Here is a 212,815-nt window from a genome sequence, read left to right as displayed (position 1 = left end):
TTCGTCGGCCAGTTCATCGAGGGCAACATCCTGCAGCCCCGGCTGGTCGGCAAGAGCGTCGGCCTGCATCCGGTCTGGCTGATGTTCGCGCTGTTTGCCTTCGGCGCGCTGTTCGGTTTCGTCGGCCTTCTGATTGCCGTGCCGGCCTCGGCGGCGATTGGCGTCTTGGTGCGCTTCGCCATCGCCCGCTACCTCGAATCGCCGCTTTACAAGGGTCACGCCACAGAGCCCGTGCCGCCATTGCCGGCCGATCGCGGCGGCGGCCATCGCACGAAGCCGCGTGGCTGAAGTGGCCGGCGAGCGAACCGATATGCCGCGCCAGCTGCCGCTCGATCTCGGCCACGGCACCGGCTATTCGCGCGACGAGCTCGTGGTCTCGGGCACCAACGCGCAAGCCGCATCGCTGATCGACCGCTGGCCGGACTGGCCGTCGCCGGTGGTCGTGCTGGCCGGGCCGCCCGGCTCGGGCAAGACGCATCTCGCCCGGATATGGCAGGAGCGGGCGCATGCCGTCGCCATCGATCCAGGCCGGATCGGCGAGCACATTGCCGGCCTCGGCATCAGGCCGGTGCTCATCGACGATATCGACAAGGCGGCGATCGATGAGCAGGGCCTGTTCCACCTCATCAACGAAGTGCGTGGCGCGGGCTCGACGCTGCTGCTTACGGCGCGGCGTTTCCCCTCGGCCTGGCGCGTCGCGCTGCCCGACCTCGTCTCGCGGCTGAAGGCGGCGGCGACGATCGAGATCCATGAGCCCGACGACCTGCTGCTTGCCGGCGTCATCACGAAGCTCTTCGCCGACCGCCAGGTCGAGGTCGAGCCGCATGTGGTGCAATATCTGGTGCGCCGCATCGAGCGTTCGCTCGGCACCGCCATGCGGGTCGTCGGGCGCCTCGACCGCGCCGCGCTCGAGCGCAAGACGCCGATCACCCGCGCGCTCGCGGCCGAGACGGTCAGCGCCATGGACGAAGGGCAGGGCGAGTTCGATATCTAGGCATTTCCCTTCTCCCACAGGGGGAGAAGGCAAAAAACTATGCCCAGAGCCCGGCCAGATGCCGGGCCAAAAGATACACGCCCGTATGCGCTGCGATGTAACAGGCGGCGACGAGGACGAAGACCATCACGCCGGCGGACCGCGACCGGGCGACGCCGCTCTGCCGCTTGCTTGGGCGGTTGTTCCAGACCCACAGGGCAGCGCACAGAATTGCCCAGACCACCATGACCGGAATCGCGAAGCCGTAGTAGGCCAGGTAGGCTGGGCCGATCAGTGACAGCAGCGCCTCGAGAACAGGCATCGACAATCCCCCTTTGTCCGAAGTCTAGACCGGCGACAACGTTGGAAGCGACAGGGATTGTTCGAGCCGCGGCCCCCCGGTTCGTATAGCCGCGCCCGACGATAAGCAGGGCTCATCGGCAGGCACGTGACACCGAGGTGATAATGCGATACATTGATAGCAATGCAATCGGTATGATATCAATGACTGCAGTTACGATCAGAAACCTTCCGGAGGAAACACATCGTGCCTTGCGGGTGCGCGCGGCCATCAATGGCCGCAGCACGGAGGCGGAAATCCGCGCCATTCTTGAAGATGCGGTTCGGCCGGAGGGCCGCATCAGGGTGGGCACGCTATTGTCCGCCATCGCTCGCCGGGCGGGCGTGACGGACGAGGACGTTGAAGCACTTGAACAAGTCCGTGAGAAAAGGCCGGCTGAGCCGCTGAAATTCGAATGATCCTCCTGGACACCAATGTCGTTTCGGAGGTGATGAGACCGCAGCCTAGTCCCGCGGTCCTGGACTGGCTGGATGAGCAGGTTGCCGAGACACTCTACCTGTCCAGCATCACGCTGGCGGAAGTACTGTTCGGCATCGAAGCCATGCCGGCCGGCCGCCGCAAAAATGCGCTGGCCGACGCCTTCGCCGGAATTTGCGCAATCTTCGATCAGCGCATCCTGGTCTTCGACGCCGAGGCGGCACGCCGCTACGCCGGTCTCGCCGTGAAGGCGAGAGCCGCCGGAAAGGGGTTTCCCATGCCTGATGGGTACATCGCAGCCATCGCCACCGCGAAAGGCTTTCAGGTTGCGTCGCGCGACACGGCGCCATTTTATGCGGCCGGCGTGTCGGTGATCAATCCGTGGGAGCCTTAGAGCAATTCCAGGAAGAGTGTGATCGGTTTTCCGTCCGCAATTGCGTAAAAACAAAGAGTTAGAGCGTTTCACCGTTTCCGTGAAACGCTGAAGCGCTCTAAGGGCGTAGCCGTCCCATTTCGGAACAGTCTTTCCGGCATCAGTCTTGCAACGCCGACTGTGCCGGTTGATCCCGGTCCCGGTCGCGTTCCAGATCGGGTTGTAGGCTCGCCGGGCTCGAGGGTGTTGGGGTTCTCGCCCGGCGGGTTTACCGTTCCTGCGACCGAATGGGCTAGGTCCGCTTGCCCTTGAGCCTGTCCCGCAACCGGCGCAATTGCCGCCGCCACCATGGCTTCGGCTTGCGCGGGACCAGGACCATCCTGCCGTCGATGACGGCGTCATCCACCCAGTCATGCACCTGCATGCGCCAATTGACCCCGACGCGGGCCAGGAGGGGCAACGGATCCTCACCGGTGATGCGTGCCAGTTCCGGATCCTTCAACACCGAGCGGAAATCGAAATCCTGGGCGATGAGGGCTCGCAGGAACACGATCTGGCGCCGCATGCGGTGGAAGTCGGTTCCCTGGCCGTCGACCATGGTGCGGGCGCCGATCCACTGGTGCAGCCGTTCGCCGGACAGCGTTTCATCCGGTGGGCGAAACGAGACCTGCCGGCGCCCGTCCTCAAGGCGGCTGGTCGGCGTCAGCGGATACCAGAAATCGAGCGGCTCGCGGATCGGCACCCGGACACTGGCGCCGGCAAGCGCGGCCTCGGTCGCGCCGCGCCGGAGGCAGACCGCGCTTTGCGCTGTAAATCCCAATTGCGCGAGCGCATCGAGCAGCAGCCCGCCGCCGCCGACGGCGAAGGCGGCATTGATACGGTCGCCTATGAGGGGAGACCACAAGTCGCGCGGCACCCATGTCAGCCGCCGCCTGGAAACATCGGCAACGACGATGATGTCGGTGTTGGCGTCCCAATTGTCCCTGTCGAGGATCGCTACGACCGTGGCTGCCAAGATGAAGAGCCCTTCTGGTCAGGCCCCTGGGCCGCGAGACCGGCACGGCAATTTTGCGGGGAAAAAACGATGGTCGGAGTGGCGTGATTCGAACACGCGACCCCCTGATCCCAAATCAGGTGCGCTACCAGGCTGCGCTACACTCCGACGTCCCGCGGCGTATAGGGGGCGCACGCCCGGAAGGCAACACAAAAACGGAGGCCAAAGCGACCGTTCGATTCAGTGCTTCAGGCCGGCGACCTTCCCGGCGATCGCCGCGGCCTGGATTGTCGCGTTGGAGAAGCAGCCGCGAATGCTCGGCCGCATGCCGGTGAACCAGAGCCCGGGCAGCTTTGGGTCGTTCGCGGCGCCGTTGAACAGCGGCACGCCCTTGGCGTCGAGCACGCCGAGCTTGCCCAGCATCGTTTCCAGCCCCGTTCGGTAGCCGGTGGCGGCAATGACGATGTCGGGCGCGATCGACTGGCCATTGTCGAGCACGACGCCGTCGCGCCTGAATTCGCGCAACTGCGGCACGACGATGACGCGCCCGGCCTTGATGGCCTTGACCGCGCCGTCGTCGGCGGCGATCGCGGTATAGTCGGAGCCAAGCCGGCTGGCACCGCCCGACGGGGCAGGGGGCAGGCCGTATTTCGTCAGATCTCCGAACACCAGGCGCTGCGTTGCCGCCATGGCCGCGTCCGCGAGCCATGTGGGCAGGTTGGCCATGAACGGCGACACGCGGTGGACCGCGATCTTGCCGATGCGCTTGGGCAGCAGCGAAGGTCCGTTGCGCGCCGAAAGCCAGATCTGGCCCGTCTCGACGCGGGAAAGATGGTTGAGCGCATCGAAGCCGGAGTTGCCGGCGCCGACCACCAGCACCTTCTTGCCGGCATAGTCGCTTGCTTTTCCGAAATCGGCCGAATGGATGATCCTGCCGGAAAAATCGTCCATGCCCTTCCAGGCCGGGATGAAGGGCTGCCGGTCGCGTCCGGTGGCGATCACCACATATCGCGCCGCCTTCAGGCCCACGCTCGTTCGCAACAGCCAGTGGGCGCCGTGAAACTCGATCTCGTCGACCTCGACGCCGAAGGCGATAGATAGCCGGTGCGTCTCGGCGAACTCGTTGAGGTGGCGCACGACGGCGCTGCGGTGCGGGAAGGCCGGTGTCCCCGCCGGATAGGATACGCCGGGCAATGAGGAAAGGTCGCGATGCGTGTTGAGGTGCAGATTGTCGTGGCGGCGGTGCCAGGGTTCGGCCAGCCTCTGCTCGCGCTCCAGGATCTGCGTCGTCACGCCGGCCTTGGTCAACGCATGCGCGGCGGCAAGCCCGGCGGCGCCTCCGCCGACGACAATCGCGCCGTCCAGTATCGCTGGCTCGCCGGCCCCCAACGGCGAGACTTTCGTATCCGCGCCCATTCGTGTCTTTGTCGTCGTCATCATGCCTTCAAGTGGCACGACCATGTATCCGATGTATGCCGCTCACAGGCCAAAAGGAATAGGTGCGTGTTGCAAAGCCCCCGACATTGTGTCGCGGATTTCTGCAAGCGCCGGCTAATGAACCGGGTCGGCATGGCGGTGCACCAGCTTGAAAGCGCCGTCCTCCAGTCGGAACACTTCCGTCACCCGCAAGGTCATCTCGGTCGCCTCGCCGTTCTTGCCGATGCGCGCCTTGGCGTGCTGCAGGCCGCTCCAGAACGCCAGATCCCCGCTCGCCGACGCTTGCAGCACCTCGAGGTCGGTGTTGCCGCCTTTGTGGAAGCTCGCGGCGTCGCGTTCGTAACGGCCGGCAACCGCATCGGCGCCTTCCAGATGGTCGCCGCGCGGTGAGAAGAATGTCGCTGGCCCGGTGCGGGTGACGATCGCCTTCAGCGAGGAGGCATCGCCGTTGACATAGTCCTCGGCGATCTTCTCGCGCTGCTTCATGAAGGCATCGAAGGAGGAGCGGCCAGGATGCACCGTCCTGATCCATGTCTCCAGGCTGGCCATGAATTTTTCCAAGAAGGTGGCGGTGTCGGCATGGGTCACCGCGCCTTTGTCGTCCAGGAGTTCCGCGACATTGCCGATATAGGCCTCCGGCTGCTGCATCACCGGCATGTCGAGGAAGACGAAGGTCTGCCTGAGCGCCTGGTTGGAGCCAAAGGCGCCGATCTTGCTCGGGCTGACACTGACGACTCCTGCGGGCAGGCCCTTGAACACGCTCTTGCCCGGCGGGCGCGAGCCGATATCGAGCGCGTTCTTCAGGCAGCCCGGGATCGAGCGGTTGTATTCTGGGGTGACGAACAGCACCGCGTCGCATTCGCGCATCGCCGCGCGGAAGGCCGACCACGCCGCCGGCGGGTCGTCACCGTCCAGATCCTCGTTGTAAAGCGGCAGGTCGCCGATCTCGATGAAGCGGCAGCGCACGGAATCCGGCGCTCGGGCGGCCAGGGCCTTGGCGATCTTGCGGCTGAAGGACTGGGCGCGCAGGCTGCCGACAAGCACGGCGAGCTGCAGGACGGTGTGTTCGATAGCATTGGTCATGGCTAAACCTCCGCTTCTGATTGAGGGTTCCCGGGAAAGGCTGGCCCGGCCCGGCCGGCTGACCTTTCGATAATGTCGCCGGCGCGGCGAGGTTCCCTGCGCCGTTGGAGCGCAGGGGCGCTTGCGGCCTTGCCGCCGCGGCCATTGCAAAGTAATGACGGGTTGGCGCGAGATTTCCGGCTCCCGAAAGGGTGCTCTAAGGTGGCGCGCCGAACAGGGTGCCCGGTCGTCGGGCGTTAAAGAGGTGCTCATGTCCGCGCGCATTTTCAGTCCAGCCAAAACCGCGATGCAATCCGGCAAGGCCAAGACCGGACATTGGGTGCTGGAGTTCGACCCCGCCCAGCGCAAGAAGATCGACCCGCTGATGGGCTATACAACCTCGGGCGACATGCTGAGCCAGGTGAAGCTCACCTTCGACACGAAGGAAGAGGCGATCGCTTATGCCGAGAAGGAAAAGATCGCCTATCGCGTCGAAGAGCCGAAGGAAGCCAAGCGCCGGCAGATTTCCTATTCGGACAATTTCCGCTATGACCGCAAGACGCCCTGGACGCACTGACTTCCCTAGTCTTGCATCGCTTGGCGTAACGCAACAGCCGGCCCGGCCGGCCGACGGTCCCGTAGCTCAGCTGGATAGAGCACCGGCCTTCTAAGCCGATGGTCGCAGGTTCGAATCCTGCCGGGATCGCCAGTTTATTCAACGGGTTACGAGATCTGCCGACTCCGGATTTAAACCTCCGCCAACAACTCCATCACAAACTCCACGAACGCCCGCACCTTGGCGGTGCGGTATTGCCGCGAAGGGTAGATCGCGTGGAGCGGGAAGAGCTCGTCTGACCAATCCGGAAATAGGTCGATCAGTTGCCCCTCGCGAACCTGCTCGCGTGTGGCGAATTCCAAGACCTGCGCGATGCCGGCGCCGGCGAGGCAGGCGTTGAGCATGGTCGGCGCGTCGGAGGTCATCAGCCTGGTCTGGACGCTGACAGGCAGCGCCTCGTTGCCGCGGCGGAACTCCCAATCGTAGGCGCGGCCATGCGCGGCGTCCCAGAAATCGATGGCGTCGTGGTTGGGCAATTCGGAAGGGTGTCGCGGACGCCCGCGGCGCTCGATATAGGCGGGCGCCGCGACAGTAAGTATGCGCGTCTCGAACAGCTTGCGCGCGGTGAATGACCCGGCCGGCGGATCGCCGAAGCGCAAGGCAAGATCGAACCCGTCCGCCACCAGATCGCCCACCGCGTCGCGCATGATGAGCTCGAGGCGAAGCTCCGGATAGAGCGCCAGGAATCGCCCCGCGTGCCCGGCCAGCACCAGTTGCGAGAAGAACGGGTCGACATTGACGCGCAGCCGGCCGCGAACCACCGAGGTGGCGCCGGTGGCCTCGACCGCCGCCTCCTCGATGCCGTCGAGGTGAGGGCCGACCCGCTTGTGGAAGCGCCGCCCTTCGTCCGTCAGCTGCATGGTGCGGGTCGTGCGGTCGAGCAGCCTGACCCCGATGCGGGCCTCCAGCCGCTGGATGGCGCGGCCGACTCCCGATGCGGTCATGCCGAGCGAGTCCGCTGCCCGCGCCATCGAGCCGGCCTCGACCACCGCCATCAGCACCGTCACGCCGGACAGCAATCTTCCGTCATAGGTCATGCGCCATTCCCAACCTGAAGTCCGGATTATGATGACATATCGGCGCTGGGATCAGCAAGCAAAGGGTGTGAAAAGACCGGCCAGAGACCGCTGGCTCGTCGCAGCCGCTGGCCCTGGTCCCGGTCAACACCACAAATGAAGGAAAGATCATGTTCGCAGTTACCGCCATTACCGGCCGCGTCGGCGGGGTCCTTGCCGAAACGCTGTTGGCATCAGGCCACAAGGTTCGGGCCGTTATTCGCGACGAAGCCAAGGGCGCGCCGTGGCTGGCCAAAGGCTGCGAGATCGCCGTCGCCGACTTGAGCGATCCCGGGCCGCTTGCCGCGGCGCTTTCGGGCGTCGAGGGCGCCTTCATCCTGTTGCCGCCAGTCTATGATTCCGAACACGATTTCCCGGACGTGCTGCCGAAGATCGCCGTCGTCCGCGAGGCGCTTGGTCGCGCGCTGCCGCCCAAGGTCGTCGTCCTGTCGACGATCGGCGCGGATGCCGCCGAACCCAATCTGTTAAACGCCTTGCGCCTGCTGGAGGAGGCGCTTGCCGATCTGCCCGTGGCGGTGACGTTCCTGCGCGCCGCCTGGTTCATGGAAAATGCCCAGTGGGATATCGCCTCGGCGCGCGACCAGGGCGTGATCGACAGCTACCTGCAGCCGCTCGATCGGCCGGTCGCGATGATCTCGGCCGCGGATGTCGGCAGGACGGCTGCCGAACTGCTGCTGGAGGATTGGCACGGCCACCGCGTGATCGAGCTCGAGGCCGGGCAAAGGGTGTCGCCGAACCAAATCGCCGCCGCCTTCGCCAAGGCCCTCGGCCGCGAGATCAAGGCACGCATCGTCCCGCGCGAGCGATGGGAGACGATCTTCCACGAGCAGGGCATGCGCCATCCGGCCATGCGCATGCGCATGCTCGACGGCTTCAACGAAGGCTGGATCGACTTCCGCGATCCCCATGCCCTAAAACGTCAAGGAAGGACTGGGATCGACGAGGCGATTGCTGGACTAGTCCGCGCGCCTGATCGTATCTAGGAACAACCAAATTCGAGCGTCGCTGCGCGCTCCGAAGGACCGGGAGGAGGCGGTGGCCGGCCTTCAGAAATCGCTCACGGCCTGCCCGGCCGGACCACCCAGATAAGTGTTCCACACATAATCCCTGAGCATTTCGCGGTGCTCCGTCGTTCGATGGTGATAGCCCGGTCGTTCGGGATATGACACGCCGGCCAGGTGAAAGAAGGCGCCGTCGATGAACTCGTGGTGCCCGACCGCGCCGGCCATCGTCATCGGCCGCTGTTCCACGCTTGCTACGGCGACATCCGTCTCGGCGAGTTTCGAATAGAGGATCGCCCAGTTGGCGGCGCCGGTGTCGAGGCCGAGATTTATGCGGGGTTCGAAATTCAGTTCGTAAGGGGCCACGGCGGAGAACCGGTAGAAGCAGTAGCCAGCCCATAGGTTCCAGTGCCGATCGTCCGGCTTGGCCTTGTAGACGTGATTTTCGGTGGCGTATGCCCTGCGCCCATACACGGCTTTGCCGGCCAGCTTGGACGGGATATCGAACGGCACGACCGGGAAGCAGTCGTGGTCGATGAAGCCGAAGAACTCCGGCTTCAGATGGCGCACGATGTTGTGGAACGCCCAGGTGATCGCCGTTCCATGCGATCTCGACAGGTGCTTCTCGACCCGCATCGGCAAGGCAAGGTAAGGCACGCCGCGCATCTTGCAGATCTGTGCGATGGCCTCTCTCGCGGCTACCTTCGTCGAGTTGTCGACGACGACCAGCGTCATTCCCGGCGGCCGCATCTCCCATGCTTTCGTCAAGGCGTCGATCACCCAAGGCACGTTGAAGGCGACCGTGAAGCATACGCGCGACACTTCGGCGTCCCGCAATTCCTTCGCAAGAAGACGCCCGGACGCGCGCCCCCGATATTCGAAGGCTTTGTAGACGAACTGGTTTCTGAGCGCCTTTACCCGGATCACCGTCCGGCTTCGGCTCAGCCTGTCGACCAGCGGTTTGAATGCCAAGGCTGCCTCGCGATAGTGGCAGCCCCCCGATGTTCTCTTTGCCCGGCGCCGCAGGAAAATCAAGCGGCTTGAGGTAGTGCTGGTCGGCGCGGACGCCAGCAGGTATTCGGTGATCTCGTTTCAGTCCATCGAGCTCGATATGGTGAATATGGTCGCCGAGGAAGGGGGAGCGCTTCGATCCCGCGGCCTGGTCCAGCGTCTCGACCAGAAGCGCGGCGCGCAATTCTTGCGGTTCCCTTGTTGCTGGCCACGTTGATCTGCGGCTATGTCGCTGTAGTTCGCGACCGAGGTTTCTGATGTCGAAATTTTCCCAATGGCTGAGGGAAGTCCGTTCCAAATTGCCGGAGCACGTGACGGTTGGCCGTCACACCTACGGTGTGAAATGGCAGAAGATCATGTTTCCCTCGAAGGACGCTCCGCTCAAAATCGGAGCCTTCTGCTCTATCGCCGGCCAGGTGCGTTTCATGTGCTCTGGCCAGCATCAGACCGACAGCGCGACGTCGTTTCCGATCTACAGCCGATTGCTGAACCGGCCAGAGCCGATCCCTAATGGCGGCAAGCCGGCTGGCATCACCCTCGGCAATGATGTCTGGATCGGCAATGGCGCGGTGATCCTGCCGGGAGTCGAGATCGGCGATGGCGCTGTCGTTGGGGCAGGGGCGGTGGTCACGAAGAACGTGCCGCCCTACGCCATTGTCGGCGGCTCGCCCGCAAGACTGATCAGATACCGCTTTTCCGAAGAGATCATCTCGAAGCTGTTGGCAATCCAATGGTGGCGTTGGGACGATGACAAGGTCAAACGCGAGGCGGCAATGCTCACTGGCCCCATCGAGGCTTTCGTCGAGAAGCATTTTGTGGCAGGCACTGCCCTCAACCAGTCGCAGTAAACGACAGCCAATGACGAAATCCTGTTTTTTCATAGCGGCTGACGCCAGGTACTTCCCTTATGCCTGCCTGGCGGCGCGCCGGATATTGGACGTTGCGCAAAAGCCGACGGATGGTTTCATTCTTCATCTCGGAGCGACCGATGCCGACAAGAGCGTCGCCGATCGTCTGTTGGAAGATCGCATTCAGACGGTCGATGTAGCGGAATTCATGGCCGCATCCGGCTACCGCTTTCGCCCGGGCAGCATTGCGACATTCATCCGGCTCTTTGTCGACCAGTTTGCCGAGTTCGCGCCTTACGATCGTATCGCGCATGTCGACTGCGACGTTCTTTTCAACAGAGACATAGCCGATTTGGTCGGACAGCCAATTCACGCGCCGTTGCTCGCTGCGCATGACGACTACATGTATTTCCGACCGGCTTACCGGCAAAAAATGTCCATGCGGCCGGGCGCGCCTTACTTCAACGCCGGCATCATCGTGTTCAATATGGCGCCGGTGCGCGAACAAGGGCTTATGAAGGAAGCTCGGAAACTCGCTGTTGAAGGTCAGATGAACGACCAGAACGCCCTGAACATCGCCTTCGAGGGCAAATGGCAGACGATGCATCCAAACTGGAACCTGCAGTCGCTCGGAACCAGAGAATTCCGCTTCTCGCAAGCCTGGGCCAGGCATTTCGCGGGCGGCAAGCCATGGGGCAATCAGGTGGGGGTCGAACTCGATGCGCTGCGCATCTGGCGGGATCTGGCAGGGGACACGCCCTGGGGCAGGCCTTTCGAGCAGCGCATACCCTTCGAGCGCGGCGTGGTGAAGCGCTTCTTCCGACGCTTCGACGCGGTTGCCGGCCTGTTCGGCAAGGACGTGCAGCGCCGGAGGGCCAGATATGACGGCAGCAGGATGCACGCGATCTATGCCAGGCAGGCGGATGAAGGCGCGATGGCGGTCCAGTTTCCGGAGGTGCTTGGCGGTTTCGCCTGACCAGGCCGTCGTCTGCCTGCTTGACCGATTGACCATGCGCTGTGGATAGTAACCGTGCGTTTACCATGCTCCGGCGCTCGCGTTGCGGCCCGGCGCCCGACTCGCCGAAATGGAAAGGCCTGAACCCGTCAGGCAACCCCTAAGCCCAGCGGCCGGCGTTTTCATGTGCCCCACGGGATGCGTGCTTGAACGCGTTCCACAGTATGCGCCGGCCGTAACTTCGCCTGTATGGAAAACGGAAAGCCCGCCGCGGCAATGGGAAACCGCGACGGGCATGGGGAAATCGGGGCTACGCCAGCAGCCCGGCGACCTTGGCCGCCTTGCGCAGCGTCTTGCGGGCTTCCACCGGGCTGCGCAGGCCGTCAAGCGCGTCACGGCAGACGCGGCTCGCCGAGCGCCAGGCGCCGTCGCGCGCCTGTCCCGGCCAACGTTGGTCGAGGCATTCCATCGCCTCGAAGCAACTCGATACCTTGCGCCGGCCGTTTGGCTTTAAATCGATCACGACTGGTTCGGAAAACCAGACATCGTTCATCACTTCCTCCGTTCTTATGATCGTCTTTTTGAGCAAGCTATCGGCGCCGGATGGCGTCCGATGCGGGTCCGTGAGGCGATTGCGGACCCGCGCGTTAACCAACCATCGCGCATTAGGTTCCGAAGAATTTCGAGGCGACTATGGGCAGCGTCGGGACGGGCTCCTCGGCGATTCCGATGGTTGAAAATCGTGTGACCAAAGTCACTGCAGCACCCCCGCGGCCTGCGCTAATGAATCCGGCAGGCTGATGAAACGCGGGAAGACCTCTCATGCTTATCGCCGTGCTCGCATCCACCATGACCGTTGCCACCTTGGTGGCGACCGCTTTCGGCCTTTACGAGGAAGCGCGACCGAGCCGTGCGCCCGATGAGACGGATCGTGCGCGCGCGTTTCGAACAGCGCGTCGTCTTCCCGTCAATCTGCGCGTTCGGTAGGTCCGACGACACCGCCGGGCATGTTCACCCCGCTTCAGTTGGCCATGTGCCTTTTTCGGGCCGGAATCCTGCTCTCTCCGGCGGTGTTCGCGGTGCTGGTGCTTTTGTGGCTTTTCTATCGATAGGCAGGCTCGTGCCACACGCCGCCGCGATGTCCTATTCGACCAGCACATGCGCTTCGCGCGCGGCGGCGATGAAGGCCTCCCTGGCGGCGTCGGCCGGGACGTCGCCGCGGATCGCCCGGCGACAGGCCCGCAGCGCCTCGCCATGCAGCGCGCTGCCGGCATCGCGCCATTGGCCGGTCAGCAGTTCGGCGGCTTGTTCGGCGTTGGATATGTGGCGGATCGAGCCGGAAACGCCGACGGCGACTTCAACCGGCCTGGAGAACCATCCCTGCATCATCGCGGAACCTCCCGAACAATATCGGAACACGACATTCTGCCGTTGCGTTCCGTGCCGGAACGTCAACTTAACGTGAAGCCGCCTCGCGCGGGCGCAGCACGTTGCTCATCTTCCAAGCGGCCTGCGCGAAAGCTCGATCAGTTCCGCCTCGTCGGTGATGCCGGCCATGTAATTGGCGATGATGCGCGAGGCGCGTGCTTCCTTCTGCTCGGCGGTCTCGCCCTTGATGCTGCCATTCTCATAGACACGGCCAAGCATCGCCGTCTCGTCGGGAGTGAATGTGTTGCGGCCATTGGGTGCAATGGACATGGCTTCCTCCTTGAGCCGGGCTCCTTTTTTGCCAGTTAATATTAGCATGCTTCAAGGTTGAGCGTGAGTCGCGGCGAGCTAAGCTTGCCATGCACTTCGGCTGACGCCGCTCTTGTCCTCGGCTGGCCGCTGTTTTGCCGGGCTCGTTATATTCTTGCCGAACGAGCGCTGCGCTGGTACGCATTAGCAGCGCGGAATTTTTCCGAGTCTGCATTGACTTGAGCCCGAAAAAACGCCGCGCGTTGTGTCCGAGACCAGTGCCCCGGCGTGGTGGCAACCGGGTTACGAAGGGGTTCTGGTCGAAAAAGAAGCAGGGCAGGTCCCGTGTCGAAATCGGGGCATGCCCACCAACGCTCTGGAACTCTGAAGCCATTTGCCCCCATGGCCTTCGGAAGAGCATGAACCATGGGGAAATCGATGGTTACGAAGAAACTTACCGCCAACGCAGAAAGCGCGGCAGCCTTTCTTGCGGTGATGGGCAACGAGAAGCGTCTGCTCATCATGAACTACTTGGCCGAGGGCGAACTCTCGGTCGGCGTGCTCGCCGACAAGGTCGAACTCAGCCAATCGGCGCTGTCGCAACACCTGGCCAAACTGCGTAGGTTTGGCCTGGTCGAAACCCGCCGCGATCGTCAGATGGTCTACTATTCCTGCAAGTCTTCGGCGGCGCGCGAACTTCTGGCGCTGCTCGATGGCCTGCTGGCCACGGACAAGCCTCTTGCCGGACCGGCAAGGCAGGCGTTCGTCGAGAGGATGCGGCGGCCGCAGGCCGCTTGAACGGACCGCCACGCACGGACGAGGCCGGGGGGCCTTCGTCCGGTGCGGGGCCTCGATGGCGCAGACTGCGAACAAGCGGGTCGCATCGCGACGCCGCCGTGTTTCCCTGCATCTCCAAGCCGCTCTGCCGTCCCGCCGGCCGGGCAGACGGTTCATCACGTTTCTTTGACAGGCGCTGTCTCGATGCCGGATGCTCCCGGCAAGCCGCTGATAGAACGGGCTTTTCTTGCGCCGTTGGGCGCGCGGACCGACCGAAGTTTACGGATTTGTAAGTCGCCCGGCGGGGCCCTGTTGGCTAGATTTCGAGTCGATCCACACCCCCGGATCATGACGGCGCCGAACTTCCACTTCGGCTCCGTGAAGAGGCTCGCCGATCCCGGCGGGCCTCTTTCGTTTCTGGATCGGGGCAATTCCGGAAGGTGTGGGCGGTTTCCGTACGGATCGCGTCAAAAAGAGAACGATCCGGTGAACGGCAAACCGCTCTACGACGAGGCCTTTTGCCTGGTGATCACGATCCTCACCGCCAGCACCAGCACCGTGATGACGATCAGGATCACCGAAAGCGCCGCGATCGCCGGATCGATGTTGTCGCGCAGGCCCATCCACATCAGGCGCGGCAGCGTGATCGCATTCACCGAGGTGATGAACAAAGTCACGCCGATTTCTTCCCAGGAGAGCACGAAGGAGAGCAGGGCGGCAGTGACGATGCCGAACTTGATGTTGGGCATGATGACGCGCGTCGCGCGTTCCCAAACGGTGGCGCCAAGCCCGCGCGCGGCAAGGTCGATGCGCCGGTCGAGCTGGCTGAGCGAGACCAGGATAAGCACCGTGGCGAATGGCACCGTCATCACCGAATGCGCCATCGCGACACCCAGCCACGTGTCATAGCCGAACAATGAGGTGAGGCCGGAGACCGAGGTGAGGAGGAAATAGAGCGTCACCGCCGAGACCACCGGCGGCACCACCATCGGCAGCAGCACGAAGCCGACAAGGGCCGCGGTGAAGCGCGGCTGGAACATCCAGACGCCGAGGCTGAAAGTCAGCGCGAGTGCCGTCGAGAGGATGCTGCTGACGACACCGATCCTGAGCGAAAGCAGGATGGAGTCCAGCCAGCGCGGATCCTCGATCAGCGAGCGGTAGTGGCGCAGCGACAGTTCCCCCGTCGGCATGGTCAACATGCGGCTCGGCGTCAGCGACACTGGGATGACGGCAAGCAGCGGCATCAAAAGGAACAGCGCTACCAGCACGGCGAGGATGAGCGAGACGGGACCGGGACGGTAGGTCGGCATCTTGGCTACACCAATTGCTTCGGTTTGACGTAGCGGAAAAGCAGCGCCATCAGCGCGCCGACAAACACCACCAGCACGACGCTGATCGCCGCGCCCAGCCCCCAGTCCGGGCTCTGGAAGATGCGCAGATAGATCAGCTCCGCGATCATCACGGAGCGGCCGCCGCCGAGGATTGCCGGCGTGACGAAGAAGCCGAGCGAGAAGACGAAGGTGATCATCGCCGAGCCGATGATGCCGGAGCGGGTCATCGGCACGAACACCGTCCAGAAGGTGCGCATGCGGCTGGAGCCAAGGCCGCGCGCCGCGAGCAGCACGCGCTCGTCCAGGCTGCGCATGGCCGATGCCAGCGGGAACACCGCGAAGGGGATGAGGAAGTGCGACATGCCGACGATGACGCCGAATTCGTTGCGCACCAGGGTCAACGGCTCCGAGATGAAGCCGATCGATTGCAGCCAGGTGTTGATCAGGCCACGGTTGGAGAGCAGCGCCACCCAGCCGAACGCGCGGGTGAGTACGGAAATCCAAAATGGCACCAGGATGCAGAATTCGGCCAACACGCGCTGCACCGGGCTACCGCGCACCCAGACAACGGTGATCGCGTAGGCGGCGGTGACCGAGACGAGGGTGACGATCGCCGCGATGCGCAGCGTGCGGATGAACACCGATTGCACCAGCTCGTCGGTGAGCAGGGCATGGTACTGGCCGAGCCCGGGCGTGGGGAGCGTAAAGCTCCACTTCACCACGCCAAGGAACGGCCAGGCATAGGCCAGGATCAGGAACAGGAGCAGCGGCGCCATCAGCAGCGCCGCGCCCATCCTGTCGGAGAGGGTGCCTCTCATTGCCAAGAAGTTCCCGGCCCGGTCAGGCCGAGATGATCTTGGTGTACTCGTCGAGCGCGGCGCCGTAGTTCTTGGCGTACCAGTCCATGTCGAGCGGGATCTGCTTCGCCATGTTCGCCGGATCAACCGGGTTGATGCGCTTCTTGTCGGCCGGGATCAGCGCGTCGGCCGCTGGATTGGCCGGGCCCTGTCCGAGCTTTTCGAACATCACAAGTTCCTTCTGCGGATCCTGGGTGCTGGCGATGAACTTCATCGCCGCGTCCTTGCCGCCGGGATTGTTCTTCAGCACCGCCAGCGCGCCGGGCGAGATCAGGCCCTGATCCCAGATGAACTTGATCTGGCCGCCGGAGTCCTGCTCGATCAGCGAGGCGCGTGTCGACCACACGATCGCCATCGAGGCTTCGCCGTTGAGCAGCACGCTCTGGCTTTCGGCGCCGCCGCCCCAATAGGAGACGACGTTCTCCTTGAAGGCGGCGATCTTGTCATGGGCGCGCTTGAGATCCAGCGGATAGAGCGACGCCGGCGCGACGCCGTCCGCCAGAAGTGCAGCCTCCCAGCTCGACACGCCCCATTTGTAGAGCGAGCGCTTGCCGGGGAATTTCTTGACGTCGAAGAAGTCGGCCATGCCGGTCGGCGCGTTGGAGCCGAATTTCTGCGAGTCGTAGGCGATGACGTAGGAGAAGAAGTAGGTCGACGCGGCATACTCCCAGCCGAAGCCCGGCCGCATCTTGCTCTTGTCGACGATCTTGTAGTCGATCGGCTCGAGCATGCCCTGAGCGCCCAGCGTGATCGCCGAGAACGGGTCGACGTCGACGAGGTCCCAGGTCGGCGCGCCGCTCTTGAACTGCGCGGCGATCGCGCCTTCGGTCGGGCCCGAGCCATCCATCTTGACCGGAATGCCAGTGTCCTTGGTGAAGGCCTGGCCATAGGCGGCATCGTAGGCCGTGATGGCGTCGCCGCCCCAGTTGACCAGCACCAGCCCCTTGGTCTCGGCACGGGCGCCGGTCGAGCGCAGCAGCATCGGCGTGCCGGCCAGCACCAGGCCGGCAAGCTGCGCGAACTGGCGGCGCGAGATCTCGCCGCGCTTTGTCCTCTCGGCGAGGGATTCGATCGTCTGTTTCTTGGTATCGCTCATGTCAGTTCCCCTTGTTGTCGTTGATTTGAACCGGAAGCCGATGCGGCGATTTCAGGCCGCAGCAGCGCTCTCTACTGTCCTCCGTCCGGAAGGAGGAAACCCTTCTCCGCCGGCCAGGTCAGCCAGACGGAATTGCCCTTGCTCAGGGCCGCGGCCGCGACCTCGTTCGGCACCGAGACGGTGACCCTGGCGCCCTGGCGCGTGGTGAGGTCGAGCTTGGTCGCGGCACCGAGATAGGTCGAGGCGACAGCGGTCGCGGCAATGCCGTTCTGGTTCGCCGACGCTTCCGGCGCGATCGACATGTCCTCGGGGCGGATGGCGAGGATGGCGTCGCCTTTGATCGCTTCGGCCTTGCAGCGCATGTTGACCGCGCGGTCTTCGCAGAGCCCGGTGGCGCCATTGTCGGCGGGCTTCACGCCCTTCACCGGCAGCATGTTGATCTCGCCCAGGAACTCAGCGACGAAGCGGTTCGCCGGCCGGTCATAGACCTCGTCCGGCCTGCCCACCTGCAAGAGCTTGCCATGGTTGAAGATGGCGACGCGGGAGGACAGCGCCAGCGCCTCGCTCTGGTCGTGGGTGACGAAGACGAAGGTGGTGCCGGTCTCCTGGTGCAGCCGCTTCATCTCGGCCTGCATCTGGCCGCGCAGGCTCTTGTCGAGCGCCGAGAACGGCTCGTCGAGCAAGAGCACGCCCGGCTCGAACACCAGCGCGCGGGCCAGCGCCACGCGCTGCTGCTGGCCGCCGGAAAGCTGCGCCGGCAATTTCTTCTCGTGGCCTTTCAGCCCGACGCGCTCGACCATCTCGCCGACGCGCTTTTTGATCTCGGAAGCGGATTTCTTGCGCACCTTGAGCGGGAAAGCGATGTTCTGCTCCACGCTCATATGCGGAAACAGCGCATAGCCCTGGAACACCATGCCGGCGGCGCGCTGCTCGGCCGGACGATCGGTGATGTCGACACCGTCGCTGAAAAGCCTGCCTTCGCTCGGCTGCACGAAGCCGGCGAGGATCATCAGGAAGGTGGTCTTGCCGGAGCCGGAAGGGCCGAGCAGCGTCAGAAATTCGCCACGGCCGATATCGAGCGACAGATTGTCGAGCGCCCGGAACGAGCCGAAGCTCTTGCCGATCCCGTTCGCTTTGATTTCTGCGGCCCGGCCGGGTTGCTGCATCCTGGCTCTTTCCTCAGTTCCCGATGAAATCGTAGGCATGGCTGCGGCTCACCGCAACCGAATAGTTTTCGCCTCATCGGCAAATTTGATTCACGGGTGGTGGAAGGGGGGCGACGCTGGAGCTGCCAATCTCAATCCGCCTAAAGCCTGCTCTCCGACAGCTTCGCCCTCAGCCAGTCGCCGAAGGCGTTGAGCACCGGATGCCCCGCCTTGGCGTGCTCGAAGACGAGGAAATAGGATCGCGGCGACGGGACGGTCGCCTCGAACGGCTTGACCAGCCGGCCTTCGCTCAGCGCCTGGCGGCCGGTGAGTTCGTCGCCGAGCGCGATGCCCTGGCCGGCGATCGCCGCCGAGAAGACGAGGTTCATGTCGGAAAAGAAGATGCCGCCTTCGGTATCGGGATTTTCCACCTTGGACAGCGCCAGCCAGCGCGCCCAGTCCTCGGTGTCGGAAAGATGCAACAGGCTGGCGCGCAGCACGTCGGCGGGTTTGGAGAAGCCGCCGACCTTGTTGAGCAATCTCGGGCTGCAGAGCGGCGTGAAGGAGACTTCGCACAGCAGCTCCACCGCCCGGTTCGGCCAGTTGCCGACGCCGAAGGCGATGAAGGCGTCGGCATCCGGGTTTGAGACGTCGTCGAGCCGCCGCGGCGTCAGCACGGACAGCGCCACGTCCGGATACATCTGCTGGAACTCGCCGATATGGGTGCACAGGAACATCGAGGCGAAGCCCGGCGGGCAGGAGATGGCGAAGGAGCCACCGACCCCGGCGCCGCTGTTCTGCGTCCCCGCGTCGCCGAGCACGGTCAGCGCCTTCCTGACATCGGCCGCGTAGCGCTGGCCGCGCGGCGTCAGCGCCACGCCCTTGCCGATCCGCTGCAACAGATCGAAGCCGAGGTCGCGCTCGAGCAGGCGAAGCTGGTGCGAGACGGCGCTGCGGGTGAGGTGCAGTTCGTCGGCGGCGCGCCATACGCTGCCGTGACGGGCAAAACTGTCTAGGGCGCGCAGCGCCTGCGTGGACGGTATTCGCAAGAGGCCTCAGGTGAACCGAATTTGCACGAGCCGGGAAAACATATCACTTTTTGACGAGCCGCTTCACTGCTTTTCTTGGAGGCATGGACAAACCGGTGACGAGTTCCGCGCAGGAATCCGCGCTTGCCACGATCGACAGCATCCAGCCGCTGCTGTCGGCCTGGACGCGCACCATCTTCGACTTCGGCGAGACCGCCTGGCGCGAGTACCAGTCGGCAGCCTGGTATGTCGACCGGCTGAAGCGCGAGGGCTTCTCGGTCGAGGAAGGGTCGGCCGGCATGCCGACCGCCTTCTGCGCGCATTGGACGAATGGCGACGGCCCGGTGATCGGCATGTATGGCGAGTATGACGCCGTGCCCGGAAACTGCCAAGATGCTGCGACGGTGAAGCAGCCGCGGTCCGGCCTGGGCTTTGAAGCAGGCGGCCACACCGATCCGCATTCGGGTCTCGGCATCGGCAGCCTTGGCGGGTTGCTGGCCACCAAGGCGGCGATGCTGGAGCACGGCATCAAGGGCACGCTTCGCTTCACCGGCGAGCCGGCCGAGAAGGTGAGGGGCTCGAAGCCGATCCATGCGGCAAAAGGCTATTATGATGGCCTTGCCGGCATGATCTCGTTCCATCCCTTCTACATGCTGCCGCTCTGCAACACGGCGCGCTGGGACACGCATTGCGGCGCCGCCTATTCGATGATCTACCGCTTTGTGTGCGACGAGCCCGAAAACTGGGTTCGCGCAAGCGATGGCGCGCCGATCCCGCAGGCTCATTCGGCGGTCAGGGCGCCCGGCGCCAATGACGCGCTGATGATGATGTACATGGCCTCCAAGGCCCTGCGCGATTCCATGCTGACGCATCAGGGCGGCTGGTCGATCAGCGAGGCGATCCTGACGGCAGGCCAGGCGACCGCCGACAACCTGCCAGCAGGCTTGGCCGAGATCCAGTACATGATCCGCGTGCCAACCATTGCCATGGCCGAGCAGGTGACGGCCGTGCTCGACCGCAACGCCGAAGCGGCGGCCAGGATGAGCGGCTGCCGCTACGAGCGCCACTGGGTGTCGAAGTCGCGGCCGGGGCTTGCCAACCACGCCATGGCCGAGATCACCTATCAGGCGCTGTCGACCGTCGGCGCGCCGCGCTGGGACGAGGCGGCGAGGGCCATTGCCCGCGAGGTTCAGGTCAATGCCGGCGGCGAGGCTACCGAAAATCCCTTCATCGACGAGCTGGAGCGGCTGATCACGCCGCGGGAGGCCGAGGCGATCCTGCGCCGCGACCTGCCGCCGTCGCAGGTGAACTCCACCTCCGACGATTACACTGACATGAGCTGGCACGCGCCGACATCGCGTTTTTACGTCGCCCGCCCGGCATTGCGCGCGGTCAAGGGCCATTCCTATCCGTCCTGGGCGATGAATGCGCTGGGCGGCATTCCCGCCACCATCGACCCGATGGTCACCTGTGCCGCCAAGACGGTCGCGCTGACGGCGCTGCGCCTGCTGGAGGACAAGGCCGCGCGTGACGCCGCCATGGACGAGTTCGTCAAGCGAACCGGCGGCGGCGTCGGCGGCTCGAACTGGATCGCGCCGCTTTGCGATTACGAACCCCCGATCAATTTCCGCTGGCCGGAATATGTCACCACGCCGCGCGGGCGCGACTGGTGGATCCCGGCCGCTTCCACCGCATGACCATCAACAGAGCATTCCAGAGGAGAACTCCATGACCGTCCATGATCGCATCGTCGCCGAGCCGTTCTCGCTGCAGCGCCGCAATCCCAATGGCGGCACCAAGCCGCTGACCGCCTGGGGCTTCGCCAACGAGACCGATGTCCTGACCGACGTGCTGCTCGGTTCGCCCAATTTCCTGCGGCACCTGTCGACCAGCTCGCTGTCGAGGAAACATCTGCGCGAGGCGCCCTGCAACGTCCAGATCGCGCAGGCGCAGCACAAGGACCTCGTTGCCGCCTACGAGCATTTCGGCGTCAACATCCACTGGCATGAGCCGACGCCGGAACTGCCGATGCAGGTTTATTCGCGCGACTCCAGCGTCATGACGCCTTACGGCGCCTTCATCACCGCGATGGCCAACTGGTGGCGGCGCGGCGAGAACTACGCCGCCATCCGCACCTATGAGAAGCTCGGCATCCCGATCTACGACATGGTGACGGCCGGCACCTTCGAGGGCGGCGACTTCAACGTCATCGAGGACGGCGTTGTGCTGATCGGCTGCGGCGGCGCCCGCACCCAGGAAGAAGGCGCCCGCCAGGTGAAGGAATGGTTCGACAAGGAAGGCTGGGAAACGCGTCTCGCTTTCATCGACGAGTACTATGTCCATATCGACCTGATGGTGGTGCCGATCGCCGAAAAGCTCACCGCCGTCTGCCTCGCCTGCACCGAGCCCGGCATCGTCGACTGGCTGAAGAGCAAGGGCCACGAGATCATCGACGTGCCCTTCCAGGACACGATGGCGCTCGGCTGCAACTTCATGTCGCTCGGCAAGGACAGGGTGATCGCGCCGACCTCCAGCAAGAGCCTCATCGGCCAGCTGAAGGCGCGCGGCTTCGAGGTCGCGGCTGTCGACATGAGCGAGATCTCCAAGACCGGCGGCGGCATCCACTGCATGGCGCAGGCACTGAAGCGCGTGCCGGCGTAACGGGCTTTCGAGTCCGAGACCACCGAAGGGGAACGCTTATCCCCCTGGCCGTCGGGCCAGGGGGATTTTCTGTTCGTAGGCCCGGCCTGTCAGGAGACTTCGCCATATCCGTTCCGATCATCCTTGGCCTGGGCTAGGCTCCGGCCAGCCGAAACAGGATTGCCGCAAAGATGATCGTCCAGGCCTGCATCAACGGCGCCCGTCCCGCCGATTTCCATCCAGCATTGCCGCTCGATCCTGAGGCGATGGCGCGCGACGCAGCCGCCTCGATCGCTGCGGGTGCGGCCGAGCTGCATGTCCATGCGCGCGGGCCTGATGGCCAGGAGAGCCTGGCGCCGGAAGCGATGGACAGGACGGTCGCGGCACTGCGCCGCGCCTGTCCGGGCACGCTGATCGGCGTCTCCACGGGCGCCTGGATCGAGAAGGATGATCTGCGCACGCTGGTTGCCATCTCCGGATGGCGCGAGCTGCCCGACTACGCCTCGGTCAATCTCAGCGAGACTGCGGCGCCGATCGTCATGGAAAGCCTGCGCCAGCGCGGCATCGGCATCGAGGCGGGGCTGGCGTCCATCGCCGATGCCGAGCGCCTGGTCGGCCTCGATCATGGCGCGCGGGTGCTGCGCGTGCTGATCGAGATTTCCGAGCAGACGATTGACGAGGCCTTTGCCGTGGCGGAGGGCATCGAGACGGTGCTGGAGCGCGCCGGTATCCGCCGCTCCATCTTGCTGCATGGTGAGAACGCGACCGTGTGGCCCTTCGTGGAAAGGGCGGCGGCGCGGAAGTTTTCGACACGGGTCCGGCTGGAGGATGGCAAGGCGCTGCCGGACGGCAGCGTGGCGGATGGCAACGCGGCACTGGTCGCGGCGGCGGTCGGGATCTATCGCGGGGCGTGACACTTGGTTCCTCGCCCCCGCCAAAGGCGGGGGAGAGGTGTCCGCGAAGCGGACGGAGCGGGGGTCTTCGTAGGGCGCCCCTCCTCTCCGTCTCGGCTTCGACGAGCCACCTCTCCCCCGCCTTGGCGGGGGCGAGGAAAGCGCTACTGCGTATCCGCGTTGGCCCTCAACTCGGCGCGTTTCTCATCCGACACCACGGCGAGGTCCAGAACCTTCTGCAGGCCTGCCGCGTGGCGGAAGGTCGGCTCGGTCTGTGCGCCGCTCTTCACCGCCTCGACGAAGCGCTGGTAGTTGGTCGGGACGGAGCCTGCGTCGAGTTCTTCCCATTTGGCGTTCTCGACATTGGCGCCGATGCAAGCCTTCAGCATCGAGCCGTCGAGATTGTGCACCACCTCGACGGCACCCTTGTCGCCATGGATGCGCAGGCGCAGTTCGTTGATGTGGCCGGTGGCCCAGCGGCTGGCATGCACCACGCCGAAGGCGCCATTGGCGAAGTCGAGTGTCATGGCGAAACTGTCATTGGCGTCGAGCTGGTATTCGCCGATACGGTTGCCTGGCGCCTTGTCGAAGGCGCGCAGCCGGCAGAACACATGGTCGATGTCGAGCGCGGCGCCATAGCTGGCGAAATCGAGGATATGGATGCCGACGTCGCCCAGCACGCCGTTCGAGCCGTGGCCGCGCGACAACCGCCACAGCCATTTCGGATCGGTGCGCCAGTCGCCCCAGAATTTCGACACCAGCCAGCTCTGCAGATAGGACGCCTCGACATGGCGCACCGTGCCGATCTCGCCCGCCTGCACCATCCGGCGCGCCTTCTGCAACGCGGCCACGTTGCGATAGGTGAGGTTGACCATGTTGACGATGCCGGCGGCCTCCGCCGCGTCGGCCATCTCGTTGGCCTTGCCGAAATTTTCCGCCAGCGGCTTCTCGCACAACACCGGCTTGCCGGCGGCGATCAGCGCCATGGTGGTCGGGTGGTGGATGCGGTCGGGCGTGACATTGGCGACCGCGTCGAAATCGCCCCAGTCGATCGCCGCCTCCAGCGAGGTGAAGCGCTTCGGGATCTTGTAGGCATCGGCGTATTCGCCGACGCGGGCCGCATCGACGTCGACCGCGCCGACGATGTCCACGCCCTCGATGGCGCCGAAGCGGCGGGCATGTTCCTGCGCCATCCAGCCGGTTCCGAGTATTAAAAGCCGCATTTCTGCTCCTCCGAGCGATTTGGTTCGATTCAATCTTGCGAGGCGAATGTGGCCCAGGCGCTGTTTCCGCGCAATCCCGAGCAAAGAGGGTAGCGCTTTTTAGCGGAAGCCGGCCTCGCCATGCGCGTGCAGCTTGCCGCCGCGCTCGACGATCGGCTCCAGCGCCTTCTCGACCGGCACGTTCGGCGCATCGAGGATGGCGGGCTTCGACCCTTGCGGGTTGTGCGCCCACTTCACCGCGTTGCGCAGCACCTTGTGCACGGTGGCATCATGATAGGTCGGATAGGTCTCATGTCCGGGCCGGAAGTAGAAGACATTGCCGGCGCCGCGCCGGTAGGTCAGGCCCGAACGGAACACCTCGCCGCCCTGGAACCACGAGATAAAAACGGTTTCCAGCGGCTCCGGCACGGCGAACTGCTCGCCGTACATCTCCTCGTTCTCGAGCTCGAAGAACTCGCCGACGCCTTCGGCGATGGGATGGTTGGGGCTCGTCACCCAGAGCCGCTCGCGCTCGCCGGCCTCGCGCCATTTCAGCGTGCAGGGCGTGCCCATCAGCCACTTGAAGATCTTGGAGAAATGGCCGGAATGGAGCACGATCAGCCCCATGCCTTCCCAGACGCGCTTTGCAACACGCTCGACAACCTCGTCGGCGACCGCGCCATGGTCCTTGTGGCCCCACCAGACCAGCACGTCGGTCTCGGCGAGGCGGGATTCCGGCAGGCCGTGCTCCGGCTGCTCCAGCGTGGCGGTCGTAGCGGAGATCGCCTTGTCGGCATTCAGCGCTTTGGCGATGGTCGCGTGCATGCCTTCCGGATAAATGCCAGCCACCACCTCATTGGTCCGCTCATGGATGTTCTCGCCCCAGACGACAGCGCGAATTGTCATGGATTGCCTCGTGAGTGATTGGGAGCCGCCCCGCGCCATAGATAGCGCCTTCGCCCGGTATTGAAAGCGGTTTTCGACCTTTGCTTCGCAGTGCATGGAGGCCGGCGTGAAAGTCTCCCTTGTCGGCCAATGATATAGGTACTTATGCTTCGACGCTGATTCAGCCGCTGCGCAGCCGATTGGCAAGCGCTGCGCCTCGGCTACAATATCAGCCATGGGCGAAGTGCTTGTAGGGACAGCGATCTTTGCTTGCCTGGCCGGGGCCTCGCTGGTCAGCCTGATGGTGCACGAGCGCTTCCCTGCCCATCACCTTGGGGACGACACCAGCGCGGTGGTGCGGCTTGCCGCGAACCTTTTCGTGGTGATGTCCTCGCTTGTGCTCGGCCTGATGATCAACTCGGCCAAGAACACATTCGAGTCCATCAACGGCAACGTGCACACCTTCGCCACCGATCTCATTCTGCTCGACCGAACGCTCCGACACTATGGCCCGGAGGCGGACAGCGCCCGACAGTCGCTCACGGCCTATGTCCAGCGCGTCGTCGAGACCTCCACGGCCGACAGCGACACGACCGTCGTCCCCAACAGGCTGTCGGAACTGCTGCTCAATCAGGTCGGCGACCTCATGGCCGGATTGACGCCCACAGATGCCAGGCAAAACGCTGCGCAGCAGGCCGCGACACAGCAGCTGCAAAAGCTGGTCGAGCAACGCTGGATACTCGCCGAGCAGTCCGAAGGCGCCATTCCCACGCCGTTGATCGTCCTGCTCGTCGCCTGGCTGACGCTGATCTTCGCCAGCTTCGGTTTCAGGGCGCCGCGCAATGGAACCGTCGTCTTCACATGCCTCATTTCCGCGGCGCTGGTGGCCGCGGCGATCTATCTGATCATCGACATGGACTCGCCCTTTTCAGGTCCGATCCAGATCTCGCCAGCGCCCCTGCAAAGGGCGCTGGCGGAACTGACCACGCAGTGAGCTTACCGGCTGGATTGGCCGAGCAATTCAATCAGCAGCCTTGCCGCCACCTCGGCGCCGTCGGCGCGGATTTTGCCAGCTACCGCCGCCGCACGAGCGCGGGTTTCGGGCGCCAGCGCCACGTCCAACGTGGCCGATAATGACTCCGTCGTCGGCATCGGGCCGTCATGCGCGGCGCCGATGCCTAGCTCGGCGGCACGCTTGGCCCAATAGGGCTGGTCGCCGATCTGCGGCACGATCAGCTGCGGCGCTCCGGCCCGCGCGGCGGCAACGGTCGTGCCGGCGCCGCCGTGATGGACAACAGCGGCGACGCGGCCGAACAGCGCCTGCTGGTTGACCTCGCCGATCTCAAGGCAGTCGTCGCCATCGTCGACGAGGCCGAGCCCGGCCCAGCCACGCGCGAGGACCGCGCGAAGGCCTCTGGCGCGGATCGTCCCGATGGCCGTGCGGCCGGCTTCGCTCGCGACCGATATCGAGCCGAAGCCGATATAGACCGGCGGCGGACCGGCATCGAGGAACGCGTTGAGCCGATCGGGGAGGGGCCGTTCGTCCGGCAGGATCAAGGCGCCGGTCTGCACGGCGTCGATCAGGTCCGAGGGCAGCCATGGCCCCAGCACCGGATCGCAGGCGAGCAGGACGGGATTGCCGTAGACATAATCCCGCACATTCTCCACCGGCGGCAGTCCGAGCAATGCGCGCTGGCCGTTGACCGCCTCACCGAAGAGCGCGTTCTTGGTCCGGATATCTGTTTCCCACAGCAGCCGGTTATCGGTCGCGCCGGCCGGCAGCGGATGGCTTGGATATTCATGCGGCCGGTTGTGCTGCGACGGCAACCAGATGGGGCAGAACGTGCCGAGCATGTAGCGCATGCCGCGTTGTTCCGCGACCAGCCGCGCGGCGGCGCAGGACGGGAAGAGGCCGAACGCCACCACCGCATCGCAGCCTTCGGCGGCCGCGCTCAGCGCCTCACATTGCCTGGCGGCGATCTCGGCCGCCTGGCCGGAGATGAGCCTGGCCCTGTCCTCGGGCGATGCCGATCGTGACCGTTTGACCATCTCCTTCGCCCATTCGCGCACCGGCGCGAAAGCCGGCGCCAGCGACACGCCGGCGCGCTCCAGAAGCGCGGCGAACTCCGCGTCGCCCGGCGCGCTCACCCGGGCCTCGACGCCATGCGCCTGCAAGGCCGCGCCGAGCGCCGCCAATGGCTCGACGTCGCCGCGCGAGCCGTAAGTCGATAGCAAGATCCGCATTCCGTGCTCCGTTTTTCTTTTTCGGAGCAGCGTTGATACGCCATGCCCGGGGGCTTGCCGCAAGCCCGGGCTGCGCCATATCTACGTCCTGGGAAGGGTCGTTATCGCTTCCCAGGTGAGGTTGCCGTCATGGCTGCAGGCCGCGACGGCATGGGGTGGCCCGAGCGCATTTTGGCGCGAGGCCCGTTCGGATCGGCAAGTGGGGACTGACAAATGCCGGCGACATGTTCGCCGGCGGGAGCAGGCTTAACCCTGGCGGCCCTCCTGGGCCACCCGGGTGGGGGAACTTGTCAGGCGTGGGACGACGACAAGGCGCTTGATCTTGCCGCTTTTATAGGCGGCAAGGAAGCGGTGATAGTCCTTGAACACGACGCAGCCATTGGATTCCGCGCGGCCGCCGCGCAGCATGTAGGTGTGGGCAAGCAAGCCGTTGCGGCCATATTTGTTGCTGCCGCTGGCCGGCGTGAGCCTGATGGCCTCGACGCCATGGAAGCGTGATTCACGCAGCGACAGATTGTAGGTATCCGGCGGCGTCGGGCCGACATTCTTGCGGTTGACGAAGCGCGGCTGGTCGACCATCGAGCCCAGTCCCGAATGCGCCTCGAGCCTTGAGCCGTCGGGCATGTAAACGGTCCTTGCCGAGATATCGTAGACGGCGACGCCATTGCCCGTCGAAGGGCCGTCGAACAGGCTGCGGAAGGCACTGCCCAGCCCACCGCGCTCCGGCGTGTCCGGCTTGGCATAGGCGAGCATTTCCGATGCCTGCGCCTTGCGCTTGCCGGGCTTGGAATCCGCCACTATCGGCTTCGAATTCGGCACGCCCGGCAGGGCCTGGTCGCCGCTTCTCGGCGAGGCCGCCGTCGGCGCGCTTTGCGCGGTGTCGGCTTCGGCCGGCTGCGGCTTGGCCTTGGCGACCTGCGGCTTCATGGCCTCAGGCTTCTGCGGCTTGGCCGCGTTCTGTACGGGCGCCTCGGTGGCGCGCTCGAGCGTGGTGCGCGGACGAAGGCCGGGCACGGCGATCGTATCGGGCAAATCGTCCTGCGGCGGCAGCGAGGCCACCTGGTACGCGCCGTCCTGGCCATTGTCCGCATTGTTAGCAGCATCGGGGCCGGCGACATCCGGTGCGTCGCCGTTTTGCAACGCGACGGCGGTCGGAACATCCGCCGTATCCTCAGGCGCGATGTTGGCGAGCGCCAGCGCCAGGTCGGAAGCGCCGCCGATTTCGGCCGGCTGCGGACCGAAGCGGGCCTCGATCGGGGCGGCGTCCGGCTGCGCGCCGCCGAAGCGACTTGCCGAAGGCAGGCTGGCCAGCAGGAACGGCGCTTTTTCTGCGCGGGCAAAGGCGTCGGCAAGCTTCTGGGGCGAAAGCGCCGCGCGCTTCACCACGCCATCGAAGCGGTCGGCGGCTCCGGCGGCCGAAGCCACCAGGACCACCTTTTCATGCGCAACGCTGTCGGGCGAGGGCAGCCTGAGGCGCGCCATCTTGCCCTCGACACTTTTATTCTTAAGTTTTTCAGGATCTTGGCCGTCATGCCTGAAGCTTGTCGCGAGGCTGAAGCAGCCTGTATCGCAGCTCCCGGTGAGCGAGGCCGCCCTGTAGCCGCCATTGGCGCCAAGATGCGGCGCCCAGGCATTGGCGATCTGCCGGCGCTGGTCGCCAAGCGCGATGGTGCGCGGCGAAAGCATGCCTTGCGGCAATCCGTTGGAAGCGGCGGTCAGCGAGGTGCTCACCGAATAGAGCCCCGCCAAGGTGGCGGCGGACCATAGGGCGAGGGCGGCGCCGACAGCAGGCACCAGGACCCAACGATGACCAGACTTTTTCGAAGTTACCCCCCCTTGAGGAGCGTCACCCCGGTTTTTCAAACGCAAAAACGCCATACGACCACTCTCAATCGGCATGCCGGTTTGCGGACCTGGCACCCGTCACGATCACAGTTCGCTGGTGCCCCCTGCACCTTCACGCGTCTGTTGCCGATTGATTCAAAAGATGGACAAAGATGGTTAACCAATCCCTCCACCAATCGCCGATTTGGCGACGGTCCATACGAAAAAAGAGCCTTCCATGGTCTTCGCCACGGTAAAAATGCTCTCCCTCACCCGACTTGCTGCCCGTTTTTCCGGCCTCTGTCAAGAAACCGTGAAGATCGGAACCGCAACATCTTCAGCCGGCTAGAGGCGGATTGGGGTCAAAATGCGACCGTTCGGCAAGCCCTGAAACAGGCAGGCCGGAAATGTTGTGGGCCAGTCGATCGGGCGGCGGTCCAGGATCGCTTTTTGCGCCACCGGACAAAAACACCCAAAAAAAGTCACTGCGGTCGGGGATCGCTTCTGCCGCGACATCGCTCTTGACCTTCCAGTTACTGGAACCCGTAGCGTGCTCGAAGGATCGTCCCGGCGGCGTCCTTCCCAATCACGATCCAGGAGAAAAAAATGCATCGACGCGGTTTTCTGGCGGCAGGCCTGGCGGCGGTTCTGGCGAGCCCGCGCGCGCTGGCGCAGATGAAGATGGATGACATGTCGAACATGGATTCCATGCCGGACATGGATATGGGCGGTCATGCCGGCCATGACATGGGCGCCACGGCGCAAGCGGCGCTGCCCGAGGGCGAGGCGCTGCGCGCGTTGCCGCTGCTGGCCAACGAGGCCGGTCGGCCCGGCCTGTTCAAGGCGCGCCTGACGGCCGAGCCCGCCACGGCGCGCTTCGGCGCCGACAAGGACACGCCGATCCTCGCCTATAACGGCACGAGCCCGGGGCCGTTGATCGAGGCTTACGAGGGCGACCGCGTCGAGATCACCTTCGCCAACCGGATTGAGGGCGAACCAAGCACCATCCACTGGCACGGCATGCCGGTGCCCGCCGACCAGGACGGCAACCCGATGGACCCGGTCGCGGCGGGCGCCGACCGCGTCTACGCCTTCGATCTGCCCGAAGGCTCGGCCGGCTCCTACTGGTATCACCCGCATCCGCATGGCCGGACGGCCGAGCAGGTCTATCGCGGCCTTGCCGGCGCCTTCGTCGTCAAGGCCAAGGCCGATCCGGTTCCGGCGGCCTATGGCGACACCGCGCTCATGTTCACGGACCTTCGCCTGGCCGCCGACGGATCCATGCCCGACAATACCATGATCGACATGATGAACGGCCGCGTCGGCGACCATGTGCTGGTCAACGGCCAGAAGAACCCGAAGCTGGCGGTGGCGGCGGGCGCGAAGCGGCGCTTGCGGCTCTACAACGCCACCAATGCGCGCTTCCTCAGGCTCGCCTTCGCCAATGCCTCGATGACCGTGATCGGCAGCGACGGTGGCCTCCTGGAGGCGCCGGTGGCGGCCGACGAGCTCCTGCTCAGCCCCGCCGAGCGCGTCGAACTGGTCGTCGCCTTCGACCGGCCGGGTACCGCCACGCTCACCACGCTTCGTTACGACCGCGGCTGGATGGGGCCGGGCCGGCCCACGGACGCCGGGCTGACGCTGCTGACGGTCGGTGTTTCCGAAACGCCGGCCGAGGCGATGCCGCCGCTGCCCGAAAGGCTGAGGCCGATCGCCCCGCTTGGGGCTCCCGCCGTCAGCCGCCGCCTCGTCCTCACCGAGTCCATGACGATGAATGCCGCGAGCATGGGGATGGACTTCCTGATCAACGGCAAGGCGTTCGACATGGGGCGCGTCGACTTCGTCGCCCGGGCCGGCGATATCGAGCTTTGGGAAATCGTCAACCAGGCCGACATGGACCATCCGTTCCATATCCACGGCACGCAGTTCCAGGTGGTCGAGCGCGAACGCGACGGCAATGTCGCCAAGCCGCCCTATCTGGCGTGGAAGGACACGGTCAATGTGGCGCGCCGCGAGACGGTGCGGCTTCTCACGCGCCAGGAAAGGCCGGGCGCGCGCATGTATCACTGCCATATCCTGGAGCATGAGCAGCTCGGCATGATGGGCATCGTCGACGTGCGGGCGTGAGGTCTCGCGTCATTCTGGGCGCGGCGTTGCTGGCGCTCGCCGGCGCGTTGATCCTTGCTCCGTCGCTGGCCGCGGGGCCGGGCGATCCCATCGTGGCGGCGCGCCAGGCCTCGATGAAGGAGATGGCGGCCGCCGCCAGGGCGATCGCCGAAATGTTCGACGGCAAGCGCGCCTATGAGCCGGCGGCCTTCAAGGCGGCGGCGGACACGCTGAGCGCCCGCGTCGCGGCCCTGACCGGCGAATTCCCGCGGGGCACGCTGGGCGCGCCATCGGCTGCCAAGCCGGAGATCGACCAAGCTCGGCAGGAGTTCGAGGCGCTCGCCCGCCATATCGGCCGGCTCGCCGATGCGCTCGCGATCAAGGCGCAGAACGCGCCGCCCGGGATCACCGCCGACATGCGGATGACCGGCCCGCCGATGGATGGCGGCAGCCTGCTCGGCAAACGCCCGGGCGCGGCTGAAGCCGATCCAGCCGACATGCCGGCGGAACATCTCCTGCACCTCATCCTGCAGGACTGCGCGAGCTGCCATGCGAAGTTCCGGCGCAAAGTCGAGTGAGGCCGGAGAGCATGATCCCGAAAAGTGGGAACCGGTTTTCGGAGAAAGATCATGCTCCAGTAGATCTAGGGTGCGATGTGGCGGCGCACCGTCTTCCACTCCTGCCAGATCAGCCACATGACGATGGCATCGAAGACGGTCAGCACGAGCAGGCCGGGCGAATGCGTGTAGGAGTAGCGGTAGACCTGGTAAGCCATGAAGGCGCCGAGCGCGACCAGCGAGGCAGGGTAGGACCACAGCTTGCCGCGCAGCAGGCCGATGACCAGCAGGAGCTTAATCAACCCGTGGCTGAGCAGGTAGAAGGCATAGAATTCCTTGCTCGCGATGGAGAACCCGGCGGCCATCCGCGACAAATGGCTGGCTATGAAGTCGTTGGGATCCTCGATCAACTCCTCCTGGGTGAGCATGTTGACCCAGGAGGCGATGGTTTGCGTGGTGACGAGGTAAAGCAGGATGCCGCCGACGCACTCGATCAGGGCATGGGCACCTTTCAGCCATACGCTGACCTCAAAGAGCTGGTGAATGCGATGCTCGCCGGCGGGCTTCAACGATCGACCTCATGATGGACCAGGGAAATCCGATAAGAATGGACGCTTCTCTCACGCACTGGATCAACTCTGCTGCCGGCATCAGCCCGCTTCTTGATAGGACAATGATCACGATCTCACAAATCGGCGTGCCGCTGATGGTGATCGCGGTCGCCCTGCAATGGTGGTCGAGGACCGACCGCGCCCATGTGCGCCATGCCTGCCTGTCCGCCGGGCTTGCCTTCCTGCTCGGGCTGGCGATCAACCAGGCCATCCTCCTGTTCGTCCACCGGATCAGGCCCTACGACGCCGGCGTCACGCATCTTTTGATCGCGCCCAGCGCCGACTGGTCGTTCCCGTCCGATCACGCGACCGCCAGCATGGCCATCGTCGCCGCCTTCGCCATGCAGGCGCTGCCGCGCCGCACGCTTGCCTTGCTCGTCATGGCCGCGCTGATCTGCTGGTCGCGGCTGCATATCGGCATCCACTATGCCGGCGACGTCGCCGGAGGCGCGGCCACCGGGGTCGCGGCCGCCCTGGCGGTGCGGCTTTGCTATCGCGAGAATTCACCGCTGGATGCCTTCGCCACGAGGATCCTCTAACTCTTTGTTTTTACGCAATTACGGACGCAAGACTACGGCGAAGGCGCCGAGCCTAACCGGCTACTTTTCCTGAAATTGCTCTGGGCTACAGGCCGAGGGTTGCGGCCGCCACGGCCAGGTACCGGCCGGCCTTGGCAACAGTGACGATGGCGATAAAGCTCCATAGGGGCTCGCGCAGCACGCCGGCCATCACCGTCAGCGGATCGCCGATAACCGGAGCCCAGCTCAGCAGCAGGCTCCATCGGCCGTAACGGTGATAGCGCGCCGCCGCGCGGTCGAGCGCGGCAGGCTTTGCCGGAAACCATTTGCGGTCGCCAAAGCGATCGATGCCGCGGCCCAGCAGCCAGTTGACCACCGAACCAAGCACGTTGCCGATCGTCGCGACCAGAACCAGCGCGGCCGGCGAATGGGTCCCGGTCAGGAGCAGGCCGACCAGCACTGCTTCCGATTGCAGCGGCAGGATGGTCGCGGCGGCGAAGGCGGTCAGGAAAAGTCCGCCGAAGGTGGCAAGGTCACCAAGCATTACCGCCCGTCAGTTCGCCTTTGGCCATTTCGGATCCCGATCATCGACGGCCTGGGTCATGGAGACCGTCGCCCCACTCCGATTTTGACCGGCGCGTATCACAAAAGTGACGCGCTCGCCCCCCTTTATGCTAGGCTTACGTCGTCAAAACAGAGTCACCGTTATGGATGCCAGCGAATTGCAGGCCATAGGCGACACGCTGATGCGCCTCGTCACCCCCAGCATGACGCCGAAGGATCTGGTCAAGGCGGTGCGCAAGGAGCATCCGGACGCCAGGAAGAAGGACATCGCCCGCGCCGCCTTCCACGCCATCATCGCCAATGCCGACCAGGACCCCGGCAAATCGCGCAGCCTCCAAGCTTTCGCGCTTGCCGAGCGCATCCAGCAATCGGAACAAATTGCAGCGAATTGTAGCGTTGGGCTTGCCGGAAACTTAATAAGCGACTTCTAATTTAATGGCTCCGCCGGCAATTAGCCCCAACCGGTAGCGAGCCAATGACCAAAAACCTCGGCAATGCCAAACCCAGCGCTCCAGCCAAGGAGATAAGTGCCTCGCTGTTCGGTAGGGCGGCGCCGGCGCTGTTTCCGCTGGTGGTCGCGGCGCTTGGCTATCTCGTCGGCCGGCATTATCTCGGCTTTTGACGCGCGGCCGGCTTCAGGTGGTTTTCCAGTCTGATTGTGATTGGTCCCTCTCGGCCAGGCCCGTTGCTGCTTTGGTCCTAGGGCCTAGGTCGTTCTTGCCCTCGCATGGGCGCGGGCGCATCCTTTCCCGTAGCCGGCGGCCTCGCAAACTCCGGTCAGGCCCGGCCGCCGAACCCAGTATCACCCCCCCAAGGCTGCCGGGCCGCCCACCACCCCGCGAGTTATGTCCGCCAGGCATGAGGCGGCGCAGGCCCCATAAATCGTTTTTATCCGTCAGATTTCAAAAATCTGTTAAGTACCGGCGAGTGCCTTTGCACTAAAGAGCGACCGGCTGCGCTTTCCGGCAACTTCGCGCGCTCTAGATCCTATTGGGAGTAGGCACCAAATACTTGGGCCGAAGGGCAGGGGCGGTATATGGTAACAAGCGAGCCAGACAGCGTCCGTGTAAAAGCCGTCAATGGCCAATGGATCGTGCGCGTCGTCGACGGTGGCAGGCTGACGCAGCAAGTGTTCGATATTCACGAACAGGCCGAGAGCTTCGCCGAGGAGGAGCGGCTGCGATTGGGACTTCCCGGGGAACCACCGGCCGAGGAGCCGGTCGGGCCGCTGCAGAGCGGACCGGCTGGCTGAGATCGTCGACGCTGCTAGCCAACGAAAGGCGCTGCTTGCCTTCGTGCGGTTTGCGCTTTGTGTGAAAATGCGGGAACTATCGGCGGACGGGGAAACGCTGCCGATGTGCAATCTCTACAACGTCACCACCAGCCAGGAAGCGATCCGCCAGTGGACGCGGGCGTTGCGTGACATAGTCGGCAATCTGGAACCGTCGATCGACATCTATCCCAACCAGCCGGCGCCGGTCGTGCGCAATGCCGCCGACGGCAGCCGAGAACTCGCCAGACTGCGCTGGGGCATGCCGACGCCGGCCGAGCGGGTGCGTGGCAACGCTGATTCCGGCACAACCAACATCCGCAATCCTCAATATGCCCACTGGCTTCCCTATCTTGGGGTCGAGAACCGCTGCGTCGTTCCTGTGACAAGCTTCGCCGAGCCGTCACCGACCCCAGGCGACAAGGACCCGGAAACCGGCGTGCAGAAGAACTTCTGGTTCGCGCTCAACGAAGAACGGCCGCTGTTCTTCTTCGCCGGCCTTTGGACAACTTGGCATGGCGTGCGCAAGGTGAAGGAAGGTCCGGGCGATCACGAGCTTTACGGCTTTCTGACCACGAGGCCCAACGCGCTGATCGCGCCGATACACGAGAAGGCAATGCCGGTGATCCTGACCACGCATGAACAGACCGAACTGTGGCTGACCGCGCCATGGCCGGAGGCGAGGAAGCTGCAGCAGCCGGCGCCGGACGATGCGCTGGTGATTGTGGAAAAACCGGCGACGCAGATCAAGTTTCCAGCCGAGCCGCCCGCGCAGGGATCGTTGTTTTAAGGGCGAGGGCGCCTCGCATTCTATCCTCGCGCCTTCTGCAGCACCCAGATATAGCCCTTCGGCGGATGGTCTTGGTCGATGAATTGGGTCTTCACCTCCGTGTCCTTGCGGCCGCAGCGTTTACAGCGGAAGCGGACGGCTTCCAGCGGCTTGTTCCAGCCCACCACCTTGGCCACGTCGTTCGCCTTGAAGCGGCCGGCGTGGTAGCAATGGCGGCATTCGACGACGAGCAGCATGTTGGCCTTGGCCGCGCGGCCGACGCTGTCCATGGGGCCGGCCATCCGTCATGTCCGGTCGCAATAATCCTCGGGCAGCGGCAAAAGCCCGAGCCGGGCGGTCCGGAAATCCGGCTCCCGGCCTGCCACCGCGCCCATCACCTCATGCAGCCGGTCAACCAAGCCATTGAGCCGCCAGTACATTTCACCATTTACCGTGAGGTTGAGCTGTGTCGCGAGCACCGTCTCGCGCAGCTTCAGCGCATCGCGAATGATCGCCTCCGCGTCTGAATGGAACAATCTGTCATAGCGGCCTTTCCGTCTGCCCAACGCGGCTCTCCCTGTTATCGAGCAACCGCCCCACCTGCTGACAAAATAGGAAGGCATTCCTCATCGAGTCAATTCGCGCTTGACATATTTGTTCCCTTTTTGTTCACTTTCTAATACAAGCCATTGGAGCAGCCGTCATGGATCGCATCATAAGGTTGGACAGCCACCAGGAAGCCGCGCTTCAGGCGGTCGCCGAGAGCTTTATAGCCCAACACAAGGGCGATGCGGTGAAAGCTCTGAAAGAGATGATCGTGCTGAACGGCCATCTGCAGGAGCGCCTTGACGCGCTCAAGACGCCACGCAAGGCGGCCGGCTGACCCGAGGCGTTTGGGCATAGATGCCGGTCGCACAGGTCGCCGGGAGAATGCGGTATTCCGCCTTGGCTATCCCAGATGTTGCGCCCTGAGCGTCTCCTTCATCCGCTCGAGCGCCGGTTCCCCGCCGGCCGCGAGGTCGTCCGCGATTCGGGCAAGCTTGTCGTCGGCCTTGCGGTGTTTGCTGCCCCACGCCCCCAGGGTAGTCAGCACCGGCAACAGGTCGATGCCGGCTTCGGTCAGCCGGTAGATCGCCTTCAGGCCATGGCTAGGGTCGTCGCTGCGGGTGAGGATGCCTTCGTCCTGCAGCGTCTGCAGCCGCTCGGCCAGCGTGCGCGACGAGATGCCTTCGTCAGACTGCAGGAATTCGCGAAAATGCCGTTTCCCGCCGAAAGCCAGGTCGCGGATGATGAGCAGCGTCCAGCGGTCGCCCAAGAGTTCGAGCGAGAGGCTGATCGGGCAGCCGGACCGTCCCTTGGTCGCCATTAATATGCTTCCACTTGTAAATCAATTTACTATTGACACCATTGTCGCGTTGCGTCAAATGGTTCCAAAAGTAAATCATTGACGAGGAGAACGAACATGAGGAAGCTGATCCTTCAGATGCAGATGTCGGTGGACGGCTTTGTCGGCTCCGATGAGGACCGTCGCTGGCAGCTTTGGGAATGGGGCGACGACAGCGCCTGGGACGAACAATTGAAGCAGGATTTCAATGCCGTCTTCGCGACCGTCGATACCATCCTGTTGAGCCGCAAGATGGCCGAGGAGGGCTACCTTGCCCATTGGGGCAATGCGGCGAAGAAATATCCTCGGGATCGCTTCTATGCTTTCGCGCAACGCATCGTCGAGGCTGAGAAGGTGGTGGCGAGCGACAAGCTTGGAGTTTCGCGCTGGGAACGGACACGGGTCGTAAGCGGCGACCTGCCGCGCGAGGTGGATACGCTGAAGCAGGGCGAGGGCGGCGACATCGCCGTGTTCGGCGGCGCCGGCTTCGCCTCGGCGCTGATCGCCGCCGGCCTGGTCGACGAGTTCCAGCTCTTCATCAATCCGGCGGTGCTGGGCAGCGGCCGTCGCATCTTCGATCAGGGCGGATTTGCCCGGCTGACGCTCCTCGGCTCGAAGTCCTATGCCTGCGGCATGGTGGTGAGCCGCTACGCGCCGGCGCAATGAGAGGCAGCAGCCGAGGTCGCGCCGCCTTGAATCAATCCGGCAGCGCGCCGCCTCAATCGCTTGACCGCTCGCGCTTTTCCTGGAGGGCGACTAGCTGTCGATATTCCGCCTTACCGGCCCGGATGCGATCCACTGGGTCGGTTTCCCGGCGCTGGGCTTCATTGTTCGCCGCGGCAGCGAGCCACTGGGCTTCATGCGAGGTCAGGCCGATGAGCACGCGGCCGGCAAATTCGGCCGGCTCCTCATTGGCCGTATCGAACACTGCCCAACTGCCGGCTGGGTCTTCTATCGCGACGAATCTCATCCGAGCTCCATTCATGAGGGTCGCCCAGTGTGGCCGACGCCTCATGGTGAACCAGTGACTTACGTCACGTGGAGTCCGCATCCGGCTAGTCTGTGCGGCGCAACCCGGCAGCACGCCCTCTCAATGGCCCCGCCTTTTCCGGATCGGACTGGGCCCGCCAGCTTCAACCAGCCGCAGGTGCGGGGCTGGCCGGCTGTATTGTGGCCAGCCGGAGTGGTCGTTGCCCAGGGCGACGAACCAGCGCGCTTCGCGCGATGTAAGCCCGATTAGCACCCGGCCGGCAAATTCCACCGGCGCGTCGTTGATTGTATCAACCACCGCCCAACTGTGATGGGGCGGCTCCTGCACCGCGACGAACCTCATTCGAGCCCCCGCTCTGATGAGATTCTAATATAGCAGACGCTGATTGTCGTTCCTATGACCTGGCTCACACAGGCGCATAATTGCAGGGGACAATCCCGACCGGAACCAGCGCCGCTTTTCCTTGCAGCGGCTGAGCCTCACTGCCCCGCCTGGTCGGCATCCGTCAGCGTGCCGAGGAAGGCGACGATGTCGTCGATCTCGGCGTCGGTCAGCGCCGGCCTGTCGCCGGGTTTCTTGCCGTTGAACGGCGGCTCGGTGTTGAGGTTCGGCCAGTAAGCCTTTGGCAAATCGTCGAATTTGTTGACCGTGCCGTCCGCCTTCTTCGGATACCAGCGGCCGGGATCCGTGTCCCGGCTGGCGTAGAAGGCGACCGCGTCGCGCAGCGTGTGGAAATAGCCATTGTGGAAGAAGCTTTTGCGCAAGGCCACGTTGCGCAGCGTCGGCGTCTTGAACAGGCCGCAATATTCGGCGCGGCCCTTGAAGTCGGCGCGCAGCGGACCGCACAGCCCAAGGTCGAAGTAATCTGGATCGGCATTGGCGGGGATGGCCGGGTTGCGCGGCACGGCGATCGCGATAAGGCCGTAATCGGTGAATTGCGGCGGCTCGCCGTCATTGGCGGGCTCGCTCAGATGGCAACTGGCGCAATTGCCCTTGGTCTCGTCCTCGAACAGCATGCGGCCACGCAATTCCTGCGCCGAAAGCTGTGCCTTGCCGGCAAGGAAGGCGTCGTAGCGGCTGGAATAGGGATAGAAATCGGCGCTGCTCTGCTCGAACGTGCCGAGCGCTTCCACCGCGGCGTCGAAAGCGTCCCGCGGATGGTCGAAGACATCGGCGCCGAAGGCGGCCTTGAAGGCCCTTGCATAGGGCGCCCTGCGCAGGCTGGCGACCACCTCAGCCTCGTCCTTGTTGCCCATCTCGAAGGGCGAAAGCAGCGGGATCCTCGCCTGGTCCTTGCCGTGATCGGCGCGGCCATCCCAGGTCAAGCCGCCGGTCGGGCCATTGTCGACGCTCTCGTCGCCTTCGTCCTCGGAGTCGCGGAAATGCTCGGTGAAGGCTGGCGCCGCCTGCAAATAGCGCAGCGACGGCACCGCGCGAACGCCGGGCTGGTCGAGCTTCGCCCCGCCCATCTCGACCGGCGAGGCCGAGGTCGACCCGAAAGCGTGGTTGGGATCGTGGCAGGATGAACAGGCCTGCTTGCCGGAAACCGAAAGCGAAGGATCGAAGAACATCTGCCGCCCGAGCGCGGTCAGCGCTTCGGCGCGCGCATAGGCTTCCTGGCGTGACATCGGGCCGGGGTGGACGCTTGACGGCTCAGCCGTGCTGGCAGGCGCGGTGAAGCCGGCGGTCGAGGCTGCCAGAAGGGCGATCGCGTGATTCCTCAATCCCATCGTCTTCGGCGACATCCTTGATTTCTTTCGCCAACTTTCCTTGGCGACGTAAGGAGCGAGTGCAACGGATTGATGACCGGCTTTTCCCACTCACGAAACCGTGTTTGACGGAGGCGGAACTGTCACAAAGGTGACAAGGCGTCGAAGTAGCTGGACATTGATAAAGCTGCGTTTCTGCATTGCCGTCCTCCAGCCATTCCCAAGCCACGAGGCATCCTTCAATGACCCGGTCCCTTCTCACCTTTTGCCTCGTCTCCACGGCGCTGGCATCGCTCTCTGCTGCTGCCCACGCGGCTCCTCCCGGCTACGACAAGATCGACACCGTGGTCGTCATCTACGCCGAGAACCGCAGCTTCGATAACCTCTATGGCGGCTTCCCCGGTGCCAACGGCCTGGCCAATGTCTCGCCCGACCAGGCGCGCCAGCTCGACCGCGACGGCAAGCCGCTTGCCGAATTGCCGCCGGCCTGGGGCGGACTGACCGGCAAGGGCGTCACGCCGGCGGTAACGGAAGCGCAGAGTGCGCATCTTCCCAATGCCGTCTTCGCCATCGACGACCCCAACGGCTTCAACGAAGCCACCAACGTCGTCACGCATGACCTGTGGCACCGCTTCTACCAGGAGCAGATGCAGATCGACGGCGGCCGCAACGACAAGTTCGTCGCCTGGGCCGATTCCGGCGCGCTGGTGATGGGTCATTACGACGGCTCGAAGCTGCCGATGTGGGCGATCGCCCAGAAATACGTGCTGGCGGACAATTTCTTCCAAGGCGCCTTCGGCGGTTCATTCCTCAACCACATCATGCTTGCCTGCGCCTGCGTGCCTTATTATCCCAATGCCGACACCAGCCCGATCAAGGGCCAGATCGCGGTCGTCGAGGCCGACGGCACGACGCTGAAGGTTGCCGACAACTCGCCGCCGTCCGCGCTGGGCGGCGTGCCGAAATTCGTCAGCGATGGCGCCATCACACCCGACTTCTACGCCGTCAACACCATGCAGCCGCCTTACCAGCCGAGCGCCAACAAGCCGGCCGAGGGCGGCGACAAGGCGCTCGCCGATCCGGCGGCGCCGACCACGTTGCCGCCGCAGCACGAGATCACCATCGGCGACCTCCTGTCGCTGAAGGGCATTTCCTGGGCCTGGTACTCGGGTGCCTGGCAGGCCGCGCTCGATGGCAAGAACGCGACGCCCGTGCCGAACTTCCAGTTCCACCACCAGCCCTTCAACTATTTCGCGGCTTACGCGCCTGGCACAGCCGCGCGCGCCGAGCATCTCAAGGATGGCGGCCTCGGCGGCGAAGAGTTCATCAAGGCGATCGACGACGGCAAGCTGCCGCAGGTCTCCTTCTACAAGCCGCAGGGCAACCTCAACGAACATGCCGGCTATGCAGAGGTGACCTCGGGCGACCAGCATCTGGCCGACGTTGTTTCGCATCTGGAGAAGAGCCCGCAATGGGCGCACATGCTGGTGGTCGTCACCTATGACGAAAATGGTGGCTTCTGGGATCACGTCGCGCCGCCCAAGGCCGACCGCTGGGGCCCGGGCAACCGCATCCCGGCCTTCATCATCTCGCCCTACGCGAAAATGGGCACGGTCGACCATACGCAGTACGACACCACCTCGATCCTGCGCTTCATCACCAACCGCTACGACCTGCCGGTGCTGCAAGGCATCGTCGCCCGCGACAAGGCGCTGCGCAACCACGACCAGCCGCCGATGGGGGATCTCAGCGCCGCGCTGGATCTGACGAAGTAGGATTGAGACATCTTGTGCAAAAGGCCCGCTTTGCGGGCTTTTTGTCGTTCTGCCGGCAAGATCGCGTCGTCAGGCGGTAAGGGCGTGCGGTGCCTCGAAAAAGGCTGCGAGCTCGGACGCCGGCATCGGTCGCCCGAACAACCATCCCTGCACGTCCGTGCAGCCGTTCTCCTTGGCCAGGCGGTACTGATCCTCGGTCTCGACGCCTTCGGCGGTCGTGGTCATGCCGAGCGTTGAGCCGAGATCGGCGACCGCCTTGACGATGGCACGGCTCTCGCTGCTTTCGCACATCAGGCTGACGAAGCTGCGGTCGATCTTGATACGGTTGAACGGGAAGGACCGCAGATAGCTCAGCGAGGAGTATCCCGTCCCGAAATCGTCCATGGCGATGCCGACGCCGAGATCGCGCAGGCTGTGCAGTGTCTCGATCGTATGCTCGTTGTGCGCCAGCAGCACCGACTCCGTGATCTCGAGCTCCAGCCGCGACGGCATGAGGCTGGAGGCTGCTAGCGCCGCGGCGACTTGAAGCGGCAGCCCTTGCTGCTTGAATTGGATCGGCGACAGATTGACGGCGACTTTGACGGGCAATGGCCATTGGGCGGCGTCGGAGCAGGCTTGCCGCAAGATCCATTCACCGAGCGCATCGATAACGCCGGTCTCTTCAGAGAGGTGGATGAACTCCGACGGTGCCAGCAGGCCGAGTCGCGGATGGTTCCATCGTACGAGCGCCTCGAAGCCGGTAAGCTTAGAGGTCATTGCCTCATGCAGCGGCTGGTAGTGGAGCACGAACTGATTGTCTGCCACGGCCACGGCCAGTTCAGCCTCGAGTTGGCGGCGCTCCTGAAGTCGCGCATCCATCCCCGGCTCGAACGACCGGCAGGTGCCGCGGCCTTCCATCTTGGCCTTGTAAAGGGCAAGGTCGGCATTTCTGATCAGGACCTCGGAGCTCTGTCCGTCCTCGGGAAAGACGGCGATGCCGATGCTGCTGCCGATGTTGATCGTGTGGCCCTGAATGGAAAATTCGCCGGAGAGCGCATGGATGACTCGGCTCGCCAGCCCTCCGGCCTGGTCGTCGTCATCGAACAGCAACTGCAGAATTGTGAATTCGTCGCCGCCGACCCTCGCCACCATGGCGGTTTCACCGGCCTGCTGCTTCAGCCGCGCCGCCACGGCGCGCAAAAGCTCGTCGCCGACCGGATGGCCAAGCGTGTCGTTGACCGGCTTAAAGCGGTCGAGATCAATGCAATGCACGGCCAGCTTCTCGGCGTCCCTGAGACTGCGCAACGCCTCGTCCATCGTATCCGCCAGCAGCTTACGGTTCGGCAGGCCAGTCAGGATGTCATGGGTGGCCAGGTGCTGGATCTCGGCTGTGCGTTCATCCACCCGCCGTTCCAGGGTCTCGGCGGCCTCTGTCTGCATCGACATCGTGCGCCCGATTGCATACCAGCACACCAACGCCAGCAGGGTGACGATGGCGGTTGCGGCATAGCTCGCAAGTTCGAACTGCCGCACCGACTGGACATCGACATCGTTCTCGAACCGGCTGTTCGGGAATCCGGCCCAGAGCCGCCACGCGCTTCTCGGATCGTTGAGGGAAAGCGGGATCACTTCCGAATAGATCAGTTTTGGATCGGGGGCGGTGAAGGAACTTGTATCCGCCGCCAGCGACGTCGAAAGCCGATGCTGGTCGGACTCGAAACCGTAGTCCGCATTGACGATGACATAATCGGCGCTGGGCAGAAGCTTTCTCAGCGCCGAGGTAAGCATAATGGCCGAGACCGAGCCCCGCAGGCTGCCGTCGGCCGCGAAAACGGGAACCGACAGGATGAAGCCCGATCGGTCGGCGTCGTTGCCGCTGTGGATGAAGTCCGTGTTGTCGCAGGTGATCAGCTCTTTCGTGCCGATGATCGGTACGTTGAGCCCTTCGATATTGCTCGAAGTCGGATAGTTCGCCTTGAGCCAGGCAAGCTGCCTGGCGAGCTCGTGGTATTCATAGGTCTCGACCTCTTCGGGCGGACGCGTCAGCGATTGATTGTCCAGCGTTGCGAGTTTTTTGGCGCTGCTGGCGTCGGTCCTTGCCCTGGCGTTCACGATCAACTGGTCGAACTGGAGGATCGGCTCCTCCAGCTTTCTCGTCACCGGGTCGAAGCGATCGGGGTCGAAATCCAGCGGCAGGAAGTAGACTTCGGAGATGGAAACGTTGTTGGCCAGGTTGTTGTAGATCTGCTGGATCGTGGCGCGGCCTTCCTCGCCGAGATTCGTGCCATGGCGATCGAGGTTTTGCACGCTCGGCAGGTAGGTTAGGGTACGGACATTCTCATAGATGGCGCGCAACGAGTCTTCGACGGTTTTGGCGGTTGCCCGCGATGCCGCCTGGGAGTTCTCGAGGTAGCGTTCCTTGGCGAGCGCGAGGTCGCGCTGAGAACGGATGTGCAACGCGGCCAGCGTCGCCGCGCCGGTCACCAGGATCAAAGCAAATCCGGTCATTCGCCAGAAGGCGTTCATCCGCAGAGCCTCCTACAGTCTGCAAGAGATATCGCTTCACGGTTTAGGAACCGCTAATGTGCCTTAGCCCTTCATCGCAACCCGGATCGTGCAATCGATTTTCGAGCCCACGCGGCCAACGGCCGAAAGAGGTGGGAGGCCGTTCCCGCCAGCTTTTCCAACGTTTCGCCTGCGCGACAGCCTGAATCAATCCGGCAGCCCACGCCGCCATCTCCTTGCTTGCCTAGGATATTTCACAAGTCGAGGCGCCGCGCTCACTCGGCCTCATCCACCCAGATCAGGCGCAGCAGCCGCAGCAGCGTCGCCCGTTCCTTGCTGCTGAGACGCTGCAGGAATCGGTTTTCGTGCCGGCGCACCTTGAGCCGCCAGCTGGGCATTGCCGCCTTGGCCGCCCCGGTCAGGCTGAGTTTCCGCACGCGCTTGTCCTCTGCATGATCGTCGCGCTCGATCAGGCCGCGCTCCTCCAGTTCGGCGAGCAGCGGCGCCATGTTGGCGCTCTTCATGCCGAGCAGCCGGCAAAGCTCGGCGGCGCGGATGCCCGGCCGCTCGTCGATCAGCGCCAGCATGGCATAGGTCACCGGCCGCAGTGACGCTTCCGCCATCTCCACGGAAAAATCGTTGAGCGCCAGCGCCGATGCGCGCCGCAAATTGTAGCCGATCTGTGCGTCGAGCGCGTCCTCGCCGGGGACATCGCGAACTCTGGTCTCGTCCATGTCCGATCGATCGCCGTGATCCATGCCCTTGTCAAGGCAAAAATACTATGCGACATAGCAAAGATAACGCTATGTAGCATAGCAATCGGAGGAGGAGACCGGCATGACCGAGAAGACCAGTGAAACCGAAGACGCGGTTGCCTTCGATGTCGAGGGCGGCATCGCCTGGGTCCGCTTCAACCGGCCGGCCAAGCGCAACTCGATGAGCCCGACGCTCAACCGGCGCATGATGCAGGTTCTCGACGAGCTCGAATTCCGGGACGATGTTGGCGTTCTGGTGTTGTCAGGCGAGGGCGCCGCCTGGTCGGCCGGCATGGACCTCAAGGAATATTTTCGCGAGACCGAGGCGAAAGGCCTGGGCGCGGTGCGCAAGGCGCAATCCGAAGCCTATGGCTGGTGGCGGCGGCTGCGCTGGTACCGGGTGCCGACCATCGCCATGGTCAATGGCTGGTGCTTCGGCGGCGGCTACGGCCCGCTGTTTGCCTGCGACCTCGCCTTCGCCGCCGACGAGGCGCAGTTCGCGCTCTCGGAGATCAACTGGGGTATCCTGCCCGGCGGCGGCGCCACCAAGGTGGTGGTCGAGCTGCTATCCATGCGCGATGCCATGTACCACGCGCTGACCGGCGAACTGATCGACGGCCGCAAGGCGGCGGCCTGGAAGCTGGTCAACGAGAGCGTGCCGCTCAGCGGGCTCAAGGCGCGTGTCGCCGAAGTGGCCGGGGTCCTCCTGCAGAAGAACCCGGTCGCGCTCAAGGCGACCAAGGATGCCATCCGCCGCGTCGCCGAGATGACCTACGACAATGCCGAGGACTATCTGGTGCGGGCGCAGGAGGCGGCGAATTCCTTCGACAATGAAGGCCGCAAGGAAGGCATCCGCCAATTCATCGACGAAAAGAGCTACAAGCCCGGCCTCGGCGCCTACGACAAGGCGAGATGACCGGAATGACCTGACGCCGTGACGGCACTGATGCCGGCCGGCAACCGATAGGGCGCGTGACACGGGAGGAGAACGCAAATGCCGGCCTGGACGACACCTGATCCTGTCGCCCTGCATGCCCAGGCAGTGCCGGAGAGGCTCGCTTGCGTCGACCTCGCGTCCGGCCGGCGCTGGACCTACGCGGCGTTCGACGACGCCATCCAGCGCGCGGTCGCCGTGCTCGAAAGCCATGGCATAGGGCAGGGGCAGCGGATCGCCGCGCTCGCCCGCAACAGCGCCGACCTCGTCATCCTGCAGCAGGCCGCGATGCGCCTCGGCGCTATTTTCGTGCCGGTCAACTGGCGGCTTGCCGTGCCCGAGCGCCAGGCTATCCTTGCCGATTGCGATCCCTCGCTTCTGGTGCACGACGCCGACGTGGACATCGCGGCGCCGTCCGGCTGCGCGCCTGTCGCGGTCGCTCGCTTCGCGGCGGCGGTGGAAGCGGCGGCGCCGGCGCCGCGCCGTCCCTTGCCGGAAGCCGACCGGCCTTCGATCATCCTTTACACTTCAGGCACGTCGGGCCGGCCCAAGGGCGTCATCGTGACGGAGGCCAACGCTTTCGCCACGGCCGTCAATTTCAGTGTCGTCGGCCGCGTCGGCCATGACAGCATCTTCCTTTGCGACGCCCCGATGTTTCATGTCATCGGCCTGATCACCAATCTTCGCCCCGTCCTGCTGAAGGGCGGCACGGTCCTGATCTCCTCTGGCTTCGATGCCGGCCTCACCAATCGCCGGCTCGCCGACCCCGATCTCGGCGTCACCCATTATTTCTGCGTGCCGCAGATGGCGAAAATGCTGCGCGAGCATGCAAGCTTCGCGCCCGCGCGCTGGACATCGCTCAAGGCGCTTTTCACCGGCGGCGCGCCGAATCCCGCCGCGGATGTGCTTTGGTGGCTCCAGCAGGGCGTGCTCATGGCCGACGGCTACGGCATGACGGAAGCCGGCACTGTGCTCTGCGTGCCGCCGCAGGCGGATCGCATTGCCGTCAAGGCGGGGTCCGCCGGCCTGCCGGCGCCGTCGGTTTCGCTGCGCATCGTCGATGACGCCGGCAACGATGTCGCGCCTGGCGACACGGGCGAGATCTGGCTCGCCGGCCCCAACGTCACGCCGGGCTATTGGAACCGGCCGGACGAGACGGCGAGCGCCTTCAGCGCGGACGGCTGGTTCCGCACCGGCGACATGGCGCGGCGCGACGAGGACGGTTTCGTGACCCTGGTCGACCGCCGCAAGGACATGTTCATCTCCGGCGGCGAGAACGTCTTCCCGGCCGAGGTCGAGACGGCGCTGCTTGCCCATCCAGACATCACCGAGGCGGCGGTGATCGGCATCGCCGACGCGCGCTGGGGCGAGGTCGGCCGCGCCTTTGTCGTGCTGCGGCCCGGCCGCGCGCTCGACTTTGAAGCGCTGGCCAGCCACTGCGCCGCGCACATCGCCCGCTATAAGGTGCCCAAGGAATTCCGGGCGCTGGCAGCGTTGCCGCGCACGGCGTCTGGCAAGGTTCAGAAGCACGTGCTGCGGGGGCTGGCATAAGGAGCGCAAGAGGGGAATAAGCGCGGCGACCGGTTCCAGGAGGCCTGCGTCCGCCTGCGTTGCCTTCTTCGCATTCGGCGATTGCCCTGTTGAATTCATGCCCGCTATGACAGATCTGTCAGCCATGCCGGCCGGAAGGATTTTGCAATGAGCGAGCTGAAGATCAGAACCCGCAACACTGGCGCGCTCGCGGTCATGCCGCCGGGCGGTCTGCCGGCGGTCACGACGCCGACCGGCGGCACGGTCGATGTCGTCACGCAGGTCAGCGCCCCCGGCTTCAATCCGCTCGATCTGCTCTATGCTTCGCTGGCCGCCTGCATGGTGCTCAGCGCCCGCATCGCCGCCACCCGTCTCGGCGTCGCCGACAGGCTCGGCGAGGTGAGGGCGGATGTGAGCGGCGAGAAGGCGAAGGATGAGCCGTCGCGTGTAGAGACATTCACCATCAAGCTTGAGATCACCGGCGACCTCGATCTCGCGACGAAAGAGCGGATCCTGGCTGACGCCGAGGACATCTGCACCGTTTCCAACACGCTGCGCGGCGCGCCGGCACTGCGCGCGACGCTGGGGTGAGGCCGATGGCGCATCTCTCCGCGATCGACTATGCGACCGCCTCCGAAGACATCCGCGCCGAGCACGACCGCGAACTCAAGCTGCGCGGCCGCATGACCAACATGAAGCGCATCCTGCTGCATTCGCCGGCCGCGCACCGCATCTATGCCGAATGGTTCACGCTGCGCGATCTTCTCAAGCCCACGCTCGACGACCGAGCGATCTGGCTGTTCTCGAAGGCGATCGCCGAGACGATGCGTGCCGAGGTCCCGGTGACCTTCTTTCGCCGGGCGCTGATCGAGAGCGGGCTCGATCCCGAAGCGATAGCGCCGACGGCCGACGAAGCGCTGCTGATGCGGTTCGGCAAGACGGTCGCGGCCGATGCCAATGCCGTCCCGGATGAAACCTGGGGCGCGCTCAAGGCGCGCTATGACGAGACGCTGCTGGTCAACCTCACCGCCTTCGCCGGCATCATGGTAGCGACCTGCGTGTTCACCAATGCGGTGAAGGTGGACCTTGATCCGGAGTTGGAGAGGTATCGCAGATATTCTCCTTCTCCCCTTGTGGGAGAAGGTGGCTCGGCGCGTTAGCGCCGAGACGGATGAGGGGTGTTCCAGCTTGACGATAAGGTTGAAATCGGCGCCGCCGCATTCCAGCGCCCCTCATCCGACCTCGGTTCGCGAGGCCCACCTTCTCCCGCAAGGGAAGAAGGAAAGGGCGGCGCCCACCTCCGCAGGAATCGGGTGGCCGACGCACCTCCTTCGCCCCACTTTGATGGCAAGCAAGGAGGCGCACCCATGACCATCCATTCCCTCAGCACCAAACGCGTCAGCCGCTCTGCCGAAGCCCGCATCGCCGCGCAGGATTGGCGCGGCATCGTCTCCGACCTCAACGCCCATGGCTGCGCCGTCATGCCCGGCCTGCTGTCGGCGGAAGAATGCGCCGACATCGCTGGCCTCTATCCGCATGAGGAGCATTTCCGCAGCCATGTGGTGATGGCGCGTCACGGCTTCGGCAAGGGTGAATATCGCTACTTCAAATACCCGCTGCCGGACCTGATCGAGGGTCTGCGCTCAGCCCTCTATCCGCGTCTTGCCACGGTGGCCAATGACTGGAACGAGAAGATGGGCGTGGCGCTTCGCTATCCCGCTGATTACGCCGCCTTCCTGAAACGCTGCCACGACGAGGGTCAGACGAGGCCGACGCCGCTTCTCCTGCAATACGCTCCCGGCGACTTCAACTGCCTGCACCAGGACCTCTACGGCACGCTCGCCTTTCCGCTGCAGGTGGCGATCCTGCTGTCCGAGCCGGGCGAGGATTTCACCGGCGGCGAATTCGTGCTCACCGAGCAACGCCCGCGCATGCAGAGCCGCGCGGAGGTGGTGCCGCTCAAGCGCGGCGACGCGGTGGTATTTGCCGTGCATAACCGGCCGGTGCAGGGCACGAAGGGATATTACCGGGTGAATCTGCGCCATGGCGTCAGCCGGTTGCGGTCTGGGCGGCGGCATACGGTGGGGATCATCTTCCACGATGCGAAGTGAGGCGCGGCGACGAAGGCCTGGGTTCCTCTCCCCCACTTCGTGGGGGCGAGGAACCTTCATCCTGCGGCGCTTCTACCTCTTCCCCTCGCGCCCTCCTTCGCGTACACGCCCGGGCAAATCCCGCCACATCAGCGCAGTTTCCCGGACCGTCCCATGATCCGTCTCGAAAACATCGGCAAGCAGAACGGCCGACAGATCGTCTTCATCGAAGCTTCGGCCGCCTTGCAGAAGGGCGAGAAGGTCGGGCTGGTCGGCCCGAACGGCGCCGGCAAGACGACCTTGTTCCGCATGATCATCGGTGAGGAGCAGCCGGACGAGGGCCAGGTCTCGGTCGATCGCGGCGTCACCATCGGCTATTTCAGCCAGGATGTCGGCGACATGGGCGGGTTGAGCGCTGTCGCGGAAGTCATGGAAGGCGCCGGGCCGGTGAGCGCGGTGGCGGCCGAGATGCGCGAGCTTGAGCACGCCATGGGCGATCCCGAGCGCGCCGACGAGATGGACCGGATCATAGAGCGCTACGGCGAGTTGCAGCACCGCTTCGAAGAGCTCGACGGCTATGCGCTGGACGGCCGCGCCCGCGAGGTGCTGGACGGTCTCGGCTTTTCGCAGGAGATGATGGACGGCGACGTTTCAAAACTGTCCGGCGGCTGGAAGATGCGCGTCGCGCTTGCCCGCATCTTGCTGATGCGGCCCGACGTCATGCTGCTCGACGAGCCGTCGAACCATCTCGACCTCGAAAGCCTTATCTGGCTGGAGAAATTCCTGAAGGATTATGACGGCGCGCTGCTGATGACCTCGCACGACCGCGAATTCATGAACCGCATCGTCAACAAGATCATCGAGATCGACGCCGGCGCGCTCACCTCCTATTCCGGCAACTACGAATTCTATCAGGAGCAGCGGGCTCTCGCCGACAAGCAGTTGCAGGCGCAGTTCGAGCGCCAGCAGGCGATGCTGGCCAAGGAAATCGCCTTCATCGAACGCTTCAAGGCGCGTGCCTCGCATGCCGCGCAGGTGCAGAGCCGGGTGAAGAAGCTCGACAAGATCGACCGCGTCGAGCCGCCCAAGCGCCGCCAGACGGTGGCCTTCGAGTTCCAGCCGGCACCGCGCTGCGGCGAGGACGTGGCGACGCTGAAGGGCATCCACAAATCCTATGGCAGCCGCTCGATCTATTCAGGCCTCGACTTCCAGATCCGTCGCCGCGAGCGCTGGTGCGTGATGGGCGTCAACGGCGCCGGCAAGTCCACGCTGCTCAAGCTGGTCGCGGGAGCTTCCGAGCCCGACGAGGGCTCCGTCGCGCGGGGTCCCAGCGTCAAGATGGGCTATTTCGCCCAGCACGCCATGGAATTGCTCGACGGCGAGCGCACCGTCTTCCAGACGCTGGAAGACAATTTCCCGCAGGCCGGCCAGGCGGCGCTGCGCGCTTTGGCCGGCTGCTTCGGCTTCTCAGGCGACGAGATCGAGAAGAAGTGCCGTGTCCTGTCGGGCGGCGAGAAGGCGCGGCTGGTGATGGCGCTAATGCTGTTCGACCCGCCCAACCTGCTGGTGCTCGACGAGCCGACCAACCACCTCGACATCACGACCAAGCAGATGCTGATCGAGGCGCTGTCGCAGTACGAAGGCACGATGCTCTTCGTCTCGCACGACCGCCACTTCCTGGCGGCGCTGTCCAACCGCGTGCTGGAGCTCACGCCCGACGGCATCCACACCTATGGCGGCGGTTACACCGAATATGTCGCCCGCACCGGCCAGGAAGCGCCGGGGCTGAGGGGGTAGGGATCAGAGCGCGTCGTAGACGGCGTCGATCAGCGCCTTGCGGCGCGGGTCCACATCGTCGAAGCCAAGCATGCGGTTTGTGACATAGCCGAACCCGACGCCGGCGCCGGGATCGGCAAAGCCGATGGCGCCGCCCCAGCCGGTGTGGCTGAAGGTTTGCGGCGATGCGCGGCCGCCATAGACGGGATCCTCGATCTGGTAGCCGGCGGCGAAGGCGGCCGGCAGCGCGAAGCTGTCGTCCATGCCGCGAAAGCGCGGCCTCGCGGCCTCTTCGATCGCCGCGCGGCCGATCAGGCGCTTGCCTTCAAACGTCCCGCCCGCCGCCATCATGCCGTAGATGCGCGCCAGCGCATGCGCCGTGGACTGGCCGTTGCCGCCCGGCACCTCGGCGGCGCGCCAGGCTCGGTCGTTTGGCGCCAGGGCGCTGGGCGTTGGGTTGTCGCATGAATGGGGAAAGGGCGAGGCGCGCACGAAGTCGACCCACTCCGAAGCCTTCGGGCCTTCGATCATCTCGGCTGCCCGGGCATCCTCGGGTTCCGCCAAGCCGACATGAAAATCGGCCCCAAGCGGGCCTGCGATCTCTTCCGCGATGAAGCGCCCGACGCTACGCCCGTCGACGCGCAGCAGCACCTCGCCGGCAAGGTGGCCGTAGCTGAGCGCATGGTAGACACAGCGGCTGCCGGGCTCCCACAGCGGCGCCATGGCGGCTAGCGCGTCGACATAGGGCGTCCAGGCGAGCATGCCTGCCTCGTCCATCGGCACGGCGAGGCCGTTCAGGCCGGACCGGTGCGACATCACCTGGTCGAGTGTGATCCTCTCCTTGCCGCCGGCCGCGAATTCCGACCAATAGCGCGCGACCGGCGCGGCATAGTCCAGCTTGCCGCGCTCCACCAGCATGGCGATCGCCAGCGCCACGATGCCCTTGGTTGAAGACCAGACATTGATCAGCGTGTCACGCCGCCACGGGCGGGTGCGCGCGGCATCGGCATGGCCGCCCCAAAGCTCGACGACCGTCTTGCCGTCGGCCACGACCGAGACCCCACCGCCATGTTCGAGGCCTTCAGCGAAACACCAGGCGAACGCCTCGCGCACGCCGGCAAAACGCGGATCGCAGAAACCCTCTATGGTCATGTCCGGATTCCCACCAAATGCGCCTCAGCCGAACAGCTTGGTCACGAAGCCGCTAAACCAGGCAAGCTGCGCCGCGTGGTGGGCTTCCATCAGCCGGTCCTGTTCGTCCCGGTTTTGCGCGCCGAGCGTTCCGTAAGGCGCGCCTTGCCGCTCCTGCCAGCGCCGAAAGCCGGCCGGGCCTTGCTCGGCGTGGAACTGCAAGGCGTAGGTCTTGTCGCCGATCCGGAATGCCTGGTTGGGAAAAATCTCGCTCGAGGCGAGGTGCACGGCGCCCGCCGGCAGAGCGAAAGTATGAAAATGGTTCTGCGGCAGGAAGAGCGGCCGGTCGAGGAAGTCGCCGGCCTCCGCTGTCGGCGTGATCTCGAAATAGCCGAACTCCCTGATGCCGCTTGCCACCGGCCCGACATCGGCGCCCAGATGCCAGGCGATCTGCTGCGCGCCCTGGCAGATGCCGAGCAGCGGCAGGTCGTTGTCCAGGCAATGCTCGATCAGTGCGGCTTCGTGATCGAGGAATGGATGCTTGTCGGTGTCGAAGACATTGAACGGCCCGCCATAGATCACCGCGCCGCCGACATTTTCGAGATCGATCACCTCGCCCTTGAAGGGCATGGCGGTCGTTACCGTATGGCCATTCGCCTCAAGCGTCGTCTGGACATGATCGTCGCCCGGCTCTTCCGAGTGCCTGACCAGAACGATGCGCTTCATCGGAACTCCCGCCGCTCATTTCGCCACAGACTACGATAAAGCTTAGCGGGTCATTGGCAATGTGCCAGCCTCCGATCCTGTCTGGCGGCGCCGCCCTCCATTCGTCTAGGATGACGAGGCATGGGCGCCCATCACCCCTTTGCCAAGCCGCGGTCGATCAGCCGCGCCAGGCGCGCCGAGAAGGCCTTGGCATCGGCCGGCTTGTCGCCGTCGAGCACGCGCGCTTCGTCATAGAGCAGGTGCGCGGCGTCTTCCTTGAACGCCTTGTCGTCGTCGCCGAGCTTTGCCAGCGCCGCCACGCGCTCGTGGCGCGGGTTGATCTCGAGGATCGGCCTGGCGGCCTTGTCGAGCCGGCCGGCGGCGTTGAGCAGGCGCTCGAACTGGCGGTCCGGGCCATGCTCGGGCGCGACGAGGCAGACGGCGCTTTCGGTCAGCCGGTCGGAGGCCTTCACGTCCGACACCTCCTCGCCGAGCGTCGTCTTCACGAAGGCAAGGAACGTCGCGATGTCGGATGACGTCTCGGCATCCGGCTTCGCCGCAGCGTCCGGCAGCGGGATGTCGGCAAGCTCGGCGGCGCCCTGCGTCACCGACTTGAACGGCTTGCCGTCGAATTCCGGCGCCATCGTCACCCAGAAACTGTCGACCGGGTCGGTGAGCAGCAGCACCTCTATGCCGCGGGCGCGAAACCCTTCGAGCTGCGGCGAGGCCTCCAGCCGGGCGCGGTCGTCGCCGGCCATGAAGAAGATCGCCTTCTGGCCTTCCTTCATCGCCGCCACATAGTCGGCAAGGCTGCGCCAGCCTTCGCCCGAAGCGGTCGAACGGAAGCGGGCAAGCTTCAGCAACTGCTCGCGCCGCTCGTAATCCTCATAGAGACCTTCCTTGAGGACAACGCCGAAATTCTCCCAGATCTTGGTGTAGGCTTCGGCATTGTTTTCGGCGGTCTTGGCAAGGTCGCTGAGCACGCGGTTGGTCACGCCCTTGCGGATCGCGGCGAGCAGCGGGCTTTCCTGGATCATCTCGCGTGAGACGTTGAGCGGCAGGTCGGCGGAATCGACCACGCCGCGCACGAAGCGCAGGTAGCGCGGCAGGAGATCGGCATCGTCGGTGATGAAAACGCGCCGCACATAGAGCTTCATGCGACCCTTGCGGTCCTGGTCGAACAGGTCGAACGGCCGCGATCCGGGCACGAAGGCGAGCACGCTGTATTCCTGCCGGCCCTCGGCGCGGAAATGGATGGTCGAGGCCGGCTCGTCATACTGGCCGGCGACGCTGCGGTAGAAATCCGTATATTCCTCCGGCTTGATCTCGCTCTTCTGCCGCACCCAGAGCGCCGTGCCGTCGGCGATGTCGCGCGGCTCGGCGCCGGGCTTCTCGACAAGCGCGATCGGCACCGGCACATGGCCCGACTGCGACTTCGCCAGCCCTTCGAGCCTGTAGGGCGCGGTGTAGGAGGTGGCGTCTCCCATCAGATGCAGCACAACGCGCGTGCCGCGCCTGGGTGCCGCCTCGAGCGGCACCGGCGCGATTTCATAAGTCCCCTTGCCGTCGGACGACCAGCGGAAGGCCTCCTCGCTGCCGGCCTGCCGGCTGATCACGTCGACCCGGTCGGCGACCATGAAGGCCGAGTAGAAGCCGACGCCGAACTGCCCGATGAGCTGCGTGTCCTCCGCCGCCTTGCCGGCCTCGACGCGCTCCATGAAGGCGCGTGTGCCGGAGCGCGCGATGGTGCCGAGCGCTTCCGCCATCTCCTCGCGGCTCATGCCGATGCCGTTATCCTCGACGACAAGCTCTTTGTTGTCCGGATCGGCGGCAATGGTGATGCGCGGCTTCGGATCGTCGCCCAGAAGCTCGGGCCGGCTGACCGCCTCGAAGCGCAGCTTCTCGCAGGCGTCGGCCGCGTTGGAGATCAGCTCGCGCAGGAAGACATCCCGGTCCGAATAGACCGAGTGCACCATCATGTGCAGCAGCCGCGAGACGTCCGCCTCGAATGTCCTGGTTTCCTTCGCCTTGGTGTCCGTCGTCATTCAGAATTCCTGGGTTGGTCGTTTTGTCCGCCGCGCCAACACGCGCCGGGCCTCAAATCTTCAGCCATTGTTGCTTGTGGACGCGCGCCCTGCCAGCGCTGCGGGCGCCAGCGAAAACCATGTCCGGCGCCAGAATATCGTGGCGGCGGGCGAAGGCAACAAGGGTTGCCCGCACCGTCTCGGCGTCGATCTCGCCGGCAATGCCGGCTTTGCAGGCATTGAGCGCGATCGTATGCGCGCTGCTCCTGCTCGCGGCCGGCCAATCCTGCAACATGGCATAGGCTTCCGCCACGGTCTCCAGCCGCACCGGCAAGCCCATGCCGACGAGCACCGTGACAGGCTCTTCAAAGCGGTCGTGGTTCATGGTCTGGACCCTCTTTCCGGTGGATTCCCACGATGCTCGCGCGGAGGCCGGCCGTCCCGGCCAGCGCATGCCGGCGCGGGTAGGGTGGTTGCAGCACGATGCCGTGCGGCCGCGGCTGGCCTATGCCGGGGAAGGCCTGCACATTGACCATGCCCGCAGGCGTGGTGTGCGTCGCTGAAATCTGCTGGTTCAGGCGCGGAGGCGGCAGCGCGCTATGCGCCTTGACCAGGGCCTCGATCCAGGCGGCGACCGCCAGCGGCACCGGCGCGCGCCCGTCGATCCAGCAGGCCGCGTCGGTCCTGGAACAGCCAAGCTCCTGCGCAAGGTCGCTGGCTTCCCATCGCAAGCTCCTCAGGCATTCCCGCAAGCGTCCTGCAATCATGGCATCGCAATTCCCTTCGCCCAAATCCCATCGCGACATGGTAAGACGGACCCCGCCGTGGCGGGGCCGATTTGCTCAGCTTCGCGCGGATGTTTGGGTGGCCGAAACCTGCTGCGCGGCAAGGAGCATCAGCGTCGAGGCGACCGTCCGCCGGTTCCATCCGGCGGCTTCGGCCGCGTCGAGCAGGCCTGCCAGCAGCGGCTTCAGCGCGCTCCGGCATTCGCCTTCATAGGCGAGGAATTCGCTTGCCGAATGCGTCGGGGCGGGAATCGAGCCATCTGCGCTCATCATGTTCATGAAGGCCTCCCAAGTTCTGGTGAAACGCCCGCTCCCGTGGAGCGGGCTCTCAGCTCTATCTCAGAAGTCCATGCCGGCGCCGGCCGGCACGGCCGGGGCGGCTTCCTTCTTCGGCTTTTCGGCCACCATCGCCTCGGTGGTGACGAGCAGACCGGCGACCGAAGCTGCGTCCTGCAGCGCGGTGCGCACCACCTTGGCGGGGTCGATCACGCCCTGCTTGTAGAGGTCGCCATACTCGCCGGTCTGGGCGTTCCAGCCAAAGGCGAAGTCGGTTTTCTCGCGCAGCTTGCCGACGATGATCGAGCCTTCCGCCCCGCTATTCTCGGCGATCTGGCGCGCCGGAGCCTCGATCGCGCGCCGCACGATGTCGACACCGTATTTCTGGTCGGGATTGTCGACCGCAACCGCATCGAGCGCCTTGGCCGCCCTGAGCAGGGCAACGCCACCGCCGGGCAGGATGCCTTCCTCGACCGCGGCGCGCGTGGCGTGCAGCGCATCGTCGACACGGTCCTTCTTCTCCTTGACCTCGACTTCCGTCGCGCCGCCGACGCGGATCACCGCGACGCCGCCGGCGAGCTTGGCCAGCCGCTCCTGCAGCTTCTCGCGATCATAGTCGGAGGTGGTCTCCTCGATCTGGGCCTTGATCTGCGTGATACGGCCCTGGATCTCCTCCTTCTTGCCGGCGCCGTCGACGATCGTGGTGTTCTCCTTCTCGATCGCGACCTTCTTGGCGCGGCCGAGCATCTCCAGCGTGACATTCTCCAGCTTGATGCCGAGATCCTCGCTGATGGCCGTGCCTCCGGTGAGGATGGCGATGTCCTCCAGCATGGCCTTGCGGCGGTCGCCGAAGCCCGGAGCCTTGACGGCGGCGACCTTCAGCCCGCCGCGCAGCTTGTTGACCACCAGCGTGGCCAGAGCCTCGCCCTCGACGTCCTCGGCGATGATCAGCAGCGGCTTGCCCGACTGGACCACGGCCTCGAGCACGGGAAGCAGCGCCTGCAGGTTGCCGAGCTTCTTCTCATGGATCAGCACATAGGGCTCGTCGAGCTCGACGCGCATCTTGTCCTGGTTGGTGACGAAGTAGGGCGAGAGATAGCCGCGGTCGAACTGCATGCCTTCGACGACTTCCAGCTCGGTCTCGGCAGTCTTGGCTTCCTCGACAGTGATGACGCCTTCGTTGCCGACCTTTTCCATGGCCTCGGCCAGGAAGCGCCCGATCTCGGCATCGCCATTGGCCGAGATGGTACCGACCTGTGCGATCTCGTCGTTCCTGGTGATCTTGCGGGCGTTTGTCTTGAGTTCGGCGACGACCGCATCCACCGCCTTGTCGATACCGCGTTTCAGATCCATCGGGTTCATGCCCGAAGCGACGGCCTTGGCGCCTTCGCGAACGATGGCTTGGGCGAGAACGGTAGCGGTGGTCGTGCCGTCGCCGGCGAGGTCGTTGGTTTTCGAGGCGACTTCGCGGACCATCTGGGCGCCCATGTTCTCGAACTTGTCCTCGAGCTCGATCTCCTTGGCGACGGTGACGCCGTCCTTGGTGATGCGCGGCGCGCCGAACGACTTGTCGATGACGACATTGCGGCCCTTCGGGCCGAGGGTGACCTTCACCGCGTCGGCGAGGATGTTGACACCGCGCAACATGCGCTCACGGGCGTCGGAATGGAATTTGACTTCCTTGGCAGCCATTGGATCACTCCTTTTAGGCAGTTTTCATTGACTGGGTTGCGGTTCGATCGAAGCCCCGGTCAGGCGGCTTTCTTCAGCGTCGCGGCTTGCTCGATCACGCCCATCACATCGCTTTCCTTCATGATGAGCAGATCCTCGCCGTTGAGCTTGATCTCGGTGCCGGACCACTTGCCGAAGAGGATGCGGTCGCCGACCTTCACGTCGAGGGGCACGAGCTTGCCGCTCTCATCGCGGGCGCCCGGCCCGACGGCGATGACTTCGCCTTCCTGCGGCTTTTCCTTGGCAGTGTCGGGGATGATGATGCCACCGGCCGTCTTCTCTTCGGCCTCGATGCGGCGGACGAGCACGCGGTCATGCAATGGACGGAACGTCATATCGTTCTCCTTCAGGACAAACAGATTGCGAGAGGTTCCTCCGCTCCGGACCGGCAGGACCGGAGCGGGGCTCGCGACCCTTTCGGCGTCGCGCGCATGTCGAGCTAATTTTGCCTTCTTGTACTTTCAAGGGGGTATCGAAAATTTTTTGGCACTCTCGATCACCGAGTGCTAGCGTGCTGAAAACAATGCGATAAATCCGATCGCGCGACAAAGGAAAGGCTTGAATTCGCGATTGAGCTGAACAAAATTATCGGCGCCCGGCAGCGCCGGGACCGCTGAGAAATTTGGAACCCGAACCAAGGAGTTTTTGGAGACGGAGGACAGAAATGGACCGACAGACGCTCTCGCCGATCATTCCTTCCCTTGCTCCCGAAATATCAGACCTTTCGCTCGACCGGCTGCTGTCGCCGGCCAGCCATTTTCAGCACCCGCGGGATGTGCTGGAGGACGGCTCGCTCGACATATGGGAAAAGCGGGCGATCCTTTCGTCCTGGGCGTCCGACGCCTGCGCCGTGGAATCGATGCCGGCGCTGCGCCAGCCGCCGGGCGCCGAGCGGCCGGTCTCCTTCGACGAGATCATGGATGCGCTGCGCCGGCTCGACGCAACCGCCCCGCCACCCAGCCGCCCTGCCGATGCCGACCACCGGCAGCTGGTCGAGCGGCTGAGCGCGTGAGGGCGGAAGGCGATGGCAAGCACGGTCAGCAGGGAATTCCGCTTGCAGATGAATGGCTATGGCCTGACCACTGCCGAGATCCATTATCATCTGCCCGACCATCCCAGCCTGCTTCAGCTCTATGTCTGGCAGGACTATGATCTGGCCCCGGATTTCCCTGGACTGAGGGGCTTTCTGGGCTTTTGGGAACGCGAGCTGGCGGGCGCCTTGCATTCCGTCCGGGTCGCCCATCATCGGCTGATCAGGCCATCGGAATGGCGGGTCGTCGACGGGATCATCGCGATCCATTGAAGATCAACTCCCCAAGGCGGTCGCGTTGCGTGGCCGCCTTCCATCATTGCCCGCCGGCATGCAGACGAAGAGGGTGACTTTCACGACCTTGAAGGCGATTCGAGGCTGGGTCTTGACGTCCCGGCGTTGAATTCCCAGATGGATTTTGCCGGGTCTTGAGAGACCGGCAAGGTCAAGGAGCGCCGCTTCCTTGGCGCCCCTCGTATCTATGTTGCTCAATGGAGGATGTAGCTATGAGAACCACATTTGACTTCAGTCCGCTGTTCCGGTCGAGCATCGGTTTCGATCGAATGTTGAACGCGCTCGAAACGGCGAGCCGGATCGAAACCGTCGACAACTGGCCACCCTACGACATCGCCAAGACCTCGGAAGACGACTACCGCATCAGCATGGCGGTGGCGGGCTTCGCGCAGGACGAACTGGACATTACCCAGGAGCAGAACATGCTCATGGTCTCGGGCCAGAAAGCCGGCGAGGATAAGGGTGAGTACCTGCACCGAGGCATCGCCGGTCGCGCATTCCAGCGCCGTTTCGAGCTTGCTGACCATGTCAAAGTCGTTGGCGCCAGCCTAGTCAATGGCCTGCTGACGATCGATCTGAAGCGTGAAATTCCGGAAGAGATGAAACCGCGCCGGATCGAGATCGCAGCCGACAAGGCGATGCCCAAAGGCGCGACGAAGAAGATCGAAGCCGAGAAGCACGCGGCCTGAGGCGTTCCTGTCAGCGCCCCCCGCGCACCGCGCCGGGCACTGCCCGGCGCAACAGCAAGGCTTTCAGACCGATGAGCAGAAAGGAGGAAACCATGAGTGTCCGCGATCTGATTCCCTGGGGCCGGAGCAACGGCAACCAGGTTCCAAGCATATTCCACGACGGCGAACGCGATCCGTTCCTGTCGCTGCATCGTGAGGTGAACCGCCTGTTCGACGATGTTTTCCGCGGCTTCGACAGCCGGTGGCCGTCTGTTGGCGGTGCCTCCGCCCTCGCCACTGGTTGGCCGAGCGTCGAGATCTCCAATGGAGAGAAGGAGATCAAGGTGACGGCCGAGGTGCCCGGCCTCGAGCAGAAAGACATCGAGGTCCTGTTCGACGACGGCGTGCTGACGCTGCGAGGCGAGAAGCGCTCCGAGACGGATGACAAGGATAGGCAATTCTCGGAGCGTTACTATGGCCGCTTCGAACGCCGCATCCCGGTCGGCTACGAGGTCAAGGAAGACGAGGTGGAGGCGCGCTTCAGGAATGGCGTGCTGACCGTCACCTTGCCGAAGAGCGAGAAGGCGCAATCGCAGGTCAAGCGCATCGACATCAAGAGTTGATGCATCGACGCGGGAGGTCGGCCGATGCGCCTCCCGCGTCCCGATCTCCATGAGAGCCACGGCAGCCGGACGCCCGCGCAGCGCTGCTCTTTGGCGGTCGATCAGGAGCGGCCCGCATAGAGAAAACCCACGCGAACGGAGCTTCTCGTTTCCGTCCCGAAGTCTTCGTATCGGCCATTTGAATGATGACAAAAAGCTCGATGAATGATGCCAAACAGCTCGCTGCCTTCTCCCTTTTACGGCGGTGAATTTCAGGGTCCGTCGAGAGATGAAATTAACATACGTTATGCCCGGCAGACGGATCACCTCGCAACGGGTCCGCATAAGATTGCGACCGGCGATAACCTTAATTTCGGTTTCGGTTGCATAGGCTTCCCGAAAGGAAGGTAAAGGGCTAGATTAGCAATTCGTTAAGTACGCGTGGGGCGTGAGTAAGGGATGTGTGATGATGAATTTCAAGTCTCTGATCAAGCGGGCCGAGGACGTCGATAAGGAATTTCAGGACCTCCAATCGGATCTGGCGGAAGCATTCGAGGACGTTCTGAAAGATGATGAACAGCCGCCGTCGGGAGACGATGCCGTTGCAGGCCAGGAACTCGTGGCAAGCGACGAGAATCCGCCGCCTGCGGAGCAGCCCGAGCCGGCTTCATCGCGGTTGACGCCCCATACCCAGACGCGGCTCGCCGCCTTGGAAGCCGTGGCCGGGCTCTTCCGGGACGGACAGGGCCATCTCCAGGAAATCGAGGCGAAGCTGGGGGAGATCGCCACCGCGCATCACATGACGCGCGAGGTCCTCAACGTCTTCCATCGCGACGTGTTGCGCTCCAACGAGCTGGAGTTGGCAAACCTCGCTCTCACCGCGGAACATAAAACGCTTTCAGAACAATTGCTTGACGCCGCGCGCAAGCAGCGCGAGCGCGACGGCGCGGCCGAGGCCTGGCAGCAGCGCGAGGCAAGCCTTGTCCAGGACCGGGAGCAGCTGCGCTCGGCGTTGGCGGCCGTTCGCCTGGAGCTGGTGGAGATGAGCAATGAGAGCGCCAGGCGCGAAACGGAGTTCGGCGAAATCGTCAAGGCTCTGACCGCCAAGACTGTCGAAGTCGACAGGCGCGGCGCAGAAAACAAGCTGCTGCGCGAGAAGCAAGTCGGCCTCACGGTCGACCTGGAGCAGGCGCAGAAGCGCGAGGCTGAGGCCCGGCACAAATTCGATGAGTTCGCGGCGACTCATGCCAGCGAAACCGCCCACATTGCCGAGCTGATGGCGCAGATCGGCAATCACGAAAAGGAAGAAAGCCGGCTGCAGAAGACGCTGGAGGCAACACAGGCCAAGCTTGCCGAAACAGCCGAGGCGGCGCGGATCGCCGAAAGCGACAGCGCCGCCGAATTGGCGCGCAGCCAGGCCGAAATGCGCGGCTTGCGCGCCGAGATCCAGGAATTGCAGTCGCGCCTGGATAGGGTCTCGACCGACAATGGCGAAGCCACGGCCGAGATCACCAGGCTCAAGGCGCAGTTGAACGATGCCGTCACCGAACGCCAGATCGCCGAGGAAAGGCTCGCCGTCCTCAAGGAAGAGAGCGAAGCCGACAAGAAGAACCTGTCGGTGGTCAGCACCAATCTCTCACAGCTTTCGCTGCAGCAGGCATCCGAGCAGATCCAGCTCGATATCCAGAAACAGGAATGCGAGGATTTGCGCGCCGAGGTCGAAGCGCTTAACGCCCGCATTCGGGAATTGCTGCCTTACGAGCGGCTGCATCGGGTGACCGACGCAAGGTCGCGTAAGGATGCCGCGCCTCAGACCAACGGGATCATCGCGGAAACGGCGCGCCCCGCCGCGCGGCGTGTTCCGCGGCGGAACTTGCGAGTCAACGCTGGCTGAGAAAACCGCCGCGCCCGGAACTGCTCCGACGGGCTACTTGCCCGCCATGCCGTCGGCAAGATCCTGCGCCTGCTTGAGCAGCGCCGGGAAGGACGGATCGCCGGGCAGGCGCTGGGCCATGCAGGCGCGGTAGTCGGCATCGCCTTTTTCCCAGGCGGCGTTGGCGGGATCGGAGGCCTGCGAGTTGTCCTGGTCCGAGCCCTCGTCGGCCTGCTGGGCCTTCTGCGCGGCCGCGTCGGCGGCTGCCCAGATTGAATCGCAGGCTGCGATCTTAGGCACGGCGGGGGAGGCGGGCGCCTCGGCGATCATCACGCGGTCGCCCTTGACGACCGCCACCACGACATGTTGCTCGTAGATCGGCCCGACATCCTGTGTCCAGCCGCCGAGCCGAGCCAGCACCATGTCGGCGCCGTCGGGCTTCTTCAGCGGAAAGTCGAGCGTGCCGGCGAAGGCGGCGTCGCTGCCGATGGCCTGGGTATAGAAGCTATCGAGCTTCAACGCCGCGCCGATATCGGTGGGCAGCTTGAAATCCGCTTCCGCCTCGGTCGATTTGGACTTGAGCCAGCGCTCGGTCAGCCCACGCGTCGAGACGACGATGCTCGGGCCGTCGTCGCTCTGGGCATACCGCAACCCGTCGAGCATGCCGTAGCCGATATCGGAGGCGTTGAGGCTTTCGATGTTGTTGGTGCCGGTCGTCGGAAAACCCTTGACCGAAAGCGGACCGAGAATGGCGGCGAGACGCTGCTGCAGGTCGGCCAGCGCCTTCTCGTTCTGCGCATCGATGGTTTCGATTGCCGTGTTCGCGCTTTCCTGCGCGGTGATATCGGCGATCGCCTTGTCGCGCGCCGCGATATAATCGTCTTCCGGCGAGGCGGCGAGCGCCGTGCTGCCTGCCAGCGCGAGGAGAAGTGTCAAGACCAGCCGCATGCTGCAACCCCAATTTAGCGATCAAGAGCCCATGCCAGCCATCGCCCGACTTGGCGGCTTTTGCGTGGCGGAAATCAAGGCAGACGCAAATCTTTATTCCGCCTTGCGCTTCTCCACCTCGGCCTTCCTCAGCAGGAACCTTTGGATCTTGCCGCTCGGCGTCTTCGGCAGCTCGCTCACGAACTCGACCTCGCGCGGATAGGAATGCGCCGACAGCCGCTTCTTCACATGCTGGGCGAGCTCCTCGGCGAGCGCCTCGCTGCCCTGGAAGGCGGGCGCCAGCACGACGAAGGCCTTGACGATCTCGGTGCGCTGCGGATCGGGCACGCCGACCACCGCGGCCTCGTTGACCGCAGGGTGCTCGATCAGCGCGCTTTCGACGTCGAAAGGCCCGATGCGGTAGCCGGATGAGGTGATGACGTCGTCGGCCCGGCCGATGAAGGAGACCGAGCCGTCCGGCTCGTACTCCACAGTGTCGCCGGTGCGGTAGTAGCCGCCGGCGATCGCCGGTGTTTCCGCCTGGTGGTAGCCGCTGAACCAGCGCAGCGGCGAGTTGGCGATATCGACCGCGAGCACGCCCGGCTGGTTGGGGCCGAGCTCGTTGCCCGCCTCGTCAAGCACCACCATGCGGTAGCCAGGCATGGCGAAACCGGCCGAGCCGGCGCGGACAAGATGCTTAAGCCCGTGATGGTTGTTGACCATCATGCCGTTCTCGGTCTGGCCGTAATGGTCGTGGATGGGCGCGGCGAGATGGGCGTCGAACCAGCGGATCACCTCCGGGTTGAGCGGCTCGCCGGCGCTGCTCACCACGCGCAGTTTTCCTTTGACGCGGGCCGCGGCCTCGGGCCCTTCCGCCATCAGCAGGCGGTAGGCCGTCGGCGAGCCGGCGAGGCTGGTGACGCCCAGCCGCTCGATGATGTCGTAGGTCGATTTGGCGTTGAAGGCGCCTTCGTAGAAGGTGGTGGCGATGCCGAGCAGCAAGGGTCCAGTGATGGCGTAGTAGAGCCCGTAGGCCCAGCCGGGGTCGGCGATGTTCCAGAAGACGTCGTCTGGGCGAAGCCCGATCGCGTCGCGCATATAGGCGCCGAAGGCAGTGAGCGCGCTGAGCGGCACGGGCACGCCTTTCGGATGCCCGGTGGTGCCGGAGGTCGACATCATCATGAACAGGTCCGAGCCCTTGCGCATCACCGGCTCGCGGTCGGGGGAGGCGGTGGCGAGCGCCGCGCGGAAATCGGTGTCGCCTTCGGGCAGCGTCTCGCCGGGGGCGAGAATGGTGGCAATGCGCGGATGGTTTTCCACCTCGTCGAGCTTGCCGCGGTTGGTGGGGTTGGTCACCACCAGCTTCGCCTTGCTGTAGCTCAGGCGATGCTCGACCGCCTTCGGGCCGAACGCGGTGAACAGCGGCTGGTAGACCGCTCCGATCCGCCATGTGCCGAGGATCAGCGCCACAAGCTCGGGGATGCGCGGCAGCATGCCGGCCACGACATCGCCGGGGCCGACGCCGAGACTTTTGAGCAGGGTGCCGACGCGGCCCGACATGTCGGCGAGGTCGTCGAAGGAATATTCGCGCAATTCGCCGCCGGCCGAGATCGCGCGCAGCGCCAGCCGATTCGCGCCTGTATAGCGGCCGCAGCATTCGACATAGGCGTTGATGCCGGTGGCCGGATCGCCATGCAGGCGCGCGATCTCGTCCTCGATGCGGAAGCGCTTGACGGCATCCTCATAGCGCGGCAACGCCGCCGGCGTATCGGTCATGGCAATCCTCCCTTTGGCGGCGGTCATCTTCCCATGATCGCCGCCGAGGGAGATTGCCCGAAAAGATGTCGCTGGTCGATTGCGGCGAAAGTCGCGGCAGGCAAGCAAGCTCCACGAAAGACGGCTGGCTTTCGCGGCGTTAAACGTTTCCGATCAACAGGCTGGACCCGATACCGGAATCAGGACCTGAACCGCCTAACCGCGCTTCCGATAAAGGCTCAACGTTATGTCCTTGCCCACGCCCGCGGGCGCCAGCATGAAGTAGTCATAGGTCGCGACCTTGCCGCCTGGCCCGACCAGTCCCTTCGACCAGATCGAGGCTTCCTCCACCCGCATCTCGGCCCATTGGCGCGCGAAGTCCGGGCTTAGCGCCTTGAGCGGGTCGAGCACGGCGGAGATGTCGGCCGCCGACGCGTAGCCGACGGTCGCGGCGCGGAACTGGCCGATAGCCGAGCGAGCCACAACCTCCCAGTCGGCAAACAGCGCACGCCAGGCCGGGTCGAGGAAGAGCCGCTTGAGCAGGTTGCTCTTCGTCGGCTCCTCGGGATCGAAGCCGCCGAACAAGTCCGCCGCCTCGTCGTTCCAGGCAATGAAGTCCCAGGCGCGGTTGAGCGCATAGGCCGGATTGGGCGAGAGCGTGGCGAGCAATGCGGCAATGCGCGGATCGGGCGAGGGGCCCTCGGGCGCCATCGCCTCGGGCAGCCATTCCGGCTTTGCGAGCTTGAACAGGTGCTGACGCTCCACGGGCAAGAGGTCCAGCACGTCGGCCAGCGCATTGAGCACCGGCGCGGAAGGGTTGGCCTCGCGGCCCTGTTCCAGCCATGTGTACCAGGTGGCGCTGATCCCGGCGAGCAGCGCGACTTCCTCGCGCAGCAGCCCGCTTGCGCGGCGTCGCGTGCCGGTGCGGATGCCATGCCGCGACGGCTCGACGCGCTCGCGCATGGCGCGCAGGAAGCGGCCAAGTTCCTTGCGCCTGTCCATTTCGGCGGTCCGTTCCAGCATGGTCGTGCCTTGAAAGGGGTAGCGCCGCTACCAGCAGCGCCGCTCATCTTGTACCACCTTGCTACCAGTATAGATGAGGTGGCGCATCACACAACCGCGCCGGGCCGAGACGCGGCGCCAGGCAAAGGAGTCCGTCATGAACGCGCTGAAAAATATCAGGAATATCGATTACACCGTCCTCTTCGCCCGCGACATGAAGAAGATGCGCCGCTTCTACGAGGACGTGATGGGCTTCCCGGTTCATTCCAGCCTGGGCGAGGGCTGGACCGCTTACCAGGTCGGCTCGTGCCTCCTGGCGCTTACTGAGCGCGGCGTGATGTTCAATGACGCGCCGACGCCGGCGCGCGCTCTCTCCGTGCAACTCGCCTTCCGTGTGACGCCGGGCCAGGTCGACCAATGCGCCGACACGTTGCGCGGTAAGGGCGTGGCGATCGAAAGCGAACCGACCGACCAGCCCTGGGGGCACCGCACGCTGTTCTTTCGCGATCCCGACGGCAATGTGCTGGAGATCTACGCCGATATCTAGCCTTGTGGCAGTTGAATTCCCTGCGCCGCCATATGCCGTTTCCAGCGGTTGCGCAGCTCTCCCGGCCGGCAGCCGATGCGCTCGTCGAGAAAGGTCGCGGCCGATATACGGTCGGTGCGGAAATGGCGGAAATCCTGGCGCAGCTCGCACCAGGCGGCGATGAGCCGCACCGTTTCGGCGTAGCCGATCATCGTCGGCCATATGACGCGCTCGCTCTCGTCGCCCTGTTCGTTGCGGTAGCGGATCCGGATCTTGTGGCCCTTGCGGATCGAAGCCCGCGCCTTCGCGATATCCAGCCCGTCCGGCAGGCTCGCGCGGCCGAGCGGCGCGCCGACGGTCGGATTGCTGACGAAGGGGCGCAGCCGCTCGGGCACGACGGTGGCGATCTTGGCGATCAGGTCGCGCGCCGCGCCCGCCAGCACCGGGTCGCCCTTGTCGGCCACCCATTGCGCGCCGAGCACCGCCGCCTCCAACTCGTCCGGCGTCAGCATCAGCGGCGGCATGTCGTAATCGCGGTCGAGCACATAGCCGAGGCCGGCCTCGCCCCGGATCGGCACGCGCTGTCCGATCAGGTCGGCGATGTCGCGATAGACCGAGCGGCGCGAGGTTTCGAGCTCCTCGGCGATCCGGCCGGCGGTGATCGGCCGGCTCGAGCGCCGCAGGATCTGGATGATCTGGAACAGTCGGTCGGCGCGGCGCAAGGCATGTCTCCTGTTGCCACTATGCTGGCAGCACGCCTGGTCCACAAGCCGGGGCAGGGTGCCTGAACGGGCGTCCAGCCGCGAAAACTCCTTCGTCGGCCTGCCAACGGAGAAGACTTGGATGAATTTCGTTTCGACCCGCATCATCACCGCCGACGTCAAGCGGCTCGTCGCCTTCTACGAGACGGCGACGGGCATCAAGCTCACGCTCTACACCGAGGATTTCGCCGAGCTCGTCACGGAAGCCGGCACCCTGGCGATCGGCAGCACGCGCACGCTTCAGCTCTTCGGTGGCGACCACGTGGCAAGCCCGGCGGCAAATCGCACCGCCATCATCGAGTTCCGTGTCGCCGACGTGGATGACGAGTACCGGCGGTTGGGCGAGATCCTCGACAGCGCGCTGGTGCAGGCGCCGACGACCATGCCCTGGGGCAATCGTTCGCTGCTGTTTCGCGATCCCGACGGCAATCTGGTGAATTTCTTCACGCCGGTGACGGCGGAGGCAATTGCGAAGTTCGACGGGTGACGGGGATTGGCCCCGCTGGCGCCGGCCTGTAACATCGCGAGATGAATGCGGAGAGGGGGGCGCAAGCATGCGGCTTGATCGGAATCTCTGTCATCTGAGGATCTGGGCATTCGTCCTGATGGCCCTTTGGCCGCCTGCTGTGTGGGCGGACCCGATCTCGCCGGAGCGGATGACCACAGCCCTATCGAAGCTCGAGGCGCTGGCGCAAGGCGCTGTCGAGGCCGGTGCGGTGCCCGGCCTCGCCATTGCCGTCGTGCATGACGACCAGGTGATCTTCCTCAAGGGTTTCGGACATCGCGAGGCCGGCAAGCCGGAGCCTGTCGATGCCGATACGGTGTTCCAGATCGCCTCGCTGTCCAAGCCGGTCTCCGCCACCGTCGTCGCGGCCCTGGTCAGCGACCATGTGGTGTCCTGGGATTCGAGGATCGCCGACCTCGACCCTGCCTTCCGGCTGGCCGACCCCTATCCGACGAGCCAGCTCACGATACGTGACCTGTTCTCGCATCGCAGTGGCCTTCCGGGCACCGCCGGCGACGACCTGGAGGACATCGGCTACGACCGCGCCACGATCCTGCATCGCCTGCGCTTCGTGCCGCCATCGTCGAGCTTTCGCGCCGGCTATTCCTACAGCAATTTCGGCCTGACCGAGGGCGCCGTCGCCGCCGCGATGCAGACCGGGAAGTCCTGGGAACAGATCGCCGAGGAGAAGCTCTACCGTCCGCTTGGCATGGCCTCGACAAGCTCGCGCCATGCCGATTTCCTCAAGCGCGCGAACCGCGCCGCGCTCCACATCAGGGTCGGCGACGCCTGGGCCGCGACGATCCAGCGCGATCCGGATGCGCAGGCTCCGGCCGGCGGCGTCAGCTCCACCGCGCGCGATCTCGCGCAATGGGTGCGCCTGCTGCTGGGCGACGGCACCTATGCCGGCAAGACCCTGATCGCCGCCGATGCGCTGGACCCGACGCACGTGCCCTTGATGACGCGCGGCAAGAATCCGGTGTCCGGCGGCGATTCCTTCTACGGCCTCGGCTGGAATGTCGAGTTCGGCCGGCACGGCCTGAGCTGGGGCCATGCCGGCGCCTTCAGCGTCGGCGCGCGCACCTTGGTGACGATCTTCCCAAAGGACAAGCTCGGCATCGTCATCCTTGCCAATGCCTTTCCGACCGGCGTGCCGGAAGGCCTGTCCGACAGCTTTGCCGATCTGGTTTTCGACGGTTCGGTCGAAGAGGATTGGGTCAAGGCATGGGACGCGATCTATGCCGGCATGTTCGGTCCCATGGTCGAGGCGGCCAAGGCCAGATATGCCGCGCCGAAGTCGCCGGCGAGGCCGGCGGCGCCCGCCAGCACCTACGCCGGCCGCTACGCCAACGACTTCATCGGCGAGGCGACCGTATCGGGCGAGGGCGGGGGCGTTGTTCTCAAGCTCGGGCCGGGTGGGGCCAGGTCCTATCCGCTGAGGCACTTTGACGGCGACCTGTTCCTGACCAATCCTGACGCCGAGACGCCGGAGAGGCCGACGGGCGTCAGCTTCGTCGTCGGTCCGGATGGCAAGGCGTCGTCGGTGACCATCGAGTTCCTCGACGACAATCACTTGGGCACGCTGCGGCGCGTGGGTGACTAAAGCATGTCTCCCGAAAGTGGGAACCGGTTTCGGGATAAAGACATGCGTAAAATCAAAGACCTAAAGCGCAGGGGAGCGAATCCGAAGGATCGCGACGCGCTTTAGACCGCCCGCCCAAAGGCGTGTCGCCCGGCAAACGCGCAGGGGTCAAGATGCCTGGCCGTAGCGCAGCAGCTTGAAGCAGTCGCTGCTGCCCGACTTCGACTGCGTCAGCACCGGTTTCGAGCGGTCGATCCATTCCTGCTGCGACTTGGCGTCGGCCTCGATCGCCTCGGTCGCCGGCAGAGCGACGAAGCCTCGCCCCTTGCTGAAGAGCCAGCACGCGCGACCGAGAAACCGCCTGCTGCGCTGGCGCAGGAGATCGGCGTCATAGAGGATGTCGAGCACCTCACGCTTGATCTTCTGTCCCTTGTCAGGCTTGGCGACCGCCGCTTCGACCGGCTCGTCTCCGATCGCTTCATGCAGGTCCTTGTAGTCGAGGCCGAGCTGCGTCGTGGCATATTTGATGTCGTTCTCGTCGCGCACGATGTCGAACCAGAGTGTCGGATCGAGCTCGTTGACGACAAAGGTGGCTTCGAGATCGCGCGACAGGTTCAGAATGTCAAAATCTCGAACATCAACGTCACGTTCGACCAGCAGGATCTTTTCGACCTGCTTGCCGAGCTCGGCTCCCTCAGCGCTGATCGCGGCGTTGTTTCCGCCGTGTTCGGGGCCGACATAGGCCCCGCCCGCATCCAGAACTTCGTCGAATTCGCCGAGCGTTTCGACGACCGGCGCGCCACGGGCAATGCGCGCGGCGAGCTTGGCGAGCACCTGCTGCAGCTCGGTCTCGCGCCTGCGCTGGTCCTGATAGTTCTGCTGGAAGAAGAAAATGAACAGCGACACACCGATGCCGATCAGGATCACGCCGAGCTGCGAGAAGATGTTGCGGTAGTATTCCAGCAATTTTTCGCGGTGGCGCACGTCGTCGCGCACGCTGTGCGCCACGCGCAGGTTGACGATCAGCGAAATGATCAGCAAGCCGGCGCCGACAAGGATGAGCCCGCCGATGAGGAGGTAGCCATGCCCTGCGCTGAAATCCATTGGTATCGCCCCCGAAGCCACGGATGATGCAGGTTAATACCATTCCACTGAAACAACTATCCGAAGCGGTGGGGAAGCATTGAATCGCTGCGTAGGCTGTCTGCGGCAACCGCGGCGATTGACCGTGACGCCTGTTCGGCCGATATCCCGCGGAAAACCGCCCCCGAGAACCCTGATGACCTCAGACGCCAACCTCAAGCAAGCTGCCGCCCCCGATGCCGCCTGGCAGGACGACGTCCGCGCCGGCGTGCGTCACGTTCGCGATCTGGCATCCCTGCCGCTCTCGCCGGCCGAGCGCGCCGCCGCGCAGGAGGCCGCTGCCGCCCACAAGGTACGCGTGCCAAAACCCTATCTCGACCTGATCGACTGGAACGACTCGGACGATCCGATCCGCGCCCAGGTGATCCCGTCGCCGGACGAGTTGGTCGCGGCCGAGGGCGAGCTCGACGACCCGATCGGCGACCACGCCTTCAGTCCCGTTCCCAGGCTGACGCACCGCCATGCCGACCGCGTGCTTCTGTTCCCGACCTATCAATGCGCCGTCTATTGCCGTTTCTGTTTCCGCAAGGAGTCTCTGACCTCGATCGGCCGCGGCTACACGCGCGAGGCGGTGGAGCCGGCGCTGGCCTATATCGCCGGACACCCGGAAATCCGCGAGGTGATCCTGACCGGCGGCGATCCGCTGTCGCTGCCCGACAAGGCGCTGGCCGAGATCCGCGCCCGCCTGGAAGCGATCCCGCATCTCAGGCTTTTGCGCATCCACACCCGCGTGCCGGTGGCGCTGCCGTCGCGCATCACGCCCGGCCTGGTCGAGGCGCTGCAGGGCCGGCTGATGGTGACGGTGGTCACTCATTTCAACCACCCACGCGAGCTCACCGAGGAGGCCGAGGCGGCTTGCCGCGCGATGCGGCAGGCGGGCTTCGTGCTGCTCAACCAGAGCGTTCTCCTGAAAGGCGTGAACGACAAGGTGGAGGTGCTGGAGGAACTCTGCCGCGAGTTGATGTACCGTCTCGGCGTAAAACCCTATTACCTGCACCACGGCGACCTCGCGCGCGCCATGGCGCACCGCCGCACAACGATCGCCGAGGGCCAGGCGCTGGTGGCGGAACTGCGCCGGCGCCTCTCCGGCATCTGCAACCCGACCTATGTCATCGACCTGCCGGACGGCGGCGGCAAGGTGCCGCTGGCGGCGAGCCACATCGAGGGCCGCGACGGCGACACCTGGCTGATCAGGGGCCAGGACGGCAAGGTGCGGGAATACAGGGAAGTGGTCGGCCGGGCCTGATGCCGCATCCGTCTTGCCGGCTTTCGGCGGCGGCGCTTGCCCGCCCGACTTTGGCCCCCATTGCGCAGCAGAAGGAACTCCATCCCGCGCCCCGCATTCTATGAGCGGGGACTGAAGGAGCGCCGCGTGAAGGCTTTGTTGGGAATTGCCGGTGGGTTCGTGCTGACCTTGGCCGTGTTCGCCAGCGGACTTGCCTTCGCCACCTGGATGTTGGCCGCCAAGCCGGTGCGCCAGGCAACGCCCGCGATCGGCGTTTCCGAGCTGTGGACGAAGGACGCGCAGCCGGTTGATCAGCAAAAGCAGAACCTCGAGCGCATTCCCGCCCAGCAGGCCGAGCCCGCCAAGGCGGGCGGCGAGCCGGCCCCGGGCGAACCCGTCAAGGCGGGTGGCGCCACGCAGGCCACGGCGCTCGCGGCGCCGGCGGCGCCAGCACAGCCGCGGCTGCAGCCATTGCCCGGCATGTCCGCTCCCACTCAGCCCGCGCCGGGCGTCAACGCGGCCCAGCAGCCAGCGCCGGCCGACCCGCAGGCCGAGCGGCAATTGCCCGTCGCCCATCTGCAATGGTGCGCGACGCGCTATCGCAGCTACCGCCCGGACGAAAACAGCTACCGTTCCTACAGTGGCGAGCTGCGCCCATGCATCTCGCCCTATTACGACCCCGGCGGCGACCGCACCGCCTCGACCGGCAACCGGATCAACGACGACCAGACGAACGACGACCAGGCCGAGATGGAGGGCTACGCCCCGACCGGCGACGGCTACGCCACCACCTATGGCGGCCCGCCGGAAGAGATCTCGCCACAGGCCGAGGCCGCCCAGGCCTCCGGCCGGCAGGTCTCGGGCGACCATGTCGATTACTGCTTCAGCCGCTACCGCTCCTACGATCCGCGCGACAACAGCTATCAGCCCTTCGACGGCGGCCCGCGCCGCCAATGCGAGTAGGGCCGGCGCCCAGCGGTTCGCGTTTCCTCGCCCCACGAAGTGGGGAGAGGTGGCCGCGAAGCGGCCGGAGAGGGGCCTGCGGCGCTGGCGGGCTCGCACGCGTCCTTCAACGTTGGCGCTCCCCCTCTCCGTCTCGGCTTCGCCGAGCCACCTCTCCCCCATTTTATGGGGGCGAGGAAAAGAGCCTTCACCCCACGATCTTCCCCGGATTCATCACATTACCCGGGTCGATCAACGCCTTGATCGCCTTCGCCAAATCCCGCTTCACCGGATCCGCATGCCGCTCATAGGCCTCGCGCTTCTCCAGCCCGACCCCATGCTCGGCCGAGAACGAGCCGCCGGCTTCGCGCAGGCCCTCATAAAGCGCGTCCTCGATCGCCGCGTGCCGCTCATGCGGAAGCGGCCCGTCGCAATTGATGGAGATGTGCAAATTGCCGTCGGCGAGATGGCCGTAGACATAGGGCGCGTAGGCGGCGTCGATCCGCCTCAGCCCGGCTTCGATGCGCGCCACATAGGCGTCCAGCGCGCCGCCCGGCACGGAAACGTCGAAGGAGGGCGCCATGGGGTGCGCGCGCTCGATCTCAACTGTCTCCTCGCGCAGCCGCCACATCTGGGCGGCTTGCGCCTCGGAGTTCGCGACCAGCCCGTCGAGGATGCCGGCCTCTTCCCAGATCGCCGCCAGCCCGTCCTCCAGCAGTTGTCGAGCCGCCTCGACACTGTCGGCGCCAAGCCCCAGCACCAGCAGGCAGGGCGCATCGAGCGGCAACTGCCCGGGCGCATAGCCCAGCCCCCGCTGCATCAGCGAGGCAAAATTGCGCCACAGGATCTCGGCGGCGGAAAGCCGCGCGCTGGTCGAGCCCAGGAAATGCCGCACGATGCGCTGCGCGCTTGCCGCATCCGGCACGCCGACCAGCGCCGTGGCGCTGGCGCCTGCCACCGGGTCGAGCCGCACCGCCACGCGGGTGACGATGCCGAGCGTGCCCTCCGCGCCGATGAAGAGATGTTTCAGGTCATAGCCGGCGCTGGTCTTGAGCACCCTTGTGAGATCGGAAAACACCCGCCCGTCCGGCAGCACGGCTTCCAGGCCGAGCACGCGGTGGCGCATCGTGCCGTTGCGAAACGCCATGATGCCGCCGGCATTGGTGGAAACCATGCCGCCGATCGTTGCGCTGCCGCGCGCCGCAAGGTCGATGCCCGGGTCGAGGCCATGCGCTGCCGCGGCCTCCTGCAGCGCCCCCAGCGTCACCCCCGCCTGCACGATCGCCACCCGCGCGAACGGATCGATCTCCTCGATTTGGGCAAGTCCGCCGAGATCGCAAATGATCTGCCCGGAGGAAGTAGCCGCCCCACCCGCCAGCCCCGTGCGCCCGCCCTGAGGGACAAGGCTGACGCCACGCTCCGCGCAGAATTTCACCAGCCCCGCGACCCCCTCGACATTGCGCGGCCGCACCAGCGCCGAAGCGCCGAAATTGCGCGCATCGAAGCCGGGATCGCGCGCGGCGAGCTCGGCGGCGTCCCAGATGGTCGCGGTGGGGAGGAGGGCGCGGAGGGAGGGGAGGAGTGTGGCAGGCATGGGCGGCGGCTCCGGAAGGCGGACGAGCTCCCTCCTATAAATGTGCGAGCGCGCCGGAGTCACGCCGAATGCCGGGACATCAGCCTCCCAGTGCTGTTCGCGTGGTGAAGGGACCTAACCCACCCACACCGAGCATCCCACCCTCTGCCCGGTCGCCGCATCCCGCACCAGTTTCGCATCCACCCGCTTCAACCCCACCCGGTTGGCCCTCACTTCCTTGCTCGCGAGATAGGCCGGGTCGCCGACTTCCCAATGGTAGCGTGTGTTGGCGGGCGCCCGCATCCAGGTGAATTTCGACAGGTAAGCCACCTGTCCAGGCGTGGTGTCGGCGAAGCGGCAGTCGATGGTCGCGGGCATCAGGCCCTTCGCGCTCATCGCGTTGACGACCTTGTCGGCGTCGGCCGTCGCCAGCCAGTCCTCCGCGCCCCTCGTCTGGGAGGCGGACATGCCGTACGCCTGGTCCCTGCCGCCCATCCGGAATGACGCGCATCCCACAAGGACTGTCACCAGCGCCACGGCGATTGTCGCGCTTGCCCTGCCTGCCCATTTGCTGCCTGCCTGCTCGTTACCTTGCTGATGGAAATGCATGTGCCGTCCCCTTGCTCTGGAGGTGATGCAAAATTAACCATGCCGGATGGTGCAGGCAGGACCTCGCTTCGTATATTAGCCGTTTCACATGCATGCCTGTCGGGGCCTCGCCCTTCGGCTGGTAGTAGTCGGCGCAGGCCCTGTCACCGCGCTGCCACAGAACTTAGCCGAGCCACTTCCTTAACGGCCTCGATCCCCAAAATTAACCTTTTGTTAACCATTCGCCCGGCACCCTTTAACCATTGAGTAAGGATTCGCTTGGACGTGACCTTCGCCGCCCCCCTGCACAACAAATCGATCCGCTTTCGCGCCCGTTCCTTCGTCGCTTTCACGCTGACGCCGGAGGCGCCGATCGCCGACTGGCTGGAGGGGCTGGATCGCTGGATCGCCAACTCGCCGGGCTATTTCAACGGGCGCCCGGTGGTGCTGGATCTGAACCTCCTGCAGCCGGGGCCGGAGGAGATCGGGGCGCTGGTCGGCGTGCTCGGCTCGCGCGGCATCCGCGTCTATGCGATCGAGCTGGAAGGGGCCGAGCTAGGGCCCGAGCTGCCGCCGCTCTTGGCCGGCGCCAAGGAGGCGACCGCCGAGGGGCTGCTGGGTCGGGCCGCGCGCAAGGCGCGGGCCGAGGAGCTGGAAGTCGCCGCCGGGGAGCAGGCCCAGGCCGCTGAGCAGACCCGGCCGGTCGCGGGGGCGCCGGCCGAGGCTCCGCAGATCGCGATGTCGGCCGACGAGCCGGTCGACCCCGAGCTGGCAAGGCTCGAAGCGGTCAGGATCGAACCGGTGCAAGCCGCAAGCGCGAGCGCCGAGCCGGCGCAGCCTTCGGCCGGCACGCTGATGATCAAGGCGCCGATCCGCTCGGGACAGTCGGTGTTCCATCCGCATGGCGACGTCATCGTGCTGGGCTCGGTCGCGTCCGGCTCCGAGATCGTCGCCGGCGGTTCGATCCATGTCTACGGCACGCTGCGCGGCCGCGCGATCGCCGGTTCGGAAGGCAATATTTCGGCGCGCATCTTCTGCCGCAAGAACGAGGCCGAGCTGCTCGCCGTCGATGGCTGGTACACCACGGCCGAGGAAATGGAAGGCGTGTCGCGCGGCAAGGCCGTGCAGGCCTTCCTCGACAACGATGCGCTCTGCGTGGTGCCGCTGGGCTGACGCGCAAGCTTCGGACCGGTTTCGCGTGCCAAAGTGACAGTGCATGTCGCCCAAAAGTGCCCCGCGGTTTTGGGAGAACGACATGCACCAAGGAATGGACAGTCCGCCGTGCCCGGCACGGTCATGAATAAGAATCGCCAACGGAGGCTGAATATATGGGCAAGGTAGTCGTGGTCACATCGGGCAAGGGGGGCGTCGGCAAGACGACCTCGACGGCCGCGCTCGGCGCCGCCGTGGCCAAGACCGGCAAGAAGGTGGCGCTGGTCGATTTCGACGTCGGCCTGCGCAATCTCGACCTCATCATGGGCGCCGAGCGCCGCGTGGTGTTCGACCTCGTCAACGTCATCCAGGGCACCGCGAAGCTGTCGCAGGCGCTGATCCGCGACAAGCGGCTGGAGACGCTCTATCTGCTGCCCGCCTCGCAGACCCGCGACAAGGACGCGCTGACCGAGGAGGGCGTGGCGGAAGTCATCGCCCGGCTGCGCTCGGTGTTCGACTATGTCTTCTGTGACAGCCCGGCCGGCATCGAGCGCGGCGCCCAGCTCGCCATGCGCTTCGCCGACGAAGCGGTCATCGTCACCAACCCGGAAGTGTCGTCGGTGCGCGACTCCGACCGCATCATCGGCCTGCTCGACGCCCGCACCATGAAGGCCGAGCAGGGCGAGTTGGTGCAAAAACACGTGCTGGTCACGCGCTATGACGCGGCGCGCGCCTCGCGAGGCGAGATGCTGTCGATCGACGACGTGCTGGAGATTCTCTCCACGCCGCTGCTCGGCATCATCCCGGAAAGCCAGGATGTGCTGCGGGCTTCCAACCTCGGCTCGCCCGTGACGCTCTCGGAACCGCTCAATGGTGCCGCAAAGGCTTACCTCGAAGCGGCAAGGCGCCTGGAAGGCGAGGACCTGCCGGTGGTCGTCCCCTTCGAACGCAAGGGCTTCCTCGACCGGCTGCTCGGAAGGAGGGCCGCATGAGCATCCTCGACCTCTTCAAGCGGCGCACCAGCGCGCCGGTGGCGCGCGAGCGGCTGCAGCTGCTGCTCGCCTATGAGCGCCAGAGCCGCGGCCAGCCGGATCTTGTCTCCATCCTGCGCGAGGAGATCATGGCGGTCATTGCCAAGCATGTGCAGATCGACCAGGACTACCTCCAGGTCTCGATGGACCGCGGCGCCACCATGTCGACGCTGGAGATCGACATCCAGATCCCCAACAAGAGCGCCGCGCCGCTGGCGATGGCGGGGTGATCTTTACCCTCCCCCTTGTGGGGAAGGTCGATCCGCAAAGCGGATCGGGGAGGGGGCTGCGCCAACGCTTCGTCATCCTCGGGCTTGACCCGAGGATCCATGCCGTAACCGTTGCCGCAGAGTGCAGCGGTGGAAAATTCTGTAACCGTAGCAACGCTTTAGCGTCACGGCATGGATCCCAATGCTTGTCGCCCAAAAGTGACCTCGGTTTTGGGAAGACGACATGCATAAAAATCAGGACCTAAAGCGCGTCGCATGAATCCGGTTCAATGCGACGCGCTTTAGGGTCTGCGCGCGTCGCTTTGCTCCTTGCTCCGCCCTAGGATGACGAAGGCGCGACGCCGCCGTCCCTCCATGCCCTCACTCCGGCTGATACAATTCATCCATGCTGCGCGCCGCCAGTTCCGCGAACGGCGCCTGCCTCCTCACCCGTCCATGCTCCAAAATCACGAGGTCGTCGCAGAACGAGATCGTCGAGTGGTGGTGGCTGATCACGATCGTCGTACGGCGGCCGGCGCGCGACTTCAGCGTTTCCACGATCGCCGCCTCCGAAAGCCCGTCCACCGCGTTGGTGGCCTCGTCAAGGATCAGGATGTCGGGGTCGCGCACCAGCGCGCGGGCGAGCGCGATGCGCTGTCTTTGTCCGGCCGACAAATTGACGCCGCGATAGCCGACGATTGTCCCGTAGCCCTGCGGCAGGCGTTCGATGAATTCATGCGCCTCGGCAAGCTCGGCGGCGCGCCGGGCCTCTTCCTCGCTCGCCTTGTCCTTGCCGTAGGTGATGTTGTCGAGGATGGTGCCGTCCACCAGTTCCAGCTCCTGGCTGGCTAAAGCGATATGCGCCCGCCACGCGACCGGATCGATCTCGCCGAGCGGCGCGCCGTCGACGAGGATGCGGCCGCCATCCGGCTCGACGAAGCGGCAGAGCAGGTTGACGATGGTCGTCTTGCCGGCGCCGGAACGGCCGATCAGCGCCGTCGAGCGGCCGCTTCTTATGTCGAAGCTCACGGCATGCAGCACCGCCGCGCGCTGCTCCTCATTGGCATAGCTGAAGCTCACGCCCTCGAAGGCGATCTTGTCGCTTAAAGACGCGAACGGCCGGCTGCCTTGCGGCGGCGCCGGCTTGCCCTTGGGGTCGAGCAGCCAGGTCACCTCTTCCAGCGAGCCCGAAAGCCCCTGCAGCTGGCTCCAGGTCATCTGCAGGGCCCGCACATGCGGCTGCAGCCGGTAGAGCAGGATGAGGAAGGCGGCGACCAGCGGAAAGCTCAGGCCCGCCAGCCATGCGCCGATCACTACCGCGAGGAACAGCATGGCGTGCAGCACTTCGGTCACCGGGCCCAGCGCGCCCTGGCGGTTGGCAAGCTGGAAGGCCGCCCGGCGCACTCCGTCCGACGCCGCCTCAAACGCCGCCTTCTCGCGCGCCTCCTGGCCGAAGATGCGGATCAGCCGGCCGGCATGCACCAGGTGCAGCATCCGTGAGGCCAGGGCGCTGTTGCGCGAGGCAACGCTTCGGCTCGGCTTTCTCAGATGCGCCGACAGCGCCATATGCGCAACCTGGACAAGCGCCAGCCCGAGCATCACCAGCAGCGTCATCTGCCAGGAGAGCAGCAGCAGGAAGACGAGCAGGATGAGCGACGCCGAGGCGCTGACGATCGAGCCCAGCATCGCCTGGATGGCGTCCGACGCCCGCCAGGATTCGCTCGAGATGATGTTGAGCAACCGCCCGGGGCTCTCCTTGAGGAAGAAGGGATAGCCGATCGAAAGCAGCCGCTCGGCGAGCGCGCCGCGGATCGCCTGGCTGGCCTTGCCGTAGATATGGGCGGTGAGCACGGAATTGGCGAAGCCGAGCAGGTTCTTCAGCAGGATCGAGCCGAGGATCGCGACCGCAAGGGCGATCAGCCGCTCGCGCTCGCCGAGCCCGGCGCCGACCTTCTGCAGGAGCGCCGACAGGCCGGCCATGCCGGTCGCCTCGCCATGCCCCATGATGATGCCGAGCAGCGGAATGATCAGCCCGATGCCGAATCCTTCCAGCGCGGCGCCGGCGAGCCCGAGTGCCACGACGATCGGCAGCAGGCCGAGCTGCCGGCGGCCGAGCGCCTGGCGCAGCATCGGCAGGGTCGGACGCCCGCTCATGGCGCGCCGGCCTCCGCCCTGGTCGCGGTGGTCTCCTGGCCGAGCTGTTGCCGATCCGGCCGCCCGGCGAGCACGAGAGCCATGAACTTCGCCGCGCCGGCAAGGTTCATCAGAACGATCGGCCAGTGCGACAGTTTGAGATCCTGGTCGAAGCGCGGCCCGCCGGCGAGCTCGCGCATGGCGGCCCGCGCCGCCCAGTAGAAATGGCGAAGCAGCCAGGGCGCGCGGCGAAAATGCTTCAGGCAGAGCGCGCCGTTGCCGAAATGATAGTCGCGGTGCAGCCGGTCGATCGCCATGCGGTCGCGCCGTCCGTGATGGTGGGAGATCGTCATGTCGGGCACATATTCCACCGCCATGCCGGCAAGCATCGCCCGCACCAGATAATCCGTGTCCTCGGCCGAGCGCAGCGCCCCGCCGGCGCCGAAGCGTTCGTCGAAGGGGCCGATGCGGGCGGCGACGTCGCGGTGCATGGTCATGTTGCAGCCGAGCACGAAGCCGCCCGGGTGGACCGCCGGCGTCAGCCGCTGGCGCTCGTCGCAGCATTTTATCGTGAAGGGCAGGTCGCGCGCGTCGCCGATTTCGACGCGGCCGCCGCGGATCAGCCATTTCTCGCCGCTCGCATAATGCCGCTCGAGGTCGGCGAGATAGTTGCGGTCGAGCCTGCAGTCGTCGTCGACGAACACCAGCACCCGCCCGCGCGCCTGCGCCAGTCCCGCATTGCGCGCCGCCGCCAGCCCGGGGCGGGACTCCGAGATTGCGGTCAGGGGGATGTCCGACGTCGCGGCGGCCGCCAACAGATAACTGGCCGTGCCATCGCGCGAGCCGTTGTCGACCACCACCAGCTCGGCCGCGAAGGCCGGATGCGCCCGGCACGCGGCGCGGATCGAGTCGATGCAGGCTTCGAGCACGTCCAGCCGGTCGCGCGTGCAGACGATGAAGGAAGCCTCCGGCCGCTGCCTGGGTCGCGGAGGCGGGGGCAGGTGCCGCAGCAACGGATGGCGCTCGGCGTTCATGGCGCGGCCATCCTGTAGGGTGCCAGCACTGACGTTGCCGGCGCGGATTTGAAGCGATAGGCGAGCCAATCGGCGCGCTTGCCGGCCCACATCGAGGCCTGGCTCAGCCAGGGCGCCCAGGCGCCGGGGCCGAGCGCGTATTTCTCCCGGCGGCGGATCGCGTTCCATTTCCCGGTCAGCGTCAGCAATTCATGCGACAGCGCCGGCCGCTCCTCGTCGTTGACGAGCTGGTAGAGGAAATAGAACAGGTTGAGCGCGCCGGCCTCGAAGCTCGGCCGCGTCGGGTCGGGCAATGTCGCGATCCGCTCTTCGAGCGCCCGGATGAAGGCGGCCGCCCGGCGCACGGTGTCGAGGCAAACGCGATCGCCGATGGCGCGCAGGTCCTCGCACTCCTGCGCCAAACCCAGGCGCTCGAGGTTCTCGCCGACAATCTTGAGATGCGTGCGCCGCATCTCCTTGCCGTGCCGGCTGGTCACGCTGCCGGGATGGACGCGGTAGACCAGCAGGCTCTCCGGCATCAGCGCCGCCGGATAGCGATCGGCCAGCCGCCGGAAGAGGTCGAAATCCTCGGCATGCCGATAAGCGCCGTCATAGTGGAGGTCGGCCTCGGAGATGACCTTGCGGTTATAGACCACCGTCGGGTGCAGGAAGATCGTGAAGAATTTTGCCAGCTCGGGGAGGCTGAGACGGAACACCGGGTCGAGCCGCCCCTTAAGGACGCGGCCGTGCAGCAGCGTATCCACGAGCGCGCCGCAGAAGCCGAGCTCCGGCCGCGCCGCAAACAGCGCCGCCTGGCGCGACAGCCGCCAGGGATAGGCGAAGTCGTCGGCGTCCATGCGCGCTACGAGCTCGCCCCGCGCGACCGCCAGTCCCTCATTGAGGCTGGCGACGAGGCCACGGTTTTCGCGCGAGATGATCGATACGCGGCTGTCGTCCCGGCGGCAGCGTTCGAGGATCTCAAGCGACCTGTCGGTCGATCCGTCGTCGATGGCGATGACTTCGAGCCGGCCGTAGTCCTGCTGCAGGATCGACTGCATGGCGGCGGCCACGTAGGGCTCGGCATTGTAGACCGGCAACAGCACGGAGATGAGAGGCGCTGCGGTCATGGCCGGCTCCGGTCCGTCGGCTGCAGATCGAGCGCCGGGGCGGCGCCGAACCGGAGGGCCTCGCTCGCGCCACGCGGATGAGCGGGCGCGACATAGGGGAAATAGCGCTTGAGACCGTTGAGCGGCTTCTCGAAAAACACCCAGGAAAGCGAGGCGACGACCACGGTGGCGGTGCCCGCGACGAGGAACCGCCCCGGCCCCTGTTCCGAGACGTTGATCGGAATCCATGATTGCGCCCTGACGGCGCAGGCCAGAAGGATCGAATGATAGAGGTATACGCCGTAGCTGATGCGGCCGAGCCACAGCAGCGGGGGGAGTTCGGCCAGCCTGCCCGGCGTGCCGCGCAGCCCGTTCGAGCATGCGGCGACGATTGCCATCATCGGCACCAGCGGCAGCACCTGCACCAGCGCCCAGCGGGGCCACTCCCAAGCCGAATTCGCCGGCCCGGGGTCGGACTGGACCACGAACAGGAACACCACCGCCAGGGCCGGCCAGCAGAGCCGCATCCATTGCGGCGCATCCACGCCCCTGGCGCGGCGGACGGCAAGCAGGGCGCCGCAGCCAAGCGCGTCCATCGAGCCCGGCGGCAGCAGGTCGCGAGCGAGCGCCGGGCCGGCGGCGATCGGCCAGTAGAACCGGTAAGCGAGCGAGAAGGCGATGACGCCGATGGCGATCGCCTCGATGCGCCGGCGCGGCGCCAGAAGCACGATCAGCGGCCAGGCGAGGTAGAACTGCTCCTCGATGCTGAGACTCCAGAAGTGGCAGAGCAGCCAGGGCGTCCAGTCGTTCTGCCGCGCATACCAGAAATTCGAGAGGTAGAGCGCATGCCAGGCGAGCGAGGGCCTGGATTGTTCCGAGGCGAACCATGCGAGCGCCAGCACCGCGAAGTAAGGCGGGAATATCCGGATCATCCGCCTGGCATAGAAGGAACGCAGCGCCGGCCCTGCGGCGAATGCACCGGTGTCACGCGCGTCCAGCAACAGCCGGGTGATCAGGAAGCCGGAGAGCACGAAGAACAGCCTGACCCCGAGATGGCCTACGAAGGACGAGCCGCCGGGAGCGAGGAAATGCGAGTAGAGCACCAGCACCACCGCAATGGCCCGTAACGCATCCAGCTGGATGTCGCGCGCGTTCGTCATCGGCGGCATTCGCCAGCTTGGTCACGCCACGCGGCAGAGGGCGAGCGAATCTCGCCGCTGCGGGCCGACCGCTCGCCGTCGGGGCCGGGGGCGCAATCCCTGCCGGCCGGCAGAATGCCCATCCGAGTCACAATAATGGCATCCTCCAACAGGCATGCCCCCGCTCCACGATTGTCGCGGTGGATGTTGCGGTGCAACACAAAATGCTTACGATCTTGAAATAAGATGTGATGCCGTTGCGGGACGTAAATGGTTGTGCTGTGAAAATATCCGTACGGACCATCTAATGGTCTTATGAAGTCATGGGTAATTGGTCTGATTTGCGGAAATCATCAATCGCCAGGGATGTCGGAGGGTTATCTCGGCAACTGCAGCGAGCATGATGGGAATATTGAGAAAGAGGCTCGATCGCGGTGCCAAGTTCTACGGTAAGGCCTGTGAAAGCATCTTGAATTTCAAGTTCTTGTGCGGTGCAGCAGGCCTGCCGCCCGAGGGAAGGGCACGCCTTGTCCCACCATCCGCCGCCCGCTGACTCACGACGGCGCTGCCGCAAAGGCCTTTATCTCCGATTCTCGACCGGGGCAGGAGGAACGGAGAGCAAGTGACATCGACGCCGATTGCAGAACCGCAGGCGCATGTCGGCGCCATGCCCATCCTCGGCCTGCTCGGCTCCATGCTGTTGGTGCAGGTCGGCGCCGCCTTTGCCAAGAGCCTGTTTCCGGTGCTGGGGCCGGAAGGCACGACCGTGTTGAGGCTTGCCATCGGCGCGCTGATGCTGGCGGCGGTGCTGAGGCCATGGAAGGTGCTGCCCTCGCGGAAAAACCTGCCCTGGCTCGCCGCCTACGGCATCACCGTCTGCGCGCCGTGCTGACCGGCTTTCTGTTTTTGGCGGAGAAGCTCAATCTTGCGCAATGCGCCGGCATAGCCGCCGTCATTGCGGCCGCCTTCGGCGGCGGTCGCCGCGCGGCGGCCCGCGCCTTCGCCGGCCTGACTCCCCGAAAGCCGTCGCGCCACGCGAATCCATTTCTGAGCGTCGCGCATTAAGGCGTTGCCCGGTTTGAAGAAAATCGATCCGCGCGTCGGCAATATCCGACCACATCCGGTGGTTGAAATAAGACTTAGGTCTTATCAAAAATAGCAATAAGTCCGAGTGGACAAGACAAGGGTCGTGGGCCACTTCCTAATCATGGGCTGATTGGGGATGCTTATGCTGCGACATTGCCGGTGGGGTAGTTCGGCCGACGGGCCGAAGGGCTGGCGTTGGGAGAGCGGGATGCGCGCATCGCGCAGGGGCTGCAGGCTGGTCTTGCGAGCGCTGACTGCGTTGGTGCTTGTTGTCGCGCCTTTCAGTCTCTCCGTCGATGGTGTCGTTGTGACCAAGGCCTATGCCGGCAAGGGCGGCAATGGCGGTGGGAACGGTGGCGGCAATGGTGGTGGGAACGGCGGCGGCGGTAACAGCGGGAACGGTGGCGGCAATAGCGGCGGCAACAGCGGAAACGGTGGCGGCAATAGCGGCGGGAACAGCGGAAACGGAAACGGCAATAGCGGCGGCAACAGCGGGAACAGCAAGGGCAACAGCGGCGAGAACGACAGCTCGAGCAACGGCGCCGGCGATGTCGACAGCCACGTGAACGCGGCGACCGGCGACAAGGTCGAGGCCACCGCAGGCAGCATCCAGGTCACGCACCGCAATGGAATGAAGGAGACGATCGAGAACGGCCGGTTCAGGATGGAAGACAAATACGGACGCACCATCGTCGACCGCAGGGCCACCATGGCCGATCTCAATCGCCTGAAGAGTTTGTGAGAGCAGAGTTTGTGAGAGCGAGGTTTTATTCGGATTAGATCTTAAGGGACCGAAGGTCAGCGCTGCAAAATCAGGTTGCCACCTTTTGCTTCGTCTCTGCGGTCCTGATCGTCTTGCGATGGAATCTGGCTACTCACCTTACCCCCGCCTCCGTGCGGGGGTAATTTTTTCAAAGCCGTGGCGATGGCTGCTGCTGCGACATTGGTCACCCATGGCGGCGGAAATGGTCTGATCGGCTGGAGCATGGGTCGTGGGCCGCTTTCGTCGCGTCGCCGGAATGTGATCCTAACCTCCTGCGTCAAGAGACCGGTTCCGCGTCGCCTGTGCCGTGAGCGGAACTTCGGCAAACCGAGGTGGAACCGGCAAGAAGGAAAAGAATGCGCCAACCCGCCTGCAAAAGGCTAATCGACCTTTCGCTGCGCCTCTCCGTCGCGCTGGCGGTTGTGGTCGCGCCCTGCCTGTTGGCGCCGGGCAACGTGACAAAGCTCGTGTCCGCCTACGCCGGCAACGGCAATAGCGGCGGCAATGGCAATGGAGGCAACTCGGGTTCCGGCGGCGGTGGCTCGAATTCCGGCTCGGCAGGTGGCTCGAATTCCGGCAACAGCGGCAACAGCAATGCCGGTGGCAATTCCGACAACAGCAATGCCGGTGGGGGCAACCCCAATGCCGGGCCCGGCAACAACAGCGGCAAGGGCAACACCAATCCCGGCGGCAAGAACAGCTATACCAACGCTGCAACCGGCGACACGCTCTCGATTGACGGCAACAAGATCACCGTCGTCCATCGCAACGGCATGAAGGAATCAGTCCAGAATGGCCGTTTCGAGATGATCGACGCGCAAGGCCGCACCATCATCGAGCGGCAGGCGACGGAGGAGGATCTGAATCGTCTGCTGAGCCTGTGAGGGCCGGGAAAGGCTACCCCCTTTTTCCGATATCCTCGCATGTCACCCCCGTCCCTCGAGGCGGGGGTGATTGCGTTTGGGGGAGGGGAACTGGGAGTGAGGAGCTGAGGAATTGAAGAACTGAAGAAAGAGGGGATCAGTCACACCGTTTCCTTGTTTTCTCAGCTCTACAGCTCTCCAACTCCTCAATTCTTCAATTCTTCAGTTCTTCAATTCGTCGGTCCCCGGTTCCCCTAATTCCTCTCCCTTGCCTCATGCATCAGCAGCGCCGCTTCGGTGCGGTTGCGCACGTTGAGCTTGGCGAGCACCCTGGTCATGTGGTGCTTGACCGTCTTTTCCTGCAATGACAGCCGGGCGGCCACTTCCTTGTTGCTCAGCCCCTCCGCGACCAGCTTCAGGATCTCGGCCTCGCGGCCGGTGAGCTGGGCGAGCGGATCCGGCTTGCTGCCGGTAGGCTGCAGAAGGTCGGAAAGCAGCCTGGCCGAGAGGCTCGGCGATACATAGCTCTGGCCGTTGGCGACATCGCGCAGGATCTCGGCCAGCGCCTTGGAGCCGACGCCTTTCAGCACATAGCCGCGCGCGCCGGCCTTCAGCGCCTGGGCGACGTCGGCATTGGTCTCCGACACCGTCAACATGACGATCTTCTGCTCGGGCGTCGCTGAAAGGATGCTGGCGAGCGCGCCGAGGCCGCCGCCCGGCATGCTGATGTCGAGCAGGAGGATATCGGGCGTGCTGGCGCGCACCAGCCTTTCGGCGTCCTCGGCGCTGGCGCCTTCACCCACGAGTTCGAAGCCGCCTATCTCGCCGAGGCTGCGCGCAACGCCCTCGCGAAACAGGGGGTGGTCGTCGACTATTGCGATGCGGATGGGTGTGCTCACGGTTGCTCCTCGACAGACAAGGTGATCACCAGTCTTGTTCCTCCGGGGCCTGTCAGTGTCTCGAACTGACCGCCTATGCTTTCTATACGTTCCCTGAGGCCCGCAAGCCCAAGTCCCTCGCTTCGGGCCGGATCGAAGCCGGGGCCGGTGTCCACGACCTCGACAAGAAGCTTGCCGCCTTTCGTCGTGGCCCTGACCTGCTGGCCCTTGCCCTTGCCGTGCCGGAAGGCGTTGTTCAGGCCTTCCTGCACGAAGCGATAGATGCTGATCTTTTCCGAGGTGCCGAGTTCCGGCAAGCGCTCTGGCAGGGTTAGTAACACATTGGTGCTGGTGCGGCGCTCATGCTCGGCCACCGCCAGGCGCAGGATGTCGGCGATGGCCTGGGTTTCGATCTGCGGCAGCACCAGCCCGTTGCAGATGCCGCGTATCTCGCGCATCGCTTCGCCGAGCGTCTTGTGGATACCGGCGATCTCGGCTTCGCGCAGCGTGCTCGACGTGGCCGGATCGACCAGCGCCGGGCTGTCCATCCTGAGCGCGGCGAGCGCCACAAGTTGCGCCGGCCCGTCATGCAGGTCGGCGCCGATTCGCCTCAGATAGCGCTCGTTGATGGCGGTGGCGCGGCGCGAGGCGCGCTGGACGCGCTGCCGCAGCATCGAGTTCTGCGCCAGTGCCGCCTGCAATTCGGAGACCTTGGCCTCGAGCGCCGCCTGCTGCGTGACGATGGTGCGGCTGCCCCGGAAAACGATGCCCGAGAGCAGCGCAAGCGCCGCCGCCGTGGCGCCCGCCACTACCAGCCAGCTCCACAACAGGGCCGAGTGCAGCGATTCCTCAAAATCGCCGGACAATTCGTAGAATTCAGACACGGCCACGACCTCGCCCGACCAGGGTTCGCGCACCGGGTTGTAGATCTCGAGCAGCGGCACTCCCATCGACCGTTCCTTCTCGTCTTCCTCGTCTACGAGCCTGTTGGAGTTGTATTTGACCATGACATTGCCGGCGAAAGCGGCGACGAGGTTGGCGTTGGGCTTTATCTGCCTGCCGATGAGGCTGGCGTCCTTCGAATAGAGAATCGTGCCGTCGCGCCGCCATAGCTTGAACGACACCAGCCTTTTCCCAAGCGCTCCCTGGCCGAGCGTCTCGTCCAGCGCCCGTTTGACGGTGTCGTCCAGCTGCTGGCTCTTGCGCATGTCGGGCAGCAGCGGCGCGATCACGCTGTCGACATAGAGCGCGGTGGTGGCGGCGGAATTGTGCAAGACGCCGTCACGGATCTGCGATGTCACCCACAGCCCGACCACGAGCATCACCGCCAGAAGGCCGATGCCTCCCGCGATCACGAACTGCCAGGCAAGCGAGAGCCCGCCCCAGATTCCTGCAAGTCGTTTCAGATACCTCCCGAACATCGGCACCGTTCACCCACCCGTTCGCGAGAGTATAGGCGAGGGGACGCAATTGCGACACCGACCTTGGTCCGTGCCGATGAGGAAGGTTAATGACGGGCCGTTGCCGGCGCGCCGGCGGAGCAGCCCGATTCGCAAGCGGCAAGGTCGCTCATACCCCCGAATGGCAAATGCCCGCGCCACTCCAATTGACGGGGAAGACGCGGGCCGGCTGCCACCCTAATTTCTTGCAGCGCCGACACAACCACCAATCCGGCGCCAGGTCCATACCAAAAGACGTATGCCGCGCAGAATATAGCGCCACGCCCCGGCAGTCTCGCTCCGGCGCGGTCCTGCCGTCGGGCGTTGTGGATATGAATATATAGCGATGTCTCTCGGATGCCCGAGGCCCGCGGCCGGGCCGCTCTGTGCTCGCGTAAGAAGCGGGAGGTAGCGACCGCATTTGCCCCCAAAAGAAGTCGGGCCAAGGCCTTGATCGGCCAGACACGCGCCGCCTATACGATGGGCGTTACCTTGCTGTTCGTGGCAACGCAGTATGGACGTCGGCACAAAAAACCACAAAACCAATCAGCGGCTATCGATTTTTGAGCTCGAGGCATTGCGCGAAGCTTTCAGGCAGTCTGTTCGGGAGAACGACGTCACCGAAGCCGAGTGGGCGCGGCACGCCGAGCATTTCGTCAAGAGCACGCTCCAAAAAGGCAGCCGGTCTACGCGGGCTTGAGCGTTCAGGCGTCCGGAAGCCGGCCGATTCCACGCAGGAACGTTTCGGCCCTGGCCGCTCGGACCATTGCGCCGGCGCATAGGACCTCAGCGACAATTGCGGGCACAGGTGGAAACCGACAGTGTGGCCGTGCGCCGGCTCCCCCCAAGGAAACCCAATGGTCGGCGCTTTAGCCCGGCTTGCCTGTAAGAGAGCCGTACTCTTTTACCGCCAAGGCAAGCCGGGCTACCCCACTCCCTGAATGCTGCAAGGCTGGTCCGTCGTCGAAACGTATGGCCGTGGCCATCGCAATGCGGCGGAACGAAAGCTGGTCGGGCGCGTTCTAGCCCGCGATGCCGAGGATTCCTCACCATCACAAGGCCGAAAGGCCGGTTCAAGCCTCAACAGACGAGGCGGAGCGCTTGGCGCGTGCGGAAAAGAACGCCAGGCTGAAGAAGCTTCGCACCCACGCTTCCTGGCTGGTGCTCGATCCGCAGGCGCATTTCCGGGAGGAGATTGACTGTTCGGCCCTGTTCGGCGACTTGCCGATCCGAAAGGTCGGCCGCGACGGCTAAAGCATGTCTCCCGAAAGTCGTAACCGGTTTCGGGCAAAGACATGCGCAAATCAAAAACCCAAAGCGCATGGAGCGAATCTGAAAGATCGCGACGCGCTTTAGGGGCAATTCCAGGAAGGCGGCTTTCAGCCCGTCACGCGACCTGCAATCCGGTGGCGGCATCCTCGCGCGCGATCTCGATCAACCGCGCGATCGCCCATGGCGTCATCAGCGCAAGGAAAGCAGTGAGATCGAGGAAGATCGACCACGCCAGATCGAACCCGCTGTGGTCGTAGCAGACTGCAAACTCCATCACGCCTTACCCCTTTTGACCCACCCGCTACGCATGTTGTTTTGCGCACTCTTCAGCATGATCCTGATTTGCATCGAATACAAGAGGCCGCTAATTCAACAGGATGGGCGCCGCTCTCGGCGCAAGAACGGCGAGCTCCAGTACAATCGACGCTTAGGCCGGCTTCGGCCAGAACAGCCAGGTGAGCGCCAGCGCCGCCAGCACCCAGACCGCGATCATGAAGGCGAGACCCGCTTTGCTGACCGGCTTCTCGCGCCGCGCGGCTTCTTCGCGGAATTCCCGCATCAGGTCGGGCGGCATCAGCCTGACCGCGAGCATGATGCCGAGAGGCACGATCAGCAGGTCGTCCAGATAGCCGATGATCGGGATGAAGTCCGGGATGAGATCGATCGGGCTCAGCGCATAGGCCGCGACGGCGCCCGCGGTGGCTTTTGCGTACCAGGGCACGCGCGAATCACGGGCTGCGATCCACAGCGCCACCGCATCGCGCTTGATGGCGCGCGCCCATTGCTTTGCCGAGTCGAGAGCCGACATGAGCCTATCGTATACGGCCGTGCGGGTCCGCGGGCCAACGGCCGAACACCGGATTTGGCCTCTCAGGCGCAGTCCTTCAGCTCGACGACCTCGACGCCGAGGCGGAAAGCCTGGCCATCCGCGTAGGAACGCGCATATTGCTCGGCTTCGAAGGGAAAGATCAGCGTCGTGCCATAGGCGGTGACGCGCACCGTCCACTTCTGTCCCCTGACGAGTTCAACACCGTGAAGCTTCGCCGTCACCATCTCACCCTCCTCAGATCCGGCACGCTCGCAACATCCGCATAACGTCGCGAAAGTCATTTGAATACAAATAATTCGACTTAATCGTGTCGTTGCGATGTCGATTCCGACATTGGGTCGTTTGCGTCCGTGAAATGGTTCACCGACAGAAGCGTTTTTCCCGCCGGCCGGGCGCGGGCTGCCATGGTGATCGGAACCGAGTCGGCCCCGGCGGGTTGAAATCATGGCCCCGCATAGGAGGTTTCCATGATCCGCAAACTGAAAACCGGCGAATACCGGCTCTATTCGCGCAAGGTCGACCCGAGAACCGGCAAGCGCCGCAATCTCGGCACCTTCAAGTCGCGCGAGGCGGCCGAAAAGCACGAGCGTGAAGTGCAGTATTTCAAGCGCCATTAGGGCAACGGAGAGCGTCGGTAACGGCAACGCCCCTGTGAGCGACCGCCGTTTCACCGGGAAGGATCGCTGCCTGGCTTCACCCGTGCGGTATCGGTTGCGTGCGCGGGCGAGGGTGGCCAGGCACGTTCGAGCCGATATGGTCGAGGTCGCAACGTTTCGTCACCATCTCGACCGACCCGGTGTCGACGGTCACCCGCCCCAGCACCTGCACCGTCGTGCGTCCGAGATCCTCGTCGACATGGACGACCTCGCCCTCCAGCCTCAGCTTGTCGCCTGCCTTGGCGTTTGGCTCGACCATCGAATAGCGATGGCCGTTGCCGTCGAGGCTGAGCGTCACGCGGTCGTTGATGCGCTCGATCACGGTGGCGATCACGGCCACCCTGTCGCCGATCTCTACTGCCGGCCGTGTCATCGACGCCTCCTTTCCGCTCTGCGGTTCTGGCCGTCGGAGCCGGCTGACGGCACGATGGGCGCCGGCAGCCGCTGAAATAAACGGGAAAACAAGCGTTTGGTTGCCGCCTGACAGCCTCGCCAGAGGCGAGGGAGGAGCTGAACCCAAGGAGAAGTCCGAGGCCGCGCCTGTCGAGGCAGGCGCTGACCCCTCGAATTGCAGGCGAATGGGCCTCGGTCTTCCCTATGCGGTCTGCGCCAGGGCGACCGCATCGGCCCCGGCGGGGAAGCGCAGCGTGCCGGTCGTGTCGTTGACGGCCCGCCACACACCTTCGGCGACATCGATTTCCCTGGTGGTCAGAGCCCCGGCCATCGCCGGATCGGCGAGATTGCCGAAGACTGCCCTGGCAAAGTCGGCATAGGCCTCGGGGATAAGGTCCTGGACATTGACGCCGGTGTTGGCGGTGAACCTCGTCGTCGGCCCGTAACCGGGCTCGACCAGCTTGGCGCGGACGTGGAAGGGCGCGAGCTCCAGCGCCAGCGACCCGGTGAAACCTTCGATCGCCTGCTTGCTCGCGGTATAGGCCGCCGCCAGCGGGAAGGGCGCCAGCGTGGCGCTCGACGTCACATTGACGATGACGCCGGAACGGCGCTTGCGCATCTGCGGGATCACCGCCTGGGTCATCGCCATGACGCCGAACGTGTTGGTCTCGAAGACCTTGCGGATATGCGCCATCGGCGTCGCCTCGAAAGCTCCGGCGACACCGATGCCGGCATTGTTGACCAGTGCGTCGATCGGCCCCGCCGCTTCGATCGCCGCCGCGATGCTTTTGTCGTCCGTCACGTCGAGCGGCAGGATGCGCAACGCCGGCGAACGCGGCAACACATCCTCGCGCGGGCTTCGCATCGTCGCGACGACGTTCCAGCCATTCGAGAGGAAATGGCGCGCCGTCTCGAGGCCATAGCCCGAGGAAGCGCCGGTGATCAGGATGGTTTTCATGGGATCGGTCCCTGCTGTTCGATTTGCACAGCGGCAAGTTACCGGCAGGGTGCCGGACTATCTATAATTGACAGTCCTGATTTTGTTTGCAAAAGTCCTGATATGGTCGATCCGCTCTCCGAAATCATAGGCTTGCTCAGGCCGCGCGCCGTGTTCACCAAGGGCATCAGCGGCGCCGGGCGCTGGGGGGTCCGCTACGCCGATTTCGGCCATCCGAGCTTCGCCGTCGTCATCGAGGGAGCCTGCCTGTTGGCGGTGGACGGCCAGCCTCCCTTGACGCTCGAGGCCAGCGATTTCGTGCTGCTGCCTTCAACGCCCGGTTTCACCATGACGGGCTTCGAGCCGGTCGTTCCGACGCTGATCGATCTCAACCTTGCCGCGGCCGCGACGGAGGAGGTCCGGCACGGCAGGCAGGACGGCCCGCCGGACCTGCGCATGCTTGGCGGCTATTTCCTCTTCGATGGGGAGGATTCCGGCCTGCTGGTTTCACTGCTGCCTGCTCAGGTCCATGTCCGCGGCGTCGAGCGGCTGTCGGTCCTGGTGAAGCTGCTGATCGAGGAGGCGGCGGGCCGGCATTCGGGGCGCGACCTGGTGCTGACCCGGCTGATCGAAATCCTGCTGGTCGAATCCCTGCGGCAGGCGCAGACGCCCGACGCGCCGGCCGGCCTGCTGCGCGGCCTGGGCGACGCGCGGCTGGCGGAGGCGATCCGCCGGATGCACGCCGATCCGGCGCGGCCGTGGACGATCGTCGAACTGGCGAAGGAGGCCGCGCTTTCGCGCTCCGCCTTCTTCGACCGCTTCGTGCGCGGCGTCGGCGTGCCGCCGATGGAATATCTGCTGGCCTGGCGCATGGCGCTGGCGAAGGATCTGCTGCGCCGGCAGGAGGGCGATATCGCCGAGATCGCCGAGCGCGTCGGCTATGGCTCGGCCAGCACCTTCAGCACCGCCTTCAGCCGCCATGTCGGCCAGCCGCCCGGACGCTACGCCAGGGCGGCCGCGCACTAGTGGCACTTGGCCCGCGCGGAACCACGCGGGGCCCCAGATGTTCCTGTTGATCGCAACGACAACGGGAATGGCACATGGTTGCGCCGCGCGCGGTTTGGAAGGGTTTTCTGAAGGTCGGGTCGGTCTCGTGCGGCGTGAAGCTGGTCGGCGCGACCAGCGAAACCGGAAAAGTTCATTTCAAGATCCTGAACCGTAAGGACGGCTTGCCGGTGAAAAGCGCCTATGTCGACGAGCAGACCGGCGATGTCGTCGAGGCCCAGGACCAGACCAAGGGCTTCGAACTGGAGAAGGACGATTTCATCGAGATCGAGCCGGATGAGATCAAGAAGCTGAAACTCACCTCGGCGCATACACTGGAGGTTGACGAGTTCGTCGCCCTTGACGACATCGACACCCGCTATCTGGAAAAGCCCTATTACCTCATCCCCGCCGATGGCGCCGCGCTCGAGGCCTTCAGCGTGTTGCGCGAGGCGATGAAGAAGAAGCGCGTCGCGGCAAGATCCTGCGTGGTGCTCTATCAGCGCGGCCGCGAGGTTGTCATCCAGCCTTTCGGCAAGGGCATGCTGCTCACCGAACTGCGCACCCGCAACGAGATGGTCTCGGAAAAGAGCGTCTTCGAAGACCTTACGTCACCGAAATACGACAAGGACCTGCTCGAGATTGCCGAGCTTTTGATCGACAAGAAGGTGACGAAGTTCGATCCTTCGAAATTCGAGGACACCTATGAGGATGCGCTGATCGCGATGATCGATGCCAAGCGCAAGGGTAAGAAACCGCCCAAGGCCGCGCCGCCGCCAAGGGAAAATGTCGTCGACCTCGCCTCGGTGCTGAGGAAGAGCCTCGCCAAGGAAGGCATCAAGGCGCCCTCAAAAGCCAAGCCTGCCCGCAAGTCGGCCTGATCGGCCGACCGATATCATCGTCGAAGTTGGGGATCGGCGGACCCGCTCACTCGGTGCGACGTAGTCCTTTCCTTGGTTGCCGCATCCTACCCTGGGGGATAGGATCGGGACATGACGATGCACAGCTCCCATCCCGACATCATCGCCCGGCTCAAGCGCGCGCACGGCCATCTCGCCGCTGTGCTCACCATGTTCGAGCAGGGCCGTTCCTGCCTTGACCTCGCGCAACAGCTCCATGCCGTCGAAAGCGCCGTCGGCAACGCCAAGCGCGAGCTGATCCACGATCATATGGAGCATTGCCTTGTCGAGGGGGGCGAGCCGACCCGGGACACACTGAAAGAGCTGAAGCAGCTCACCAAATATCTGTGAGGCGGCCCATGTTGACGAAGGTTCTCGACTGGTTCGGCTTCGGCGCGTACGGGCATGACCACGGCGGACACGATCATGGCGGGCAGGGGCATGACCATCACGGCCCGCATGGGCACACGCATGGCGTGATCGACGCAACGATCGCCACGACGGAGCGCGGCATCTGGGCGATCAAATGGTCGTTCGTCATCCTGGCGATAACGGCCGCGCTGCAGCTCGCCGTCGTCATCTTTTCGGGCAGCGTGGCGCTGCTTGCCGACACCATCCACAACATCGCCGACGCGACGACCGCCATTCCGCTCTGGATCGCCTTCGTGCTGGCGCGACGCAGGCCGACCCGAACCTTCACCTACGGCCTCGGTCGCGTCGAGGATCTTGCCGGGATCGCCATCGTGCAGATCATCCTGGCGAGCGCGCTGGTTGCCGGTTACGAAGCGATCGATCGCCTGCTCAATCCGCAGCCGGTGCGGTTCCTGGGCTGGCTGGCCGCTGCCGGCATCATCGGCTTCCTCGGCAATGAGGCGGTGGCCGTCTTCCGCATCCGCGTCGGCCGTCAGATCAACAGCGCGGCCCTGATCGCCGACGGCTATCACGCGCGTACCGACGGGCTCACCAGCCTTGCCGTCGTTGCCGGCGCGGTCGGCGTCCGGCTTGGCTATCCGCTCGCCGACCCGATCATCGGCCTCATCATCACCGTCGCCATCTTCGGCATCGTCTGGCAGTCGGCGCGCTCCGTGCTGACGCGCATGCTCGACGGTGTCGAGCCGGGGCTGGTCGACGAAGTTCATCACGCCGCCGCACATGTCGCCGGGATCGACAGGGTGGTCGACGCGAAGGCCCGCTGGCTCGGCCACAAGCTGCATATCGATGTGGAGATCGCGGTCAATGACGGGCTGCTGCTTGCCGCCGCCAACAACATCGCCGCTTCGCTCAAGGCCGAGCTCTTCGCGCACATTCCCGCGCTCGACGTCGCCACGGTGCGCTTTGCCGCGCCCAATGCCGAGGGTGGCCACCACCACGCGCCTGACCCGTTCCTGGTGTCGGGCAAGCTGGCCAGCGGGCTGCTCGAGATCGTCGACACGCCGCAGGGCGAGCGCATGCGGCTGCGCCTCTCGCGCCATGCCGAGGGCTTGCAAGCGAACGTCGCCATCGAACGCGCCGGCGGGGCCGTCGAAAGCCTGCCGCTGTCGCCGGTCGGCGGCGACCATCACTATCTGCAAAGCCTTGTCGCTCCGGCCGAGCCGCATGAGTTCAGCGCCAGGCTGCATCTGGCGGCCGGTCAGGACAGCGAGGACCTCCCCTTCGTCATGGCCGAGCCGGAAGGCCACCACCACGAGCACGCGCATGGATGAGGCGGCGCTCTTCGAGCGCCGGCGCGGAGTCTGCCTGATTATGACGGCTCAGCTCACCTGATGCTGATCAGCGCCGTGCCGGCGATGGCGAGAAGCGCGCCGGCCCAGGCGGCTGCGGTCGGCCTTTGGCTGCTGCGCAGCCACACCATCGGCAGGATGATGACCGGTGTCATCGAGGACAGCGTCGAGATGATGCCGACATTGCCGTTTCGCAGCGCCGCCATCAGGCAGGACATGCCGAGCGAGGTGCCGACGAAGGCGGACAGCACCGCGAGCCCGACCGTGCCGAACTGGACGGCCTCCCTTTTGCCCTTGCCGAACGGCGTTGCCGTGAGCGCGATGAACAGGATGACAGCGAGGCCCGAGCGCAGCGCCATGGCCGTGAACGGCTCGACGCCGGCCGCCATGGCCGGTCGCGCCAGAAGGGTGCCGGTGGCCTGGCCGAGCGCCGTGGTGACGCCGAGCACGATGCCCGGTCCCAGGCGGCCGGTGAGCGGCGGACCCGGCACGGTGCTGACCGGCACGGTGGAAGGGGTGACGACCGGCATCGCCGGCGCAAGGTCGCCGCGCTTGAGGAAGCGCCGCGGCATGCCGATGGCAAGCACGATGCCCGCAAGCACCAGCGCCACGCCCAGCGCCTGCCACCGGCTGATGGTTTCGCCGAGCACCAGATAGCCGAGCGCCAGCGCGAATGGCGAGGTGAGCGAGAAGAGCAGCGCCGTGATGCGCGGGCCGACCGAATAGATGGTGGCGAAATAGGTCGTGCTGGCGATGCTGATGCCGGCGAAGCTCGACCCGGCGAGCAGCCAGAACTCCCTCGCGCCGATCGTGTGCCAGCCGCCGATCGCCAGCGACACCGAGCCGGTCATCACGAAGGTCGCCAGCATCTGCCAGCGGGCAAGCTGGAGCAGGGGAACGCGCCCCTTCAGCTCGCTGAGGAACATGGAGCTCAGCGCGCTGCACAAGGCTGCGGTGACGGCGAGGCTTTCGGAGACGAACATGGCTGGCGGCTGCGGGGGTTCCGTCCGGGATTGGAGAGGCGCCGATGCTTACGCCAGCGCGCCGCAATGCGCTAGCCGCACCGGCGACGGCGCGCCGCAGGTGTGGTGCGGGACACCGAGATATCAAACTTTGGCCGGAACGACGCAGGCGTTGTCCGCGCACGAGAGCGACGGGATGGATGCCCGTCGTTTCCCAGGCGTCGTTCCGGCATTCGGGTGGCACGGACGGGTTTATTGCATGGCAGCGGGGTTCATCCACAGGAACTCCCAGACATTGCCGTCCGGGTCTTCGATGTGGCGGTTGAACATGAAACCGAGATCCTGCACCGGGTTGGGATCGGCGCGGCCGCCTGCCGCAACGCCTTTCTCGATGACCGCATTGACCGCGTCCTTGCTGTCGACGGTCAGCGCAATCAGCATCTGGCTCTCGCGCTTGGCGTCGCCGATCGGCCGGGCCGTGAACTGGCTGTAGTGCTGGTGCGTCAGCAACATCACCCCGATCGATTCGGAGAACATGATCGAGCTGGCCTGGTCGCTCGAGAACTGCGGGTTGAGCGTGCCGCCGATCGCGAGGTAAAACTTGGTCGCTGCCTGCAGATCGCGCACTGGCAGATTGAGGAAAAGCATCTGGGCCATCGGTTTGAGCCTCCGTTTCATTGACGGGTACTAGTCAGTCTAGTACTGTCGAGATGGCTAGCATGAGGGAACGGTACCGTCTAGTACTGATCGTGAGGCGTCATGAAAATTGCTGTTGAGACCAGATCGGCCCGCAAGGACCGTGAGATCATCGAGGCGGCGACCGCTGCGTTCATCGCCAAGGGCTATGACGGGACCAGCATGGAGGAGATCGCCACCAGGGCGAGCGCTTCCAAGCAGACTGTCTACAAGCATTTCACGGACAAGGAGACGCTCTTCACCGAAGTCGTGGAGTCCACCGCTTCTCAGGTCAACGACGTTGTCGAGTCCGTTACGATACTGCTTTCCGAGGCAAAATTCCTGGAGGGCGGCCTACAGCAGCTTGCCCGGCGATTGACCACGACGCTGATGAACGACGAGTTGCTGAAGCTCCGGCGGCTGATTATCGCCAATGCCGATCGGATGCCGCAGCTTGGCCGCAGTTGGTACGACAAAGGCTTTGAGCGCATGCTTGCCTCTGTGGCGGAGTGCTTTCAAAAGCTCACCAGCCGAGGCTTGTTGCAGACCGGCGACCCCCGCTTGGCGGCCAGCCATTTCTTTGGAATGCTGCTTTGGATTCCGATGAACGAAGCAATGTTCACCGGAAGCAACCCGCGCTTGAAAGCCGACCTTGAGCGCCATGCCGATGCCTCGGTCGAAGCGTTCCTTGCCGCCTATGGGGTGCGCCCGAAGTAGTCGCGGCGCCTGTCGCGATCTGCGCAACGCAACGAGCAGCGTTACTTCGCCTGGTATCTAGCCGGCCCGCGTCGGTTAAACAGCGCGTACCCGTTTCGCGCCGAAGATCGCCCGACTTGCGGCGGCGAGCGCCGCAATCGTGACCAGCAGCACCGCGAGGCTCGGCGCGTGGAAGACCATGTCCCGCCATCTGGGCTCGATCACCGCGCCGGTGCTGAAGGCCTCGCCGCTGTACTGGCACAGGATCCAGGACGCGCCGCTGCGCACCATGTCGGCGTCGATGTCGGAGATCAGCGCCTTGGCTTCACCCTCGGCCGCCGGCATCGTCGCCATATAGGCGAGCAGCGCCTTGGCGGTGGCGAGATAGGCGTGGCTGCATTCGTTGAACGGGCTGGCCTCGTCGCCGAGGCTGCCCGGCATCAGGCCCCACAGGCAGTAGGTGAATTGCAAATTGCCGTGGTTGTAGAGCCGCCGAAAGGTCGGATCGGTCACGGTCTGGCGCTGGGCAAGGTCGAGGATGTCGCCGCGATGGCGCGCGATCACCGCCATCTGGCCGTGGGTCAGGCTGGGAATATGGATGCCGGGGGGAGGCGGGGCGGAGGATCCGCTATGCGCTTGCGCCGATGCCGCCAGCATGACCAGCAGGGCGGTCGCCGCGAAGAAATTGGCCGCCAGGGCGAGGAACCGTGGCGGCCAGCGCATAGGTTTCAGGCGTAGCGGCGGGTTGGGCCGCGCCGGTCGCGCACCGCGACCACGCGCTCGGCAACCCCGCCGAAGCCGAGCCCGACGACGGCCCACAGCACCAGCTGGATGCCCAGCGAGGCGACGCGGAACTGCCACAGCACCGTCGCCGAGAAGTTTTCCGGCACTTCGTTGATGTCGGGCAGGGCCGCCTTCACCAGCGCGAAGACGACGAGGAAGGCGAGCCCAGCCACGATCGAGGCGTTCCAGGCGCCAAGCCGGGTCCACAGCCGCTGCGCCAGGCCGACCGCCGCCACCATCGCCGCGATCGAGACCACGATCATGATGAAGAACAATTCGGTGCGGTAGGCGATGGTTTCGGGGTTGCCGACCGCGGGCGGGTTCGCCGGATATTTGAGGCTCGGAACCACGATCACGGCAAGGAAGCCGAGCAGCGCCAGCAGCGCCGAGGTGCCGCGCGGACCGAGCGAGCCCACGCGGCCATAGGCATAGGCAAAGACCAGCGAGAACAGCCCGCCAAGGGCAGCGCCATAGACCAGCAAGCCGGTTGCGAGACCGATGCCCGCCTGCGTGGCGCGGCTGACCATCTCGGGTTCCGGCGCCTCGCCGGCCGCCTGGGCCTGCTGTTCCTCGAAGGCGATCGCCTTGTCGACCGGCGGCTCGCCATAGACGCGGGCGAAGGCGAACGCGAGAACCCCCGCGACCAGCCCGACAAGCATGCCGCGGAGCAAAAGTTTCCCGACCATGTCAGAGTTCCTTCAAGCAATTCCCGGAAAAATCGAAGCGTTTTTCCGTCCGGATTTGCGCTAGACCAACTCAGAACGGCTCAGCGACGCCGAACCGCTCCAGAGCAATTCCAGGAAAAGTGTGCAACGGTTTTCCGTCCGCAATTGCGTAAGACCAAAACCCAGGACGGTTCAGCCTTCGCCGAACCGGTCCTAGTGGCAGGGGAAGCCGAGCAGGTGGCGGCCGTCATGCACGAACTCGTGCACCGCCGTGCCACGGATCAGCGACGTCGCGCCTTCTTCCGCGCCGACGAAATAGATCGCCAGCATCAGCATCAGGCCGGCGAAGATGGCCCAGGGCAGGAGCTCGCGGACGGGAATCGCAACCGGGCCGTAGGTCGGGGCGAAGGTGGTGTCGGACATTTTGACCTCCTGTGGGATGCTGCGTCCCGTTGATCCAACTATGCTGCGGAATAAGGCCTGACTTTCGGCTGGTGCCGATCACAGTGGCGCGACCGTGCCGGACTCGCACCGGCTTCCAATCCCGTATAGCGCTAAAACACTTGTCAGCACTTCGTTCGCCTGTCAACGACATGTAATGGCCAACGCGGCTTCGCGCGGCCGAAATTTCACTGGACCAAGGAGTTTTGGGATGTTCGCCCGCCTGACGATGATCGCAAGCGGCGCGACGCAGGCCACGCGCAAGGGCCGCTTCCCGATCGACGAGGCGCCGGAGCCGAGCGCCTTCGACCGCGCCGGCGCGATCGCTTCGTCGCTGCGCCGGGCCGACCGCGTCTGGACAAGTCCGGCGCTTGCCGCGCGCGGGACGGCCGAGGCGCTCTGCCTGGAAGCGACGGTCGAGCCGCTGCTTGCCGAGCAGGATTTTGGCCGTTGGGCTGGGAAAAGCTTCGAGGAGGTACAGGCTGAGGACCCGGAAGGCATGGCGGCCTGGTTTGCCGATCCGGACGCGGCACCCCATGGCGGCGAATCGCTTGCCGTCGTCGCCGAGCGCGGCGCTGCGCTGATGGCGCGGCTGGCCGGCGAGGGCGGCCACACCATCGCGCTCACCCATGCCGTGCCGATCCGCGCCGCCATCGTGCATGTGCTGGGGGCGCCGCTCTCCTCGGTCTGGAAGATCGACATCGAGCCGCTGTCGCTCACCGAGTTCCGCAGCGACGGCCGCCGCTGGGTGCTGCATGCGAGCGGGGTTGCCATCGGCTGAACTGTCGGTTCTTCCCATACGCGGATCCCGTCAAGCTTCGACAACAGTCCGCACCTATATCAAGGCTCGCCGTTTCATTGATCGCTAACGGAACGGAAACGCCTTTCTGCTATGGTGCCGCCCGTGGCGAGGAGAGCCTTGCCTTAGGAGCCGTCGGACATGGCCAGTTATCCCGAGACCGAGCGCCGTCTTCATGCGCGCCAGTTCGTGCTGAAGGAAGCCACGATCATTGCCGGTGCCGTCAGGATCGGCTGCTCGGTCAGGAACCAGCACGAGCAGGGCGCAGAATTGCGCGTCGCCGCCGATACGGGGATCCCGGAACGCTTCCTGCTCGAGGTCCCAGCCGACGATACGACCTATCGCGCCTTGGTGCGGTGGCGGCGCAACGACCGCATCGGCGTGGCGCTCTACAGCAACGCGCCGAAGGACTGACGCGCCGCCCGCCGCTCAGCAATTCGTGACTTGATCCTCCCTGGGCAGCATGCAACCCGGTACATGGGGAACGCAACCGCTGCGCGTGCGTTCATGAGGGCCGATCAACTGGGACTTCGCGCATGGGCAGGACAGTCGTTTGGGTGGCGCTGATCGCTATCGTTCTCGTGGGCCTCTATTTGCTGCAGGCCAATGGCCTGATCAGATTCTGAAGCGGCGGCGGCGCAGTTCGCCGGGTTAGCAGCAGCGGCTTTCTCCGCAACTCGGCTTGCCCGCAGCCGCCTGTTCCTTCAGCCAGCGGTCACGCGGCTTGCAGCTCGCCGGTCGCGGCGAAAGCTCGACCTCGATGGTGCCGCCAACGACGCTTGGCTGGGCTGCGCAGTGCAGTTCCATCGGGCGGATGCCGTCGCTGACCTCGAAGGTCAGTTTCGCCGACTGGTCGAGGGCGACATGATCCGAGACCTTGCGGATGATTGCCGCGAACTTGCCGGCCGACATATGGACCGGCCCGCCTTCGTCCACGTCCCATAGCTGGACGAAGATCTCCGACCAGGATTCCGGATTGGCCTCGCAATCCAGCGCCGCGAACTGCCCTGCCTTCACCTCAGTGACATGATAGCCCGGTTTAACCGGCCGCCCGTCATAGCGGAACACCAGCGGCCTGTCCTTGTAATCGGCCAGCGCGCCCAGCAGGTCGCCGATGGTCAGGTCGGAGGGGTCGATCGGGGCGGCGTTTTTATGATTGTCAGAAGACAGCATGTCGGCTATTCCTCATTTCAACATTTCAAGGATTATTGAAACGTGGATGAACGTCAAGCCCTGATCGCCTTTGGCGCGCTGTCGCAGGAAACTCGCCTGCGCCTGCTGCGCCTGTTGGTCGTTGCCGGACCGGACGGCATCGCTGCCGGCTCGCTCGCCGAACAGGTCGAGGTCTCGCCCTCCAATGTCAGCTTCCACCTCAAGGAACTGGAGCGGTCCGGCCTCGTCACCGCGCGGCGTGATGCCCGCTCGATCGTGTACAGCGCCGAATACGACGCGCTGTCCGGGTTGATCCGGTTCCTGATGGAGGATTGCTGCTCGGGCCGTCCGGAAATCTGCGCGCCGGCGCTTGCCGCACCTTGCTGCCGGCCAGGCGAGGGTACCCGGCAATGATGTCGCGCCCTTTGCCCCGACCCAGGGCCAGCCGATGAACGGCTTCGATCTCGCGCGGCGGTTCGTCGCCGAAGTCCTGGGCACCGGTCTGCTGGTGGCGACGGTCGTCGGTTCCGGCATCATGGCCGAGACGCTGACGCATGACGCCGCGCTGGCGCTGCTCGGCAACACGCTCGCGACCGGCGCCATGCTGGTGGTGTTGATCACCATCTTAGGGCCGATCTCCGGCGCGCATTTCAATCCCGCCGTTTCGCTGGTGTTCTGCCTCAACCGGTCGCTGCCCGCCCGCGATCTTCCGCCCTATCTCGCCGCGCAGTTTATCGGCGGCATCGCCGGCACGGTCGCGGCGCATCTCATGTTCGCCCTGCCGGTTCTGGAGATCGCGACGAAGTCGCGAGCTGGTCCGGCGCAATGGTTCTCCGAAGGCGTCGCGGCATTCGGCCTTGTCGCCGTCATTCTCGCCGGCATTCGCTTCGAACGGCGGGCCGTGCCGTGGCTGGTCGGGCTCTACATCACGGCGGCCTATTGGTTCACGGCGTCCACGTCCTTCGCCAATCCCGCTGTTGCCGTGGCGCGCTCGCTCACCAACAGCTTCTCCGGCATCAGGCCGGTCGATCTGCCGGGCTTCATCATCGCCGAGCTGCTCGGCGCCCTAATCGCGCTTGCGCTGATGGGCTGGCTGCTCAAGCCCGAAACCGTTCAGCAATCCCACCCACTGAAAGCAGAACCATGACGGTCACGATCTACCACAATCCCGCTTGCGGGACCTCGCGCAACACGCTCGCCATGATCCGCGCCAGCGGCGAGGAAGCGGTGGTGATCGAATATCTGAAGACGCCGCCCAGCCGCGAGCGGCTGCTCGAACTGATCGCGGCGATGGGGATCGCACCCCGCCAGTTGCTGCGGGAGAAGGGAACGCCCTATGCCGAGCTCGGTCTCGCCGATCCGAAATGGAGCGACGAGGAACTGATCGATTTCATGCTTGCCTATCCGATCCTGATCAACAGGCCGATCGTCGAGACGCCGAAAGGGACGAGACTGTGCCGGCCATCGGAAGCGGTGCTGCCGCTGCTCGACAATCCGGTGCGGGAGTTTATCAAGGAGGACGGCGAGCAGGTCGCCTATACGAGTAATTCCGGGAAAAGTGCGTAGCGGTTTTCCGTCCGGAATTGCGAAAAAACAAAGGATCCTGCCCCCCCGCTTAGGGCGCCAGATGCTTCATGAAATAGATGGACGCCTTTGGTTTGCCGAACGGGTCGACGGAATGATGCGGCACGATGCCGACTTGCCGCCAATTCATGCGCCGATAGAGCCGCTCGCTTGCTCCGCCCTCGGCGGTGTCGAGAAGCAGAAGGGAACGTTTTCTCTTCCTTGCCTCGTCTTCCAGGGATGCCATGAGCGCGGAACCGATGCCTTGCCGCCGGAAATCTCGATGCACGAGCAGCATGTAAACCTCCGCCCGGTGCAGCGCATTCGGTTCCGGCGACAGATAGAGCTGGACGGTGCCGACGAGATTGTCCTCGAGATACGCGCAGATGAGAAGGCGCTCCCCGGCCACCAGCGAGGGGAAGATGCCTTGCCAATAGGACCGGGCCTGTTCGGCATCGAAGGGCAGGACGAAGCCGACGAGCGCGCCATCCTCTATGCTCTGCATCAAGAGCCCGGCGAGGGCATCGAGCTGCGCCGTTGCTTCGGCCTCATCGATTACCGCGATACGCATGTGCGCTCCCCTTTGAGGCTCGATTGATAATGGGCTTTGAGCAATCCGTGAAGGCCGAAGCGCCTGCGCCCGTCCAGCGCAACCGTCATGTTCTCGTCACGGCCCTCGGAATCACGCAGATCCTCGCCTGGGGATCGTCCTACTATCTGCCCGCGGTCCTTGCCGCGCCGATTGCAAAGGATACCGGCTGGTCGCTCGCCTTGGTCGTTGCCGGCCTGTCCTGCGGGCTGCTGCTTGCCGGGCTTGTATCCCCCGTCACCGGCCGGCTGATCCAGCGCCATGGCGGCCGTCCGGTGCTCGCCGCCGGCTCGCTGCTGCTCGCGGCCGGGCATTCGCTGCTGGCGACGGCAACTGTCTATCCCCTTTACCTGTCTGCCTGGCTGCTGATGGGCCTCGGCATGTCGAGCAGTCTCTACGACGCCGGTTTCGCCACGCTGGGGCGGCTCTATGGTCGAGCAGCGCGCGGCGCCATCACCAACCTGACGCTCTTCGGTGGTTTCGCCAGCACCGTCTGCTGGCCGCTCAGCGCCTTCCTGGTCGAGCATGGCGGGTGGCGCATCGCCTGCCTTTCCTATGCCGCGATCCATCTGGCGGTCTGCCTGCCGCTCCACCTTTGGGTGATACCGCCGCCTCCACCCGCGACGCCCGCCCGGTGAGGGGGAAGTCGAAAGAGGCATCCGCCACGGGCGGGGCGCGGGCACGCTTCATTCTGCTTGCCTCCATCCTGACATTGGCCGCGATGATCGCATCCACGCTCTCCGTCCACCTGCTGACGCTGCTGCAATTGCGCGGCGTGGGCCTGGCGGCGGCAGTCGGTCTTGGCGCCCTAGTCGGCCCGTCGCAGGTCGGCGCGCGCGTGGCGGAACTGCTGATCGGCCGCAACCGGCACCATCCTATCTGGACGATGCTGGCATCCGTATCCCTGCTCGCGGCCGGGATCTGGCTGCTCCTGGCGAGCCATGCGTTCATCGCGCTCGCCCTTATCCTCTACGGCGCGGGCAACGGCATCCACACAATCGCGCGCGGCGCCCTGCCGCTGGTGCTGTTCGATCCGCAGCAATACGCCGTTCTGATGGGCAAGCTCGCAACGCCGAGCCTTATCATCCAGGCGGCGGCTCCCTCGATCGGAGCGCTGCTTCTGGGCATTGGCGGCGGCTACCTCGTCCTGACGACCCTTGCATTGGCCGCGACCGTCAATGTGGCGCTCTGCGCCTGTCTCGTCGTGGCCGTGCGCAGCTGACCGGGGCTACTTGTCCACCGCCAGCGTCTCGTTGAGCACGGAGGCCAGATGCAGGCCGCCGAGCGATGCAACTACAATAGAAGCTTATGACGCGGACATGAACGAAAAACGGGCCGACAATGCCGGCCCGTTTTCTTCATTTATTCACAACCGCAACTCGTCAGTCGCGATGCTCCGGCATCGCCTTCAACTGATCCTTCGTCCAACTGGTGACGGCATGCACGTCGCCGTCCTCGTCGCGCATGAAATCGAGCTGGCTGGCGGTGACGGCCACCGGCTTGGCGCCGATGCCGAGAAAGCCGCCGACGTCGATGACGACCTGGCTGCGGTGCAGATGGTCGACCGACCCGATCTTCTCGTCGTCGGGCCCGTAGATGGTGGCGCCTTCGAGGATCTCCGGCGTGAGCTCGGCATTGGTCAGTCTTACGTGGCTGGTGTGGTCCATGGCGCATCTCCTGTGGTGTACAGGGGATGAACCTCTGATCGGGCCGAGGGTTCCGCCGACGGAGCGAAAAGCGGGCGCTGCTCAGCGAGCGCTGCCCATACCGTCACGAGGATGAGGACAAGCGTGACCATTGCGCCTGAAAGCGCACACCAAAGCGCGGGCGCCGGGACGTGTCCTGGGCACGCCCGTAGTCCTCGGCGTGAAGCGCAGATGGGATGGTTGCTGGCTCGTCAGCTGCGCCGCTTTGCCTTGAGACTCCGCGCGGCTTGCTCGATCGCCGCGCGATCGTTGCCCAGCCGATCGAGCAGCTCCCGCGCCTCGTCGCCCGAAATGCCGGTGCGCATGGCCAGCGCTTCCACCGTCAGCACATCCGCGCTGTCGATCTCGCGCGTTTCGGGCAGCGCGTCGCCCGCGGTCAGCGGCAGAGCCGCTTCGCGGTCGATCTCCATCTCGGCCTGTTGCCAGTGCCGTTCGTGATGGCCAAGGATACCGCCCTCGCGCTGAAAGATCTCATAGGCGCGCTGCCTGATCTTCTCGGTCCGATCGTCGTCCATCGCCGTTCCTCCTTGCGTGTCACAAGAACGCGGGACAGGGCGGAACGATCCGCTTCGATGACTATTTCCTCTCCCTCCGGAGGGGGGAGGGGTGGCTCGGCGCGCAGCGCCGAGACGGAGTGGGGGACGGCGCTGACAATTGTCGCCTACGCCCGCGCCGATTCGAAACGGCGAACTGGCTGCGCGCTGCTTTGGCCTACGGCCCGTATATCGCCACCGGCTTGCCGAACATGCCGGGCTCCGGCTTCACGCCGAGCCCCGGCCGTTGCGGCACGGCGATGTGGCCTTGCTTGATGACGACCGGGTGCTTCTGGTCGAAATGGCCCTTGATGTATTCCTGCGCGATCCAGGCGCCTTCCATGCGGCGCGGCTCGACGGTGGCGGCAAGATGCACGCAGGCCGCCGCGATGATGTCGCCGCCCCAGGCGTCGTCGCAGCTGTGCGGCAGTGAGCGGATCGCGCAAAGGTCGCGCACCGTCGTCATCTTGGTCAGCCCGCCCAGCCGCGTCACCTTGAAGCCGAAGCCGTCGGCGATGCCCATCGAGATTGCCCGCAGCACCGCGTTCTGGTCCTCGGTGCTTTCGTCGAGATAGACCGGATGCGTGACGCGGCCTTTCAGCGTCGCGATCTCGTCCATCGTGTTGCAGGGCTGCTCGAAGACGAAGGGGATCGCCTGGCAGAGCCGGTCGAGATGGATCGCCGCGGCCACCGTCAGGCCCCGGTTGCCGTCGACCGCGATCCGCGCCTTGTAGCCGACCGCTTCCCAGACCCTGTTGACGACAGCCACATCCTCTTCCAGGTTGTGTCCGCCGATCTTCACCTGCAGGCGCTGATAGCCGGCCTTCACCTTGTCGGCGGCAATCCTCGCCGTCTCGTTCGGCGGCCCGACGATCAGCGAATAATAGGCCGGCACGCGGTCGGTCAGCGCGCCACCCAAGAGCGTCGAAACAGGCACGCCGAGTTTTTGGCCGAGCACGTCGAGCAACGCCATGTCGAAGGCGGCCTTGGCGTAGCCGTGGCCGTTCAGCCGCTCGTCCATTTGCCTGGCGAGCAGCCTGATCGAGGCGATCTCCGAACCGATGAGGCCGGGCGCGATCTCGGCGATGGCGGCGCGGGCGCCCAGCGCATGATGCGGCTGGTAGACCGGGCCGATCGGGCAGGTCTCGCCCCAACCTGCGAGCCCGTCATCGGTGACGATCTCGACCAGTGTGGAGTCCAGCGCCTCCACATCGGCGCTGGCCATGCGGTAGACGCCGTTCTTGACCGGCAAATGGGCCGAATAGACGTTGATCCGCTCGATGCGCATATGGCTACATTCGCGCCCTGGCCGAGCTCGGATCGTAAGGCGAATCCGCGACCACTTGCGCCGTCTTCCAATCGCCCAGGATCGCAACATCGAGCTTCGTGCCGGGCCTCGCTAAACGCTCGGGCAGCAGCGCCAGCGCCACATCATGCCCGAGCGTATAGCCATAGCCGCCGGATGTGATGCGCCCGACCAGCTTGCCGTCGCTGTAGAGCCCCTCATTGGCTAGAGTGCTGGCGCCGTCCGTGTCGATCCTGAGTGTCACCGAGCGGCGCTGGTCATTGCGCTCCTTGTATTTCAATACCGCGTCGCGCCCGACGAAATCGCCCTTGTCGAGGCGGATGAAGCGTTCCAGCCCGCTCTCCAGCGCGTTGAGCTCCGGATTCATGTCGCGATACATGGCGCGATAGGATTTCTCGAGCCTGAGCGACTCCAGCGCATGCAGTCCGACCAGCCGCATGCCGTGCTTCCCGCCTTCCCTCAGGATCGCGTCGAGCAACTGCCGCTGGTAGGGCAGGGGGTGATAGAGCTCCCAGCCGAGCTCGCCCTCATAGTTGACGCGCAACAGCCGCACATCGCTGGCGAGGGCCACGCCGCCGGTCTTGACGCCGAACCAAGGAAAGCTTTCGTTGGAAAGGTCGATCTCGGTCAGCGGCTGCAGCACCTCGCGCGCCTTCGGCCCGACGACCGTGAAGCAGCCGCGATCGTTGGTGACGTTCTTCAAGACCACGCTGCCGTCGGCCGGCAGCAACCTGGAAAGATCGTCGAAGTTCCAGCGCTCGGCGCGCGGCGTGGAGATCAGGTAGAACAGGTCCTCGCCAAGCCGCGCCACCATGTATTCCGCCTGCACGCCGCCGTTGGCCGTCAGATGATGCGCCAGCGTCACCTTGCCGACCGTCGGCAAGCGGTTGGCGATGATCCGGTCCAGCCATTGGGCGGCGTTCGGGCCCGACACCTCGAACTTGGTCATCGGCGTCATCTCGACCAGGCCGACGGCGTTGCGCACCGCCAGCACCTCCTCGCCGACGAACACGCCCTTTTCGGTCCAGCGCCAGCTATACTGGTCCTTGGCCTCGACGCCCTTCGGCGCGAACCAGTTGGGCATCTCCCAGCCGTTGAGCACGCCCCAGACGGCACCCAGCTTCGTCAGCCTGTCATAGGAAGGCGCGGTCTTCTGCGGCCGCGCGGCGGGCATGTCCTGCCCCGGATATTTCTGCTCGGCATGCGTGCCCCACGCCTCGCGCACCTTCTCGCGCGTCCATTCCTTGTTGGCGTAATCGCCGAAACGGCGCGGATCGAGATCGGACGTGTCGATACTGTTGCCGCCTTCGACGATCCGCTCGGACAGATAGTAGCCGATCGTGCCGCCCCACAGGATGCCGCCCGGCACGCCTTCGGCGAGCCAGACATTGGGCAAGCCCCAGGCCGGTCCCATCAAGGGCAGTTCGTCGGCCGTCATCTGGAAGGGCCCGCGCACATTGGCCTTGATGCCCACGCGTCCGAGCGCCGGAACCAGCCGCAAGGCCTGCTCCCAGTTCCACGACACCGCCTCGAAATCCTCTTCGAGCAGGTCGGCGCCGAACCAGGAGGGAACGCCGTCCTCGGCGAACAGCTTGAGGTGCTCGGTGCGTTCGTAAGGCCCGAACATCAGCCCGTCGCCTTCCTCGCGCAGATACCCCTCGAAACCCTCGTCGCGCAGGATCGGCATTTCGGGCCGCCCCGCGCGCTTGCGCTCCACCACTTCCGGCACCGCTTCGGTGATCCAGTATTGATGCAGGATCGGGATCGCCGGTATATCGAGGCCGAGCAGCGCGCCGGTCTGGCGCGCGTAATTGCCGGTGGCGCAAATCACATGCTCGCAGGTGATGTCGCCCTGATTGGTCCGGACGAGCCACTCGCCGCCGGCGGTCCGCTTGAAGCCGGTGACCTCGGTGCTGAGGTAGACTTTTGCGCCCAGATCCCGCGCGCCCTTCGCCATGGCATGCGTCACGTCGGCCGGCGCGATATGGCCGTCATCGGGATGGTAGAGCGCGCCGAGCATCTCCTTGTTGTCGAGCAGCGGCCACAGCTTGCGCGCTTCGTCGGGCGTCAGCAGCTGCGCCCGCATGCCTTGCACCTCGGCGACGCTCATATAGCTCTTATACTCGTCGAGCCGGTCGCGCGAATTGGCGATGCGCAGCTGCCCGCATTTGTGCCAGCCCACCGGCTGCCCGGTCTCGGCTTCCAGCTCTTCATAGATCTCGATGGTCTTGTTGATCATGCGCCCGACATTGATGTTGCGGGCATAGGAGGGGATCAGCCCCGCCGCGTGCCATGTCGAGCCGGCGGTCAGCTGCGTGCGCTCCAGCAGCGCCACGTCGGTCCAGCCGCGCTTGGCCAGCCCGTAGAGAATTCCCGCGCCGACGCATCCCCCGCCAACGATCACCACCCGCGCATGTGTCTGCATCAAACCACCAGTTTTTCGACTTAGCTAAGGACAACCGCGGTCGAAGCTACAGGCGGTGATTGGCGCTGTAACGTCTTCAAAAATGAGGGGTCATGATAAGCTGGATTTATGCAGCAGCCTGCGGGCCGGGCTGCGAGCGGAGGCAGTTACTGGGCTTGCCCATCCTGCGCCGTCTCGTCCCTGAAGTCGACCTTCGTGCCCGGCTTGACCATCGCGGCAAGGTCTTCGGCGTCCCAGTTGGTCATCCGGATGCAGCCATGCGAGTAGGTGGTGCCGATCTTGCCCGGGTCGGGCGTGCCGTGGATGCCGTAGCTCTCGATCGAGAGGTCGATCCATACCGATCCGACGGGATTGTTTGGCCCCTTGGCGATGGTGAAGGGATGCTTAGTCTTCACTCCCTTGAAGGCGAATTTCGGATTGTAGTGATAGGTCGGATTGTGCACCACGCGCTTGACCTCGGCCGCGCCGCTCGGCGCCGGTTTCTCCTCGCTGCCGATCGAGGCGGGATAGACGGCAATCGCCTTGCCCGACGCATCTAGGGCGCGCACCTGGCGCGATGCCTTGTCGACCTCGACGCTGGCTATCTGCGAAGGCGGATCGCCGCGGCCGACATCGGGCACGACCAGGGTCGTGCCGGCCTTGTTGAACCCGGCTTTGGGATTGAGCATTCCCAGCAATTGTTCGCTGATATGGAACCGCTCGGCCAGCTTCTCGCGCGGGTTACGGTAGTCGAGGCGCTTGAGATGCGCCATGCTCTCCATGCGGGTGGGGATGCGCCTGGTGAAGGGGCCGCGCACATCCTTCGCGGTGGTCTCATAGGTCGTTAGCACCGGGCCGGCGAAGGTTGCCGCGAGCTTGTCCCAGGTCTCCCGCGTGAGCCTGCCGTCGGAAGGTAGTCCATTCGCCGCCTGGAAGGCCGCGACGGCCTTGGTGAAGTTCTGCGAGACGCGGCCGTCGATCAGGCCGGGGGAGAAGCGGGCGCGGTCCAGAAGCACCTGCGCCTTGAGCAGCATGGGGCTGACGCCTTTGGGTTCACCCTCGCGGAATTGCGCTTGATTGACGGCGTCGGGTTCCAGCCTCGCTGCTTGCGCGACGCCGCACGCGATGCCCAGCGCCACCGCGACGACAACAAGGAACCTGACCATCGACGTCACTCCGGAACCGCGACAAGGACCTGCCTATATGACGCGGCAGCCTCGATCTGGTTCCTATCGAGGGGCAAGATGAAGATCGTGCTACGCTGCCGGCGATCGCGGCCGAGAGTGAGTGAGGCGGCGCTGGCCGCCGCCTCACTTTGATCAGGCATGCTTTGGGTGAGCACTTTCAAGGACGGTGGGGGGAACGGCGCCATCCTCGATGAGGATGTCCTTCTTGCGCGCAAAGGCCACGAAAACGCCCTTTGCTGTTTCCGCGTCAACATCCCCGGCGAGCGCGGCCCTGCAGGCACGAATGGCCGCCCTCTGCTCGGGGCTGTTACCGCACCAGTCGATGACGAATTGATAGGCGTCCGCGACGGTGTTCAACTGACGCGGAAATCCCAGTCCCACCCAAACCCGGATTGGTTTTTCGAACGGTTTGGCGAACATCGCAAAACTCCCTCGATCCGCGACGATGCTAGGCGGTCAGGCCGCCGCCCTTGCGGCCTTTGCCGATCATCCAGGGCAGGGTGGTGCTCACGTCTTCATGGATTTTGGCGGATTTCGCGAAACCGCAAAATGCCTCTCTGGCGGCCGTCAGCGGAAAGCCGCTGTCGAAGGCCCTCTGGCAGGCGCGGAGCGCCGTTTCGTAGATCGGCCCCCGCCGGTTCTTGGGCCATTCATAGAGGAATTCCAGGGCGTCCTCGAGGCAGGCGATTTCTTGGATGAGGCTGGTTCCGCTCTTGACGAAAACAGGGGTGTCGAACATCCGATCGTTCATAAGATCCTCCAAGTCGAACGAACAATTTGAGTTTGAACGGGGGCGGGGATCGCAGCGGTCCGCGCCTGCATCGGATATGGGTTTATGAGTTTAAGCCGTCAAGGGACTTGCCGGATGCCGTCATGTCCTGTTTAGCGGGCCGAACTTCCGGCGCGCCGGTCAGTCGGCCAGCCAGCATCCTAAGCATGGCTCCCGAAAGTGGGAACCGGTTTCGGGATAAAGACATGCGTAAATCGAGGACCTAAAGCGCATGGAGCGAATCCGAAGGATCGCGACGCGCTTTAGCCGCCGCCGGCGGCCTTCTTACCCGCTGGAATTGAGCTTTTGGATACGCCCCTTGTCCAGCCGGAACACGCCGTCGGTGCCGCCTTGCTGCTCGAAGTCGGTTTGAAGCTCGTCCCACGTGCCGAGATATTCGCCGCACTCGGCGCAATGGATCGGGGTTGTGGGTTTTGCATCGGCTGGAATGTTCAAACGGATGACGCCGCAAAACGGGCATTCCAATTTGTGGTCCAGATACTGGGTGGTCATCACCGTTCAGCATCTCGCAAACGGCGCGCCCGTGCAAGTCGGCGGACTTGGACGAGCCGCGGCCTTGTTTGGCCTGGTCTGTGAAACAGCAAGCCGAGGAGCGCCTTCACGGCCGCGGAGTCCGGTAGAACATGCGCCGCATTCCGCCGTTCACATGCGCCCTGACATGGACGTCTGAGCACGCGCCCTTATGATGCGGGCTTCTCGCAGAAGCGAGGGGCGGTCGCGCCCGACGGCCTTTATCAGCCTCCTGGCTTGAGCGTCGGAGATGCCGGTTTTTTGCTTCAGCAGGATGACAAGCTGCTTGTCGTCAATTCGGCCATGGGAACTGCCTTCACCGGGTTCAGTCATATCAAGGATCCTCCTTCCGACCAAACTGGAAAACCCGTCGAAAGTTTCATCACGGTTCCGCTGCGGCGTCGAACCGGAATGGCGAGGCCGCCGTTGCGTCGCCAGTGCGAGTTGGTCGAGCGCCTCGCGCACGGGGATCGCATAGAGATCGAGCCGCACCGACCGCGTCGCGCTCGAAGAGGCGCACGCCGAGCTGCTCCGCCATAGGTGAGGGTGAATTCGTCGGCGGCAGGCGCCGGGCATCAGGCCCGGCGCCGGCTTCGATCAGCCACCTGCGTTGGTAAGATAACGGTCAGGCCATCTTTGCCAGTATCTTGGCCATATCCGCTGTATCGAACGCCCTCAGCGTCTCGGTTCTGATGTTGCCCATCGATGCCATTGATAGGCTCAGCGCGGTCGCGGCAATGTCGTCCTCCGCTTCGGCAACCACCACGACATCATGCTTGCCCAGCGTCCACAACAATGTGTGAACCTTGACCCCGCTTTTGCTGGCCATCGCCTTGAAAGCCTCGGCACGCTTTTGGGTGTCCTTGATGGTCCTGATACCCTGGTCGGTGAAATTCGACAGCAATACGTAGTGAGCCATTGGTTTCCTCCCACAACGGAAACGCGGGGCGCTCACGGCGCGTCCGCCGTTCCCGGAACCACGATAGCACGTGCTCACCCCATAAAGAAGCAATTGCTAATATATCGGCGTACAGGGCTTCAGGTTGCATTGCAGCAAGAGGTGCGAGTTGAGTGCCATGTCTCGAAGGCAGCACACGCGCGCAAGGCGGTGCGTAGATGTTGCCGCTCCTCAGCTCGGCTTGATCTCCTCAAACAGCCAGTCGCGAAATGCCTTCACCTTGCGCTGCCGGATCGCTTCCGGCGGATAGACCAGATAGAAGCTGGAAACCGCCTTCAGCGCGTGATCGAAGGGCCGCACCAGCCTGCCGGTGGCAAGGTCGGCGGAGACGAGCATGGTACGTCCAAGCACCACGCCTTCGCCCTGGACGGCGGATTCCACCGCGAAGGTGGCGGAATCGAAGGTGAGGCCGCTGTTAGGATCGACGCCTTCGACCCCGGCGCTGGCCAGCCACGCCGCCCAGTCGATACGGTAGCCGTCGCGGATCAGCGTGTGATGCCTGAGGTCCTCGGGCCGCTTCAGCGGATGCGGGCCCTCCAGCAGCTTCGGGCTGCAGACCGGAAACACTTCCTCGCCGGTGAGGAATTCCGACGTCAGCCCGTGATAGTGGCCGCCGCCATAGCGGATGGCGACGTCGATGCCGTCGCCGCGGAAATTGGTCAACCGGCCGGTGGTCGAGACGCGCACGTCGATATCGCCATGCGCGCGGTGAAACCGGTAGAGCCGCGGCACCAGCCATTTGCCCGCGAAGCCGTCCGACGTGCTGACATTGAGCGTCGAGCCGGAATGGCGTGAGGTCGCCGTCTGCGTCGCCAGCGCGAGTTGGTCGAGCGCCTCGCGCACGGCAGCCGCATAGGGCTCGCCGACAGGGGTGAGCCGCACTGAGCGCGTCGCGCGCTCGAAGAGCTGCACGCCGAGCTGGTCTTCCAGATGTTTCACGGCACGGCTGATCGCGCCATGGGTGAGGTTGAGCTCGTCGGCGGCCCTGGAAAAATTCAGGTGCCGGGCGGCGGCCTCGAAGGCCGGCAAGGCGTTGAGCGACGGCAGTCTGCGGGCCATGACGACAAAGCCATTTGTGAAATATGGTAACAAATCCTTGCCAAACTTTGGTTTGTCCGTCGAGCTTTTTCCAAGCAAAAATCCTCACAGAATTTGTGATCAATACTCACTTAAAAACCTGCGAGGACACCATGGCCACCCTTCATCCCTTCCTCTGGCTCAACCTCGATGCCGAAGCGGCGCGGGACTTCTATCTCTCTGTCTTCAAGAACAGCCGGGCGCTCGGAGCGATCGAGTTCACCGACAAGCCGCACGCGATCTTCGACTTCGAACTGGAAGGTCAGCGCTTCACCGCGCTCAACGCCGGTGGCGTGCCGCCCTTCAACGAGCGCATCTCGCTTTACATCGAGACGAAGGACCAGGCAGAGACCGATTATTTCTGGAACGCGCTTACGGCCGACGGCGGCTCGGAACAGCCCTGCGGCTGGCTCAAGGACAAGTTCGGCGTCTTCTGGCAGGTCATCCCGAGCGAGGCCTTGCGCCTGATGAACGACCCCGACCGCGAAAAGGCCGATCGGGCACGCCAGGCGATGTACTCGATGAGGAAGATCATCCTCGCCGACCTTGAAGCCGCCCACGCCGGCCGCGCCTGAACACAAACATCCCGCAATTGAAGAACGGAGAAGACCCATGACCACTCTCACGGGAAAGAAGATCGTCGTCGTCGGTGGCAGCTCCGGCATTGGTTTCGGCGTCGCGGCCGCTGCACTGGAACACGGCGCGGACGTCGTGATCGTCGGCCGCTCCGAGGACAAGCTGAGGGCCGCCGAGAAGCGGCTTGGCGGGGTAGGGCGCGTGACGCGCATTGCCGCCGACATGGCCAGCGAGGCGGACGTTGCCCGCCTGTTCGACACGGGCGGCGCCTTCGATCATCTGGTAGCGACGGCCGGCACGCCGCCGCCCAATGATCCGATCGGCGAGACTGATATGGATTTCGTGCGCGGCTTCGTCGACGGCAAGCTGGTCGGCGCGGTGATGTTGGCCAAGTATGCCGTGCGCAAATTGAACAAAGGCGGCTCGATGATCTTCACCTCGGGCATCAACAAGGACCGCCCGCCGGTCCCCGGCGGCTCCGTGGTCTCGGCGGTCGCCGGTTCCTTCACCTATTTCGCCCGCGCGCTTGCGCTGGAGATCGCGCCGACCCGCGTCAACATCGTCTCGCCCGGCTGGGTCGACACGGAGATGTGGGACGAGATCGTCGGCGAGGCCAAGACAGGCTATTTCGAGCAGATGGGCGCACGCATTCCGGCCGGCAGGATCGCCAGGCCCGCCGACATCGCGCCGGCCTATCTCTATCTGATGCAGAACGCTTTCATGACTGGCGAGACCGTCCATATCGACGGCGGGCAGCGGCTGGTGTGATCGGAAACGGCCGGACCTCTGTCTGAGCATCCGGCTCCGCCAATCGCTGCCACCAGGGCCAGGCCTCCTGTTCCGGACTTCGCCGGGCAATGGCATTTCCGGCGCAACGCTATATACATGGCGTTCGAATGAGCAGCGCCTCCGCCTTGTCGAGGAATGCCATGCGAAGGGTCATCGTCACAGCCATGTGCCTTGCCGCCGCGACAGGCGTCGACGCCCACGACTGGTACCAAAACAAGGTCGATCCGGTAACGAACTTCAAATGCTGCGGCGGCACGGATTGCCGCCCCATACCCGACGATTCGGTGCAGTCCAGGGCCGACGGCGGTTACGTCTATTTGCCTGATGGCTTCAACATCCCACGCGAGCGCGTGCAGGAATCCCCGGATGGCCGATACCATATCTGCGAGAACCACTACGTCATAACCAACCAGCCCTATCTGCGCTGCTTCTTCGCGCCGCGGCTCAAGGTTTCGCGGCTGCTTCCGCGCTGACCGCGAGCTCCTCAGCCCCGGTGCCGAAGCGCCTCTACGATCACCGCCATGGCCGGCGAGAGCTGGCGCCGGCTTGGGTAATAGAGGTGGTAGCCCGGGAAGGGCAGGCTCCAGTCGTCGAGCACGAGCTTGAGCCGGCCCTCGGCCAAGTGCTGGCTGACGAGGTCTTCCGGGACGTAGGCGATGCCGTAGCCGGCGAGCGCGGCGTCGACCATGGGGATGGTCGTGTTGAAGGTAAGCTGGCCGTCCACGCGAACCCTCAGCTCGCGGCCCTTCTTTTCGAATTCCCAGGCATAGAGGCCGCCGAACGTCGCCTGTCGCAGGCAGATACATTCGTGTCCGACCAGGTCCTGCGGTGTCTTGGGGACCGGGCGACGCAAAAAGTAATCCGGCGAGGCGACGGCCACCAGCCGCCAGTCCGGGCAGATGCGCACCGCGATCATGTCCTTGTCGACGCTTTCGCCGAGCCGTACGCCGGCGTCGAAGCGCTCCTCGACGATGTTGCGCATGCCGTTGTCGCTGTAGAGCTCGACGTTGAGGTCGGGATAGTCGCGCAGCATCGGCTGCAGCTTCGGCCATACGATCATTCGCAGCGCATGATCGGATAGTGTGATGCGCACAGTGCCGGAGGGCTTGTCACGAAAAGCCACGAGGCTCGAAAGGTCGGCCTCGATGCCTTCGAAACGCGGGAGTAGCGACTGGTAGAGCCGCTCGCCCGCTTCCGTCGGCGCCACGCTGCGCGTCGTGCGGGTCAGCAGCCGCACGCCGAGTCGCGCCTCCAATTGCTTGATGGTGTGGCTGAGCGTCGATTGCGATGTGCCGAGCTCGGCCGCCGCCCTGGTGAAGCTGCGCTCCCTGGCGACAGTCAGGAACCACAGCAAATCCTTCAGATCCTCGCGTTGCATGGCAACCTCGGCCGCTCGTTCAAGCTCTGGCGGTTCGTGGCCGCCGCTCGTCGATTCATATCAGAAATGAATAACTCCATGCAGATTGCAACGGCTAATCCGGATAGTGTCGGTGATTTATATAACCACCAGCGGAATGACTGGAGGGTCTGACGGCGGGCAGCTTCACATAGAATGCGTCTGAGGACGCAAGGGAGATCACCATGGACATTCTTCGCGCAGGCACGAGACCTTCCGGCAAGGGGCCCTCGGACTGGTTCACCGGCACGGTGCGGATCGATCCGCTCTTCAATCCCTTCGACGCCGCGCGCGTGCAAGGCGCCCAGGTCACTTTCGAGCCCGCCGCCCGCACGGCATGGCACACGCATCCGCTCGGACAGACGCTGATCGTCGTCTCCGGGCTCGGCCGCGTGCAGCGCGAGGGCGGTCCGGTCGAGGAGATCCGGCCCGGCGACGTCGTCTGGTTCGCGCCCGGCGAAAAACACTGGCACGGCGCGTCCCCCGAAACCGCCATGACCCACGTCGCCCTCCAGGAGGTCAAGGACGGCAAGGTGGTGGACTGGCTGGAACATGTCAGCGACGCCGACTACGGCGCCTGACTTTCTCCGAAACGAAAGGACAGCAAAATGCTCGGAACCGTTCTTCACGAGCCCGGCGACATCCGCTGCGAGGAGGTCGCCGATCCGAAAATCCTGCGCCCGACCGACGCGATCATAAAGCTCTCGGCAAGCTGCATCTGCGGCTCGGATCTGTGGCCCTATCGCGGGCTGCAGCCGGTCGACGGGCCGATGCATATGGGTCACGAATATTGCGGCATCGTGGTCGAGGTGGGCGCAGAGGTGCGCAATGTCCGCCCCGGCCAATTCGTCGTCGGCTCCTTCTGCCTCTCCGACAACACTTGCCCGCATTGCCGCTTCGGCTTCCAGTCCTCCTGCGAGCAGCGCGAGTTCATGAGCGGCGCCCAGGCGCCCTATGCCCGAGTGCCGCTGGCGGACGGCACGCTGGTTGCGACCTCCGAGGTTCCGCCGGCCGAGCTTGTCCCTGACTTGCTGGCCGTGTCGGACGTGCTCGGCACCGGCTGGTACGCGGCGGATGCGGCCGAGGTCCGCGAAGGATCGACGGTGGTCGTTGTCGGCGATGGCGCCGTCGGCCTGATGGGCGTGCTCGCAGCCAGGGAGATGGGCGCCGAACGCATCATTGCCATGAGCCGCCATGCGAGCCGCCAGAAGCTTGCCCGCGAATTCGGCGCGACCGACATCGTGGCCGAACGCGGCGAGGAAGGCATTGCGCGCATCAAGGAGCTGACCAGGGGCATCGGCGCGGATTCGGTGCTGGAATGCGTCGGCACGGCGGAATCCTTCGACCAGGCTCTAGCCTGCTCGCGGCCCGGCGGCACGATCGGCTATGTCGGCGTGCCGCATGGCGTGAGCTTTGACGGCCAAAGACTGTTCTTCGGCCAGAAGCGCATGCTGGGCGGCCCGGCGCCGGTGCGCCGCTTCCTGCCTGACCTGATGCAGCGTGTGCTCAAGGGCAGGATCAAGCCCGGCAAGGTCTTCGATCTCAAGCTGCCGCTGGCCGAGGTCGCCGAAGGCTATCGCGCGATGGACGAGCGCCGCGCCGTCAAGGTCATGCTCGAGGTCTAGGCGCTGGCGATGGTCGCGATGGACACGGCGCGGAATGCAAGCGCAGCCATGGCGGGTCTGCTGCCGATCATGGCGGCGGTTTTCGCCGGATTCCTGCTGATCGGCCTGGCGCTGCCGGCCCTGCCGCTGCATCTTCACCAGGGGCTGGGCTTCGGACCCTTCGCCGTTGGGCTGGTGACGGGCAGCCAGTTCGTAGCCTCGCTTTTGTCACGGATCGGCGCCGGAAACTACGCCGATGCGCGCGGCGGCAAGCGGGCGGTCGTCGTCGGCCTGATCGCCGCCGCCCTGGCCGGGTTCATCTATCTCGGATCGCTCGCATTGCTCGATCGGCCAGCGGCGTCGGCGGCCATGCTGTTCGTTGGCCGGGCCGTGCTGGGTGCGGCGGAAAGCTTCATCATCACGGGTGGTGTGGCCTGGGGATTGGCGCTGGCCGGCGGGCAGCACTCCGGCAAGGTCATCGCCTGGGTCGGCACCGCGATGTTCGCCGCTCTGGCGCTCGGGGCGCCCGTCGGGTCCGCGCTCTATACGGCCGGAGGTTTCGCCGCGATTGCCTTCGCCACCATCGTCCTGCCGTTTGCAACGCTCCTCGCCACGCTGCCGATGCACGGTGTCGGGCCGGCTGGCGCAACGGCTCGGCAATCCTGGACGAGCGTCGCGCAAGCCGTCTGGCTTCCCGGCGTGGGGGCGGCTCTCAGCAGCCTCGGCTATGGCGCGATCCTGTCCTTCGCGGCACTGCTCTTTTCCGAGCGCGGCTGGCATCCCGTCTGGCTTCCGTTCACGGCCTACGCGGCATCGCTGATCGCGGCGCGGCTCTGTTTCGGCCAGTTGCCCGACAGGCTTGGAGGCGCTCGAGTCGCCGCAATCTTCGTGGCCGTCGAAGGGGTGGGCCTGTTGTTGATCTGGTCGGCGCCCGGACCGCTGGTTGCCACCCTAGGCGCAGGCCTGACGGGTCTCGGATATTCGCTTGTCTATCCCGGTCTCGGCGCCGAGGCCGTGAGCCATCTTCCGTCAGGCAGCCGCGGCCTTGCCATGGGGCTCTACACAGTCTTCCTCGATGTGGCGCTCGGCTTCGGCAGTCCGGTGCTCGGTCTGGTCGCCGCGTCGGCAGGGCTGCAATTCGTCTTCCTCGCTGTCGCTGCTGCTGCGGTTCCGGCCTTGGCCATCGCGCTCCTGCTTCGGCGCAAGTCATCCGCCGTACGGAGAGTGTAGGCGGCGAGCCGCCGCCGCTCCGCCGTTTCTGCTGGTGGCCGGAAGCCAGCCAGCTTCAGCGCCGTGGCACCTCGGCCCACAGCTTCTTGGCAAATCCGCGCTCGTCCAGCGCCCACGCCGAGCCGTTCACCACCGCCTTGCCGCTTGCGCATTTGTAGGAATAGACAGCGTCATGGCCTGTCGCGAAGGCCGGCACGACGTCGTCATTCGGGTTGGTCTTGCAGAATTCGTCGGCGCCCGGATTGTCGCGCGCGGCGTTCATCTTGGCGCAGGGCAGGTTGGCGCCGACGAAGCAGGCCAGCACCTTGCCGTTCATGCAGCGGTAGTTGGCCTGCGTCTGCAGCTCCTGCTCCTGCGGCGCGCTCTTCGCGTCGGGAAACAGTTTTTTGAACGCCTTGACCGTGCCGCTGTAAAGCTCATGCGAATAGGGGCGGACGGTGTCGTCGTTCTTCACCTGGCGGCAGAAGCTGTAAAGATCCTGCACCGCGGCAGCCGGCGCCGGCGCGACGCCGGCGGCAGCGACAAAGGCCGAAAGCAGCGCTGGGGCAAGAAAGCCGATTGTCGAAAACGCGGTCATCGTGACCTCCTAGGCTGACCGGAGCAAAACGCGCGGGAAACCGTTAGACCCGGTGATGCAGGTTGCAGGAGTGGCAAGGATGGCGCAACTGGTCGAAAAGCAGGAGCCTCTCTCCTTTCGCTTCGCCGATGACGGGCTGGTGCCCAATCATCCGCGCTGGCCCATGCTTGTCTATCCCGGCGCGGTGCCGCTGCCGGACGACGTCGATCCGGCCGCCGTCTTGGAGGATATTTTCAGCGCGAATGGCTGGGGCGACAGCTGGCGCGACGGCATCTACGGCTTCGTCCATTATCACTCGCGCATTCATGAGGTTCTGGGCATCGCGCGCGGCTCCGCCGAGGTGCGCTTCGGCGGCGGCAAGGGCAAGGTTCTCGAAGTCAAGGCGGGCGACGTGGTGGTTCTGCCGGCCGGCACGGGCCATCAACGCCTGTCCGCCTCCGCGGATCTGCTCGTGGTGGGCGCCTATCCGCCCTTCGGCACATACGATCTGTGCCGGAGCCCGGAGCAGCATGCCGAGGCGCTGCGCACGATCCCGGAGGTCCGCCGTCCCGATAAGGACCCGATCTATGGCAGCGACGGACCGTTGTTGGCAGCGTGGAGCAAGTTGGCGGCCTGAACCGCAACGCGGTGTCCCCTACGGATAATGCTCCTTCTTCGGCGCATAGATTGCCGGATCGAAATCCAGTTCCTTCGGCAGCTTCTGGCTTGAGCACTGCAGATGCATCTGGCGGGCGAGCAGCCGCCGCTGCTGCTTCTCATGCTCCTTCACCGCCGCGACCATCCCCATGCTGTACGGCCCAAGCAGCACACCGAACCCCCAGCCGGGATGGTCCTTCTCGCGCTGCGCATAGTCAGCTGCGGCGGCGCGGGCCTGCTGGCATCCTGGCGATGCCCATTTCGGATCCTGCTGCGACAGCGAGGCGCCGTAGTCGGCCGGAGAGGACACGCATCCAGCCACACCCGCGCAGAGCGCGGCGATCATCGCAATTCTCATCCTTGAGTCCTCGCTAATTTAGGCCGGAAAGACCACAGAATGCTTCTTCGCACAAGCGAGATGGCGGCAAGTAGTGTCTCAGTTTGAAATTGAACCCGTGGTTCGCGGCGCAAAGAAGCAGGTCCACCGCATCCTGTATCTGCCAACGCGGAACGTCGGATAGAGGGTTTCGCAGATATGATACTGGTCGTCAGGCGCTGCCTGCACGCGGTCCCAAGGAATGAACCATTCGCCGGTAGCGGGATCATTCCGAGAGTAGGGTTGAGGTTGCCTGACGTAATAGCCCTGCCTAGTCGATCTGACATCGCCTGACGCGACTGGGTGGCAATCGTGATCGCCGCAACATTTGAGGCGCAGAACAGGGTCGGTTTTGCCCGAGTACCAGCTATGAGCGCTGGCGTTGCCGGCCAAAATAAGACAAACCAAGACTATTCGCCCCCGCCACTCTCCCATGTTATTAGCCCCCTCGCACTTGCCTATAGGCATTTGACTATAGCAATTTAGAGAAAGCTAATATACTGACTTAGGTCGAATTGATCAGCGCTTTGTGCCTGAGCGCCGCCATCACTCGGCATTTCGCTTTTATAGGGACGACGCTTGCCCGGCTTCGGTGCAACGGTGTCCATCTTCTCGCAAAGGTCATCCATAGACCAGAGGGTCATGGGCACGTCAGCGGCCATCGCGAGGGTCATCTTCAGCGTCTTGTGCATTTTGATGAAGTTGCGAGCCGCCTACCGGCGGCAACAAGGCAGGTGGAGCGGACCTGTCGCCTATCATCGTCCCTCCGCGCTCCCGAAATTTCTTCAACGCCTCGTTCCGTTTCCACCCGCGGCTTCGTCCTTGGTTGGTCCACCGCGAAGAAGGAGAGCCGCCATGGCTGGAATGATCGTCATCTACAAGCAGCCGGCCGACGCTCAGGCGTTCGACAGGCACTATTTCGAGACGCATATACCCCTGGCCAAGAAGATTCCGGGCCTGAAGAAATACGAGGTCAGCCAGGGGCCGATCACGGTGCTGGCCGGACCGTCCGACGTCTACCTCATCGGGACGCTGCATTTCGACGATCTCGACGCGATGAAAAAGGGCTTCGCCAGCCCGGAGGGAAAGGCGGCCGGGGCGGATCGCCGGCTTTACGCGCCCGATGAGTCAGGCGTTCAGATCTTCATTTTCGACAGCCGCGAGGTCTAGAACCAGGGCTGGCATGAGGTGACCGGCTTACAAGGCTTGCCCATGGCAAGAAGCGTCTCGTCCACGGCCTGTTCGAGATTGATGAATATGACCGGCCTCAGCCTTTGCGCCGGCTGCGCTTCGTCGGTGCCGGATCGTCTGCGGGCCCCTCGGGCCGGTTGCTCGTTGCCTTGCGTGCCAGTGCCTCGGCTGCCAGCGGGTCCGGCTGGCCGGCCGGTATCGTCACCGCTCCGGGCAACGCGGCGCCGGGCTGCTCGCCCAGCCCCTTGTCCTCGCGCTCGATTTCTTCGCGAGCCTGATGCCAGTGTTCCTCGCGTTGGCCATCCGCTTCGCCGCTGCGTTGCCAGATTTCATAGGCGCGGCGTTGGATGCGTTCGTATTTGTCATTCGCCATTGTCTGTTCCTCCGATGCCTGTCCCGAAACGCGCGCCCGCCGCGAACGATCCATGATGGGGGAGGAACGGATATGGCGCCGCTCACAATTTCCGGCTGAGATAGGCCGACCCGCCAAGCCCGAACCGCCACTCGAATTCCACCGCCTTGGTCAGGCCGATCCGGCGGCCGCTGACGATCGCGGCCGGATCGGTCCGCGATGGGGAGAACTCGAAAGGCGGCGCGGTGAGCGGCAGCCGATTGTGCGAGCCGTCGATGCCCAGCGCCTGGCAGAGCTTGCCGGGACCGGAGCAGAGCAGCCGCTCGTCATCCACGCCGCGCCGGCCGCGCATCTCGGCGATGCCGGATTGCGGCTGGATCGCGCGGATCAGCACGGCGCTGCCCGGCAGGCATACCGCGTTCAGGCACCAGTGCAGCCCGTAGGAACGATACACATAGGCCGTGCCGGGCGCGCCATACATCGGCGCGTTGCGCGGCGTGCGGCCGCGATAGGCATGCGAGGCGGGATCGTCGGGCCGGTAGGCCTCGGTCTCGACGATGATGCCGCCGACACCGGAGAGCGCAAGCGTGGCGCCGATCAGCGCCCGGGCGACTACCAGCGCGTCACGAGCGAAGAAGTCGCGATCAGGCGGCATGGCGGCCCGCGCTGGTCAGATAGGCCATGATCATCCCGCCGGCGCGCTGCCGTGATCGCCTTGTTCGTGTTGATAGCGGCTGCGACGATGCTGAAACTGGACCTAGTGTGGCTGGCGCAACAACATCCATCGCGCTTCTTGCTGGCTCTAGCAGGCAATCACCTCTAGGTAGTTGGGTGAGGCGAGGCTGAACATGAGTGCGTCGCGCGTGATGATCGGGACCCTTCTCACGCGCGCCGTCGCGATCAGATAACAATCACCTGGGTCCTTGTGGCCGGTATCGGCTATTACAGCTGCTGCCTCGCAGGCAATACGCTGCTTGATGGGGACAATCTTCGCTCCTGTGGCAGCCACCGCCGCCGAGAACCACTTCGACGGGGTTCCCGTGCCGAGATTCGGCGGGTCCTTATGCGCCGGCTTGCGGGACGCGATCGTCAATTCCCATGCCGTGATCGGTGACACGTAAAGCGTTCCGGAGGATTGGCCATCGGCAATCGCGACAAGGGCTTCTTCGGAAAGCGTGCCGGCTGCCGTCACCAGCCAATAAAGTGTATGGGTGTCGAGCAGGGCGCCTGGCAAACGTCAGTTCTTGACGGTGGGTTTACGGACCTTGTGCGAGTCGTCTTTGAGTGCTTGCTCTGCTATCGGCTTTGTAAGATCCAAGCCTTTCTTCAGCGGCAATTGCGACGCCTTCAAGGAGTCTGCGCCGCGCACCTCCACGAAGCGACCGCTGCGTGAATCACGCACCGCCCATTTGCCTGTTGCTTCCTGTTTGATCTGCGCTTTGGTCATAAGCTGAATATAACGACAAATTGCCCGTAATGCGAGCTTTCGATGCGCGGTGGCCGCTCCTTGGCTGCTTTGGCGCTCACCCCAGCAAATTGCGCGCCGCGCGCATGAAGATACGCGAGCCGATCGGGATCAGATCGTCGGGGAAGTCATAGTCGGGATTGTGCAGCGATGGATGGCGCTCGCCCGCGCCGAGGAAGAACATCGCCGATTTGGCGCTGTGGCCGAAAATGCCGAAATCCTCCGAGGCGCGCATCGGCAGCGCCGCCTCGCTGCGGGCAACGCCTTCCTCGTCGAGCGCGCGGGCGAGATGCTCGACCGCGTCCGGCGCGTTGACGCTGGCGACGAAGATCTCGTGATAGTCGAAGCGCACCGAGAGGCCGTGCTTGTCCGCGATCTTCGCGGCAAGCGCCTCCGCGGCGGCGACGAGTTCGGCCATGCGCTCGTCGCGCCTGGTGCGCAGCGTCGCCCAAACTTCCGCATAGCCAGGGGCGATGCCGAACACGGCTTCGCCCATGGAACAATGGGTGACGGTCACCATGCTGAAATCGTCGTCGGCGAAAGTGCCGCGCCCGAGCGCGGGCAGCGCCGGCATCAGCTCGCTCATCGCCGGCATCGGCGAGATGCCGGTTTCCGGCATCGAGGAATGCGCGGTCTTGCCCTCGAGCACGATGCGCATGCCGCGCGAGGCGCAGTTGACGGTGCCGGCCTTGAGCCGCACCTCGCCGAACGCCACGCCGGGCAGATTGTGCAGCGAGAAGGCGAAGTCCGGCGCGATCTCGGCAAAGCGCGGATCGGCGACGACGCCGGCCGCGCCATTGCCGGTCTCTTCCGCCGGCTGGAACATCAGCACGACGCGGCCCCGCGCCGGCCGCTCTCGGCCGAACTGGCGGCCAAGCGAGGCCAGGATCGCGCTGTGCCCGTCATGGCCGCACATATGCGACTTGCCCGGCACCTGTGATGAATGCTCGACGCCCGAAAGCTCCTCGATCGGCAGCGCGTCGAGCTCGGAGCGGAACAGCACCGTCGGCCCGGCCTTGCCGCTGTCATAGACCGCCGCCACGCCGTGCCCGCCGAGCCCCGTCAGCACCTTGTCCGGCCCGGTATCGGCGAGGAAGGCGACCACTTCCTTCGCCGTCTTCTCCTCCTCGTTGGAAATCTCCGGCTGCCGATGCAGCTTGCGGCGCCATTCGGTGAGCTCGACGATGTCGCGATTGGTGAGGGTCATGATCTTCCAACTCCGCTTGAGCGTGGCTCATACAAACACGCTGCGATTCTGCCTACGCCGGGCCATGCGGACAAATTCCTGTGGCCCACCGGGAAAATGCACCGTAAACCGCTGAAATCCTTAACACGATTTTCATCCCGCTCGCCTAACCACGTTAAGCATGGCGAAGCATGATGAGCGGCTGGCTGCGGGTCCCTCTTCGGAGGGGCAGAGCGAAGCCGTGGAAGCCGGCATCCTGCGCGACCAGCTTGGCGATCTGAGCAAATGCGTCTTCATCTCGATGCCCGTCGGCACGGTGCTCTCGGCGCTGATCCTGGTGGTGCAGCTGATCTCCGGCGGCGGCCTTGCCGCGGTGATGTGGTTTGCCGCGGTCGCCCTGATCAACGGCGCGCGCCTGGTGCTGGCGCTCGCCCAGTCCGGCGCGACCGACGAGCGGCCCCAGGCGGTCCGCGCCCGGCTTTCGCTCTATGGCCTGCTGGCGCTCGCCTCGGGCATCGCCTGGTCGTTTCTGGCGCTGCTCAGCGACGGATACGCATCGGCTGAGGCGCCGCTCTACCTGATCGTGCTGGCTGGCGCTTCGGCCGGGTCGGTCACCTACGGCACCTCCTATGCGCCGGCCTCGATCAACTTCGTCACCTTGCCGCTTCTCATCGCCGCCGGCTGCGTGCTGGCGCATGGCGGCGTCGCGAATTACGTGCTTGCCTTCACCATCGCGATGTTTTTCGCCGGCATGGTCAGGAGCGCGCTGATCGGACAATCCCGCTTCCGCGAGACCAGCCGCCTCAAATACGAGGCGCGCGAGTTCGCCGCCGAGATGGAACGCAACTCCAGGCGCGATCCGCTGACGAATTTGCTCAACCGCTACGGGCTGGAACAGGCGATCCGAGAGATCGGTCCTTCCGACGGCCCGTTCGTGGCCATGCTGATCGACCTCGACGGCTTCAAATCCGTCAACGACACCTACGGCCACAACATCGGCGACGGCCTGCTGGTCAAGGTGGCGCGCGGGATCGAGGACCACGCGCCGGAAGGCGCGACGATCGCGCGTATCGGCGGCGACGAGTTCGTGCTGCTTTTTTCCGCCGGCAGATCCTCGCGGCCGGCCGGCGAGCTTGCATCCACCATCATCGCGGCCATCGCCAATCCGGACACGGAGCTGAATTCGGTGCGCGTCGGCGCCTCGATCGGCATCTATCAGGCGGAAAAGCCGCGATTGACGGAGATGCTGCTCAAGGCGGACTTCGCGCTCTACGCGGCCAAGCGCGGCGGCAGGAACGAATACTGCCTCTTCGACGCCGCGCTCGACTGCGCGCTGGAACGCAAGAACCGCATCGAGCGCGATCTGCGCGGCGCGATCGAGTCGGGCGCGCTCTGCTCCTGGTACCAGCCCTTGGTGCGGCTCGACACCGGCGCGGTCGTCGGCTTCGAGGCGCTGCTGCGCTGGCACCACGAGGTCCACGGCGCCATCTCGCCGCCCGAGATCGTCACCGCCGCGCGCGAGACCGGCCTTCTTTCGCTTCTGACCGAGACCGTGTTCTTGAATTGCTGCGCCATGATCGGCGAGCTGATGCGGCAGGGGCGCTCCGATGTTCGCGTCGCGATGAACCTGTCGCCGCGCGAGCTCGAGGCCGGCAATGTCGACGACATGATCCTCGATGGCCTGAAGGCGAAGAACGTGCCGGCCGCAATGCTGGAGATCGAGATCACCGAGGAGGCGCCGGTCGACCGCGCCCGGGTCGACGAGAAGGTCGGCCACCTTGCGGATGCCGGCATATCGATCGTTCTCGACGATTTCGGCACCGGCTTCTCGACGCTGGTGTCGCTGAAGGACAGCCGCATCCGCAAGATCAAGATCGACAAGGATTTCGTGCGCGACCTGGCGAAATCGGTTGAGGACCAGGCCGTGGTCGAGGCGGTGATCGGCCTTGGCCGCACGCTCGGCATCGAGGTGATGGCCGAGGGCGTCGAGACCGACGCCGACCGCATGATCCTGCGCTCCCTGGGCTGCATGATCGCGCAAGGCTATCTGTTTTCGGCGGCACTCCCGATGCGCGACGCGCTCGCCTTCGACGCCGCGGGCGCTGAGGTTATTTTCGAGCCGCGGCGCAATCCCCGCAGCGGCACCGCAGCGTGACTTGCCTGCGCAGGCATTCTTCGTAGTTCGGCTGGCAAGCGGCGGCGAAAGGGCAGGGTAGCCGCGACGTGGATCGCCCGAGTGGTGGGAAGCGCTCCGATGTCGTGCGCAATCGCATGGGGCGCTCCCCCGCTCCGTCTCGGCGCTGCGCGCCGAGCCACCTCTCCCCACAATCGTCTACGGCATGCACACATCTTCTGTGACTGGCGTGACTGATCGACGTGAGGCTTGATTGCCAGGTGGTTCCCCCAATCCGTCGCTGCTTCGCAGCGCCACCTTTCCCCCCTCCGGAGGGAAAGGAAGGGAGCGTTGCTGGACGAGCGTTGCCGGGACGAGCGTTGACGGCAAAAAGCTTGACGCCCTTTCCTCTACCCCGTCGATCGGGGGAGAGGTGGCTCGGCGAAGCCGAGACGGAGTGGGGGTCGACCAGCACTGCGTTGGAGAATGCATGCGGTCCCTCGCCCCCGCCAAGGCAGTGACTCGAAGCCGGGACGGAGCGGGGGAACAACCTCCGTGATTGCCCCGGGCGGCCTGCATGAAACCTTTTGATTTTTGGGCCGTTGTCGCGCGATGCCCAAGGCCAGAGCCAAACGGAAGCCCGCAGACGCCGCCACTTTGCGTGCGGTGCGCCAAGCGCCCTCACAGAAGCGGGTAGGCAAGCCGAATCCGCGGCAGGACAAGCCGCCCAAGCCGCGCGCGGCCGCGCCCGAGGCAGCGCAGGAAAAGCCACCTGCCGACGCGGCGCCCGAGGCCATCGGTCATGCCGGATCGCCGCCGCCCGAGGCCGCCGAGCCCGGCCCTCAGCTTTCGCCCGAAGAGGCCAAGCGGGCGCGCAAGAAGTATCTTCTGCGGCGCTTCTGGATCAGCGGGCGCGGCTATTGGGGTTTGCGCGGCGACAGGCTCGCCTGGCCACTGACGATCGGGCTGCTCACGCTCATCTGCGTCAATGTCGGTTTTCAGTATGGCATCAACCGCTGGAACCGCGCGATCTTCGACGCCATCGAGCAGCGCGACGCCCACATCGTCTACTGGTTGAGCGCCATCTTCCTGCCGCTGGTCGCCGGCAGCATCAGCCTGGTGGTCGCGCAGGTCTACATCCGCATGACCATGCAGCGGCGCTGGCGCTCCTGGCTGACCACGGCTGTCATCCAGCGCTGGCTGGCCGGCGGGCGCTACTACCAGCTCAACCTCGTCAAGGGCGACCATGCCAATCCCGAGGCGCGCCTGACCGAGGACCTGCGCATCGCCACGGAATCGCCCGTCGATTTCATCGCCGGCGTGCTCAACGCCTTCCTGTCGGCCTCGACCTTCATCGTCGTCCTGTGGACCATCGGCGGCGCGCTGAGCTTTTCGCTGGGCGGCTCGGTCATCACCGTGCCCGGCTTCCTCGTCGTCACCGCCGTCATCTATGCCGCCATCACCTCGACCTCGATGTTCTTCATCGGCCGCCATTTCGTCGAGCTTTCAGAGCAGAAGAACCAGACGGAAGCCGAGTTCCGCTACGTGCTGACGCGCGTGCGCGAAAACGGCGAGAGCATCGCGCTGCTGGGCGGCGAGGAGGAGGAGAACGCCGGCATCGACCGCTCCTTCGCCGCCGTACTCGGCCGCTGGGCGCGGCTCACCGGCCAGCACATGCGCACCACGCTCGTCTCGCAGGGCTCCAGCCTGTTCGCGCCGGTCGTGCCGGTGCTTCTATGCGCGCCGAAATTCCTCGACGGCTCGATGAGCCTTGGACAGGTCATGCAGGCGGCCTCCGCTTTCGCCCTCGTGCAAGGCGCGTTCGGCTGGCTGGTCGACAATTATCCCCGGCTTGCCGACTGGAACGCCTCGGCCCGCCGCATCGCCTCGCTGATGATGTCGCTGGACGGGCTGGAGCGGGCCGAAGAGAACGACCGGCTGGGCCGCATCCAGCGCGGCGAGACCGGGGACGGCGCCATGCTCAGCCTCAGAAATCTTTCGGTGACGCTCGACGACGGCACCTCGGTGGTGAAGGAAACCGAGGTGGAGATCCAGCCCGGCGAGCGCGTGCTGGTCTCGGGCGAATCCGGCACCGGCAAGTCGACGCTGGTGCGCGCCATTGCCGGCCTCTGGCCCTGGGGCAGCGGCAGCGTCGATTTCCACCCGGGCAAGCGCCTTTTCATGCTGCCGCAGCGGCCCTATATCCCATCCGGCACGCTGCGCCGCGCCGCCGCCTATCCCGCCGCCGCCGACAATTGGACGGTGAAGGAGATCAATGCCGCGCTCGACAAGGTCGGCCTTGGCTATCTGAACGAACGGCTGGAGGAGGAGGCGCCGTGGGACCAGACGCTGTCGGGCGGCGAAAAGCAGCGCCTCGCCTTCGCCCGCCTTCTGCTGCACGCGCCCGACATCGTGGTGCTCGACGAGGCGACCTCGGCGCTGGACGAGAAGAGCCAGGACACAATGATGCAAACGGTGATGAAGGAACTGCCCAGAGTCACCATCATCAGCGTCGCCCACCGCGCCGAGCTGGAAGCGTTTCATACGCGCAAGATCACGCTGGAGCGGCGTGAGGGCGGGGCGAAGCTGGTGAGCGATGTCGAGCTGGTGTCGAGGAAGAAGAAGCGCGGCTTGATCCAGCGGGCGCTGTGGGGGAGTGGGGCGAGCGGCGGTAAGGGATAGGGCGCTCCGAGGTGGTGCGCAACCGCGGATGGCGCTCCCCCGCTCCGTCTCGGCGCTGCGCGCCGAGCCACCTCTCCCCCATTTCACGGGGGCGAGGAAACGCCAGTCGCCGAGGGCGAGGAAATGTCAATCGCCTTGGCCGCGACCTTCGCAAGCTTGGGTTCCTCGCCCCCGCAGCGCGGGGGAGAGGTGGCTCGGCGAAGCCGAGACGGAGCGGGGGCAGCGCTGCCCTATGCGATCCTTCGAGGCGCCGGAGCTTTTGCCTGTCAGAAGCCCGCGCCCCGCCCGGTTCGGATCCTCACAGCAGGAACGTCTGCCGGTCGCGCAATGTGGTCGCGATGGCGGCGATGCCGGTCTCGATCTCGCCTTTGTTGGCGAGTATCGCCTCGCCGGCCGCGCCCTCGAGGAGAGAGCGCAGCAGCTCCGCCTGGCCGACCAGCACCGCGTCCTTTTCGGCCAGCGTGGCAAGCGTCGCGGCTTCCAGCCGGTAGCGCTGGGCCATGCGGTCGTTCTCCGGCACCGGCTGGTGGCGGATCAGCCCTTCCAGCCCGCCCACCTCGCGGCCCAGCCGCTCCAGCGCCTGGGCGTTGGCGACAACCGCCGGATCGGGGAAGGGATTGGCCCTGGTGGGCGGCGCGATGTTCTCGCGCCGGTAGCGGCTCTCGGCCGCGTCGAGCCCAGCCCGCGCCCGGCTGAGCAGCGAGCACGCCATCTGGCGCACCCGCTGGTCGTCGGCCCGGAGCTGGTTTTCCAGCCGGTAGAAATTGTAGCCATAGCCGTAGAACAGGTTGATCCCGACCTGCGCCAGCGGCCCGGCCTCGTAGAAGCGGCTCATCGCGTCGCGCCCACTTCGTCGCCCAGTGGATAGAAGCCGGTGGGCTGGCCGCCGATCTGGAACGGCACGCCGGCGGCGGCATTGGGCGCCGAGACCAGGCCCTTGTCCGCCATGCGCAGCGCCAGGTAATAGCGCACCGCCTCGATGGGGCTGAGGCCGATCGCCTGCAGCGAGATCAATTCGCGCATGCGCTCGTCGCGCGGCATGATCAGCACCTTGAGGTCGTTGAGCATGATGCCGTAGACCTTCAGGAAATCGGTGAGATGCGCCTTCACCGCCTCGCGCACGTCGCTGATGCGCTCGTTGACGTTCTCCATCTTGGTGACCTGGATGATCTGGTTGATCGCCTGTTCGATCGCCGGGCCGGCATAGTCGGCGATCTCCTTGGTGTCGATCACGGCCCCGGCGAAGGGCATGTGGGTGATGAGGTCGAGCGCCTCTTCCTTGCTGTCGATGTGGATGTAATAGTCGACCACATAGGACATCTCCGCCATCTCCGCGCTGGTCGCCACGCCCTCGTTGCGCACCAGGAGTTTCGAGCGGTTGATGTAGATGACCTCGTAGACCCAGGGCGACGAGCCGCCGAAGAAGCCTTGCACCACCGAGCCCACCAGCGGCTTGTCCGGCGTCTGCAGCGCGTATTGCCCGGTCTCGTAGACGTTGAGCACCGCGCCGCGCGACTTCAGGATGCAGAAATGATTGCTCTCGACGGTGAGCAGCGAGCCCGAGACGATGCTCTCGTCGACGATCTTCATCGCCACCGTCCTGGTGCCCAGCGCATCCGTGCCGTCGCGCTGCAGCGATGTGATGACCTGCCTGGTGATTGCCATTTGAACTCTCCCTCGCTTGGTTGGACACGCCCCGCGTGCCTCATGGATTTACGATGCAGAACAGATGGTTGGAGCGGAAAGACGATTCGGAATGTCAGCCGCGCTAACGCGGCGAGCAGAGGCCCTTGCCCCTGAAGGATTGTTCGAGCCGCGCGGTGCGGTCCGTCCGCTGCCGGAAGCCATTGTCGCCGTCGAGCAGGTATTTGGTCCGTTGCTTGCCCTGTGCCTGCGCGGCCGCCTTCTTCGAGGCCTGCCTGGCCGCCTGCCTGAGCGGCTTCAGCGCCTCGGACGCCCTGCGCTCGATCTCGGTGGCGACGCCGGACTCCTGCAAGGCGCGGCTGACGGCCTGGCCGAGCAGCTCCCGCCCTGTCTCGCCGAGCAGGGCGTCACCGAGCAGGCCTTTTTCGCCGAGGAATCCCTTCTCGCCGAGGAAGCCCGAAACCGCCTTGGCGACATCGACAACCTCGTCGCCTTCGGTGTCGTCGTCGGCGTCGTCCGAGGACACGGCCCGCGGCGCGGCGCGCCGGCGGCCCTCCGGCCGCCTGCCTTCCAGCCGGACGCCTTTGGCCCTGCTTCGCCCCTTGGCGAACCACTGCCAGGCGACGAAGCCGAGCGCGAGCAGAAACAGAAGATGCGACATGCCAACCCCCCGCTCAAACGCACTCAAAATCGAAGGGAGAGGGCAAGCGAAGACCACGACGAGACTTCCGGGGCACCGCCCGGGTTCATGCTGCGCGGGGTGCCGTTTCGGCCGGCCCCGCTCGATGGTCCGCGTCGATTTGCCCGCTTTGATGATGCCGGAACCTGCCCGCCTCGGCGCGGCTTGCCGCCCGTTCCCGGGCGCCGCGCCTCAGGCGCATCAAAGGCCGTTCCGTCGCCGCTCCCCCTCCATCCCTTGCCTCATTCTCAAAGACGTCGTCTTCCCAGGACGGGGCTGTCCGGGAACCATGGATGGCATGCTTGCCCGTTGATAAGCGAAGACTGAAATAGCTGCCATACACATTGTCGCGAGCGGCGGGCGGCGGCCCTTTCCTCGCCCCCATGAAATGGGGGAGAGGTGGCCGCGTAGCGGACGGAGCGGGGGCAGCGCCAGCGTACGCGATTGCCCGCCAAGCTCGCCGACGCTTGAACGGAGCGCTTCACCCGTTTCCAGGAAACGAAGAACCGCCTACAGTTCCGGCAAGCACGACGGGATGGAACCATCGGGGAGGGGAGCATCGCCATGAACGACGCCACACCAGATAATCCGAGACAGCTTTCGGAGATCGCCAGCTATCACGCCCATATCTATTTCGCCGGGCCGGCCGAGCGCCGGCACGCCGAATGGCTGCGCGAGCGCATCGGCGAGCGTTTTCGCGTGCGCCTGGGCAACTGGCACGACAAGAAGGTCGGCCCGCATGACGAGGCCATGTACCAGGTCTCCTTCGCCACCGGCCTTTTCGCCACGCTGGTTCCGTGGCTGATGCTGAACCATGGCGGCCTGAGCATCCTCATCCACCCCAACACCGCCAACGCCAAGCGCGACCACCTCATCGACCCGATCTGGATCGGCCGCCCGCTGGCGGTGCACGGCGAGGTCCTGCCCGACGAGGATCACGAGGCGGAAGCGGCGCTGGAGGTGAATACCGAGCCGACGCTCGCCGTTTAGGAGCCCGTCGGATCAGCCCCAGACTTTCAGCGCTATCGCGCACGTCGCCCGGTTCTATCGCGCCCGCCATCTTTTCCGGGACTTCTGTCAGTCGGTTGTCAGGTTGGATTCGCTATGCCTCGCCAGTGACGCGCGCAACGCCGTCATGGCCTCTCGGCCGCAATACCACTCCCAACCAGATGGAGATCCCATGTATCGCACTCTCGTTATCGCCGCCCTCGCGGGCGTGATCGCCGGACCGGCGCTGGCGGCCGGCACCTGCAGCACCGCCGCGAAATCGAAGTTCCAGCCCAAGGCGACGCTCGAGGCGCAGTTGAAGGGCGAGGGCCTGACCGTGCGCCAGATCAAGACCGAGAAAGGCTGCTACGAGGTCTATGCGGTCGACAAGGACGGCAAGAAGGTCAACACCGCCTACAATGCCGAGACGCTCGAGAAGCTCGACAATGCCGAAGCCGGCGAAAACTGATCGAGCCTTGCCGGCACAGGCCCACGCGCGCCCGTCACTCGACGTCGTGCGCGTCTGGGACCGTGTCGTGCGCGGCTTCCACTGGGCGCTGGTGCTGAGCTTCGCAATCGCCTGGTTCACGCCGCAAAGCGCCGAGAACATCCACCACTGGGCCGGCTACGCCGCCGCCTCGCTTGTCGCCATGCGGCTGGTCTGGGGCATCGTCGGCACGCCCTATGCGCGCTTCTCGCAATTCGTGCGCGATCCCGCGACGGTGCTGCGCTATCTCCTTGCCATCATCAAGGGCAGCGAGGCCCGCTATATCGGCCATAACCCGGCTGGCGGCGCGATGGTGATCGTGCTGATGGCCATGATGGTGTCGGTGGCGGTGACCGGGTGGATGCAGACGACGGACGCGTATTTCGGCGTGTCCTGGGTGGAGGACGCGCACAGCCTCGCCGCGCACGGCCTGCTCGCGCTGGTGCTCGTCCATATCGGCGGCGTGGCGATGGCAAGCCTTCGCCATAATGAAAACCTTGTTCGCGCGATGATCACCGGCCGCAAGCGCAAAGCCGCGCCGGCCGACATCGCCTGAACGCGCCCCGCACCGGGGCAACCGCGGGCGCCTGCCTGGACGCCCGCGGAACCATATCGGCGTTTGCGCGCCGAGGCGTTCCCGGCCTCGGCATCACGCGAGCCTAAAAAGACGGAGCATGCCTAATGCGGCGCTATTCACAGATCACCATTGCGATCCACTGGCTTACGGCCCTTTTGGTCGTCGCCGCCTGGTTCACTGCCGAGGGCGGGCGCCATGCGCGCGCCGACCCGCCCTACCTGCATTTCACCCTCGGCCTTGCCGTTCTGCTGCTGGTCGTGCCGCGCCTCTTGGCGCGCTGGCTGGGCGCGGCGCCCCGCGTCGAGGACCCGCAGAGCCGCTGGATGGACCTTGCCGCGCGCGCCGGACACACGGTGCTCTACCTGTTCCTCATCGCGCTGCCGCTGAGCGGCTGGTATGCCGCCTCGCGCCTGGGCATCCAGGTCTCCTTCCTGGGGCTGGACCTGCCGGCGCTCGCCGCGCCCGTGCAGGGCGCGCCGGGCCTGATTGCCGACCTGCACGAAACCGGCGGCACGCTGATCCTGTGGCTGGCCGGCGCCCATGCGCTGATCGCCATTTGGCACCAGTTCGTCATGAAGGACGGGACGCTGGAGCGCATGAACCCGCTCACCGCGAACGACCTCGCCGAGAGCCGCGAATAGAGCAATTCCAAGCAAGGCGGTTAGGCTCGGCGTCTTCGCCGCAGCCTTCCGTCCGGAATTGCCTCAAAACAAAGAGATAGGGCGGTTCGCCGAAACGGTGAAACGCTCCAGAAGGCGCCCGGGCAGGACGGGCGCCGTCGCATCGGCCGCGCAGGCGGCGCTGGCGGCGAACACCGAGCCGGCGCCTGGCGCGCGGGGCCGCTTTCTGAGTGGCCGGCGCCTGTTGCGTGAGGGGGCAGCGCCCCGACGCCGGCCCGGCGAACCTGGGTCCGCCGCATATTCAAGATAGCTAAAGTAGCGGCGCCGCGACATGGCGCGATCGCAGAAGCGACGTTGCATGCGCGTCGAGCCGCAGCTCCGCCAAGTCCTCCCGCGCCGGCCGGCCGAGCGCACGCGGCTCGCCGATGGCCGGCGCGCAGGCGTCAGCGCGAATTGCGGCCCGCGAAAATGGCACGAACCTGGGCATCCGCGCCGGCGCGAAAATCGGTGCGTGAAGCCCCTTTCATGCGCTATGATGCGCTCCGTTGCATTGGGGCGCGCCGGGCAAGTCGGATGGTCCCCATCAACCTCTGTCGGAGGGACATCGTGAACCTCTTGATCGTCTATGGAACGACTGAAGGGCAGACCAGGAAAATCGCTGAACGGATGGCGACCGACATTCGCGGGCGCAGGCATCAGGTCGAGCTGCTGGACAGTGCGAGGTTCACGCCCGATCTGAAGCTCGGGCATTTCGACGCCTTCATTATTGCCGCGTCGGTCCACCAGGAGCACCATCAGGAAGCCGTCACGACTTTCGTGTTCGCGCATCACGACCTGTTGAGCGGCAAGCCTTCGGCGCTGGTTTCGGTCAGCCTGTCGGCGGCGCTGGACGGCCACGAGGCCGCTGCCCAGAAATATGTCGACCGCTTCGTCTCCGTGACGGGTTGGCAGCCGCGCATGACGCTTCTGCTGGGCGGCGCCTTGCGCTTCACCAAATACGATTACTTCCAGGAGCAGTTCGTCAAATTCGTCGTCATGAAGGGCGAGGATCCAGGCCCAGGGCAGGATCACGAATTCACCGACTGGAACGCGCTCGCCGGCTTCACCGACCGGTTCCTCGCAACGATCGGCTGATGCATGTCGCCCAAAAGTGTGCAGCGGTTTTGGGACAACGACATGCATAAAAACAACAACCTAAAGCGCGTCGCGTGAGGGCGTTCAGACGCGACGCGCTTTAGCCTGCGGCCGAGCCGGAGCGTCCCGCACCGGCGGACGCTTGCGGCGCGGTCAGCGCCGTTTGGAAAGCCGGTCGAAATTGCGCCGCACCTGCTGGGCCGCGGGCAGCATGGCGGCCGCCGCCGCTTCCATCGCCACCGTTCCGTCGCAAAGCGATGGGCTTTTGCCGGAAAGGACGTCAGGCCAGAAGCGCAACGCCGCCTCGAGCGTCTTTGCCTGCGCCGCGAACAGGCCTTCGGTCGCCGCAAGCGCCTTCTCCTGCACCGCCCGCAGCGCCTCCCGCCCGTTGGGCGCATGGCTGATCGCGTCCAGCACCAGCAGCGGCACCCGCATGCCGATCACCGCCGGCGCCAGCAAAAGATCGCTGCCGGAGTGCTTCCTGCGTTTCCTGCGGACGGGCATGGGCACCTTGCCTCTCGTGCTGGGGACGACCGCGAGACTACGCGCCAACGGAAGGTTGGTTCCATGAGAGAGTGCAACTGTTGCGGGAAAGGAGCCCGTCGATAGGTGGGTCCGCCAGACAGGCACACTCCGCTGGTGTGGGCATGTGCCGGGAGTGAAGTGGAGGTGCTCGGCGGGTAGGGCGAGGAGGAACAGGCGCTGGAGGGAATACCGTGCCAGCGTCGTTGTAGAGCGGGACGAAGTCCGGCCCGCAATACAGCACGATCTGCGCTTCGGCCGCGAGCATCAGGTTGACCGTGGTGCGAAGGCTTGGCGTCCATGCCTCAACGGCCCGAGCGGGCTCGAACCCCAGCGACGGGCGCGGATCGATCCGGCGACCCACCCTTGCCCTGAGGCCATGAAACTCAGCCCGTCGACGATAGGCGCATTAACGCGCGAGGCGGGAGATGTGTCCGTGGGGGAGGAGAAATTTGTGGGTGGGGTGGTGCGGCAGGCCGTCACTACGTCTGCGCGCCTCGCGAAAGCCGAACGACTTGCGGGACGTGCCAGCGAACGCCCTCGCTTCGGCGCAAACAATGCGCTATGGCTGCCTCAACCGCGATATCGGGCGTGAATCAAATGACTATCGTATTATCGTCAATCAATTTGAAGGGTGGCGTCGGGAAGACCACTTTGGCAGTCAACTATGCGGCATACTGCGGTCGAAAAAAACGTAAGGTATTGCTGTGTGATTTAGATCCCCAAGCCAATGCCAGTTTCGGCATGATAGGTGTAGAGGGTTGGGAGGATCATACAAAGACCAAAGGAACTGTTGCTGATCTTCTTGGTGCTCGGCGCCACAAAAGCGCCCAAGGCGCGGTGAAAGATTTCAGCGATGTGGTTATTAGCAGCGCGTGGAAGAATGTCGACTTAATTCCATCGCACCTTGATCTTTTTACGGTTGATCTTGATCTAGCTGGGCTCACCGCTCGCGAGTTTCAGCTTAAGAAATCACTGAAGGATCATCTTGGTGATTATAATATTGTAATCTGTGATTGTCCGCCGAATCTGACGCTTCCCACGCAAAACGCATTAGCCATTAGCACGCATTACATGGTGCCGGTCTCTCTGGACTATCTTTCGGTTCTTGGTATCGGTTTGCTCCTCGGTCGGATTGAGGTTCTATCCGAAGACCTAGATGTCAATTTGATAAACGCGGGCATAGTCATCTCTCGCGTCGGAAGGCCGGCAAAGCACAGGGCGGAGACTGAAAGCGGCGTTCGCGGGAATTTTAATGGCAAGGTCCTTCAGGGAAAGATTGCTGATCGCACAGCAATAAGTGCGGCAATGGAGAAGACCGAATCTATTTATGATAGCGGCGACAAGGATGCGATAGCTGAGTTCAACTATATATTTGCTGAACTCGATCAGAACGTAGGCTTCTAATGAAAACTCATGAATTAGCCAAGGCGCTCAACCACCTTTCTCGCGTACTGCGCGCTGGACCTAATATTGATTTTGAAGAACTCACAAATCTTACAACTTACGCTATGTCGCCTCGTCCACAAAGGCAACGCCGGGATATGGAACGACCTGATATGGCCGACAAAGGAACGGGCTTGGCGCTCCTTGCGCAGATGGCAAGTTATAACAAGCAGGAACTGCTTGATTTGGCGAATTATTTCAGGATACCGATAGAGGTTAGAAAAGCTGACGCTGTCCGTGATATTCTTGGAAAGATTTTAAGGCACATTCAGGAAAACCCGGACATTCGTGATAGGCTAGCTAGTGATGTAGCCGAGGATGAGCCAGAACAAACTTCGGCTCTTGCACGCGCTCTTGCGATTTTGATGAAGAAGCCGTGATTTGTCATGCCCGATGCGGAGATCAAGGCCAACGCGCAGCAGTTTCGGAATGGTCTTGGAGGGAAGCTAACCGCGAATCTGTTGACAGTTATCGGAAGTAGCTCCGCGAAACTAGACGACGCCTATTCGCGGTTGACGACCTTACAAGCTTGGCGGTCATTCGTTTTGGAAGAGAAAATTTCAGCTGGAGCCCTGGGCTTCTTTTCGGAAGCGCAGAATGATGGACTAACCTCGTCTGTCTTGATTTCTGTCGGCATGTGGCGGCCGGCGATGAAGTCACTTAGAAGCTTGATCGAGAATACAATACAATCGCTTTTCTTTATGGATCATCCGGTGGAATATCGGCAGTGGGATCAGGGAAAATATCGCCCAACGTTTAAAGAATTATTCGACTACTTTGCGGAACATCCGGAAATTTGTAATCTGCCTGAATCCTTGAAGTCACCAGCGACGCTAAGGTCTCATTACAGTCATCTGTCGAACGTTGTCCATTCTTCCGCTCGCGAATTCAGAATGACCAACGAAATAGAAAAGTCGAACCTTTGGAAGACGAGTGCTGATGGCGTTGGAAAATGGGCCGCGACTCAAAAGAACGTACTTCGCGACGTCAACTTGCTAATGTTGCCGCTCTTTCATGAGCGCCTTCAAGGTGCAGCCAACAAGGGGTTAAGAGAAGCGCTTTCGCTGGCCATTCCAGCCTCAAAAGATGCTTTAATCAAGTCGGCCTTTAGCGTGAAAGTTATTCGCTGACGGGGATAACAAATTTGAACGATGTGTCGCCGCTGGACTGGTATCCGGCTATGTCCATGTGTTGGCGCGTGGACCCTCGCAACACCGAGACTTGACCAACCTAGTTCGGCAGCTACAATCCTCCTCGTGCCTTGAGAAGAAGCGACGCCGGGCATTGAGGACAGTCGCACGATAACCGACAGTGGGTTGCCCCCTTACGTCGACGATAAGAAGAACCAGCGCCAACTTATGGCTGGCTATGCTGCCGAAACATTCCTCGCAAGAAACCGGTGGCTGGCTGCAACGGGCAGCCGCGATTGTGGAGAAAGTTATGCGGCGTGCATTGGTGAATAACGAACGAAGTGAGGCCGCTCCCGCATTGGTGGGCCAATGCCTCGTTTGCTCACAACAGATGATCGCAAAGTGCGGAACACAACGCGTTTGGCATTGGGCGCATCAGGGCAATAGGAACTGCGATCCTTGGTGGGAACCAGAAACTCTCTGGCACCGCCGCTGGAAGGATCATTTTCCCTCGGAATGGCAGGAAATCATCCAGCACGATGAAAAAGGTGAGAAGCACGTCGCCGATGTAATGACCGGAAATGGCCAAGTGATCGAGTTCCAGCATTCCCACTTGCCTGCGCAAGAGAGAACTGCGCGCGAGACTTTTTACCGGAACATGATCTGGATCGTGGACGGGATGCGCCTAAAGAATGACCGGAAGCGGTTCCTCGCGGGGGGAAAACTATTCAGTGTGCCCTTTGCAAATGGCTTGTTCCTTACGCGTAGCCCTGAAAGTTGTCTGCCCGCAGTTTGGCTCAACTGCACAAAGCCGGTCCTATTCGATTTCGAAGGCTTCGCAGCCCCAGACGGATTACCTCCGGAAATGCAGGGCAAGCTTTGGTGTTTGCTACCAGGGCGTATCGACGGCCATGCCGTTCTTGCGGCTGTTTCGCGATCCTGGTTTATCGACTCGGCTAGGACTAGGGAGCAGATCATCCCCATGGATGCCATTGCGTGGGTTGTCCGAAGGGGACTAACCGCTCGGCGTTGGAGCTATGCGAGACCTCCGCATTCTGGGCCAGCCCGAGGTCGTCGCGGAGCAAAATACTAGCGGGCATCGTGAGCGTAGGGTGGCCTCGCCGCGTCTTGGCTCACCCTCAATCCTCATCCTCCACCACAAACGACAGCGCGATCAGGTCGTCGAGGTCGATGGCGCCATGGCCATTGTCCAGCACGTCCGCGACCTTTTGGAAGGCCAGCATGTCATCCGTGCTGAGCTTGGCTGCTCTCAGCCTGTCCTGCAAACCCGCCACCCTGCTCTCCAAGGTCGTGGTGATCATGCTTGCCTCCATACTGTCCAACGCCGTGTTCCGGATGCCCGGCATCAGGCACGAGAACATCCCCGGCCCGATGAAGAGGCTGATTGCCTTGTCGTCAGATGCCCGCCACCTGTGGGCAGATGGCGGGCGATCCGGCAGCCTGACGATGAAGGGACTGATGCTCGTCAGCACAGCCCCAATGAGATCGCAGGGTCTATGTTTCACGCGATGGACCAATGCGCCGGCGCATGGGACCTCAGTCCCCATCAGCGGAACCTAATGTTGCCCGCGCGCTTATGGCCACATGAGCAGGCGCGGTCTCGACTTCTTCGACAGATGGATGGCGGAGCATCTGCCGAACGTGCTGACGGACGACCCGGTAGCGGTGGCCGATCTCGTCGACGAGATGATGAAGGCGGCAGGGCGCGAAGGCATCCCGGCCAGCGAGATCGACGAGGAAGTCGACAGCGTCTTCGAAGTGATCTTCGAGGCGTTGCAACATCGCGAAGGCAGCCTCGGGGAGAGCGACCAAGCCGTCTTCGAATTGCTTGCAGGGCGCCTGGCAAGGGAAACCGGCATCACCCAGGAACAGGCCGGCGAGCTGATCGAGACGATCGGGACCGACTGGGATGCGCTCCTTCGCGAGGCGCATTTTCTGAAAGAGCGGGCTGACAGGCAAAGCTAGGGTAGGGGTGCCGGTCGCTCCGTCAGCCCTCGCGGCCTTGATCGACCCCATTGCATGCGGCTGGCCTGAGAAGGCACCGGGACCGTGCCCAGGATCGGCGCGAGCTTCAGGAACCTTAGCCCGCGCCAGGGGTTCTCTCAGGAGCATCGCCCAGCCGGGTGGAACCATGGCCGAACTGGCATTCGCTTTTGTGTATTATTCCGGGCTGACCAGCCATGACATGCTGGGCGCCGTGGTGTCCTTGATGGCGGGCCTGCTTCTCTACAACGTTATGCGCGAAGACCGGCCAAACAGGTAACAGGTAAACCATTTGTCCGGGGCGGCCCGACCCGGAAGGGGGATCCCACGATCCGCGCCTGACCGGCGGACTGGATACAGTGCGCCGGCTGCCGAAGCATGCCGGCATATGCTGAACGGATCGCCATACGAACTGATGACGTTTCGGACTTGCCTCATCGCTGGAACATTAGCGGTCGCTAACTGTTGATCCTCCACAGGAGGACCTCCATGCACAGCATCATCTACCTTGTCGGGCTCGTCGTCGTCATCCTCGCCATCCTGAGCTTCTTCGGGCTCAGGCGATAGGCGCGAGGCCGTCCGCGCGGGATCCGTGAAAGCCGGCGAGCCGCGCGCGCTATCCCCCCGCCAATCGCGGCAGCAGGAAAATCTCCGCGTCCTTCGGCAGTTCCTTGCTCCACGTATCGCGATAGATCGTCCCGTCGATCGCGACCGCTATGCCGCGGTCGATCCAGGGCTCGATGCCGGGATACTGTTCCGCCAGCTTGCGGAACAGCTCCCTGATGTCCTTGGCCTCGATGTCGTGCCTGGCCTTGCCGCCGGCGACGGCGCTGAGCGAGCCCCAAAGGGTGACTTCGACCATTACCGCCTCAAGCTGTGCCGATATTCAGGTGAGGCCGGCCTGCGAACGACGGCTTCCTGCGCTTCCGGTGCTCACGTACTTCAAGTACGCTCCGCTCCGGTTCTCGGAAACCATCATTCTCGGCTCGGCCTGACCTGAATCTCAACACAGCTTGCCCTAGCCAGAATACCTCTCAGCCTTCCCGTTCCGCGTCCAGCGCCGCGAGGATGCGCGGCGGCGACATCGGGATGTGGGTCATGCGCACGCCCACCGCATTCGACACCGCGTTGGCGATCGCCGCCAGCGGCGGCACGATCGAGGTCTCGCCAACGCCGCGCACGCCATAGGGGTGGTTGGGGTTGGGGATTTCCAGGATCTGCGTGTCGATCATCGGCAGGTCGGAGCAGACCGGGATGCGGTAGTCGAGGAAGCCCGCATTCTGCAGCCGCCCGTCCTTGCCGTAGATATACTCCTCGTTGAGCGCCCAGCCGATGCCTTGCGCCGCACCGCCCTGGTACTGGCCCTCGACATAGGTCGGGTGCACCGCCTTGCCGGCATCCTGCACCACCGTGTAGCGGATCACCCGGGTCGAGCCGGTCTCGGGGTCGACCTCGACGTCGCAGATATGCGTGGCGAAGGAGACGCCCGCGCCGTCGGCCACAAGCTCGCTATGGCCGGCGATCGGCCCGCCGGTCGTGCCGGACTTCGCCGCGATGTCCTTCAGCGACAGCGGCGACAGGTTGCCGTATTTCTCGCCCTTGGCAACCGCATGGCCCTTTTCCCAGGTGACGTCCTCCACCGGGATATCCCACATCTGCGCGGCGCGCTCGCGCAGGATCTTGATCGCGTTGCGCGCGGCCGAGATCGTCGCCATCGAGGACGAGAAGGTGCCGCGGCTGCCGTCGGTCATGTCGTTGTAGCCGAGCGAAGACGTATCGGCGACGATCGCCTTCACATGGCTGTAGTCGATGCCGAGCTCCTCCGCCGCCACCAGCGACAGCGACGCGCGGGACCCACCCACGTCGACGGTCCCCACGGCCAGCGACACCGAGCCATCCATGCCGATGTTCAGGTCCGTGCAGGTCTGGCCGCCGAAATTGAACCAGAAGCCGCACGCCATGCCGCGCCCCTGGTTGGCTTTGAGCGGCGCCTTCATGTGCGGATGGTGCTTCACCGCCTCCAGCGTCGGGCCGATGCCGATCGGCCCGTAGACCGGGCCATAGGAGGCGCGGGTGCCTTCCTGCGCGGCGTTCTTGATGCGGAAGTCCACCGCGTCCATGCCGAGCTCGTGGGCAAGCTCGTCGACAGCGCTTTCCACCGCGAAGGCCGCCATCGGCGCCGACGGCGCGCGATAGGCCGCCGTCTTCGGCCGGTTGACCAGCACTTCGTAGCCCACGGTCTTGACGTTCTCGAGCTTGTAGCAGGCGAACGCCGTCATCGCGCCGATCTCGGCCCAGGAGCCGGCATAGGGGCCGCAGCTATAGCGCAGCGTCGCTTCCGCCGCGGTGATCGTGCCGTCCTTCCTGGCGCCGATCTTCACGTCGATCGAGGTGGCGCTGGTCGGCCCTGAGGCGCGGAACACCTCGTCGCGGGTCATCACCAGCTTGACGGGGCGGCCGGCCTTGCGCGACAGCGCAAGCGCCACCGGCTCGGCCCAGACATGGGTCTTGCCGCCGAAGCCGCCGCCGATTTCCGAAGAGGTGACGCGCAGCTTCGAGGCTTCCATACCAAGCAGCTGGGCGCAGTGTTGGCGGTAGACGAAATGGCCCTGCGTGCAGACCCATAGGTCCGCCGTGCCGTCCGGGTTGACGCTCGCCACGCAGGCATGCGGCTCGATATAGCCCTGATGCGTCTGCTCGGTCTTGTACGAGCGCTCGACGATGAAATCGGCCTTGGCGAAGCCGGCATGGACATCGCCATGGCCGAACTGCGTGCGCTTGGTGACGTTGGAAGGTTTCGCCGGCTTTTCCTCCAGGCCTTCGGTGAAGACCTGGTCGTTGATCAGCGGGGCATGGTGGTGCGCGGCCTCGTCGACATCGGTCACATGCGGCAGCACCTCATACTCGACCTCGATCAGCTTCAGCGCCTGGCGGGCGATGCGGGCGTCGATCGCCGCCACCGCGGCCACCGCGTGGCCGTCATAGAGCGCCTTCTTGCGCGCCATGCAATTGTCGAGGATGTCATACATGGCGGCATCGCCGTCGGTCAGGTCCGGCAGGTCCTTCGCCGTGATCACCGCCTTCACGCCGGCGAGCTTTTCCGCCTTCGAGGTGTCGATCTTCTTGATCACCGCATGGGCGTGCGGGCTGCGCAGCACGCGGCCCACCAGCTGTCCGGCCATATTGAAGTCGGCGCCGTAGCGAGCGCGGCCCGTCACCTTGTCGACGCCGTCGGGGCGGATCGGGCGCGTGCCGACGGAAGCGAACTGGCGTCCTGAAAAGCGCGGATCGAAATTCATGGATCAGGCTCCCTTCATCACGTTCGCCGCGTCCTGGACGGCGCGCACGATCTTGTCATAGCCGGTGCAGCGGCAGAGATTGCCGGCCAGCCCGAAGCGGATTTCCTCCTCGGTGGGCGAGGGGTTTTTCGCGAGCAGGTCCTTCGCCGCGATCAGGAAGCCTGGCGTGCAGATGCCGCATTGCAGGGCCGCATGCTCCAGGAACTTCTGCTGCAGCGGGTGCAACTGGTCGCCATGCGCCATGCCTTCGATGGTCTCGACCTTGCGCCCTTCCGCTTCCGCGCCCAGCACCAGGCACGAGCAGACCAGCCGGCCGTCGACTATGACGCTGCAGGCGCCGCAGTCGCCGGTGCCGCAGCCTTCCTTGGCGCCGGTCAGGCCGAGACGATCGCGCAGCACTTCCAGCAGCGTCTCGTCGGGCTGGCACAGATATTCGACGGCATCGCCGTTGATCGTGGTTGATACAGCTACACCGGCCATTATTTGCCTCCCGCACGCTTGTAGGCGATTGCCGCGACGCGCCTTGCCAGCACGCCCGCGACCTTACGTCTGAATTCGATTGTGCCGCGCTTGTCGTCGATCGGCCGGCAGGCGCCCGAGCAGATCTTCGCCAGCCGTTCCATCGTCGCTTCGTCGAGCTTCGAGCCGACCAGCACCTGGCCCGCTTCCTCGACAAGCAGCACCGTGGGTGCCGCGGCGCCCAGCGCCACGCGGGCGGTCTTGATCGCGCCCTTGTCATCCAGCGTCAGGTTCACGCCCGCGCTCACCACCGCGATGTCCATCTCGGTGCGCGGAATGAAGCGCAGATAGGCGTCGCCGGCATGCTCGGGACGCTTGTCGAGCAGGATCGCCTCGACGATCTCGCCCTTGGCCAAAGAGGTGCGGCCCGGTCCGGTCGGCACGGTCTCGACGGCGATGGTGCGCTTGCCCGAAGGTCCGGCGACCACCGCTTTCGCCCCGGCGGCCACCAGCGCCGGCACGCTATCGGCGGCGGGCGAGGCGTTGCACAGATTGCCGGTGATGGTGCAGCGGCCCTGCACCTGCTTGGAGCCGATCAGGTTCGCCGCCTCGACCACGCCCGGCCATGCCTTGCGCAGCGCCTTGTTCTCGCCCAGCACCGCGCAGGGCACCGCGGCGCCGATCCGGAAGCCTTCCGCCGTCTCGGTGACGTCGCTCAGGCCGCCTATGCGCTTGATGTCGACGATCAGCTCAGGCTCGACGAAGCCGCCCTTCATCCTCACCAGCAGGTCGCTGCCCCCGGCCAGGATGGCGGCCGGTCCTACCGCCTTGGCGAGCTCGCCAACGGCATCTTCGATTGAAAGCGGACGTATGTAACGCATCGTCTCCCCTTGGTGATCGCTTTGTCAGCGACCGTTATAAAGCCTCTGGTTATAATGGCCATCCCGTTCATGCATGTGCGGGTTGGGCCAGAGCCATGCTCCAGATGCGCCCAGCGGCCGGGCCAGGGCGTGGCGGCCAGTTCCTTCTCCCCGTCTCTATACGGGGAGAAGGTGCCCGAAGGGCGGATGAGGGGCAGCGCCGGCGTTGGAGATTATCCGTCGCCGCCAGGCGGTCGCCGAAAGCGCGCGCGAACCATGCACCGGCCCCGCGCGTCGTTCAAGGAAGCTCAGCCGCGCAGGCCAAGTCGGACCAGGCTCTCGGCGCAGGATAGGATCGCTTCCTCCCGCGAGCGGGGCGTCCAGCCCAGCAGGCGCTCGGCCTTCCTGCCCGTCGCGCTCATGTCGTAGTGGAGCAGCGGCACCACGCCTTTGAGCTGCGCGTTGGTCTCGCCGGCGATGCGCACTTGCTCGTCGGGCCACACCTGCGTCGACACCTTCTCGGCGACCTTGCCCAGCCGCTGCCGCAGCAGTTCGGCGATCTCGACCATCCACATGCTCTCGCCGACGGTCGCGAGGAATCGCTCGCCCTTGGCGGCCGGGTCGGTCATGGCGCGCAGATGCAGGTCCGCCACGTCGCGCACATCGACGCAGCAGGAACTGACATTGATGCATCCCGGCTGCCCCTCCAGCATGTTGGCGATCAGCCTGATCGAGTGCGAATAGTCGGCGCCCAGCACCGGCCCATAGACGGCGACCGGATTGACCGCCGCCAGTTCCAGCCCGTTGCCTTCGCGCGCCACGAAATCCCAGGCGGCGCGCTCGGCGAGCGTCTTCGACTTCTGATAGGGCGCGACATTGCCGTTGAGGTCGCTCCAGTCGGTTTCGTCGAAGGGCCGCCGGTGGTCCGGCTTGTGGCCGACGCCGATCGCGCCGAAGGCCGATGTCAGCACGACACGGTTGACGCCGGCGTCGCGCGCGGCCCTGAGCACCTGAAGGTTGCCGTTGACGGCGGGCCCGATCCAATCCTCCTCGCGGGTCTGGTCGCCGGAAGGCGTGGGCGAGGCGCCATGCATTACATAGTCGCATCCGGCCACCGCTTCCGCCCATCCGCGGTCGTCGGTGAGATCGGCGTTGGCGAAGGAGAGGCGGTCGCCCGCATCGACGCCGCCGACCTTGAGATGCGCGCGCACCTCGGCTTCACGGCCGGGCGAGCGGATGGTCGTGCGCACGCGGTAGCCCGCGTTCAGCAGCGCCAGGATGCAGTGTTGCGCGATGAAGCCGGTGCCGCCGGTCACCAGGACGAGTTTGTCGGTCATTTGATGCCTCTGAGTTTGGAATGGAGCGCCGCATGCGTCGCAATGGGCGGTAGGTAGGACGGCACTTCTGTACTGTGAATGCTTGAAAATCCGCATTTCCTGCGCGAGAGTACGAAGATGACCGTCGATCCCTTCTCCGATGTTCTCACGCTCACCAATGCCGAGGCGGTCGTCACGGGCGGCTTCACCGCCGGCGGCCCGTGGGCGATCAGCTTCCCCGGACGCGACAAGATCAAGTTCTTCGCCGTGGTGAAGGGCAGCTGCTGGGTCACCCTCGAAGGCGAGCCAGAACCCTTCCGCTTCGAGACAGGCGATGTCGGGTTGCTGGCCGCGCGGCGCGGCTTCGTGCTCGCCAGCGACCCAGGCGTTCCACCAGTCGACGCGATGAGCCTGTTCACCGGCGCCGGCCGCACGCTGGTGACGCTCGGCGACGGCTCGGAATTCGCCCATATCGGCGGCCATGTCCTGCTCGATCCGGCGCGCGGTGGGCTGCTGGCGGATTTGCTGCCGCCATGGATCCACACGCGCGCGGCATCGCCACAGGCGGCCATTTTCCGCTGGCTGCTCGACCGGCTGATCGAGGAGAGGGACGCCGCCCAGCCGGGCGCTGAGCTCGCCTCGGCGCAGCTGACGCAACTGCTCTTCATCGAAATCCTGCGCTCGCATCTCGACAGGGCGAGCCTGATGCCCGCCGGCTGGCTCAAGGCGCTGGCCGAGCCGCGCATCGCGCCGGCGCTGCGCCTGATGCATGGCGACCCGGCCCGTGCCTGGCATCTGGAGGAGCTGGCGAAAGCCTGTGCCATGTCGCGCACCTCATTCGCCGTCCATTTCAGGACGATCGCCGGCGTCGCGCCGCTGACCTATCTGACCGAGTGGCGCATGCGCCTTGCCGAGCGCGCCTTGCGCGAGGAGCGGACGCCCGTGGCCGTCGTCGCCCGCACGCTCGGCTACACATCGGAGAGCGCTTTCAGCAACGCCTTCAAACGCGTTAACGGCAAGTCGCCGATGGCGTATCGGGCATCGTTGAACGACCGGAAGGATTTCAGACAGCCGCTGCCGGGCAGGGGCGCCGATGCCGTGTCGATCTGACGGCCTTTGTGCCAGACCCATTCCATCGCCGGGAAGGCACGGGCGCCGCCGGCGTGGGCGGACCGATCCATGGCCGGCACCGGCAATATTGTTATGACAGCCGGCAGCCTGTAAGAGCGGGTATGACCTCCATTTCCCGTCTCGCCGCGCTCGCCCTGCTGGCCCTCATCACCTTTGCAACGCTGTCGCCCATCGAACTGCGGCCACATCTGTGCGACCCCAACATCGAACGCGCTTTGGCCTACGTCCTGCTGGGAGTGGCCCTGGCGCTCGGGTTCCCGTCCCGCGTGACGCAGACGGTGCTGTTCATTTGCGCGGTGGCCGGCGCTCTCGAATTCCTGCAGCTGTTCGACCCGGGCCGCCATGCGCGGGTTCTCGATGCCCTGCTCAAGGCGGCGACGGGTGTCGTGGGGATTGTCCTGGGGCGCTTCGTCATCACGTGGGTGAGCCGCGCCGCCGAGCGACACTAGGCTGCCGCTCGCGGCCGAATGGTGTTGCGACCTCATGCACGTCGTATTCAGAAGGCTCGCCGCACGGATTTCCGCCTAAGCTGCGGTCGAACGATGAACGATCCCGGAAGCAGATGGCCAAGAAGTTCGCATTCCTGCTGGTGCGCGATTTCACGCTCTCGCCGCTGTCGCTGTTCATCGACACGCTGAGGCTCGCCGGCGACGAGGGCGACCGCAGCCGCCGGGTCGAGTTCGACTGGGAGATCGTCGGCGAGCGCGGCCTGCCGATCCGCGCCAGCTGCGGCGTCGAATTGCTGCCGACCCGCGCGATGGGCAATCCCGAGGATTTCGACAATGTCGTGGTGGTCGGCGGCCTGCTCGACACCAGCCGCAGGCTGAGTTCGGAAAAGGAGGCGTTCCTGATGCGCGCCGCCGAAAAGGGCGTGCCGCTCACCGCGCTCTGCACCGGCAGCTTCGTTTTGGCGCGCTACGGCCTGCTCGACGGCTACAGCGCCGCCGTCAGCTGGTTCCACATCAAGGATTTCCGCGCCGAGTTCCCCGATGTGAGCGCGCATGCCGACAGCCTCTATTCTGTCGATCGCGGCCGCGCCACCTGCGCCGGCGGCACGGGTGCCGCCGACCTCGCCGGCTATTTCGTCTCGCAATTCATCGGCCAGAAGGCGGCGGAGAAGGCGGCCAAGATCCTGGTGCTCGACCGTATCCGCTCCAGCCGCGACGTGCAGCCTGTCGGCGACCTCTTCCCCGCGGCCGCGAGCCGCGCGGTGAAGCGGGCGCTGCTCCTGATGGAAAGCAATTTGCAGGAGACGCTCTCGGTTGCCGAGATCGCCGCCAGGATGAACTGCTCGCGCCGCCAGCTCGAGCGTCTGTTCGGCACCGAGCTCGGCATCGGCCCGATGGCCGCCTATCTGGCGCTGCGGGTGCATTATGCAAAGTCGCTGCTGGAAGGCAGCGACCTCGCCATCGGCGAGATCGCCTATCGCTGCGGCTTTGCCAATGCCGGCCATTTCAGCCGCGTCTTCCGCCAGCAGACCGGCATCACGCCGACGCATCTGAGGCACCCGAACCGCGCTGCGGCAGTTGCCGCGAAATGATGCGGATCCGCCATGACCCTGGTCGGGTCGCATGCCCGGCCTGGCCGATTGCGCCGGCAAGGAAACGAACCCAAGCTTCGTGACCTGCGGCCGTTGCGCCGCTGTTTGAGCCGTCGAGTCGCCTCGGAGAGCCATGCCGCATTATCCCGACGCCATGCCCGGATCGAAAACCCTGTTCGAGCGCGCCAGGAAGGTGATGCCGGGCGGCAACACGCGCACCACGGTCTTTGTCGATCCCTTTCCGATCTACGCCGCGCGCGGCGAGGGCTGCAGGGTCTGGGATGTCGACGGCAATGCCTATTACGACTGCATCAACAATTTCACCGCGATGATCCATGGCTATGCCCATCCCGACGTCACCGCGGCCGTGGCCGGGCAGCTGCCCCTCGGCACAGCCTTCGGCGCCCCGACGCTGAGCGAGATCGAGCTCGCCGACCTGCTGGTCGAGCGGCTGCCCTCGGTCGACCAGGTCCGTTTCACCAACTCCGGCACGGAGGGCGTGATGATGGCGATCAAGGCGGCGCGCGCCTTCACCTTGCGGCCGAAGATCGTCAAGATCGAGGGCGCCTATCACGGCTCCTATGATTTCGCCGAAGTGAGCCTGGATTCCTCGCCGGCCAACTGGGGCGACCTGCCGAGGTCGACGCCCTATGCCAGGGGCACGCCGCGCGGCGTGCTGGGCGACGTGATCGCCGTGCCCTTCAACGACACCGAGGCGTTGCGCGCCGTCTTCGCCGCCGAGGGCGACACCATCGCGGCCGTGCTGATCGACCCGATGCCCAACCGGGCCGGCCTCATCCCGGCCCGCCGTGACTATCTCCAGGCCATGGTCGAGATCGCCCACGCGGCGGGGGCGCTGGTGATCTTCGACGAGGTCATCTCGTTTCGCCTCGGATGGTCGGGTGCGCAAGGCTTGTGGGGCATCGAGCCCGACCTGACGGCGCTTGGAAAAATCATCGGCGGCGGTTTTCCGGTCGGCGCCGTGGGCGGGCGCGCCGATATCATGGCGGTGTTCGATCCGACCGGAGGCAAGCCGGCGCTTCCGCATGGCGGCACCTTCACCGCCAATCCGGTGACGATGCGCGCCGGCCTTGCCTCGATGCGGGCGCTGACGAAGGAAAGCTTCGCCCATCTCGATCGTCTCGGCGAATCCCTGCGCGACGGCGTCACAGCCTCATTCGGAAAGCACGGTCTTGCCGGCCAATGCGTCGGCCTTGGGTCGCTATTCAAGGTTCATTTCACGTCGCATCCCGTCACGGACTACCGCTCCATCTATCCCGGCCAGGCCGAGCGGAAAAAATTCGACGCCTTCCACAAGGGCCTGCTCTGCCGCGGCGTGCTCTCCGCCAGCTATGGCCTGTTCGCGCTGTCGACGCCGATGACCGAAGCGGACGCCGGCGCCATTCTTCAAGCGATCGACGAGACCCTGGGCGACGTCGCCGCGCAGTCCTGAAAGCGGATCACGGATGACAGCTTCTCCTCATGTCGTGGTGGTCGGCGCGGGCACGCTGGGCATGTGCACGGCGCTCAACCTCGTCGAGCAGGGAGCGCGCGTCACGGTGCTGGAAGCGCAGTCGATCGCGTCGGGGTCGAGCGGCCGGTCGGTCGGCGTCGTCGGATCGCAACTGACCGACCCGTTCGAGATCCTGCTGCGCGTCCATTCGCTGCGCCGGTTCCGCCAATGGGAAGGCGAGGGGCTTCGCTTCAACCATATCGGCTATCTGCGGCTGGCCCGTACGCAGGCGCAGATTGCGCTGTTCGCGAGATCGGTCGAGATCCAGGTAGAGGCGGGGCTGAGGTCGCGCCTGGTCCGCGCGAACGAGCTAAGGCAGCTCGTCCCGCACATCAACCCCGACGGCCTCGAAGGCGGCTTGTTCGGGCCCGACAACGGCTTCCTCGATCCGTACGAAATGTGCAATTTCCTGGCGGGCATCGTGCGCGCGAATGGAGGCGAGATCCGCCAGTATCGCAAGCTGCTCGGCGTAGAACGACGGGCGGCCGGCTACAGGGTGGAGACCAGTCACGGCATGATGGATGCCGACGCCGTGGTCAATGCCGGCGGCGCCTGGGCGCCGCAGGTCGCGGCACTTTTCGGCCAGCGCCTGCACATCTGGCCCGAGCGCCACGAGGCCGTCGTCATCCATCTCGACGAGCCGCTCGGCTACACCATGCCGATGGTGATGGACCTGGTGAACGGCGAGGGCAGCGGCCTCAACTTCCGCCACGAAAAGCCGGGCGAGCTGATCGCCGAGATCCACAAGGTGAAGTCGATCGCGCCGGAAGACCCCGACAATTACAACGATCAGTGCGAGGAGCAATCGAAGGTCGATCTGGCCGAGCTGCTTCTGGAACGTGTGCCCGACCTGCCGGGCGCGCGGCTCGGCCGCGGCTGGGCGGGTCTCTACCCGGTGACGGCCGACCATCGCCCCTTCGTCGGGCCCATCGACGCCTCGGAACCGGCGCTGGTCACCGCCGCCGGCGCCGGCGGCTACGGCATCCAGCTCGCCCCGGTCATCGGCCAGATCGCCGCCGACTGGGTGCTGCAGGGCGCCCCGGTCTCGGTGCCCGGCTCACAGTGCCTCGCGCCGTCGGCCGAGCGAAACGTTCCGGATCACTGACCGGTGCGTTGCGAAGAGGCTGAACGTCTAAGATGCGACCGTTCGCGTTAACCATCAATTAACTATCCGGTCGCCTTTAATACGGTTCTGGAGGATACTGATTTTGGCCGCGAGCGATGGTCTCGCGACGCCGGAATTAGAAAAGAAGCGGCGCTATCGCCGCCATCTGCCGGGGAGGCGCCCAGCATCTTTGATGAGGAGCGCCGGCATGAACATCGAGGAAGCAGTCACGGCGGCGACGGCGGGGTCGGGAGCGCTTCTCTCCTGTCTCGGCCAGCCGGTCGTGGCCTATCACGTCACGGCCATCATGCGCGAAACCGACAGGAGTCATGCGCGGCAGATGCAGCTCGCTCTGCTGCGCCGAAGCATCGAGGCCCTTGTCGACGACGGGCTCGAAGGCACCGAGGCCGAGCGCTTCGCGTCGCAGTTCAACGGTTGCGTCGGCTCGGCCTGGGACCAGTTGCACCCGGCCGGCGACACGTCGCATTGATCTACGCTCAATAGTTGCGGCGTTCCTTTGCGGTAGGATAGACTGCGCGCCCAACGGCAGTTGAAACTGCCGGCTGCATGCCAAAGTGACTTTTGCACGAGGCGGCGAGGTCGGCCGATGGTCGATGCGGGGACAGTTTCATCTGGCGCCGGGTTTAAGCAACAGGCGCTCGGCGTTGGCCTTGTGGTCCTCTCGACTATCGCAATCGCCATTGTGCCTAGTTTCGCCAAGCTCGCCTACGAAGGGGGCAGCAACACCCTCAGCGTCATCACCGGCCGAAGCATTTTTTCGGTGTTGATCACCTTGTTGCTGCTGGGGGCGTCGCGTCAGCCGATAGCAATTCCACGCCGGCCTATGTGGATCGCCCTGGCGATGGGCGTGGCATACGCCGTGATGCTCTACGGCTATCTCGGAGCCGTGAATTACCTGCCCGTCAGCCTGGTGATCTTGATCTACTTCATCCATCCGGTGCTTGTCGGTTTCATCGTGATGTTTCTGGGACAGGAAAAACTCACGATCATATCCATCGGAGCGCTCGTTGCCGCCCTGGTCGGCCTTTACCTGGCCATCGGGCTTTCCTTCGAAGGGCTGAGCGGCGTTGGATTGTCGCTCGCGGCGTTGGCGATGGCGGTGACGGCGATCATTGTTGTGTGCGGTGCGCGCGCGACCGCGGAAGCAAAGGCGATTTCAGTCGGCTTCTACATGATGCTTTCGGCCGCAGTCACGCTCACCGTGATCTTCGCGTTCTTTGGAACACTGGCCTTGCCCACGACGCCGCTCGCATGGACCGGCTTTATCGGCGTCGCCGTCGCATCCACGGTGGGCACCCTCGCATTCATCTCAGGCATGGCCTACGTCGGCGCGGCTCGCGCGGCGATGATCAGCAATCTGGAGCCGGTCCTCGGGGTCTTGTTTGCGATTGCGGTTTTGGGGGAGCGGGTTTCGCTGCTTCAGGGCGTCGGCATCGCCATCGTCATCGGAGCGATCTTTGTCATGGAAATGCGCCGTTAGCATCGGGATTCGAGAATGCAGGCGATACCGATAGTCCATCCCCCCGAACCGCCGGCCATTCCGGCAGGATCGTCCCTGGCCGGCTATCCGGCCGCCGTCTTGTGCTGGCTGCTTTCGGCCGGCGTCTACATCGCGGCCAAATGGGTGGCGCCGGAAATGCCGCCCTGGGGTCTCTGCTTCTGGCGGCTCCTGCTGGCCTGCGCCATCCTGTTGCCGATCGTGCACCGCCATCACGGCGCCATGCTGGCGCTGCTCAAATCCCGGCCCCTTGAGATCGTCGCCGTCGGCGCCATCGGCCTGACGTTTTGCCAGGGCATGATCTACCGTGGCCTGAACGACACCGACGCGACCACGGCCGGCATCATCATGGCGATGTCGCCGATCATGACCATGGTGCTGGCGCGTCTCGTGCTTGGTGAGCCGCTCGGGCTCTGGAAGGCGCTCGGCGCGGCTGCGGCACTTGCCGGCATGCTGGTCATCGTCGCGCATGGCAATATCGACGCGCTGGTGCAACTGCGCTTCAACATCGGTGAATTGTGGATCGTCGGCAGCGCCTTCTGCTGGGCGCTCTACACGGTGCTGCTGCGCCGCTCCAAATTCGGCCTCGAGCTTCTGCCCCTGGTCGTGCTGCTGCTCGGCGCCGGCGCGCTGGTGGCGTTGCCGTTCCATCTCTGGGAGATATTCAACGACGAGCGCTCCGCCCTGAACGGCAACGGCCTGCTCGCGCTCGCTTATCTGGCCGGCCCCGGCGGTGCGCTGATGTATTATCTCTACAACAAAAGCGTCGAGACGCTGGGCGCCAGCCGGGCAAGCATGCTGCTCTATCTGCAGACGCTGTTCGTCGCCATCCTCGCCTATCTGCTGCTCGGCGAGAGCCTGCATGATTACGATCTGGTCGGGGCGGCCTTCATCGTCCTCGGCGTCGTGCTGGCAACGGTGATCAAGCCGAAGGCAGTTCCAGTCAAGGCGTGAGCAAGCCTCAAAGCAGCTCGCTTAACATATGTGGATGTCCGCGCCGCCGGATCGATCTATCGCCTTGGTGGGGCGGAGAGAATCGACATGGACTGCTTCACCAGGCTCGAAGCGCTGATCGACACCGGCAGCGCCGACGCGGTCGAGGAAGCGCGCACGCTGCTCCGGCACCTCGCCGCCGGCTCGCGAGCCGCTTTCGACGCGGCGGACGAATTCCTGATCGAGTTGATGACGCTGGCCTTCCTGGTCGAGGCCGGCCTGGAAGCCTTCCATAATCCGGCGCGGCGGCTCGCGCGCCTCAGGCTCTCCAGGCTGAAGCTGCTGCTGGCCTGACGCACCAAGCTTTCCTAAATTAGCCATTTTTGCTATTGGCTGCGCCTTCGCAGCGGCGGCCTCGGCCGAAGGGGGACCATGGCGATCGACATGCGCGTGAACGCATGAACGGCTCTCAGCACAGGCTGGAGCTGCGCGTGCTTGGCGATTTTCAGGTGGCGCGCGACGGCCAGCCGCTTGACCTGCCGCCGTCGCGCAAGACGCGGGCGCTGCTTGCTTACCTCGCCGTCACCGCCAGGCAGCACCAGCGCGAGCGGTTGTGCGAGATATTCTGGGACATTCCCGACGACCCGCGCGGCGCCTTGCGCTGGAGCCTCTCCAAGATCCGCCAGGTGCTGGACGGCGGCGAATCCTCCCTCATCGCCGATCGCAACGCCGTGGCGCTCAACCTCGAGACGGACTATGCGCGGCTGGCGCCGCTGGTGAAGGCCGACCTGTCGTCCCGCTCGACCGAGGAGCTCGAAGCCGTCCTTGCCTCGATCCGCGGCGGCTTTCTCGCCGACCTCTCGCTCGAACGATGCTTCGAATACGAGTCCTGGCGGCAGGCGATCGCCAGCGAAGTGGAGATCGTCGAGCTCGGCATCCTGCGCGAGCTGGTCGAGCGCCTGACGGACCAGCCCCGGCGGGCGCTGCCGCTTGCGCAGCGCCTGCGCCGCCTCGTCCCCGACGACGCCAGCCTCGCCGCCGAGATCCAGGTGCTGGAGGGCAAGGTCAGGTCGGCCGCCGCTCAAGCCACGAGCCGCGCGCCCCAGTCCGGCGCCGCGCGACCGGCGCAGGCGCCGTCGAAACCCGGCGCGTCGGCGCAGGATCCCGGCCGCGCCGTGCAATTCTGCCGGGCGCTCGACGGCACAAGGCTGGCCTATGCCAGCACCGGCAGCGGCCCGGCGATCCTGCGCGCCGCGCACTGGATGTCGCATCTCACCTTCGACTGGGACAGCCCGATCTGGCGGCACTGGATGCGGGAACTGTCGCGCCACAACCGGCTGGTGCGCTATGACCAGCGCTGCAACGGCCTGTCGCAGCGGCACGTCGTCGACATCTCGTTCGAGACCATGCTGTCGGATCTCGAATGCGTGGTCGAGGCGGCGGGGCTCGACCGCTTCACCTTGCTCGGCCTGTCGCAGAGCTGCGCGGTTTCCATCGCCTATGCCATCCGCCACCCCGAGAAAGTGTCGGGCATGATCCTTTACGGCGGTTACGTCAAAGGCTGGCGGGCGCGCGGCGATGCCGGCGAGATCGCGACGCGCGAGGCCGCCGCGACGCTGATGCGCGAGAACTGGGGCAAGCCGAACCCGATGTTCCGTCAGGCCTTCTGCTCGATGTTCATCCCCGGCGCGACGCACGAGCATTTCGCCTGGATGGACGATCTGATGCTGCGCACCGTCTTACCCGACGATGCCTGGCGGCTGCAGAGCGCCGCTTCGGTGATCGATGTCAGCGACTTGCTGGAAAAGGTACGCGTGCCGACGCTGGTGCTGCATGCGCGGGACGATAACGTCGCTCCGGTCGAATCCGGGCGCACCATGGCCGCCGGCATTCCGGGCGCCCGTTTCATCGAGCTCGAAAGCCAGAACCACATTTTGCTCGAAGGCGAGCCCACCTTCGAGGCGTTCATCGACCACGTCCGCGCCTTCATCGCCGAGACGGCGGGCGGGTAAGCGGGTACGCGAAGTCCTCAGCCCCTGGCGAGCGGCACGGTGAACACCGTCGCGGTGCCGGTGAGGCAAAGCTCGCCGGCTTCGTTGCGCACCGATGTCTCCAGCTTGGTGATCGGCTTGTCGGCGCGCACCTCCTTGACCTCGACGCGGCCGGTGATCAGTTCGCCGACGCCCACCGCCTTGACGAATTTCCACGAGACCTCGAGGAACACCGAGCCGGGGCCGGGAAGGTCCTCCGCCACCATCGCGTTCAGGATGCCGGAGGTGACGCCGCCCTGCACGATGAGCTTGCCGAACACCGAAGCCTCGGCCAGCGCCTTGTCGTAGTGCAATGGGTTACGGTCGCCGGTCATATCGGCGAAGGCGTCGATATCCTGCGGCTGCGTGCGCCGCGAGCGCTCGGCGAAGGCGCCCACCTTTGGCCGCCCCTTGATGACGCCAACCCAGCCGTCCTTCATCACATGCCCATCCTTTATCGAATGCAAAGTCATGGTCTTGCTCCGGTTCGGTTGCGAGTGAGGTTAGAGCCGGTCGACGCCGGTGGCTCGTCCTGATTGGCCGGCGCATGGTGGGCCGTCGGCCGCGATGCGGGGAAGGGGGCCCGGCGGACGGGCATGGGTTGCCCGGCCAGCGCCTGCACCTCCGCCTTCAGCACGGCGCTGAAGCGGCGATGCCGCTCGCCGAGGTCGTCGAGCGTCCAGTCGAAGCCGGCGACGGCGTCGGTGGTGTCCAGGATCTGGTTCGCGATCATGTCACGCTGCCGCTGCCAGATCGCGAATGCCGCCTCCGAGCCGTCGAGGATGGCCCGCGCCAGAGTCTCGGCGTCGCGCAGCGCATCGGAAATGCCGTGCGAGGTGATCGGGTCGCGGAAGAAGCCGGCGTCGCCCACCAGCGCCCAGCCGGGGCCGTGCGGCTGGCGGATATAGCCCGGCACGCCGCGGAACGCCTGCAGCCGCGCATCCTTCGGCGCCCGTGCCGCCTGTTCCGCCAGCGCCGGCGAAAGCGCTTCGAGCACATCCATGCGGGCACGCGCGTGGCCGAGGCGGAAGCGCTGGTCGAACAGGCCCGTCGGCACCGAGGCGACGATGCAGGCGAGGCCGTCATTGGTCGGGATGAAGGAGCCGGCGATCCCGTCGCGGAAATACCAGTGATAGCCGGCGCCGGGCTCGAACGGCGCATAGCCATAGACATGGGCGGCCGACACCGAGCCGCGTCGCAAGAGCTGGGCGTCGACGCATTTCGCCACCAGCGAGCCGACACCGTCGGCGCCGACCACGATATCTGCGCTGACCCGCAGGGACGAGCGGCCGGCGGCGCGGATCTCGATGCCGCGCACCCGCCCGCGCGTGTCGGCGAAGAGATCGCCGACCGCGACTTCGTGCAGGATCTCCGCCCCGGCCTTGCGCGCCGCATCGACCAGGATGCGGTCGAGCACCGTGCGCCGCGGCGCGATCAGGCCGGGAAGCTCCGAACCGGAGGCGAGGGGGATGGTGATCTCGTTGTCGCCATAGTGGAAGGTCGTCGTCTCGATCAGCGGCGTGCCGGCCTCGAGCAGCGGCTCGAGCAGGCCCCAGCGCCACAATTGCAGCACCGCTGGCCGCATCAGCGCATGCGTCGACAGCGTGTCGGAGCCATAGGGCTTGCGGTCGATCGCCAGCACCTTGAGGCCCGCGCGGGCAAGCAGCATCGCGGTCGCCGCACCCGCGCAGCGCGCGCCGACGATGATGGCGTCGTAATGGCCGCGCCTGGGGGAGGCCATGAGGGAGATGGGATTGCTTGTCATGGTCGTTGTTCCTCAGGCCGCCTTGCGGCCATCGCAGTCGAGATGACGGGAGATTTCGGCGGCGATCGCCTCGGCGTCCGCGCCGACGCCGCCGATGAAGTTGGAATCGCGCTTGCGCAGGAAGCGGAAGCCGAGCGCGTAGAGGCCGGGCACGCTGGTGACGCCGCCCTGATGCGCGAGCTCGCCATCGGCGCCGAGCGCCAGCGGCTCCAGCCAGCCGAACGAGCGCGCATAGCCGGTCGCCCAGATGATGGTGCGGATCGATCCGTCCGTCAGCGACAGCCGCTCGCTCGAAGCCGATGGCAGCGCCACCGGCTCGGGTCGGTAGGGCGTCGCCGAGCCCGTTAAGCGGTCGATCTCGTCGAGCAGGCGCGCCTGCTTCGCTTCGGCTGCCGCGATGTGCTGGCCGAGATCGCCGGCGAAGCCGATCTCGCGATCGCCGACGCCACCCACCCGCCCGGTGAGTTCCACGCCGAGCGCCTGCAGCGTGGCGAGGTCGACATCGGCCCTGTCCGGCCGGCCGGCGAGCTGCAGCGATGGCTGGCGCCGGGCGCCTTCCGGATTGGCCAGGTCTTCCGGGCGCTGCGCCATCAGGCCCATGGCGCGGAGCCAGAAGAAGATGTCCTGGCCGCGCCATGTTCTGGGCAGGCGCGTATGCTTGCCGACCGAAAGCACCACGCGCCGCCCGGCGCGGGCGAGCTCGTCGGCGATCTGCACGCCGGAGGACGAGGCGCCGACGACCAGCACGCCGCCGCCCGGCAGCTCGCCGGGCGAGCGATAGTGCGAAGCGTGGATGCTGAGCGGCCCGCGAAGGGTCTCAGTCGAAAAAGGGATGACCGGCCGGTCGCAATGCCCCGTCGCGACGACGACCGCGCGTGCCGACCAGTCGCCGGCGTTGGTGCGCAAGGCGAAGCCGTCGCCGGTTCGCTTGGCGGCGAGGACCTCGACATTGGTCTCGACTGGCGCATGCCATTGCCAGGCGTAGCGCTCCAGGCTTTCCACGAAAGCCCCTTTGCTCATGAAGCCGTCGGGATCGCCGCCCTTATAGGGCGAGCCGGGGAGCGCGTTCAGCCAGTTCGGCGTGAGCAGCCGAAGCGAGCGCCAGCTCTGCGAGCGCCAGCGCTCCCCGATGCGGCCGCGCTCCAGCACGGCATGGTCGATGCCGGCCTGGCCGAGGCAATGGCTGAGCGCAAGGCCGGCCTGGCCCGCGCCGATGATGACGACGTCCGCGCGTCTCATGTTCTGTTCCGTCAATGGGAGGAGAGGCGGCCCGGATCGGTTCCGGACCGCCAGCCGGCTTACTGGATGGTCTTGATGCCGACGGTGACCGGCACGCCCTTGGTCAGCACGTCGAACACGGCCGAACGCGCGCGCGACTGCTCGACCAGCTGCTTGAGCTTCTCGGCCGGCGCGTCGCCTTCGATCTCGAACGACACATGGATGTTCTGGAAGCCGTTGCGGACCTCGTCGGAAATGCCGAGGATGCCGCGCAGGTCGATGTCGCCGTCGACCGAGCACTTCACCTTGGTGAGCTTGATGCCGCGCGCGGCGGCGATGTTGGCCACGCCCGCCATCAGGCAGCCCGCCAGTCCGTGCAGCAGCCACTCGACCGGGGTCGGCGCATTGTCGGCGCCGCACAGGATCGCCGGATGGTCGGCGTCGGCATAATGCGGCTTCTCATGCTTCTGCTCGTTGCCGGCGCCGAAGAAGCCGTTCATGACGGTCTTGCTGTGCGTGCCTTCGATCCACTCATTGTGGGCGCGGAACTGGAACTTGGCGAGTTCCGGTTGCCCGGCGACGAAATTGATCGTCGCCATCAGGTTCGGCGTGTCGACGCCATTGAGCGGAAGCCGTGCAGGTTTGGTGTTGGGTTGCATCTTCATCTCCAAAGGTTGTTTTGCGGCTTGGTTGCCGTGACGGCCTCTGTTTGCCGATGGAGCGTTTGAACGAGAGTGGATGCGACCGTGGAATTTTTCATACGCTCACCGTGGAAATGGCGTTGGACGTATCGTTTGAAACGGCATGGCCCACCGCCTGAACCGAATGCGCCGAAATGCAGAAAGCCCCGGGCGTTGGGAGGGCGCCCGAGGCTTGTCGACGGCGTGGCCGCGATCGCCAACGGCGGTCACCCCCCGTCGCGGATGTCCATCCCGTCGGTGTCGGATGCGGCGGAGCGCATCGAGGTGTAGTGATCGATCTCCGAGCGGGCGATGCCCATGTCCTTGAGCAGAAAGTCGGGCATGGCCTGCAAGGCGGCGCGGTCGCTGCGCATCTTCATCGCATGATAGAAAACCCTGAGCGCCCGGCCGGCAAAGCCGATCGGGCCGATGCCCGACCGGCCGTTTTCATAGGCGGTATGTTCCAAACTCGTCATCGTCGTCTCCATCCTTTGCGGCGCGACCGTTTCGCGTCGTCGATGGCGGGACTGTCGCTGACGACCGGGGGAGCCAGCGTTGGAGCGGGCGTCGAAATTGCCGTGGAATCTGGCGGTTTCTCAGTTTGAAATATCGTCCTTTGCCAATGGGCTCGGAGCGCGCCGTCGCGAAGTCTTTGGTCTTCCCGTTATATAAGGAATAGCGTATATAATGGCTGCGTTACTGTGCTCATTCAGAGGGGAAAGAAGTCATGCGCAAACAGAAATCGCTTGGACTGGCGCTTCTCGCTTCTGTATCGCTTTTCCTCGCCGACGCCGCTTTGGCGAAAGATGCCTATAAAACACCCTGCAGGGCGGATGCCCAGCGATTGTGCAAGATGGTCGACAATGCAAAGGGGTTAAGCTGTCTTAAACAGCACATCAGTGAGCTCACTCCTGCGTGCAAGACGTTCCTCTCCAAAAAATAGACTGCAATAGCTGTCAAGGAACGTAGCGACTACACGGCGGACCACACGGACCGCCGGATAGTTTTTGCGACAGTCAGGAAATCCGCACCGGCCGCGTCCAGCAAAACGCAGTCGTACGGGTCGAAGCCGGGCGAGATCGCGTCGCCTTCGACCGGCCCGCGGCCCGCGATCGGGTCGCGGCGCCGCTTTGCGGGCCCGCAAACGAAGGCGCGGGCGGACATCGGGAATGAGGCTGGCGGCTCGCACCCTCGGCTGAAACCCCGTGCGTCAGGCAAACAGCCGCTCGAACCGGTTCAGGAGCGAAAACGGCGGGGAGGAGCAACCAGATGACCGTCCTGGCGTTGAATGGCAGCAGCCGGCCCTGGCCGCAAGCCCTGGGCCGCCGCGAAATGCTCTTTTGGGAGCAGCGCTCATGCCTCCACTGGTGCTCTTTGTCGTCAAGAACCTCGCTACCGGGGCGATCATCGGATTGGCGGTGGCGTGCTGGCTCCTGGCTTTCGGCACGCTCGGCAGCCATCTGTCGCCAGGCGGGGGCGACTATGTGGCTGTCGGCATGATCGCCTATTCGATGGCGTCTTGCTTCGGGATGGGATTCCTGGCCACGGCGCTTATCTTTCTGGAATAACCCGTCTGCCCAACGCCGATGCCCTGAGCCGTAGCTGTTTATCCGGGCCTGACCGTGAGCCTGCCGCTCACCGCGACGGCCGCCGGCAACCTGCGGTCCGCCCCTACCTTTCCGCAAATGCCCGCGCGAAGGAATCCATCATCGGCCGCACCAGATATTCGAAGAAAGTCCGGTCGCCGGTGCTGATGAAGGTGTCGACCGGGGCGCCGGGATAAAGCTGTTCTTTCTTCACGCCGGGTGGCAGGGCGTCCGCGATCTTCAGCCTGGCGCGGAAATAGGGCTCGTGCGTGGTTTCGTCGATCAGCCGGTCGGCGGAAATCTCGCTCACCGTGGCCGCGACCTCCGGGGTCAGGCGCGTGTTGAGCGCGGAGAGCCTGAGCATCGCCTTCTGGCCGACATGCACCTGGTCGATGTCCCTCGGCCTGAGCTTCGCGTCCACCAGCAGGCCCGACGACGTGGGCAGGATCTCCATGATCTTCTCGCCGGGCGCGACCACGCTGCCTTGCGCATTGTAGGTTGAGGACACGACGATGCCCGCCGCCGGCGCGGTGATCGTCGTGCGCTTCAGCACGGCTTCCGCCGCGCGCATCTGTTCCTCGATGTCGGCGAGGTTGGTGCGCACGTCGTCGAGCTTGGTCAGCGCCTCCTCGACGCGCTGCGTGGTGGCGCGCTCGGTCTGCGCCTCGGCCTCCGCGATCTGCGTCTTGGCGGAGGCAAGGTACGCTTCCAGCGCGCCGGCCTGGCCGACGAGGTCGGCCTCCGAGCGCAGCAGCTGCGAATATTCGCTGCGGTTGGTGAGCCCCTTGCTAAGGAGGTCGGTCTTGATGCCGAGCTCCTTCTTCACCACCTCGGCCTGCTGCTCGATTGCCGCCTTCTGCGCGATCAGGCCCTTGACGGATTCGCGATGCATGGCGACGCGCTGCGCCAGGATCGACTGCTCCGAGCGGAAGCGCGCGAGTCTGGCGTCGAACTCCTTCTGCTGTTCGCGGATCAGGTTTTCGAACGCCGGCTGGAACGGCGCCGGCGCGGGCGCGGTGATCGGCGCCAGCCGGTCCAGCCCGTCGCGCTCGGCTTCCAGCCGCGCCGCACTCGCCTTGAGCGCGATCCATTGCCGGGTCAGTCGGTTGAGATCGGCCTCCGGCGCGGTGCGGTCCAGCAGGATCAACTCCTGGCCCTCGCGCACGCGGTCGCCTTCATGCACAAGTAACTTGCTGATGATGCCGCCCTCGCGATGCTGGATCAGGATGTTGCCGCCGGTCGCGGCGATCGTGCCTTGCGTGATCACCGCGCCGGCCAGCGGCGCGCTCGCTGCCCAGTAGCCGAAGCCGCCGACCAGCAACGCGATTGCCGCGTAGCCGGCAAAGGCGGTGCGGCGGAAGTCTGTGCGCGGCCGGTCGTCGAAGGTGAGGCTTGGCGCGGACATCGTCTACGACCCGTGGCGGATGGTTTGCGAGGCGCGGATGACCGGCGCGAACGAGCCCGTCACCACCGTGTTCTGCCGCGCGCCTTTGCCTTTGTCGACGGTCGACTGCCGCAGCACCTCGGCGCTCGATCCGAACGCCTCGATGACGCCGCCGCGCAGAACCATCACGCGGTCGCAGGCGGTGGCGATGGAGGGGCGATGGGTGATCACGATCGTGGTGACGCCCGCCGCGCGCGCGGCCGCCAGCACCGCTTCGAGCGCCGTTTCGCCGGCGCCGTCGAGATGCGTGCTCGGCTCGTCCAGCACCAGGATGCGCGGATTGCCGTAGAAGGCGCGCGCCAGCCCGATCCGCTGCCTCTCGCCGCCCGACAGCGTCCCGGCCACCATCGTCTGGTAGCCGTCGCGCAGCGAAAGGATCAGCTCATGCGCCTCGGCGCGTTTGGCAGCTTCGACGATCGCCGCGTCGTCCGCGCCTGCGTCGAAGCGGGCGATATTCTCGCTGACCGAGCCGGGGAAAAGCTCCACCTCCTGCGCCAGATAGCCGATATGCCGGCCAAGCTGGTTCTCGTCCCAGGTCCTGAGCTCGGCGCCGTCGATCCTGACCGAGCCGCCGCTCGGCTGGGCCGCCCCGACAAGCAGCCGCGCCAACGTCGATTTGCCGGCACCGCTCGGGCCGACGATCGCCACCGCTTCGCCGGGCTGAATAGCGAAGCTCAGCCGCTTCAGGATCGGCTCGGCGCCGAAGCTGGCGTTGGGCGCGATGAAGAAAAGATCCTGCGCGGCAATCGCGCCGGTCGGATCGGGCAGGGCGAGCTTGCGCGCGTCTGTCGGCTGCCCAGCAAGCGCGACCTGCAGCCGCTCCCAGGCGCGCCTGGCCTCGCCGATCTGCCGCCACGAGCCGATCAGCTGGTCGAGCGGCTGCAGCGCGCGCGACGACACCAGCGAGGAGGCGAAGATCATGCCGGCCGTCATCTCACCCTTCAGCACCAGCCAGGCGCCGGCGCCGAGGATCGCCAGCTGCAGCATCATGCGCAGCGCCCGGGAAGCGCCGCTGAAGACGGCGTTGGCGCTGGCCGAACGGTCATGCAGCACAAGCGCTTCCGCCACATGCCGCCCCCATGCGCGCGCGGCGTTTTCGACCATGCCCATGGCGCGCAGCGTGTCGGCGTTGCGGGTAAAGGCCTGCTCGGCCCGGCTGGCCAAGGCCGAACGCTCCGCCGACAGCGCATCGTTCCTGCCGATCGCAAGCTGGTTGGCCACGACCAGCACGACCAGCAGAGCGGTGCCGCCGAGCGTCACCCAGAACAGCACCGGATGGATCAGGTAGAGCAGGCCGAGGAAGACCGGCGCGAAGGGCAGGTCGAACAGCACCGAGACACCGCGCGAACGGATAAAGGCGCAGACCGAGGCGAGGTCGGCGAGCGGCGACGGCGTGCTTCTGGCGCCGAGTGAAGCAGCGAACATCCTTGCGCCCAGCCTGTCGTTGACCGTCGCGGCGATGCGCTGCGTGTAGACGGCGCGGATGGCGTCGAGCAAGCCGAGGAAGCCGAGCGCCGCGACCGCGATGACCGACAGATAGACCAGCGTCTCGACGCTGGAGGAGGGCAGCACCCGATCGTAGACCTGGAGCAGGTAAAGCGGGACCACCAGCAGCAGCAGGTTGATCAGCAGCGAGAACAGGCCAACATCGCTGACTGCGCGCAGGAACACCCCGCGCAGGGAAACGGGCGGCAAACCAGTCGGAGGGCGCTTTCGCGACATTGCCCTGGACGCCTAGGCTGTCTGTCCGCCCGTGACGTTCAAATGACTCTGCTGCAGCTCGTCCAGCGTGTAGGCGTGGATATAATCGATCTTCATCTGCGCCGGTGTCGCCAGATGGTCCGGCGGCGCGCCGGCCTGGCCGCCCACCGCGAGATCGACCAGCATGTACATCGGCTTGTTCATGTCCGACGGCGTCGCCGCCCACGCGACCTGCACGCCGTCATAGGTCCAGACCAGCTTGTCCGGCGTCCACAACAGGCCATAGGTGTGGAAGCCGGCGGTGTCCATGACGTTCACCGTGGATCCGACCGTCGTGTGCTGGCCCGTCTGGTTGGTATGCGCGGTCATCAGCAGCGAATTCGGCTTCTGGCCGTACATCTCCATCACGTCGAGTTCCGGCGGCCACGAACCGTCTTCCGGCAGCAGCCAGAAGGCCGGCCAGGCGCCGGCGTTTTCCGGCAGGTCCGCGCGCATTTCGAAATAACCATAGGTCTGCGAGAAGGAGTCATGTGTGGTCAGGAGGCCGGAAGTGTATTCGTAATTGTTGATCAGCGGCTTGATGTCGGCCGGCGCCTGCGCAGCGGTGATGGTGAGCACGCCATTGTCGACGCTGAACGGATGCACCGAGCTGGTCGGGGCGTAATTGGCGTCGATATACCATTGCAGCTCGTTGTTCCGGACCAGCGTGCTGCCGTTCGCCGCGCCCCACCAGAAGTTGGTGTCCCAGGTGCCGCCCTGGCTGCTGTGCAGGTTCAACGTGTTGAACTCGTCGCTGAAGGACAGCGTCATGCCGGACTTGTCGATCGGCAGCTGGAAATTGTTGGGCTGCAGCTTGTCGATCGTGGTGTTCTTGAATTCGAGGATTTCGCCCGATCCGAGGTTCAGCACCACATTCGGTCCCGCCTGGATCATGCTGTCGTGGACGGCGGCGAACGAAGTGAAGCTGTAGCCATCGAGCCGCACGGCATCGTTCGAGGCGAAATTGACGATCGAGTCGCTGCCGTTGCCCTTGGCGATGATGAAAACATCGGCGCCGCCGCCGCCGTCGATCAGCACATCGTTGCCCGCTCCGCCGTCGATCGTCTGGCCGCCCGCCGTCGCGGTGATGATGTTGTCCAGCGCATTGCCGAAGGCGTAGTTGTGGGCGTTGGTGACGACGAGGTTCTCGACATTGTTCGGCAGCGTGTAGCTCATCCATGTGTTGATGGTGTCGACGCCCTGTCCGGCGTACTCGACCACCTTGTTGCCCGCCGAATAGAGGTAATAGATGTCGTCGCCTTGGCCGCCATACATGGTGACGTTGACGCCGCTGGAGGCCCAGATCGAGTCGTTGCCGCTGCTGCCGTTGAAGGTCGGTCCAGACGTTGCCGAAAACCAATGATTGGAGGCGCCGCTATAGTAGAGAGGAACGCCTACCGCGTTGACGACGAAGCTCATCGTGCACTCCTTCCTCGGTGGTGGCTGATTTTCAGGCCAACCTACAAAGCCGGCCTATGGTTCCAAGGAATCGCGTCACAGTACAGATAAAAAATTACCGTTCATCGATTAATGATCGGAAATAGACATAACAAGGGTTTCTAATACAATTTAAGCGCGATAATTACACCTTGAATTACTCAATTTTACTCAAAATTGCGAGGCTCATGCTGAAATATTTGGCAGGATGCCGCTCGTGGCCACAATTGACCAGCGCAGCCGCGTGCCATGACAGAGGGTTGAGTCGCCAAGCGCGACGGTGGACATTCGAGCTGGAATGCCGATCGCAGCACCTACGTCCTGTCCCCGTCACAAAGCGGGCGCGGTAGCCGCCGGGCAAAAAATTTGGCAGCCTCTGTCGGATCGGCTGGGAGGCATCCGTCCTTGGGGCATCGATCAACGAAACCAGAGAGGATATCGAGACATGCCGAGCACCATCCATCTGCACCGCGTCCTGGCGACCAAGCCGGAGAAGGTCTACCGCGCATTCGTCGAGGCCGATGCGCTGGCCAAGTGGCTGCCGCCGAACGGCTTCACCTGCACGGTGCATGAGTTCGAGGGCAAGGTCGGCGGCAGCTACAAGATGTCCTTCCGCAACTTCACCACGGGCGGCAGCCACTCCTTCGGCGGCGAGTTCGTCGAGCTCGTCCCGGGCGAGCGCCTGCGCTACACCGACCGCTTCGACGATCCAAATTTGCCGGGCCAGATCGAGGTGACGGTGACGTTGAAGAAAGTGTTGGTCGGCACCGAGATCAACATCACCCAGGCCGGAATCCCGGACGCCATCCCCGCCGAGGCCTGCTATCTCGGCTGGCAGGAATCGCTGCGCAACCTGGCCAAGCTCGTCGAGCCGGAGATCAATCAGTAAACCTAGCATAAGGCGGCGGCCTGTATCGCGGCCGCCGCCTTACCAAAGGTAAGCAAAATTTCACCAAGCGCTGTTAAAAACCGCTGCCATGGATCGCAACAAGAACAACGACCTGTTTGTCCTGATGGCCGCGCTCGCCGCCATCGCGATCTACAACATTGCCTGCGGCATCAAGACGGGCGAAGTCCGAGGCAAGTTGCATTGGGTCGCACTGTCGGACGATCCGACACGATTCTGGAACATCGTGGTCGGCAATTCGATCGTCCTGGTGGGCTCGATAGCCTTCCTATGCGTTCTGTGGGTGCTCAATTCCCGCAGGCCGGGATGATTCGAGGCGGCGTCCTAGAGCGTTTCACCGTTTCACGGAAACGGCGAACCGCTCTATCTCTTTGTTTTTACGCAATTCCGGACGGAAAACCGCTCACACTTTTCCTGGAATTGCTTTAGCCGCCCTCACAATGCCCTGGTGATGCCGCCGTCGACGCGGATGTTCTGCCCGGTGATGTAGGCCGCCCCATCCGAGGCGAGGAACGAGATCGTCGCGGCGATCTCTTCCGACGTGCCGTAGCGCTTCATCGGCACGCTGCCACGGCGCTCATCGGTCGCCGGCAGGCTGTCGATCCAGCCGGGCAGCACATTGTTCATGCGGATGTTGTCGGCGGCATAGGTGTCGGCGAAGATCTTGGTGAAGGCGGCAAGCCCGGCGCGCGCCACGGCCGAGGTCGGAAACATCGCGCTCGGCTCGAACGCCCAGGCGGTCGAGATGTTGATGATCACGCCGGACTTCTGTTTCTGCATCACCGGCGTCACCAGCCGGGTCGGGCGCACGGCGTTGAGAAAATAGGTGTCGATGCCCTTATGCCAGTCCTCGTCGCTGATCTCGATGATCTGCGCGCGCGGCCCGTGGCCGGCGCTGTTGACCAGCACGTCGATGCGGCCCCAGCGCTCCAGCGCGCCGTCGGCAAGGCGCTTCAGGTCCTCGTTCGACTGGTTGGAGCCGGTGACGCCGAAGCCGCCGAGTTCCTTGCCCAGCGCCTCGCCCTTGCCGGAGGAGGAGAGCACGCCGACCTTAAAGCCGTCCGCCGCCAGGCGCTTGGCCGCCGCCGCCCCCATGCCGCTGCCGCCCGCCGTCACCAGAGCTACTTTTTCGCCTGCCATGTCGCTGTCCATTTGTTGAAATTGTTGAAAGCGATCCTGTTAGCATGCGCAGGGCAGGGCACGAACCGGATTGGATTGCGCCAAGGCGATTAGCGAAAGCCGCGGAGCGCCTAATCTCCCCCACAAGGGGGGAGATCAGCGGCTTCAGCGCCTCGCTCAAACCTTAAAAACACCCATCATCATCTTCGAAACCCTAGCACAGCGCCCCGGCTTCACATCGCCCGCCTTGAGCGGCACGCCCTTTCCCGGCGCCACCGCCGGCTCGTACCAGCTCCTCAGCGCCTGGTCGGCGGCGCAATAGCCCCAGTTCACCAGATCGACGGTCTCTTCGCTGCCCAGGAAATGCAGCGATGTGCCGATATCGGCCGGCGCGGTCTCGGCGGTCTGCACGAAAGTCGGCTCGGTCGCGTCCGGCTTGCTGGCGATCGACCAGAAGACGCCGCGCGCCGCCGCATAGTCGGGCCGGGTCGCGTCTTTGGGCAGTCCTCGATCGTCGGCGTCCTTGGCCGCCTGGAAGCGCGCCACCAGATCCCGTCGCCGCAGTGACCGCACCTGGTTGTCGGTGGTGTTGGCGACGCGTTTCAACTGCGAGAACCAGTTCCAGTAGCCGGCGTTCGAAGCCTGCCAGGGCGCGCCGGCATCGCTCACCAGCAGCCAGCGGCAGCGCTTCAGCGCCGGCTCGACGCCGTGATTGTCGTAGACGCCGCCATCGGTGAGCACGGCGCGGGATGGCGGCACCGGCGGGCCGACCGAAGGGTCGAGCTTGTCGTTGGTCCAGGCGAAGGGCGTGAGGTCGAGCCGGAGCGGCGACAGGAAAGGCGGGAAGGCCGACGAGGCGGCCACCGCAAGAGCCACCGGAAGGTCGGCGCCGTAAGCGACGCCGATGCGATAATCGGCGATGTAGCGCCGCGACAGGCGAAACAGCGAGCCGGTGCCGAGATTGCTCGAGCAGAACACGAACCAGGGTTTTTCCGGCAGGCTTTTCAACATCGGCCTGGAGCCGTCGAACAGGCGCTGCTCGTAGCAGGCCGCGACTTCGCGCGCCGCGCTTGAAAACGGATTGAACAAGCCCTTGAGGATCGACGGCGCGTCGAGAAAGACCTGCGAGAACTCCACTATCCTGTCGAGATAGATATCGAAATTGGTGGCGACTCCGCCCGTGAAGACGAAGCGGGGCCAGAGCACCGCCAAGAGCCCGGCCGCGATCGAGCCGCCCGAAACCGAGCTCACCATGTCGAGCTTCTGGAGCAGCGCCGCCTCGTTCAGCCGCGCGAGCGCGCCGGCGTGGAACAGCATGGCGCGGTAGCCGCCGCCCGACAGGCAAAGGCCGAGGTCGTAGCGCTCGGCCTTGCCGTCATCCACGTCCGGTGCTGACCCGGCCGCAATCGGTTCCATTGCGCCCCCTCCGACTCCGGCGTCCTCGATCTTGGCTTTGGCCAATCCAGCCCAGTGCCGGCCCTCTTGCAAGTGGGGGAACGCGTAACTTCACGGACTGGAACCGGCCACGACCGCCGGGAAGATTATCCGAACCGGTTTCCCGGCACTCCCCGCACGCCGGGCTTGAGCGCGAACAGGCCGCCTTCGGAGGGATTGGCGGCAAGATGCCCGGCGCTCATCGTGAAGCGTGCGGAGGTCACGAACAGCGTGTCGAGCCCGGCGCCGCCGAAGGCGCAGCTCGTCGGCCAGCCGCAGGGCAGCTCCGCGACCCGGTTCGGCCTGCCGTCCGCCGCGATGCGCAACACGCAGCTCCCGCCCACCACGCGGCAGTTCCAGATGTGGCCCTCGACGTCCAGGCATGAGCCGTCGGGCAGGCCGCGCGGGAAATCGGCGAGGAAGACAAGCCGCTCGCCGAGCCGCGCGGCTTCCTTGTCCCAGGCATAGCTGTAGAGCGCATTCTTCGTCGTGTCGGCGGTGACGAAGCGGCCGTCCGGCAGCCAAACCATCGTGTTGGTGATGCCGAATCGGTCCTTGCCGAGCGCCGTCACCGTGCCGTCCGCATCGACGCGATAGAGCCGGCCCTCGTCGCCGGTGATGGCCCGCGGCGCGTCGTCCGGCCCGATATTGTTGGCCATCGTGCCGACCCAGAACGAACCGTCGGGCGCCACGACGCCTTCGTTGAGCCGTGTGTCCGGCCTGTCCGGCTCGATCGTCGCGATCGTCCGGAACGGCCCGCCGAAATCCCAAAGCGCGATCTCCTTGCGCAGGCCGACGATGGCGCCGCCATCGTTTCTCAGCCCGATCGAGGTGACGAGATCAGGGGTCGGCCAGCTTTCGTGGGCGCCGCTCAGCGGATCGAGCCGGTGAATCCTGCGGCCGATGATATCGACCCATACCAGTCGGGCTCGGGCTTCGTCCCAGACCAGGCTCTCGCCGACCACGTCGCGTGCGTCGAAAACCAGGGCGGCTCCAATATCGGACATCGAGCTCCTCCGTCTCGTTTGGAATCGGCTTGACATATATCTTTCGCCTGAATTATGAGCAATATTACAACAACCTGTCATACAGGTTATGGGGAAGCAATATGCAAGGATCGATGGAGCCGACAGAGCCAACGAGCGAGCCGAGCCCCGGCCTGGTGAGCGCGGCGATCCAGGCGATCACCCAGCACATCCGCGCCGAGGGCTTGGCGCCGGGCGATCCTCTGCCCAGCGAAGCCGCCATGACGCGCCAGCTCAACGTCTCCCGCACCGTGGTGCGCGAGGCCTTCCGCTCGCTGTCGGCGATGCGCCTCATCGACATGAGCGCGGGCCGCCGCGCCACCGTCGCCAAGCTCGACACCGGCGCCATGTCGATGGTCATCGAACATGGCATCACCACCCACCAGATCAGCGTCCAGCAGGTCTATGACGTCAGGCGCACCATCGAGATGCGCACCGTGGCGCTGGCGGCGCTCCGCCGTACCGACGCGGAAGCCGCCGCCATCGCCAGCTCCGCCCGGTTGATGCGCGAGAATTTCACGAATCCCGAGGCCGTCATGGAACACGACATCGCCTTCCACGAAGCGATCGCGGCCGCCTCGCACAACCCGGTCTTCTCGCTGATCGTCACCGCCTTCAGCGGCGTCACGCGCCGCACCTGGGTGATCGGCTGGCGGACCCGCTCGTCCGACGAGGCCCAGCTCAAGATGATCAAGGGCCACGAGGACATCGCCGACGCCATCCTCAAGGGCGATCCACGGCTGGCGGCCGAACACATGGCCGAGCATTTCGACAAGAGCGTCAAGGCGCTCATCGACGCGGGGATCGCCTGACATGAAGATCCGCGCCATCGAAACGGTCCGCATCGCGGAGCGCCCCAACCTGCTCTGGGTCGAGGTCCATACCGACGAGGGCATCACCGGGCTGGGCGAGACCTTCTATCTGTCGCGCACGGTCGAGGAATATCTGCACGAATATGTCGCGCCCCGGGTGATCGGCCGCGATCCGCTGGCGATCGACCTTCTGGCCGCCGATCTCGTCGGCTATCTCGGCTTTCGCTCCAGCGGCGCGGAGGTGCGCGGCAATTCCGCCTTCGACATCGCGCTGTGGGACATTTTCGGCAAGGCCACGGGCCAGCCGGTCGCGCAATTGCTCGGCGGCTTCAGCCGCCGCTCGATCCGCACCTACAACACCTGCGCCGGCACCGAATACATCAAGGACGCCAAGGGCCAGACGACGGCCAATTACGGCATTGGCGCCGGGCGCGACTATGACGACCTGAACGCCTTCCTCACCCGCGCCGACGAGCTGGCCGAAGAGCTGCTTGCCGACGGCATCACCGCCATGAAGATCTGGCCGTTCGACCATGCCGCCGAAAAGACGCGCGGCAACGACATCTCTTCGGCCGACCTGAAGGCCGCGCTCGAACCTTTTGAAAAGATTCGCAAAGCCGTCGGCGACAAGATCGACATCATGGTCGAGTTCCACTCCATGTGGCAGCTCCTGCCGGCCATGAAGATCGCGCAGGCGCTGAAACCGTTCGCCACCTACTGGCATGAGGATCCGATCCGCATGGACAGCCTCGGCGACCTGAAGCGCTACGCGGCGGCCAGTCCGGCGCCGATCTCGGCCTCCGAGACGCTGGGCAGCCGCTGGGCTTTTCGCGACCTGTTGGAAACCGGCGCCGCCGGCATCGTCATGCTCGACATCTCCTGGTGCGGCGGCCTGTCGGAAGCGCGCAAGATCGCGTCGATGGCCGAGGCCTGGCGGCTGCCGGTGGCGCCGCATGACTGCACGGGCCCGGTCGTGCTCGCCGCCTCGACGCACCTGTCGCTCAATGCCCCCAATGCGCTCGTCCAGGAAAGCGTGCGCGCCTTCTACCGCACCTGGTACCGCGACCTTGTGACCGCGCTGCCGGAGGTGAGAGACGGCATGATCACCGTGCCGCCGGGGCCGGGGCTCGGGCTGGCGCTCAATCCGGAGCTCGGCCGCGCCTACACCGTCCACCGCCGCGTCTCCGACAAGGCCGACATCTAGAAAAAATCCATAGGGAGGAACAGACATGAGAAAACTGACTGCTATGCTTTTGCTTGGCGCGGCCCTGATCGGCGGACAATCCGTCGCCAGGGCCGACGGCCTCAACATCGTCTTCACCCACCATTCGTCGGCCTCGAACACCTTCTGGCAGGCGGTGAAGAAAGGCTTCGACGATGCCTGCGCCAAGGTCGAGGCGAATTGCAACATGGTCTTCACCCAGACCGAGGGCTCGGTCGAGCAGCAGGTCGCCAACATGCGCGCCGCCCTTGCCGCCAAGCCCGATGCGCTGTTGACCTCCATCGTCGACGACCATGCCTTCGACGACGTCATCAAGGAAGCGCGCGATGCCGGCGTGCTGGTGATCGCCGTCAATGTCGACGACACCGAAGGCGCCAAGGGCAATGCCCGGCAGGCCTTCGTCGGCCAGGGCTTCAAGCCCGCCGGCTATTCGCTCGCCAAGGCGATTTCAGAGAGCTTCCCGAAGGACGGTCCGATCAAGGTGCTGGTCGGCATTTCGGCGCCCGGCCAGAACTGGTCGGAAAGCCGCGGCGCCGGCGTCATGCAGTTCCTCGAGGAATACAAGGCCGCCCATAAGGACCGCGACGTGTCGTGGGAGCGCATCGACAGCGGCACCGATCTCGCCATCACTTCCGACCGTGTCGGCGCCTATCTCAATGCCCATCCAGACACCACGGCCTATTTCGACACCGGCTTCTGGTGCGCCGGCGTGGCGCGCGTCCTGGCCGATCGCGGCGTGGCGCCCGGCAAGGTGCTGCTCGGCGGCTTCGACCTCGTTCCGGAGGTGCTGCAGCAGATGCAGAAGGGCTATGTCCAGGCGCTTGTCGATCAGCAGCCCTACATGCAGGGCTTCATGCCGGTGATGGAGGCCTATCTCAGCAAGAAGATCGGCCTCGCCCCATCCGACATCGACACCGGCCAGGGCATCGTGCGGCCGAAGGAGGCCGACGGCATCATGGCGCTGTCGGCGCAGGGCATGCGCTGAGGTTAAACCGACCTGCATCGGCGGCGCCCGCCGTCGCCGATGCGTCCGAATCCCGAATCCGGAGCCCCTCCTTGAAGCGCCTGTTCAAGACCTATCTCGAGAAGCCGGAGCTGGCGGGATTGATCCTGCTGGTGTTGCTCATCATCCTGTTCCAGGTGCGCTCGCACGGCGTGTTCCTCAACGCCGACAATCTGCGCGGCATACTCGGCATCCTGCCGGAGGCCGGCCTCGTCGCCATCGGCGTCACCATCCTGATGATCAGCGGCGAGTTCGACCTCTCGGTCGGCTCGGTCTTCGCGCTGATGCCGATGACGATGGCGGTGCTGATGGTGCATGGCTGGCCGTTCCCGCTGGCGCTGTTCGCCGGGCTGCTGGTCTCGGCCGCCATCGGCTTCGTCAACGGCTACGTCACCATCCGCTTCGCGATCCCGAGCTTCATCACCACGCTGGGCATGCTGTTCATGGCGCGCTCGCTCACCGTCGTCGTCTCCGGCGGCTTCCCGCCGCTGCTCCCCGTGGACCTGCCCAACTGGCTGTTCACCGCCTTCGTCGGGCCGGGCAACATGTTCCGCATGTCCTTCCTGTGGTTCGTGGCGGTCGCGGTGCTGACCTCGCTAATGCTGTCGCGCACCAATTTCGGCAACTGGATCAAGGCCACCGGCGGCTTCATGCCGGCCGCGGCGGCGATGGGCATCCCGACCGCCAGGGTCAAGATCGTCTGCTTCATGCTGTGCTCGGTGCTGTCCGGCTTCGCCGGCATGCTGCAGGTGCTGCGACTGGGCTCGCCGCTGCCCTCGATCGGCGAGGGGCTGGAACTGCAGGCGGTTGCCGCCGCCGTCATCGGCGGCGCTTCGCTCACCGGCGGCATCGGCACCGTCATGGGCGGCATCATCGGCACGACGCTGATCCGCGTCATCGACAACGGCCTGGTGCTGAGCCACGTCGACGCCAACTGGTTCAAGTTCGCCATCGGCTTCCTCACCATCTTCGCCGTCGTCGCCAATGCCTGGATGCGCAAGCGCGCCAAGGCCATCAAGATGGAGGGCTGAAGCGGTGAGCGACGCGATCATCTCGGTGCGCAACCTGCACAAATGGTATTCCGGCGTGCATGCGCTGAAGGGTGTCTCGCTCGACTTCCGGCGCGGCGAGGCGCTCGGCCTTGTCGGCGACAACGGCGCCGGCAAGTCGACCCTGATCAACATCCTGTCCGGCGTCCACCGCGCCGACCAGGGCGAGATCAAGGTCGAGGGCAGGCCGGTCAGCATCGCCACGCCGCGCGATGCGATGGATCTCGGCATCGAGACCATCTACCAGTACAATTCCATGGTTCCCACCATGTCGATCGCCAGGAATCTGTTCATCGGCCGCGAGCCGACGCGCTTCTCGGTCCTCGGTGTCGGCATCCTCGACCAGAAGAAGATGGCGGAGGAGAGCATTCGCGCCATCGCCAATGTCGACCTGCACCTGCGCTCGCCCGACGCGCTCGTCGGCGAGCTCAGCGGCGGCCAGCGCCAGGGTGTGGCGATCGCGCGCGCCATGCATTTCAAGTCGAAGGTCATGATCCTCGACGAGCCGACCAACCATCTCTCGGTCAAGGAGACGAACAAGGTGATCGGCTTCGTGCGCGGCCTGAAGGAGCAGGGCGTCACCGGCGTCTTCATCAGCCACAACATGCATCACGTCTTCGACTGCTGCGACCGCATCGTGGCCATGGCGCGCGGCGAGGTCGTGCTGGACAAGCGCATCGAGGACACCTCGATCGACGAAGTCCACGGTGTCCTGTGAGGTGGCGATGAAGGTGCTCGCTGGTCGTAAGGTTTTGCTGACGGGCGGGCTGGGCTCGCTCGGCCGGGCGCAGGCGGTGGCGCTGGCGCGGGCCGGCGCGCGTGTCCTGCTGCTCGACCGTCCCGACATCGCCGAAGCGCCGAAGATCGTCGAGGGATTGGCCGATAAGGCCGGCGGCGATATCGCTTTCGTCGGCTGCGATCTCAACCGCCTCGCCGAGGCGGAGGCGGCTGTGGCGGCGGTGGCAGGAGACGAAGGCGGCATCGACATCCTGATCAACAACGCCGCACTGATCATCAACCGGCCGTTCGAGGAGTTCTCGCTCGCCGAGTATGAGGACCAGATCCGCGTCAACTCCTCGGCGGCGTTCGCGCTGGCGCGGGCCTGCGCTCCAGGCATGAAGGCGAAGGGTTACGGCAAGATCGTCAACTTCTGCTCGATCACGCTCAACGGCCGCTGGGACGGCTACGTGCCCTATGTCGCCTCCAAGGGCGCCATGCTCGGCCTGACAAAGTCGCTGGCGCGCGAGCTCGGGCCGCATGGCATCCGCGTCAATGCGGTCTCGCCGGGCGCCGTGGTTTCCGAAGCCGAGGAGCGCGTCTTCGGCGACCGGCTGAAAGAATACAATGACTGGATTCTCGCGAACCAAAGCCTGAAGAAGCGCATCGAGCCCGAGAATGTCGCCGAGCTTGTGCTGTTCCTCGTCTCGCCGGCTTCCGACATGATCAGCGGCCAGAACATCGCCATAGACGGCGGCTGGTGAGGCAATGCCGGGCATGGTCGAACTGAACGATGGGCGGTCGCGGCTCGTCCTTGCGCCGGAGCAGGGCGCGGCCGTGGCGCGCTACGACGCGCTCGTGGTCGGCGGCGCGCCGGTTCCGCTGCTGAAGCCGGGGGACGGCACCGGCACGTGCGGCTGCCAGCTTCTCGTGCCGTGGTCGAACCGCATCTCCGGCGGCGGCTTCGAATTCGACGGCCGTTTTCACGCCGTCCCGCCGAACATGCCCGGCGAGGCTTTTCCGATTCATGGCGACGGGTTCCAGAAGCCGTGGCGGCTTGCCGGACGTAGCGACACCCAGGCCGAGCTGGTGCTCGATGACGGCGCGATCGGGCCATACCGCTACGCGGCGTCCGTCACCTATGCATTGCGCGGCGGCGCGCTGGACGCGCGCCTCACGGTCGAGAACCGCGCCGGCATGCGTCTGCCCTACGGCCTCGGTTTCCATCCCTGGTTTCCGCGCGGCGCCAGGACGAGGTTGCAGGCCACGGCCGAGCGCGTCTGGCTCGAGGACGCGCGCCACCTACCAACAGGCTTAGCGCCGCTCACCGAGCATCCCTGGTGGGATTTTTCCCGGGCTTCGCTTTTGCCGGCCGGCTGGGTGAACAACGCCTTCGTCGGGTGGAATCGGCGCGCCACCATCGCGCAGCCGGCCCAGGGGATTGCGGTCGAACTGACAGCCTCGCCGGAGCTGGACGTGTTCATCCTCTATTCACCGTCGCATGACGCCGGCTTTTTCTGCTTCGAGCCGGTCTCGCACCCGGTCGATGCCCATCACGGCGAAGGGCTGACGGTGCTCGGCGATGGGGAAACGATGGGCGCTATGATGAGGCTGGAGTGGGCGGAGACAGGGTGAGAACGAGGCGACGCAACCGCCAATCTCCCTCCTTGCGGGGGACGTCCAGCAGGACCGAAGGAGGCGTTGTCCCGCCAGCCTATCTTTCGTCATTCTAGGGTCTGCGCGCGTCGCTTCGCTCCTTGCTCTGCGCTAGAATGACGAAGGACAAGATGGGCGTTCCTTCGCTCCGGTGTCCTGCCGGACATTTCCTCACGGGGAGATTGGCCGTCGCATCGGCTTTCCCCAATCTCCAACGCTGCAAGAGGATTCACAGCTCCTTCTCCGCCAGTTCCCTGAACCCGTCCGGCACCGAACGTGGGCCTTCCAGCGCCACCGTGCCATAGCCCACGGCTTGCCTGCCGAAACGCTCGCGGATCTTGTCGATGGCGCGGTCGGCGCCGAAGCGGGCGAGGCCCTTGCGGCTGCCGGGCTTCCGCTTCTCATCCATCAGGCCGAGCGGCAGTTCGAGCTGCAGCTCGGCATGCTCCTCCAGATGCGAGACGGAGATGGCGAGCAGTGATATGTCCCGCTCGCCGGGATGGGCGGCCAGCACGCCGCGCACCAGCTCCTCGGCGATCTCGGCCAGCATCACTGTCGCCTGGATCGGCTGCTCCAGCGTCACCGAGCGGGTGACGGCGCTGAGATCGGCGAAGCGCACCCGCACCGTCACCGTGCGGCCGGGCCGGTTCTTGGCGCGCAGGCGGCTCGCCACGCGGTCGGCCAGATGCAAAAGCGTCGGCACGAAGACGCGCGGCACCGCCGGCTGCCTGCCCAGCGCCGATTGCGCGCCGGCCGAAATCGCGCGCCGATGCGTCTCGAGCTTGCGCGGGTCGCGGTTCCAGGCGAGCGCGGCGAGCTTCCGGCCGGCGGCATGGCCGATCAGCCGCTCCAGCGCGGCGCTATGGGTGCGCGCCAATTGCCCGATGGTCTCGACGCCGATTTCGGCGAGCCGCGCCTTGGTCGCCGGGCCGACGCCCCACATCAGCGTGACGGGCAGGTCATGCAGGAAGGAAAGCTCGGTGCCGGGCTCGACCACCACCAGCCCGTCCGGCTTGGCCACCTGCGAGGCGATCTTGGCGAGGTGCTTTGTCCGCGCCACGCCGATCGAGATCGGCAGGCCGAGCTCGGCCTTCACCCGCTCGCGGATTCTTCGCGCGATCTCCGGCGGCGGCCCGAACAGATGCGTGCAGCCGGCGACGTCGGCGAAGGCCTCGTCGATCGAGATGCGCTCGACCACTGGCGTGAAGTCGTCGAGCACCTTGATCGCGGCGTCGCCGAGGCGCTGGTACTCGGAAAAATGACCGCCGACGAAGATGAGCTGCGGGCAGAGCTCGCGCGCCTTGCGGCCGGGCATGCCGCCGCGCACGCCAAACACCTTGGCCTCATAGGAAGCCGCCAGCACAACGCCGCCGCCGACGGCGATCGGCTTGCCGCGCAATGACGGATCGAGCAGCTGCTCGACGGACGCGTAGAAGGCGTCGAGATCGGCATGCAGGATGGTGGCGGCCGCAGCTTCATTCGTGGCGGCCATCGCGCGCTCCCATGGCCATTTGTGTGGCATTGCAGCATTAGCTGCGTCTTTTGTATGGGGAATTAACAGAACATAAAGAGAACAAAAGAAGCTCTCTGTCAAGCCGCCACGCTAGGGCGTGCAAGTTTCCACAACCTGAAGCAGCCGTGGATAGGCGCAGCTCGCACGATCACCCCTGGAGGAGATCGCGCGAACCTGACAGGAAAGCCGCCCACGGCGCCCCAGTTCTCCATTGCCGAAAATGAGGCGAGCGTCCGCGCTATGCCGGCTTGGCGTATTGTTCGGCGCTCAGCACCTCGATGCACTGGAATGGCTGGTTGCCCTCCACCCAGGCGTCATGGCCGGGCGGGATGGTGTAGGAAGTGCCGGCCTCGAAGGTCTTTTGCGTGCCGTCGGTCATCCGCACGGTGATCGATCCGGACACGACATAGCCGACATGCGAAACCTGGCAGCTGTCGGTCTTGACCACCGGCTTGACGCATTCGGACCATTTCCAGCCCGGCTGCATGTTCATCCGCCCCAGCGTGTAGCCCGGCAGCCGCACGATCTCGACACGCGTCTTGGCGGGCGCGCGGACCTCGTCGGGATTGTTGTGCGATTTGGATTCGAGTTTCGTCACCTGCATTGCAACTTCGGCCATGGTTTCCCTCCCATCTGAAGCGGCGCCTAACGTTGCGATCGTCGGCGACCGCTGTCTGACTCATACACCTTATAATGAGAGGTCGCTAATATATTTGAGCGCTCCCGGCGCTCGAAGATATTTGCAAGATTCTTTGGCGCCTTATCGGAAGTTAATGCGGAACCTGGTTGCCGGTGCTTTCGTGTTCTCGCGCTGGCACGGCGGTGGTTGAGGGACCCATCCGTTTTCGCCCGACAGGGAGAGAATTCGATGCGACCCTCGGCAACAATCAAGGCGATATCGTCGCGGCCTCGTGCATTCCCCCATCAGCATCATGCCGAACCTGCTCCACCGCTCGCCAAGTGCCACGGCGGCGCGGCGTGTCGGCGAGGGGGAGGAGCCTTTGGGCGGGGATAATCGACAACCACCAGGAGGAAACCATGCTTGATCAAGCCGTCAAAGCCTATTCGCGTCCGCCGGTCATTGCCGCTCGCCGCGGATCCCCGGCGCTTCGCCAATGCTGCGACAGCTACATCTGTCCGGTCTGCACGCAGGTCGTCGAACTGACGGATTATCGCCAGGTGCTTTGGCACCAGCAGCCCGGCCACCAGCCGATGGACCTCGAGGCCTGAATTCTACGTTGAATTGGAGCAGCAACAGTTGGAGCGGCCCGTCAAAAGGCGGGACCGCTCCATGAAATGGCTCGCGGTTCGCAAGAACGCGCGGACCGAAAGTGGCGTTGCCGCAACAAACGCCCGGCTGACTAGCCGCCGCTTGCCGGGGCGGGTGCTGGACCGGGGGCAGGAGCGGCGGGGGCCGGTGAGGGCGTCTTGGCCGGTGCTGCAGGCGCCGGCGAGGCCGTCGGAGCCGCGGGCGCCTCGACCTTCGGGGCGTCTATCTTGACATTCACGTCCTTCGACCCGCCGCCTCCGCCAATGTTGATTATGCCGGTGAAAAACAGCAGTCCAACGATCACGATGATGGCAACCACGACAGCGACCGCGGTTCCGCCGCCGCCTCCGCCGCCGGTGTTTACGACTGTAGGTCCGTCGGCCATGTCTTCTCTCCTTTCGCCGATTTCGATGGCCGGGCAACGGCAGCCGAAAGCGATTGTTCCGGCCCTCGGGCGACGGTCCGAGGCCGTTTTCGGACTGAAGTCTCATGCGTCGGGCGCAGAGGCCCGAGGCGCCGATTTTCGGGCAACAACAGCGGCATCAATGCATTTGACTACTAAGCCGCCGGACAAAGTCCCTTCATCGGCGGTCGACCACGGAGTGCCCATCATTCCTGCGATGTGATGGGCACTCCTTTCCCTCTGGAAACTGACTTGGAGTTGCTGCCGTGCAACCCGGCAACATGATCGCGAACCTGTTTGCCGCGCTGCTCCTGGCGCTGGTGATCGGCGGCGTCTTCCTCCTCTTCGGCGGGCCGCTCTGGCCGCAACGCCATGCCCAGATGATTGTCCTTCTTCCAATCGACACCATGGCCACGGGATCGGTGCGCAAAGCCTGTATCGAGCCATGCCTGCCGGCCCGCTTCGATCTCAAGCTCGCGCCGGCCAGGCCGCAAGGATGAAGCCGGCGCGGGAACCAGTCCGCGCCTCACGCCGTTGACTGAGCGAAGGGATGGCGCCAGTGGAGGCCGCCATGGATAATTTCGAACTCATCGATCTTCTGTGTGTCATCGACGCATGCGCGAGCGACCGTTCTGCCGGGCGCGTGGTGCCGATGTCGAGGGCCGTCGAGGAACTGCGCGTCCTGACCGGCGATTTCGTCTCGTCGGACGAGGATGCGGCCAATGCCTTGACGCAGGTCGCGCTCGAGCGCGGCTGCTCGGTTCTTTTCGACGAGCGGCCGGGCGCCGACATTATCGCGTAATTAAGCGCGGCGGCCGGGCCGAGGGCTCCGGCAGGAGATCGGTCGTCGCGGCCCTCGCGAGCCGCCGCCGCTTTCCGCCTCACTTCACCAGGGTGATCATTCGGCCCGCATACATCTCCCGGGTCCCCAGTTCGGCCGTGCAGTCCGACTTCACCGAGGAGTTTCCCGTCATCGCGACGGTGTCGCCCACCAGCCGCAGGCAACTGCCTTGGGCGCTCATGTCCGAATTTCCGGTGTAGGTGATGGCCGCGTCCGGCGCGTAGATGAAGCCGCTCACCAGCGAGCCGGATCCGCCGTTCAGCGTAAGCGCCTGTGTGTTGCCATGCGCCTGGTAGATGGTGATGCCTTGATAGGGGCCGCTGGTGGGCGGGGAGAGGTTCACCTGCTCGTTGGCATTGATGTAGAGCTGCGAGTTCTCCATCAGGAAGATCGTCACGCCCTGGCCGCTCAGGCTGCCATTGCCGCCAGGCTTGATAACGACGTTGCGCATGACGTAGGTGCCCGGATTGAGGGTGATCTTTCCCGACAGGGTCTTGTCGCAATAGGTGCCCGGCGAGAGCGTTATCGTCTTGCCGTTGGGCACCGGCAGGCAAAGCGTGTAGGCCGGAGGAACGACGTCGGCCAGGGGATCGAAGGAGGCATACTGCTTCTCATGCGGCGTGCCGCAGGAAAGCGTGGCGCTGGGCGGCGTCAATCCTTGCGTGCCGCCGACCGTCGAGACGCAAGCTGCGCTGACGATCGCCGAGCCGCCGCGGTTGACGGAGTCGGCGGCGTCCGAATTGGCCGCGATCACGCAGCCGCTCATCGCCACATTGGTCGAGCCCTGCAGGTTGACCGCGTTGTCGGCATGCTGGTTGAGCGCCAGCACGCAGGCCTGCGCGCCGGGCTTGATCTTGACCGAGGCGGTGCGCGTGGCCTGCCAGGCCGGCATGGCGCCGATGAAGGCTGGCCGGCTGATGCTCGACGACGCCGAAATGAAATAGGCGCTTGGATCGCCGCTGGCGGCGGCCTGGAAGGCGGCGAGGCTGCCCGACAGCTCCTGTGCGTCGGCCGCGCTCATATCGGCCGCGAAGAAGGTCTGGCCCAGTTGCTGCACATCGCCCGCCGACATGGTCGGCTGGTACTTCGTACCGATCGCAAGGCCGGCGGCGTCCAGGGAGTTCTGCAGCTGGGCGGCGTCGTCACTGGTGCCGATCAGGTCGACGGAAGCTGCCACACCAAGCATCAGCGGCACCATGGCAACCGCGGTCGCGACCGCAAAATTGCCGCGCTTCGAAACCCAAAACCGTCCAAACATGGAGCCCGCCCTCGTCGTATTCCGAAGAGTGATAGGCGTGCCGTCTCTACGGGCGATTTCCAAAAAAGATAAAATGCAGAACGTGCTAAAATATTAGGTTTTACGGATACTTACACCTTAAGTCCTAAAGAGGTTAGGCCTTAAGTCTGAGCACGCACGGCGCAAGATCGGGGCGGACGCCCGCTGCGGTCCTACCGGCGCAAGTCGAACGAAATAATTAGGCATTCGTTCATATGGCAATGATGACGTGACCGCCGGGATACCGCGGGTGTGCTCGGCCATGGCCTTTTCAGGTCCGTTCTTAAGACAATTTTTTTCTTGGCTGGCCCTTAGACGCTTTTGCGAAGGCAAGGGCGGCAATGTCGCGACCATCTTCGCGTTCACCTTGCCGATCGTCGTCGGCGGCGCGGGGCTCGGTGTCGAGACGTCCTACTGGTACTATTCGAGCCTGAAGCTGCAGGCGATCGCGGACGCGGCCGCCTATGCGGGCGCGCTGGAAAAGATCCAGGGGTCCGACACGGCCGCCATCACCGCCGCCGCCACGACATCGGCCGCCTCGAACGGGCTGGGCGGCGGCACCATCGTCGTCAACACGCCGCCCACCTCGGGACCGAACACGGCCAACAAGGCGGTGGAGGTCATCCTCAGCCAGAACCTCGACCGGATGTTCACCTCCATCTTCACCCAGACCAAGGTGCCGGAACAGGCGAGGGCGGTTGCGCTGATCACCGACGCTTCAAAGGCCTGCGTGCTGGCGCTCAACCCGTCGGCCTCGCAGTCGGCGCTGTTTTCCGGCAGCACGAGCGTCAAATTCAACGGTTGCTCGGTCATGTCGGATTCGATGGCCAACGATGCCATCAAGGTGCAGGGATCGGCGGGGCTTCAGACGGACTGCCTGATCTCTGTGGGCGGCGTTTCACTCAACAACCCGGTGACCACGGTCTGCAAGTCGCCTATGACCCAGGCCCTGCCGGCGTCCGATCCCTTCTCCAGCGTGCCGGCGCCCGCGGCGTCCAACCCCTGCAAGAACGTCAACGGCAACAAGTCATCGCAGACGCTGCAGCCCGGCACCTATTGCAGCGGCATGAGCCTCAACGGCAATGTCACGCTTTCTCCCGGGGTCTATGTCGTTCAAGGCAGTATGAAAATTAACGCCAACGCCGTCGTCTCGGGCGACGGGGTAACCATCTACATGGCCGGCAGCAACACCGTCAGCATGAACGGCAACGCAACCGTGACGTTGAGCGCGCCGACCTCGGGCACCTATTCCGGCATGCTGTTTTACGGCGACCGGACGGGAACGGCGGCGCAGAGCACTTTCAACGGCACCGCGAATTCACTGTTGACCGGCGCCCTCTATTTCCCCAGGCAGCAGGTCAACTATCTCGGCAATTTCTCGGGCCTGGACGGCTGCTCGCAGGTTGTGGCCGACACCATCCAGTGGTCGGGCAATGCGACCATCAACCAGAATTGCAAGAAATACGGGTTCGCGGATATCCCTGCCGCCCCGTCGGTCGCGGTCGTCGAGTAGCGGCCATGGCGCTGCCTGTAATCCGTTTCGGCAGGGACCGCACCGGCATCGCCGCGGTGGAACTCGCGCTGGTGATGCCGGTGCTGTGCGCCGCTCTTCTCGGCGTGGTGGACGGCTGGTCTTACGTCACCAGCTCTCTGGCGATGCGGGCAGGGGTGAAGACGGCGGCGAACCTCCTGTTGGCCGGCTCCTCCGACGACAGCGCCACCCAGGCAGCAGCGCTCGCAAGCTGGGACAACAAGCCCGCCGACGCGGCGGTCACGGTGAGCCGCACCTACAAGTGCGGAACAACCGTGGTTGACGCGGCGACCCCGTGCACAGGGTCGAACCTACGCTCGATCTATGTCCAGATCCAGGCGTCGGGCACCTGGGTTCCGCCCTTTACCTTCGGCCCCTTCCCAAACAATACCGCGATCGGCCATCAGCAGGTGGTCCGTGTCCGCTAATGCAATTCCAGACAAGCAAAAGCTTCGGGCATTTGGCGGCGATGCCTCGGCCAGCGCCGGCATCGAGTTCGCGCTGATTGTGCCTATCCTCATCATGCTCCTGTTCGGCATCTTCGCCTTCGGCTGGTCGATGAACAGCGTATCCAGCGTGCGCTATGCGCTTGAGGCCTCCGCGCGCTCGCTGCAGCTCAACAACACGCTGACGCAGTCCGACATCCAGGCGATCGCCACGCAGAAGCTGAAGGCGCTCGGCCTGCAGAATGTTAACGTCACGATTACCACTGATCAGCCGAGCGGTGGCTTCTGCATGGCCCATGTCAAGGCCAGCTATGCCTTCGTCATCAGCTTCCCATATTTCAGCGACTACCCGATCAGCTACGCGGCCATGGTGAACGTGCCGCTGGCGAACAGCGTGCAAGGAGCTTGCCCTCAGTAACACTCGGAACTGAATCGGCCACCGTGCCGCTGGTCGGCGGCTAGAACGGTGCGGGCAACCCGGAGACAGAACCGTCGCCGGCTAGTGACGGGCCGGCGGCCTGCGTGCCGTCCCGTCCGGCGGGCGCATCATCTTAGCAATCCCTAAAGTCGCAAGCTTGACGCCAGCCAGGAGTGCTAATGATTTGCCGTCGTCCTGTCAGGAGCGCAGCCATGACCTCTCCCGTCGGAAGCCAGCATTCCGCTGGCGTCGTGCATCATTCGAGCAAACCTCAGGGATCGTCGGAAACCTTCCCGGGCAAGAGCGCGGAAAGCATCGGCCACCTTGCAAAGGCCTCGGTTGCCGAGACGGATGCGGGCGAGCCGAACGCGCAAGGAAAAGCCGCGTCCCGCATCGCCCGAATGGATCTGACGGTGCTCTCTCCAACCGGTTCGGGCGAGAGCGAGGACCCGGATACCGCGACCGACGCGCCGGCGACCACCGGCGACGTGGAAGCCGCGTGAAACAGCTAGGCTCGGCGCCTTCGCCGTAGCGTTCCGTCCGCAACCGCACCATAACGGGAAGATAGGGCGGTCCGCCGTTTCAGCGGACGCTGCAACACGCTAGCAGCCTTGCGTCGTCGTTTTCATCTGGCCGGGAGCGTTCGATTTGGCGCTTGTATCCTGCTGGCCGGGGGCCGCCTGCTTCGCGCTCCCGGTCGTCTGTTGTCCCGGAGCGCAATCCTTGGCCGAGTTTGGATTGGTCGAGTTCGTTTGCGTTTGATCCGTGCTGGGCACCGTGGTCGTGGATGAAGAACCCGACGACGTGCTCGACTGCGCTGCAGCCAGCCCTCCGGACATGGCGAGCAAGGCGGCGACAAGAAGAATGCGTTTCATGACGATTGGTCCTTTCGGGCAGCGTCCCTTCAAGTGTTAACCTCGGCCCGGCAAGAGTGTTCCGACGGCCCGAACGCTCCCGATTTGCGAACTTTCGCGTACCCAAATGCCCCCTTGGGACCATGGTCTGGCGAGACAAGGGCCCTCATTGTTCCAAACGGCCCAAACACGCTCGGCCCTTTGTATTTCTGTTTGATTTCAATGAGTTAGTGTGGTTCTTCGAGCAAGATACGAGGCGATGGCCGCGCCGCTCTCATTTCGCGACCGCGAATGCCTAAAGTTTATCCGACGGCGTTAGGAAATTCTCATATGAGGCTGCCTAGCGGTTGGGCCATGTGAAGATTCATCTGCGGAGAAGCACAATGACATTGCGCAAAACACTTCTGGCATCGCTTGCCATCCTGGCCCTCGCGGCGGCCCCTGCGCTTGCAGGCAACGGCAATGGCCATGGCAATGGCGGCAGCCATGGCGGCGGAAACGGCAACGGCAACAGCGGCGCCTCGCATGGCAACTCGGCATCTGCCCCGGGCCACAACAAAGGCACCGACACGAGCACCGAAGCCTCGGATACCTCGACCGACAACACGACCACGACCTCCACGTCGAACGCGAACATCCATTCGAAGCTCGGGCGGCTGAACTCGCTGCAGCGCAACATCAACGCCTACATGAACTCCAAGAGCAAGAAATTCGCCGCCGTCCAGGCCTTCGTGACCCAGTCGGCCAAGGCCAAGGTCGCGCAGGCGGCGGCTGACGCTGCGGCCGCCCAAGTGGCCACCGACCAGGCGACACTCAACGACCTCAACAACCAGATGACCGCGTTGAAGCAGGCGAATCCACCTGCGTCGCAACAGCAGATCGACGCTTTGCAGGCTCAGATCGACGCCGCGACCGCGACGCTTGCCACCGACACCACGGCGGCTGCCCAGGCCCAGGCGGCGGCTACCGCTGCCGCTGTCGGCACCGACGACGCCTCGCTCACCACGGCGCTGGGCACCATGTCCAACAAGCCGGTCGATGCCGCCGTCACGGCCTGGGCCAAGGACACGCTGGCCAGCAAGATCGACGCGGAAGCCGCCACGATGACCACGCCGTAAGGCGCGCAGGCCCGCCAGAGGGTGAACTGCAAAAGCCGCCGGGCCTCGCCCGGCGGCTTTTTTGCGGCCTTATGTAGCAAAAGCACCAACTTGCCGCACGACCTAAAGAGCGGGTTCCCATAAAATCCGGGCATGCCAAGAGTTGCCCCTATCGTCCGCTCCACCCGATACGAACACGCCATCAACACATTGGTGGCGAAGCGTTCCGAGATATCCGGCCTAATCCGCTTCAAGGGCGCGGACCTGGCGCACCAGCTACTCCACATAGACGCGGTGCTTGGCATCCTTGGGTACAAGGGCGATCCGTCTCAAATCGTGCCACTACGCCGCGCGCCAAGCCCGAAGGGGCGAGCTTTGGCGGCTGATCTTGATGCACGAAGCGGAAGGCAGCGCCTCAAACCGAGAAACCGCCACGCGCATCGCACAGGCGAAGGGTGGGATTCCTCGCGCATCAAGCCGCTCATGGACCATATCAAGACGACCAAGGGACGGCGGCGACGGAAGGCTAAAGCTGGTCTCTAGCACTTCCCCAAAATTGCGCGAATTGCGTCTTTATCGACTTCCTTAAGATACCGCGCGTCCTTCAGAGCGGCAACAATCTCAGCACACAGAGTAGGAGATACATGGCCAATGATGCCTTTGTATCTGATTGATTCCTCGACGACGTAATCATCAAGTTCAAGCGGGTCGCCACATTCCAAAAAGCTGTCGTGATCTAGAAATCCATGGTGCGGATCGCGCGAAATTGCGACGGCTGGTTTCCAGTGGTTTTTCGAGTTTATGCGATAGTACCAGCCTTCACCCGGATGGATGCACACGACCAATTTTGGGCCCGGTGGCGTAATAGTGCCGTCATGAATCAGGATGACGTCTAGCGGAGATATCATCGCTCAAAGCCGCATGAATCTCGCATTTTCCATCAGGTATTCGATGATCGCCGGCTTATCCTCTGTCTCATCCAGCATGTCTTCATAATGCATGAGGCCGAGGTTTGCCTTCTGCCAATCTGGACCATGCGTAGCGGCCGTACGCTCACTAAAAGACATCTTCAATGAACGGGCCAGCCCAGCCTCTAGAAACTCTTTGTCGCTTTCCGAAAGCTGAGACAAATCGACTTCAGAATTTCCCTCAAGCCGCAGTCGATAGCCCTGCAGTTTCCAAGGGAGATGGTCGGCATGAATTTCGGCAAGCCAGAGAGCCTCGCCCTTTGCCATCTCGTAGATTTCAAGAGGCACCGGGCCAAACTTCATCGCCTTGTAGGTCGCTCCGAAGATCGGGCGATGGTAGGCGTTCAGGTGGGCTTTATCCGCGAAATAGCACGCTTTAAGCGCCGTATGCAGATCAATATCTCTCGTCTGGCACACCATCCAATGGAGCGCAGCATATGCCTTGAGAGGCGCGAACTTAAAACGAATCGTACTCATGTGCTGTCAGTTATAGGATGTTTTCCCTTAAGAATCAATGATTTAGATTTTCCTTTTGCGTTATCAAAGGCTTAGGCTTCTGACCGCTGCCAGTATCCGGCCCAAACCCGGCTCACCGAATGATTTAGGGCACCCCCAAGGATGGCATAGGCGCGTTGCCGCCATTCGAACGGCGGCGATGGTCTTCAAGCCATGCGGCATGGTTTGCGTACTGGTAGAGGTATTTGTGCGAAACGTGGTGGTGTTGACCGACAACCATGCGGCGCAGGCGGCTGAAATAGCTTTCCACCATGTTCGTATGCTTGCCGTGGCCGTCGCTGTAGCTTTCCGAGTGGTTGATGCGGGTAGAGGCATAATCGGCTTCCAGAGCGTCCCAATGGGTCGCCTCGTCGGCAAACAGCTTGGCGCTGGCGACCATGCGAGCGCGGGCGATATCGACGCCTTCAGCTTCACGGTTGCGGATGAAAGTCAGGGTGCGACCAGCGCGCTCGCGCAGGGCAATGACAACGCGGCGGCGGTCTGACTGGTTCTGCTTCATGCGGCGGTCCTTGCGGTCCTCTGCGCGGTTCTCAGGGCGCACGGCGCCACCAAAGTACGCACCGTCAATCTCGACTTCGCCTTCAAGCATTTCGTCCTTGGTTTCAGCCGCAAGTGCCTCGCGCAGCTTGTGCGAGAGTACGAAAGCGGTCTTGTACTGAACGTCCAGATCGCGGGAGAACTGGACCGACGACATGCCCTTTGAGCCGTTGACGAACAGACAGATCGCCGCCAGCAAGTCGGTAAAGGAGAGCTTGCGCGAAGCGAAGATCGTACCGGACGTAACCGAGAACTGCGCACCGCAGGCGGCGCACTTGAACTTGCGACGGGTCGGGATGTCGTAGTGATCCAGGCACCCGCATTTCGAGCAAACAGGCTCGCCTTGCGTCGAAGCCCAGCGAAGGCGCTTGAACGTGTCGTAAGCCTTGTCCTCGCCACCCTTGTAGATGTCCTTGAGGGAAAGGGTGCGGCTTTCGGCGGAGAGGAGGAAGTGCTGTGCCATTGTCATCATATCCGGTGATATTACTCATCGTATATGCGGACTTATATCGCCAAATTCAAGGGCCTATATCATCAAATACGATGATATTTTTCGAGGCGAGTCGGATGGCACGTAAGGACGATCCCCAAACCGTCGAATACGAGACGAGAGCTAAGAACCTCCTGAAAGCCGAATTGAAGCGACGCGGCGTTACCTATGCCCAGCTCGCCGAAAGATTGGCGACTATGGACATTCACGAAACCGAGCGTAATTTGAACAACAAAATAAGCCGGGGGGGCTTTAGTGCTGCGTTCTTACTGCAATGCTTAGAGGCTGTCGGGGCATCCTCATTGCGGCTTTCGGAGTAGTTCTACTCGCGGCGGCTTCACCACCACAGAACAGCGGGCAAGCAGAACAGGCCAAGCCCCAGCAAAACCAGCAAACTACGCCCAGTCCGCCCCCGGTAAGTCAGCCGCCAATTCAGAGCGCCGACAAGCCCGAAAACACCAATCCCCCATGCAAGGCCGGTGAGGACAACCGTAGTTCCGATCTTTGCGCCCAGTGGAAGGCTGCCGATGCGGCCAAGGAATCCGCTGACTGGGCTAGACGCTCCTTTTGGATGGTTGTCGTCGGGACGGTAATTGGTGTCCTCACTTTGATTGCCGCCGGTGCCGCTGCCGTCTATGCCGGACAAGCGGCCAAGCACACCAAAACGGGGGCTGACCATGCCGAACGAAGCGCGAAGGCGGCAGAAGACGCTATTACTGTCAGTCGCGAGATCGGCGAAGCTCAAGCCCGTGCCTACATCTCGGTCACCAAAGCCTGGTTCGAAAACAACGCCAAGGCTCTGCCTAAGATCATCCTCCAAGTAAGGAATTCGGGCCAAAGCCCAGCCTACGATTTGAAGGTTGTCTATCGCGCCTGCACGGAGCCAATAAGCGTCGAACCCGCCCCAAAGCCTCTCAACGTCAATTCGTACCAGTTGACCGAACTGTGGCCTGCCGGTGCCGACGACATATTGGCTTTCGCCATTCATCCCGACGAAGTTGTTGACCAGACCGGCAAGGGAGCGCCGGGCAAACCCTTCGCGATGGTCGAACTGATACTTGAATACATGACCGCATTTGACCGTCCGCGAGGAGGTGTCGACATGGATACGGCAGTTCGGTTGCTGATCCCCAAGGTTCCAAAGTGGGCTGGCGCTGACCTCACGGGGACCAAGTCGCCGCGTCACCCCGTTCCGGTAATGACCAACTTCATCGCTGATTGGATTCTTGAGTACCGGCGCATGTTCAGCAAAGGCCGAGTTATCAAGAAGAGCGAAGTAGAAAAACGGAACGACGAGGCGTAGAGCCATCATCGCGCCTGTAGGGGGTATTGCAATGCGGTTTTTGCGCGACGCGAATGTGATGCTCACGCTAGCGACGGTGACTGTCTTGGTCTTTATGGTCGGGATGATATCCGCCATTATCTTAGATCAATACGCCAAGGTACATGAGGCTTATTCCAGATATCAGGAAAAGGCCGAGCAAGATCGCCGCGATGCCCAAAAGGTAATAGCCGAGTCCTGCTTCGGGATGGCCCTGCCTGCCTTCACTAAGTGCGTTTCCGACAAGCTGGAAACCTACGACCGCAAGCAAGCCTCCGATCAGGATTTGCAAGCCCAAAAGGATATGGCCTTTTGGGCTCTTTGCACTTTCCTCGCGTCGTGCGCCGGTTTGGCTGTGACTGTCATCGGTATCTATTACGTCCGCAAATCGCTGCTTGCCTCCCATGAGGCTGTCGATACCGCTCGACAGCAATTGGTTGCGGACCAGCGCCCTTGGCTTCTTGTAGTGCCAAGCTTCGTCCGGCCAATAAGGTTCGATCCCAAGGGGGCGATCATTGAGGTCGCTCTGGATATCAGGAACATAGGCAAAACCCCCGCGCAGCACGTCTACGTGAAGGCCAAGGTGATCAATACGCTTGGCTCTACAGTTGCAGTTCACATCACATCGGGTGAGCTTTTGGGGATGCGCAATGAGCACGAGCTGATTGGGGCAACCCAACTGCCAAGCGAAGAACGTGTCGAAAGACGGACTTTCCGCATCGACAGAGAGAAGATGAGAGCCATCGTCCCGGTCGAGGGACTTCCCGTCCTTCCGATTATGTTGCCAGTGCTGATCGTCTGCATTGATTACCGTGTGCCGTTCACCAATCAACTCGCTCAAACGATGCGGGTCTATGGGATACTCTTGAAATCCACCGATGGCGTGGGCGAGGCATTGCCAATCGACAGCGCTCCCATACCTATAGATCGCCTTACATTCGTGAATTATCCGGTCGCACCCGGCGTCACTACCTAGCAAGATCGTCACAGCGGCCAACGCCGCTCGCGCCCACACAGCGCGCCGCCTAGGTCATGGTCCCCTCCCGTTTTCGGGGTTTGGTGCTTTTGCTACATAAGGCCGCTTTTTTGTGCGCCACCGCCTCAGCGTGAAGCCGTTCTCTTCGGCGCGGGCCAGGCCGGGCCTATTTCGGCGGCGCGTCAGACCTCAGTCGTCTTGTCTTCGGCCGCACAAGGCGCCTATGTCATCCTTGCGCTCCCTGTTCTTGCCCTTCATGGCGCATGGTTCAGGCTCCGCTCTACCCCAGCGGAACCGAGCCCAGATATGGGGAGTACAGGAGACGACAGTCGATTCCCCCGGGATGTAGCTGTTCCTTCATCGAGCCCGCCACTGGTTCAGGCACCAGTAGGCGGGCTTTTGATAGCCGGGCGGGGCAACCCGGCCGAATTCAGTTTCAGGGAAGTGTGAACGGCCGAGCCCGGCGGCTTCGCCGCAAACTTCAGCCCCGTCCAATCAGACAAATGCAGCGTTTCGCCTTTTCTCCGAAACGGTGAAACGCACTCTCTCGTTGTTTTACGCAGTTCCGGACGGAAGGCTACGGGAAGGGCGCCGCATGTCTTTATCCCGAAACCGGTTCCCACTTTCGGGAGACATGCTCTAATCGGCGTGATCGAGCAGGCGGGTGGCGTCCGGACGGTCTCGGGCTTGTTTGCTCCCGGCATGGTCGATGCCCTCGACCGTGATGGCGAACGTCCCGTTCTCGGTCCTGCCGATGAAGCCCTTCGCCTTGAGGTACCACAGGTGGAATTCGAGGTGCTCGCGTGGGCAGCCCGACAGGCGTTCGAGCTCGTCGTCGCCGATGCCCGCATTGTTGACGTCGCGTCGGCGCCGCACATAGAGAAGTGACAGCAAATTGGCCTGGATGGCCGCATCCCGCTCGAGGCCGCCGCCGTCGCGCGCGCCATCCGTGAGTTCGTGGCGAAGGCCCAGATGCTCGCGGTAAAGGATGTCGTACTGGGCCCGTTTGACTGGATCCCGCAGCGTATTGTGGGCCTCAACAATCTCGCTGAAGCGCGATTCATTGCCTGTTTCCCGATTATCGGGATGGTAGCGCATAGCAAAATAGCGGAAAATCCGCTCGATTGTCTCAGAATTGGCGTTCGGGCTTATTTCCAGAGTTTCGTAGTAGTCAACGAACATGTAATCGTGCTTCCGAAATTACGGAAACCACTCCCCCGAATCCAAGCATTGCCCAAATGCTGCCCATATGCAAGGCGCGGGGCGGGCATCCGACATCAGCCATGTGCAAGGCGGTTCTTTCCGGGACAACACTCCACTCCTGCGGTGGAATGAACTTCAGCCTCCATCTCCTTGTTTCGGCGCAATTCCAGCCGGAAAACCCCTCACGCTTTTCCTGGAATTGCTATAGGTTGGCGCGGTTTGAAATTCAGGTGGCAACCTGGATGGGAGCCGACCTCAAGCCCGGCTCCCCTTTTTGGCTCGCCTCGAAAGGGGCGAGCCTTTTTTCGTCAAGCCGCCTCGCGGCTTTCGTCCGAAGGCTTCACCGACCTAAAGCGCGTCGCGATCCTTCGGATTCGCCCCATGCGCTTTAGGACTTTAATTTTGCGCATGCCTTTATCCCGAAACCGGCTCCCACTTTCGGGGAGACATGCTTTAGGTGCGCCATGGCTAATATGGCTTGATGGATATAGACTTCACAGAGTCGGGTCTACAGAGGCATTGGGAGGGACAACAGAATGCCACGGGTATCGGAACTCTTCTTCAAGACGGCCATCGTCTTTCTCATTCTGGGCATCGCCGCCGGGCTGCAGATGGCGATTTCGGGCGATCACGGCGCCTTCCCGGCGCATGCCCACATCAACCTTCTGGGCTGGGTCACCAGCGCCATCTTCGGCGGCTATTATGCGCTCAACCCGGCCAAGGCAGAGCGCCGCATCGCCATGATCCATTACGGCCTCTATACGGTCGGCATCGTGATCATGCTGCCGGCGCTGTACTGGATGCTGGCGGCAAGCCATCCGGAGATCGAGCCGGTCGTGGCGATAGGCTCGCTCATCGTCGCCGCTGCAGTGCTGGTCTTTGGCTTCGTCGTCTTCTCGTCGTCGGAAACGGTGCGCTCCGCCTCACCAGCCACGGCGCGCTAGCTTGCCGTCGAGCAGGGGCTTCGGCCTGGACGGGCTGGAGCCTCTGACCGAAGAAACACGACAAGACGGCCGTTTGCGTTGCGCCGAATAACCTTTGTTGCAGACGGCCGCTGGCGACAATGCCAAATTGACTGCGCCTCGGAAGCTTAACGCCGCGGCTAGTCCGGCTCGCTGTGCTCGAGCAGAAGAGTGCAGTGTGTCGGGCGAAACGGTTTGCAGCCGGTTTCCGGGAAAAGCGATTGGCCGGCCCTTCGCGAGCAAGCTACCGCCGGCTAAGGCAACAGCTTCGGAAACAACAGCGAAATGACCGCCTGGATGATGCCGTCGCGCTCGAACGGGCCAGGCAATTTGGCGGGCGAGGCGCCGTCGCTCGACTTGGCCTCGTCGGTCACGCGGGCCTCGCCATGCACCAGCCACAGCACGGCCACGAAATAGCCCGCCTGCAGAACAACAGCGGCAAGGACCGTCCAGCCCAATGCCGCCCAAATCGATCCGGTGGACGCGAATGTCCAGCCGAGGATCACCAGAAGCGTCGCCGCCATTCCCATAAGAAACTGCGGAAAATACATTTGCCCAACCGAGCGCCGCGACCATGTCCAGTCGTCGACGATCTCGCCCATGTCTCTACCCGTCATGACCCTTGCACCTTTTCCGGGTGGACCGCAAGCTTGAACAATCTGCCCGGCGGCTTGGTCGCACTATCGTCTGCCCCGACAGGGACCAAGGATGCAGGACTTCCTTGCAACAACCGCCAATTGCGCCGGATCGTTCCATGGCCACCGGCATTCAAGCAACGCCTTATGGAGCGCGTAGTCGCACCGGCTATTTCCTGATCGCGGCGGCACTTGGACGAAAAAAGGCCCGCATCGGCGGGCCTTGTTCTCTTCGTGCCGGTCCCTGTCAGGTCAGGATCAGGACGATCTTGTAAGTGTCGGGGTCGACGATGACGATACGCCCGTCGGCCAGCACGAAATAGTCGTAGTTTTCATAAGCGGGCACGATCCTGACGATACGGGCCGGCAGACGGTGCAGCCGCACCTTATGGCGAGGCACCTCGATGCCGACCGAAATGTCGAAGCTGACGTCGCGAACCGGTTCCACCTTGGTCTCGTGGATGATCTGCGTGATCTGCGTCTTCTGCTCGACGGTCACGTTGTTGATCGAGGCCGTCTTGTTCTGGTCGGTCTGGACGTTGGTGTTGCCCTGGGCATTCTGCTCGGTCTTGGTCTGGGCATTCTGCTCAGTCTTGGTGCCGGTTTGGGTCTGGGCGTTCTGCTCGGTCTGCATCTTGGTAGTGCCGCCCTGAGCGTTCTGCTCGGTGGTCGCGCCGGCCTTGCCCTGAGCCTGCTGCTTCTTCTTCAGCTGCGTGTTGTCCTGGGCATTCTGCTCGGTCTGCATCTTGGTATTACCCTGAGCATTCTGCTCGGTGGTCGCGCCAGCCTTGCCCTGGGCCTGCTGCTTCTTCTTGAGCTGCGTGTTGTCCTCGGCGTTCTGGTCGGTCTTGGCGCCGGCCTGGCCCTGGGCCTGCTCTTCGGTCTTCATCTTGGCCTTGCCCTGGGCCTGCTCCTGCGTGTTGGCGCCGGCCTTGCCCTGGGCGTTCATTTCGGTTTTCGATTTCGTCTCGCCCTGGGCCTGGCCGCCCGCCTTGCCGCCCTTCTGGCAGTCGGCCGTGCCGGCCGCGCAATTGTTGTCGCCGCTTGGCTGCGCGGATTCGGTCTGCGCCATCGCGGCGCCGCAACTCACACTGAGCGCAATCATGCTTGTGATCAGCAGATGTTTCATTGGATCTCTCCTCGAAAAGTCGGTCCCTTCGCATGGGTAACCCCGCCCGAAACGCATTGTTCCGAAATTGCTGCAAGGGGCGAAAAGGATGGTTTTGCGGAATAAGGCGGCATCAATTTTTGCAGGCGCCGGTCCAAATTTCGCAGGAACAACGCCAGGCGATTGGCGTTACGACAATGCCGACCCGCTGTGGAAAATCGCAGGCGCAGCATCAAGGCGATTTGATCCAATCCACATAGGAGAGACGAACAATGAAAATGCACATCACCTCCGCCGCCGCCGGCTTCCTGCTTCTTGCCGGCATTGGCGCCGCTGCCGCTGAAGATGTCGTCATCGCGCCGGAGCAGGAAACAGTGATCAAGGAATATGTGCACAAGCAGCCGCTGGCGTCGGTCAAGCTTCCCGGTGTCCAGCTCAGCATCGGCAGCACGCTTCCCGACACGGTCGAACTGCACGAGGTGCCGAACGTCAAATACCGTTACGTTGTCGTCGACAATCGGACGGTCATCGTCGACCCCGGCACGCGCAAGATCATCAAGGTGATCGAATAATCGATACGACGCCGCGATCGGATGGCCCGTCGTTCTGCGGCGGGCCATTAGCCGGTTATTATTTGTTACCATGTGCTAACGGAACCATCCCGTCGCGCTTGAGTTAGCGGCTCTGGGCTCACGCTGTCTCATAGACAACACAAATCAATGGCAAGGTGGAGATTCGGGCGGCGGCGAACAATACGGGCGGGTCAGGAGGAGTCTAACCGACATGTCGAAACGAGAAATCGGAACATCCCGTTCCCTCGGGATGCGCGTCGCCGATCTCAAAGCCAGGATGCGCGACGCCCGGATCACCGAGCATGAGATGAAGACCTTCCAGAAGGTCGCGGCCATCATGGGGGGCGGCGAGGGCTCCCTACGCATCGAAGCGGACGACCTGATCGCCGCGTCCTTCGTTACCGAGGCGCTGGGCGAGTCGACGCCGACCTGACCGCGGCCACCAGCCGAAAATTCCCCGATTGATCCAGTCGACCGTCAGCCGCCAGGCGGCGGTCCGCGGGAAGACGGACGCGAGGCGGCCTTGTTGCCGGGATATCGTCGGCTTGATCCTGAAACCTGCAAGGCCAATGCGCACCGGCGCCGTCAGTGCGCCGGCCGCTGCTGCGCCCGGCTTTCGCGTGCCCGGTTGCGTCTGATCTTGGCCTCGCGCAGCACCGCGACCGGATCGGCCCCGGTCCACTCGATCCCCGCTTTCCTGGCGAAGACCAGGAACGCCTGGCGCGCCTTGTCGAGATCGATGTCTCCGGCCCGCGCCGCCTCGCAGGCGCGCAGCGCCGTTGCGTGGCTCTCGCCCCGCGAGGCCGGCGGCCATTCCTTGAGAAAATTCTGCATCCCGGTGAGCGAGCCGATCTCGCGCTTGAAGCCGGCGCCGACGGCGATCACCACTGGGGCGCGAAGTTCGATGTCGCTTCTGATGTAACCTTCTCGCATGACGGCGACGCCCTTTGGATTTCAAAGTCTTGGGGAGTTTCAATGCCTTCCAATGCGGAGCCGATGCGAAGGTTCCGCCACATCAATTAGTTGTCGCTGACGGAACAACACCTCGCCGGGGACGTTTGCCCCGGGAGCTCAACTATTCGGCCTGCCGGTGTTTCCGCCCCTCGCGGAGGCAGGGCGGAGCTCGCCAAACGCGATCCGAAGGATCGTCGTGAACCAATACGCGATCCGAAGGGTCGTCGTGAACACAACAGGAGAGAAACGATGAAAAACACCCTCATTCCAGCTGTCGCCGGCCTGGCTTTGATGGCCGGTATCGGCATCGCGGCCGCGGACGAGGTGATCATCACCCCCGAGCAGCAAACCGTGGTCAAGGAATATGTCCACAAGCATCCGATCGCCTCGGTCAACGTGCTCGGCCTCGAGCTCGGCGTCGGCTCGACCGTGCCCGACACCGTCGAGTTGCAGCAGGTTCCGGACGTCAAGTATCGCTATGCGATCGTCAACGACCACACGGTGCTGATCGATCCCGGCACGCGCCGCGTTGTCCAGGTGATCCAGTAACACCTGGAACCGAGGAGCCCGATCCTCCCGCGGAAGCATCGGGGAGGACCGGGCTCTTCTCGCATTAGGGCAAAACGCCTAGAATGCAGTGGTTTGGGAGGCAACGAAGCGGAAGGAGTCGTTGCCATGCATCATCCACATGTCGAATCACCCAGCGTCGCCGCCACGGTCGACAAGCTGCTGGCCGAGCACAGGACTGGCCTGCTGACCATGCAAGAGGCAATTTCCCTGCTGCGGCAGCGCACGGGGACCGACCGCTCTGACGCGGATTTAGCCGGACTGATCGCAAAGAAGGCAGCGCATCTGGGCATCGCGGTCGTCGTCGACGGACACTGAACGAATTTGCCGCCTAAGTCGGTCGCATATGCGTGATACCGAAGACGCCGCGTGAAAATTCCGCTACTGTTCGCGCCGGGGAACCCGTCCCAACCTTAGGAGGCGACAGTGACGGACGACAGGCACGAACGCATTCGCCAGCGCGCGCACGAGATCTGGGAACAGGCCGGCCGGCCCGAAGGTGCTCATATGGAGCATTGGGAACAGGCGGCCGCCGAGATCGACGCGGCAGGCAAGCCGAAGAAAGCTCCGAAGAAGGCGGCTGCCGCCAAGGTCGAGAAGCCGAAAGCCGCCAAGGCGGAAAAGCCCGCCAAGGCCCCCGCCAAGGCAAAGGCGGCCAAGCCGAAAGCCAAGGCCTGAATCTCCGGCGGCCGCGCCGCCGCCGGCTCATCCCGACAACGAGCTCCGACAGTGACCGGACGCGACTGCACTGGCCGCGCCGGTAGCCGGCGCCGCCGTGCTGAGCGAAGGCTTCGCCCATGGCGGCCGCCTGACCGCCACGCTCGGTATCGCCTTCGCCGGCCGGCAGGTTGGCGGCAATGCGGGGTTGCAGTTCAGCTGGTAGGAAGAGGAAGAAGAGGAAAGGCGCGCCGCCGAACCGCTCTAACTCTTTGTTTTTACGCAATTCCGGACGGAAGGCTACGGCGAAGGCGCCGAGCCTAACCGCTCACGCTTTTCCTGGAATTGCTCTAGTGCCCTCCCTGCCTCCTGGCGTATTGCGCGACCGCGCAGAGAAGGGCAAGCGCCGCGGTATCGCAGGCAGCCCGCGACGGCGACGGGCCTTTGGCGAAAAGGACCGCGTCCGCGACCGGAACCGTCAGTCCGTGCTTTCTGGCAAATGAAGTGACTTCGTATGGCTGATCCTCGGGCAGTGCGCCGATGTCGATTTGCGGTTGCATCAAACGTGTTCCTCCCTGGTATGCGTCTCTGTCCCTCCTTCACCCGGGAGGAATTAACGCCCGGCCACTCACCCGCGTCCACCAATTGGCGATTGTGTGAAACGATGCATTTGCCGGGGCGGCGAGCCAAGGGTTGCAGGCGGCCGGTTGAGGGGTCTGCGGCGCGGGCTTCTTCCTTCTTGCACACGGGGGAGGGAAGCGCCTCACCAGGCATCGCTCGACCTGGCGAACCTCACCCCCGCCGCGATCATCGCGTTTTCGCACTCGCTGATCAGCCTGAGGTTTCGCAGATATCGCGCCACCGTTTCCGGCAGCCAGGCGGCGCAGGCTTCGACATAGGCGCGGCCATGCACCAGCGTGCCGGTCGAAAGCCGCTCGTCCTTCTCGGCGATCACTTTCAGATATTGCCGGATGAAGCGGATGTCGTCGGTGATGTCCTGGCTCGCCATGCGCCAGGCTCCGGCGAGGCGTTCGCGCTCGGCGAGCGGCAGCGGCGACGGCAAAGGGCGGGAGAGGTCGGCAAAAGCGGCATGATTGGCGGTGTTCAAGCAGATTCCCTCAAAGAAAGTATCGTACTTTATGTACGAAACGCGGTCAAGCAGGGTTCGTACAATTTGAACGATATGCTTCGACTTGAGGTAAAAATCAGGCGATCCGCACCGAAAAGCCTTCGAGCTGCACGCCGACTTCGCCAAGTGCCCGCCCCAAGACCGACTGGACCATTTCATGCCTGTCCGGCTTCAGCAGGCCCAAGCCCTTCCGCAATGCGTCCCGCCAGGCGTCGCCGCGCTCCCACGCCTCCGCGAAAGCCAGTGCAAGGTCATCCTGTCGGCGCGTCGTATCCAGTGCCTCGACCAGCAGGCCCGCCTGATGGAGGTCCTTCTCCCGCTTCGGCGCCGCGCCTCGCTCGCGGCGGGTCGCCACTATCAGCTTGTGGACGGCGAAGCGTTCGGGCGAGGGGACAAGCACCGGCACGCCGGAGCGATGCAGCAGCACCGTCCTTACTGGATCGCGGATCAGGAAATCGAGGAAGCGCAGCGGCTGCGCCGAAGCGCCGCCGAGCGACGGCATCGGGCTGGCGCGGTCGGCGTGGTTGTCGCTGCCGCGGTTGGGGGTGAGAAACTCGATCCTGTAGCGCGAGGCGTTCTCGTACTGCGTCGTGCGGCCGGCATCGGTCCGGTGCGGGATTTCGCGAAACGTCGGGTCGACGGCCCTCAGCACGTCGATGACCGGCGGCATGCTGTCTTCCACGTCGGCCGAAACGGAATGGAACTGCGCGAAATCGGCATCGCCTGTCTGCAGCGCGGCGCCCGGCAGCCGCACGCCGAGATGCCCGGCATAGGTCTGGAAAGCGACGGTGCCCACCAGCACCGCGCGCAGCCGGAAGAGCCCCGCCTTTTCCAGCGCCTCGACGACATCGCCGGTGAAGGTTTCGGGTGCCGTCAGGCCAGCATCGCGGACAAGCGTGGAGACCAGCTTGCGGCGACTCCTGAGATCGCCCTTGATCTCCCTGAAGGCCGCAACCCGCCTGGCGATCTCGGGATCCTCGGCCGGACCGACATAACGCCTCGTTTTCTCGGGGCGGGTTTCCTCGAAATACCAGTAGTCGCGGCCCTTCACCGGCACGCGTACGAAATTGCCCGCCGTCGAGAAATCCGTCTCGAAGGAAGCATCGAGGCTGCGCTGCACCAACTCGGCGTAGAGGGTGCGGTAGGCGAGGTCGATGGTCTTCATCGCTCGTACCAGCGTTATAAGATTTCCAAAATTTTCTTATAATTGCGTGTGGCCGGCTCGATTGCAAGTCTGTTATAAGAAAATCGTGAAAATCTTATAACTACCGGCATCTCCCCTAGGGGAGATGAGACTTCCTGGCCCAACTGCCCGGCAAAAAAACGCTTCCCCAACCCCGCAAACAGTGCTTTAACGCCGCCATCCACAGGGGTGCTCCGTACGGTCGGGGCTGAGATGGTGGCGGCAAGCCTCCGGACCCTAAAGCTGATCTGGATAATACCAGCGGAGCGAGGCGGGCCATGTTTTCCGGCGCACAGATTTCCCTTTATCCCATGGCCGACGATTTCGTCGGCGTCATCCTCGGCGCGTTGGGCGCGCTCGATCCTTACCGCGACAGGCTGAGGATCGAGACCGACGACATCTCGACGCTGCTGGTTGGGCCGCCCGAAGTGCTTTTCCCGGCCATGCGCGACCTGTTCGTGGCGGCGGCCAGGAGCGGCAAGCATTGCGTGCTGTCGGCCGCCGTCTCGCGCGGCTGCCCCGGCGAGCCGGACGATCCGATCTGCCGCTCCGACGAGATCGGCGGCCCGGCGATCCCGCTCGACGACCGCAAACGCGCGGCGCTTGGCGCCGTGCGGTCGACGCCTTCGACCGACCAGCCGGTGGCGGCGCAATTCTCGCTCTATGTGATGGGCGCCAGTGACCACATGGACGAGATCTATGGCTGCATCGACTTCCTGAAACAGTCCGGCGTGTTCGACCGTTCCAAGAACTTCTGCACCAGGCTGCGCGGCGATGCCGGCGCGGTGTTCGCCACGCTCAACGAAGCCTTCTGCCGCTTCGGCCCAGGCGCGGGCCACGTGACCCTCGACATCACGATTTCGGCCAACAGCCCGACCGCGGTTTGAGCGCACGCGCTCGGGCTGTCGAGGAGAGCTGTCGTGGTTGTTTCATTTGATCCGTGTGGGGGAAGTGCCCCTGATCGTGCTCCGCAAGTAGGGCATACGCCGGCGATTGGCGAAAGCGGTCGCGACGGCCAATCTCCCCCGCATGGGGGGAGATCAGCTCTCATGACCGCCCTCGCGAAGCTCGCCCCTGCCGCCACTGCATTCGCCCTGCTCCTCCTCGCCTGGGAGCTCTACGCCCGCCTCGGCGGCATCGCGCCCACCGTGCTTCCCGCGCCGTCCCGCGTGCTGGCGCAGGCCTGGGAAAACCGCGCGGCACTCGCCGAAAACACGCTGCCCACCATCCGCGCCACGCTTGCCGGCTTCGCCTGCTCGCTCGTCGCCGCCTTCGTGCTTTCGGCACTGGTCGACTTCTTGGCCCCCCTGCGCCGCGCGCTGTTTCCGCTGCTGATCGCCAGCCAGACCTTGCCGCTGGTGGCGATCGCGCCGCTGGTGGTCTTGTGGTTCGGTTTCGGGCTCTTGCCGAAGATCCTGCTGGTCGCGCTGGTCACCTTCTTTCCGATGATGGTGGCGCTGGTCGAAGGCTACGCCGCCACGAGTGCGGAAATCAGCCAGATGCTTGCCGCCATGGGAGCGGGGCGCCGGCGCATATTCTGGCTGGCGCGGCTGCCGTCGGCGCTGCCCTATTTCTTCGCCGGACTGCGCATCTCCATCACCTATGCGGTGGTCGGCGCGATCTTCGCCGAATATGCGGGCGCGGCGAAGGGGCTGGGCATCTACATGCTCAGCGCCAAGAACAACTTTCGGCCCGACCTCGTGCTTGCCGCCGTCGCCGTCAGCTCGGCGCTGACGCTGGCATTGTTTGGTCTGGCCGTCCTGGTGCAGCGCCTCGCCATGCCTTGGGAGAAGGCCGGGCGCGACCGCAGGGCCGAACCTTCCGAGCGCCGGTCATGACCCGGCTCGAGCTTCGCCATATGCGAAAAAGCTTCGGCGCGTTGGAGGTTCTGGCCGGCGTTTCGCTCGATGTCGGCGCGGGCGAGTTCGTGTCGATCCTGGGCCCCTCCGGCGCCGGCAAGTCGACGCTGTTCCAGCTCCTCACAGGCGCGATCCGGGGCGAGGGCGATATGCGCTTCGACGGCGCGCCGCTCGATGGCGCCCGCTTCGCCTTCATGCCGCAGCGCGACGCGCTGATGCCGTGGCGGCGCGTCATCGACAATGCGACTCTGGGTCTGGAAGTGCAGGGCATGACGCGCCGGGCCGCGCGCGAGCGCGTGGCGCCCTTGTTCGCCGAATTCGGCCTTGCCGGCTTCGAGCGCGCCTGGCCGGCCGAGCTGTCGGGCGGCATGCGCCAGCGCGCGGCGCTCTTGCGCACCGTGGTGCAGCAACGCGACATGCTTTTGCTCGACGAGCCCTTCGGCGCGCTCGATGCGCTGACCCGCGCGGCCATGCAGCGCTGGCTCGAAGGCATGTGGCGAAGCCACCGCTGGACCGCGCTGCTGATCACCCATGACGTGCGCGAGGCGGTGCTTCTGTCCGACCGCATCTATGTGCTTTCGGCGCGGCCCGCGCGCGTGGTCCGCGAAGTGGCCGTGCCGCTGCCGCGCCCGCGCACCGACAGCGCCGCGCTCGCCCGCGAGGCGGCCGCGATCGAGGCCGGCATCCTCGACACGCTGCTCGGCCAGCCGACCCCTATCAACGACCACCCGATGGAGAACCGAAATGATTGACCTCACCCGCCGCCAGACGCTGTTCCTGGCCGCCAGCCTGCCATTTGCCGGGACCGTCACGCGTGCCCGGGCCGCCGCGCAAAAGATCACCGTCGCGCTCGACTGGACCGTCAACACCAACCACATCGGCCTGTTCGTTGCCCGCGACAAAGGCTTCTACCATGACGCGGGGCTCGACGTCGAAATCCTCCCCTATGGCGACACCGGCTCGGGCACGCTGGTGGCCAACCGCGTCGCCGATTTCGGCATTTCGGGTTCGCTCGGCCTGTTCACGCAAAAGAGCGCCGGCGCCGACCTGAAGGCCGTCTACGCGGTCGTCCAGTCGGAAACCGGCCGCGTCGTCTTCAACGCCGACCGCGCCGCCATCAAGACTCCGAAGAATCTCGACGGCCTGACCTATGGCGGCTTCGGCAGCGCCTGGGAGAACGCGCTGATCTCGACCATCATCCGCCACGACGGCGGCAAGGGCGATTTTTCGACCGTGACGCTGGGCACCTCGGCTTACGAAGCGCTGGCCAATGGCGCGGTCGACTTCACGCTGGAAGTCTCGACCTGGGAGGGCGTCGAGGCCGAGCTGAAAGGCTTGAAACAGCGCAGCTTCCGATACGCCGATTACGGCGTGCCGGACGAGCACACCACGCTGATCGTTTCCAGCAACGCCTTCCTCGCCGCCAATCCAAAGGCCGCCGCCGCCTTCGTCCAGGCGACGCGGGCCGGCTACGCCTACGCGGTTGATCACGCGAAGGGGGCTGGCGAGTTGCTGGTCGCCGCCAACAAGGACACGCTGACCAACCCGGCGCTGATCGATGCCTCGCTGAAGGCGCTGAACGACGGCCATTTCCTGAAGAGTGCCGCCGGCGCCATCGGCACCATGGACAAGGCGAAGATGGAAGCGATGGGCGGGTATTTGTTCGCTTCGGGGATCCTGCTCGATGGCAACGGCAAGGCGCTGACGACGCGACCGGACTTCTCTGCCTATTTCAGCAACGAGTTCCTGGCGAAATGAGGAAGGGCTGTCGGCCGAGAGCCTGGGCGCCGGCGGCCCGACAGGTTCGACCGGCGGCGCTACCGTCATGCAATCGGGTGATGAAGTCCTCGCCGGTCGGCGCTAAGGCATGTCTCCCTAAAGTGGGACCCGGTTTCGGGATAAAGACATGCGTAAATCAAAGACCTAAAGCGCATGGAGCGAATCCGAAGGATCGCGACGCGCTTTAGAGCAATTCCAGGAGAAGTGTGAGCGGTTTTCCGTCGGGAAATTGCGCCAAAACAAAGAGTTAGAGCGGTTCGCCGTTTCCGTGAAACCGTGAAACGCTGTAGCCGGGTTGCCAGTCAACCGGCGCTCTCTGGCCCGCTGCCGACATCTCGCGCAGCGGGCTTCTTCTTGGGAAAATGAATGGCGGCGGCCCGGCGCCATCGCTGTTGGGGTGCGAACGGTAGGCGCCGAGCCTAACCGACAGCTTCGTAAGGGACACGTCGCTGTCGGCTAAGACCATTTATGCGCAGTTGCTAATATATGTGAAGCGTTCAATCGAACGAAAGCCCGAGACATTCGCACGAATTCAGCTGCGATTTGGAGACCTTCCTGTTCCCAAATCAGCTATCGGCCTTTTTCCTGCTGAACAGCCTTCTCAGCCACACCAGCGGCAGCAGCAGGATGAAGGCGCCTTTCTTCAGCACGACCAGGGCGAGCGCGATCACCCCGGCGCTGGCGGCCCCGCCATATTTGACGCCGAGCATCGTCGCCAGCACGCCCAGCGCGCCATAGCCGGCCACCTTGTCGCCGCTTGAGAATTCGAAATAGGACGAGCCGGCCTGGGGCTTGTAGGCGGCCGCCGAGGCCGCGACGATCTTCTGCACGTCGTCGCCCGTGATGTTGCCGTTCACCGGCACGATCTTGATCGGGACATAGCCCTGCCGGTCGAAGATCGAGACCGAGATGTTGATGGTCCGGTCGCCGCTCCAGTTCAGGATGTTGGCGTAGTAGAGGATGTTCTTGCCCTTATCGATCTGCGGATAGACGAGCCAGCCGTCGAAGCGGATGTCCTGCCCAAGTCGCTGTGACTGCGCCTTGACCGAATCCTTGAAGCTCTCCTCGATCGAGCCGATTTCCTCGCTGCGGTCGCCGCTGTCCCAGTCGGCGAGGCTGACATAGCCGTCCGAAACCGGTTTCTCGACGGTCAGGTTGTCGATCTCCGGCGTGAAGCCGAAGATCAGCTGATCGATCGAGCCGCACTCGCCGCGGTCCCAGCCGAACTCCTTCACCACCAGGTCGCAACGGTCCTCCGGCTTCAGGTAGAAGGCGCCGCTGCCGGCCGGCGCGATCGTGCCCCTGGCGGCGCTTAGAGGCTGGGTAAAATCCTGCGGATGATAGTTCGCGTCCTCGGCATGCACGCTCGCTGGCTGCGCCAGCAGGCAGGCATACGCCACCGCAACGAAAATCAGGTTCTTCCTGACCGATTTGTTCATGACCCCCTCCGGTGGACCGGACCCCAATCTCACGCCCCCGTGATCTAATGGGATTTTCAAAACAAGTACAAGCCGGAAAAGTTCCTTTTTTGTTCTTTGTACGGACTGTAATGTCCGGGCATCGCTGCGGCGCGCCTAATTCTTCACAATGGCATAGAGCAGGGCAGTTTTGACATGTCGTCCAGCTTCGCCCTGCAGGGAAAGGGCCGCTGCAAACAATTTCGCCGTTGCGGGGCACAGGCCCGCGAAATTCCGATTGGCGTTCGCTATGGCCTCCATCTCAGCCGGCGTTCCACCGCCTTCGGTGAAGGCGTCGGCGAGGAGCGACCAGTCCTGATCCTCGGGTTCGGCGGCCGGCAGACCGCTTCTTTTGGCGGCGCCAAAAGCGCGAAACAGCGTCGCGCCCATCTTGTCCAGATGCGCCAGAAATTCACCATCAGGCGCGCTGACGGCGTCTGGCCCGCTGCGCAGGTAGTTGTCGCAGGTGGCTGGCGTTTGTCGCGTAATCAGGTGGTTCAGCATGGCAAGCTGGGCCGAGAGCGCCTGCGAGGCTTCGAGAGCACGGCAACGAATATGCGCGACACCGCGCCGGTGCGGCGAGACATGGTTTGATCCTCCCCCCGGAGTTGCCGCGACCGCGGCTGCAATTCCTATATAGTTCTGCTTTTGTTCTAAAATGCAAGCATAAATTGTAGTGGCCGCCGAAGTGGCTCCATCGAGGGATCCACTCTCACATATCGATCATCGACCGCTTCACGCGCCCGATGATGGTGATCGCGCCCTCCAACTCCGGTGGGGGGATATCCAGGTAGGAAGCCGGCTGGAACGGCGGGTTGTCGTTGGGGCGGTAGCGCTTGTAGGTGGCCCGTCCGGTCTCGTCCGAGATCACATAGCAGCCATTGGTCACCAGCCGCTTGTCGCGCAAATTGACGAAGATGATCGAATCCGGCGGCGAGATCTTGTTCATCGAAGGACCGTCGACGCGGAGCGCAATCCATTCGCCTTCCTCGAGGTCGGCGGTGGGGATCGTCGGATAGTCGGAAAGGTTGACGACGCTGTCCTGGCTGCCGAGCTCGCCGGCGCTGATCCATGACACGATCGGCACGTCGACGGTGACGGGCGAGGGCATGAGATTGACCGGCGCCGCTTCGGCGCCATCGCCCCCCAAACTGCCATTGAACAGCAGCCAGCCGGGGTCGACGCCGAACAGCCGGCCGTATTTCTCGGCGGCTTTCCGCGACAGCGGCCGGTTGCCGTTCTCATGGCTGATCAACGTGTTCTTGTTGATCTCGCGCAGCGCCCGCGCGGCATCGCTGGGCGAGGCATAGCCGGCCTGGGCGCGCGCCTGCTGCAATCTGTGCCGGGAATCCATCATCGTACAAAATGCCTGAAATTTATCGTGCAAAGTGTACGATTTCGCTTGCGCGTCATTCGTACATAACGTACGCTTAGCGCATGAATGAGCATCCCGCAAGCATTTCCGCATTACCCGTGATTCCGACGCAGCCTGTCCCGGGCCTGCCCACGAGCGTCTCTGGGCTGCCCACGAGCATCTCGGGGCTTATCGATCGCTGGGGCAGCATCGGCGCTTTCGCCGCCGATGTCGGCTGCGGCTACGAGGCGGCGCGCCAGATGCGCCGGCGCGGCCGCATCGCGCCGCAGCACTGGCCGCATGTGGTGGCGGCCAGCCGCCGGCTGGGCATCGCCGGCGTCAGCTACGAATGGCTGGCCGGCCGCGCCGCCGCCATGCAACGGGCGGGCGCCATGCAAGGGGAGGCGGCATGAACGCGCTGCCCTTCCAATTCAAGTCACCTTTGGAATTCCAATCGTCCGGACTGTCTTCCTCCCCCGTCCGGGCGCATTCCGGGGCGCTTGCCCCGGATCCGGTCGAACCGCCCGCACCCCGGTTCACCGGAACGGCCGGAGCCGTTCCTCCCCCGGCTCCGGCCCCCAATCCGGGCACAAGCTGCATCCGCACCGAGGACGGCACCGTCATCCTGTTCGACCGCGCGTCGGGCAGGGCGGTGTCGGGCCTGACGCGGGCGGCGGCTGAAGCCAGGCTTCGCGAGCTGGACGGGGCCGCGCGCCCCGCCTGATTCCAACCCTTTTCCAAACCGCACCGACGGCCTCGCGGCCGAACCCAGGCGCTTGGGTTCCAGCCCGGCGCTTTCGCATGCCCACGCCCCAGCAATCGACGGAATGAGAAGATGGCAGCCGCCTACACTGAAAAGGAAATCGACGAGATCGCAGCCTGGCTGAAGGAGGGGCTTTCGGCCTCGCGCATCGCCGGCCGCTTCAGCGCGCTGCGCGGCGCCCCGGTCTCGCGCAATGCCATCATCGGCATTGTCCACCGCAACGCCGGCTTGCGCGCCATCGGCTTCGCCAATCCCAAGGGCGGCCGCGCCGGCGGCAGGCCGAGGAAGCATGCCCGGCCGGACCGCCCGGGCAGGCGGGGCAGGACCGTGATTGGAGGGATAGCGCTCTCCGAGCCGGCCGCGCTTTCCAGATTTGCCGAGCTGGTGGAAGGCGCCGGCGGCGAAGCTGCCGATCTCCCCCCCATTCTTACACCGGGAAGTGGGGGAGATGTCCGGCAGGACAGAGGGGGGTGCTGTCCCGCCGACCTTTCAGTCGTAGGCGCTTCCTCGAACCCGGACGCCATCACCGCTCGCACCCCCAAGCCCAAAAAGCCCAAGGCCCGCAAACCCGCGCGCACGCTGCCGCCGGCCTGGCTCGCCCCCGGCGAACGCGAAAAATCCGAAGCGCAGCGCTACAAGCTCCCGGCGCCGCCGCCGCCGGTAAACCCCGGCCGCCAGCCGCATGTGGCGGCGATGCGCTTCCTCGACTGCCTGTTCGGCCGCTGCCGCGCCCCGCTCGATCTCGCGTTGCGCGAGGATGCCGAAGCCGATCCGCTGGGCGCGCGCCCGGGGCCGGACATGCTGTGCTGCGGCCTGCCGACGTCGGCCACGCGCAGCTACTGCGCGCACCATCACGCCAGGTTCCACGGCCACCGCGGGAGGGGAAGGTGATTGGGGAAACAATGATGGGCGAGGCGTCGGAGCTGCCAATCTCCTCCCTTGCGGGGGAGATGTCCGGCCGGACAGAGGGGGGTGTGAAGGAATGCGACGTCTCAGAACTGCCTTTCGCTATGGTCTGTTGTGGCCCGGTAAGGGTTCCAAACGCTGATATGCTGGCGGGACAGCGCCCCCCTCTGGCCTGCCGGCCATCTCCCCCGCAAGGGAGGAGATCAGCTACCCGCCGCTGCCGCCGCTTGCTCCTGACCGAGCCCACCCCATGAGCGGCACGATCTGGTCGAAATTCTTCTGGTCGGACTGGGAGTCCGATCCGAACCTCAGGCTCTGCTCTCTCGCGGCGCAAGGCCTGTGGATGCGCATGCTGTGCATTGCCGCCGCGCATGAGCCGGTCGGCTATGTCGCGATCGCCGGCAAGGGGCTGGACGAGACCGCCCTTGCCCGCCTTGCCGGCTGCGCGGAGATGGAGCTTGGCGCGCTGCTTGGCGAGCTCGAGCAGAACCGCGTCTTCTCGCGCGACCGCCACGGCCGCATCTATTCCAGGCGCATGATCGCCGACGCCCGCAAGGCTCGGCTCGCGCGCAAGAACGGCTTGAAGGGCGGCAACCCAAGCCTTTCGAAGGAAAGGGCTTTTCCGCCCTCGGATAAGCGGCGGGCAAGGGCCGGGGATAAGGCGGGGGATAAAACCCAGAGTCCAGACTCCCAGAGTCCACAAGCCATCGATCCATCGAGAGAAAACGCCCCGGCGTTTTCCGCTTCGCGGGACAGGAATGGAAAAGCGCCTCCAGGGCAACCGCCCGAAAAGAAATGGCAGCGGCGCAGGACCCATGTCGATGCCGCCAACGCAATCATCGAGGAGATCAATGACCGCAGCCGAATTGCAGCAGGCGGCGAAGGCGCTGGCCGCGATGTTTTCCTGCTTCCCGCAATCCGCGCTGGCTGACGCCGAGATGCAGCTGCGCGGGTATCTGGCCGCCGTGCAGGATGCCGAGCTCGAGGATGTCGAGGCCGCGATCCGGCGCTTCATCCGCGGCGAGGCCAAGGTCGACAACGCCCAGTTCTGCCCGTCGAGCGCGCAGCTTTCGATCGAGGTGCGGGAGCGGCGCCTGATGAGGGAGCTGACGGCGAAGCGGGGCGTCCAGCCAGGCGCCAGTTCCTCGCCCCCGCTGCGCGGGGGAGAGGTGGCGCGGCGAAGCCGCGACGGAGAGGGGAGCGCCCTTCGCGAAATCAAAGCCGGCTGAGAACCTGGCTCCTCGCATCACGAGCGAAGCCGCAACGAGCTCAACCTTCCACGCCATTGGCTTCGCGGAGGGCGTCCCCCTCTCCGTCCGCTTCGCGGCCACCTCTCCCCCACCGTTGGTGGGGGCGAGGAACCCAAGTTCTGCAACACTCACCCACAACCCAAGGACCCGCCCATGCCCCGCAAATCCTCGAAAAAACCCCAACCGCCAAAACTCCCCAAGGGCGAGGCCGAGCAGGTGCGCATCCGCCGCGAGGTCGGCCACGACTTCGCGTTGAAGCAGGACGCCTTCGGCCGCCAGCGGCTGACCGCCGGCACGGCCGAGGCGCGGCGCGTCTACGAAGTGTCGAACGGCGGCTACACCTCCACCGGCGGCATCGTGCGCCTGCGCAATGTCGATCCGCTGGTGGGCATCACCTCGCTCACCCGCCAGCAGCGCGAGGCCGGCCAGCGTTTTCGCGACGATTTCGAGCGCGCCGCCCGCCACGGCCTGCAGCCGCAATCCTGGAGCGAACGCGTCGACGCCAGCCGCATGGGCGGCGGCGTCCCCGACCGCGTCCTCTCAGCCGGCCGCGCCCATGCCCATGCAGCCGCCGCGCTCGCCCATTGGGATGTGGCGGAGGTGGTGCGCAAGACCTGCCTCGAAGGCCAGTCGGTGAAGGCCATCGCCGAGCGGAGCGGCGAGGGAAGGGATGTGGTGGTGAAGCTGCTGAAGGTGGGGCTGGATTTGCTGGCGGTGCACTATGGGATGATGGGGAGGAAGGCGGGGTGAGTTTTGGTTGAGGCGACCGTCAAAGCACGAGTCTTCGTTGGTTAGGAGATAGCTTCGGCAACAGCTATGGCACGGCGGTGCAAATCAGGACAGCCGCGGGCGCGTTCCTGTTATCCGTCCTTATTTTGCATTACACTCCCAGCTTGGGCCGGTTGGGGCAGACCCGCAGCGCAGCTGAAGAGTCTTAATGCGCGCGAACGGACGCCGACAGCCTGCTCTCGCCGGCCGGCTGCCGGTTCGAAACCGGATGTTGAAAGCATCAAGCAAGCGGCTGACGACTGAGCCGGCTGGAGGTTGGTAGCATGCGCGTTCCCATCTATCAGGTTGACGCATTCACCAAGCGGCGCTTTGCCGGAAATCCGGCCGCGGTTGTGGTGCTGCCAAGCTTTCCGAGCGACACTGTCATGCGAGCCGTCGCGGCCGAGAACAACCTGGCCGAGACGGCATTCCTCGTCCAAGAAGAGGGCCAATATCATCTGCGCTGGTTCACCCCCGCTGTCGAGGTGCCGCTGTGCGGCCACGCCACATTGGCGACGGCGGCGGTCGTTATGGAACGCCTCTCGCCGAACCTTGGCGGAGTGGTTTTCCAAACCGCCAGCGGTGAATTGCCTGTAGCTCGCAGTGCCGACGGTTATGTCCTGGACTTCCCCAGCAGGCCGTCCGAAAAGGTCAGTTCTCCGCCAGACGTGTCGAAAGCCCTGGGCATCATGCCAACTGAGGTCTATCGCAATCAATTCAACTATCTTGCCGTCCTGGATGATGCCCGAAATGTCCGCGATCTGCAGCCGGACCTTGTCGCGATCGCCGGTCTCGATCGATCTGGCATCATCGTCACCGCGCCCGGCGATGATGGCTATGATTTTGTCAGTCGCTACTTTGCGCCCGCCAAAGGGGTACCGGAGGACCCCGTCACCGGGGCGGCCCATTGCATGCTGGCGCCTTACTGGGCTGAGAGATCTGGCAGGTCGTCTTTTGTCGCCTACCAGGCCTCACGTCGCGGGGGCGAGGTCGTCTGTCGGCTTTGCGGTGACCGGGTGGAACTAGAAGGCAGTTGCGTCTTCTACCTAGAGGGCCAAGCGGACATATCACTATAAACCCAGCTCCGGCCTTGCCGATGGCGCGCATCGGTCAGCGCGATCCTAAAGGCGGCGCCGCTCACGAAATTCAGTTCACCTCCTACCTGCTCGACGGCGACGAGTATCAAGCGGCATCTGCCGACGAGGCACTCGAGATCGCAAGCAGGGCTTCGCTTAGTAGGCGCCAATGAAATACCCCGATGGGTCCTTGCCCGACTTGGCGACAAGATCGTCGTCTGGGAAGGAAACGAAGGCGTCGTGGTCTGCTCCATGGATACCGACGAATATTCCGAGGAGTATCCCAAGGAAGCATTCGGATATCTGGAACGAGGGATCATGGTCCTGTCCGAAAAGGCGGGGCTGATTCACTATGTGAAGCCCGAAATCGACATGCGACTGATCGAGCGGAAGAAATGAAGGGAGGGATCGCCAATCGCGGATGCTGGCGCCGCCCCTCATCCGCCTGCCGGCACCTTCTCCCCGTGAACGGGGAGAAGAGGACTGGCCGCAGCGCCGGCGCCAATTCCGTGACGTTGGTGATTGGCGAAAGCGTCGATGACAGGCTCTTTCTCCCCGTCACTATACGGGGAGAAATGCCCGGCAGGGCAATGAGGGGCAGCGCCGACCGATAGCCTTTGTCAGAGCGTTCACCGCCTCAAGCGTCTTTCTTCGCAGGCCTTGACTCACTGTCAGGCGCCCCCTCCCACCCAAACACACTC

At 64.6% G+C, this 212,815-nt stretch carries 250 protein-coding genes, 2 tRNA genes, 1 pseudogene and 2 riboswitches (1 of these 255 cut by a window edge); of the genes and pseudogenes, 132 read left to right on the top strand and 121 right to left on the bottom strand.

The genetic code is table 11. From position 1 onward, the window contains the following. Positions 1–288, top strand: partial view of an AI-2E family transporter gene (locus tag DPM35_RS01245; RefSeq protein WP_425373329.1) — the 3' portion only. It extends 963 nt beyond the left edge of the window; the window shows 288 of its 1,251 coding nt (coding positions 964–1,251); its start codon lies off the left edge, out of view; its stop codon occupies positions 286–288. Position 289: 1 nt separating this feature from the next. Continuing rightward, on the top strand, positions 290–994 hold the full coding sequence (gene hdaA / locus DPM35_RS01240) for a DnaA regulatory inactivator HdaA (protein WP_112125523.1): 705 nt from the start codon (positions 290–292) through the stop codon (positions 992–994). A gap of 37 nt (positions 995–1,031) precedes the next feature. On the opposite strand, the gene DPM35_RS01235 is transcribed toward hdaA, so the two are convergent. Beyond that, positions 1,032–1,295, bottom strand: a complete 264-nt coding sequence (locus DPM35_RS01235) for a hypothetical protein (RefSeq protein WP_112125522.1) — start codon at positions 1,293–1,295, stop codon at positions 1,032–1,034. A 182-nt stretch (positions 1,296–1,477) separates the two neighbouring features. Between DPM35_RS01235 and DPM35_RS01230 the strand changes: the two genes are divergently transcribed. Both DPM35_RS01230 and DPM35_RS01225 read left to right on the top strand, forming a co-directional pair. Then, a complete protein-coding gene (locus tag DPM35_RS01230) occupies positions 1,478–1,732 on the top strand; it encodes a FitA-like ribbon-helix-helix domain-containing protein (RefSeq protein ID WP_112126191.1) in 255 nt (84 codons plus the stop codon). Continuing rightward, positions 1,729–2,145 (top strand): type II toxin-antitoxin system VapC family toxin, encoded by a 417-nt coding sequence (locus tag DPM35_RS01225; RefSeq protein ID WP_112125521.1) that lies wholly within the window; start codon positions 1,729–1,731, stop codon positions 2,143–2,145. Before DPM35_RS01230 ends, DPM35_RS01225 begins: the two co-directional genes overlap by 4 nt. Before the next feature lie 271 nt (positions 2,146–2,416). Here DPM35_RS01225 and DPM35_RS01220 read toward each other — a convergent pair whose 3' ends face one another. The 4 genes from DPM35_RS01220 to DPM35_RS33075 form a co-directional block, all read right to left on the bottom strand. After that, the gene (locus DPM35_RS01220) at positions 2,417–3,139 is read right to left on the bottom strand and encodes an LCP family protein (protein ID WP_112125520.1); all 723 of its coding nucleotides are present in this window, start codon (positions 3,137–3,139) and stop codon (positions 2,417–2,419) included. A 70-nt stretch (positions 3,140–3,209) separates the two neighbouring features. Then, a tRNA-Pro gene (locus DPM35_RS01215) sits at positions 3,210–3,286 on the bottom strand. Between the two features lie 72 nt (positions 3,287–3,358). Continuing rightward, positions 3,359–4,534, bottom strand: coding sequence for a flavin-containing monooxygenase (locus tag DPM35_RS01210; RefSeq protein WP_112125519.1), 1,176 nt, complete (start codon positions 4,532–4,534; stop codon positions 3,359–3,361). Positions 4,535–4,669: 135 nt separating this feature from the next. Then, positions 4,670–5,638 (bottom strand): NAD(P)H-dependent oxidoreductase, encoded by a 969-nt coding sequence (locus DPM35_RS33075; protein ID WP_181591884.1) that lies wholly within the window; start codon positions 5,636–5,638, stop codon positions 4,670–4,672. A 250-nt stretch (positions 5,639–5,888) separates the two neighbouring features. On the opposite strand from DPM35_RS33075, the gene DPM35_RS01200 reads away from it, so the two are divergent. Together DPM35_RS01200 and DPM35_RS01195 are read left to right on the top strand one after the other, a co-directional pair. After that, positions 5,889–6,194 (top strand): ETC complex I subunit, encoded by a 306-nt coding sequence (locus DPM35_RS01200; protein ID WP_112125518.1) that lies wholly within the window; start codon positions 5,889–5,891, stop codon positions 6,192–6,194. A 55-nt stretch (positions 6,195–6,249) separates the two neighbouring features. Then, positions 6,250–6,326, top strand: a tRNA-Arg gene (locus DPM35_RS01195). Positions 6,327–6,364: 38 nt separating this feature from the next. On the opposite strand, the gene DPM35_RS01190 is transcribed toward DPM35_RS01195, so the two are convergent. Beyond that, complete coding sequence (locus DPM35_RS01190; RefSeq protein ID WP_112125517.1) at positions 6,365–7,270, bottom strand: LysR family transcriptional regulator; 906 nt, start codon at positions 7,268–7,270, stop codon at positions 6,365–6,367. A gap of 149 nt (positions 7,271–7,419) precedes the next feature. Between DPM35_RS01190 and DPM35_RS01185 the strand changes: the two genes are divergently transcribed. After that, the gene (locus DPM35_RS01185; RefSeq protein ID WP_112125516.1) at positions 7,420–8,292 is read left to right on the top strand and encodes an NmrA family NAD(P)-binding protein; all 873 of its coding nucleotides are present in this window, start codon (positions 7,420–7,422) and stop codon (positions 8,290–8,292) included. A 63-nt stretch (positions 8,293–8,355) separates the two neighbouring features. Here DPM35_RS01185 and DPM35_RS01180 read toward each other — a convergent pair whose 3' ends face one another. Further along, positions 8,356–9,282: a hypothetical protein gene (locus tag DPM35_RS01180; RefSeq protein ID WP_112125515.1), complete on the bottom strand. Its 927-nt coding sequence runs from the start codon at positions 9,280–9,282 to the stop codon at positions 8,356–8,358. Between the two features lie 296 nt (positions 9,283–9,578). On the opposite strand from DPM35_RS01180, the gene DPM35_RS33070 reads away from it, so the two are divergent. Then, the gene (locus tag DPM35_RS33070) at positions 9,579–10,169 is read left to right on the top strand and encodes a CatB-related O-acetyltransferase (protein WP_146767904.1); all 591 of its coding nucleotides are present in this window, start codon (positions 9,579–9,581) and stop codon (positions 10,167–10,169) included. Beyond that, positions 10,135–11,145, top strand: a complete 1,011-nt coding sequence (locus DPM35_RS01165; RefSeq protein ID WP_181591883.1) for a glycosyltransferase family 8 protein — start codon at positions 10,135–10,137, stop codon at positions 11,143–11,145. Before DPM35_RS33070 ends, DPM35_RS01165 begins: the two co-directional genes overlap by 35 nt. A 289-nt stretch (positions 11,146–11,434) precedes the next feature. Here the strand turns inward: DPM35_RS01165 and DPM35_RS01160 are convergent, their stop codons facing one another. The 3 genes from DPM35_RS01160 to DPM35_RS01150 form a co-directional block, all read right to left on the bottom strand. Further along, on the bottom strand, positions 11,435–11,677 hold the full coding sequence (locus DPM35_RS01160; RefSeq protein WP_112126189.1) for a DUF982 domain-containing protein: 243 nt from the start codon (positions 11,675–11,677) through the stop codon (positions 11,435–11,437). 590 nt (positions 11,678–12,267) lie between these two features. Then, positions 12,268–12,513: a DUF982 domain-containing protein gene (locus tag DPM35_RS01155; RefSeq protein WP_095815976.1), complete on the bottom strand. Its 246-nt coding sequence runs from the start codon at positions 12,511–12,513 to the stop codon at positions 12,268–12,270. Between the two features lie 105 nt (positions 12,514–12,618). Then, positions 12,619–12,822 (bottom strand): hypothetical protein, encoded by a 204-nt coding sequence (locus DPM35_RS01150; protein ID WP_112125512.1) that lies wholly within the window; start codon positions 12,820–12,822, stop codon positions 12,619–12,621. A gap of 417 nt (positions 12,823–13,239) precedes the next feature. Between DPM35_RS01150 and DPM35_RS01145 the strand changes: the two genes are divergently transcribed. After that, positions 13,240–13,599: an ArsR/SmtB family transcription factor gene (locus tag DPM35_RS01145; protein ID WP_042638109.1), complete on the top strand. Its 360-nt coding sequence runs from the start codon at positions 13,240–13,242 to the stop codon at positions 13,597–13,599. Between the two features lie 482 nt (positions 13,600–14,081). On the opposite strand, the gene DPM35_RS01140 is transcribed toward DPM35_RS01145, so the two are convergent. The 5 genes from DPM35_RS01140 to DPM35_RS01120 all read right to left on the bottom strand — a co-directional run bounded on the left by DPM35_RS01140 (position 14,082) and on the right by DPM35_RS01120 (position 19,056). Then, positions 14,082–14,888, bottom strand: a complete 807-nt coding sequence (locus DPM35_RS01140; RefSeq protein ID WP_112125511.1) for an ABC transporter permease — start codon at positions 14,886–14,888, stop codon at positions 14,082–14,084. Between the two features lie 5 nt (positions 14,889–14,893). Further along, on the bottom strand, positions 14,894–15,727 hold the full coding sequence (locus DPM35_RS01135; RefSeq protein ID WP_112125510.1) for an ABC transporter permease: 834 nt from the start codon (positions 15,725–15,727) through the stop codon (positions 14,894–14,896). 22 nt (positions 15,728–15,749) lie between these two features. Further along, a complete protein-coding gene (locus tag DPM35_RS01130) occupies positions 15,750–16,862 on the bottom strand; it encodes an ABC transporter substrate-binding protein (protein WP_112125509.1) in 1,113 nt (370 codons plus the stop codon). A 71-nt stretch (positions 16,863–16,933) separates the two neighbouring features. Next, positions 16,934–18,028 (bottom strand): ABC transporter ATP-binding protein, encoded by a 1,095-nt coding sequence (locus DPM35_RS01125; RefSeq protein ID WP_112125508.1) that lies wholly within the window; start codon positions 18,026–18,028, stop codon positions 16,934–16,936. 140 nt (positions 18,029–18,168) lie between these two features. After that, positions 18,169–19,056, bottom strand: coding sequence for a LysR substrate-binding domain-containing protein (locus tag DPM35_RS01120; protein WP_112125507.1), 888 nt, complete (start codon positions 19,054–19,056; stop codon positions 18,169–18,171). Positions 19,057–19,139: 83 nt separating this feature from the next. Here DPM35_RS01120 and DPM35_RS01115 point away from each other — a divergent pair, with 83 nt between their 5' ends. From DPM35_RS01115 to DPM35_RS01105, 3 genes are all read left to right on the top strand, one after another. Beyond that, positions 19,140–20,732: a zinc-binding metallopeptidase family protein gene (locus DPM35_RS01115; protein WP_181591882.1), complete on the top strand. Its 1,593-nt coding sequence runs from the start codon at positions 19,140–19,142 to the stop codon at positions 20,730–20,732. A 31-nt stretch (positions 20,733–20,763) separates the two neighbouring features. Then, positions 20,764–21,696, top strand: a complete 933-nt coding sequence (locus tag DPM35_RS01110; protein WP_112125506.1) for a dimethylarginine dimethylaminohydrolase family protein — start codon at positions 20,764–20,766, stop codon at positions 21,694–21,696. A gap of 170 nt (positions 21,697–21,866) precedes the next feature. Further along, on the top strand, positions 21,867–22,589 hold the full coding sequence (locus tag DPM35_RS01105) for a 3-keto-5-aminohexanoate cleavage protein (protein ID WP_112125505.1): 723 nt from the start codon (positions 21,867–21,869) through the stop codon (positions 22,587–22,589). 143 nt (positions 22,590–22,732) lie between these two features. Here the strand turns inward: DPM35_RS01105 and DPM35_RS01100 are convergent, their stop codons facing one another. Both DPM35_RS01100 and DPM35_RS01095 read right to left on the bottom strand, forming a co-directional pair. Then, entirely contained in the window at positions 22,733–23,791 is a 1,059-nt protein-coding gene (locus DPM35_RS01100) for a Gfo/Idh/MocA family protein (protein WP_112125504.1), read from the bottom strand. A 99-nt stretch (positions 23,792–23,890) separates the two neighbouring features. Further along, a complete protein-coding gene (locus DPM35_RS01095; protein ID WP_112125503.1) occupies positions 23,891–24,676 on the bottom strand; it encodes a ThuA domain-containing protein in 786 nt (261 codons plus the stop codon). 214 nt (positions 24,677–24,890) lie between these two features. Here DPM35_RS01095 and DPM35_RS01090 point away from each other — a divergent pair, with 214 nt between their 5' ends. After that, positions 24,891–25,649 carry a bestrophin-like domain gene (locus tag DPM35_RS01090; protein WP_112125502.1) on the top strand — a complete coding sequence of 253 codons (759 nt, stop codon included), beginning with the start codon at positions 24,891–24,893 and terminating at the stop codon, positions 25,647–25,649. Between the two features lie 2 nt (positions 25,650–25,651). Here DPM35_RS01090 and DPM35_RS01085 read toward each other — a convergent pair whose 3' ends face one another. After that, positions 25,652–26,899, bottom strand: coding sequence for a glycosyltransferase (locus tag DPM35_RS01085; protein WP_112125501.1), 1,248 nt, complete (start codon positions 26,897–26,899; stop codon positions 25,652–25,654). A gap of 246 nt (positions 26,900–27,145) precedes the next feature. Beyond that, on the bottom strand, positions 27,146–28,693 hold the full coding sequence (locus DPM35_RS01080; protein WP_245431390.1) for a tlde1 domain-containing protein: 1,548 nt from the start codon (positions 28,691–28,693) through the stop codon (positions 27,146–27,148). Positions 28,694–29,329: 636 nt separating this feature from the next. Here DPM35_RS01080 and DPM35_RS01075 point away from each other — a divergent pair. Together DPM35_RS01075 and DPM35_RS01070 are read left to right on the top strand one after the other, a co-directional pair. After that, positions 29,330–30,850: a multicopper oxidase family protein gene (locus DPM35_RS01075; protein WP_112125499.1), complete on the top strand. Its 1,521-nt coding sequence runs from the start codon at positions 29,330–29,332 to the stop codon at positions 30,848–30,850. 26 nt (positions 30,851–30,876) lie between these two features. Next, positions 30,877–31,407 carry a cytochrome c gene (locus tag DPM35_RS01070; protein WP_245431389.1) on the top strand — a complete coding sequence of 177 codons (531 nt, stop codon included), beginning with the start codon at positions 30,877–30,879 and terminating at the stop codon, positions 31,405–31,407. 65 nt (positions 31,408–31,472) lie between these two features. On the opposite strand, the gene DPM35_RS01065 is transcribed toward DPM35_RS01070, so the two are convergent. After that, a complete protein-coding gene (locus DPM35_RS01065) occupies positions 31,473–31,955 on the bottom strand; it encodes a DUF2127 domain-containing protein (protein WP_112125497.1) in 483 nt (160 codons plus the stop codon). Positions 31,956–31,993: 38 nt separating this feature from the next. On the opposite strand from DPM35_RS01065, the gene DPM35_RS01060 reads away from it, so the two are divergent. Continuing rightward, a complete protein-coding gene (locus DPM35_RS01060) occupies positions 31,994–32,536 on the top strand; it encodes a phosphatase PAP2 family protein (protein ID WP_112125496.1) in 543 nt (180 codons plus the stop codon). A gap of 85 nt (positions 32,537–32,621) precedes the next feature. Here the strand turns inward: DPM35_RS01060 and DPM35_RS01055 are convergent, their stop codons facing one another. Further along, positions 32,622–33,059 (bottom strand): YqaA family protein, encoded by a 438-nt coding sequence (locus DPM35_RS01055; RefSeq protein WP_112125495.1) that lies wholly within the window; start codon positions 33,057–33,059, stop codon positions 32,622–32,624. Between the two features lie 163 nt (positions 33,060–33,222). Between DPM35_RS01055 and DPM35_RS01050 the strand changes: the two genes are divergently transcribed. From DPM35_RS01050 to DPM35_RS01040, 4 genes are all read left to right on the top strand, one after another. After that, the gene (locus tag DPM35_RS01050) at positions 33,223–33,510 is read left to right on the top strand and encodes a hypothetical protein (RefSeq protein ID WP_112125494.1); all 288 of its coding nucleotides are present in this window, start codon (positions 33,223–33,225) and stop codon (positions 33,508–33,510) included. Between the two features lie 44 nt (positions 33,511–33,554). Further along, the gene (locus DPM35_RS32310; protein ID WP_181591881.1) at positions 33,555–33,701 is read left to right on the top strand and encodes a hypothetical protein; all 147 of its coding nucleotides are present in this window, start codon (positions 33,555–33,557) and stop codon (positions 33,699–33,701) included. A gap of 414 nt (positions 33,702–34,115) precedes the next feature. Further along, positions 34,116–34,331, top strand: a complete 216-nt coding sequence (locus DPM35_RS01045; RefSeq protein WP_112125493.1) for a hypothetical protein — start codon at positions 34,116–34,118, stop codon at positions 34,329–34,331. Positions 34,332–34,434: 103 nt separating this feature from the next. After that, positions 34,435–35,139, top strand: coding sequence for an SOS response-associated peptidase (locus DPM35_RS01040; RefSeq protein WP_112125492.1), 705 nt, complete (start codon positions 34,435–34,437; stop codon positions 35,137–35,139). 20 nt (positions 35,140–35,159) lie between these two features. Here DPM35_RS01040 and DPM35_RS01035 read toward each other — a convergent pair whose 3' ends face one another. Together DPM35_RS01035 and DPM35_RS01030 are read right to left on the bottom strand one after the other, a co-directional pair. Next, complete coding sequence (locus tag DPM35_RS01035; RefSeq protein ID WP_112125491.1) at positions 35,160–35,420, bottom strand: hypothetical protein; 261 nt, start codon at positions 35,418–35,420, stop codon at positions 35,160–35,162. 3 nt (positions 35,421–35,423) lie between these two features. Further along, positions 35,424–35,684 carry a hypothetical protein gene (locus DPM35_RS01030; protein WP_146767903.1) on the bottom strand — a complete coding sequence of 87 codons (261 nt, stop codon included), beginning with the start codon at positions 35,682–35,684 and terminating at the stop codon, positions 35,424–35,426. A gap of 137 nt (positions 35,685–35,821) precedes the next feature. Here DPM35_RS01030 and DPM35_RS01025 point away from each other — a divergent pair, with 137 nt between their 5' ends. After that, a complete protein-coding gene (locus DPM35_RS01025) occupies positions 35,822–36,001 on the top strand; it encodes a hypothetical protein (RefSeq protein WP_112125489.1) in 180 nt (59 codons plus the stop codon). Positions 36,002–36,067: 66 nt separating this feature from the next. Here the strand turns inward: DPM35_RS01025 and DPM35_RS01020 are convergent, their stop codons facing one another. After that, complete coding sequence (locus tag DPM35_RS01020) at positions 36,068–36,484, bottom strand: winged helix-turn-helix transcriptional regulator (RefSeq protein ID WP_112125488.1); 417 nt, start codon at positions 36,482–36,484, stop codon at positions 36,068–36,070. A 96-nt stretch (positions 36,485–36,580) separates the two neighbouring features. Here DPM35_RS01020 and DPM35_RS01015 point away from each other — a divergent pair, with 96 nt between their 5' ends. Continuing rightward, the gene (locus DPM35_RS01015; protein WP_112125487.1) at positions 36,581–37,168 is read left to right on the top strand and encodes a dihydrofolate reductase family protein; all 588 of its coding nucleotides are present in this window, start codon (positions 36,581–36,583) and stop codon (positions 37,166–37,168) included. A 52-nt stretch (positions 37,169–37,220) separates the two neighbouring features. Here the strand turns inward: DPM35_RS01015 and DPM35_RS01010 are convergent, their stop codons facing one another. Next, positions 37,221–37,472: a hypothetical protein gene (locus DPM35_RS01010; RefSeq protein WP_146767902.1), complete on the bottom strand. Its 252-nt coding sequence runs from the start codon at positions 37,470–37,472 to the stop codon at positions 37,221–37,223. Positions 37,473–37,972: 500 nt separating this feature from the next. After that, positions 37,973–39,238 carry a cytochrome-c peroxidase gene (locus DPM35_RS01005; protein ID WP_112125485.1) on the bottom strand — a complete coding sequence of 422 codons (1,266 nt, stop codon included), beginning with the start codon at positions 39,236–39,238 and terminating at the stop codon, positions 37,973–37,975. A gap of 206 nt (positions 39,239–39,444) precedes the next feature. Here DPM35_RS01005 and DPM35_RS01000 point away from each other — a divergent pair, with 206 nt between their 5' ends. Beyond that, entirely contained in the window at positions 39,445–40,977 is a 1,533-nt protein-coding gene (locus DPM35_RS01000; protein WP_112125484.1) for an acid phosphatase, read from the top strand. 69 nt (positions 40,978–41,046) lie between these two features. On the opposite strand, the gene DPM35_RS00995 is transcribed toward DPM35_RS01000, so the two are convergent. Together DPM35_RS00995 and DPM35_RS00990 are read right to left on the bottom strand one after the other, a co-directional pair. Beyond that, positions 41,047–43,482, bottom strand: coding sequence for a putative bifunctional diguanylate cyclase/phosphodiesterase (locus DPM35_RS00995; RefSeq protein WP_112125483.1), 2,436 nt, complete (start codon positions 43,480–43,482; stop codon positions 41,047–41,049). Positions 43,483–43,736: 254 nt separating this feature from the next. Next, on the bottom strand, positions 43,737–44,195 hold the full coding sequence (locus tag DPM35_RS00990) for a MarR family winged helix-turn-helix transcriptional regulator (protein WP_112126187.1): 459 nt from the start codon (positions 44,193–44,195) through the stop codon (positions 43,737–43,739). Between the two features lie 103 nt (positions 44,196–44,298). Here DPM35_RS00990 and DPM35_RS00985 point away from each other — a divergent pair, with 103 nt between their 5' ends. The 6 genes from DPM35_RS00985 (at position 44,299) to DPM35_RS00960 (ending at position 50,567) form a co-directional block, all read left to right on the top strand. Next, a complete protein-coding gene (locus DPM35_RS00985; protein WP_112125482.1) occupies positions 44,299–45,132 on the top strand; it encodes a p-hydroxycinnamoyl CoA hydratase/lyase in 834 nt (277 codons plus the stop codon). Between the two features lie 78 nt (positions 45,133–45,210). Next, entirely contained in the window at positions 45,211–46,701 is a 1,491-nt protein-coding gene (locus DPM35_RS00980) for an AMP-binding protein (RefSeq protein ID WP_112125481.1), read from the top strand. A 147-nt stretch (positions 46,702–46,848) separates the two neighbouring features. Further along, a complete protein-coding gene (locus tag DPM35_RS00975; RefSeq protein WP_112125480.1) occupies positions 46,849–47,271 on the top strand; it encodes an OsmC family protein in 423 nt (140 codons plus the stop codon). Positions 47,272–47,276: 5 nt separating this feature from the next. Further along, entirely contained in the window at positions 47,277–47,840 is a 564-nt protein-coding gene (locus DPM35_RS00970; RefSeq protein WP_112125479.1) for a carboxymuconolactone decarboxylase family protein, read from the top strand. 207 nt (positions 47,841–48,047) lie between these two features. Next, the gene (locus DPM35_RS00965; protein WP_112125478.1) at positions 48,048–48,791 is read left to right on the top strand and encodes a 2OG-Fe(II) oxygenase; all 744 of its coding nucleotides are present in this window, start codon (positions 48,048–48,050) and stop codon (positions 48,789–48,791) included. A gap of 153 nt (positions 48,792–48,944) precedes the next feature. Continuing rightward, entirely contained in the window at positions 48,945–50,567 is a 1,623-nt protein-coding gene (locus tag DPM35_RS00960) for an ABC-F family ATP-binding cassette domain-containing protein (protein WP_112125477.1), read from the top strand. A 3-nt stretch (positions 50,568–50,570) separates the two neighbouring features. Here DPM35_RS00960 and DPM35_RS00955 read toward each other — a convergent pair whose 3' ends face one another. From DPM35_RS00955 to groES, 8 genes are all read right to left on the bottom strand, one after another. Further along, entirely contained in the window at positions 50,571–51,698 is a 1,128-nt protein-coding gene (locus tag DPM35_RS00955) for a serine hydrolase domain-containing protein (RefSeq protein ID WP_112125476.1), read from the bottom strand. A gap of 24 nt (positions 51,699–51,722) precedes the next feature. Further along, complete coding sequence (locus tag DPM35_RS00950; protein WP_112125475.1) at positions 51,723–52,403, bottom strand: type 1 glutamine amidotransferase; 681 nt, start codon at positions 52,401–52,403, stop codon at positions 51,723–51,725. A gap of 131 nt (positions 52,404–52,534) precedes the next feature. Next, positions 52,535–54,427, bottom strand: a complete 1,893-nt coding sequence (gene htpG, locus DPM35_RS00945; protein ID WP_112125474.1) for a molecular chaperone HtpG — start codon at positions 54,425–54,427, stop codon at positions 52,535–52,537. Positions 54,428–54,479: 52 nt separating this feature from the next. Next, complete coding sequence (locus tag DPM35_RS00940) at positions 54,480–54,791, bottom strand: DUF982 domain-containing protein (protein WP_112125473.1); 312 nt, start codon at positions 54,789–54,791, stop codon at positions 54,480–54,482. Further along, positions 54,772–55,173, bottom strand: coding sequence for a hypothetical protein (locus tag DPM35_RS00935; protein ID WP_146767901.1), 402 nt, complete (start codon positions 55,171–55,173; stop codon positions 54,772–54,774). The genes DPM35_RS00940 and DPM35_RS00935 overlap by 20 nt, the downstream gene beginning before the upstream one ends. Before the next feature lie 75 nt (positions 55,174–55,248). Further along, positions 55,249–55,470, bottom strand: a complete 222-nt coding sequence (locus DPM35_RS00930) for a hypothetical protein (RefSeq protein ID WP_112125471.1) — start codon at positions 55,468–55,470, stop codon at positions 55,249–55,251. 60 nt (positions 55,471–55,530) lie between these two features. Further along, a complete protein-coding gene (gene groL / locus DPM35_RS00925; RefSeq protein ID WP_112125470.1) occupies positions 55,531–57,159 on the bottom strand; it encodes a chaperonin GroEL in 1,629 nt (542 codons plus the stop codon). Between the two features lie 59 nt (positions 57,160–57,218). Further along, positions 57,219–57,533 (bottom strand): co-chaperone GroES, encoded by a 315-nt coding sequence (gene groES / locus DPM35_RS00920; RefSeq protein ID WP_040988406.1) that lies wholly within the window; start codon positions 57,531–57,533, stop codon positions 57,219–57,221. A 329-nt stretch (positions 57,534–57,862) separates the two neighbouring features. Here groES and DPM35_RS00915 point away from each other — a divergent pair, with 329 nt between their 5' ends. From DPM35_RS00915 to DPM35_RS00895, 5 genes are all read left to right on the top strand, one after another. Further along, positions 57,863–58,210 (top strand): hypothetical protein, encoded by a 348-nt coding sequence (locus DPM35_RS00915; protein WP_112125469.1) that lies wholly within the window; start codon positions 57,863–57,865, stop codon positions 58,208–58,210. A 12-nt stretch (positions 58,211–58,222) separates the two neighbouring features. Beyond that, entirely contained in the window at positions 58,223–58,501 is a 279-nt protein-coding gene (locus tag DPM35_RS00910) for an usg protein (RefSeq protein ID WP_112125468.1), read from the top strand. 233 nt (positions 58,502–58,734) lie between these two features. Then, a complete protein-coding gene (locus tag DPM35_RS00905) occupies positions 58,735–59,211 on the top strand; it encodes an Hsp20 family protein (RefSeq protein ID WP_112125467.1) in 477 nt (158 codons plus the stop codon). A gap of 92 nt (positions 59,212–59,303) precedes the next feature. Next, on the top strand, positions 59,304–59,813 hold the full coding sequence (locus tag DPM35_RS00900) for an Hsp20/alpha crystallin family protein (RefSeq protein ID WP_112126186.1): 510 nt from the start codon (positions 59,304–59,306) through the stop codon (positions 59,811–59,813). A 448-nt stretch (positions 59,814–60,261) separates the two neighbouring features. Further along, positions 60,262–61,686 (top strand): coiled-coil domain-containing protein, encoded by a 1,425-nt coding sequence (locus DPM35_RS00895; protein WP_112126185.1) that lies wholly within the window; start codon positions 60,262–60,264, stop codon positions 61,684–61,686. Between the two features lie 33 nt (positions 61,687–61,719). Here the strand turns inward: DPM35_RS00895 and DPM35_RS00890 are convergent, their stop codons facing one another. The 3 genes from DPM35_RS00890 to DPM35_RS00880 all read right to left on the bottom strand — a co-directional run bounded on the left by DPM35_RS00890 (position 61,720) and on the right by DPM35_RS00880 (position 65,370). Then, positions 61,720–62,613: a hypothetical protein gene (locus DPM35_RS00890; protein WP_112125466.1), complete on the bottom strand. Its 894-nt coding sequence runs from the start codon at positions 62,611–62,613 to the stop codon at positions 61,720–61,722. A gap of 93 nt (positions 62,614–62,706) precedes the next feature. After that, positions 62,707–64,368 carry an acyl-CoA synthetase gene (locus DPM35_RS00885; RefSeq protein WP_112126184.1) on the bottom strand — a complete coding sequence of 554 codons (1,662 nt, stop codon included), beginning with the start codon at positions 64,366–64,368 and terminating at the stop codon, positions 62,707–62,709. 195 nt (positions 64,369–64,563) lie between these two features. After that, positions 64,564–65,370 (bottom strand): helix-turn-helix transcriptional regulator, encoded by an 807-nt coding sequence (locus tag DPM35_RS00880; protein WP_112125465.1) that lies wholly within the window; start codon positions 65,368–65,370, stop codon positions 64,564–64,566. Between the two features lie 136 nt (positions 65,371–65,506). Here DPM35_RS00880 and DPM35_RS00875 point away from each other — a divergent pair, with 136 nt between their 5' ends. Continuing rightward, the gene (locus DPM35_RS00875) at positions 65,507–65,896 is read left to right on the top strand and encodes a VOC family protein (protein WP_112126183.1); all 390 of its coding nucleotides are present in this window, start codon (positions 65,507–65,509) and stop codon (positions 65,894–65,896) included. Here the strand turns inward: DPM35_RS00875 and DPM35_RS00870 are convergent. Then, the gene (locus DPM35_RS00870; protein ID WP_112125464.1) at positions 65,893–66,597 is read right to left on the bottom strand and encodes a helix-turn-helix transcriptional regulator; all 705 of its coding nucleotides are present in this window, start codon (positions 66,595–66,597) and stop codon (positions 65,893–65,895) included. The genes DPM35_RS00875 and DPM35_RS00870 overlap by 4 nt on opposite strands. Before the next feature lie 121 nt (positions 66,598–66,718). Between DPM35_RS00870 and DPM35_RS00865 the strand changes: the two genes are divergently transcribed. Then, positions 66,719–67,123, top strand: a complete 405-nt coding sequence (locus DPM35_RS00865; protein ID WP_112125463.1) for a VOC family protein — start codon at positions 66,719–66,721, stop codon at positions 67,121–67,123. A gap of 67 nt (positions 67,124–67,190) precedes the next feature. Beyond that, on the top strand, positions 67,191–68,744 hold the full coding sequence (locus DPM35_RS00860) for a serine hydrolase (RefSeq protein ID WP_112125462.1): 1,554 nt from the start codon (positions 67,191–67,193) through the stop codon (positions 68,742–68,744). 147 nt (positions 68,745–68,891) lie between these two features. On the opposite strand, the gene DPM35_RS00855 is transcribed toward DPM35_RS00860, so the two are convergent. Further along, positions 68,892–69,827 carry a hypothetical protein gene (locus DPM35_RS00855; protein ID WP_112125461.1) on the bottom strand — a complete coding sequence of 312 codons (936 nt, stop codon included), beginning with the start codon at positions 69,825–69,827 and terminating at the stop codon, positions 68,892–68,894. 175 nt (positions 69,828–70,002) lie between these two features. Between DPM35_RS00855 and DPM35_RS00850 the strand changes: the two genes are divergently transcribed. Both DPM35_RS00850 and DPM35_RS33065 read left to right on the top strand, forming a co-directional pair. Further along, on the top strand, positions 70,003–71,112 hold the full coding sequence (locus DPM35_RS00850; protein ID WP_112125460.1) for a KamA family radical SAM protein: 1,110 nt from the start codon (positions 70,003–70,005) through the stop codon (positions 71,110–71,112). A 126-nt stretch (positions 71,113–71,238) separates the two neighbouring features. Beyond that, the gene (locus tag DPM35_RS33065; protein ID WP_112125459.1) at positions 71,239–72,054 is read left to right on the top strand and encodes a BA14K family protein; all 816 of its coding nucleotides are present in this window, start codon (positions 71,239–71,241) and stop codon (positions 72,052–72,054) included. A gap of 187 nt (positions 72,055–72,241) precedes the next feature. Here DPM35_RS33065 and DPM35_RS00840 read toward each other — a convergent pair whose 3' ends face one another. After that, positions 72,242–73,627, bottom strand: a complete 1,386-nt coding sequence (locus DPM35_RS00840; protein ID WP_112125458.1) for an FAD-binding oxidoreductase — start codon at positions 73,625–73,627, stop codon at positions 72,242–72,244. Positions 73,628–73,741: 114 nt separating this feature from the next. Further along, a complete protein-coding gene (locus tag DPM35_RS00835; RefSeq protein WP_112125457.1) occupies positions 73,742–74,215 on the bottom strand; it encodes a hypothetical protein in 474 nt (157 codons plus the stop codon). 264 nt (positions 74,216–74,479) lie between these two features. Between DPM35_RS00835 and minC the strand changes: the two genes are divergently transcribed. The 3 genes from minC to minE all read left to right on the top strand — a co-directional run bounded on the left by minC (position 74,480) and on the right by minE (position 76,607). After that, positions 74,480–75,367, top strand: a complete 888-nt coding sequence (gene minC, locus DPM35_RS00830) for a septum site-determining protein MinC (RefSeq protein WP_112126182.1) — start codon at positions 74,480–74,482, stop codon at positions 75,365–75,367. A 155-nt stretch (positions 75,368–75,522) separates the two neighbouring features. Beyond that, a complete protein-coding gene (minD, locus tag DPM35_RS00825; protein WP_042638294.1) occupies positions 75,523–76,338 on the top strand; it encodes a septum site-determining protein MinD in 816 nt (271 codons plus the stop codon). After that, complete coding sequence (minE, locus tag DPM35_RS00820; protein WP_042638296.1) at positions 76,335–76,607, top strand: cell division topological specificity factor MinE; 273 nt, start codon at positions 76,335–76,337, stop codon at positions 76,605–76,607. Before minD ends, minE begins: the two co-directional genes overlap by 4 nt. Positions 76,608–76,967: 360 nt before the next feature. Here minE and DPM35_RS00815 read toward each other — a convergent pair whose 3' ends face one another. Genes DPM35_RS00815 through DPM35_RS00800 form a run of 4 tightly spaced genes read right to left on the bottom strand, consistent with a single transcriptional unit; the run spans position 76,968 to position 81,998 of the window. Then, positions 76,968–78,740, bottom strand: coding sequence for an ABC transporter ATP-binding protein (locus DPM35_RS00815; protein ID WP_245431388.1), 1,773 nt, complete (start codon positions 78,738–78,740; stop codon positions 76,968–76,970). After that, on the bottom strand, positions 78,737–79,753 hold the full coding sequence (locus DPM35_RS00810; RefSeq protein WP_112125455.1) for a glycosyltransferase family 2 protein: 1,017 nt from the start codon (positions 79,751–79,753) through the stop codon (positions 78,737–78,739). The genes DPM35_RS00815 and DPM35_RS00810 overlap by 4 nt, the downstream gene beginning before the upstream one ends. After that, positions 79,750–80,859, bottom strand: coding sequence for a glycosyltransferase family 2 protein (locus DPM35_RS00805; RefSeq protein WP_112125454.1), 1,110 nt, complete (start codon positions 80,857–80,859; stop codon positions 79,750–79,752). The genes DPM35_RS00810 and DPM35_RS00805 overlap by 4 nt, the downstream gene beginning before the upstream one ends. Continuing rightward, positions 80,856–81,998, bottom strand: a complete 1,143-nt coding sequence (locus DPM35_RS00800) for an acyltransferase family protein (RefSeq protein ID WP_112125453.1) — start codon at positions 81,996–81,998, stop codon at positions 80,856–80,858. Before DPM35_RS00800 ends, DPM35_RS00805 begins: the two co-directional genes overlap by 4 nt. 601 nt (positions 81,999–82,599) lie before the next feature. Here DPM35_RS00800 and DPM35_RS00795 point away from each other — a divergent pair. Continuing rightward, the gene (locus DPM35_RS00795; RefSeq protein WP_112125452.1) at positions 82,600–82,869 is read left to right on the top strand and encodes a DMT family transporter; all 270 of its coding nucleotides are present in this window, start codon (positions 82,600–82,602) and stop codon (positions 82,867–82,869) included. On the opposite strand, the gene DPM35_RS32120 is transcribed toward DPM35_RS00795, so the two are convergent. After that, positions 82,839–83,084 carry a hypothetical protein gene (locus DPM35_RS32120; protein ID WP_146767900.1) on the bottom strand — a complete coding sequence of 82 codons (246 nt, stop codon included), beginning with the start codon at positions 83,082–83,084 and terminating at the stop codon, positions 82,839–82,841. The genes DPM35_RS00795 and DPM35_RS32120 overlap by 31 nt on opposite strands. Before the next feature lie 187 nt (positions 83,085–83,271). On the opposite strand from DPM35_RS32120, the gene DPM35_RS00785 reads away from it, so the two are divergent. After that, entirely contained in the window at positions 83,272–83,805 is a 534-nt protein-coding gene (locus DPM35_RS00785; RefSeq protein ID WP_112125450.1) for a hypothetical protein, read from the top strand. Positions 83,806–84,182: 377 nt separating this feature from the next. Further along, complete coding sequence (locus DPM35_RS00780; protein WP_112125449.1) at positions 84,183–84,710, top strand: hypothetical protein; 528 nt, start codon at positions 84,183–84,185, stop codon at positions 84,708–84,710. Positions 84,711–84,943: 233 nt separating this feature from the next. Here DPM35_RS00780 and DPM35_RS00775 read toward each other — a convergent pair whose 3' ends face one another. Together DPM35_RS00775 and DPM35_RS00770 are read right to left on the bottom strand one after the other, a co-directional pair. Further along, a complete protein-coding gene (locus tag DPM35_RS00775; protein WP_112125448.1) occupies positions 84,944–85,588 on the bottom strand; it encodes a response regulator in 645 nt (214 codons plus the stop codon). Then, positions 85,585–86,988: a sensor histidine kinase gene (locus tag DPM35_RS00770; protein WP_112125447.1), complete on the bottom strand. Its 1,404-nt coding sequence runs from the start codon at positions 86,986–86,988 to the stop codon at positions 85,585–85,587. Before DPM35_RS00770 ends, DPM35_RS00775 begins: the two co-directional genes overlap by 4 nt. Positions 86,989–87,520: 532 nt before the next feature. On the opposite strand from DPM35_RS00770, the gene DPM35_RS00765 reads away from it, so the two are divergent. Further along, positions 87,521–87,706, top strand: a complete 186-nt coding sequence (locus tag DPM35_RS00765; RefSeq protein WP_112125446.1) for a hypothetical protein — start codon at positions 87,521–87,523, stop codon at positions 87,704–87,706. A gap of 401 nt (positions 87,707–88,107) precedes the next feature. Further along, a complete protein-coding gene (locus DPM35_RS00760; RefSeq protein ID WP_181591880.1) occupies positions 88,108–88,260 on the top strand; it encodes a hypothetical protein in 153 nt (50 codons plus the stop codon). A 133-nt stretch (positions 88,261–88,393) separates the two neighbouring features. Here DPM35_RS00760 and DPM35_RS32305 read toward each other — a convergent pair whose 3' ends face one another. The 3 genes from DPM35_RS32305 to DPM35_RS00750 all read right to left on the bottom strand — a co-directional run bounded on the left by DPM35_RS32305 (position 88,394) and on the right by DPM35_RS00750 (position 89,331). Further along, positions 88,394–88,555 (bottom strand): hypothetical protein, encoded by a 162-nt coding sequence (locus DPM35_RS32305; protein ID WP_181591933.1) that lies wholly within the window; start codon positions 88,553–88,555, stop codon positions 88,394–88,396. Between the two features lie 150 nt (positions 88,556–88,705). Continuing rightward, a complete protein-coding gene (locus tag DPM35_RS00755) occupies positions 88,706–89,086 on the bottom strand; it encodes a YkvA family protein (RefSeq protein WP_112125445.1) in 381 nt (126 codons plus the stop codon). Positions 89,087–89,148: 62 nt separating this feature from the next. Next, entirely contained in the window at positions 89,149–89,331 is a 183-nt protein-coding gene (locus DPM35_RS00750) for a hypothetical protein (RefSeq protein WP_036258067.1), read from the bottom strand. Positions 89,332–89,574: 243 nt separating this feature from the next. Between DPM35_RS00750 and DPM35_RS00745 the strand changes: the two genes are divergently transcribed. Next, complete coding sequence (locus tag DPM35_RS00745; protein WP_095816402.1) at positions 89,575–89,724, top strand: hypothetical protein; 150 nt, start codon at positions 89,575–89,577, stop codon at positions 89,722–89,724. A gap of 76 nt (positions 89,725–89,800) precedes the next feature. On the opposite strand, the gene DPM35_RS00740 is transcribed toward DPM35_RS00745, so the two are convergent. Together DPM35_RS00740 and DPM35_RS00735 are read right to left on the bottom strand one after the other, a co-directional pair. Beyond that, positions 89,801–90,136: a hypothetical protein gene (locus DPM35_RS00740; protein WP_146767899.1), complete on the bottom strand. Its 336-nt coding sequence runs from the start codon at positions 90,134–90,136 to the stop codon at positions 89,801–89,803. A gap of 222 nt (positions 90,137–90,358) precedes the next feature. Then, the gene (locus tag DPM35_RS00735; protein WP_112125443.1) at positions 90,359–91,114 is read right to left on the bottom strand and encodes an SDR family oxidoreductase; all 756 of its coding nucleotides are present in this window, start codon (positions 91,112–91,114) and stop codon (positions 90,359–90,361) included. Between the two features lie 102 nt (positions 91,115–91,216). Between DPM35_RS00735 and DPM35_RS00730 the strand changes: the two genes are divergently transcribed. The 4 genes from DPM35_RS00730 to DPM35_RS00715 all read left to right on the top strand — a co-directional run bounded on the left by DPM35_RS00730 (position 91,217) and on the right by DPM35_RS00715 (position 94,739). Continuing rightward, entirely contained in the window at positions 91,217–92,119 is a 903-nt protein-coding gene (locus DPM35_RS00730; protein WP_112125442.1) for an AraC family transcriptional regulator, read from the top strand. Between the two features lie 74 nt (positions 92,120–92,193). After that, positions 92,194–93,018: a non-homologous end joining protein Ku gene (ku, locus tag DPM35_RS00725; protein WP_112125441.1), complete on the top strand. Its 825-nt coding sequence runs from the start codon at positions 92,194–92,196 to the stop codon at positions 93,016–93,018. A gap of 111 nt (positions 93,019–93,129) precedes the next feature. Beyond that, positions 93,130–93,387 carry a metal-sensing transcriptional repressor gene (locus DPM35_RS00720; protein ID WP_112125440.1) on the top strand — a complete coding sequence of 86 codons (258 nt, stop codon included), beginning with the start codon at positions 93,130–93,132 and terminating at the stop codon, positions 93,385–93,387. 8 nt (positions 93,388–93,395) lie between these two features. Next, positions 93,396–94,739, top strand: a complete 1,344-nt coding sequence (locus DPM35_RS00715) for a cation diffusion facilitator family transporter (protein ID WP_112125439.1) — start codon at positions 93,396–93,398, stop codon at positions 94,737–94,739. Between the two features lie 53 nt (positions 94,740–94,792). On the opposite strand, the gene DPM35_RS00710 is transcribed toward DPM35_RS00715, so the two are convergent. Beyond that, positions 94,793–95,740, bottom strand: a complete 948-nt coding sequence (locus DPM35_RS00710) for a DMT family transporter (RefSeq protein WP_112125438.1) — start codon at positions 95,738–95,740, stop codon at positions 94,793–94,795. A gap of 231 nt (positions 95,741–95,971) precedes the next feature. Continuing rightward, positions 95,972–96,376 carry a VOC family protein gene (locus DPM35_RS00705; protein WP_112125437.1) on the bottom strand — a complete coding sequence of 135 codons (405 nt, stop codon included), beginning with the start codon at positions 96,374–96,376 and terminating at the stop codon, positions 95,972–95,974. 102 nt (positions 96,377–96,478) lie between these two features. Between DPM35_RS00705 and DPM35_RS00700 the strand changes: the two genes are divergently transcribed. Beyond that, positions 96,479–97,111, top strand: coding sequence for a TetR/AcrR family transcriptional regulator (locus DPM35_RS00700; protein ID WP_112125436.1), 633 nt, complete (start codon positions 96,479–96,481; stop codon positions 97,109–97,111). A 75-nt stretch (positions 97,112–97,186) separates the two neighbouring features. On the opposite strand, the gene DPM35_RS00695 is transcribed toward DPM35_RS00700, so the two are convergent. The 3 genes from DPM35_RS00695 to DPM35_RS00685 all read right to left on the bottom strand — a co-directional run bounded on the left by DPM35_RS00695 (position 97,187) and on the right by DPM35_RS00685 (position 98,961). Then, on the bottom strand, positions 97,187–97,813 hold the full coding sequence (locus DPM35_RS00695; protein WP_112125435.1) for a hypothetical protein: 627 nt from the start codon (positions 97,811–97,813) through the stop codon (positions 97,187–97,189). Positions 97,814–97,818: 5 nt separating this feature from the next. After that, positions 97,819–98,559, bottom strand: coding sequence for a CbtA family protein (locus DPM35_RS00690; RefSeq protein ID WP_112125434.1), 741 nt, complete (start codon positions 98,557–98,559; stop codon positions 97,819–97,821). 192 nt (positions 98,560–98,751) lie between these two features. Beyond that, positions 98,752–98,961 carry a CbtB domain-containing protein gene (locus tag DPM35_RS00685; RefSeq protein WP_095815891.1) on the bottom strand — a complete coding sequence of 70 codons (210 nt, stop codon included), beginning with the start codon at positions 98,959–98,961 and terminating at the stop codon, positions 98,752–98,754. Continuing rightward, a riboswitch (adenosylcobalamin (AdoCbl) riboswitch) is annotated at positions 98,961–99,105 on the bottom strand. Its footprint overlaps the gene before it by 1 nt. An 85-nt stretch (positions 99,106–99,190) precedes the next feature. Between DPM35_RS00685 and DPM35_RS00680 the strand changes: the two genes are divergently transcribed. Both DPM35_RS00680 and DPM35_RS00675 read left to right on the top strand, forming a co-directional pair. Continuing rightward, complete coding sequence (locus DPM35_RS00680) at positions 99,191–99,760, top strand: histidine phosphatase family protein (RefSeq protein ID WP_112125433.1); 570 nt, start codon at positions 99,191–99,193, stop codon at positions 99,758–99,760. A gap of 159 nt (positions 99,761–99,919) precedes the next feature. Next, positions 99,920–100,192 (top strand): PilZ domain-containing protein, encoded by a 273-nt coding sequence (locus DPM35_RS00675; RefSeq protein ID WP_112125432.1) that lies wholly within the window; start codon positions 99,920–99,922, stop codon positions 100,190–100,192. Between the two features lie 237 nt (positions 100,193–100,429). On the opposite strand, the gene DPM35_RS00670 is transcribed toward DPM35_RS00675, so the two are convergent. Beyond that, positions 100,430–100,951: a DUF6428 family protein gene (locus tag DPM35_RS00670; RefSeq protein WP_112125431.1), complete on the bottom strand. Its 522-nt coding sequence runs from the start codon at positions 100,949–100,951 to the stop codon at positions 100,430–100,432. Between the two features lie 42 nt (positions 100,952–100,993). Here DPM35_RS00670 and DPM35_RS00665 point away from each other — a divergent pair, with 42 nt between their 5' ends. From DPM35_RS00665 to arsC, 3 genes are read left to right on the top strand one after another with little or no spacing between them, the layout of a single operon-like run. Further along, the gene (locus tag DPM35_RS00665) at positions 100,994–101,344 is read left to right on the top strand and encodes an ArsR/SmtB family transcription factor (RefSeq protein ID WP_112125430.1); all 351 of its coding nucleotides are present in this window, start codon (positions 100,994–100,996) and stop codon (positions 101,342–101,344) included. A 34-nt stretch (positions 101,345–101,378) separates the two neighbouring features. Then, positions 101,379–102,077 (top strand): aquaporin, encoded by a 699-nt coding sequence (locus DPM35_RS00660; RefSeq protein ID WP_112126180.1) that lies wholly within the window; start codon positions 101,379–101,381, stop codon positions 102,075–102,077. Beyond that, positions 102,074–102,496 carry an arsenate reductase (glutaredoxin) gene (arsC, locus tag DPM35_RS00655; protein ID WP_112125429.1) on the top strand — a complete coding sequence of 141 codons (423 nt, stop codon included), beginning with the start codon at positions 102,074–102,076 and terminating at the stop codon, positions 102,494–102,496. The genes DPM35_RS00660 and arsC overlap by 4 nt, the downstream gene beginning before the upstream one ends. Positions 102,497–102,545: 49 nt before the next feature. Here the strand turns inward: arsC and DPM35_RS00650 are convergent, their stop codons facing one another. Continuing rightward, a complete protein-coding gene (locus tag DPM35_RS00650) occupies positions 102,546–103,064 on the bottom strand; it encodes a GNAT family N-acetyltransferase (protein ID WP_112125428.1) in 519 nt (172 codons plus the stop codon). A 47-nt stretch (positions 103,065–103,111) separates the two neighbouring features. On the opposite strand from DPM35_RS00650, the gene DPM35_RS32735 reads away from it, so the two are divergent. Beyond that, a complete protein-coding gene (locus DPM35_RS32735; RefSeq protein ID WP_245431386.1) occupies positions 103,112–103,720 on the top strand; it encodes an MFS transporter in 609 nt (202 codons plus the stop codon). Continuing rightward, positions 103,678–104,304: an MFS transporter gene (locus DPM35_RS32730; protein WP_245431385.1), complete on the top strand. Its 627-nt coding sequence runs from the start codon at positions 103,678–103,680 to the stop codon at positions 104,302–104,304. The genes DPM35_RS32735 and DPM35_RS32730 overlap by 43 nt, the downstream gene beginning before the upstream one ends. Before the next feature lie 160 nt (positions 104,305–104,464). Here DPM35_RS32730 and DPM35_RS00640 read toward each other — a convergent pair whose 3' ends face one another. The 11 genes from DPM35_RS00640 to DPM35_RS00590 form a co-directional block, all read right to left on the bottom strand. Further along, positions 104,465–104,749 (bottom strand): PRC-barrel domain containing protein, encoded by a 285-nt coding sequence (locus DPM35_RS00640; protein WP_112125427.1) that lies wholly within the window; start codon positions 104,747–104,749, stop codon positions 104,465–104,467. A gap of 230 nt (positions 104,750–104,979) precedes the next feature. Continuing rightward, on the bottom strand, positions 104,980–105,303 hold the full coding sequence (locus DPM35_RS00635) for a DUF2934 domain-containing protein (protein WP_112125426.1): 324 nt from the start codon (positions 105,301–105,303) through the stop codon (positions 104,980–104,982). 196 nt (positions 105,304–105,499) lie between these two features. After that, on the bottom strand, positions 105,500–106,609 hold the full coding sequence (locus DPM35_RS00630; RefSeq protein WP_112125425.1) for a mandelate racemase/muconate lactonizing enzyme family protein: 1,110 nt from the start codon (positions 106,607–106,609) through the stop codon (positions 105,500–105,502). Between the two features lie 4 nt (positions 106,610–106,613). After that, complete coding sequence (locus tag DPM35_RS00625; RefSeq protein WP_112125424.1) at positions 106,614–109,052, bottom strand: GcvT family protein; 2,439 nt, start codon at positions 109,050–109,052, stop codon at positions 106,614–106,616. 146 nt (positions 109,053–109,198) lie between these two features. Then, positions 109,199–110,197: a L,D-transpeptidase family protein gene (locus tag DPM35_RS00620; RefSeq protein ID WP_112125423.1), complete on the bottom strand. Its 999-nt coding sequence runs from the start codon at positions 110,195–110,197 to the stop codon at positions 109,199–109,201. Between the two features lie 153 nt (positions 110,198–110,350). Further along, positions 110,351–110,638, bottom strand: a complete 288-nt coding sequence (locus DPM35_RS00615) for a DUF982 domain-containing protein (protein WP_112125422.1) — start codon at positions 110,636–110,638, stop codon at positions 110,351–110,353. Positions 110,639–110,666: 28 nt separating this feature from the next. Continuing rightward, complete coding sequence (locus tag DPM35_RS00610) at positions 110,667–110,969, bottom strand: DUF982 domain-containing protein (protein ID WP_112125421.1); 303 nt, start codon at positions 110,967–110,969, stop codon at positions 110,667–110,669. A gap of 303 nt (positions 110,970–111,272) precedes the next feature. Then, a complete protein-coding gene (locus tag DPM35_RS00605; protein ID WP_112125420.1) occupies positions 111,273–111,500 on the bottom strand; it encodes a hypothetical protein in 228 nt (75 codons plus the stop codon). A 150-nt stretch (positions 111,501–111,650) separates the two neighbouring features. After that, complete coding sequence (locus tag DPM35_RS00600; protein ID WP_146767898.1) at positions 111,651–112,010, bottom strand: hypothetical protein; 360 nt, start codon at positions 112,008–112,010, stop codon at positions 111,651–111,653. Between the two features lie 133 nt (positions 112,011–112,143). Then, entirely contained in the window at positions 112,144–112,437 is a 294-nt protein-coding gene (locus tag DPM35_RS00595; protein WP_112125418.1) for a GYD domain-containing protein, read from the bottom strand. Positions 112,438–112,647: 210 nt separating this feature from the next. Beyond that, a complete protein-coding gene (locus tag DPM35_RS00590) occupies positions 112,648–113,535 on the bottom strand; it encodes a transcriptional regulator GcvA (RefSeq protein WP_112125417.1) in 888 nt (295 codons plus the stop codon). Positions 113,536–113,666: 131 nt separating this feature from the next. On the opposite strand from DPM35_RS00590, the gene DPM35_RS00585 reads away from it, so the two are divergent. From DPM35_RS00585 to DPM35_RS00575, 3 genes are all read left to right on the top strand, one after another. Further along, complete coding sequence (locus tag DPM35_RS00585) at positions 113,667–114,128, top strand: VOC family protein (RefSeq protein ID WP_112125416.1); 462 nt, start codon at positions 113,667–113,669, stop codon at positions 114,126–114,128. Positions 114,129–114,165: 37 nt separating this feature from the next. Further along, positions 114,166–114,897 carry an SDR family oxidoreductase gene (locus DPM35_RS00580; RefSeq protein WP_112125415.1) on the top strand — a complete coding sequence of 244 codons (732 nt, stop codon included), beginning with the start codon at positions 114,166–114,168 and terminating at the stop codon, positions 114,895–114,897. 128 nt (positions 114,898–115,025) lie between these two features. Next, positions 115,026–115,391 (top strand): hypothetical protein, encoded by a 366-nt coding sequence (locus tag DPM35_RS00575; RefSeq protein WP_112125414.1) that lies wholly within the window; start codon positions 115,026–115,028, stop codon positions 115,389–115,391. Positions 115,392–115,402: 11 nt separating this feature from the next. Here the strand turns inward: DPM35_RS00575 and DPM35_RS00570 are convergent, their stop codons facing one another. Continuing rightward, positions 115,403–116,296, bottom strand: coding sequence for a LysR family transcriptional regulator (locus tag DPM35_RS00570; protein ID WP_112125413.1), 894 nt, complete (start codon positions 116,294–116,296; stop codon positions 115,403–115,405). Positions 116,297–116,499: 203 nt separating this feature from the next. Between DPM35_RS00570 and DPM35_RS00565 the strand changes: the two genes are divergently transcribed. Genes DPM35_RS00565 through DPM35_RS00555 form a run of 3 tightly spaced genes read left to right on the top strand, consistent with a single transcriptional unit; the run spans position 116,500 to position 119,148 of the window. Continuing rightward, positions 116,500–116,895, top strand: coding sequence for a (R)-mandelonitrile lyase (locus DPM35_RS00565; protein WP_112125412.1), 396 nt, complete (start codon positions 116,500–116,502; stop codon positions 116,893–116,895). A gap of 27 nt (positions 116,896–116,922) precedes the next feature. Then, positions 116,923–117,939 (top strand): zinc-dependent alcohol dehydrogenase family protein, encoded by a 1,017-nt coding sequence (locus DPM35_RS00560; RefSeq protein WP_112125411.1) that lies wholly within the window; start codon positions 116,923–116,925, stop codon positions 117,937–117,939. Positions 117,940–117,948: 9 nt separating this feature from the next. After that, positions 117,949–119,148, top strand: a complete 1,200-nt coding sequence (locus DPM35_RS00555; protein ID WP_112125410.1) for an arabinose transporter — start codon at positions 117,949–117,951, stop codon at positions 119,146–119,148. Between the two features lie 55 nt (positions 119,149–119,203). Here DPM35_RS00555 and DPM35_RS00550 read toward each other — a convergent pair whose 3' ends face one another. Then, positions 119,204–119,725 carry a hypothetical protein gene (locus tag DPM35_RS00550; protein WP_112125409.1) on the bottom strand — a complete coding sequence of 174 codons (522 nt, stop codon included), beginning with the start codon at positions 119,723–119,725 and terminating at the stop codon, positions 119,204–119,206. A 79-nt stretch (positions 119,726–119,804) separates the two neighbouring features. On the opposite strand from DPM35_RS00550, the gene DPM35_RS00545 reads away from it, so the two are divergent. Beyond that, positions 119,805–120,341, top strand: coding sequence for a cupin (locus DPM35_RS00545; protein WP_112125408.1), 537 nt, complete (start codon positions 119,805–119,807; stop codon positions 120,339–120,341). A gap of 18 nt (positions 120,342–120,359) precedes the next feature. On the opposite strand, the gene DPM35_RS00540 is transcribed toward DPM35_RS00545, so the two are convergent. Both DPM35_RS00540 and DPM35_RS00535 read right to left on the bottom strand, forming a co-directional pair. Next, complete coding sequence (locus DPM35_RS00540; protein WP_425373328.1) at positions 120,360–120,707, bottom strand: hypothetical protein; 348 nt, start codon at positions 120,705–120,707, stop codon at positions 120,360–120,362. A 512-nt stretch (positions 120,708–121,219) separates the two neighbouring features. Then, a complete protein-coding gene (locus tag DPM35_RS00535) occupies positions 121,220–121,429 on the bottom strand; it encodes a hypothetical protein (RefSeq protein WP_112125406.1) in 210 nt (69 codons plus the stop codon). A 163-nt stretch (positions 121,430–121,592) separates the two neighbouring features. Between DPM35_RS00535 and DPM35_RS00530 the strand changes: the two genes are divergently transcribed. Further along, a complete protein-coding gene (locus tag DPM35_RS00530; protein WP_112125405.1) occupies positions 121,593–121,907 on the top strand; it encodes an EthD family reductase in 315 nt (104 codons plus the stop codon). 97 nt (positions 121,908–122,004) lie between these two features. On the opposite strand, the gene DPM35_RS00525 is transcribed toward DPM35_RS00530, so the two are convergent. The 5 genes from DPM35_RS00525 to DPM35_RS00505 form a co-directional block, all read right to left on the bottom strand. Next, positions 122,005–122,301, bottom strand: coding sequence for a DUF2934 domain-containing protein (locus tag DPM35_RS00525; protein WP_112126179.1), 297 nt, complete (start codon positions 122,299–122,301; stop codon positions 122,005–122,007). A gap of 82 nt (positions 122,302–122,383) precedes the next feature. After that, a complete protein-coding gene (locus DPM35_RS00520; protein WP_112125404.1) occupies positions 122,384–122,935 on the bottom strand; it encodes a DNA-3-methyladenine glycosylase in 552 nt (183 codons plus the stop codon). Positions 122,936–123,082: 147 nt separating this feature from the next. Then, positions 123,083–123,514, bottom strand: coding sequence for a type II toxin-antitoxin system VapC family toxin (locus tag DPM35_RS00515; protein ID WP_112125403.1), 432 nt, complete (start codon positions 123,512–123,514; stop codon positions 123,083–123,085). A 3-nt stretch (positions 123,515–123,517) separates the two neighbouring features. Further along, entirely contained in the window at positions 123,518–123,727 is a 210-nt protein-coding gene (locus DPM35_RS00510) for a fascin domain-containing protein (protein ID WP_112125402.1), read from the bottom strand. Positions 123,728–123,803: 76 nt separating this feature from the next. After that, positions 123,804–124,952: an amidohydrolase gene (locus tag DPM35_RS00505; RefSeq protein ID WP_112125401.1), complete on the bottom strand. Its 1,149-nt coding sequence runs from the start codon at positions 124,950–124,952 to the stop codon at positions 123,804–123,806. A gap of 160 nt (positions 124,953–125,112) precedes the next feature. Here DPM35_RS00505 and DPM35_RS00500 point away from each other — a divergent pair, with 160 nt between their 5' ends. Both DPM35_RS00500 and DPM35_RS00495 read left to right on the top strand, forming a co-directional pair. Beyond that, the gene (locus tag DPM35_RS00500) at positions 125,113–127,086 is read left to right on the top strand and encodes a putative bifunctional diguanylate cyclase/phosphodiesterase (RefSeq protein WP_112125400.1); all 1,974 of its coding nucleotides are present in this window, start codon (positions 125,113–125,115) and stop codon (positions 127,084–127,086) included. A gap of 570 nt (positions 127,087–127,656) precedes the next feature. After that, positions 127,657–129,726 carry an ABC transporter ATP-binding protein/permease gene (locus DPM35_RS00495; RefSeq protein WP_112125399.1) on the top strand — a complete coding sequence of 690 codons (2,070 nt, stop codon included), beginning with the start codon at positions 127,657–127,659 and terminating at the stop codon, positions 129,724–129,726. Between the two features lie 298 nt (positions 129,727–130,024). Here DPM35_RS00495 and DPM35_RS00490 read toward each other — a convergent pair whose 3' ends face one another. The 3 genes from DPM35_RS00490 to DPM35_RS00480 all read right to left on the bottom strand — a co-directional run bounded on the left by DPM35_RS00490 (position 130,025) and on the right by DPM35_RS00480 (position 132,031). After that, positions 130,025–130,561 carry a hypothetical protein gene (locus DPM35_RS00490; protein ID WP_112125398.1) on the bottom strand — a complete coding sequence of 179 codons (537 nt, stop codon included), beginning with the start codon at positions 130,559–130,561 and terminating at the stop codon, positions 130,025–130,027. After that, positions 130,558–131,391: an SPFH domain-containing protein gene (locus DPM35_RS00485; RefSeq protein WP_112125397.1), complete on the bottom strand. Its 834-nt coding sequence runs from the start codon at positions 131,389–131,391 to the stop codon at positions 130,558–130,560. The genes DPM35_RS00490 and DPM35_RS00485 overlap by 4 nt, the downstream gene beginning before the upstream one ends. 103 nt (positions 131,392–131,494) lie before the next feature. After that, positions 131,495–132,031, bottom strand: a complete 537-nt coding sequence (locus DPM35_RS00480) for a hypothetical protein (RefSeq protein WP_112125396.1) — start codon at positions 132,029–132,031, stop codon at positions 131,495–131,497. 582 nt (positions 132,032–132,613) lie between these two features. On the opposite strand from DPM35_RS00480, the gene DPM35_RS00475 reads away from it, so the two are divergent. The 5 genes from DPM35_RS00475 to DPM35_RS00455 all read left to right on the top strand — a co-directional run bounded on the left by DPM35_RS00475 (position 132,614) and on the right by DPM35_RS00455 (position 135,854). Beyond that, entirely contained in the window at positions 132,614–133,039 is a 426-nt protein-coding gene (locus tag DPM35_RS00475; RefSeq protein ID WP_112125395.1) for a DOPA 4,5-dioxygenase family protein, read from the top strand. 190 nt (positions 133,040–133,229) lie between these two features. Beyond that, entirely contained in the window at positions 133,230–133,505 is a 276-nt protein-coding gene (locus tag DPM35_RS00470; protein ID WP_127874993.1) for a PepSY domain-containing protein, read from the top strand. 7 nt (positions 133,506–133,512) lie between these two features. After that, the gene (locus DPM35_RS00465; protein WP_245431384.1) at positions 133,513–134,079 is read left to right on the top strand and encodes a cytochrome b/b6 domain-containing protein; all 567 of its coding nucleotides are present in this window, start codon (positions 133,513–133,515) and stop codon (positions 134,077–134,079) included. A gap of 125 nt (positions 134,080–134,204) precedes the next feature. Next, the gene (locus tag DPM35_RS00460) at positions 134,205–134,741 is read left to right on the top strand and encodes a cytochrome b (RefSeq protein ID WP_112125392.1); all 537 of its coding nucleotides are present in this window, start codon (positions 134,205–134,207) and stop codon (positions 134,739–134,741) included. Between the two features lie 585 nt (positions 134,742–135,326). Next, positions 135,327–135,854 (top strand): flavodoxin domain-containing protein, encoded by a 528-nt coding sequence (locus DPM35_RS00455; protein ID WP_112126178.1) that lies wholly within the window; start codon positions 135,327–135,329, stop codon positions 135,852–135,854. 153 nt (positions 135,855–136,007) lie between these two features. Here the strand turns inward: DPM35_RS00455 and DPM35_RS00450 are convergent, their stop codons facing one another. Continuing rightward, positions 136,008–136,358: a hypothetical protein gene (locus DPM35_RS00450; RefSeq protein WP_112125391.1), complete on the bottom strand. Its 351-nt coding sequence runs from the start codon at positions 136,356–136,358 to the stop codon at positions 136,008–136,010. A gap of 582 nt (positions 136,359–136,940) precedes the next feature. On the opposite strand from DPM35_RS00450, the gene DPM35_RS00445 reads away from it, so the two are divergent. The 4 genes from DPM35_RS00445 (at position 136,941) to DPM35_RS00430 (ending at position 140,045) form a co-directional block, all read left to right on the top strand. Beyond that, positions 136,941–137,783 (top strand): ParA family protein, encoded by an 843-nt coding sequence (locus DPM35_RS00445; RefSeq protein WP_112125390.1) that lies wholly within the window; start codon positions 136,941–136,943, stop codon positions 137,781–137,783. Further along, a complete protein-coding gene (locus DPM35_RS32115; protein ID WP_146767897.1) occupies positions 137,783–138,202 on the top strand; it encodes a hypothetical protein in 420 nt (139 codons plus the stop codon). Before DPM35_RS00445 ends, DPM35_RS32115 begins: the two co-directional genes overlap by 1 nt. Positions 138,203–138,208: 6 nt before the next feature. After that, the gene (locus DPM35_RS00435; RefSeq protein ID WP_112125388.1) at positions 138,209–138,952 is read left to right on the top strand and encodes a hypothetical protein; all 744 of its coding nucleotides are present in this window, start codon (positions 138,209–138,211) and stop codon (positions 138,950–138,952) included. 238 nt (positions 138,953–139,190) lie between these two features. Next, the gene (locus DPM35_RS00430; protein WP_342633658.1) at positions 139,191–140,045 is read left to right on the top strand and encodes a competence protein CoiA; all 855 of its coding nucleotides are present in this window, start codon (positions 139,191–139,193) and stop codon (positions 140,043–140,045) included. Positions 140,046–140,091: 46 nt separating this feature from the next. Here DPM35_RS00430 and DPM35_RS00425 read toward each other — a convergent pair whose 3' ends face one another. Continuing rightward, positions 140,092–140,274, bottom strand: a complete 183-nt coding sequence (locus DPM35_RS00425; RefSeq protein WP_245431383.1) for a hypothetical protein — start codon at positions 140,272–140,274, stop codon at positions 140,092–140,094. 283 nt (positions 140,275–140,557) lie between these two features. Between DPM35_RS00425 and DPM35_RS32725 the strand changes: the two genes are divergently transcribed. Together DPM35_RS32725 and DPM35_RS33060 are read left to right on the top strand one after the other, a co-directional pair. Then, the gene (locus DPM35_RS32725; protein WP_245431382.1) at positions 140,558–140,938 is read left to right on the top strand and encodes a DUF768 domain-containing protein; all 381 of its coding nucleotides are present in this window, start codon (positions 140,558–140,560) and stop codon (positions 140,936–140,938) included. 166 nt (positions 140,939–141,104) lie between these two features. Beyond that, on the top strand, positions 141,105–141,236 hold the full coding sequence (locus tag DPM35_RS33060) for a hypothetical protein (protein WP_281004551.1): 132 nt from the start codon (positions 141,105–141,107) through the stop codon (positions 141,234–141,236). Between the two features lie 336 nt (positions 141,237–141,572). Here DPM35_RS33060 and DPM35_RS00415 read toward each other — a convergent pair whose 3' ends face one another. The 5 genes from DPM35_RS00415 to DPM35_RS00395 form a co-directional block, all read right to left on the bottom strand. Continuing rightward, a complete protein-coding gene (locus DPM35_RS00415) occupies positions 141,573–141,818 on the bottom strand; it encodes a MoaD/ThiS family protein (RefSeq protein ID WP_112125386.1) in 246 nt (81 codons plus the stop codon). Between the two features lie 172 nt (positions 141,819–141,990). Next, positions 141,991–144,255 (bottom strand): xanthine dehydrogenase family protein molybdopterin-binding subunit, encoded by a 2,265-nt coding sequence (locus DPM35_RS00410; protein ID WP_112125385.1) that lies wholly within the window; start codon positions 144,253–144,255, stop codon positions 141,991–141,993. Positions 144,256–144,258: 3 nt separating this feature from the next. After that, positions 144,259–144,735 (bottom strand): (2Fe-2S)-binding protein, encoded by a 477-nt coding sequence (locus DPM35_RS00405; RefSeq protein ID WP_040980422.1) that lies wholly within the window; start codon positions 144,733–144,735, stop codon positions 144,259–144,261. Beyond that, a complete protein-coding gene (locus tag DPM35_RS00400) occupies positions 144,735–145,595 on the bottom strand; it encodes an FAD binding domain-containing protein (RefSeq protein WP_112125384.1) in 861 nt (286 codons plus the stop codon). Before DPM35_RS00400 ends, DPM35_RS00405 begins: the two co-directional genes overlap by 1 nt. 287 nt (positions 145,596–145,882) lie before the next feature. Further along, positions 145,883–146,911 (bottom strand): SDR family oxidoreductase, encoded by a 1,029-nt coding sequence (locus DPM35_RS00395; protein ID WP_112125383.1) that lies wholly within the window; start codon positions 146,909–146,911, stop codon positions 145,883–145,885. Positions 146,912–147,028: 117 nt separating this feature from the next. Here DPM35_RS00395 and DPM35_RS00390 point away from each other — a divergent pair, with 117 nt between their 5' ends. The 10 genes from DPM35_RS00390 (at position 147,029) to DPM35_RS32720 (ending at position 156,643) form a co-directional block, all read left to right on the top strand. Then, entirely contained in the window at positions 147,029–148,000 is a 972-nt protein-coding gene (locus tag DPM35_RS00390) for an AraC family transcriptional regulator (RefSeq protein ID WP_181591878.1), read from the top strand. A gap of 122 nt (positions 148,001–148,122) precedes the next feature. After that, positions 148,123–148,470 (top strand): VanZ family protein, encoded by a 348-nt coding sequence (locus DPM35_RS00385; RefSeq protein WP_112125381.1) that lies wholly within the window; start codon positions 148,123–148,125, stop codon positions 148,468–148,470. Positions 148,471–148,583: 113 nt separating this feature from the next. Further along, complete coding sequence (locus tag DPM35_RS00380) at positions 148,584–149,561, top strand: GlxA family transcriptional regulator (RefSeq protein ID WP_112125380.1); 978 nt, start codon at positions 148,584–148,586, stop codon at positions 149,559–149,561. A 133-nt stretch (positions 149,562–149,694) separates the two neighbouring features. After that, a complete protein-coding gene (locus DPM35_RS00375; RefSeq protein ID WP_112125379.1) occupies positions 149,695–151,014 on the top strand; it encodes an aspartate aminotransferase family protein in 1,320 nt (439 codons plus the stop codon). A gap of 13 nt (positions 151,015–151,027) precedes the next feature. Then, positions 151,028–152,179: an NAD(P)/FAD-dependent oxidoreductase gene (locus DPM35_RS00370; RefSeq protein ID WP_112125378.1), complete on the top strand. Its 1,152-nt coding sequence runs from the start codon at positions 151,028–151,030 to the stop codon at positions 152,177–152,179. Positions 152,180–152,387: 208 nt separating this feature from the next. Beyond that, positions 152,388–152,669 (top strand): hypothetical protein, encoded by a 282-nt coding sequence (locus tag DPM35_RS00365; protein WP_245431381.1) that lies wholly within the window; start codon positions 152,388–152,390, stop codon positions 152,667–152,669. 117 nt (positions 152,670–152,786) lie between these two features. Next, complete coding sequence (locus DPM35_RS00360; protein ID WP_112125376.1) at positions 152,787–153,680, top strand: DMT family transporter; 894 nt, start codon at positions 152,787–152,789, stop codon at positions 153,678–153,680. 15 nt (positions 153,681–153,695) lie between these two features. Beyond that, complete coding sequence (locus DPM35_RS00355; RefSeq protein WP_112125375.1) at positions 153,696–154,652, top strand: DMT family transporter; 957 nt, start codon at positions 153,696–153,698, stop codon at positions 154,650–154,652. Between the two features lie 87 nt (positions 154,653–154,739). Continuing rightward, positions 154,740–154,985 carry a hypothetical protein gene (locus DPM35_RS00350; RefSeq protein ID WP_112125374.1) on the top strand — a complete coding sequence of 82 codons (246 nt, stop codon included), beginning with the start codon at positions 154,740–154,742 and terminating at the stop codon, positions 154,983–154,985. Between the two features lie 104 nt (positions 154,986–155,089). Next, positions 155,090–156,643 (top strand): bifunctional AfsR/SARP family transcriptional regulator/alpha/beta hydrolase, encoded by a 1,554-nt coding sequence (locus tag DPM35_RS32720; RefSeq protein ID WP_245431380.1) that lies wholly within the window; start codon positions 155,090–155,092, stop codon positions 156,641–156,643. A gap of 17 nt (positions 156,644–156,660) precedes the next feature. Here the strand turns inward: DPM35_RS32720 and DPM35_RS00340 are convergent, their stop codons facing one another. The 5 genes from DPM35_RS00340 to DPM35_RS00320 all read right to left on the bottom strand — a co-directional run bounded on the left by DPM35_RS00340 (position 156,661) and on the right by DPM35_RS00320 (position 160,800). After that, positions 156,661–157,134 carry a MaoC family dehydratase gene (locus DPM35_RS00340; RefSeq protein WP_245431379.1) on the bottom strand — a complete coding sequence of 158 codons (474 nt, stop codon included), beginning with the start codon at positions 157,132–157,134 and terminating at the stop codon, positions 156,661–156,663. After that, positions 157,131–158,426, bottom strand: coding sequence for an NAD(P)/FAD-dependent oxidoreductase (locus tag DPM35_RS00335; RefSeq protein WP_112125372.1), 1,296 nt, complete (start codon positions 158,424–158,426; stop codon positions 157,131–157,133). The genes DPM35_RS00340 and DPM35_RS00335 overlap by 4 nt, the downstream gene beginning before the upstream one ends. A 12-nt stretch (positions 158,427–158,438) precedes the next feature. Beyond that, positions 158,439–159,665 (bottom strand): flavin-containing monooxygenase, encoded by a 1,227-nt coding sequence (locus DPM35_RS00330; RefSeq protein WP_112125371.1) that lies wholly within the window; start codon positions 159,663–159,665, stop codon positions 158,439–158,441. A gap of 59 nt (positions 159,666–159,724) precedes the next feature. After that, positions 159,725–160,303 (bottom strand): OsmC family protein, encoded by a 579-nt coding sequence (locus tag DPM35_RS00325; RefSeq protein ID WP_245431378.1) that lies wholly within the window; start codon positions 160,301–160,303, stop codon positions 159,725–159,727. Between the two features lie 248 nt (positions 160,304–160,551). After that, positions 160,552–160,800 carry a DUF1127 domain-containing protein gene (locus DPM35_RS00320; protein ID WP_181591877.1) on the bottom strand — a complete coding sequence of 83 codons (249 nt, stop codon included), beginning with the start codon at positions 160,798–160,800 and terminating at the stop codon, positions 160,552–160,554. 251 nt (positions 160,801–161,051) lie between these two features. Between DPM35_RS00320 and DPM35_RS32110 the strand changes: the two genes are divergently transcribed. Both DPM35_RS32110 and DPM35_RS00310 read left to right on the top strand, forming a co-directional pair. Beyond that, positions 161,052–161,267, top strand: a complete 216-nt coding sequence (locus DPM35_RS32110) for a hypothetical protein (protein ID WP_146767896.1) — start codon at positions 161,052–161,054, stop codon at positions 161,265–161,267. Between the two features lie 412 nt (positions 161,268–161,679). Beyond that, positions 161,680–161,892: a hypothetical protein gene (locus tag DPM35_RS00310; protein ID WP_112125367.1), complete on the top strand. Its 213-nt coding sequence runs from the start codon at positions 161,680–161,682 to the stop codon at positions 161,890–161,892. Positions 161,893–161,995: 103 nt separating this feature from the next. Here the strand turns inward: DPM35_RS00310 and DPM35_RS00305 are convergent, their stop codons facing one another. From DPM35_RS00305 to eglC, 3 genes are read right to left on the bottom strand one after another with little or no spacing between them, the layout of a single operon-like run. After that, positions 161,996–163,315, bottom strand: a complete 1,320-nt coding sequence (locus DPM35_RS00305) for an HlyD family type I secretion periplasmic adaptor subunit (RefSeq protein WP_112125366.1) — start codon at positions 163,313–163,315, stop codon at positions 161,996–161,998. Positions 163,316–163,318: 3 nt separating this feature from the next. Beyond that, positions 163,319–165,076, bottom strand: coding sequence for a type I secretion system permease/ATPase (locus tag DPM35_RS00300; RefSeq protein WP_112125365.1), 1,758 nt, complete (start codon positions 165,074–165,076; stop codon positions 163,319–163,321). A gap of 12 nt (positions 165,077–165,088) precedes the next feature. After that, complete coding sequence (gene eglC / locus DPM35_RS00295; RefSeq protein WP_112125364.1) at positions 165,089–166,513, bottom strand: endo-1,3-1,4-beta-glycanase EglC; 1,425 nt, start codon at positions 166,511–166,513, stop codon at positions 165,089–165,091. 463 nt (positions 166,514–166,976) lie between these two features. On the opposite strand from eglC, the gene DPM35_RS00290 reads away from it, so the two are divergent. Both DPM35_RS00290 and DPM35_RS00285 read left to right on the top strand, forming a co-directional pair. Then, positions 166,977–167,420 (top strand): SRPBCC family protein, encoded by a 444-nt coding sequence (locus tag DPM35_RS00290; RefSeq protein WP_112125363.1) that lies wholly within the window; start codon positions 166,977–166,979, stop codon positions 167,418–167,420. A gap of 88 nt (positions 167,421–167,508) precedes the next feature. Next, on the top strand, positions 167,509–167,748 hold the full coding sequence (locus DPM35_RS00285) for a hypothetical protein (protein WP_112125362.1): 240 nt from the start codon (positions 167,509–167,511) through the stop codon (positions 167,746–167,748). Between the two features lie 125 nt (positions 167,749–167,873). Here DPM35_RS00285 and DPM35_RS00280 read toward each other — a convergent pair whose 3' ends face one another. The 3 genes from DPM35_RS00280 to DPM35_RS00270 form a co-directional block, all read right to left on the bottom strand. After that, complete coding sequence (locus DPM35_RS00280; RefSeq protein WP_112126175.1) at positions 167,874–168,578, bottom strand: SDR family oxidoreductase; 705 nt, start codon at positions 168,576–168,578, stop codon at positions 167,874–167,876. Between the two features lie 156 nt (positions 168,579–168,734). After that, complete coding sequence (locus DPM35_RS00275) at positions 168,735–169,973, bottom strand: patatin-like phospholipase family protein (RefSeq protein ID WP_245431377.1); 1,239 nt, start codon at positions 169,971–169,973, stop codon at positions 168,735–168,737. Positions 169,974–170,098: 125 nt separating this feature from the next. Further along, the gene (locus DPM35_RS00270; RefSeq protein ID WP_112125361.1) at positions 170,099–170,998 is read right to left on the bottom strand and encodes an SMP-30/gluconolactonase/LRE family protein; all 900 of its coding nucleotides are present in this window, start codon (positions 170,996–170,998) and stop codon (positions 170,099–170,101) included. A 101-nt stretch (positions 170,999–171,099) separates the two neighbouring features. Between DPM35_RS00270 and DPM35_RS00265 the strand changes: the two genes are divergently transcribed. From DPM35_RS00265 to DPM35_RS00235, 7 genes are all read left to right on the top strand, one after another. Further along, on the top strand, positions 171,100–171,828 hold the full coding sequence (locus DPM35_RS00265) for a FadR/GntR family transcriptional regulator (protein ID WP_245431376.1): 729 nt from the start codon (positions 171,100–171,102) through the stop codon (positions 171,826–171,828). A 1-nt stretch (position 171,829) separates the two neighbouring features. After that, positions 171,830–173,032: a mandelate racemase/muconate lactonizing enzyme family protein gene (locus tag DPM35_RS00260; RefSeq protein WP_112125359.1), complete on the top strand. Its 1,203-nt coding sequence runs from the start codon at positions 171,830–171,832 to the stop codon at positions 173,030–173,032. 25 nt (positions 173,033–173,057) lie between these two features. Continuing rightward, complete coding sequence (locus DPM35_RS00255) at positions 173,058–174,035, top strand: sugar ABC transporter substrate-binding protein (protein WP_112125358.1); 978 nt, start codon at positions 173,058–173,060, stop codon at positions 174,033–174,035. Between the two features lie 71 nt (positions 174,036–174,106). After that, entirely contained in the window at positions 174,107–175,084 is a 978-nt protein-coding gene (locus tag DPM35_RS00250; RefSeq protein ID WP_112125357.1) for an ABC transporter permease, read from the top strand. 4 nt (positions 175,085–175,088) lie between these two features. Beyond that, on the top strand, positions 175,089–175,820 hold the full coding sequence (locus DPM35_RS00245; protein ID WP_112125356.1) for an ATP-binding cassette domain-containing protein: 732 nt from the start codon (positions 175,089–175,091) through the stop codon (positions 175,818–175,820). Positions 175,821–175,827: 7 nt separating this feature from the next. Continuing rightward, the gene (locus DPM35_RS00240; RefSeq protein WP_112126174.1) at positions 175,828–176,583 is read left to right on the top strand and encodes an SDR family oxidoreductase; all 756 of its coding nucleotides are present in this window, start codon (positions 175,828–175,830) and stop codon (positions 176,581–176,583) included. A gap of 13 nt (positions 176,584–176,596) precedes the next feature. Next, a complete protein-coding gene (locus DPM35_RS00235) occupies positions 176,597–177,454 on the top strand; it encodes an aldose 1-epimerase (protein WP_245431375.1) in 858 nt (285 codons plus the stop codon). Between the two features lie 250 nt (positions 177,455–177,704). Here DPM35_RS00235 and dinB read toward each other — a convergent pair whose 3' ends face one another. Both dinB and DPM35_RS00225 read right to left on the bottom strand, forming a co-directional pair. Next, positions 177,705–178,967, bottom strand: a complete 1,263-nt coding sequence (gene dinB / locus DPM35_RS00230; RefSeq protein ID WP_112125354.1) for a DNA polymerase IV — start codon at positions 178,965–178,967, stop codon at positions 177,705–177,707. A gap of 259 nt (positions 178,968–179,226) precedes the next feature. Then, on the bottom strand, positions 179,227–179,607 hold the full coding sequence (locus tag DPM35_RS00225) for a cupin domain-containing protein (RefSeq protein ID WP_112125353.1): 381 nt from the start codon (positions 179,605–179,607) through the stop codon (positions 179,227–179,229). 419 nt (positions 179,608–180,026) lie between these two features. On the opposite strand from DPM35_RS00225, the gene DPM35_RS00220 reads away from it, so the two are divergent. Further along, positions 180,027–180,218: a hypothetical protein gene (locus DPM35_RS00220; protein ID WP_112125352.1), complete on the top strand. Its 192-nt coding sequence runs from the start codon at positions 180,027–180,029 to the stop codon at positions 180,216–180,218. 131 nt (positions 180,219–180,349) lie between these two features. Here the strand turns inward: DPM35_RS00220 and DPM35_RS00215 are convergent, their stop codons facing one another. Beyond that, entirely contained in the window at positions 180,350–180,643 is a 294-nt protein-coding gene (locus DPM35_RS00215) for a hypothetical protein (protein WP_112125351.1), read from the bottom strand. 284 nt (positions 180,644–180,927) lie between these two features. Between DPM35_RS00215 and DPM35_RS00210 the strand changes: the two genes are divergently transcribed. Both DPM35_RS00210 and DPM35_RS00205 read left to right on the top strand, forming a co-directional pair. Beyond that, the gene (locus DPM35_RS00210; RefSeq protein ID WP_112125350.1) at positions 180,928–181,161 is read left to right on the top strand and encodes a polymerase; all 234 of its coding nucleotides are present in this window, start codon (positions 180,928–180,930) and stop codon (positions 181,159–181,161) included. Between the two features lie 71 nt (positions 181,162–181,232). Further along, positions 181,233–181,463, top strand: coding sequence for a hypothetical protein (locus DPM35_RS00205; protein ID WP_112125349.1), 231 nt, complete (start codon positions 181,233–181,235; stop codon positions 181,461–181,463). A 79-nt stretch (positions 181,464–181,542) separates the two neighbouring features. Here the strand turns inward: DPM35_RS00205 and DPM35_RS00200 are convergent, their stop codons facing one another. After that, a complete protein-coding gene (locus tag DPM35_RS00200; RefSeq protein WP_112125348.1) occupies positions 181,543–182,760 on the bottom strand; it encodes a TadE/TadG family type IV pilus assembly protein in 1,218 nt (405 codons plus the stop codon). 280 nt (positions 182,761–183,040) lie between these two features. On the opposite strand from DPM35_RS00200, the gene DPM35_RS00195 reads away from it, so the two are divergent. From DPM35_RS00195 to DPM35_RS00180, 4 genes are all read left to right on the top strand, one after another. Then, positions 183,041–184,291, top strand: coding sequence for a TadE/TadG family type IV pilus assembly protein (locus DPM35_RS00195; protein WP_112126173.1), 1,251 nt, complete (start codon positions 183,041–183,043; stop codon positions 184,289–184,291). A 5-nt stretch (positions 184,292–184,296) separates the two neighbouring features. Beyond that, positions 184,297–184,737, top strand: coding sequence for a TadE/TadG family type IV pilus assembly protein (locus tag DPM35_RS00190; RefSeq protein ID WP_112125347.1), 441 nt, complete (start codon positions 184,297–184,299; stop codon positions 184,735–184,737). Next, on the top strand, positions 184,727–185,173 hold the full coding sequence (locus tag DPM35_RS00185) for a TadE/TadG family type IV pilus assembly protein (RefSeq protein ID WP_245431374.1): 447 nt from the start codon (positions 184,727–184,729) through the stop codon (positions 185,171–185,173). Before DPM35_RS00190 ends, DPM35_RS00185 begins: the two co-directional genes overlap by 11 nt. Before the next feature lie 212 nt (positions 185,174–185,385). After that, a complete protein-coding gene (locus DPM35_RS00180) occupies positions 185,386–185,676 on the top strand; it encodes a hypothetical protein (RefSeq protein WP_112125345.1) in 291 nt (96 codons plus the stop codon). A gap of 99 nt (positions 185,677–185,775) precedes the next feature. On the opposite strand, the gene DPM35_RS32105 is transcribed toward DPM35_RS00180, so the two are convergent. Continuing rightward, positions 185,776–186,048, bottom strand: a complete 273-nt coding sequence (locus tag DPM35_RS32105) for a hypothetical protein (protein ID WP_146767895.1) — start codon at positions 186,046–186,048, stop codon at positions 185,776–185,778. A 362-nt stretch (positions 186,049–186,410) separates the two neighbouring features. Here DPM35_RS32105 and DPM35_RS00175 point away from each other — a divergent pair, with 362 nt between their 5' ends. After that, positions 186,411–187,145: a hypothetical protein gene (locus tag DPM35_RS00175; protein ID WP_112125344.1), complete on the top strand. Its 735-nt coding sequence runs from the start codon at positions 186,411–186,413 to the stop codon at positions 187,143–187,145. Positions 187,146–188,035: 890 nt separating this feature from the next. Here DPM35_RS00175 and DPM35_RS00165 read toward each other — a convergent pair. Next, complete coding sequence (locus tag DPM35_RS00165) at positions 188,036–188,569, bottom strand: Panacea domain-containing protein (protein ID WP_112125342.1); 534 nt, start codon at positions 188,567–188,569, stop codon at positions 188,036–188,038. A gap of 71 nt (positions 188,570–188,640) precedes the next feature. Then, a pseudogene (locus tag DPM35_RS00160) lies at positions 188,641–189,608 on the bottom strand (IS1595 family transposase). A 104-nt stretch (positions 189,609–189,712) separates the two neighbouring features. On the opposite strand from DPM35_RS00160, the gene DPM35_RS00155 reads away from it, so the two are divergent. Next, complete coding sequence (locus DPM35_RS00155) at positions 189,713–189,955, top strand: DUF6471 domain-containing protein (protein WP_112126172.1); 243 nt, start codon at positions 189,713–189,715, stop codon at positions 189,953–189,955. Positions 189,956–189,972: 17 nt separating this feature from the next. Here DPM35_RS00155 and DPM35_RS32100 read toward each other — a convergent pair whose 3' ends face one another. Continuing rightward, complete coding sequence (locus DPM35_RS32100) at positions 189,973–191,055, bottom strand: hypothetical protein (RefSeq protein WP_146767894.1); 1,083 nt, start codon at positions 191,053–191,055, stop codon at positions 189,973–189,975. On the opposite strand from DPM35_RS32100, the gene DPM35_RS00145 reads away from it, so the two are divergent. Next, a complete protein-coding gene (locus DPM35_RS00145) occupies positions 191,024–191,932 on the top strand; it encodes a hypothetical protein (RefSeq protein ID WP_146767893.1) in 909 nt (302 codons plus the stop codon). The genes DPM35_RS32100 and DPM35_RS00145 overlap by 32 nt on opposite strands. A gap of 639 nt (positions 191,933–192,571) precedes the next feature. On the opposite strand, the gene DPM35_RS00140 is transcribed toward DPM35_RS00145, so the two are convergent. After that, entirely contained in the window at positions 192,572–193,114 is a 543-nt protein-coding gene (locus DPM35_RS00140; RefSeq protein ID WP_112125339.1) for a DnaJ domain-containing protein, read from the bottom strand. A gap of 557 nt (positions 193,115–193,671) precedes the next feature. Here DPM35_RS00140 and DPM35_RS00135 point away from each other — a divergent pair. Further along, positions 193,672–194,079: a hypothetical protein gene (locus DPM35_RS00135; RefSeq protein WP_112125338.1), complete on the top strand. Its 408-nt coding sequence runs from the start codon at positions 193,672–193,674 to the stop codon at positions 194,077–194,079. A gap of 272 nt (positions 194,080–194,351) precedes the next feature. Here the strand turns inward: DPM35_RS00135 and DPM35_RS00130 are convergent, their stop codons facing one another. Together DPM35_RS00130 and DPM35_RS00125 are read right to left on the bottom strand one after the other, a co-directional pair. Further along, on the bottom strand, positions 194,352–194,714 hold the full coding sequence (locus tag DPM35_RS00130) for an exopolysaccharide production repressor protein (RefSeq protein WP_245431373.1): 363 nt from the start codon (positions 194,712–194,714) through the stop codon (positions 194,352–194,354). A 265-nt stretch (positions 194,715–194,979) separates the two neighbouring features. Further along, complete coding sequence (locus tag DPM35_RS00125; RefSeq protein WP_112125337.1) at positions 194,980–195,861, bottom strand: DUF1236 domain-containing protein; 882 nt, start codon at positions 195,859–195,861, stop codon at positions 194,980–194,982. Positions 195,862–196,112: 251 nt separating this feature from the next. Here DPM35_RS00125 and DPM35_RS00120 point away from each other — a divergent pair, with 251 nt between their 5' ends. After that, entirely contained in the window at positions 196,113–196,412 is a 300-nt protein-coding gene (locus tag DPM35_RS00120; protein WP_112125336.1) for a DUF1236 domain-containing protein, read from the top strand. A gap of 211 nt (positions 196,413–196,623) precedes the next feature. After that, the gene (locus DPM35_RS00115; RefSeq protein WP_112125335.1) at positions 196,624–196,845 is read left to right on the top strand and encodes a hypothetical protein; all 222 of its coding nucleotides are present in this window, start codon (positions 196,624–196,626) and stop codon (positions 196,843–196,845) included. A 152-nt stretch (positions 196,846–196,997) separates the two neighbouring features. On the opposite strand, the gene DPM35_RS00110 is transcribed toward DPM35_RS00115, so the two are convergent. Continuing rightward, the gene (locus DPM35_RS00110; protein ID WP_112125334.1) at positions 196,998–197,345 is read right to left on the bottom strand and encodes a DUF982 domain-containing protein; all 348 of its coding nucleotides are present in this window, start codon (positions 197,343–197,345) and stop codon (positions 196,998–197,000) included. 270 nt (positions 197,346–197,615) lie between these two features. On the opposite strand from DPM35_RS00110, the gene DPM35_RS00105 reads away from it, so the two are divergent. The 3 genes from DPM35_RS00105 to DPM35_RS00095 all read left to right on the top strand — a co-directional run bounded on the left by DPM35_RS00105 (position 197,616) and on the right by DPM35_RS00095 (position 198,611). After that, positions 197,616–197,915, top strand: coding sequence for a DUF1236 domain-containing protein (locus tag DPM35_RS00105; protein WP_112125333.1), 300 nt, complete (start codon positions 197,616–197,618; stop codon positions 197,913–197,915). A gap of 126 nt (positions 197,916–198,041) precedes the next feature. Beyond that, complete coding sequence (locus DPM35_RS00100; RefSeq protein ID WP_112125332.1) at positions 198,042–198,251, top strand: hypothetical protein; 210 nt, start codon at positions 198,042–198,044, stop codon at positions 198,249–198,251. 108 nt (positions 198,252–198,359) lie between these two features. Then, complete coding sequence (locus DPM35_RS00095) at positions 198,360–198,611, top strand: DUF2934 domain-containing protein (RefSeq protein ID WP_112125331.1); 252 nt, start codon at positions 198,360–198,362, stop codon at positions 198,609–198,611. Positions 198,612–198,940: 329 nt separating this feature from the next. Here the strand turns inward: DPM35_RS00095 and DPM35_RS00090 are convergent, their stop codons facing one another. From DPM35_RS00090 to DPM35_RS00080, 3 genes are all read right to left on the bottom strand, one after another. Next, a complete protein-coding gene (locus tag DPM35_RS00090) occupies positions 198,941–199,150 on the bottom strand; it encodes a hypothetical protein (RefSeq protein ID WP_112125330.1) in 210 nt (69 codons plus the stop codon). Positions 199,151–199,353: 203 nt separating this feature from the next. Then, positions 199,354–199,698 carry a hypothetical protein gene (locus tag DPM35_RS00085; RefSeq protein ID WP_112125329.1) on the bottom strand — a complete coding sequence of 115 codons (345 nt, stop codon included), beginning with the start codon at positions 199,696–199,698 and terminating at the stop codon, positions 199,354–199,356. Between the two features lie 97 nt (positions 199,699–199,795). Next, positions 199,796–200,884 (bottom strand): nucleotidyltransferase family protein, encoded by a 1,089-nt coding sequence (locus DPM35_RS00080; protein WP_112125328.1) that lies wholly within the window; start codon positions 200,882–200,884, stop codon positions 199,796–199,798. A 193-nt stretch (positions 200,885–201,077) separates the two neighbouring features. Then, positions 201,078–201,190: riboswitch (TPP riboswitch) on the top strand. On the opposite strand from DPM35_RS00080, the gene DPM35_RS00075 reads away from it, so the two are divergent. The 4 genes from DPM35_RS00075 (at position 201,181) to DPM35_RS00060 (ending at position 204,519) form a co-directional block, all read left to right on the top strand. Then, complete coding sequence (locus DPM35_RS00075; RefSeq protein WP_112126170.1) at positions 201,181–201,789, top strand: YkoF family thiamine/hydroxymethylpyrimidine-binding protein; 609 nt, start codon at positions 201,181–201,183, stop codon at positions 201,787–201,789. It overlaps the preceding riboswitch by 10 nt. Positions 201,790–201,951: 162 nt before the next feature. Continuing rightward, on the top strand, positions 201,952–202,740 hold the full coding sequence (locus tag DPM35_RS00070) for an ABC transporter permease (protein WP_112125327.1): 789 nt from the start codon (positions 201,952–201,954) through the stop codon (positions 202,738–202,740). Then, positions 202,737–203,513 (top strand): ABC transporter ATP-binding protein, encoded by a 777-nt coding sequence (locus tag DPM35_RS00065; protein ID WP_112125326.1) that lies wholly within the window; start codon positions 202,737–202,739, stop codon positions 203,511–203,513. The genes DPM35_RS00070 and DPM35_RS00065 overlap by 4 nt, the downstream gene beginning before the upstream one ends. After that, on the top strand, positions 203,506–204,519 hold the full coding sequence (locus DPM35_RS00060) for an ABC transporter substrate-binding protein (RefSeq protein ID WP_112125325.1): 1,014 nt from the start codon (positions 203,506–203,508) through the stop codon (positions 204,517–204,519). The genes DPM35_RS00065 and DPM35_RS00060 overlap by 8 nt, the downstream gene beginning before the upstream one ends. 587 nt (positions 204,520–205,106) lie before the next feature. Here the strand turns inward: DPM35_RS00060 and DPM35_RS00055 are convergent. The 3 genes from DPM35_RS00055 to DPM35_RS00045 form a co-directional block, all read right to left on the bottom strand. Beyond that, entirely contained in the window at positions 205,107–205,979 is an 873-nt protein-coding gene (locus DPM35_RS00055; protein ID WP_112125324.1) for a DUF2167 domain-containing protein, read from the bottom strand. 135 nt (positions 205,980–206,114) lie between these two features. Next, positions 206,115–206,501, bottom strand: a complete 387-nt coding sequence (locus DPM35_RS00050) for a hypothetical protein (RefSeq protein ID WP_112125323.1) — start codon at positions 206,499–206,501, stop codon at positions 206,115–206,117. A 208-nt stretch (positions 206,502–206,709) separates the two neighbouring features. Further along, on the bottom strand, positions 206,710–207,354 hold the full coding sequence (locus tag DPM35_RS00045) for a LexA family transcriptional regulator (RefSeq protein WP_112125322.1): 645 nt from the start codon (positions 207,352–207,354) through the stop codon (positions 206,710–206,712). A gap of 80 nt (positions 207,355–207,434) precedes the next feature. Between DPM35_RS00045 and DPM35_RS00040 the strand changes: the two genes are divergently transcribed. The 9 genes from DPM35_RS00040 to DPM35_RS32290 all read left to right on the top strand — a co-directional run bounded on the left by DPM35_RS00040 (position 207,435) and on the right by DPM35_RS32290 (position 212,513). Then, the gene (locus DPM35_RS00040; protein WP_245431372.1) at positions 207,435–207,764 is read left to right on the top strand and encodes a hypothetical protein; all 330 of its coding nucleotides are present in this window, start codon (positions 207,435–207,437) and stop codon (positions 207,762–207,764) included. Further along, positions 207,761–208,075 carry a hypothetical protein gene (locus tag DPM35_RS00035; RefSeq protein WP_112125321.1) on the top strand — a complete coding sequence of 105 codons (315 nt, stop codon included), beginning with the start codon at positions 207,761–207,763 and terminating at the stop codon, positions 208,073–208,075. Before DPM35_RS00040 ends, DPM35_RS00035 begins: the two co-directional genes overlap by 4 nt. Before the next feature lie 111 nt (positions 208,076–208,186). Then, on the top strand, positions 208,187–209,005 hold the full coding sequence (locus tag DPM35_RS00030) for a GcrA cell cycle regulator (RefSeq protein WP_112125320.1): 819 nt from the start codon (positions 208,187–208,189) through the stop codon (positions 209,003–209,005). A 265-nt stretch (positions 209,006–209,270) separates the two neighbouring features. Next, the gene (locus DPM35_RS00025) at positions 209,271–209,951 is read left to right on the top strand and encodes a hypothetical protein (RefSeq protein ID WP_112125319.1); all 681 of its coding nucleotides are present in this window, start codon (positions 209,271–209,273) and stop codon (positions 209,949–209,951) included. Next, entirely contained in the window at positions 209,872–210,249 is a 378-nt protein-coding gene (locus DPM35_RS00020) for a hypothetical protein (RefSeq protein WP_146767892.1), read from the top strand. Before DPM35_RS00025 ends, DPM35_RS00020 begins: the two co-directional genes overlap by 80 nt. A gap of 174 nt (positions 210,250–210,423) precedes the next feature. After that, positions 210,424–211,020 carry a DUF6456 domain-containing protein gene (locus DPM35_RS00015; protein ID WP_112125317.1) on the top strand — a complete coding sequence of 199 codons (597 nt, stop codon included), beginning with the start codon at positions 210,424–210,426 and terminating at the stop codon, positions 211,018–211,020. A 302-nt stretch (positions 211,021–211,322) separates the two neighbouring features. Next, entirely contained in the window at positions 211,323–212,114 is a 792-nt protein-coding gene (locus DPM35_RS00010) for a PhzF family phenazine biosynthesis protein (RefSeq protein WP_112125316.1), read from the top strand. A 20-nt stretch (positions 212,115–212,134) separates the two neighbouring features. Then, positions 212,135–212,287, top strand: a complete 153-nt coding sequence (locus tag DPM35_RS32295; protein ID WP_181591876.1) for a hypothetical protein — start codon at positions 212,135–212,137, stop codon at positions 212,285–212,287. 79 nt (positions 212,288–212,366) lie between these two features. Then, positions 212,367–212,513 (top strand): hypothetical protein, encoded by a 147-nt coding sequence (locus DPM35_RS32290; RefSeq protein WP_181591875.1) that lies wholly within the window; start codon positions 212,367–212,369, stop codon positions 212,511–212,513. Positions 212,514–212,815: the final 302 nt, after the last annotated feature.

Source organism: Mesorhizobium atlanticum (assembly GCF_003289965.1).
In the GTDB taxonomy this organism is placed as follows: Bacteria; Pseudomonadota; Alphaproteobacteria; order Rhizobiales; family Rhizobiaceae; genus Mesorhizobium; species Mesorhizobium atlanticum.
The sequence above is the reverse complement of the archived record's forward strand: the minus strand, read 5'-3'. Positions and strand labels throughout refer to the sequence as shown.

What these genes read in the sequence shown, in the direction of transcription:
- DPM35_RS00510 (WP_112125402.1), bottom strand. Translation starts at nt 123,727, where the DNA reads ATGACCAAAGCGCAGATCAAACAGGAAGCAACAGGCAAATGGGCGGTG.
- DPM35_RS00485 (WP_112125397.1), bottom strand. Translation starts at nt 131,391, where the DNA reads ATGGCAATCACCAGGCAGGTCATCACATCGCTGCAGCGCGACGGCACG.
- DPM35_RS00910 (WP_112125468.1), top strand. Translation starts at nt 58,223, where the DNA reads ATGGCAAGCACGGTCAGCAGGGAATTCCGCTTGCAGATGAATGGCTAT.
- minD (WP_042638294.1), top strand. Translation starts at nt 75,523, where the DNA reads ATGGGCAAGGTAGTCGTGGTCACATCGGGCAAGGGGGGCGTCGGCAAG.
- DPM35_RS01045 (WP_112125493.1), top strand. Translation starts at nt 34,116, where the DNA reads ATGGTAACAAGCGAGCCAGACAGCGTCCGTGTAAAAGCCGTCAATGGC.
- DPM35_RS00275 (WP_245431377.1), bottom strand. Translation starts at nt 169,973, where the DNA reads ATGGAACCGATTGCGGCCGGGTCAGCACCGGACGTGGATGACGGCAAG.
- DPM35_RS00405 (WP_040980422.1), bottom strand. Translation starts at nt 144,735, where the DNA reads ATGGCCGGTGTAGCTGTATCAACCACGATCAACGGCGATGCCGTCGAA.
- DPM35_RS00105 (WP_112125333.1), top strand. Translation starts at nt 197,616, where the DNA reads ATGAAAAACACCCTCATTCCAGCTGTCGCCGGCCTGGCTTTGATGGCC.
- DPM35_RS00545 (WP_112125408.1), top strand. Translation starts at nt 119,805, where the DNA reads ATGGCGCAACTGGTCGAAAAGCAGGAGCCTCTCTCCTTTCGCTTCGCC.
- DPM35_RS00490 (WP_112125398.1), bottom strand. Translation starts at nt 130,561, where the DNA reads ATGAGCCGCTTCTACGAGGCCGGGCCGCTGGCGCAGGTCGGGATCAAC.
- DPM35_RS00505 (WP_112125401.1), bottom strand. Translation starts at nt 124,952, where the DNA reads ATGACCCTCACCAATCGCGACATCGTCGAGCTCACCGAATGGCGCCGC.
- DPM35_RS00220 (WP_112125352.1), top strand. Translation starts at nt 180,027, where the DNA reads ATGCTTGATCAAGCCGTCAAAGCCTATTCGCGTCCGCCGGTCATTGCC.
- DPM35_RS01130 (WP_112125509.1), bottom strand. Translation starts at nt 16,862, where the DNA reads ATGAGCGATACCAAGAAACAGACGATCGAATCCCTCGCCGAGAGGACA.
- arsC (WP_112125429.1), top strand. Translation starts at nt 102,074, where the DNA reads ATGACGGTCACGATCTACCACAATCCCGCTTGCGGGACCTCGCGCAAC.
- DPM35_RS00320 (WP_181591877.1), bottom strand. Translation starts at nt 160,800, where the DNA reads ATGACGAGTTTGGAACATACCGCCTATGAAAACGGCCGGTCGGGCATC.
- DPM35_RS00180 (WP_112125345.1), top strand. Translation starts at nt 185,386, where the DNA reads ATGACCTCTCCCGTCGGAAGCCAGCATTCCGCTGGCGTCGTGCATCAT.
- DPM35_RS00525 (WP_112126179.1), bottom strand. Translation starts at nt 122,301, where the DNA reads ATGGCGAATGACAAATACGAACGCATCCAACGCCGCGCCTATGAAATC.
- DPM35_RS32720 (WP_245431380.1), top strand. Translation starts at nt 155,090, where the DNA reads ATGAACGGCTCTCAGCACAGGCTGGAGCTGCGCGTGCTTGGCGATTTT.
- DPM35_RS00565 (WP_112125412.1), top strand. Translation starts at nt 116,500, where the DNA reads ATGGACATTCTTCGCGCAGGCACGAGACCTTCCGGCAAGGGGCCCTCG.
- DPM35_RS00265 (WP_245431376.1), top strand. Translation starts at nt 171,100, where the DNA reads ATGCAAGGATCGATGGAGCCGACAGAGCCAACGAGCGAGCCGAGCCCC.
- DPM35_RS01145 (WP_042638109.1), top strand. Translation starts at nt 13,240, where the DNA reads ATGGTTACGAAGAAACTTACCGCCAACGCAGAAAGCGCGGCAGCCTTT.
- DPM35_RS00325 (WP_245431378.1), bottom strand. Translation starts at nt 160,303, where the DNA reads ATGCAACCCAACACCAAACCTGCACGGCTTCCGCTCAATGGCGTCGAC.
- DPM35_RS00110 (WP_112125334.1), bottom strand. Translation starts at nt 197,345, where the DNA reads ATGCGAGAAGGTTACATCAGAAGCGACATCGAACTTCGCGCCCCAGTG.
- DPM35_RS00575 (WP_112125414.1), top strand. Translation starts at nt 115,026, where the DNA reads ATGAGCAGCGCCTCCGCCTTGTCGAGGAATGCCATGCGAAGGGTCATC.
- DPM35_RS00340 (WP_245431379.1), bottom strand. Translation starts at nt 157,134, where the DNA reads ATGACTTTGCATTCGATAAAGGATGGGCATGTGATGAAGGACGGCTGG.
- DPM35_RS00225 (WP_112125353.1), bottom strand. Translation starts at nt 179,607, where the DNA reads ATGGCCGAAGTTGCAATGCAGGTGACGAAACTCGAATCCAAATCGCAC.
- DPM35_RS00415 (WP_112125386.1), bottom strand. Translation starts at nt 141,818, where the DNA reads ATGGTCGAAGTCACCCTTTGGGGCTCGCTCAGCGCCGTCGCCGGCGGC.
- DPM35_RS01085 (WP_112125501.1), bottom strand. Translation starts at nt 26,899, where the DNA reads ATGCGGATCTTGCTATCGACTTACGGCTCGCGCGGCGACGTCGAGCCA.
- DPM35_RS01075 (WP_112125499.1), top strand. Translation starts at nt 29,330, where the DNA reads ATGCATCGACGCGGTTTTCTGGCGGCAGGCCTGGCGGCGGTTCTGGCG.
- DPM35_RS00650 (WP_112125428.1), bottom strand. Translation starts at nt 103,064, where the DNA reads ATGCGTATCGCGGTAATCGATGAGGCCGAAGCAACGGCGCAGCTCGAT.
- DPM35_RS00605 (WP_112125420.1), bottom strand. Translation starts at nt 111,500, where the DNA reads ATGACCACCCAGTATCTGGACCACAAATTGGAATGCCCGTTTTGCGGC.
- DPM35_RS00165 (WP_112125342.1), bottom strand. Translation starts at nt 188,569, where the DNA reads ATGAGTACGATTCGTTTTAAGTTCGCGCCTCTCAAGGCATATGCTGCG.
- DPM35_RS00410 (WP_112125385.1), bottom strand. Translation starts at nt 144,255, where the DNA reads ATGAATTTCGATCCGCGCTTTTCAGGACGCCAGTTCGCTTCCGTCGGC.
- DPM35_RS00100 (WP_112125332.1), top strand. Translation starts at nt 198,042, where the DNA reads ATGCATCATCCACATGTCGAATCACCCAGCGTCGCCGCCACGGTCGAC.
- DPM35_RS01115 (WP_181591882.1), top strand. Translation starts at nt 19,140, where the DNA reads ATGGACAAACCGGTGACGAGTTCCGCGCAGGAATCCGCGCTTGCCACG.
- DPM35_RS01140 (WP_112125511.1), bottom strand. Translation starts at nt 14,888, where the DNA reads ATGCCGACCTACCGTCCCGGTCCCGTCTCGCTCATCCTCGCCGTGCTG.
- DPM35_RS00080 (WP_112125328.1), bottom strand. Translation starts at nt 200,884, where the DNA reads ATGAAGACCATCGACCTCGCCTACCGCACCCTCTACGCCGAGTTGGTG.
- DPM35_RS00255 (WP_112125358.1), top strand. Translation starts at nt 173,058, where the DNA reads ATGAGAAAACTGACTGCTATGCTTTTGCTTGGCGCGGCCCTGATCGGC.
- htpG (WP_112125474.1), bottom strand. Translation starts at nt 54,427, where the DNA reads ATGACGACGGACACCAAGGCGAAGGAAACCAGGACATTCGAGGCGGAC.
- DPM35_RS00955 (WP_112125476.1), bottom strand. Translation starts at nt 51,698, where the DNA reads ATGACCATAGAGGGTTTCTGCGATCCGCGTTTTGCCGGCGTGCGCGAG.
- DPM35_RS00010 (WP_112125316.1), top strand. Translation starts at nt 211,323, where the DNA reads ATGCGCGTTCCCATCTATCAGGTTGACGCATTCACCAAGCGGCGCTTT.
- DPM35_RS00745 (WP_095816402.1), top strand. Translation starts at nt 89,575, where the DNA reads ATGATCCGCAAACTGAAAACCGGCGAATACCGGCTCTATTCGCGCAAG.
- DPM35_RS00395 (WP_112125383.1), bottom strand. Translation starts at nt 146,911, where the DNA reads ATGACCGACAAACTCGTCCTGGTGACCGGCGGCACCGGCTTCATCGCG.
- DPM35_RS32115 (WP_146767897.1), top strand. Translation starts at nt 137,783, where the DNA reads ATGAAAACTCATGAATTAGCCAAGGCGCTCAACCACCTTTCTCGCGTA.
- DPM35_RS01055 (WP_112125495.1), bottom strand. Translation starts at nt 33,059, where the DNA reads ATGCTTGGTGACCTTGCCACCTTCGGCGGACTTTTCCTGACCGCCTTC.
- DPM35_RS32725 (WP_245431382.1), top strand. Translation starts at nt 140,558, where the DNA reads ATGAGCAGGCGCGGTCTCGACTTCTTCGACAGATGGATGGCGGAGCAT.
- DPM35_RS00950 (WP_112125475.1), bottom strand. Translation starts at nt 52,403, where the DNA reads ATGAAGCGCATCGTTCTGGTCAGGCACTCGGAAGAGCCGGGCGACGAT.
- DPM35_RS00750 (WP_036258067.1), bottom strand. Translation starts at nt 89,331, where the DNA reads ATGGTGACGGCGAAGCTTCACGGTGTTGAACTCGTCAGGGGACAGAAG.
- DPM35_RS00900 (WP_112126186.1), top strand. Translation starts at nt 59,304, where the DNA reads ATGAGTGTCCGCGATCTGATTCCCTGGGGCCGGAGCAACGGCAACCAG.
- DPM35_RS00585 (WP_112125416.1), top strand. Translation starts at nt 113,667, where the DNA reads ATGGCCACCCTTCATCCCTTCCTCTGGCTCAACCTCGATGCCGAAGCG.
- DPM35_RS00770 (WP_112125447.1), bottom strand. Translation starts at nt 86,988, where the DNA reads ATGTTCGGGAGGTATCTGAAACGACTTGCAGGAATCTGGGGCGGGCTC.
- DPM35_RS00630 (WP_112125425.1), bottom strand. Translation starts at nt 106,609, where the DNA reads ATGCGCATCGAGCGGATCAACGTCTATTCGGCCCATTTGCCGGTCAAG.
- DPM35_RS00975 (WP_112125480.1), top strand. Translation starts at nt 46,849, where the DNA reads ATGAGCGAGCTGAAGATCAGAACCCGCAACACTGGCGCGCTCGCGGTC.
- DPM35_RS01010 (WP_146767902.1), bottom strand. Translation starts at nt 37,472, where the DNA reads ATGAGATTCGTCGCGATAGAAGACCCAGCCGGCAGTTGGGCAGTGTTC.
- DPM35_RS00700 (WP_112125436.1), top strand. Translation starts at nt 96,479, where the DNA reads ATGAAAATTGCTGTTGAGACCAGATCGGCCCGCAAGGACCGTGAGATC.
- DPM35_RS00380 (WP_112125380.1), top strand. Translation starts at nt 148,584, where the DNA reads ATGGCCAAGAAGTTCGCATTCCTGCTGGTGCGCGATTTCACGCTCTCG.
- DPM35_RS00675 (WP_112125432.1), top strand. Translation starts at nt 99,920, where the DNA reads ATGGCCAGTTATCCCGAGACCGAGCGCCGTCTTCATGCGCGCCAGTTC.
- DPM35_RS00965 (WP_112125478.1), top strand. Translation starts at nt 48,048, where the DNA reads ATGACCATCCATTCCCTCAGCACCAAACGCGTCAGCCGCTCTGCCGAA.
- DPM35_RS00850 (WP_112125460.1), top strand. Translation starts at nt 70,003, where the DNA reads ATGACCTCAGACGCCAACCTCAAGCAAGCTGCCGCCCCCGATGCCGCC.
- DPM35_RS00995 (WP_112125483.1), bottom strand. Translation starts at nt 43,482, where the DNA reads ATGAACGCCTTCTGGCGAATGACCGGATTTGCTTTGATCCTGGTGACC.
- DPM35_RS00030 (WP_112125320.1), top strand. Translation starts at nt 208,187, where the DNA reads ATGGCAGCCGCCTACACTGAAAAGGAAATCGACGAGATCGCAGCCTGG.
- DPM35_RS32290 (WP_181591875.1), top strand. Translation starts at nt 212,367, where the DNA reads ATGGATACCGACGAATATTCCGAGGAGTATCCCAAGGAAGCATTCGGA.
- DPM35_RS00855 (WP_112125461.1), bottom strand. Translation starts at nt 69,827, where the DNA reads ATGGATTTCAGCGCAGGGCATGGCTACCTCCTCATCGGCGGGCTCATC.
- DPM35_RS00875 (WP_112126183.1), top strand. Translation starts at nt 65,507, where the DNA reads ATGAACGCGCTGAAAAATATCAGGAATATCGATTACACCGTCCTCTTC.
- DPM35_RS00135 (WP_112125338.1), top strand. Translation starts at nt 193,672, where the DNA reads ATGCCACGGGTATCGGAACTCTTCTTCAAGACGGCCATCGTCTTTCTC.
- DPM35_RS00815 (WP_245431388.1), bottom strand. Translation starts at nt 78,740, where the DNA reads ATGAGCGGGCGTCCGACCCTGCCGATGCTGCGCCAGGCGCTCGGCCGC.
- DPM35_RS00640 (WP_112125427.1), bottom strand. Translation starts at nt 104,749, where the DNA reads ATGGACCACACCAGCCACGTAAGACTGACCAATGCCGAGCTCACGCCG.
- DPM35_RS00890 (WP_112125466.1), bottom strand. Translation starts at nt 62,613, where the DNA reads ATGCGGCTGGTCTTGACACTTCTCCTCGCGCTGGCAGGCAGCACGGCG.
- DPM35_RS00240 (WP_112126174.1), top strand. Translation starts at nt 175,828, where the DNA reads ATGAAGGTGCTCGCTGGTCGTAAGGTTTTGCTGACGGGCGGGCTGGGC.
- DPM35_RS33075 (WP_181591884.1), bottom strand. Translation starts at nt 5,638, where the DNA reads ATGACCAATGCTATCGAACACACCGTCCTGCAGCTCGCCGTGCTTGTC.
- DPM35_RS01020 (WP_112125488.1), bottom strand. Translation starts at nt 36,484, where the DNA reads ATGGCGACCAAGGGACGGTCCGGCTGCCCGATCAGCCTCTCGCTCGAA.
- DPM35_RS00390 (WP_181591878.1), top strand. Translation starts at nt 147,029, where the DNA reads ATGACCGTCGATCCCTTCTCCGATGTTCTCACGCTCACCAATGCCGAG.
- DPM35_RS00710 (WP_112125438.1), bottom strand. Translation starts at nt 95,740, where the DNA reads ATGTTCGTCTCCGAAAGCCTCGCCGTCACCGCAGCCTTGTGCAGCGCG.
- DPM35_RS00280 (WP_112126175.1), bottom strand. Translation starts at nt 168,578, where the DNA reads ATGGCAGGCGAAAAAGTAGCTCTGGTGACGGCGGGCGGCAGCGGCATG.
- DPM35_RS00980 (WP_112125481.1), top strand. Translation starts at nt 45,211, where the DNA reads ATGCCGGCCTGGACGACACCTGATCCTGTCGCCCTGCATGCCCAGGCA.
- ku (WP_112125441.1), top strand. Translation starts at nt 92,194, where the DNA reads ATGGTTGCGCCGCGCGCGGTTTGGAAGGGTTTTCTGAAGGTCGGGTCG.
- DPM35_RS00895 (WP_112126185.1), top strand. Translation starts at nt 60,262, where the DNA reads ATGAATTTCAAGTCTCTGATCAAGCGGGCCGAGGACGTCGATAAGGAA.
- DPM35_RS00500 (WP_112125400.1), top strand. Translation starts at nt 125,113, where the DNA reads ATGGCGAAGCATGATGAGCGGCTGGCTGCGGGTCCCTCTTCGGAGGGG.
- DPM35_RS01210 (WP_112125519.1), bottom strand. Translation starts at nt 4,534, where the DNA reads ATGGGCGCGGATACGAAAGTCTCGCCGTTGGGGGCCGGCGAGCCAGCG.
- DPM35_RS00670 (WP_112125431.1), bottom strand. Translation starts at nt 100,951, where the DNA reads ATGCTGTCTTCTGACAATCATAAAAACGCCGCCCCGATCGACCCCTCC.
- DPM35_RS00885 (WP_112126184.1), bottom strand. Translation starts at nt 64,368, where the DNA reads ATGACCGATACGCCGGCGGCGTTGCCGCGCTATGAGGATGCCGTCAAG.
- DPM35_RS00915 (WP_112125469.1), top strand. Translation starts at nt 57,863, where the DNA reads ATGGACCGACAGACGCTCTCGCCGATCATTCCTTCCCTTGCTCCCGAA.
- DPM35_RS00690 (WP_112125434.1), bottom strand. Translation starts at nt 98,559, where the DNA reads ATGGTCGGGAAACTTTTGCTCCGCGGCATGCTTGTCGGGCTGGTCGCG.
- DPM35_RS00070 (WP_112125327.1), top strand. Translation starts at nt 201,952, where the DNA reads ATGACCGCCCTCGCGAAGCTCGCCCCTGCCGCCACTGCATTCGCCCTG.
- DPM35_RS00590 (WP_112125417.1), bottom strand. Translation starts at nt 113,535, where the DNA reads ATGGCCCGCAGACTGCCGTCGCTCAACGCCTTGCCGGCCTTCGAGGCC.
- dinB (WP_112125354.1), bottom strand. Translation starts at nt 178,967, where the DNA reads ATGGCCGCCACGAATGAAGCTGCGGCCGCCACCATCCTGCATGCCGAT.
- DPM35_RS00015 (WP_112125317.1), top strand. Translation starts at nt 210,424, where the DNA reads ATGCCCCGCAAATCCTCGAAAAAACCCCAACCGCCAAAACTCCCCAAG.
- DPM35_RS00625 (WP_112125424.1), bottom strand. Translation starts at nt 109,052, where the DNA reads ATGCAGACACATGCGCGGGTGGTGATCGTTGGCGGGGGATGCGTCGGC.
- DPM35_RS00450 (WP_112125391.1), bottom strand. Translation starts at nt 136,358, where the DNA reads ATGCCCGTCCGCAGGAAACGCAGGAAGCACTCCGGCAGCGATCTTTTG.
- DPM35_RS00530 (WP_112125405.1), top strand. Translation starts at nt 121,593, where the DNA reads ATGGCTGGAATGATCGTCATCTACAAGCAGCCGGCCGACGCTCAGGCG.
- DPM35_RS00755 (WP_112125445.1), bottom strand. Translation starts at nt 89,086, where the DNA reads ATGTCGGCTCTCGACTCGGCAAAGCAATGGGCGCGCGCCATCAAGCGC.
- DPM35_RS00860 (WP_112125462.1), top strand. Translation starts at nt 67,191, where the DNA reads ATGCGGCTTGATCGGAATCTCTGTCATCTGAGGATCTGGGCATTCGTC.
- DPM35_RS33060 (WP_281004551.1), top strand. Translation starts at nt 141,105, where the DNA reads ATGGCCGAACTGGCATTCGCTTTTGTGTATTATTCCGGGCTGACCAGC.
- DPM35_RS00785 (WP_112125450.1), top strand. Translation starts at nt 83,272, where the DNA reads ATGCGCGCATCGCGCAGGGGCTGCAGGCTGGTCTTGCGAGCGCTGACT.
- DPM35_RS00120 (WP_112125336.1), top strand. Translation starts at nt 196,113, where the DNA reads ATGAAAATGCACATCACCTCCGCCGCCGCCGGCTTCCTGCTTCTTGCC.
- DPM35_RS00460 (WP_112125392.1), top strand. Translation starts at nt 134,205, where the DNA reads ATGCGGCGCTATTCACAGATCACCATTGCGATCCACTGGCTTACGGCC.
- DPM35_RS00800 (WP_112125453.1), bottom strand. Translation starts at nt 81,998, where the DNA reads ATGACGAACGCGCGCGACATCCAGCTGGATGCGTTACGGGCCATTGCG.
- DPM35_RS00050 (WP_112125323.1), bottom strand. Translation starts at nt 206,501, where the DNA reads ATGCTGAACCACCTGATTACGCGACAAACGCCAGCCACCTGCGACAAC.
- DPM35_RS01005 (WP_112125485.1), bottom strand. Translation starts at nt 39,238, where the DNA reads ATGTCGCCGAAGACGATGGGATTGAGGAATCACGCGATCGCCCTTCTG.
- DPM35_RS00780 (WP_112125449.1), top strand. Translation starts at nt 84,183, where the DNA reads ATGCGCCAACCCGCCTGCAAAAGGCTAATCGACCTTTCGCTGCGCCTC.
- DPM35_RS00215 (WP_112125351.1), bottom strand. Translation starts at nt 180,643, where the DNA reads ATGGCCGACGGACCTACAGTCGTAAACACCGGCGGCGGAGGCGGCGGC.
- DPM35_RS00560 (WP_112125411.1), top strand. Translation starts at nt 116,923, where the DNA reads ATGCTCGGAACCGTTCTTCACGAGCCCGGCGACATCCGCTGCGAGGAG.
- DPM35_RS00480 (WP_112125396.1), bottom strand. Translation starts at nt 132,031, where the DNA reads ATGTCGCATCTTCTGTTTCTGCTCGCGCTCGGCTTCGTCGCCTGGCAG.
- DPM35_RS00020 (WP_146767892.1), top strand. Translation starts at nt 209,872, where the DNA reads ATGACCGCAGCCGAATTGCAGCAGGCGGCGAAGGCGCTGGCCGCGATG.
- DPM35_RS00385 (WP_112125381.1), top strand. Translation starts at nt 148,123, where the DNA reads ATGACCTCCATTTCCCGTCTCGCCGCGCTCGCCCTGCTGGCCCTCATC.
- DPM35_RS00300 (WP_112125365.1), bottom strand. Translation starts at nt 165,076, where the DNA reads ATGTCGCGAAAGCGCCCTCCGACTGGTTTGCCGCCCGTTTCCCTGCGC.
- DPM35_RS00580 (WP_112125415.1), top strand. Translation starts at nt 114,166, where the DNA reads ATGACCACTCTCACGGGAAAGAAGATCGTCGTCGTCGGTGGCAGCTCC.
- DPM35_RS01200 (WP_112125518.1), top strand. Translation starts at nt 5,889, where the DNA reads ATGTCCGCGCGCATTTTCAGTCCAGCCAAAACCGCGATGCAATCCGGC.
- DPM35_RS00930 (WP_112125471.1), bottom strand. Translation starts at nt 55,470, where the DNA reads ATGAACATGATGAGCGCAGATGGCTCGATTCCCGCCCCGACGCATTCG.
- DPM35_RS01135 (WP_112125510.1), bottom strand. Translation starts at nt 15,727, where the DNA reads ATGAGAGGCACCCTCTCCGACAGGATGGGCGCGGCGCTGCTGATGGCG.
- DPM35_RS01230 (WP_112126191.1), top strand. Translation starts at nt 1,478, where the DNA reads ATGACTGCAGTTACGATCAGAAACCTTCCGGAGGAAACACATCGTGCC.
- DPM35_RS00270 (WP_112125361.1), bottom strand. Translation starts at nt 170,998, where the DNA reads ATGTCCGATATTGGAGCCGCCCTGGTTTTCGACGCACGCGACGTGGTC.
- DPM35_RS00140 (WP_112125339.1), bottom strand. Translation starts at nt 193,114, where the DNA reads ATGTTCGTTGACTACTACGAAACTCTGGAAATAAGCCCGAACGCCAAT.
- DPM35_RS00350 (WP_112125374.1), top strand. Translation starts at nt 154,740, where the DNA reads ATGGACTGCTTCACCAGGCTCGAAGCGCTGATCGACACCGGCAGCGCC.
- DPM35_RS00865 (WP_112125463.1), top strand. Translation starts at nt 66,719, where the DNA reads ATGAATTTCGTTTCGACCCGCATCATCACCGCCGACGTCAAGCGGCTC.
- DPM35_RS00310 (WP_112125367.1), top strand. Translation starts at nt 161,680, where the DNA reads ATGCCTCCACTGGTGCTCTTTGTCGTCAAGAACCTCGCTACCGGGGCG.
- DPM35_RS00290 (WP_112125363.1), top strand. Translation starts at nt 166,977, where the DNA reads ATGCCGAGCACCATCCATCTGCACCGCGTCCTGGCGACCAAGCCGGAG.
- DPM35_RS01185 (WP_112125516.1), top strand. Translation starts at nt 7,420, where the DNA reads ATGTTCGCAGTTACCGCCATTACCGGCCGCGTCGGCGGGGTCCTTGCC.
- DPM35_RS01000 (WP_112125484.1), top strand. Translation starts at nt 39,445, where the DNA reads ATGACCCGGTCCCTTCTCACCTTTTGCCTCGTCTCCACGGCGCTGGCA.
- DPM35_RS00190 (WP_112125347.1), top strand. Translation starts at nt 184,297, where the DNA reads ATGGCGCTGCCTGTAATCCGTTTCGGCAGGGACCGCACCGGCATCGCC.
- DPM35_RS32295 (WP_181591876.1), top strand. Translation starts at nt 212,135, where the DNA reads ATGGCGCGCATCGGTCAGCGCGATCCTAAAGGCGGCGCCGCTCACGAA.
- DPM35_RS01040 (WP_112125492.1), top strand. Translation starts at nt 34,435, where the DNA reads ATGTGCAATCTCTACAACGTCACCACCAGCCAGGAAGCGATCCGCCAG.
- DPM35_RS00905 (WP_112125467.1), top strand. Translation starts at nt 58,735, where the DNA reads ATGAGAACCACATTTGACTTCAGTCCGCTGTTCCGGTCGAGCATCGGT.
- minE (WP_042638296.1), top strand. Translation starts at nt 76,335, where the DNA reads ATGAGCATCCTCGACCTCTTCAAGCGGCGCACCAGCGCGCCGGTGGCG.
- DPM35_RS01015 (WP_112125487.1), top strand. Translation starts at nt 36,581, where the DNA reads ATGAGGAAGCTGATCCTTCAGATGCAGATGTCGGTGGACGGCTTTGTC.
- DPM35_RS01100 (WP_112125504.1), bottom strand. Translation starts at nt 23,791, where the DNA reads ATGCGGCTTTTAATACTCGGAACCGGCTGGATGGCGCAGGAACATGCC.
- DPM35_RS00540 (WP_425373328.1), bottom strand. Translation starts at nt 120,707, where the DNA reads ATGATCGCCGCGCTCTGCGCGGGTGTGGCTGGATGCGTGTCCTCTCCG.
- DPM35_RS01125 (WP_112125508.1), bottom strand. Translation starts at nt 18,028, where the DNA reads ATGCAGCAACCCGGCCGGGCCGCAGAAATCAAAGCGAACGGGATCGGC.
- DPM35_RS33070 (WP_146767904.1), top strand. Translation starts at nt 9,579, where the DNA reads ATGTCGAAATTTTCCCAATGGCTGAGGGAAGTCCGTTCCAAATTGCCG.
- DPM35_RS00235 (WP_245431375.1), top strand. Translation starts at nt 176,597, where the DNA reads ATGGTCGAACTGAACGATGGGCGGTCGCGGCTCGTCCTTGCGCCGGAG.
- groES (WP_040988406.1), bottom strand. Translation starts at nt 57,533, where the DNA reads ATGACGTTCCGTCCATTGCATGACCGCGTGCTCGTCCGCCGCATCGAG.
- DPM35_RS00045 (WP_112125322.1), bottom strand. Translation starts at nt 207,354, where the DNA reads ATGATGGATTCCCGGCACAGATTGCAGCAGGCGCGCGCCCAGGCCGGC.
- DPM35_RS00305 (WP_112125366.1), bottom strand. Translation starts at nt 163,315, where the DNA reads ATGTCCGCGCCAAGCCTCACCTTCGACGACCGGCCGCGCACAGACTTC.
- DPM35_RS00680 (WP_112125433.1), top strand. Translation starts at nt 99,191, where the DNA reads ATGTTCGCCCGCCTGACGATGATCGCAAGCGGCGCGACGCAGGCCACG.
- DPM35_RS00075 (WP_112126170.1), top strand. Translation starts at nt 201,181, where the DNA reads ATGTTTTCCGGCGCACAGATTTCCCTTTATCCCATGGCCGACGATTTC.
- DPM35_RS00060 (WP_112125325.1), top strand. Translation starts at nt 203,506, where the DNA reads ATGATTGACCTCACCCGCCGCCAGACGCTGTTCCTGGCCGCCAGCCTG.
- DPM35_RS00365 (WP_245431381.1), top strand. Translation starts at nt 152,388, where the DNA reads ATGAACATCGAGGAAGCAGTCACGGCGGCGACGGCGGGGTCGGGAGCG.
- DPM35_RS00125 (WP_112125337.1), bottom strand. Translation starts at nt 195,861, where the DNA reads ATGAAACATCTGCTGATCACAAGCATGATTGCGCTCAGTGTGAGTTGC.
- DPM35_RS00840 (WP_112125458.1), bottom strand. Translation starts at nt 73,627, where the DNA reads ATGCCTGCCACACTCCTCCCCTCCCTCCGCGCCCTCCTCCCCACCGCG.
- DPM35_RS00660 (WP_112126180.1), top strand. Translation starts at nt 101,379, where the DNA reads ATGAACGGCTTCGATCTCGCGCGGCGGTTCGTCGCCGAAGTCCTGGGC.
- DPM35_RS01235 (WP_112125522.1), bottom strand. Translation starts at nt 1,295, where the DNA reads ATGCCTGTTCTCGAGGCGCTGCTGTCACTGATCGGCCCAGCCTACCTG.
- DPM35_RS00040 (WP_245431372.1), top strand. Translation starts at nt 207,435, where the DNA reads ATGAATGAGCATCCCGCAAGCATTTCCGCATTACCCGTGATTCCGACG.
- DPM35_RS00620 (WP_112125423.1), bottom strand. Translation starts at nt 110,197, where the DNA reads ATGGTCAGGTTCCTTGTTGTCGTCGCGGTGGCGCTGGGCATCGCGTGC.
- DPM35_RS00550 (WP_112125409.1), bottom strand. Translation starts at nt 119,725, where the DNA reads ATGACCGCGTTTTCGACAATCGGCTTTCTTGCCCCAGCGCTGCTTTCG.
- DPM35_RS00475 (WP_112125395.1), top strand. Translation starts at nt 132,614, where the DNA reads ATGAACGACGCCACACCAGATAATCCGAGACAGCTTTCGGAGATCGCC.
- DPM35_RS00175 (WP_112125344.1), top strand. Translation starts at nt 186,411, where the DNA reads ATGACATTGCGCAAAACACTTCTGGCATCGCTTGCCATCCTGGCCCTC.
- DPM35_RS00435 (WP_112125388.1), top strand. Translation starts at nt 138,209, where the DNA reads ATGCCCGATGCGGAGATCAAGGCCAACGCGCAGCAGTTTCGGAATGGT.
- DPM35_RS00155 (WP_112126172.1), top strand. Translation starts at nt 189,713, where the DNA reads ATGGCACGTAAGGACGATCCCCAAACCGTCGAATACGAGACGAGAGCT.
- DPM35_RS01110 (WP_112125506.1), top strand. Translation starts at nt 20,764, where the DNA reads ATGACCGTCCATGATCGCATCGTCGCCGAGCCGTTCTCGCTGCAGCGC.
- DPM35_RS00805 (WP_112125454.1), bottom strand. Translation starts at nt 80,859, where the DNA reads ATGACCGCAGCGCCTCTCATCTCCGTGCTGTTGCCGGTCTACAATGCC.
- DPM35_RS00615 (WP_112125422.1), bottom strand. Translation starts at nt 110,638, where the DNA reads ATGTTCGCCAAACCGTTCGAAAAACCAATCCGGGTTTGGGTGGGACTG.
- DPM35_RS01225 (WP_112125521.1), top strand. Translation starts at nt 1,729, where the DNA reads ATGATCCTCCTGGACACCAATGTCGTTTCGGAGGTGATGAGACCGCAG.
- DPM35_RS00555 (WP_112125410.1), top strand. Translation starts at nt 117,949, where the DNA reads ATGGTCGCGATGGACACGGCGCGGAATGCAAGCGCAGCCATGGCGGGT.
- DPM35_RS00720 (WP_112125440.1), top strand. Translation starts at nt 93,130, where the DNA reads ATGACGATGCACAGCTCCCATCCCGACATCATCGCCCGGCTCAAGCGC.
- DPM35_RS00025 (WP_112125319.1), top strand. Translation starts at nt 209,271, where the DNA reads ATGAGCGGCACGATCTGGTCGAAATTCTTCTGGTCGGACTGGGAGTCC.
- DPM35_RS00715 (WP_112125439.1), top strand. Translation starts at nt 93,396, where the DNA reads ATGTTGACGAAGGTTCTCGACTGGTTCGGCTTCGGCGCGTACGGGCAT.
- DPM35_RS00810 (WP_112125455.1), bottom strand. Translation starts at nt 79,753, where the DNA reads ATGAACGCCGAGCGCCATCCGTTGCTGCGGCACCTGCCCCCGCCTCCG.
- DPM35_RS01050 (WP_112125494.1), top strand. Translation starts at nt 33,223, where the DNA reads ATGGATGCCAGCGAATTGCAGGCCATAGGCGACACGCTGATGCGCCTC.
- DPM35_RS01090 (WP_112125502.1), top strand. Translation starts at nt 24,891, where the DNA reads ATGGGCGAAGTGCTTGTAGGGACAGCGATCTTTGCTTGCCTGGCCGGG.
- DPM35_RS00705 (WP_112125437.1), bottom strand. Translation starts at nt 96,376, where the DNA reads ATGGCCCAGATGCTTTTCCTCAATCTGCCAGTGCGCGATCTGCAGGCA.
- DPM35_RS00740 (WP_146767899.1), bottom strand. Translation starts at nt 90,136, where the DNA reads ATGACACGGCCGGCAGTAGAGATCGGCGACAGGGTGGCCGTGATCGCC.
- DPM35_RS01155 (WP_095815976.1), bottom strand. Translation starts at nt 12,513, where the DNA reads ATGATGCAGGGATGGTTCTCCAGGCCGGTTGAAGTCGCCGTCGGCGTT.
- DPM35_RS00985 (WP_112125482.1), top strand. Translation starts at nt 44,299, where the DNA reads ATGACCGAGAAGACCAGTGAAACCGAAGACGCGGTTGCCTTCGATGTC.
- eglC (WP_112125364.1), bottom strand. Translation starts at nt 166,513, where the DNA reads ATGAGCTTCGTCGTCAACGCGGTAGGCGTTCCTCTCTACTATAGCGGC.
- DPM35_RS00520 (WP_112125404.1), bottom strand. Translation starts at nt 122,935, where the DNA reads ATGCCGCCTGATCGCGACTTCTTCGCTCGTGACGCGCTGGTAGTCGCC.
- DPM35_RS01060 (WP_112125496.1), top strand. Translation starts at nt 31,994, where the DNA reads ATGGACGCTTCTCTCACGCACTGGATCAACTCTGCTGCCGGCATCAGC.
- DPM35_RS01025 (WP_112125489.1), top strand. Translation starts at nt 35,822, where the DNA reads ATGGATCGCATCATAAGGTTGGACAGCCACCAGGAAGCCGCGCTTCAG.
- DPM35_RS00570 (WP_112125413.1), bottom strand. Translation starts at nt 116,296, where the DNA reads ATGCAACGCGAGGATCTGAAGGATTTGCTGTGGTTCCTGACTGTCGCC.
- DPM35_RS00990 (WP_112126187.1), bottom strand. Translation starts at nt 44,195, where the DNA reads ATGGACGAGACCAGAGTTCGCGATGTCCCCGGCGAGGACGCGCTCGAC.
- DPM35_RS00115 (WP_112125335.1), top strand. Translation starts at nt 196,624, where the DNA reads ATGTCGAAACGAGAAATCGGAACATCCCGTTCCCTCGGGATGCGCGTC.
- DPM35_RS00330 (WP_112125371.1), bottom strand. Translation starts at nt 159,665, where the DNA reads ATGAGACGCGCGGACGTCGTCATCATCGGCGCGGGCCAGGCCGGCCTT.
- DPM35_RS00940 (WP_112125473.1), bottom strand. Translation starts at nt 54,791, where the DNA reads ATGAACCACGACCGCTTTGAAGAGCCTGTCACGGTGCTCGTCGGCATG.
- DPM35_RS00260 (WP_112125359.1), top strand. Translation starts at nt 171,830, where the DNA reads ATGAAGATCCGCGCCATCGAAACGGTCCGCATCGCGGAGCGCCCCAAC.
- DPM35_RS00360 (WP_112125376.1), top strand. Translation starts at nt 152,787, where the DNA reads ATGGTCGATGCGGGGACAGTTTCATCTGGCGCCGGGTTTAAGCAACAG.
- DPM35_RS00445 (WP_112125390.1), top strand. Translation starts at nt 136,941, where the DNA reads ATGGCTGCCTCAACCGCGATATCGGGCGTGAATCAAATGACTATCGTA.
- DPM35_RS32110 (WP_146767896.1), top strand. Translation starts at nt 161,052, where the DNA reads ATGCGCAAACAGAAATCGCTTGGACTGGCGCTTCTCGCTTCTGTATCG.
- DPM35_RS00880 (WP_112125465.1), bottom strand. Translation starts at nt 65,370, where the DNA reads ATGCTGGAACGGACCGCCGAAATGGACAGGCGCAAGGAACTTGGCCGC.
- DPM35_RS00470 (WP_127874993.1), top strand. Translation starts at nt 133,230, where the DNA reads ATGTATCGCACTCTCGTTATCGCCGCCCTCGCGGGCGTGATCGCCGGA.
- DPM35_RS01095 (WP_112125503.1), bottom strand. Translation starts at nt 24,676, where the DNA reads ATGACAATTCGCGCTGTCGTCTGGGGCGAGAACATCCATGAGCGGACC.
- DPM35_RS00835 (WP_112125457.1), bottom strand. Translation starts at nt 74,215, where the DNA reads ATGCATTTCCATCAGCAAGGTAACGAGCAGGCAGGCAGCAAATGGGCA.
- DPM35_RS00970 (WP_112125479.1), top strand. Translation starts at nt 47,277, where the DNA reads ATGGCGCATCTCTCCGCGATCGACTATGCGACCGCCTCCGAAGACATC.
- DPM35_RS00535 (WP_112125406.1), bottom strand. Translation starts at nt 121,429, where the DNA reads ATGCACAAGACGCTGAAGATGACCCTCGCGATGGCCGCTGACGTGCCC.
- DPM35_RS00960 (WP_112125477.1), top strand. Translation starts at nt 48,945, where the DNA reads ATGATCCGTCTCGAAAACATCGGCAAGCAGAACGGCCGACAGATCGTC.
- DPM35_RS00430 (WP_342633658.1), top strand. Translation starts at nt 139,191, where the DNA reads ATGCTGCCGAAACATTCCTCGCAAGAAACCGGTGGCTGGCTGCAACGG.
- DPM35_RS00935 (WP_146767901.1), bottom strand. Translation starts at nt 55,173, where the DNA reads ATGATTGCAGGACGCTTGCGGGAATGCCTGAGGAGCTTGCGATGGGAA.
- DPM35_RS00285 (WP_112125362.1), top strand. Translation starts at nt 167,509, where the DNA reads ATGGATCGCAACAAGAACAACGACCTGTTTGTCCTGATGGCCGCGCTC.
- DPM35_RS00635 (WP_112125426.1), bottom strand. Translation starts at nt 105,303, where the DNA reads ATGGACGACGATCGGACCGAGAAGATCAGGCAGCGCGCCTATGAGATC.
- DPM35_RS00065 (WP_112125326.1), top strand. Translation starts at nt 202,737, where the DNA reads ATGACCCGGCTCGAGCTTCGCCATATGCGAAAAAGCTTCGGCGCGTTG.
- DPM35_RS00595 (WP_112125418.1), bottom strand. Translation starts at nt 112,437, where the DNA reads ATGGCTCACTACGTATTGCTGTCGAATTTCACCGACCAGGGTATCAGG.
- DPM35_RS00400 (WP_112125384.1), bottom strand. Translation starts at nt 145,595, where the DNA reads ATGCGTTACATACGTCCGCTTTCAATCGAAGATGCCGTTGGCGAGCTC.
- DPM35_RS01150 (WP_112125512.1), bottom strand. Translation starts at nt 12,822, where the DNA reads ATGTCCATTGCACCCAATGGCCGCAACACATTCACTCCCGACGAGACG.
- DPM35_RS32100 (WP_146767894.1), bottom strand. Translation starts at nt 191,055, where the DNA reads ATGGCGGATATCATCCCGACCATAAAGACCAAGACAGTCACCGTCGCT.
- DPM35_RS00335 (WP_112125372.1), bottom strand. Translation starts at nt 158,426, where the DNA reads ATGACAAGCAATCCCATCTCCCTCATGGCCTCCCCCAGGCGCGGCCAT.
- DPM35_RS00370 (WP_112125378.1), top strand. Translation starts at nt 151,028, where the DNA reads ATGACAGCTTCTCCTCATGTCGTGGTGGTCGGCGCGGGCACGCTGGGC.
- DPM35_RS00355 (WP_112125375.1), top strand. Translation starts at nt 153,696, where the DNA reads ATGCAGGCGATACCGATAGTCCATCCCCCCGAACCGCCGGCCATTCCG.
- DPM35_RS00055 (WP_112125324.1), bottom strand. Translation starts at nt 205,979, where the DNA reads ATGAACAAATCGGTCAGGAAGAACCTGATTTTCGTTGCGGTGGCGTAT.
- DPM35_RS00130 (WP_245431373.1), bottom strand. Translation starts at nt 194,714, where the DNA reads ATGACGGGTAGAGACATGGGCGAGATCGTCGACGACTGGACATGGTCG.
- DPM35_RS00695 (WP_112125435.1), bottom strand. Translation starts at nt 97,813, where the DNA reads ATGCGCTGGCCGCCACGGTTCCTCGCCCTGGCGGCCAATTTCTTCGCG.
- DPM35_RS00730 (WP_112125442.1), top strand. Translation starts at nt 91,217, where the DNA reads ATGGTCGATCCGCTCTCCGAAATCATAGGCTTGCTCAGGCCGCGCGCC.
- DPM35_RS00090 (WP_112125330.1), bottom strand. Translation starts at nt 199,150, where the DNA reads ATGCAACCGCAAATCGACATCGGCGCACTGCCCGAGGATCAGCCATAC.
- DPM35_RS01035 (WP_112125491.1), bottom strand. Translation starts at nt 35,420, where the DNA reads ATGGCCGGCCCCATGGACAGCGTCGGCCGCGCGGCCAAGGCCAACATG.
- DPM35_RS00195 (WP_112126173.1), top strand. Translation starts at nt 183,041, where the DNA reads ATGGCCTTTTCAGGTCCGTTCTTAAGACAATTTTTTTCTTGGCTGGCC.
- DPM35_RS00205 (WP_112125349.1), top strand. Translation starts at nt 181,233, where the DNA reads ATGGATAATTTCGAACTCATCGATCTTCTGTGTGTCATCGACGCATGC.
- DPM35_RS32310 (WP_181591881.1), top strand. Translation starts at nt 33,555, where the DNA reads ATGACCAAAAACCTCGGCAATGCCAAACCCAGCGCTCCAGCCAAGGAG.
- DPM35_RS00765 (WP_112125446.1), top strand. Translation starts at nt 87,521, where the DNA reads ATGGACGTCGGCACAAAAAACCACAAAACCAATCAGCGGCTATCGATT.
- DPM35_RS00425 (WP_245431383.1), bottom strand. Translation starts at nt 140,274, where the DNA reads ATGATCACCACGACCTTGGAGAGCAGGGTGGCGGGTTTGCAGGACAGG.
- DPM35_RS32105 (WP_146767895.1), bottom strand. Translation starts at nt 186,048, where the DNA reads ATGAAACGCATTCTTCTTGTCGCCGCCTTGCTCGCCATGTCCGGAGGG.
- groL (WP_112125470.1), bottom strand. Translation starts at nt 57,159, where the DNA reads ATGGCTGCCAAGGAAGTCAAATTCCATTCCGACGCCCGTGAGCGCATG.
- DPM35_RS01190 (WP_112125517.1), bottom strand. Translation starts at nt 7,270, where the DNA reads ATGACCTATGACGGAAGATTGCTGTCCGGCGTGACGGTGCTGATGGCG.
- DPM35_RS00200 (WP_112125348.1), bottom strand. Translation starts at nt 182,760, where the DNA reads ATGTTTGGACGGTTTTGGGTTTCGAAGCGCGGCAATTTTGCGGTCGCG.
- DPM35_RS00495 (WP_112125399.1), top strand. Translation starts at nt 127,657, where the DNA reads ATGCCCAAGGCCAGAGCCAAACGGAAGCCCGCAGACGCCGCCACTTTG.
- DPM35_RS00735 (WP_112125443.1), bottom strand. Translation starts at nt 91,114, where the DNA reads ATGAAAACCATCCTGATCACCGGCGCTTCCTCGGGCTATGGCCTCGAG.
- DPM35_RS00610 (WP_112125421.1), bottom strand. Translation starts at nt 110,969, where the DNA reads ATGAACGATCGGATGTTCGACACCCCTGTTTTCGTCAAGAGCGGAACC.
- DPM35_RS01105 (WP_112125505.1), top strand. Translation starts at nt 21,867, where the DNA reads ATGATCGTCCAGGCCTGCATCAACGGCGCCCGTCCCGCCGATTTCCAT.
- DPM35_RS00035 (WP_112125321.1), top strand. Translation starts at nt 207,761, where the DNA reads ATGAACGCGCTGCCCTTCCAATTCAAGTCACCTTTGGAATTCCAATCG.
- DPM35_RS01160 (WP_112126189.1), bottom strand. Translation starts at nt 11,677, where the DNA reads ATGAACGATGTCTGGTTTTCCGAACCAGTCGTGATCGATTTAAAGCCA.
- DPM35_RS00685 (WP_095815891.1), bottom strand. Translation starts at nt 98,961, where the DNA reads ATGTCCGACACCACCTTCGCCCCGACCTACGGCCCGGTTGCGATTCCC.
- DPM35_RS00375 (WP_112125379.1), top strand. Translation starts at nt 149,695, where the DNA reads ATGCCGCATTATCCCGACGCCATGCCCGGATCGAAAACCCTGTTCGAG.